The 228159-nt window shown below is 72.4% G+C and carries 187 protein-coding genes and 2 tRNA genes (2 of these 189 only partly in view); 102 read left to right on the top strand and 87 right to left on the bottom strand.

Translation table 11 applies throughout. The features are described 5' to 3' along the window. A protein-coding gene (locus ACGFMM_RS08145) for a hypothetical protein (protein ID WP_393644286.1) crosses the window boundary here: on the bottom strand, window positions 1-1354 show its 5' portion. 113 nt of this gene lie to the left of the window's left edge; only the first 1354 of its 1467 coding nucleotides appear in the window; the start codon lies at window positions 1352-1354; the stop codon falls past the left edge of the window. Between the two features lie 184 nt (window positions 1355-1538). Between ACGFMM_RS08145 and ACGFMM_RS08140 the strand changes: the two genes are divergently transcribed. Further along, complete coding sequence (locus ACGFMM_RS08140) at window positions 1539-2906, top strand: PAS domain-containing protein (protein WP_393644285.1); 1368 nt, start codon at window positions 1539-1541, stop codon at window positions 2904-2906. Window positions 2907-2961: 55 nt separating this feature from the next. Here ACGFMM_RS08140 and ACGFMM_RS08135 read toward each other — a convergent pair whose 3' ends face one another. Further along, a complete protein-coding gene (locus ACGFMM_RS08135; protein ID WP_393644284.1) occupies window positions 2962-3783 on the bottom strand; it encodes an SIS domain-containing protein in 822 nt (273 codons plus the stop codon). A gap of 168 nt (window positions 3784-3951) precedes the next feature. On the opposite strand from ACGFMM_RS08135, the gene ACGFMM_RS08130 reads away from it, so the two are divergent. Next, a complete protein-coding gene (locus ACGFMM_RS08130) occupies window positions 3952-4644 on the top strand; it encodes a metal-dependent transcriptional regulator (protein WP_393644282.1) in 693 nt (230 codons plus the stop codon). Between the two features lie 67 nt (window positions 4645-4711). Here the strand turns inward: ACGFMM_RS08130 and ACGFMM_RS08125 are convergent, their stop codons facing one another. Next, window positions 4712-5662 (bottom strand): helix-turn-helix domain-containing protein, encoded by a 951-nt coding sequence (locus ACGFMM_RS08125; RefSeq protein WP_393644280.1) that lies wholly within the window; start codon window positions 5660-5662, stop codon window positions 4712-4714. Window positions 5663-5771: 109 nt separating this feature from the next. Between ACGFMM_RS08125 and ACGFMM_RS08120 the strand changes: the two genes are divergently transcribed. Continuing rightward, complete coding sequence (locus ACGFMM_RS08120; protein ID WP_393644278.1) at window positions 5772-6908, top strand: saccharopine dehydrogenase family protein; 1137 nt, start codon at window positions 5772-5774, stop codon at window positions 6906-6908. 3 nt (window positions 6909-6911) lie between these two features. Here ACGFMM_RS08120 and ACGFMM_RS08115 read toward each other — a convergent pair whose 3' ends face one another. Further along, window positions 6912-8408 (bottom strand): FAD-dependent monooxygenase, encoded by a 1497-nt coding sequence (locus tag ACGFMM_RS08115; protein WP_393644276.1) that lies wholly within the window; start codon window positions 8406-8408, stop codon window positions 6912-6914. Between the two features lie 96 nt (window positions 8409-8504). On the opposite strand from ACGFMM_RS08115, the gene ACGFMM_RS08110 reads away from it, so the two are divergent. From ACGFMM_RS08110 to ACGFMM_RS08100, 3 genes are all read left to right on the top strand, one after another. After that, on the top strand, window positions 8505-9185 hold the full coding sequence (locus tag ACGFMM_RS08110; RefSeq protein WP_393644275.1) for a TetR/AcrR family transcriptional regulator C-terminal domain-containing protein: 681 nt from the start codon (window positions 8505-8507) through the stop codon (window positions 9183-9185). Between the two features lie 716 nt (window positions 9186-9901). Further along, entirely contained in the window at window positions 9902-10801 is a 900-nt protein-coding gene (locus ACGFMM_RS08105; RefSeq protein WP_393644273.1) for an alpha/beta fold hydrolase, read from the top strand. Window positions 10802-10919: 118 nt separating this feature from the next. Further along, entirely contained in the window at window positions 10920-11315 is a 396-nt protein-coding gene (locus ACGFMM_RS08100; RefSeq protein ID WP_393644271.1) for a VOC family protein, read from the top strand. Window positions 11316-11500: 185 nt separating this feature from the next. Here ACGFMM_RS08100 and ACGFMM_RS08095 read toward each other — a convergent pair whose 3' ends face one another. Continuing rightward, complete coding sequence (locus tag ACGFMM_RS08095; RefSeq protein ID WP_393644269.1) at window positions 11501-11947, bottom strand: PPOX class F420-dependent oxidoreductase; 447 nt, start codon at window positions 11945-11947, stop codon at window positions 11501-11503. 111 nt (window positions 11948-12058) lie between these two features. On the opposite strand from ACGFMM_RS08095, the gene ACGFMM_RS08090 reads away from it, so the two are divergent. Continuing rightward, on the top strand, window positions 12059-12643 hold the full coding sequence (locus ACGFMM_RS08090) for a GNAT family N-acetyltransferase (RefSeq protein ID WP_393644267.1): 585 nt from the start codon (window positions 12059-12061) through the stop codon (window positions 12641-12643). Here ACGFMM_RS08090 and ACGFMM_RS08085 read toward each other — a convergent pair. Next, window positions 12562-12912 (bottom strand): hypothetical protein, encoded by a 351-nt coding sequence (locus ACGFMM_RS08085; RefSeq protein ID WP_393644266.1) that lies wholly within the window; start codon window positions 12910-12912, stop codon window positions 12562-12564. The two genes, ACGFMM_RS08090 and ACGFMM_RS08085, sit on opposite strands and share 82 nt — an antisense overlap. A gap of 91 nt (window positions 12913-13003) precedes the next feature. After that, entirely contained in the window at window positions 13004-13375 is a 372-nt protein-coding gene (locus ACGFMM_RS08080; protein WP_393644264.1) for a winged helix-turn-helix transcriptional regulator, read from the bottom strand. Between the two features lie 147 nt (window positions 13376-13522). On the opposite strand from ACGFMM_RS08080, the gene ACGFMM_RS08075 reads away from it, so the two are divergent. Next, window positions 13523-14401 carry an NAD(P)-dependent oxidoreductase gene (locus ACGFMM_RS08075; protein ID WP_393644263.1) on the top strand — a complete coding sequence of 293 codons (879 nt, stop codon included), beginning with the start codon at window positions 13523-13525 and terminating at the stop codon, window positions 14399-14401. Window positions 14402-14423: 22 nt separating this feature from the next. On the opposite strand, the gene ACGFMM_RS08070 is transcribed toward ACGFMM_RS08075, so the two are convergent. The 4 genes from ACGFMM_RS08070 to ACGFMM_RS08055 all read right to left on the bottom strand — a co-directional run bounded on the left by ACGFMM_RS08070 (window position 14424) and on the right by ACGFMM_RS08055 (window position 18293). Beyond that, window positions 14424-14864: a subtilase-type protease inhibitor gene (locus tag ACGFMM_RS08070; RefSeq protein ID WP_393644261.1), complete on the bottom strand. Its 441-nt coding sequence runs from the start codon at window positions 14862-14864 to the stop codon at window positions 14424-14426. A 273-nt stretch (window positions 14865-15137) separates the two neighbouring features. Continuing rightward, the gene (locus ACGFMM_RS08065) at window positions 15138-16718 is read right to left on the bottom strand and encodes a transporter (protein WP_393644260.1); all 1581 of its coding nucleotides are present in this window, start codon (window positions 16716-16718) and stop codon (window positions 15138-15140) included. Beyond that, on the bottom strand, window positions 16715-17557 hold the full coding sequence (locus tag ACGFMM_RS08060; protein ID WP_393644259.1) for an ABC transporter ATP-binding protein: 843 nt from the start codon (window positions 17555-17557) through the stop codon (window positions 16715-16717). Before ACGFMM_RS08060 ends, ACGFMM_RS08065 begins: the two co-directional genes overlap by 4 nt. A gap of 58 nt (window positions 17558-17615) precedes the next feature. Further along, complete coding sequence (locus ACGFMM_RS08055) at window positions 17616-18293, bottom strand: bifunctional DNA primase/polymerase (protein ID WP_393644258.1); 678 nt, start codon at window positions 18291-18293, stop codon at window positions 17616-17618. Window positions 18294-18582: 289 nt separating this feature from the next. Here ACGFMM_RS08055 and ACGFMM_RS08050 point away from each other — a divergent pair, with 289 nt between their 5' ends. Then, window positions 18583-19965: a transcriptional regulator gene (locus tag ACGFMM_RS08050; protein WP_393644256.1), complete on the top strand. Its 1383-nt coding sequence runs from the start codon at window positions 18583-18585 to the stop codon at window positions 19963-19965. Between the two features lie 133 nt (window positions 19966-20098). Beyond that, a complete protein-coding gene (locus ACGFMM_RS08045) occupies window positions 20099-21577 on the top strand; it encodes a hypothetical protein (RefSeq protein ID WP_393644254.1) in 1479 nt (492 codons plus the stop codon). Window positions 21578-21605: 28 nt separating this feature from the next. Here ACGFMM_RS08045 and ACGFMM_RS08040 read toward each other — a convergent pair whose 3' ends face one another. Then, window positions 21606-22859: an ABC transporter substrate-binding protein gene (locus ACGFMM_RS08040; RefSeq protein WP_393644253.1), complete on the bottom strand. Its 1254-nt coding sequence runs from the start codon at window positions 22857-22859 to the stop codon at window positions 21606-21608. A 204-nt stretch (window positions 22860-23063) separates the two neighbouring features. Here ACGFMM_RS08040 and ACGFMM_RS08035 point away from each other — a divergent pair, with 204 nt between their 5' ends. Then, complete coding sequence (locus tag ACGFMM_RS08035; protein ID WP_393644711.1) at window positions 23064-23510, top strand: hypothetical protein; 447 nt, start codon at window positions 23064-23066, stop codon at window positions 23508-23510. A gap of 114 nt (window positions 23511-23624) precedes the next feature. Further along, window positions 23625-24476: a formyltetrahydrofolate deformylase gene (purU, locus tag ACGFMM_RS08030; protein ID WP_393644251.1), complete on the top strand. Its 852-nt coding sequence runs from the start codon at window positions 23625-23627 to the stop codon at window positions 24474-24476. Between the two features lie 29 nt (window positions 24477-24505). Here the strand turns inward: purU and ACGFMM_RS08025 are convergent, their stop codons facing one another. Both ACGFMM_RS08025 and ACGFMM_RS08020 read right to left on the bottom strand, forming a co-directional pair. Beyond that, on the bottom strand, window positions 24506-25975 hold the full coding sequence (locus ACGFMM_RS08025; protein ID WP_393644249.1) for a zf-HC2 domain-containing protein: 1470 nt from the start codon (window positions 25973-25975) through the stop codon (window positions 24506-24508). Next, complete coding sequence (locus tag ACGFMM_RS08020; RefSeq protein WP_393644248.1) at window positions 25972-26538, bottom strand: sigma-70 family RNA polymerase sigma factor; 567 nt, start codon at window positions 26536-26538, stop codon at window positions 25972-25974. Before ACGFMM_RS08020 ends, ACGFMM_RS08025 begins: the two co-directional genes overlap by 4 nt. A gap of 223 nt (window positions 26539-26761) precedes the next feature. Between ACGFMM_RS08020 and ACGFMM_RS08015 the strand changes: the two genes are divergently transcribed. Together ACGFMM_RS08015 and ACGFMM_RS08010 are read left to right on the top strand one after the other, a co-directional pair. Then, complete coding sequence (locus ACGFMM_RS08015) at window positions 26762-27136, top strand: STAS domain-containing protein (protein WP_393644246.1); 375 nt, start codon at window positions 26762-26764, stop codon at window positions 27134-27136. Between the two features lie 68 nt (window positions 27137-27204). Continuing rightward, a complete protein-coding gene (locus ACGFMM_RS08010) occupies window positions 27205-27726 on the top strand; it encodes an EF-hand domain-containing protein (protein WP_393644244.1) in 522 nt (173 codons plus the stop codon). 12 nt (window positions 27727-27738) lie between these two features. Here the strand turns inward: ACGFMM_RS08010 and ACGFMM_RS08005 are convergent, their stop codons facing one another. Continuing rightward, window positions 27739-29247: a class I adenylate-forming enzyme family protein gene (locus ACGFMM_RS08005; RefSeq protein ID WP_393644242.1), complete on the bottom strand. Its 1509-nt coding sequence runs from the start codon at window positions 29245-29247 to the stop codon at window positions 27739-27741. 157 nt (window positions 29248-29404) lie between these two features. Here ACGFMM_RS08005 and ACGFMM_RS08000 point away from each other — a divergent pair, with 157 nt between their 5' ends. From ACGFMM_RS08000 to ACGFMM_RS07985, 4 genes are all read left to right on the top strand, one after another. After that, entirely contained in the window at window positions 29405-30595 is a 1191-nt protein-coding gene (locus ACGFMM_RS08000) for an amidohydrolase family protein (protein WP_393644240.1), read from the top strand. Continuing rightward, entirely contained in the window at window positions 30595-31728 is a 1134-nt protein-coding gene (locus ACGFMM_RS07995; RefSeq protein WP_393644238.1) for an acyl-CoA dehydrogenase family protein, read from the top strand. The genes ACGFMM_RS08000 and ACGFMM_RS07995 overlap by 1 nt, the downstream gene beginning before the upstream one ends. A gap of 7 nt (window positions 31729-31735) precedes the next feature. Next, window positions 31736-32599, top strand: a complete 864-nt coding sequence (locus ACGFMM_RS07990; RefSeq protein WP_393644236.1) for an acyl-CoA dehydrogenase family protein — start codon at window positions 31736-31738, stop codon at window positions 32597-32599. Window positions 32600-33000: 401 nt separating this feature from the next. Continuing rightward, window positions 33001-33459 carry an ATP-binding protein gene (locus ACGFMM_RS07985; protein ID WP_393644235.1) on the top strand — a complete coding sequence of 153 codons (459 nt, stop codon included), beginning with the start codon at window positions 33001-33003 and terminating at the stop codon, window positions 33457-33459. Window positions 33460-33664: 205 nt separating this feature from the next. On the opposite strand, the gene ACGFMM_RS07980 is transcribed toward ACGFMM_RS07985, so the two are convergent. After that, window positions 33665-34591 carry a cyclase family protein gene (locus ACGFMM_RS07980; RefSeq protein WP_393644234.1) on the bottom strand — a complete coding sequence of 309 codons (927 nt, stop codon included), beginning with the start codon at window positions 34589-34591 and terminating at the stop codon, window positions 33665-33667. A gap of 95 nt (window positions 34592-34686) precedes the next feature. On the opposite strand from ACGFMM_RS07980, the gene ACGFMM_RS07975 reads away from it, so the two are divergent. From ACGFMM_RS07975 to ACGFMM_RS07960, 4 genes are all read left to right on the top strand, one after another. After that, window positions 34687-35601: an SDR family oxidoreductase gene (locus tag ACGFMM_RS07975; RefSeq protein WP_393644232.1), complete on the top strand. Its 915-nt coding sequence runs from the start codon at window positions 34687-34689 to the stop codon at window positions 35599-35601. A gap of 21 nt (window positions 35602-35622) precedes the next feature. After that, window positions 35623-36762: an acyl-CoA dehydrogenase family protein gene (locus ACGFMM_RS07970; RefSeq protein ID WP_393644230.1), complete on the top strand. Its 1140-nt coding sequence runs from the start codon at window positions 35623-35625 to the stop codon at window positions 36760-36762. Then, window positions 36759-37808: an alcohol dehydrogenase catalytic domain-containing protein gene (locus ACGFMM_RS07965; protein WP_393644228.1), complete on the top strand. Its 1050-nt coding sequence runs from the start codon at window positions 36759-36761 to the stop codon at window positions 37806-37808. The genes ACGFMM_RS07970 and ACGFMM_RS07965 overlap by 4 nt, the downstream gene beginning before the upstream one ends. A 108-nt stretch (window positions 37809-37916) precedes the next feature. Further along, complete coding sequence (locus tag ACGFMM_RS07960) at window positions 37917-39308, top strand: FAD-binding oxidoreductase (RefSeq protein WP_393644226.1); 1392 nt, start codon at window positions 37917-37919, stop codon at window positions 39306-39308. 29 nt (window positions 39309-39337) lie between these two features. Here ACGFMM_RS07960 and ACGFMM_RS07955 read toward each other — a convergent pair whose 3' ends face one another. Continuing rightward, entirely contained in the window at window positions 39338-40336 is a 999-nt protein-coding gene (locus ACGFMM_RS07955; RefSeq protein ID WP_393644224.1) for a GlxA family transcriptional regulator, read from the bottom strand. Window positions 40337-40416: 80 nt separating this feature from the next. Here ACGFMM_RS07955 and ACGFMM_RS07950 point away from each other — a divergent pair, with 80 nt between their 5' ends. The 3 genes from ACGFMM_RS07950 (at window position 40417) to ACGFMM_RS07940 (ending at window position 44029) form a co-directional block, all read left to right on the top strand. Continuing rightward, window positions 40417-41697 carry an MFS transporter gene (locus tag ACGFMM_RS07950; protein WP_393644222.1) on the top strand — a complete coding sequence of 427 codons (1281 nt, stop codon included), beginning with the start codon at window positions 40417-40419 and terminating at the stop codon, window positions 41695-41697. A 77-nt stretch (window positions 41698-41774) separates the two neighbouring features. Then, on the top strand, window positions 41775-43073 hold the full coding sequence (locus ACGFMM_RS07945; RefSeq protein ID WP_393644220.1) for an MFS transporter: 1299 nt from the start codon (window positions 41775-41777) through the stop codon (window positions 43071-43073). A 59-nt stretch (window positions 43074-43132) separates the two neighbouring features. Beyond that, on the top strand, window positions 43133-44029 hold the full coding sequence (locus ACGFMM_RS07940; RefSeq protein ID WP_393644218.1) for a hypothetical protein: 897 nt from the start codon (window positions 43133-43135) through the stop codon (window positions 44027-44029). A 199-nt stretch (window positions 44030-44228) separates the two neighbouring features. Here the strand turns inward: ACGFMM_RS07940 and ACGFMM_RS07935 are convergent, their stop codons facing one another. Both ACGFMM_RS07935 and ACGFMM_RS07930 read right to left on the bottom strand, forming a co-directional pair. Continuing rightward, window positions 44229-45188 (bottom strand): CU044_5270 family protein, encoded by a 960-nt coding sequence (locus ACGFMM_RS07935; RefSeq protein ID WP_393644216.1) that lies wholly within the window; start codon window positions 45186-45188, stop codon window positions 44229-44231. Further along, window positions 45185-45838 carry an RNA polymerase sigma factor gene (locus ACGFMM_RS07930; RefSeq protein WP_393644214.1) on the bottom strand — a complete coding sequence of 218 codons (654 nt, stop codon included), beginning with the start codon at window positions 45836-45838 and terminating at the stop codon, window positions 45185-45187. The genes ACGFMM_RS07935 and ACGFMM_RS07930 overlap by 4 nt, the downstream gene beginning before the upstream one ends. A gap of 95 nt (window positions 45839-45933) precedes the next feature. Here ACGFMM_RS07930 and ACGFMM_RS07925 point away from each other — a divergent pair, with 95 nt between their 5' ends. Next, entirely contained in the window at window positions 45934-46875 is a 942-nt protein-coding gene (locus tag ACGFMM_RS07925) for a hypothetical protein (RefSeq protein ID WP_393644212.1), read from the top strand. Here the strand turns inward: ACGFMM_RS07925 and ACGFMM_RS07920 are convergent. Continuing rightward, entirely contained in the window at window positions 46865-47461 is a 597-nt protein-coding gene (locus ACGFMM_RS07920; protein WP_393644210.1) for a flavin reductase family protein, read from the bottom strand. The genes ACGFMM_RS07925 and ACGFMM_RS07920 overlap by 11 nt on opposite strands. Before the next feature lie 68 nt (window positions 47462-47529). Here ACGFMM_RS07920 and ACGFMM_RS07915 point away from each other — a divergent pair, with 68 nt between their 5' ends. Both ACGFMM_RS07915 and ACGFMM_RS07910 read left to right on the top strand, forming a co-directional pair. Next, on the top strand, window positions 47530-48159 hold the full coding sequence (locus ACGFMM_RS07915; RefSeq protein WP_393644209.1) for a phosphoribosylanthranilate isomerase: 630 nt from the start codon (window positions 47530-47532) through the stop codon (window positions 48157-48159). Window positions 48160-48277: 118 nt separating this feature from the next. Next, a complete protein-coding gene (locus ACGFMM_RS07910; protein WP_393644207.1) occupies window positions 48278-50770 on the top strand; it encodes a bifunctional serine/threonine protein kinase/MFS transporter in 2493 nt (830 codons plus the stop codon). 76 nt (window positions 50771-50846) lie between these two features. Here ACGFMM_RS07910 and ACGFMM_RS07905 read toward each other — a convergent pair whose 3' ends face one another. From ACGFMM_RS07905 to ACGFMM_RS07895, 3 genes are all read right to left on the bottom strand, one after another. After that, entirely contained in the window at window positions 50847-51683 is an 837-nt protein-coding gene (locus ACGFMM_RS07905) for an enoyl-CoA hydratase/isomerase family protein (RefSeq protein WP_393644206.1), read from the bottom strand. Between the two features lie 12 nt (window positions 51684-51695). After that, entirely contained in the window at window positions 51696-53918 is a 2223-nt protein-coding gene (locus tag ACGFMM_RS07900; protein WP_393644204.1) for an acetate--CoA ligase family protein, read from the bottom strand. A 174-nt stretch (window positions 53919-54092) separates the two neighbouring features. Then, window positions 54093-55247, bottom strand: coding sequence for a flavin-containing monooxygenase (locus ACGFMM_RS07895; protein WP_393644202.1), 1155 nt, complete (start codon window positions 55245-55247; stop codon window positions 54093-54095). Window positions 55248-55418: 171 nt separating this feature from the next. On the opposite strand from ACGFMM_RS07895, the gene ACGFMM_RS07890 reads away from it, so the two are divergent. Next, window positions 55419-55871 carry a DoxX family protein gene (locus tag ACGFMM_RS07890; RefSeq protein ID WP_393644200.1) on the top strand — a complete coding sequence of 151 codons (453 nt, stop codon included), beginning with the start codon at window positions 55419-55421 and terminating at the stop codon, window positions 55869-55871. Continuing rightward, window positions 55868-56263 (top strand): Zn-ribbon domain-containing OB-fold protein, encoded by a 396-nt coding sequence (locus tag ACGFMM_RS07885; protein ID WP_393644198.1) that lies wholly within the window; start codon window positions 55868-55870, stop codon window positions 56261-56263. The genes ACGFMM_RS07890 and ACGFMM_RS07885 overlap by 4 nt, the downstream gene beginning before the upstream one ends. A 22-nt stretch (window positions 56264-56285) precedes the next feature. On the opposite strand, the gene ACGFMM_RS07880 is transcribed toward ACGFMM_RS07885, so the two are convergent. The 3 genes from ACGFMM_RS07880 to ACGFMM_RS07870 all read right to left on the bottom strand — a co-directional run bounded on the left by ACGFMM_RS07880 (window position 56286) and on the right by ACGFMM_RS07870 (window position 59626). After that, a complete protein-coding gene (locus tag ACGFMM_RS07880; RefSeq protein ID WP_393644196.1) occupies window positions 56286-56948 on the bottom strand; it encodes a pyridoxal 5'-phosphate synthase in 663 nt (220 codons plus the stop codon). A 91-nt stretch (window positions 56949-57039) separates the two neighbouring features. Further along, a complete protein-coding gene (locus ACGFMM_RS07875; protein ID WP_393644194.1) occupies window positions 57040-58314 on the bottom strand; it encodes an FAD-dependent monooxygenase in 1275 nt (424 codons plus the stop codon). A gap of 124 nt (window positions 58315-58438) precedes the next feature. Then, window positions 58439-59626: an acetyl-CoA acetyltransferase gene (locus ACGFMM_RS07870; RefSeq protein WP_393644192.1), complete on the bottom strand. Its 1188-nt coding sequence runs from the start codon at window positions 59624-59626 to the stop codon at window positions 58439-58441. Between the two features lie 151 nt (window positions 59627-59777). Between ACGFMM_RS07870 and ACGFMM_RS07865 the strand changes: the two genes are divergently transcribed. Beyond that, window positions 59778-61019 carry an acyl-CoA dehydrogenase family protein gene (locus ACGFMM_RS07865; RefSeq protein WP_393644190.1) on the top strand — a complete coding sequence of 414 codons (1242 nt, stop codon included), beginning with the start codon at window positions 59778-59780 and terminating at the stop codon, window positions 61017-61019. Then, a complete protein-coding gene (locus ACGFMM_RS07860) occupies window positions 61019-61492 on the top strand; it encodes a nitroreductase family deazaflavin-dependent oxidoreductase (RefSeq protein WP_393644188.1) in 474 nt (157 codons plus the stop codon). Before ACGFMM_RS07865 ends, ACGFMM_RS07860 begins: the two co-directional genes overlap by 1 nt. Before the next feature lie 167 nt (window positions 61493-61659). Here the strand turns inward: ACGFMM_RS07860 and ACGFMM_RS07855 are convergent, their stop codons facing one another. After that, window positions 61660-62307: a TetR family transcriptional regulator gene (locus ACGFMM_RS07855; protein ID WP_393644187.1), complete on the bottom strand. Its 648-nt coding sequence runs from the start codon at window positions 62305-62307 to the stop codon at window positions 61660-61662. 288 nt (window positions 62308-62595) lie between these two features. Here ACGFMM_RS07855 and ACGFMM_RS07850 point away from each other — a divergent pair, with 288 nt between their 5' ends. Both ACGFMM_RS07850 and ACGFMM_RS07845 read left to right on the top strand, forming a co-directional pair. Beyond that, window positions 62596-63651: a VOC family protein gene (locus tag ACGFMM_RS07850; RefSeq protein WP_393644185.1), complete on the top strand. Its 1056-nt coding sequence runs from the start codon at window positions 62596-62598 to the stop codon at window positions 63649-63651. A gap of 106 nt (window positions 63652-63757) precedes the next feature. Beyond that, entirely contained in the window at window positions 63758-66178 is a 2421-nt protein-coding gene (locus tag ACGFMM_RS07845) for a PQQ-binding-like beta-propeller repeat protein (protein WP_393644183.1), read from the top strand. A gap of 25 nt (window positions 66179-66203) precedes the next feature. Here the strand turns inward: ACGFMM_RS07845 and ACGFMM_RS07840 are convergent, their stop codons facing one another. Then, window positions 66204-66821, bottom strand: coding sequence for a hypothetical protein (locus ACGFMM_RS07840; RefSeq protein ID WP_393644181.1), 618 nt, complete (start codon window positions 66819-66821; stop codon window positions 66204-66206). A 116-nt stretch (window positions 66822-66937) separates the two neighbouring features. On the opposite strand from ACGFMM_RS07840, the gene ACGFMM_RS07835 reads away from it, so the two are divergent. Next, entirely contained in the window at window positions 66938-67495 is a 558-nt protein-coding gene (locus ACGFMM_RS07835) for a hypothetical protein (RefSeq protein ID WP_393644179.1), read from the top strand. 87 nt (window positions 67496-67582) lie between these two features. Continuing rightward, complete coding sequence (locus tag ACGFMM_RS07830; RefSeq protein WP_393644177.1) at window positions 67583-68083, top strand: hypothetical protein; 501 nt, start codon at window positions 67583-67585, stop codon at window positions 68081-68083. Between the two features lie 22 nt (window positions 68084-68105). Here ACGFMM_RS07830 and ACGFMM_RS07825 read toward each other — a convergent pair whose 3' ends face one another. Genes ACGFMM_RS07825 through ACGFMM_RS07815 form a run of 3 tightly spaced genes read right to left on the bottom strand, consistent with a single transcriptional unit; the run spans window position 68106 to window position 70483 of the window. Beyond that, entirely contained in the window at window positions 68106-68906 is an 801-nt protein-coding gene (locus ACGFMM_RS07825) for an enoyl-CoA hydratase/isomerase family protein (RefSeq protein WP_393644175.1), read from the bottom strand. Beyond that, window positions 68903-69334: a Zn-ribbon domain-containing OB-fold protein gene (locus ACGFMM_RS07820; protein WP_393644174.1), complete on the bottom strand. Its 432-nt coding sequence runs from the start codon at window positions 69332-69334 to the stop codon at window positions 68903-68905. The genes ACGFMM_RS07825 and ACGFMM_RS07820 overlap by 4 nt, the downstream gene beginning before the upstream one ends. Window positions 69335-69340: 6 nt before the next feature. Beyond that, window positions 69341-70483, bottom strand: a complete 1143-nt coding sequence (locus tag ACGFMM_RS07815) for a lipid-transfer protein (RefSeq protein ID WP_393644172.1) — start codon at window positions 70481-70483, stop codon at window positions 69341-69343. 126 nt (window positions 70484-70609) lie between these two features. On the opposite strand from ACGFMM_RS07815, the gene ACGFMM_RS07810 reads away from it, so the two are divergent. Both ACGFMM_RS07810 and ACGFMM_RS07805 read left to right on the top strand, forming a co-directional pair. After that, window positions 70610-72184 (top strand): FadD3 family acyl-CoA ligase, encoded by a 1575-nt coding sequence (locus ACGFMM_RS07810; RefSeq protein WP_393644170.1) that lies wholly within the window; start codon window positions 70610-70612, stop codon window positions 72182-72184. A 52-nt stretch (window positions 72185-72236) separates the two neighbouring features. Next, the gene (locus ACGFMM_RS07805) at window positions 72237-73007 is read left to right on the top strand and encodes a hypothetical protein (protein ID WP_393644168.1); all 771 of its coding nucleotides are present in this window, start codon (window positions 72237-72239) and stop codon (window positions 73005-73007) included. Here ACGFMM_RS07805 and ACGFMM_RS07800 read toward each other — a convergent pair. The 3 genes from ACGFMM_RS07800 to ACGFMM_RS07790 form a co-directional block, all read right to left on the bottom strand. Then, window positions 72995-74314: a cytochrome P450 gene (locus tag ACGFMM_RS07800; protein ID WP_393644166.1), complete on the bottom strand. Its 1320-nt coding sequence runs from the start codon at window positions 74312-74314 to the stop codon at window positions 72995-72997. The two genes, ACGFMM_RS07805 and ACGFMM_RS07800, sit on opposite strands and share 13 nt — an antisense overlap. Window positions 74315-74534: 220 nt before the next feature. Then, window positions 74535-74699 (bottom strand): hypothetical protein, encoded by a 165-nt coding sequence (locus ACGFMM_RS07795; RefSeq protein WP_393644164.1) that lies wholly within the window; start codon window positions 74697-74699, stop codon window positions 74535-74537. 234 nt (window positions 74700-74933) lie between these two features. Then, a complete protein-coding gene (locus ACGFMM_RS07790) occupies window positions 74934-78092 on the bottom strand; it encodes a BTAD domain-containing putative transcriptional regulator (protein ID WP_393644162.1) in 3159 nt (1052 codons plus the stop codon). Between the two features lie 142 nt (window positions 78093-78234). Here ACGFMM_RS07790 and ACGFMM_RS07785 point away from each other — a divergent pair, with 142 nt between their 5' ends. Together ACGFMM_RS07785 and ACGFMM_RS07780 are read left to right on the top strand one after the other, a co-directional pair. Next, on the top strand, window positions 78235-79455 hold the full coding sequence (locus tag ACGFMM_RS07785) for an amidohydrolase family protein (RefSeq protein ID WP_393644161.1): 1221 nt from the start codon (window positions 78235-78237) through the stop codon (window positions 79453-79455). Between the two features lie 210 nt (window positions 79456-79665). Continuing rightward, on the top strand, window positions 79666-81117 hold the full coding sequence (locus ACGFMM_RS07780; protein WP_393644159.1) for a trehalase family glycosidase: 1452 nt from the start codon (window positions 79666-79668) through the stop codon (window positions 81115-81117). A gap of 99 nt (window positions 81118-81216) precedes the next feature. Here the strand turns inward: ACGFMM_RS07780 and ACGFMM_RS07775 are convergent, their stop codons facing one another. From ACGFMM_RS07775 to ACGFMM_RS07735, 9 genes are all read right to left on the bottom strand, one after another. Then, window positions 81217-81750 (bottom strand): GNAT family N-acetyltransferase, encoded by a 534-nt coding sequence (locus ACGFMM_RS07775; RefSeq protein ID WP_393644157.1) that lies wholly within the window; start codon window positions 81748-81750, stop codon window positions 81217-81219. 210 nt (window positions 81751-81960) lie between these two features. Continuing rightward, complete coding sequence (locus tag ACGFMM_RS07770) at window positions 81961-83523, bottom strand: APC family permease (RefSeq protein ID WP_393644155.1); 1563 nt, start codon at window positions 83521-83523, stop codon at window positions 81961-81963. Between the two features lie 249 nt (window positions 83524-83772). After that, window positions 83773-85236: an aldehyde dehydrogenase family protein gene (locus ACGFMM_RS07765; RefSeq protein WP_393644153.1), complete on the bottom strand. Its 1464-nt coding sequence runs from the start codon at window positions 85234-85236 to the stop codon at window positions 83773-83775. Further along, window positions 85233-86960, bottom strand: coding sequence for an amidohydrolase family protein (locus ACGFMM_RS07760; protein WP_393644151.1), 1728 nt, complete (start codon window positions 86958-86960; stop codon window positions 85233-85235). Before ACGFMM_RS07760 ends, ACGFMM_RS07765 begins: the two co-directional genes overlap by 4 nt. A gap of 159 nt (window positions 86961-87119) precedes the next feature. Next, complete coding sequence (locus ACGFMM_RS07755; protein ID WP_393644149.1) at window positions 87120-88244, bottom strand: LLM class flavin-dependent oxidoreductase; 1125 nt, start codon at window positions 88242-88244, stop codon at window positions 87120-87122. Window positions 88245-88375: 131 nt separating this feature from the next. Next, window positions 88376-89137 carry an SDR family NAD(P)-dependent oxidoreductase gene (locus ACGFMM_RS07750; protein ID WP_393644147.1) on the bottom strand — a complete coding sequence of 254 codons (762 nt, stop codon included), beginning with the start codon at window positions 89135-89137 and terminating at the stop codon, window positions 88376-88378. A 14-nt stretch (window positions 89138-89151) separates the two neighbouring features. Then, entirely contained in the window at window positions 89152-90072 is a 921-nt protein-coding gene (locus tag ACGFMM_RS07745) for an LLM class F420-dependent oxidoreductase (RefSeq protein WP_393644145.1), read from the bottom strand. Window positions 90073-90230: 158 nt separating this feature from the next. Continuing rightward, on the bottom strand, window positions 90231-92366 hold the full coding sequence (locus ACGFMM_RS07740; protein WP_393644143.1) for an FG-GAP repeat domain-containing protein: 2136 nt from the start codon (window positions 92364-92366) through the stop codon (window positions 90231-90233). Window positions 92367-92540: 174 nt separating this feature from the next. Continuing rightward, window positions 92541-94019 (bottom strand): CehA/McbA family metallohydrolase, encoded by a 1479-nt coding sequence (locus ACGFMM_RS07735; RefSeq protein ID WP_393644141.1) that lies wholly within the window; start codon window positions 94017-94019, stop codon window positions 92541-92543. 101 nt (window positions 94020-94120) lie between these two features. Here ACGFMM_RS07735 and ACGFMM_RS07730 point away from each other — a divergent pair, with 101 nt between their 5' ends. Next, the gene (locus tag ACGFMM_RS07730; protein WP_393644139.1) at window positions 94121-94954 is read left to right on the top strand and encodes an LLM class F420-dependent oxidoreductase; all 834 of its coding nucleotides are present in this window, start codon (window positions 94121-94123) and stop codon (window positions 94952-94954) included. On the opposite strand, the gene ACGFMM_RS07725 is transcribed toward ACGFMM_RS07730, so the two are convergent. Further along, the gene (locus ACGFMM_RS07725) at window positions 94945-95583 is read right to left on the bottom strand and encodes a hypothetical protein (RefSeq protein ID WP_393644137.1); all 639 of its coding nucleotides are present in this window, start codon (window positions 95581-95583) and stop codon (window positions 94945-94947) included. The two genes, ACGFMM_RS07730 and ACGFMM_RS07725, sit on opposite strands and share 10 nt — an antisense overlap. Window positions 95584-95766: 183 nt before the next feature. On the opposite strand from ACGFMM_RS07725, the gene ACGFMM_RS07720 reads away from it, so the two are divergent. Continuing rightward, on the top strand, window positions 95767-98346 hold the full coding sequence (locus ACGFMM_RS07720; protein ID WP_393644135.1) for a bifunctional FO biosynthesis protein CofGH: 2580 nt from the start codon (window positions 95767-95769) through the stop codon (window positions 98344-98346). Here ACGFMM_RS07720 and ACGFMM_RS07715 read toward each other — a convergent pair. Then, window positions 98343-98525 (bottom strand): hypothetical protein, encoded by a 183-nt coding sequence (locus ACGFMM_RS07715; protein ID WP_393644133.1) that lies wholly within the window; start codon window positions 98523-98525, stop codon window positions 98343-98345. The genes ACGFMM_RS07720 and ACGFMM_RS07715 overlap by 4 nt on opposite strands. A gap of 259 nt (window positions 98526-98784) precedes the next feature. Between ACGFMM_RS07715 and ACGFMM_RS07710 the strand changes: the two genes are divergently transcribed. Then, window positions 98785-99909 carry an ADP-ribosylglycohydrolase family protein gene (locus ACGFMM_RS07710; protein ID WP_393644131.1) on the top strand — a complete coding sequence of 375 codons (1125 nt, stop codon included), beginning with the start codon at window positions 98785-98787 and terminating at the stop codon, window positions 99907-99909. Window positions 99910-99931: 22 nt separating this feature from the next. On the opposite strand, the gene ACGFMM_RS07705 is transcribed toward ACGFMM_RS07710, so the two are convergent. Continuing rightward, window positions 99932-100714 (bottom strand): SDR family oxidoreductase, encoded by a 783-nt coding sequence (locus tag ACGFMM_RS07705; protein WP_393644129.1) that lies wholly within the window; start codon window positions 100712-100714, stop codon window positions 99932-99934. An 80-nt stretch (window positions 100715-100794) separates the two neighbouring features. Here ACGFMM_RS07705 and ACGFMM_RS07700 point away from each other — a divergent pair, with 80 nt between their 5' ends. Then, a complete protein-coding gene (locus tag ACGFMM_RS07700) occupies window positions 100795-101631 on the top strand; it encodes a hypothetical protein (RefSeq protein WP_393644127.1) in 837 nt (278 codons plus the stop codon). Window positions 101632-101744: 113 nt separating this feature from the next. On the opposite strand, the gene ACGFMM_RS07695 is transcribed toward ACGFMM_RS07700, so the two are convergent. The 3 genes from ACGFMM_RS07695 to ACGFMM_RS07685 all read right to left on the bottom strand — a co-directional run bounded on the left by ACGFMM_RS07695 (window position 101745) and on the right by ACGFMM_RS07685 (window position 103861). Next, complete coding sequence (locus tag ACGFMM_RS07695) at window positions 101745-101945, bottom strand: DUF397 domain-containing protein (protein WP_393644709.1); 201 nt, start codon at window positions 101943-101945, stop codon at window positions 101745-101747. 177 nt (window positions 101946-102122) lie between these two features. Then, complete coding sequence (locus ACGFMM_RS07690) at window positions 102123-102986, bottom strand: helix-turn-helix domain-containing protein (protein ID WP_393644125.1); 864 nt, start codon at window positions 102984-102986, stop codon at window positions 102123-102125. Between the two features lie 152 nt (window positions 102987-103138). After that, a complete protein-coding gene (locus ACGFMM_RS07685; protein WP_393644123.1) occupies window positions 103139-103861 on the bottom strand; it encodes a GPP34 family phosphoprotein in 723 nt (240 codons plus the stop codon). A gap of 162 nt (window positions 103862-104023) precedes the next feature. Here ACGFMM_RS07685 and ACGFMM_RS07680 point away from each other — a divergent pair, with 162 nt between their 5' ends. The 5 genes from ACGFMM_RS07680 to ACGFMM_RS07660 all read left to right on the top strand — a co-directional run bounded on the left by ACGFMM_RS07680 (window position 104024) and on the right by ACGFMM_RS07660 (window position 111255). Next, a complete protein-coding gene (locus tag ACGFMM_RS07680) occupies window positions 104024-106588 on the top strand; it encodes a D-alanyl-D-alanine carboxypeptidase family protein (protein ID WP_393644121.1) in 2565 nt (854 codons plus the stop codon). A 147-nt stretch (window positions 106589-106735) separates the two neighbouring features. After that, on the top strand, window positions 106736-108670 hold the full coding sequence (locus ACGFMM_RS07675; protein ID WP_393644119.1) for an MFS transporter: 1935 nt from the start codon (window positions 106736-106738) through the stop codon (window positions 108668-108670). Between the two features lie 40 nt (window positions 108671-108710). Then, window positions 108711-109601, top strand: a complete 891-nt coding sequence (locus ACGFMM_RS07670) for an adhesin (RefSeq protein WP_393644118.1) — start codon at window positions 108711-108713, stop codon at window positions 109599-109601. Then, window positions 109598-110437 (top strand): ATP-grasp domain-containing protein, encoded by an 840-nt coding sequence (locus ACGFMM_RS07665; RefSeq protein ID WP_393644116.1) that lies wholly within the window; start codon window positions 109598-109600, stop codon window positions 110435-110437. The genes ACGFMM_RS07670 and ACGFMM_RS07665 overlap by 4 nt, the downstream gene beginning before the upstream one ends. A 113-nt stretch (window positions 110438-110550) precedes the next feature. Beyond that, window positions 110551-111255 (top strand): hypothetical protein, encoded by a 705-nt coding sequence (locus tag ACGFMM_RS07660; protein WP_393644114.1) that lies wholly within the window; start codon window positions 110551-110553, stop codon window positions 111253-111255. A gap of 83 nt (window positions 111256-111338) precedes the next feature. Here ACGFMM_RS07660 and ACGFMM_RS07655 read toward each other — a convergent pair. The 7 genes from ACGFMM_RS07655 to ACGFMM_RS07625 form a co-directional block, all read right to left on the bottom strand. After that, a tRNA-Arg gene (locus ACGFMM_RS07655) sits at window positions 111339-111411 on the bottom strand. Window positions 111412-111540: 129 nt separating this feature from the next. Further along, window positions 111541-113106: a hypothetical protein gene (locus tag ACGFMM_RS07650; protein WP_393644112.1), complete on the bottom strand. Its 1566-nt coding sequence runs from the start codon at window positions 113104-113106 to the stop codon at window positions 111541-111543. Beyond that, a complete protein-coding gene (locus ACGFMM_RS07645; RefSeq protein ID WP_393644110.1) occupies window positions 113099-114061 on the bottom strand; it encodes a hypothetical protein in 963 nt (320 codons plus the stop codon). Before ACGFMM_RS07645 ends, ACGFMM_RS07650 begins: the two co-directional genes overlap by 8 nt. A gap of 408 nt (window positions 114062-114469) precedes the next feature. Next, entirely contained in the window at window positions 114470-115147 is a 678-nt protein-coding gene (locus ACGFMM_RS07640) for a hypothetical protein (RefSeq protein ID WP_393644108.1), read from the bottom strand. Window positions 115148-115502: 355 nt separating this feature from the next. Next, the gene (locus tag ACGFMM_RS07635) at window positions 115503-115994 is read right to left on the bottom strand and encodes a hypothetical protein (RefSeq protein ID WP_393644106.1); all 492 of its coding nucleotides are present in this window, start codon (window positions 115992-115994) and stop codon (window positions 115503-115505) included. Between the two features lie 316 nt (window positions 115995-116310). Continuing rightward, complete coding sequence (locus tag ACGFMM_RS07630) at window positions 116311-116715, bottom strand: hypothetical protein (RefSeq protein ID WP_393644104.1); 405 nt, start codon at window positions 116713-116715, stop codon at window positions 116311-116313. 92 nt (window positions 116716-116807) lie between these two features. Further along, a complete protein-coding gene (locus ACGFMM_RS07625; protein WP_393644102.1) occupies window positions 116808-117152 on the bottom strand; it encodes a helix-turn-helix domain-containing protein in 345 nt (114 codons plus the stop codon). Window positions 117153-117594: 442 nt separating this feature from the next. Here ACGFMM_RS07625 and ACGFMM_RS07620 point away from each other — a divergent pair, with 442 nt between their 5' ends. Next, window positions 117595-118803, top strand: coding sequence for a hypothetical protein (locus tag ACGFMM_RS07620; RefSeq protein ID WP_393644100.1), 1209 nt, complete (start codon window positions 117595-117597; stop codon window positions 118801-118803). A 170-nt stretch (window positions 118804-118973) separates the two neighbouring features. Here the strand turns inward: ACGFMM_RS07620 and ACGFMM_RS07615 are convergent, their stop codons facing one another. After that, the gene (locus tag ACGFMM_RS07615) at window positions 118974-120167 is read right to left on the bottom strand and encodes an acyltransferase family protein (protein WP_393644098.1); all 1194 of its coding nucleotides are present in this window, start codon (window positions 120165-120167) and stop codon (window positions 118974-118976) included. A gap of 254 nt (window positions 120168-120421) precedes the next feature. Between ACGFMM_RS07615 and ACGFMM_RS07610 the strand changes: the two genes are divergently transcribed. From ACGFMM_RS07610 to ACGFMM_RS07595, 4 genes are all read left to right on the top strand, one after another. Then, a complete protein-coding gene (locus tag ACGFMM_RS07610; RefSeq protein ID WP_393644096.1) occupies window positions 120422-124123 on the top strand; it encodes a LamG-like jellyroll fold domain-containing protein in 3702 nt (1233 codons plus the stop codon). Between the two features lie 80 nt (window positions 124124-124203). Further along, window positions 124204-130833: an RHS repeat-associated core domain-containing protein gene (locus tag ACGFMM_RS07605; protein ID WP_393644094.1), complete on the top strand. Its 6630-nt coding sequence runs from the start codon at window positions 124204-124206 to the stop codon at window positions 130831-130833. Beyond that, window positions 130830-131129 (top strand): barstar family protein, encoded by a 300-nt coding sequence (locus ACGFMM_RS07600; RefSeq protein ID WP_393644092.1) that lies wholly within the window; start codon window positions 130830-130832, stop codon window positions 131127-131129. The genes ACGFMM_RS07605 and ACGFMM_RS07600 overlap by 4 nt, the downstream gene beginning before the upstream one ends. Before the next feature lie 260 nt (window positions 131130-131389). Then, entirely contained in the window at window positions 131390-131584 is a 195-nt protein-coding gene (locus tag ACGFMM_RS07595; RefSeq protein ID WP_393644090.1) for a hypothetical protein, read from the top strand. 53 nt (window positions 131585-131637) lie between these two features. Here the strand turns inward: ACGFMM_RS07595 and ACGFMM_RS07590 are convergent, their stop codons facing one another. Further along, the gene (locus ACGFMM_RS07590; protein ID WP_393644088.1) at window positions 131638-132276 is read right to left on the bottom strand and encodes an AAA family ATPase; all 639 of its coding nucleotides are present in this window, start codon (window positions 132274-132276) and stop codon (window positions 131638-131640) included. Window positions 132277-132761: 485 nt separating this feature from the next. Here ACGFMM_RS07590 and ACGFMM_RS07585 point away from each other — a divergent pair, with 485 nt between their 5' ends. Beyond that, on the top strand, window positions 132762-134426 hold the full coding sequence (locus ACGFMM_RS07585) for a class I adenylate-forming enzyme family protein (RefSeq protein ID WP_393644707.1): 1665 nt from the start codon (window positions 132762-132764) through the stop codon (window positions 134424-134426). A gap of 19 nt (window positions 134427-134445) precedes the next feature. Here ACGFMM_RS07585 and ACGFMM_RS07580 read toward each other — a convergent pair whose 3' ends face one another. Beyond that, on the bottom strand, window positions 134446-135717 hold the full coding sequence (locus ACGFMM_RS07580) for a M6 family metalloprotease domain-containing protein (protein ID WP_393644086.1): 1272 nt from the start codon (window positions 135715-135717) through the stop codon (window positions 134446-134448). A 307-nt stretch (window positions 135718-136024) separates the two neighbouring features. On the opposite strand from ACGFMM_RS07580, the gene ACGFMM_RS07575 reads away from it, so the two are divergent. Together ACGFMM_RS07575 and ACGFMM_RS07570 are read left to right on the top strand one after the other, a co-directional pair. After that, window positions 136025-136708 (top strand): TetR/AcrR family transcriptional regulator, encoded by a 684-nt coding sequence (locus ACGFMM_RS07575; protein ID WP_393644084.1) that lies wholly within the window; start codon window positions 136025-136027, stop codon window positions 136706-136708. A 128-nt stretch (window positions 136709-136836) separates the two neighbouring features. After that, window positions 136837-138357 (top strand): MFS transporter, encoded by a 1521-nt coding sequence (locus tag ACGFMM_RS07570; protein WP_393644082.1) that lies wholly within the window; start codon window positions 136837-136839, stop codon window positions 138355-138357. A 75-nt stretch (window positions 138358-138432) separates the two neighbouring features. Here ACGFMM_RS07570 and ACGFMM_RS07565 read toward each other — a convergent pair whose 3' ends face one another. Further along, complete coding sequence (locus tag ACGFMM_RS07565) at window positions 138433-138942, bottom strand: MarR family winged helix-turn-helix transcriptional regulator (RefSeq protein WP_393644080.1); 510 nt, start codon at window positions 138940-138942, stop codon at window positions 138433-138435. A 119-nt stretch (window positions 138943-139061) separates the two neighbouring features. On the opposite strand from ACGFMM_RS07565, the gene ACGFMM_RS07560 reads away from it, so the two are divergent. Beyond that, the gene (locus ACGFMM_RS07560) at window positions 139062-139853 is read left to right on the top strand and encodes a dioxygenase (protein ID WP_393644079.1); all 792 of its coding nucleotides are present in this window, start codon (window positions 139062-139064) and stop codon (window positions 139851-139853) included. 252 nt (window positions 139854-140105) lie between these two features. Next, on the top strand, window positions 140106-141143 hold the full coding sequence (locus tag ACGFMM_RS07555; RefSeq protein WP_393644077.1) for a sigma-70 family RNA polymerase sigma factor: 1038 nt from the start codon (window positions 140106-140108) through the stop codon (window positions 141141-141143). 80 nt (window positions 141144-141223) lie between these two features. On the opposite strand, the gene ACGFMM_RS07550 is transcribed toward ACGFMM_RS07555, so the two are convergent. Next, complete coding sequence (locus tag ACGFMM_RS07550; protein WP_393644075.1) at window positions 141224-142270, bottom strand: helix-turn-helix transcriptional regulator; 1047 nt, start codon at window positions 142268-142270, stop codon at window positions 141224-141226. A 62-nt stretch (window positions 142271-142332) separates the two neighbouring features. Here ACGFMM_RS07550 and ACGFMM_RS07545 point away from each other — a divergent pair, with 62 nt between their 5' ends. Further along, a complete protein-coding gene (locus tag ACGFMM_RS07545; RefSeq protein ID WP_393644073.1) occupies window positions 142333-143922 on the top strand; it encodes an MFS transporter in 1590 nt (529 codons plus the stop codon). A gap of 121 nt (window positions 143923-144043) precedes the next feature. On the opposite strand, the gene ACGFMM_RS07540 is transcribed toward ACGFMM_RS07545, so the two are convergent. The 3 genes from ACGFMM_RS07540 to ACGFMM_RS07530 form a co-directional block, all read right to left on the bottom strand. Next, window positions 144044-144820 (bottom strand): DUF6227 family protein, encoded by a 777-nt coding sequence (locus tag ACGFMM_RS07540; RefSeq protein ID WP_393644071.1) that lies wholly within the window; start codon window positions 144818-144820, stop codon window positions 144044-144046. A gap of 130 nt (window positions 144821-144950) precedes the next feature. Further along, a complete protein-coding gene (locus tag ACGFMM_RS07535) occupies window positions 144951-146132 on the bottom strand; it encodes a P1 family peptidase (protein ID WP_393644069.1) in 1182 nt (393 codons plus the stop codon). A gap of 22 nt (window positions 146133-146154) precedes the next feature. Next, window positions 146155-147321 carry a low temperature requirement protein A gene (locus ACGFMM_RS07530; protein ID WP_393644067.1) on the bottom strand — a complete coding sequence of 389 codons (1167 nt, stop codon included), beginning with the start codon at window positions 147319-147321 and terminating at the stop codon, window positions 146155-146157. 81 nt (window positions 147322-147402) lie between these two features. On the opposite strand from ACGFMM_RS07530, the gene ACGFMM_RS07525 reads away from it, so the two are divergent. Continuing rightward, window positions 147403-147603: a hypothetical protein gene (locus tag ACGFMM_RS07525; RefSeq protein WP_393644065.1), complete on the top strand. Its 201-nt coding sequence runs from the start codon at window positions 147403-147405 to the stop codon at window positions 147601-147603. Between the two features lie 16 nt (window positions 147604-147619). On the opposite strand, the gene mscL is transcribed toward ACGFMM_RS07525, so the two are convergent. The 5 genes from mscL to ACGFMM_RS07500 all read right to left on the bottom strand — a co-directional run bounded on the left by mscL (window position 147620) and on the right by ACGFMM_RS07500 (window position 152714). Further along, window positions 147620-148117, bottom strand: a complete 498-nt coding sequence (mscL, locus tag ACGFMM_RS07520) for a large conductance mechanosensitive channel protein MscL (protein ID WP_393644063.1) — start codon at window positions 148115-148117, stop codon at window positions 147620-147622. A gap of 111 nt (window positions 148118-148228) precedes the next feature. Then, on the bottom strand, window positions 148229-148801 hold the full coding sequence (locus tag ACGFMM_RS07515) for an RcpC/CpaB family pilus assembly protein (protein WP_393644061.1): 573 nt from the start codon (window positions 148799-148801) through the stop codon (window positions 148229-148231). Window positions 148802-149173: 372 nt separating this feature from the next. Then, window positions 149174-149500 (bottom strand): FmdB family zinc ribbon protein, encoded by a 327-nt coding sequence (locus ACGFMM_RS07510; protein WP_393644059.1) that lies wholly within the window; start codon window positions 149498-149500, stop codon window positions 149174-149176. Window positions 149501-149568: 68 nt separating this feature from the next. Then, complete coding sequence (locus ACGFMM_RS07505) at window positions 149569-150846, bottom strand: MFS transporter (protein WP_393644057.1); 1278 nt, start codon at window positions 150844-150846, stop codon at window positions 149569-149571. Between the two features lie 305 nt (window positions 150847-151151). After that, a complete protein-coding gene (locus tag ACGFMM_RS07500) occupies window positions 151152-152714 on the bottom strand; it encodes a potassium/proton antiporter (RefSeq protein WP_393644055.1) in 1563 nt (520 codons plus the stop codon). Window positions 152715-152963: 249 nt separating this feature from the next. Between ACGFMM_RS07500 and ACGFMM_RS07495 the strand changes: the two genes are divergently transcribed. Continuing rightward, window positions 152964-155735, top strand: a complete 2772-nt coding sequence (locus ACGFMM_RS07495) for a penicillin acylase family protein (RefSeq protein WP_393644053.1) — start codon at window positions 152964-152966, stop codon at window positions 155733-155735. Window positions 155736-155773: 38 nt separating this feature from the next. On the opposite strand, the gene ACGFMM_RS07490 is transcribed toward ACGFMM_RS07495, so the two are convergent. Further along, entirely contained in the window at window positions 155774-156361 is a 588-nt protein-coding gene (locus ACGFMM_RS07490; protein ID WP_393644051.1) for a 5-formyltetrahydrofolate cyclo-ligase, read from the bottom strand. A gap of 95 nt (window positions 156362-156456) precedes the next feature. On the opposite strand from ACGFMM_RS07490, the gene galU reads away from it, so the two are divergent. The 7 genes from galU (at window position 156457) to ACGFMM_RS07455 (ending at window position 161752) form a co-directional block, all read left to right on the top strand. Further along, the gene (gene galU / locus ACGFMM_RS07485) at window positions 156457-157383 is read left to right on the top strand and encodes a UTP--glucose-1-phosphate uridylyltransferase GalU (RefSeq protein WP_393644049.1); all 927 of its coding nucleotides are present in this window, start codon (window positions 156457-156459) and stop codon (window positions 157381-157383) included. A 4-nt stretch (window positions 157384-157387) separates the two neighbouring features. Continuing rightward, window positions 157388-158689, top strand: a complete 1302-nt coding sequence (glp, locus tag ACGFMM_RS07480) for a gephyrin-like molybdotransferase Glp (RefSeq protein WP_393644047.1) — start codon at window positions 157388-157390, stop codon at window positions 158687-158689. Between the two features lie 99 nt (window positions 158690-158788). Then, entirely contained in the window at window positions 158789-159280 is a 492-nt protein-coding gene (gene moaC / locus ACGFMM_RS07475; protein WP_393644045.1) for a cyclic pyranopterin monophosphate synthase MoaC, read from the top strand. Continuing rightward, complete coding sequence (locus tag ACGFMM_RS07470; RefSeq protein ID WP_393644044.1) at window positions 159277-159801, top strand: molybdenum cofactor biosynthesis protein B; 525 nt, start codon at window positions 159277-159279, stop codon at window positions 159799-159801. Before moaC ends, ACGFMM_RS07470 begins: the two co-directional genes overlap by 4 nt. Beyond that, entirely contained in the window at window positions 159798-160427 is a 630-nt protein-coding gene (locus ACGFMM_RS07465) for a GNAT family N-acetyltransferase (protein WP_393644043.1), read from the top strand. The genes ACGFMM_RS07470 and ACGFMM_RS07465 overlap by 4 nt, the downstream gene beginning before the upstream one ends. A gap of 142 nt (window positions 160428-160569) precedes the next feature. Beyond that, window positions 160570-161604, top strand: a complete 1035-nt coding sequence (locus tag ACGFMM_RS07460; RefSeq protein ID WP_393644041.1) for a hypothetical protein — start codon at window positions 160570-160572, stop codon at window positions 161602-161604. A gap of 74 nt (window positions 161605-161678) precedes the next feature. Then, window positions 161679-161752, top strand: a tRNA-Ala gene (locus tag ACGFMM_RS07455). 55 nt (window positions 161753-161807) lie between these two features. Here the strand turns inward: ACGFMM_RS07455 and ACGFMM_RS07450 are convergent. From ACGFMM_RS07450 to ACGFMM_RS07440, 3 genes are all read right to left on the bottom strand, one after another. Beyond that, window positions 161808-163268, bottom strand: a complete 1461-nt coding sequence (locus ACGFMM_RS07450; protein ID WP_393644040.1) for a hypothetical protein — start codon at window positions 163266-163268, stop codon at window positions 161808-161810. A 45-nt stretch (window positions 163269-163313) separates the two neighbouring features. Next, window positions 163314-164285, bottom strand: coding sequence for a trypsin-like serine peptidase (locus ACGFMM_RS07445; protein WP_393644038.1), 972 nt, complete (start codon window positions 164283-164285; stop codon window positions 163314-163316). Window positions 164286-164408: 123 nt separating this feature from the next. Continuing rightward, window positions 164409-164888 carry a GNAT family N-acetyltransferase gene (locus ACGFMM_RS07440; RefSeq protein WP_393644036.1) on the bottom strand — a complete coding sequence of 160 codons (480 nt, stop codon included), beginning with the start codon at window positions 164886-164888 and terminating at the stop codon, window positions 164409-164411. Window positions 164889-164952: 64 nt separating this feature from the next. Here ACGFMM_RS07440 and ACGFMM_RS07435 point away from each other — a divergent pair, with 64 nt between their 5' ends. Further along, a complete protein-coding gene (locus tag ACGFMM_RS07435) occupies window positions 164953-165750 on the top strand; it encodes an exodeoxyribonuclease III (protein WP_393644034.1) in 798 nt (265 codons plus the stop codon). Here the strand turns inward: ACGFMM_RS07435 and ACGFMM_RS07430 are convergent. Further along, window positions 165738-166394, bottom strand: coding sequence for a MerR family transcriptional regulator (locus ACGFMM_RS07430; RefSeq protein ID WP_393644705.1), 657 nt, complete (start codon window positions 166392-166394; stop codon window positions 165738-165740). The genes ACGFMM_RS07435 and ACGFMM_RS07430 overlap by 13 nt on opposite strands. A 204-nt stretch (window positions 166395-166598) precedes the next feature. Between ACGFMM_RS07430 and ACGFMM_RS07425 the strand changes: the two genes are divergently transcribed. The 4 genes from ACGFMM_RS07425 (at window position 166599) to ACGFMM_RS07410 (ending at window position 170226) form a co-directional block, all read left to right on the top strand. Beyond that, window positions 166599-168146 carry a flavin-containing monooxygenase gene (locus tag ACGFMM_RS07425; protein ID WP_393644032.1) on the top strand — a complete coding sequence of 516 codons (1548 nt, stop codon included), beginning with the start codon at window positions 166599-166601 and terminating at the stop codon, window positions 168144-168146. Continuing rightward, window positions 168143-169075, top strand: a complete 933-nt coding sequence (locus tag ACGFMM_RS07420; RefSeq protein WP_393644030.1) for an alpha/beta fold hydrolase — start codon at window positions 168143-168145, stop codon at window positions 169073-169075. Before ACGFMM_RS07425 ends, ACGFMM_RS07420 begins: the two co-directional genes overlap by 4 nt. After that, window positions 169072-169953 (top strand): SDR family oxidoreductase, encoded by an 882-nt coding sequence (locus ACGFMM_RS07415; protein WP_393644028.1) that lies wholly within the window; start codon window positions 169072-169074, stop codon window positions 169951-169953. Before ACGFMM_RS07420 ends, ACGFMM_RS07415 begins: the two co-directional genes overlap by 4 nt. A gap of 108 nt (window positions 169954-170061) precedes the next feature. Then, the gene (locus tag ACGFMM_RS07410) at window positions 170062-170226 is read left to right on the top strand and encodes a hypothetical protein (RefSeq protein WP_393644026.1); all 165 of its coding nucleotides are present in this window, start codon (window positions 170062-170064) and stop codon (window positions 170224-170226) included. Between the two features lie 129 nt (window positions 170227-170355). On the opposite strand, the gene ACGFMM_RS07405 is transcribed toward ACGFMM_RS07410, so the two are convergent. Then, entirely contained in the window at window positions 170356-173613 is a 3258-nt protein-coding gene (locus ACGFMM_RS07405; RefSeq protein ID WP_393644025.1) for a S41 family peptidase, read from the bottom strand. 176 nt (window positions 173614-173789) lie between these two features. On the opposite strand from ACGFMM_RS07405, the gene ACGFMM_RS07400 reads away from it, so the two are divergent. Beyond that, complete coding sequence (locus tag ACGFMM_RS07400; RefSeq protein ID WP_393644023.1) at window positions 173790-174362, top strand: TetR/AcrR family transcriptional regulator; 573 nt, start codon at window positions 173790-173792, stop codon at window positions 174360-174362. Window positions 174363-174457: 95 nt separating this feature from the next. After that, the gene (locus ACGFMM_RS07395; RefSeq protein ID WP_393644021.1) at window positions 174458-176644 is read left to right on the top strand and encodes an MMPL family transporter; all 2187 of its coding nucleotides are present in this window, start codon (window positions 174458-174460) and stop codon (window positions 176642-176644) included. Window positions 176645-176669: 25 nt separating this feature from the next. On the opposite strand, the gene ACGFMM_RS07390 is transcribed toward ACGFMM_RS07395, so the two are convergent. Then, entirely contained in the window at window positions 176670-177032 is a 363-nt protein-coding gene (locus ACGFMM_RS07390) for an SsgA family sporulation/cell division regulator (protein WP_393644019.1), read from the bottom strand. Between the two features lie 165 nt (window positions 177033-177197). Here ACGFMM_RS07390 and ACGFMM_RS07385 point away from each other — a divergent pair, with 165 nt between their 5' ends. The 10 genes from ACGFMM_RS07385 (at window position 177198) to ACGFMM_RS07340 (ending at window position 197145) form a co-directional block, all read left to right on the top strand. Then, entirely contained in the window at window positions 177198-178235 is a 1038-nt protein-coding gene (locus ACGFMM_RS07385; protein ID WP_393644017.1) for an energy-coupling factor ABC transporter permease, read from the top strand. A gap of 1 nt (window position 178236) precedes the next feature. After that, the gene (gene cbiQ, locus ACGFMM_RS07380; protein ID WP_393644015.1) at window positions 178237-179001 is read left to right on the top strand and encodes a cobalt ECF transporter T component CbiQ; all 765 of its coding nucleotides are present in this window, start codon (window positions 178237-178239) and stop codon (window positions 178999-179001) included. Next, on the top strand, window positions 178998-179759 hold the full coding sequence (locus ACGFMM_RS07375; protein ID WP_393644013.1) for an energy-coupling factor ABC transporter ATP-binding protein: 762 nt from the start codon (window positions 178998-179000) through the stop codon (window positions 179757-179759). The genes cbiQ and ACGFMM_RS07375 overlap by 4 nt, the downstream gene beginning before the upstream one ends. 99 nt (window positions 179760-179858) lie before the next feature. Beyond that, on the top strand, window positions 179859-181022 hold the full coding sequence (locus ACGFMM_RS07370) for a serine hydrolase domain-containing protein (protein ID WP_393644012.1): 1164 nt from the start codon (window positions 179859-179861) through the stop codon (window positions 181020-181022). Between the two features lie 16 nt (window positions 181023-181038). Further along, the gene (locus tag ACGFMM_RS07365; RefSeq protein ID WP_393644011.1) at window positions 181039-181839 is read left to right on the top strand and encodes an SDR family NAD(P)-dependent oxidoreductase; all 801 of its coding nucleotides are present in this window, start codon (window positions 181039-181041) and stop codon (window positions 181837-181839) included. 327 nt (window positions 181840-182166) lie between these two features. Continuing rightward, window positions 182167-183021 carry a sterol desaturase family protein gene (locus ACGFMM_RS07360; RefSeq protein ID WP_393644009.1) on the top strand — a complete coding sequence of 285 codons (855 nt, stop codon included), beginning with the start codon at window positions 182167-182169 and terminating at the stop codon, window positions 183019-183021. A 73-nt stretch (window positions 183022-183094) separates the two neighbouring features. Further along, on the top strand, window positions 183095-192565 hold the full coding sequence (locus ACGFMM_RS07355) for an amino acid adenylation domain-containing protein (RefSeq protein ID WP_393644007.1): 9471 nt from the start codon (window positions 183095-183097) through the stop codon (window positions 192563-192565). Next, window positions 192555-194225, top strand: coding sequence for a phytoene desaturase family protein (locus ACGFMM_RS07350; RefSeq protein WP_393644005.1), 1671 nt, complete (start codon window positions 192555-192557; stop codon window positions 194223-194225). The genes ACGFMM_RS07355 and ACGFMM_RS07350 overlap by 11 nt, the downstream gene beginning before the upstream one ends. Window positions 194226-194269: 44 nt before the next feature. After that, complete coding sequence (locus tag ACGFMM_RS07345) at window positions 194270-195913, top strand: phytoene desaturase family protein (RefSeq protein WP_393644703.1); 1644 nt, start codon at window positions 194270-194272, stop codon at window positions 195911-195913. 17 nt (window positions 195914-195930) lie between these two features. Continuing rightward, window positions 195931-197145, top strand: coding sequence for a cytochrome P450 (locus ACGFMM_RS07340; protein ID WP_393644003.1), 1215 nt, complete (start codon window positions 195931-195933; stop codon window positions 197143-197145). A 19-nt stretch (window positions 197146-197164) separates the two neighbouring features. On the opposite strand, the gene ACGFMM_RS07335 is transcribed toward ACGFMM_RS07340, so the two are convergent. From ACGFMM_RS07335 to ACGFMM_RS07320, 4 genes are all read right to left on the bottom strand, one after another. Beyond that, complete coding sequence (locus tag ACGFMM_RS07335) at window positions 197165-198016, bottom strand: EamA family transporter (RefSeq protein ID WP_393644001.1); 852 nt, start codon at window positions 198014-198016, stop codon at window positions 197165-197167. Beyond that, window positions 198013-198534: a YbaK/EbsC family protein gene (locus ACGFMM_RS07330; RefSeq protein WP_393643998.1), complete on the bottom strand. Its 522-nt coding sequence runs from the start codon at window positions 198532-198534 to the stop codon at window positions 198013-198015. Before ACGFMM_RS07330 ends, ACGFMM_RS07335 begins: the two co-directional genes overlap by 4 nt. Before the next feature lie 74 nt (window positions 198535-198608). Further along, the gene (locus ACGFMM_RS07325) at window positions 198609-200243 is read right to left on the bottom strand and encodes a penicillin-binding transpeptidase domain-containing protein (protein WP_393643996.1); all 1635 of its coding nucleotides are present in this window, start codon (window positions 200241-200243) and stop codon (window positions 198609-198611) included. Between the two features lie 118 nt (window positions 200244-200361). After that, the gene (locus ACGFMM_RS07320) at window positions 200362-202092 is read right to left on the bottom strand and encodes a dolichyl-phosphate-mannose--protein mannosyltransferase (protein WP_393643994.1); all 1731 of its coding nucleotides are present in this window, start codon (window positions 202090-202092) and stop codon (window positions 200362-200364) included. 52 nt (window positions 202093-202144) lie between these two features. On the opposite strand from ACGFMM_RS07320, the gene rsmI reads away from it, so the two are divergent. The 6 genes from rsmI (at window position 202145) to ACGFMM_RS07290 (ending at window position 207741) form a co-directional block, all read left to right on the top strand. Continuing rightward, window positions 202145-203032, top strand: coding sequence for a 16S rRNA (cytidine(1402)-2'-O)-methyltransferase (rsmI, locus tag ACGFMM_RS07315; protein ID WP_393643992.1), 888 nt, complete (start codon window positions 202145-202147; stop codon window positions 203030-203032). A 133-nt stretch (window positions 203033-203165) separates the two neighbouring features. After that, window positions 203166-203558, top strand: a complete 393-nt coding sequence (locus ACGFMM_RS07310; protein WP_393643990.1) for a hypothetical protein — start codon at window positions 203166-203168, stop codon at window positions 203556-203558. A gap of 39 nt (window positions 203559-203597) precedes the next feature. Next, a complete protein-coding gene (locus ACGFMM_RS07305) occupies window positions 203598-204467 on the top strand; it encodes a TatD family hydrolase (protein WP_393643989.1) in 870 nt (289 codons plus the stop codon). A gap of 104 nt (window positions 204468-204571) precedes the next feature. Next, on the top strand, window positions 204572-205882 hold the full coding sequence (locus ACGFMM_RS07300; protein WP_393643987.1) for a ubiquitin-like domain-containing protein: 1311 nt from the start codon (window positions 204572-204574) through the stop codon (window positions 205880-205882). A 16-nt stretch (window positions 205883-205898) separates the two neighbouring features. After that, window positions 205899-206786 (top strand): 16S rRNA (adenine(1518)-N(6)/adenine(1519)-N(6))-dimethyltransferase RsmA, encoded by an 888-nt coding sequence (gene rsmA, locus ACGFMM_RS07295; protein ID WP_393643986.1) that lies wholly within the window; start codon window positions 205899-205901, stop codon window positions 206784-206786. A 25-nt stretch (window positions 206787-206811) separates the two neighbouring features. Beyond that, a complete protein-coding gene (locus tag ACGFMM_RS07290) occupies window positions 206812-207741 on the top strand; it encodes a 4-(cytidine 5'-diphospho)-2-C-methyl-D-erythritol kinase (protein WP_393643984.1) in 930 nt (309 codons plus the stop codon). Between the two features lie 4 nt (window positions 207742-207745). Here the strand turns inward: ACGFMM_RS07290 and ACGFMM_RS07285 are convergent, their stop codons facing one another. Together ACGFMM_RS07285 and ACGFMM_RS07280 are read right to left on the bottom strand one after the other, a co-directional pair. Further along, window positions 207746-208825 (bottom strand): hypothetical protein, encoded by a 1080-nt coding sequence (locus ACGFMM_RS07285; RefSeq protein ID WP_393643982.1) that lies wholly within the window; start codon window positions 208823-208825, stop codon window positions 207746-207748. After that, the gene (locus ACGFMM_RS07280) at window positions 208822-209913 is read right to left on the bottom strand and encodes a hypothetical protein (protein ID WP_393643981.1); all 1092 of its coding nucleotides are present in this window, start codon (window positions 209911-209913) and stop codon (window positions 208822-208824) included. Before ACGFMM_RS07280 ends, ACGFMM_RS07285 begins: the two co-directional genes overlap by 4 nt. Window positions 209914-210019: 106 nt before the next feature. On the opposite strand from ACGFMM_RS07280, the gene ACGFMM_RS07275 reads away from it, so the two are divergent. The 8 genes from ACGFMM_RS07275 to ACGFMM_RS07240 all read left to right on the top strand — a co-directional run bounded on the left by ACGFMM_RS07275 (window position 210020) and on the right by ACGFMM_RS07240 (window position 220981). Then, window positions 210020-211816 (top strand): ABC-F family ATP-binding cassette domain-containing protein, encoded by a 1797-nt coding sequence (locus ACGFMM_RS07275; protein WP_393643979.1) that lies wholly within the window; start codon window positions 210020-210022, stop codon window positions 211814-211816. Window positions 211817-212067: 251 nt separating this feature from the next. After that, window positions 212068-213906, top strand: a complete 1839-nt coding sequence (locus tag ACGFMM_RS07270; RefSeq protein WP_393643977.1) for a PQQ-binding-like beta-propeller repeat protein — start codon at window positions 212068-212070, stop codon at window positions 213904-213906. 13 nt (window positions 213907-213919) lie between these two features. Further along, on the top strand, window positions 213920-215719 hold the full coding sequence (locus tag ACGFMM_RS07265) for a PQQ-binding-like beta-propeller repeat protein (RefSeq protein ID WP_393643976.1): 1800 nt from the start codon (window positions 213920-213922) through the stop codon (window positions 215717-215719). Between the two features lie 214 nt (window positions 215720-215933). After that, window positions 215934-216620, top strand: a complete 687-nt coding sequence (locus tag ACGFMM_RS07260; protein ID WP_393643974.1) for a response regulator transcription factor — start codon at window positions 215934-215936, stop codon at window positions 216618-216620. A gap of 159 nt (window positions 216621-216779) precedes the next feature. After that, window positions 216780-217820 (top strand): galactose-1-phosphate uridylyltransferase, encoded by a 1041-nt coding sequence (gene galT, locus ACGFMM_RS07255; protein ID WP_393643972.1) that lies wholly within the window; start codon window positions 216780-216782, stop codon window positions 217818-217820. Further along, window positions 217817-218791, top strand: a complete 975-nt coding sequence (gene galE, locus ACGFMM_RS07250; RefSeq protein ID WP_393643971.1) for a UDP-glucose 4-epimerase GalE — start codon at window positions 217817-217819, stop codon at window positions 218789-218791. Before galT ends, galE begins: the two co-directional genes overlap by 4 nt. Then, window positions 218788-219960 carry a galactokinase gene (galK, locus tag ACGFMM_RS07245; protein ID WP_393643970.1) on the top strand — a complete coding sequence of 391 codons (1173 nt, stop codon included), beginning with the start codon at window positions 218788-218790 and terminating at the stop codon, window positions 219958-219960. The genes galE and galK overlap by 4 nt, the downstream gene beginning before the upstream one ends. A gap of 259 nt (window positions 219961-220219) precedes the next feature. Continuing rightward, on the top strand, window positions 220220-220981 hold the full coding sequence (locus tag ACGFMM_RS07240) for a LuxR C-terminal-related transcriptional regulator (RefSeq protein WP_393644701.1): 762 nt from the start codon (window positions 220220-220222) through the stop codon (window positions 220979-220981). Here ACGFMM_RS07240 and ACGFMM_RS07235 read toward each other — a convergent pair. Continuing rightward, complete coding sequence (locus ACGFMM_RS07235; RefSeq protein WP_393643968.1) at window positions 220940-221437, bottom strand: MarR family winged helix-turn-helix transcriptional regulator; 498 nt, start codon at window positions 221435-221437, stop codon at window positions 220940-220942. The genes ACGFMM_RS07240 and ACGFMM_RS07235 overlap by 42 nt on opposite strands. Window positions 221438-221578: 141 nt before the next feature. Between ACGFMM_RS07235 and ACGFMM_RS07230 the strand changes: the two genes are divergently transcribed. Continuing rightward, the gene (locus ACGFMM_RS07230) at window positions 221579-222400 is read left to right on the top strand and encodes a trans-aconitate 2-methyltransferase (RefSeq protein ID WP_393643966.1); all 822 of its coding nucleotides are present in this window, start codon (window positions 221579-221581) and stop codon (window positions 222398-222400) included. A 115-nt stretch (window positions 222401-222515) separates the two neighbouring features. Here ACGFMM_RS07230 and ACGFMM_RS07225 read toward each other — a convergent pair whose 3' ends face one another. Together ACGFMM_RS07225 and ACGFMM_RS07220 are read right to left on the bottom strand one after the other, a co-directional pair. Further along, complete coding sequence (locus tag ACGFMM_RS07225) at window positions 222516-223190, bottom strand: TetR family transcriptional regulator (RefSeq protein WP_393643964.1); 675 nt, start codon at window positions 223188-223190, stop codon at window positions 222516-222518. Beyond that, on the bottom strand, window positions 223187-224152 hold the full coding sequence (locus ACGFMM_RS07220) for an acyl-CoA desaturase (RefSeq protein ID WP_393643962.1): 966 nt from the start codon (window positions 224150-224152) through the stop codon (window positions 223187-223189). The genes ACGFMM_RS07225 and ACGFMM_RS07220 overlap by 4 nt, the downstream gene beginning before the upstream one ends. 242 nt (window positions 224153-224394) lie before the next feature. Here ACGFMM_RS07220 and ppc point away from each other — a divergent pair, with 242 nt between their 5' ends. Next, a complete protein-coding gene (gene ppc, locus ACGFMM_RS07215) occupies window positions 224395-227124 on the top strand; it encodes a phosphoenolpyruvate carboxylase (protein WP_393643960.1) in 2730 nt (909 codons plus the stop codon). 65 nt (window positions 227125-227189) lie between these two features. Here the strand turns inward: ppc and ACGFMM_RS07210 are convergent, their stop codons facing one another. Together ACGFMM_RS07210 and ACGFMM_RS07205 are read right to left on the bottom strand one after the other, a co-directional pair. Then, a complete protein-coding gene (locus tag ACGFMM_RS07210; protein ID WP_393643958.1) occupies window positions 227190-227912 on the bottom strand; it encodes an LPXTG cell wall anchor domain-containing protein in 723 nt (240 codons plus the stop codon). A gap of 168 nt (window positions 227913-228080) precedes the next feature. Further along, on the bottom strand, window positions 228081-228159 hold the end of the coding sequence (locus ACGFMM_RS07205; protein WP_393643956.1) for a hypothetical protein. Its footprint extends 383 nt past the window's final position; 79 of the gene's 462 nt are visible here — the last part of the coding sequence; its start codon lies beyond the right edge, outside the window; the stop codon is at window positions 228081-228083.

Genomic DNA, 228159 nt, shown 5'->3' with positions numbered 1-228159 from the left:
CGAGGGCGAGCAGGTGCGCGAGCGGCAGGCGGGGGTGGTCGGCGACGGCGCGGCGGACCCGGGGCTCGGGGTCCGTCGCCAGCTCCTCCAGGAGCCCGGCCGGCAGGTCCGGGTCGCGGGGGGCCAGCTCGCGGATGCGGGGGTCCCGGTCGGCGGCGAAGCGGCGCAGGTACGCGGGCGGGTACGCGTAGCCGTCGGACGGCCGGTCCGCCGGCTTCCGGGTGTCCCTGTGGGCCCGCTCCACGCGCTCGACGGACGACGGGTCGAGGCGCGCGCCGTGACGCATGACGGTGACGAGGCGGACGTACTGGTCCTCGTCGTCGAGCAGCCCGGCCACGGCCTCCGGCGGCAGCCCCTCGCCGCACGCCGCCGAGTGGCGGAGGAACGGGTACGGGGAGTCGACGTGCGGCAGAGGGTCTGCCCGTACCCATGCGATCGTGCTGAAGTCCAGGCCGGCCAGAGCGACCTGGCAGAAGACGTCCTCGTCGCCGGCCGCGTACCCCTCCCGGAACCGCCCCGCCCGCGCCGCGCCCTCCGTCAGATACGCGTACGTCTCCGCCCGCAGCTCCTCCGGGGTGTCCTCGCGGACCAGGACCGCGGCGCGGACGATCGGGTCCGCGTCCCGGGCGAGCGCGTCGCGCAGCGCCGCCGGCAGCTGCGGGTGGGCGGCGACGGCGCCCCGCACGTCCTCGTCCTCGTCGGCCGCGAGCGCGGACGCGGCCTCCGGGGTCAGCGGGTCCAGGTGGGCCACCACGCCCGCCCGGGTGGCCGGGTCGGCGAGCAGGGCCGGGTGGAGGTCGGGCGGCGGTACGGGGTGGGGGAGGCGGCGGAAGTACGTCGAGCAGGCCGCCTTGCGGACCTTCGGCTCGGGATCGGCGAGCAGCCCGCGCCGTACGTCCTCGGGGGCCGACACCCACCACTGCGCCAGCTCGGCGCGGACCTCCGGGTCGGGGTCCTCGGCGAGCCGGGCGAGGGTCCCGGCCGGCGTGTGCTCGTTCTTGGCGAGGAACTGTCGTACCTGGGTGTCCGGGTCGGCGACCAGCAGATCGAGGACGTCCGGGGGCAGCTCGCCGGCCACCCGGGTCAGCCGCCACCGCACCGCGTCCCCGGGGTGAGCGGCGAGGGCGCGGTGGACGTCGGCGGGGAGGTTCGGCGTCCCGGCGAGCCAGCACAGGACCTCCTCGCGCCCGGAGGCGGCGAGCTCCTCCGCGAGCCCGCGTGGCAGGTTCTCGCGCAGGTGCGCGGCCACCCGCCCCGGGACCCCGCACTCCAGCAGCGGGCGCAGCAGCTCGGCGGGAAGCGCGGGGTTGGCGCCCAGGCCCCGCAGGGCGTCTTCGGTGTGTACGACCTTCATGCCCCCAACATGACCCATGGCCCGCGACATGACCCTCATGGCCCCCGACGTGGCCCTCGTGCTCGTTTCCGGCATGCAACGATTTCCGCGAATCAGGTGTGTCCTGCGTCACGTTCGAGTTGAATGACCGGGACAAGACGTGCGGTTCGGGCGTGCGCGTACACCGTCCTGCAGGGGGTTCGGGATGAGTGCTGTCAGGAGCGGGACCGCGGAGCGGCGGGCCGAGGGCCCCGGGGGTGATCTGCTGGCCGCCCTGCTCGACGGGATGGACGCGGCGCTGTGCGCCTTCGACGCCGAGGGGACCGTCACCCACTGGAACCGGGAGGCCGAGCGGATCCTCGGCTGGTCGGCCGAGCAGGCCGTCGGGAAGCGCGGGTTCGCCGGGTGGGCCGCGCGGCGGGCCGACGCCGACGAGGTGCTGGGCCGGCTCATGGGCGCGATGCGCGCGCCGGGGCGTCAGGTGCACGAGTTCGCGCTGCTGCGGAAGGACGGCGGGCGCGTCCTCGTGCGTACCCAGTCCGCCGGCGTACGTGGGGCGGACGGCCGGCCGGCCGGCGTGTACTGCGCCTTCAGCGAGGTGCACGCCCAGATCGACCTGGAGCGGTCCATCGCCCTCAGCGAGGCCCTCTTCGAGGACGCCTCCTGGGGGGTCGTGCTCGTCGACGTCGACCTGCGGCCCGCCGTCGTCAACGCCCGCGCCGCCCGCGCCCTCGGCACCGGCCGCACCACCGCCCTCGGCCGGCCCCTCGGCGAACTGATCGCCCAGGGCGTCGAGGAGGTCGAGGGCGCCCTCCAGCACGTCCTCGCCGAAGGCGCCCCGCGCGGCCTGGCCGAGATGTGGGTGACCCTGCGCGGCGGCGACGGCCGGGACCGCAGACGCTGCTGGCGCAGCGGCTTCCTGCGGCTCGCCTCGCCGCTCGCGGAGGAGCCCGTGCCGCTGGGCGTCGGCTGGCTGTTCCAGGACGTCACCGAGGCCCGGCTCGCCGAGCAGGAGGCGGACCGGATGCGCTTCCGCTGCAGCCAGCTGCACCGCGCCGGCGCCGCGGCCGCGGAGTGCGAGGACCCCATGGAGGCCGCGACCGTACTGCTCGACTTCGCCGTCGCCGGTTTCGCCGACCACGCCCTGCTGGACGTCACGGCCGACGAGCGTCGCCTCGTCCGCGCCGCGGCCACGCCGACCGGCGCGCCCGGCCCTGTCGCGGCCGTCGCCGGCGGCGGCGTCCCCGTCCCGTACCCGGAGGGGCACCCGGCGCTGCAGGCCCTGGCCCGTACCGGTCCGGTCCGCGCCTCCGCCACCGTGGCCCGGCCGCACGCGGCCGAGGAATGGGCGGCCGAGCGCCGCTGGCCCGGCGACGCGGCCCACGCCCTGTGCATCCCGCTGCGCAGCCGCGGCCGCACCCTGGGGATCGCCACGTTCCTCCGCTCGGCCTCCCGGCCGCCCTTCGAGCGCCCGGACGCGGTCTACGCGGAAACGGTGACGACCCGGCTGGCGGCCTCATTGGACCTGGCGGAGGCGTTGCGGGGGGTGGGAGTGGGGGAGGGGGAGGGCTAGGGGAACGGGTAGCGGGTAGCGGTACGAACGCGGTACGCGCCCCCGCCGCCGTATCTCACGCGCGGTAGAAGATCCGGTCCGCGTACTCCGTCATCACGCGGCCGTTCCACTCGTGTCCGCCGTCCACGTTGCCCGAGCGCAGCAGCGGGGGCTCGATGCCGCGGGTGGCCAGTTCTTCCGCCGCCGCGGCCATCGTGGCCTGCATCAGGGCGCTGGTGACCACCGTCGACGCCGGGGCGAACGGGGCCTCGATGCCCTCGTGGGTCAGCTCCGCGTCCCCGACCGCGATCCGCGAGTCCAGGACGATGTCGCAGTGGTCCTTCAGGTACGTGCCCGACACGTGCCGGGACTTCGTCTCCGTCGCGTACGCCACCGACGTGACCCCGATCACCGTGAGGCCGAGCGCCCGCGCGTTCATCGCCATCTCCACCGGCAGCGCGTTGCGCCCGGACAGCGAGACGATGATCAGCAGGTCGCCGGCCTTCGCCGGGGAGCAGTCGAGGACCGCGCCGGCCAGGCCGTCCACCCTCTCCAGGGCCGAGCCCAGCGTCGCCGGCATGACGTCGACGCCCACGACGCCCGGTACCGCCAGCAGGTTCATCAGCGCGAGGCCGCCCGCCCGGTACACGACGTCCTGCGCGGCGAGGGAGGAGTGCCCCGCGCCGAACGCGAACAGCCGGCCTCCCGAGGCCACGGTGTCGGCGATCGCGGTGCCCGCGGCGGCGATCTCCGCGGCGTCCTCGTCCCGTACCTGACGGAGCAGACCGATCGCCGCGTCGAAGAAGCGGTCGGCCGGCGTTCCGCCGGCGGTGGAGCCGTCGCCCCCGCCGTCGCCCCCGCCGTTGACCCCGCTGTCCCCGCGCACGCTCTCGCCCATACCGAAGCTCCCTCTCGTCGTGGTCGCGGATCACGGTGCGGTCTGGACCATTGCTCTGTCAATACCGCCCCGCCCGGCCGCCCGGCATTCAGACGGCGGGGCACGGTTGTCGGCGACATGCGTAAGAATTGGGGCAGGGCCAGCGCACGACTCAATCGAGGGGCACGTATGTCCGGACTGATCGACACCACGGAGATGTATCTCCGCACCATCCTCGAGCTCGAGGAAGAAGGCGTCGTCCCGATGCGCGCCCGGATCGCGGAACGGCTGGACCAGAGCGGTCCGACGGTCAGCCAGACGGTGGCCCGCATGGAGCGGGACGGCCTGGTGGCCGTCGCCAGCGACCGCCACCTGGAGCTGACCGAGGAGGGCCGCAAGCTGGCCACCCGCGTGATGCGCAAGCACCGCCTCGCGGAGTGCCTGCTCGTCGACGTGATCGGCCTGGAGTGGGAGCAGGTGCACGCCGAGGCCTGCCGCTGGGAGCACGTGATGAGCGAGGCGGTGGAGCGGCGCGTCCTGGAACTGCTGCGCCACCCGACCGAGTCGCCGTACGGCAACCCGATCCCGGGCCTGGAGGAGCTGGGCGAGAAGGCGGAGACGGAGGCGTTCCTCGACGACTCCATGGTGTCCCTGGCCGACCTGGACGCGGGCAACGAGGGCAAGACGGTGATCGTCCGCCGGATCGGCGAGCCGATCCAGACCGACGCCCAGCTGATGTACACGCTGCGGCGGGCCGGCGTGCAGCCCGGTTCCGTGGTCAGCGTGACCGAGTCGCCGGGCGGCGTGCTGGTCGGCAGCGGCGGCGAGGCGGCGGAGCTGGACTCGGAGGTCGCGTCGCACGTGTTCGTGGCGAAGCGCTGAGGTGAGGCGGTGTGGTGAAGCGCTGGGGCGTCCGTTTCCGTTCCTCGCCCCGTTCCTCGCCCGTTCCTCACCCCCTGAACGTGCGGCGGTAGGTGTCCGGCGGGACGCCGACCGTGCGCTGGAAGTGGCGGCGCAGGGTCGTCGCCGTGCCCATGCCCGCCGCCGAGGCGATCGTGTCGACGCTGTCGTCCGTGCGCTCCAGCAGCTCCTGCGCCCGCCGGATCCGCTGGGTGAGCACCCACTGCAGCGGCGTCGTGCCCGTCACCGAGCGGAAGTGGCGGGCCAGATGGCGTGAGCTCATGTTCGCCCGGCGGGCCAGGTCCTCCACGGTGAGCGGCTGGTCGAGCCGCCGCATCACCCACGGCAGCAGTTCGGCCAGCGGATGGCCCTCCTGGGCCGGTACGGGCGTGGCGACGAACTGCGCCTGCCCGCCCTCCCGGTGCGGCGGCACGACCAGCCGCCGGGCGACCACGTTGGCGACCGTCGAGCCGTGGTCGCGGCGTACCAGGTGCAGGCACAGGTCCATCGCCGCGGCCTTGCCCGCCGACGTCAGCACCGTGCCGTTGTCGACGTAGAGCACGTCCGGGTCGACCACGATCCGCGGGTACCGCGCCGCCAGTTCGTCCGTGTGGGCCCAGTGCGTCGTCGCGCGCAGCCCGTCGAGGAGACCCGCCGCGGCGAGGACGAACACCCCCGTGCACAGCGACACGACCACCGCGCCCGCCTCGTGCGCCGTGCGCACCGCCGCCACGAGTTCGGCCGGCGGCTCCTCGTCGACGTCCGCGAGCGCCGGGACGATCACGGTGTCGGCGTCCGCCAGCGCCTCGTACCCGCGGTCCGGCTCCAGCAGGAACCGCCCGACCCGGACGGCGTGCGTCCCGCAGACCGTGACGTCGTACCAGGGGCCCGGCAGCGCGGCCGGGGCGGAGCCGAAGACCTCGTAGGCCAGGGCCAGTTCGAAGTGCAGCATCCCGTCGGTCGCGGCGATCGCGACGGAGCGGCGCGGGGCTGAAGTCATGTCGGGAATTGTATGGGTCATGTCGTTCCGGACACTGGGCGTGCGCGGGGATCGGCGACAGGATTTCCGTACGAGATCACTTCTTCTCTTCTAGTACGTGGGAGCAGACATGGGCGCGGGTCAGAGCAACGCGGGGCAGGGCAACGCCGGTCGGAACGACGTCGTGGCGGTGTATGGCGCGTACGGGCACACAGGACGGTTCGTCGTCGCGGAGCTGCGCGAGCGCGGGTACGTCCCGCTGCTGGTCGGCCGCGACGAGGACAAGCTGCGGGCACTGGCCGAGGAGCTGGCCGCCGGGGAGTCGGCGGGCGGGGAGTCGGCGGGCGGAGAGTCCTCCCGTGCTCCTGAGGCGCGGCAGGCGTCCGTGGACGACCCCGGCTCCCTCGACCGCGCGCTGCACGGCGCGGCCGCCGTGATCAACTGCGCCGGCCCGTTCGCCTCCACCGCCGCCCCCCTCGTCGAGGCGGCGCTGCGGGCCGGGATCCCGTACGTCGACGTGGCCGCCGAGATCGAGGCGAACCGCGACACGTTCGAGCAGTTCGCGGAGCGCGCCCGCGAGGCCGAGGCCGTGGTGGTCCCCGCGATGGCCTTCTTCGGCGGCCTCGGCGACCTGCTCGTCACCACCGCGATGGGCGACTGGACGACGGCGGACGAGGTGCACGTCGCGTACGGCCTGAGCAGCTGGCACCCCACCGGCGGCACGCTCGCCTCGGGCACGGTGTCCCACGAGCGGCGGGACGGCCGTCGGGTCCGCTTCACCGGCGGCGAGCTGACGTACCACGACGACGCCCTGCCGACCCTGGAGTGGTCCTTCCCGGAGCCGCTCGGCCCGCAGGAGGTCATCGGTGAGTTCACGATGGCCGACGTCATCACGGTCCCCAGCCACCTCGCCGTCCCGGAGGTGCGGACGTACATGGCCGCGAAGGCGGCCGCGGACCTGGCCGCCGGCGGCTCCGCGCCGACGGCCGTCGACGAGCGCGGCCGCTCGGCGCAGACCTTCCTCGTCGACGTGCTCGTCCGCTCCGGCGACGAGGCGCGTCGGGCGGTCGTGACCGGCCAGGACATCTACGCCGTCAGCGCGCCGCTCGCGGTGGAGGCCGTCGACCGCGTCCTCACCGGCCGGACCAGGGCGACCGGTGTCGTCTCCGCCGGCGCGGTCTTCGACGCCCCGGACTTCCTGCGCGCGCTGTCCGCCCACCTGAAGCTGGACGTGGGCGTGGATGTGGACGTGGATGTGGAGGGCTGACCGTCAACGCACGCCCACCCCGGCGAGGTACGACGTGAGTCCCGCCGCCGCGGACTCGCCCGCCCAGCCCACGTACCCGTCGGGCCGGATCAGGAACAGGCCGGTGCCGTAGGGCTCGTACGCGCCGGTGAGGTGGGCGGTCCGGACCGCGGCGGCATCGACGACCGGGGCCTCCGCGCCCACCGTCAGCAGCGTGAAGTGCGGGCCGCGGAAGGCGTCGAAGAGCCGGCCCCCGTCGTACCGCCCGTCCGGCGCGCGGTCGCCGGCGCGCAGCGCGCCGTCCGGCAGCCCCGGGCGCGTCTCCACGGCCAGCGACGACTCCCGGTAGCCGAGGCCGAGTTGCTGCACCTCCGCGCCGCGCTGGGTGTTCTCGCCCGTGGCGCTCGCGCGGTGGATGCGGGTGCTGATGCCGAGCACGTCCGCGGCGACGGGCAGCCGCTCCTCCTCGTACGTGTCGAGCAGCGCCTCGGGCGCACCGTGCCGCAGCACCTGACCGAGCTTCCAGCCGAGGTTGTAGGCATCCTGGACACCGGTGTTGAGCCCCTGACCGCCGGCGGGAGAGTGCACGTGGGCCGCGTCGCCCGCCAGGAACACCCGGCCCTCGCGGAACCGGTCGGCCATCGCCGCGCGGGCCCGGAAGTCCGAGGCCCACAGCACCTCGGTGACGTCGGCGGAGGTGAGGGGGGTCCGCGCGGTGAGGAGCCCGCGTACCGCCTCGGGGGCGGTGTCGACGACCGTCTCGGCGTCCTCGAAGCCCGCCATCAGCTGGAAGTGGTCCGCGCCGCCGGGCAGCGGGCACAGGGCGACGCCGCCGCCCTCCGCCTTGGGCCAGACGTGCCAGTTGCGGCGGTCGACGACCGTGCCGGGGGCCAGCCGCACGTCTGCGACCAGCATCGGGTGCGGGTCGACGGTCTCGCCGGTCATGCCGATGCCGAGCGCCCTGCGGACGGTGGAGCGGCCGCCGTCGGCGGCGACCAGGTAGGCCGCGCGGACGGTCTCCCCGGTGGACAGTTCGGCATCGACGCCGTCCGCGTCCTGCCGGAAGGCGGTGAGCGCAGCGCCGAAGCGGACGGCGCCGCCCAGCTCCGTCAGCCGCTCGTGCAGCACCTGCTGGGTGCGGTGCTGCGGGATGAGCAGCGCGTTCGCGTACGGGACCTGCTCGGTCGGCTCCGCGGACTCCATCATGTCCCACTCGTGCTGCCGCTCCGCGCCCTCCCAGGCCAGCATCCGCGGGTAGCGCGAGCCTGCGGCGAGGATCCCGGGCAGGGCGCCGAGGTCGTCGAGGACCTCCTGGCTGCGGGGCTGGAGCCCCTTGCCGCGCGAGCCGGGGAAGAGCCGGTCCGCCTTCTCCAGGAGCACGGTCCGTACGCCCCGGCGGGCGAGGTCGAGGGCGAGGACGAGGCCGGTGGGCCCGGCGCCGGCGATGAGCACGTCGGTGTGGGTGGGGGTGGGGGTGTGGGTGGGGGTGTGGGTCGGAGTCGGGGTGGTGTCGGCAGGCATGGTGAGACCTCCAGAGTTCCTTAACGGCGTTAAGTTCACGTCGGAGAGCATTCCCTTAACGTCGTTAAGCTGTCAAGCGGCGGATACCGTGGCGGCGTGGCAGCGAAGAAGACGACCCGGATCGATCCCGCGCAGGTGGCGGAGGTCGCCCTGGGGCTCCTGAACGAGAAGGGCCTGGAGGGGCTGACCCTGCGGGCCATCGCCGGCGAGCTGAACGTCCAGGCCCCCGCGCTGTACTGGCACTTCAAGAACAAGCAGGCGCTGCTCGACGAGATGGCGACGGTGATGTACCGGCGGATGGTCGCCGACCCCGCCGTGCGCCCGCCCGGCGACATGACCTGGCAGGAGCGGATCCTGGCCGTCAACCGGGGCCTGCGCGCCGGGCTGTTGAGCTACCGCGACGGCGCGAAGGTCTACAGCGGCGCGCGCTTCACCAGCGACGACTTCGCCGCCGACATGGAGCGCCAACTCCGCGCGCTGGTGGACGCGGGCTTCGACCTGCGGGAGGCGGTGCGGGCGAGCACGACGGCGTACATGTTCACGCTGGGGTTCGTGACCGAGGAGCAGGGCGCGCAGTCCGGCGCGGGCGAACTGCGCGAGGGCTTCGACGTGACGGAGCGCGCCGAGCGGCTCGCCGACTTCCCGCTCGCGGCGGCGGCCGGGGCGGAGATCTTCGGCGACTACGAGGACCGCTTCGAGGAGGGCCTGCAGCTGATCGTGGCGGGCATCGAGGCGAGGTACGCGCCGGGGGCGGGGAGTAGCGGGGGCGGGGAGTAGCCGAGGGCGGGGAGCAGTGGGGGCGGGGAGTAGCGGCGGCGCGCTGCGCGGCGGGAAGTAGACAGCCCGGTTTACGTCGGAATGGCCCCGCACGCTCCCTCGGCGTGCCACGCTGGGGTCGGCGAGACCGGGCGGGGGGCCGGTCGGTCGGATCGGTCAGGTCGGTCGGGTCGGGTCGGGAGGGGGCCGGATGATGCCGGCGACGCGGCGTGAGGCCGGGCACGACGCTGGGCGCGAGGCCGGGCGGGGTGCTCGATGCGAGGCCGGGCGGGATGGTGCCTGCGTGGCCGGGCGGGGTGTTGGGGGTGTGGTGGGGCTGGTGGGCGTGCGCGGCGAGGTCGTGCGGTGCGCTCGGCGTGAGGCGGCAGAGGGCCCCGGCGCCCATGGGCGCCGGGGCCTGTCCTCCCCTGTGCTGACCCGGAGCCCCGAGCTCCCAGGGTCATCCCCTTCGGACCGGTTTCCCCGAGCGGTCCGCCTCCCGCAGAAGATCTCCCCTCGGCGGCGCGCGTCAATCCTTGAGCGGCGTCACTCGAACGAGGGGTGTTGCGTGGCAGAACCGCATTTTCGAATACAGGTTCGATAGTCTGGCGGGGCTCGACCGGCGCAGAGCTGCGCACGACGCGCCTCACCGCGCAGACCGCGCAGACCGCGCTCGACATCGCGCGACGATCGCTTGACGAACGCCCGACGGAAGAGGGGGTGCCAGGGACATGGACATGGTGCGACGCATCGATGTGACCGGAGCCGACGGCGTACGCCTGGCGGCCTGGGAGTTCACGGAGCCGCCCGAGAGGAGCGGCCGCGGCGGGCCCGCCGACGACCTCGGGCCTGCCTCCGACTCCGCATCCGCCTCGGGTGTGTTACTCCTCCACGGCCTGATGGGTCGCGCCTCGCACTGGGCGCCCACGGCCCGCTGGCTCTCCGCCCGGCACCGCGTGATCGCGCTCGACCAGCGCGGGCACGGGCGCAGTGCGAAGCCCGCCGGCGGTCCGTTCACGCGCGAGGCGTACGTCGCCGACGCGGCCGCCGCCGTCGAACAGCTCGGCCTCGGCCCGGTGACCCTCGTCGGCCACTCCATGGGCGCGCTCACCGCGTGGCAGCTCGCCGCGGAACGGCCGGACCTCGTCCGCGCCCTGGTCGTCTGCGACATGCGCGCCTCCGCGCTCGGCGCGGCGTCCCAGCGGGAGTGGGCGGACTGGTTCCGCTCGTGGCCGGTCCCGTTCCCCACGCTCGCGGCGGTACGGAAGTGGTTCGGCGAGGACGACCCGTGGGTGGAGCGGCCGAACCCGGCGCGCGGCGAGTTCTTCGCCGAGGTGATGACGGAGTCGGCGGACGGCTGGCGGCCGGTCTTCGATCCGGCCCAGATGCTGACGTCCCGTGAGACCTGGGTGCACGACGCCCACTGGGACTCCCTCGCCCAGGTCCGCTGCCCGACGCTCGTCGTCCGCGGCCTCGACGGCGAACTGGGCCGCGCGGAGGCCCAGGAGATGGTCCGCGTTCTGCCCCACGGCGCGTACGCCGAGATCCCCGACGCCGGCCACCTTCTCCACTACGACCACCCGGAGGCCTGGCGCGAGGCGATCGAGCCGTTCCTGAACGGGGTGTTGACGCCGTGACGGGCCATGTCCCCAGTGGGCATGTCCCTCATCCTGATCAATATCAATGAGGTCAGGATCTGACCTCATTGAGGTCTACTGTCGCGGCATCGCCTTTGGCCGAGAGGGAAGGAATGCCATGCTGCGAGGTCTCACCACTGTCAGTTTCTGGGCCGCCGACCTGGGGGCGGCGAAGCGTTGGTACGCGGAACTGCTGGGCGTGGAACCGTACTTCGAGCGTCCGGGGTACGCCGAGTTCCGCCTCGGCGACCACCAACACGAGTTGGGGCTCATCGACAGCCGCTACGCGCCGGCGGGCGCGGGGAGCGTGCCGGGCGGTGCGGTCGTGTACTGGCACGTCGACGATGTGAGCGCGACGCTCGAGAGGCTCCTGTCCCTGGGGGCGAAGGAGTACGAACCGCTCACGGAGCGCGGAGCGGGCTTCGTCACCGCGTCGGTGACGGACCCGTTCGGGAACATCCTGGGCGTGATGTACAACCAGCACTACCTCGACGTACTGGGCTCACGCGACTGACGGTGGGGGGGGGGGGCGGGGCGCGTGCCCCGCTGGTCATTGTCCGGTGGTCGGCTTTCGGGGGCGGGAGAACCGAACGTGCCACTGAACGTGCGCTCGCCTCATGGGTGGGGCGGGTGTTGCGTGGTGGGACTCGGGGGGTGAAGCGGAGGCGTTGAGCGGCGCGTTAGCGCGAGGGGGACGTTCTACTGGGCGGGGACGGGGCCGCCGGGGCGGAAGCGTTCGACTCCGACGATGTGCCGGACCTTGGTCGGCCGTACGACGACCGCGACGCGCTGCTCTCCCGGCATGAGCCACTCGAAGCGCTCGACTCCGAGGTACTTCCGGGCCAGCCGGTCCATGCGCTCGCGTGCTTCCTCGCCTTCGATGAACCGCGCCACCACGCCGCTGATCTGGACCCGGTCGAAGGGGTCGGCGTCGTCCGCGTGCGAGAGGTAGACGCGGGGGTCGCGGCGCAGGTTCTCCTCCTTCACCCGCCCGACGGAGGTGTTGAACGTCAACTCCCCGTCCCCTTCGAGGTCCACCCACATCGGGCTGACCTGCGGGGCGCCGTCGGCGAACACGGTTCCGACGTACCAGATGTTGGGCGCCTGCAGCCGCGCGCGGACGAGTTCGCTGAATGACTCGGTCATGCCGCGAAGTTATCCGAGGTGAGGGGGTACTACCACAGGGTCGTGCGGGGGCGGCGGGGTGCCGCGTACCGTCGTGGGGTGAGTGCGAAGGCGGGTGGGGGTGGGTTTGGCATGGGCGTGCGGATTCGGGCCGGGGGTGAGGACGATCTCGAGGAGCTGACGCGTATCTACAACCACTACGTCGTCGAGACGGCGGTCACCTTCGACGTCGAGGCGTTCACGGTGGATCAGCGCCGGCCGTGGCTCCTGGCCCATCCGGACTCCGGTCCGCACCGGCTCCTTGTGGCCGAGGAGGGCGGGAAGCTCCTCGGGTACGCGACCAGCAGTGCGTTCCTCCCGAAGCCGGCGTACGCGACGTCCGTGGAGACCAGCGTCTACGTGGCGCCCGAGCATGTGGGACGCGGTGTCGGCGGCCTGCTGTACGCCGCGCTGTTCGACGTGCTGGAGCACGAGGACGTGCATGTGGCGCTCGCCGGGATCACCGTGCCCAATGAGGCGTCACAGCGGCTCCACGAGCGTTTCGGCTTTCGGCTTGTCGGCAGCTTCGAGCAGGTCGGGCGGAAGTTCGGTCGGTTCTGGGATGTGGCGTGGTTCCAGAGGGCCCTGGCCGCTTGTCACACCCAGTCGTCCGTACCGCCCAGCAGTTCCACCAGCCCCAGGCCCGGGTCGTCGGCCTCGGCCGACAACCGGTCGTAGGTGGCCTCCCAGTACGGGGCCAGCTGGAGCAGCAAGGGGAGCCGGTAGCGGTGGACGAACGGGGGTCTGCCGGGCTGACGAATGATGATGCGCTGGCTCAGCGCGAACCGACCTGTTCGGTGGCGGATCTCCGTGCGGTCGTCGACGACCGTCGACCAGCGGCCGATCCGCAGGACTCGTTGACCGTTTGTCGTCCGTACTTCTGCGGGGACCCGGCCCAGCCGCCCCGACCAGACGACCCCGGACTCGTCCGACGACTCGCCCGCCATCCCGACACCCCCGCAGACAGGCACGCCCCGACGGCCGCGCTCGTCACATGCTGGCCGAGTCCCCGACAGGAGCACAAGCATCACGGGGCCCTCAGGCTGTCTGTCGGTCCGGCGTCGGTTGCAGTTTCTCCGCGCCGATCCGGCGCATGTGGATGTCGCCCCACTCGGCCAGTGACTGCAGGGCGGTGTTGAGTCGGTTGCCGTGGTCGGTCAGGGAGTACTCGACCTTCGGCGGCACCACGGCGTACACCTCGCGGTGCACCAGGCCGTCCTCCTCCATTTCCCGCAGGTGCTGGGTCAGCATCTTCTCGCTGATTCCGGGGACGCTGCGGCGGAGTGCGGCGAAGCGGCGGGTGCCGTGGGCGTGGAGTTCCCAGAGGATGCTGGACTTCCACTTGCCCGAGAGGGCGTCCACGGCCGCGTCGACGCCGCAGGCGTACGGGCCCTTGGTCGGTCGCGGCATGGGCGTACCTCCTTACCTTTTGGTCAGTACCCCACTAATTAGTCCGTACTGGTCAACTCTACTGGGGCGTTTGAGGATTGATTCGTCGATGCGTCGCCCATTCCGCATCGCAATCTCGTTACTCATCGCATTCCTGGGAGTTTTTTCATGGTGGAGAAGAACAGTCGTCGTGTGAGCGTGCTCGGGCTCGGGGCCATGGGCGGTGCGCTCGCTCGTGCTCTCCTCGACGCCGGGTACGGCACCACGGTGTGGAACCGTACGTCCGGCCGCGCCGATTCCCTCGTCGCGCTCGGCGCGACCGAGGCGGCGACCGCTGCGGAGGCCGTTGCTGCGAGCGACGTCGTCGTGGTGTGTCTCTTCGACCACGCCTCCGTCCACTCCGTGCTCGACCCGCTCGTCGGCGCGCTGGCCGGGCGGGCGCTGGTCAACGTGACGACGACCAAGCCGTCCGAGGCGCGGGAGCTGGCCGCGTGGGCGGGCGAGGCGGGGATCCCGTATCTCGACGGGGCGGTCATGGCGGTGCCCCCGATGATCGGGAAGCCCGGTGCCTCGGTTCTGTACTCCGGGTCGGAGGACGTGTTCACGGAGCACCGGGCGCTGCTCGATCTGTGGGCGGCGAGCACGTACTACGGCGAGGACGCGGGGCGGGCGTCGTTGTACGACTTCGCCCTGCTCTCGGCGATGTACGTGATGTTCGCGGGGTTCATACAGGGTGCGGCCATGCTCGCGCCGGCGGGGGTGCCCGCGCGGGAGTTCGCGGCGATGGCCGCACCGTGGCTGACGGCGATGACCGGGGGGTTCGAGGGTTTCGCGGAGGTCATCGACGGCGGGGACTACACCGTTCCGGGGCAGCAGAGTCTGGACTTCTCGAACCTGACGAGCTTCGTGGAGGCCGCGGCCGAGGAGGGTGTCGGGGACGAGCCCGTCGCCATGGTCCAGCGGCTCATCCAGCGTCAGATCGACGCGGGGCGCGGTGGGGAAGGGTTCGCCCGCATCTACGAGAGCGTCCGGGAGCGGTCCGTCTGAGCCGTACGGGCCGCGTCGTCCGTCAGAACGCGAAGACCTGGCCGCGTGCCATCGTCGCGCCCAGCTCGCACGCGTTGCCGTACGTCGCCGTCCAGCTGACCCGCTTGCCCTGCCAGACGCCGTCGCCGGTGATGGTCACCGGCTGGTACTGGCGGGTGCAGGCGCGGGTCGGGGTGTCGGCGGCCAGTTCGCCGAACCGGCCGTCCACCGCGTTCAGTTCGGTGCAGGCGGCCGCGGGGGCCGGGTGGCTGCCGCCGGGGGTGGGGGCGCAGGTCAGGGTGACGGCGCGGACGACGGTGGCGGTGCCGGAGTCGTCGCCGGCGCCGATGGTGAGGACCAGGGCGGACGGCGGGTACAGGCCGGTGGTCGCGGCGTCGGCGATGCCGGAGGCGGCGGTGCCGACGAGGGCGAGGCCGGTACAGGCGGCGAGGGCGGTGAGTCGGAAGTTGCTGACGTGACGCACGGGGGTGTCCCTTCGGATGTCAGTGCGGGTGCAGGGTGACTGCGGACGGGAGTCTTGCCGACGCCCTGAGTGATCGCACGTTGCCGTCCCTTTACCTGTCGCTTTCCGGCCGCCGACCCCTCCTGTCCCGTCGCCGACTGGTCGTTCGGGTGCTCAACGGGCCCGGAGAGTCGAGTGGTTCAAGCTGGAACGGTCCTCTGACCTGCGACGATCCGAAATTGGTTGAGGGGTGGAGGACTTGAATCCGCATCGGGTCGTCCTGAAAAGCTCCGCCTAGCCCTTGCTCACCGCCGTCAGGATCTCCGGCAGGCGCGCCGCCGTCCGTGGCGCCGCCGTTCGCACGCCCGCCCACGCCACCAGTGCGCCCCAGGCCGTGCCGGCCGGGAGGATCAGCCAGAGCCAGTCGCGGTGGTCGGTGAGGTGGAGGGCGATCGTCGCGGCGACGACGGGGGCGGACAGGAGGGCCGCGGCGACCATGCCGCCCAGGATGGAGATCCACGCCAGGCCGCCCTGGCCCGGGGCCACGTTCTTGTACGCGCTGTCCTGCGGGATCGAGTACGGGAAGTTCGCCGAGGCCACCGCGCCCGTCGCCACCATCGCCCCCAGCAGCGCGAACGCCACGCCCAACGCGTCCGGCAGGGCCGACCAGTCGCCGAGCGCGGCCGCGGTGGCGACCGTGACCACGGCGGTGTACGGGAGCGTGATCACGAGCAGGGCCAGGGCGCGCGCCCGCAGTTCCGCGTAGGCGTCCCGCGTCGAGGCGATCGTCTGCGCCACCATCCAGAACGCCGAGGTGTCCTGGCCGAACTGGTTGTACATCTGGATGCCGAGCATCCCCGACGCGAAGCAGGCGAAGTAGATCGAGCCGGTCCCCTGCAGGGCGTTGAAGAGCGGGACGATCGCGCCGATGGCCAGGGACGTCACCCACGCCGCCTTCGTCTTCGGGTCCCGCCACACGTACCGCAGGCTGCGCTGCATCACCGCGCCGGTACGACCTTCCCAGCTGCCCGTCGCGGTCGTGCCCCGTACGCCCGCCGCCTCGATCGTCGAGCCGTCCGGCGCGGTCATCAACCGCACCAGGCTCCGCCGCCACCACAGCAGCAGCGCCCACAGCGCCGCGGCCGCGAGCAGCAGCCCCGCCGCCGCTCTCCCGTACGCGCCCTCGCTCGCCGCGTCGACCGCGGCGAGCGCCGACGCCGGCGGCAGCCAGCCCACCACCTCCGCGGCCGGGTCCAGCACGTAGAGGCCGCCGGCGCGGCCGAGCCGCTGCGCGCCGAAGTTGACGGCCTGGATGCCGACCGCGATCAGCAGCCCGCTCAGTACCGCCAGGTCCCGGCCCCTGCGCGAGTTCAGCAGCCGGATGTTGGCCGCGGCGACCGCCCGTGACAGCGCCACGCAGCCCAGCACGATCAGCGGCACCGCGACCACCGCCGCCGCCACGCCCGCCGCCCCGTGCGCGAGCGCCAGCGCGCAGCCCACCGCCAGGCACAGGGTGAACACCGGGCCGATCCCCACCAGGGAGGCCACGAGCAGCGCCCGCACGAGCGGCTGAGGCCGCAGCGGCAGCATCACCAGCCGCGACGGGTCCAGCGTCTCGTCGCCGCTCGGTACGAACAGCGGCATCACGGCCCAGCCGAGCGCCAGCACCCCGGTCAGCAGGACCGCCAGGGTGTCCACGTCCGCGCTGCCCCGCATCAGGACGAAGGACAGCATCAGCGCCGCGGCGGCCAGGAGCGCGCCGGCGAGCGAGAGGGCGAAGACCGCCGCGCGGCCGGCCGACTGCCGCAGGCCGTTGCGCAGCAGCGCCCACTTGAGGCGTACGAAGACCGGTGTGAGGTCCTGGGCGGTGCTCACCGGCCGCCGCCCGTCCCGCCGCCGAGCCAGTCCAGGGTGTCCCCGGCGTCCCGGCCCTGCGCGCCGACGAGTTCCAGGAACGCGGCCTGCAGGGACGGCGCGTCGCCGCGGACCTGTTCCAGTGGGCCGTGGGCGCGGATCTGTCCGGCGGCCATCACGGCCACCCAGTCGCAGAGCGACTCGACGAGTTCCATCACGTGGCTGGAGAAGACGACCGTGGCGCCCGAGCCGGTGTAGCGCTCCAGGACGCCGCGGATGGTCTGCGCGGAGACCGGGTCGACGCCTTCGAAGGGCTCGTCGAGGAAGAGGACGTCCGGGTTGTGCAGCAGCGCCGCGGCGAGGCCGATCTTCTTGCGCATGCCGGTGGAGTAGTCAACGACGAGTTTGTGCTGGGCGCTCGTGAGGTCGAGGACGTCGAGGAGTTGTGCGGCGCGGCGGTCGACCTCGTCGCCGGGCAGCCCCCGCAGCCGCCCGGTGTACGCGAGGAGTTCGCGGCCCGAGAGCCGCTCGAAGAGCCGCAGGCCCTCCGGCAGGACCCCGATCCGGGCCTTCACCGCGGCCGGGTCGCGCCACACGTCGTGCCCGGCCACCTCGACCCGGCCGTGGTCGGGGCGCAGCAGGCCGGTGACCATCGACAGGGTGGTGGTCTTGCCGGCCCCGTTGGGGCCGACGAGCCCGATGAACCGGCCGGAGGGGAGGACGAGGTCGACGCCGGCGACGGCGATCTGCTGTCCGAAGCGCTTCCACAGGCCCTCGACGCGGACGGCGGGCGGCGCCGTCCCCTCCACGAGGCCGTCGGCCGCCTCGCTCGCCGTCCCGGCTGTCCGGTCGTCGGACATGGCGCCCGCCCTTCGGTCGTCCCCGTTGTTCCGGAGCCACCCTAAGGCGGGCGCCTCCTCAGGACCGGCGGGCGCGCGCCGCCGCGGCCTCGCGCCCGCAGGCGTACGCGACCGGGCTGATGAGCTCCTCCACGTCCGGCAGCCAGCGGTTGGCCGCGGTGGGGCGCTGGGCCCACTGGACGGCGCCCTGCCCGCCGACGCGGGTGGGCGGGGCGGCCACGTAGTGGCCCTCGCCGCGGGCGATCAGGTCGAGGGAGCTGGGGACCCAGCCGAGCTTGCGGATCAGGTCCGGCGCCTTGGCGGCCGCGCCGGGCAGGACGAAGAACATCATCCGGCGGTCGGGGGTGCAGGTCACCGGGCCGAGGGTGAGATCCATCCGCTCCATCCGGGCCAGCGCGAGGAAGCCGGCCGACTCGGGCACGTCGAGCACGTCGAAGGTACGGCCGGTGGGCAGCAGGATGGAGGCCCTGGGCTGCTTGCCCCAGATCCGGCGGGCCGCGACGGCGCTGCCGGTGGCCTGTGTCGCCCAGTCCGGTCTGGCGGCGTGCGCGCCCGGCGCGGCGCAGTCGGCGGCACCGCAGGAGCAGCGTTCGGCGCCCTCCACCGCCTCCAGCCACGTGCCGGCGAACACGTCCCAGTGCCGTTCTTCCGCGTACCGCACGGCGCTGTCCAGCAGCTGTTCGCCGCGCTGCTTGGGGATCTGTGCGGCTTCCGTGACTCCGATGGTCTCTTCCACGCACCACTCAACTCCTGCCGTCACCTGGGGTTACGGGCGTCACGGCGAGCCGCCTGGCGCATCGATCCTGCACGCGGGGCGCATGGATGCACGGGTGGGGGCGCGCGTGAGGGCGGGGAGCGGCGGAGGGGTAGCCAGAGTCGGGGGGCATCGGCAGGAGCGCCGTGAGCGCCATGGTCGATGCGTCCGGTTTCGCGTGTTCACATCGGCATTGACCGGATATCCGTCGGGCAGTGATCAGTTCATTGATCGTTCGGTCCTGATCGTGTCCGGCCTCAGGGGGTTCTTCATGGCAGCCAGGCCTCTCGTCGCCCGTCAGCCCAACGAACGGCTGCAGGCGCTCATCCAGGAAGCCGGGTGCTCCAACGCCGGCCTCGCCCGCCGCGTCAACATGGTCGGCGCGGAGCGCGGCCTGGACCTGCGGTACGACAAGACATCGGTGGCGCGCTGGCTGCGCGGTCAGCAGCCGCGCGGCCGGGCGCCCGGGATCATCGCGGAGGCGCTGGGCCGCAAACTCGGCCGTACGGTCACGATCGACGAGATCGGGATGGCCAACGGCAAGAACCTGGCGTCGGGCGTGGGCCTGCAGTTCTCGCCGACCGTCACCGGGGCGATCGAGCAGGTCTGCGAGCTGTGGCGGAGCGACGTCGGCCGGCGGGACTTCCTGTCCGGCTCGGCGGTCGCCGCCTCCGCGCTGGTCGAGCCGAGCCGGGACTGGCTGATCACCGGCGCGGACGGGCACGTGGAGCGGTCCGCCGGGGCGCGGGTCGGGGCCTCGGACGTGGCGGCGGTGCGGGAGATGACGCACGCGCTCGTCGATCTCGACCACCGGTTCGGCAGCGGGCACGTGCGGCCGGTGGTGGTGCACTACCTGAACAGCGTGGTCGCGGGGATGCTGTCGGGGGCGTACCGGGACTCGGTGGGGCGGGAGTTGTTCGCCGCGGTGGCCCGACTGACCGAACTGGCCGGGTACATGGCCGTGGACACCGGGCAGCCGGGGCTCGCGCAGCGGTACTACATCCAGGCCCTGCGGCTCGCGCAGGCCGCCGGGGACCGCGCGTACGGCGGCTACGTGCTGGCGGCCTCGATGAGCCATCTCGCCGCGCAGCTCGGAAACCCGCGGGAGATCGCGCAGTTGGCGCGCGCCGCGCAGGAGGGGGCGCGCGGTCACGTGACGCCGCGGGCCGAGGCGATGTTCCTGGCGGCGGAGGCGCGCGGGCACGCGCTGCTGGGCGACGCCCGCACCTTCGACGCGGTCGCGGGCCGGGCGGTACGGGCGCTGGAGCAGGCCGACCCGGAGTCGGGCGACGACCCGGCGTGGATCGCGCACTTCGACCAGGCGTACCTCGCCGACGAACTGGCCCACGGCCACCGGGACCTGGGGCGCGCCGAGGAGGCCGCTCGGGCCGCAGAGGAGTCGCTGGACGGGCTGCCGCGGACGCGGGCGCGGCGGCGGGCGATCGGCCTGGTGCTGCTGGCCTCCGCGCAGGTGCAGCGGCGCGAGGTCGAGCAGGCGTGCCACACCGGGACGCGCGCCCTCGAACTCCTCGGCACGCTGCGGTCGTCGCGGGGCGCGGAGTACCTGGAGGACCTGCAGCAGCGCCTGGAGTCGTACGCGGCGGAGCCCGCGGTACGGGAGTTCGGGGCGCGGCTGGAGATCCAGGCCGCGTAACGGGGGCCGTTGGTGACGGGGGTCACCCCCGTGAGGTGACCGGGACCACACACGTGTGCGGAGCGCGGGACGCACCCGGTAGCGTGAACCGACGCTTCCGTAAGTGGATCAAGGTAGATCGGTAGGAGTCCCGGTGACGCAGAGCGGACAGGGTCCGGACCCGCAGCTTCCCGCGGTACGGCCCACGCACGAGGGTGTCGTGCTGCCCGCGGAGGGCGGTATGCCGGGCGAGCCCGGCGGCGGCCCGGCCGGCGGGCAGCCGTGGGGCGGCGCCTGGGGCCCGGGCGCCGGGCAGCCGTCCGTGCCGCCGCCGGTCGCCCAGCCGCTGCCGCCGGAGGCGGTCCCCGGTGGCGCGGCGGACATGCAGGCCACCCAGTACATCGCCCCGATCCCGGCGACGGGCCAGGGCGGGCACCAGGGCGGGTACGGGATGCCGCCGCAGGACCCGTACGGTCCGCCCGCGGGCACGCAGGACGGCTACGGCTTCCCAGGCCCGGCGGCCGCCGGACCGGCCATGCCCGCCGCCGCACCGCAGGCCGGGTACGGCTTCCCCGGTCCCGCCGACCCCTCCGGCTACGGCTACCCCGGTCCCGCCGCGGGCGACGCCGGGGACATGCAGGCCACCCAGCACATACCCCCGGTCGCCGCGCAGGGCGCCTCCGACGACACGCGCTTCCTCGGCACCGGTCCGCTCCCGCCGCACGGCGGCAACGCCGGCACCGGCGGCGGGGACGCCGAGTCGACGCAGTACCTGCCGCCCGTGGCCGCGCAGTCTCAGGGAGAGCGCACCCGGCCGCCCGCCGAGTTCGACAACCTCTTCCGCAGCGACAGCACGCAGCAGATGCCGCGTCAGCCGCAGTTCCAGCAGCCGCAGTCCCCGCAGTCGCAGTTCAGCGCGCCCCCGCCGTCGTACCAGCAGCAGCCCCCGCAGCCCCCGTACGGGCATCAGCAGGACGACTACGGCTACGACCCCGAGCCGCGCCGCAGGGTCCCCGGGGCGCTGATCGCCGCCGTCGTGGTCGGCTGCGTGGTCCTCGGGCTCGGCGTGGGCGCGGTGCTCAGCAGCGGCGACGACAAGGGCGACACCGGCAAGAACGTGGCGTCCAGCTCCGCCGCCCCGTCCACCGGGCCCTCCGAGAGCGCGAAGTCCGACGACCCGGCCGAGCCGCAGGCCAAGGCGCTCGACAAGCTGCTCGCGGACAGCAACGACAGCCGCGACGCGGTGATCCGCTCCGTCGAGAACATCCGCCAGTGCAAGAACCTCGACCAGGCCGCGACCGACCTGCGCGGCGCGGCCCAGCAGCGCCGCGGCCTGATCACCCGGCTGCAGGCGCTCTCCGTCGACAAGCTGCCGCAGCACACGCAGCTGACCGGCGCGCTCACCAGGGCCTGGCAGGCGTCGGCCTCTGCCGACGACCACTACGCGGCCTGGGCGGACCAGATGAAGGGCAGGAAGGCCTGCAAGGGCGGCAAGGCCCGGAACACCGGCCAGACCGCCGAGGCCACCAAGAAGAGCGGCGAGGCCACCACGGCCAAGCGCGAGGCGGCCGGGCTGTGGAACCCGACCGCCACGAAGTACGGCCTGACCAAGCGCCAGCCGCACCAGCTGTAGGCCCGCGGGCCCGCCGTGCGCGGTGTCCCTACGGGGCGCTGCGCACGGTCTCGCCGACGTCGACGAAGCCGGGCTTCTGGGCCACGAGCCGGCCCTGGCGGACGACCTGGAAGGTCACCTCGGAGTTGACGATCCGGGGGAAGTCGGCGGCGCCGAGCATGTCCTCGTACCGCCAGCGCAGCGGCGGGGTGAGGCCGCCGGTGTCGATCTCCTCGCCCCGGTCGAGGGCTTGGGCGATCCGCAGCGGGGTGATGTCGTCGGCGCCGATGGTCTCGACGACCTTCTTCAGGACCGTGTACGCGATCCAGGTCGTCTGGACGCCCGCGTCGGCCGGGTCGATGCGGTTGTCCTCGAAGGCGTGCTCCTTGATGACCTTGAGCATCGGATCCCAGGACCGGTCGCCCGCGTCGGGGTACCAGCCGGTGACGTACGCGCCCTCGAAGGGGCTGCGCGAGCCGCCGGTGCGGTCGACCAGCGGCTGGCCGACGCTGCCGAGCACGGACGAGATCCGCACCTCGCTGTCGTCGGAGTCGGGCAGCCGGCGGAAGGAGTCGAAGAAGGTCTGGGTCCGCTCGCCGAGCACGGCGGTGACGCAGCCCTTCTCGCGGCCGGCCTTCTTGCGGGCCTCGGTGGCCTGCTCGGTGTACTCGCCCGCGTCCTCGACGGCCGGGATGTCGGCGGCGGTGCGGTGGCTCGTGCGCTGCAGGCCGGAGTTGAGCAGCATCGGCATCTTGTCGCCCGTGATGGTGTCCGGGCGGACGAGGGAGACCCGGCGGCAGGACTCGCCGAGCTGCATGCCGTGGCCGGCGATCAGCGAGGCCTGGCCGCCGTTGACCGGGTAGGAGAGGTGGCTGGTGAACTCGTCCTCGGAGAGGCCGTAGCCGCCGATGTACGGGATGCCGGCGGCCTCCAGCGGGGCCATGAAGGCGCGGCCGTGCTGGCTGTAGGAGCCGACGACGGCGTCGACGCCCTCGCGGACGGCGCGCCGGGCGCAGGCGGAGGCTCCGGAGGAGCTGTTCTCCTCGTTGCAGGTGAGGACACGCAGTTCGTGGCCGTCGATGCCGCCGGAGGCGTTGACCCAGCGGGCGTAGGCCTGGGCCATGGCGGGCATTCCGGGCATGTTGGTGGCGCGGGTGGCGTCGGGCGCCCAGGTCATCACCGTGATGGGCTCCCTGGAGCCCCCCGAGACTCCAGGGATCATGCCGCAGCCGGTGAGCAGCGAGGCGGCGGCTGCCGTGGCCGTCGCGTATGCGAGGAGTGAGGTCATTCGCCTACCGGTCATGGCCATGCACAATTCCGCCTCACGGGTAACGCTGGAGTGTGCGCGATCCAACGCTCGGTGACATCAAGGTGAATTGCGGGGGTCACGGTGAGACGGGGAGGGGTGTCGTCCACTTGATCGAAAAGGGGAACGTACGATCGAACGGTGTCCAGTCCTGTTTCCGGTTCGGTGAACTCTTCCCGTCGTGGCCGTCGCTCCTCCACCATGGGCGACATGCCGCTCAATGACATGCCGTGGTGGCGCTGGCGCAGCAATGTGCGCTCGGCGCTGCACATGCTCTCCGACCCCGTCTTCCACCAGGAGACCTGGCTGGCCGGCCAGGAGGGGTACGGCGACGTCACCGACGCCGTGTACCGCCTGGTCGAGGACACCTGGCTGGACAACTGGTCCGCCGAGAAGTACGTCGGGACGATCTTCCGCGACTCCGGCGAGGCCGCGCTGGTCGACGTCGCCGTGCTCCGCGTGCTGCGGATCATGCACCAGGTCGGGGCGGACGCCCCGGTCTCCGCGTTCCTGGAGCACCACGGGTGGCCGGAGGCGGTGCGGGCCGCGCGCGAGGCGCACGTACGGATGGCGACGGCGGACGGGGAGGACCCGGACGTGCCGCCGCGCTCGCTGGACGTACTGCGGATCATGACGGGCGCGGCCTGACGGTCTGCGGCCTGACGGGCCGCGGGGGGACGGACCGCGGGGGACGGCCGTGGGGGCGGTCCGACTGCCGGACGGCGGGTCGGGGGAGCGCCGTGACTGTGGCAGCCTATGGGGATGACCGACCAGTACGTCCTCACGCTCTCCTGCCCGGACAAAAAGGGCATCGTGCACGCCGTGTCGAGCTACCTGTTCATCACCGGATGCAACATCGAGGACAGTCACCAGTTCGGCGACCGTGACACCGGCCTCTTCTTCATGCGGGTCCACTTCTCCGCCGAGGCCCCGGTCACCGTGGACAAGCTGCGGGCCAGCTTCGCGGCGGTGGGCGACTCGTACGCCATGGACTGGCAGATCCACAGGGCCGAAGAGCGCATGCGGGTCGTGCTGATGGTGTCGAAGTTCGGGCACTGCCTGAACGACCTGCTCTTCCGCTCCCGGATCGGCGCGCTGCCGGTGGAGATCGTCGCCGTGGTGTCCAACCACACCGACTTCGCCGAGCTGGTGGCCTCGTACGACATCCCGTTCCGGCACATCCCGGTGACGAAGGACAACAAGGCCCAGGCCGAGGCCGAGTTCCTGGAGCTGGTCCGCGCGGAGAACGTCGAGCTGGTGGTGCTCGCCCGGTACATGCAGGTGCTCTCCGACGACCTGTGCAAGCAGCTCGCGGGCCGGATCATCAACATCCACCACTCGTTCCTGCCGAGCTTCAAGGGCGCGAAGCCGTACCACCAGGCGCACGCGCGGGGCGTGAAGCTCATCGGCGCCACCGCGCACTACGTCACCGCCGACCTCGACGAGGGCCCGATCATCGAGCAGGAGGTCGAGCGCGTCGGCCACGAGGTCACCCCCGACCAGCTCGTGGCGATCGGACGCGACGTCGAGTGCCAGGCGCTGGCCCGCGCCGTGAAGTGGCACGCCGAGCGGCGGATCCTGCTGAACGGCCGCCGCACGGTCGTCTTCGCCTGACACCCCCCGAGGGGGTGTCTGACAATTCCCTACAGCCGGCTCAGCGACGCAGCGGCGAACAGGACGTCCCTGATCGCCTCGCGGTCGCCGTCCTGCCCGGCCGCGGCCTCGTGCGGCGAGATGTGCCCGGCCACCAGCTGGCAGAACTCGACGCCGTCCATCGCGACCTGGGCCACCGACGTCTCGGCCGTGCCGAGGGCCGCCGGGGAGTCCAGGGCGATGTACCAGTGGCCGCCGCCCGCGCCCTCGATCTCCAGGTGCAGCGAACGCCCCGGCGAGCCCGCCGCGACCAGGTGCCGCGGCGGGGACGCAAGCCCCGCGCGCCGGCGGTCGGCCAGGGCGGCCGGCAGGAGCCGGGCGGCCAGGTCGATCATGGCGTGCAGATGCGCGCCGCCGGGCGGGGCGTACGGGTAGGCCACCGCGTTCGCCAGGTCGTCGGCGTGCACCCAGCACTCGAAGGCCCGGTCGAGCAGGGCGTCGCGCAGCGGCAGGGCGAAGTCCCCGTACGGCACGGTGAGGTCGGCGACGCCGCCGCCGGCGAAGGAGACCGTGCGCACCAGGGTGTGGCTCTGCTCGCGCCAGGGCGCGCGGACGCCGCGGGTGGGCGGGTAGTGCCCGCTCTCCCAGTACGCCTCGGTGCGCGCGGCCGGCGAGGCGCCGGCGGCGCCGGCCTGCTCGCCGAGCGGGTCGTCGAGGCCGAGGGCCCGCGCCACGAGGCCGTCCACGGCGAGCAGATGGCCGATGACCCCGGCGACCGTGGTGCGGCGGCTGACCTGCTGCTCGCCCTCGAACCACTTCAGCCGCACCGGGGCGTGCCACTCGGAGTCCCCGATGTCGCGGAGCAGCGCGTCGAGCCGCGCGGTCTCGGCGTCGTACGAGGCGGCCCAGTCGGGCACGGGGATCCGGGCGGGCCGCCGCCCGAGGCAGTTCTCGAGCACGCGGGAGCGCAGCAGCGGATCGAGATCCAGGTCCCGGTCCTCGTGCAGCAGCCCCACCGCGTCCCGCAGCCGCAGCGCCTCGTCGGCGCAGGCCGCGCACTCGGTCAGATGCGCCTCGACCGCCTGCGTCTCCTCCCCGGAGCACGCCGCCAGCGCCCACGCCCCGAGCAGCGACTTCAGATGCCGGTGCGGCAGCACGAGCGGCGCGACGGGAACCACCGGGCCGGACGCCGCCGGGTCGGCGGGCGTCGCCGGGTCGGGCTCCGGCGGGTCGGGCTCCGGCGGGTCCGCGGGCGCGCCGGACTCCGGCGGCGCGTCGAGCTCTGCCGGCGCGTCGAGGTCGGTCCGTACGTCCGGCTCGGGCGCGCCCTCCGGGCGCGTCGGCTCGGCCTCCGCGGCCGTCGGCTCCGCCTGCCCCGGGGCGACCCAGTCTGCCCGGACCGGGGGGCCCAGGGGGCGGGTGAGGTCGGCGTGGTCGTCCGGGGCCCATCGCGGGCCCGGTATGCGGGGGATGCGGCGGAACTCCTCCGGCTCCTCCGGGGTGTCGTCGGAGCGGTTCACAGGGCACGCCCGTAGCCCGGCGGCGCGGTGCCTTCCAGGCCGCCGCGGGTGTGGGCGGTCGAAAGGAGCTGAAGGCCCAGGCGCAGCCGGCGCCGGGCCTCCTCCTCCGTCACGCCGAGGTCCGCCGCCGTCTGGCGGTAGTCGCGGCGCCGGCGGTACGCGAGGTCCAACGCGGCCCGCAGCGGCGCGGGCATGGACATCGCGATGTAGTCGGCGCGGGCGGCCACCGACGCCCGGTGCACCTTCTGCTCCAGCTCCTCGGCCGTGCCCTCGCCCGCCGCCGTCTCGCGCAGCCGCTGCACCGCCTGCCGGCGGGCCAGGTGCGCGAGCCAGGCGCGCAGACTGCCCTGCTTCGGGTCGTACGCGTCGGGGTGTTCCCAGACGTGGCCGAAGACTTCGCGGGTCACCCGGTCCGCGGCCGCCTCGTCGTCGAGCACCCGGTGGGCGAGGTTGTGGACGAGGGAGGCGTAGCGGTCGTACAGCTCGCCGAGCGCCGCCGCCTCCCCGCGGGCCAGTCGCTGCTGCATCCGGCGGTCCCAGCGAGGTGGTGTGTCCTTCGCCATACGAAACCCTCCCGGCTGCCCTCCCGACCCGACTGTCCCTCGACAGTAATGGGCCGCGTCGACCTGCACCTCCCTTTGCGGCAAGAGCACTCCGGGCCGGTGAGGGGATGGTAAGAAAAGCGCCACACTCGGGTGAAGGGGTTTCGACTGCGCCGAACGGGGCAGCGGGAGGGCACAGGAAGGGCATCCTCCGCTTGCCTTCGCCTCCGGAAAGGTTCGCACCGTGACGCTCAAGGTCGACGTGCACGAGCAGAACACCTGGACCGTGCTGCGCATCAGCGGCGAACTCGACCTGGCGACCTCGCCGGTGATCCGCCGCAGGGTCCACGACGCGGTGGCCGTCGGCCGGCACGACGTGGTCCTCGATCTCTCCGCCGTACGGTTCTGCGATTCCAGCGGGGTCGGCGTGCTCATCGCCGCCCGCCGCCTCATGCACTCCTGCCGCGGCCGGCTGCGGCTGATCCTGCCCGCGCAGGGCGCGCCCGCCGGCTCGCACGTGAACCGGGTGTTCGCCGCCCTCGGCGTGCGCCGGCTGTTCGACGTGTTCGAGGACGTCGCCGCGGCGACCTGCGAACAGGCGCAGCCGCTGTCCGCATAGTGGGCGTCTCGCGTCCGTGACGTCGTACGTCTCGGCAGCACGGCCCTTCGCGTCGTACGCTCCGCACCATGGACTCCACGGACGCCGACGCGCTGTACCGCCGCCGCCTCGCCAACCGTTTCCGTGCCTTCGACCAGGACGGCGACGGCACCATCTCCCGCGAGGACTTCACCACCGCGGCCAAACGCGTGCTCGCCGCGTTCGACGTGCCGTTCCGCTCCGACAAGGGCCAGGCGCTGTGGAGCGGCGCGGAGGCGTTCTGGCAGGGCATGGCGGGGATCGCCGACGTCGACGGCGACCAGAAGGTCAGCCACGACGAGTTCTTCGGGTCCGCCGCCAAGCGGCTGCACGACCACCCGGAGCGGTTCGCCGAGATCGCCCGGCCGTTCCTGCACGCCCTGCTCGCGGTCGCCGACACGGACGGCGACGGCCGCGCCGAGACCAAGGACGTGGAGAAGGCCCTGGTGGTGCTCGGAGTGGAGCCGCACATGGCCGCGCTGAGCGCCGAGTCCCTCGACACGGACCGCTCGGGCACGGTCGACGAGGAGGAGGCGGTCACCGCCTTCGCCCGCTACTTCATGACCAACTGACGGCCCCCGGCGTCAGGCGCCGTACCGCTCCCTGAGCTTGTACTTCAGGACCTTGCGCAGGGTCTCGTTGCGCGGCAGGGCGTCGACCACCTCCAGCTGCTCCGGCAGCTTGTGGACCGACAGGCCCGCGCCGCGCAGGAAGCCGGTGACCTCCGCGAGGGTCAGCGGCGGCGTGCCCGCCGGCTGTTCCACGACCGCGCACACCCGCTCGCCGCGCTCCCTGTCCGGCAGGCCGATCACGGCGGCGTCGCCGACCGACGGGTGGGTGTGCAGCAGGTCCTCGATCTCCTTGGCCGAGATGTTCTCGCCCTTGCGGATGATGATGTCCTTGATCCGGCCGGTGAGGACGAGGTGTCCGCTCTCGGTGAGGTGCCCGACGTCCCCGGTCCGCAGGAAGCCGTCCTCGTCGAAAGCGGCCGCGGTCTGCTCCGGGTCGAGGTACCCCCGGCACACGGCCTCGCCGCGCAGTCGCACCTCGCCGCCCTCGGCGATGCGTATCTCCATGCCGGCGGGCGGCCGGCCCTCGGTGGTCGCGAGGTTCTCCGCGGTGTCCTCCGGATCGCCCATGGTGATCATCGGGACCTCGGTCATGCCGTATCCGTGCGTCAGTTCGCAGCCCAGCTCGCGGACGACGGCGTGGTAGATCTCCGGCGGCTTCGGCGCGCCGCCGCCGGCGAGCAGTCGCAGTGTCGGGATGACCTTCTCGCCGGGCTGTTTGCGCTGTTCGGCGAGGAACATCGAGTAGAAGGCGGTGGAGCCGCCGGCCACCGTGACGCCGTGTTTCCGGTATTCCTCCAGGGCGTCCGGCAGCTGGAACTGTTCGAACATCACCGCCGGGAATCCGTACAGCAGCAGCATCACCGTGTAGTCGGGGCCGGCGATGTGCGCGTACGGGAACGCCATCGAGCCCACGTCGTCCGGACTGAGCCGCAGCGCGTGGGCGAGGCAGGAGCCGCCGGCGATCAGGGAACGGTCGGTGTGCAGCACCCCCTTGGGGTCGGAGGTGGTGCCGGAGGTCCAGTAGATCCAGCGGACCTCCTCGCCGGAGGAGGGCGGGGCGGGCAGGATCTCCGGGTCCCCGTCGGGCAGGGTCTCGTACGCCTCGAAGATCCCGTGCGCGCCGAGCCGCCGGGCCATCTCCGTGTGGTCGTGGCCGCGCCACACGCCGGGCACGGCGAAGTGCTCCGCCCGCGACTCGCGCAGGGCGAAGCCGACTTCGCGGTCCCGGTAGAAGGGGATCACCGGGGTCTGCACGGCCCCGAGCCGGGCCAGCGCGAAGGAGAGCAGCGCGGTCTCGATCCGGGTGGGCAGCTGCCAGGCGACGACCGTGCCGGGTCGCACGCCCCGCTCGTGCAGCCCGGCGGCCGCCCGCTCGGCGCGGCCGTGCAGCTCGCCGAAGGTGAGGGTGCGGTCGCCCTGGAGGAGGACCGGGAGGTCGGGGGTGAGTGCGGCGCGGCGCTCGACGAGCTCCCAGAGGGTGCGGGACTCGCCGAGGGCGTGGGCGGTGTCGGTCGCGGTCACGGCGCTCCCTCGGGCTGGCGGACTCGTCTGACGAAGTGTCAGATCGTGCGGAGAGCGTAGGGCCCTGCTCCTTGTCGGTCCAGGGGTGCGGGGCTAGCCTGCGTTCTGACGGGTCATCAGATAAGGGTGGACTACGTACGTGCCACGGAGGCGTCCCATGACCGAACTGCCGCGGATCGTCAGCGTCGACGACCATGTGATCGAACCGGCCCATCTCTTCGCGACCTGGCTCCCCGCCAAGTACCGGGACCGCGGACCCCAGCCGCTCACCGCCGGCATCGGCGAGCTCGCCTACATCGGCGGGAAGTACCAGATCACGATGGACCCCGACGGGCCGCCCGCCGACTGGTGGATCTACGAGGACCTCAAGTTCCCGTACAAGCGGAACATCGCCGCCGTCGGCTTCGACCGCGACGACATGACCCTGGAGGGCATCACCCGCGAGGAGATGCGGCGCGGCTGCTGGGACCCCGCCGAGCGGCTGAAGGACATGGACCTCAACCACGTCGAGGCCTCGCTCTGCTTCCCGACCTTCCCGCGCTTCTGCGGCCAGACCTTCGCCGAGGCCAAGGACAAGGAGGTCGCGCTCGCCTGCGTCCGGGCCTACAACGACTGGATGGTGGAGGAGTGGTGCGGGGACAGCGGCGGGCGGCTGATCCCGCTGTGCATCATCCCGCTCTGGGACATCGACCTCGCGGTGGCGGAGATCCGCCGCAACGCGGCGCGGGGGGTGCGGGCGGTCACCTTCTCGGAGATCCCCACTCATCTGGGGCTTCCGTCCATCCACTCCGGCTACTGGGACCCGTTCTTCGCGGTCTGCCAGGAGACCGGGACCGTGGTGAACATGCACATCGGGTCGTCCTCGCAGATGCCGGCGGCCTCGCCCGACGCCCCGCCCGCCGTCCAGGCGTCCCTGAGCTTCAACAACGCGATGGCGTCGATGATGGACTTCCTCTTCAGCGGCGTCCTGGTGAAGTTCCCGCGCCTGAAGCTCGCCTACAGCGAGGGCCAGATGGGCTGGATCCCGTACGCCCTGGAGCGCGCCGACGACGTATGGGAGGAGCACCGCGCCTGGGGCGGCGTGCGCGACCTGATCCCCGAGCCGCCGTCCACGTACTACTACCGGCAGATCTTCTGCTGCTTCTTCCGCGACAAGCACGGCATCGCCTCGCTCGACGTCGTCGGCCGCGACAACGCCACCTTCGAGACCGACTACCCGCACGTCGACTCGACCTTCCCGCACACCAAGGAGGTCGCCCTCGACCACGTGAAGGGCCTCGACGACGAGACCGTGTACAAGCTGATGCGCGGCAACGCCATCCGGATGCTCGGCCTGGACCTCGTCTGATGGACCTCGCGTACACGGACGAGGAGGAGGCCTTCCGGGCCCGGCTGCGGGAGTGGCTGGCGGCCGAACTGCCCACCCTGCCGCCGCGGCCCGACCCGCTCGACTGGCCCGCGCGGCGCGCCTACGACTGCGGCTGGCAGCGGCGGCTGTACGACGCCGGGTACGGCGAGGTCCACTGGGACGCCTCCCCCACCCGCCGGCTGATCTTCCTGGAGGAGACCGAGCGGGCCGGAGCGCCGTACGTCGGCGCGAACTTCGTCGGACTGCTGCACGCCGGACCGACCGTCGCCGCCGAAGGCACACCGGAACAGCGCAAGCGCTGGCTGGAGCCCGTGCTGCGCGGCGACGAGGTGTGGTGCCAGGGCTTCTCCGAGCCCGACGCCGGCTCGGACCTGGCGGCTTTGCGCACCCGCGCCGTGCGCGACGGCGACGCGTACGTGGTCACCGGCTCCAAGATCTGGACCTCGCACGCCGAGGTCGCCGACTGGTGCGAACTGCTCGTACGGACCGACCCCGACGCGCCGAAGCACCGCGGGATCACCTGGCTCGCCATGCCGATGTCCAGCCCCGGGATCACCGTGCGGCCGCTGCGGACGCTCGCCGGGTCCACCGAGTTCGCGGAGATGTTCCTCGACGAGGTCCGGGTGCCGGTCGGCAACCGGGTCGGGGACGAGAACGACGGCTGGCGGGTCACGATGGTGACCCTGTCCTTCGAACGCGGCACGGCGTTCGTCGGCGAGGTCGTCGCCTGCCGCCGGGTGCTCGGCGAACTCGCGCGCGCGGCGCGGGAGAACGGGACCTGGGACGACGCGGTGATCCGGCGCCGGCTCGGCCGGCTCGCCGCCGAGTTCGCGGCGCTGTGGCGGCTCACCCAGTGGAACGTCAGCGAGGCGGAGGCGACGGGCGGGGTGCCGGGGGTCGGCGGCTCCGTCTTCAAACTGCGGTACTCGCACGCCCGCCAGGAGCTGTACGACGCGGCCGCCGCGGTGCTCGGGCCGGACGCGCTCGACCTCGGGCGGGAGTGGAACCTGGACCGGCTGTCCTCCCTCTCGTACACCATCGCGGCGGGCACGTCGCAGATCCAGCGGAACATCGTCGCCGAGCGGATACTCGGCCTGCCGAAGGGGCGGTGACCCGGCCATGGACTTCCGGCTCACGCAGGACCAGAAGGCGCTCCGGGCGGGCGTACGGGAGCTGCTCGCCCGGCGGTTCGACCTGCGGCGCGCCGTGGACGCGGGGCCGGTGCTCGACCGCGCGCTCTGGCGGGAGCTCGGCGAGGCCGGCTTCTTCGCGCTCCGACTGCCGGAGGAGCGGGGCGGGGTGGGCCTCGGCGCGCCGGAGGCGGTGCTGGCCTTCGAGGAGGCGGGACGCGTCCTGCTGCCGGGCCCCCTGATCGCGACCCACCTGGCGGCGGGGGCGGTGCCGGGGGCGGCGGAGGGGGAGACGGTCGTCACGGCGGTGGACGGTTCGCTCGTGGAGTGGCTGGACGAGGCGGATGTGGTGGAGGGGGAGGTCGGGGACGCGGTGCGGGTGCGGTCCGTCGACCCGCTGACGCCTCTGCACAGGGTGCCGTCGCCCGCGACGGCGGGGCGGGACGACGTCGACCTCGGTGTGTTGTTGTGTGCTGCCGAGCAGCTCGGAAGTGCGGGTGCGACCACTGAGGCGGCTGTTGCCTACGCGCGGTCGCGGACGCAGTTCGGGCAGGTCATCGGGGCGTTCCAGGCCGTCAAGCATCTCTGCGCGGAGATGCTCGTACGGGTCGAGGTGGCGCGGGCGGCGGTCTACGCCGCCGCGGTGACGCTCGACCCCGTCGAGGTCGCCGGGGCCAAGCTGCTCGCCGACGAGGCGGCCGTGCGGTGCGCGCGGGACTGTCTGCAGGTGCACGGCGGGATGGGCTTCACGTGGGAGGCGGACGTGCACCTGCACCTCAAGCGGGCCTGGGTGCGGGCCGAGCGGCGCCTGACGGCGGCGGCTGCCGAGGAGACGGTCGCGGCGGCGCTGTGACCCGGAGCGGACCGTGCGCTCACGGAGTGTCGATATCGGGTTGTGTCCTTCACCGGGGCCGTCACGGCCCGGAGTCGGGGCACTGCTCCGGTACGCTCCGTGGGATGCGAGTGGTTCTCAGCCCGGTACCCGCCGGTGTCGCCCCAGCGGCGGCATCGCTCCCGGGAATGCCCGCCGCTCGCGGCCCGTGGAGGCGTTCTGCGCCCTCCTGTTCGACTCCCCGCAGCGTGCGTCGCACAGTATGCACCACGCGTACTCCTTCGCGCTGGAATATGCCCGAAGCGCTTGTTGCGGTGACTGTACGTCAACCATGCTGTCTCACAAGGGAATCACGTTCCGTGATGACCGCTTTGTCTGTGAGGCGCGAGGCGATGTGTCCGCCGGTTCGGATGGTGTGAGCGGTGCAGGTGCTTCAGGTTCAGTTGGAGGTCGGGCCGGACCCGGCTGAGGTGGGACGCGCCCGGCGTTGGGCCCGTTCGAGGCTCGCCGGTTCGGGCATAGGGGATGACGAGCCGCTCGCCGAGACGCTGGTGCTGCTCATCTCCGAACTGGTGACGAACGCCGTGGTGCACACGGGCTGCCCCGCGGTGCTGCGGATGCTGTTCGGCGCGGGCGCGCCCGAGGCCGGGACGGTGCGGGTGGAGGTCGCCGACGCCAGCGACTGCCCGCCGCGGCCCCGGCACGCCGGCGGCGAGGACACCAACGGGCGCGGCCTGGAGCTGGTCGACGGGCTCGCCGACCGGTGGGGCTGGCAGCCCGAGGGGCGCGGCAAGCGGATCTGGTGCGAGGTCGACCGCCGCGGCTACGAGAAGGCCGGTCCCGGTTTCGAGGCCCCCGGTGTCGTCACGTATCACGCGTAACGGGTAAATCCTTCCCCACCCGTTGACGTCCCGTGTCCGATTGATCACCCTGGGGTGAGCGATTCGTCGCGAGGGGACGACGAGGGGTGCCGTTCGTATCCGTGTCCGGATCCGGCCGCCCTCGACGAGTGCGGGTCGTGCGGGGTGGCGGCGACCTCCGTGCCGTGCTCGGGGTGCGCATGCGGGCTTGCCGCCACCCGGAATCTCACAGGACGGCCACCGGCGCGACCGGGCTTCCCGTGCCGCCGACGAAGGGCTCGGGCATCGCGGAGAGCAGGAACGCGTACCTCCGCTCTTGTGCACAGGCTGTGGACAACTTTTCCAGATTCCAGTTCTGGCCCTGCAGCATCCCCATCTCGACCAGGTCCAGGGCGTGCACCGGCAGCCACAGGTTCTCGACCTCGGGCGGGAAGATCTCGAAGGTCAGGGTGTCGTTCGCGACGGCCGCGACATCGCGGGCGTGGAACCACTCCGGGGTGCGTATCGACAGACCGGGGGAGGGGAACGCGTACCCGTGCTTGTCGCCGCCGAGGTACGCCTGGATCTGCCCGGTCCGTACGAGCACGATGTCGCCGGCGCCGACCGTGACCCCGCCGAACTCCGCGGCCTCGTCGAGGTCCTCCGGGGTCACCGCGTGGTCGCCGGGGAGCCGGTCGAGGCCCTTCGCGGCGGCGACGTCGAGCAGGACGCCGCGGCTGACGAGGTGCCGGGCCGTGTGGATGCCGCTGAACTCGGAGCGGCCGTGCGGGGTGATGGAGCCGGCGGGGCGGCCGTTGTAGATGCGGCCGGAGTGCGAGACGTGGGTGAGGGCGTCCCAGTGGGTGGCCGCCTGCAGGCCGAACGTCACCGCGTCGTCGCTGGTCGCGACGGTGCCGGGGCCGAACAGCTCCTGGTTGATCTGCACCATGACGTGCAGCGGGTTGACGCGGCCGGGGATCATGCCGGTCTGCACGCCGTCCTGCGTGAGGTCGAGGGCGAGCGGGACGCGCAGGCCCGAGCGGACGGTGCGGACGGCCTCCCGTACGACCTCGTCGGTGACGAGATTGAGGGTGCCGATCTCGTCCTCGGCGCCCCAGCGGCCCCAGTTGTTGACGCGCTTGGCGATGTCGTGGAATTCGGCTGGCAGGGACATCGGGCCTCCGGGGTCTTGTTTTCCGGTATCTGACGGGCCGTAGAATCCAGACGGCGAATCTAACGGACCGTCAGAAACCTCGGAAGGGGCCGGTCGTGGGGAACTTCTTGGCAGGCAAGGTCGTCGCCGTCACCGGAGCGGGCCGCGGCATCGGCCGGGCGGTCGCACTGGCGTGCGCGGCGGAGGGCGCGAAGGTCGTCGTCAACGACTACGGCGTCTCCGTCGAGGGCGGCGAGCCGGCGTCGGACGTGGCCCTCGCGGTCGTGAAGGAGATCGAGGCGGCCGGCGGCTCGGCCGTCGCGGTCGCCGACGACATCTCGACGATGGCCGGCGGACAGCGGGTCGTGGACACCGCGCTCGCCGAGTACGGGCGGATCGACGGCGTCGTGTGCGTGGCGGGCATCCTGCGGGAGCGGATGCTCTTCAACATGACGGAGGAGGAGTGGGACCCGGTGGTCGCCACTCATCTCAAGGGCACGTTCACCGTGTTCCGGGCGGCCTCCGCCGTCATGCGGAAGCAGGGCGCGGGGACGCTCATCGGCTTCACCAGCGGCAACCACCAGGGGTCCGTGGCGCAGGCCAACTACTCGGCGGCGAAGGGCGGGATCATCTCCCTGGTCCGCAGCGCGGCGCTCGGCCTGCACAAGTACGGGGTGACCGCCAACGCGGTCGCGCCGGTGGCGCGGACCCGGATGTCCGCGAACGTGCCGATGGAGCTGAAGGAGATCGGCGAACCGGAGGACGTGGCGGCGCTCGTCGTCTACCTGCTCTCCGACCGGGCCAGGGCAGAGAAGATCACCGGCCAGGTGTACACGATCGCCGGCCCCAAGATCGCGGTCTGGGCCCAGCCGAGGGAACTGCGGGCCGGCTACGCGGAGTCCGGCGCGTGGACGCCGGAACGCATCGCGGACTTCCTGCCCGGGACGGTGGGGGTGGACCCGATGCCGATGCTCACGATGCTGGAGGAGATGGCGAAGGCGGCCGCCTCCGGCGACCGCCCGAACCGGTGACCGGCCGGCCGGGAGGCTGACATGGACTTCGAGTTCGGGGCCGAGGGCGAGACGTTCCGCCGGGAGGCGCGGGAGTGGCTGGCCGCGCATCCCGTGCCGGACGACCCGCGGGCATGGGAGCGGCAGCTCGGCGCGGGCGGGTGGATCGGGATCGGGTGGGCCGACGGCGCGTACGGGAACCGGCGGGCCTCGCTGGTCCAGCAGGTCGTCTGGGCCGAGGAGTACGCGCGGGCCGGCGGCCCGACCCGCCTCGGGCACATCGGGGAGAACCTGCTCGCGCCCACGCTCCTCGCGCACGGCAGCCAGGAGCAGCAGCGGCGCTTCCTGCCCGGGATCGCACGCGGCGAGGAGCTGTGGTGCCAGGGGTACTCCGAGCCCGGCGCGGGCTCCGACCTCGCCGGGGTGCGCACCAGGGCCGTACGGGACGGGGACGTCTACCGGATCACCGGGCAGAAGATCTGGACCTCGCTCGCCCTCGACGCCGACTGGTGCTTCGTGCTGGCACGGACCGAGGAGGGGTCTCTGCGGCACCGCGGGCTGTCCTTCCTGCTCGTGCCCATGGACCAGCCGGGCCGGATCGACGTGCGGCCCATCCGGCAGATGTCCGGGACCAGCGAGTTCAACGAGGTGTACTTCGACGGGGCCGTCGCCCGCGCCGGGGACCTCGTCGGCGGCGAGGGCGACGGCTGGCGCGTCGCCATGGGGCTGCTCGCCCTGGAGCGCGGGGTGTCCACCCTCGTCCAGCAGATCGGGTTCGCCGCCGAGCTGGAGGACGTCGTCCGTACCGCCGTCGCCAACGGCGCGACCCGCGACCCCGTCCTCGCCGACCGGCTCGTGGCCCAGTGGGCCGCACTGCGCGTCATGCGGTGGAACGCGCTGCGCACCCTCGGCGGCACCGGCGACCCCGGCGCGCCCAGCGTCGCCAAACTGCTGTGGGCCGGCTGGCACCGCCGCCTCGGCGAACTCGCCATGGCCGTGCGCGGCGCCGCCGCGACCGCCGGGCCGGGCCCGTGGGACGGGGCGTACGAACTCGACGACCAGCAGCGGATGTTCCTCTTCAGCCGGGCCGACACCCTGTACGGCGGCTCCGACGAGATCCAGCGCGACATCATCGCCGAGCGGGTGCTCGGCCTGCCGAGGGAAACGAAGGAGAGCCGATGAGAGGCGTCGTGTTCGACGGCAAGCAGGCCCAGGTCGTCGACGATCTGGAGATACGCGAGCCCGGTCCCGGCGAGGTCCTCGTCGCCGTCGCCGCCGCGGGACTGTGCCACAGCGATCTGTCCGTGATCGACGGGACCATCCCGTTCCCCGCGCCGGTCGTCCTCGGCCACGAGGGCGCCGGTGTCGTCGAGGCCGTCGGCGCGGGCGTCGTCCACGTCGTACCCGGCGACCACGTCGCCCTGTCGACCCTGGCGAGCTGCGGCGCCTGCGCCGACTGCGACCGGGGCCGGCCGACGATGTGCCGCAAGGCGATCGGGATGCCCCGGCAGCCGTTCTCCCGAGGCGGGAAGCCGCTCTTCCAGTTCGCGTCGAACTCCGCCTTCGCCGAGCGGACGATCGTCAAGGCCGTGCAGGCCGTGAAGATCCCCGACGGGATCCCGCTGACCTCCGCCGCCCTGATGGGCTGCGGAGTCCTCACCGGCGTCGGCGCCGTCCTCAACCGCGCCAAGGTCGACCGCGGCGACACCGTCGTCGTCATCGGCACCGGCGGCATCGGCCTCAACGTGCTCCAGGGCGCGCGGCTCGCCGCCGCCTCCACGATCGTCGCCGTCGACACCAACCCGGCCAAGGAGGACGTCGCCCGGCAGTTCGGCGCCACCCACTTCCTGCCTTCCGCCGACGCCGTCCGGGACGTGCTGCCGACCGGCGCCGACCACGTCTTCGAGTGCGTCGGCCACACCGGGCTCGTCCGGCAGGCCATCGACCTGCTCGACCGGCACGGCCAGGCGATCCTGCTCGGCATGACCGCGCCGACCGCCGAGGCGAGCTTCGCGCCCGCCGCGATGTTCCTCGACAAGTCGATCCTGGGCTGCCGGTACGGCTCCTCCCGGCCGCAGCGCGACCTCGCCCTGTACGCCGACCTGTACCTCCAGGGCCGGCTGCTGCTCGACGAACTCGTCACCGAGACCTATCCGATCGAGGACTTCGCCAAGGCCGCCGACGACGCCCACCAGGGCCGGGTCGCCCGCGGGGTGCTCACCTTCTGACCGCGGGGCGACGGCGTGCGGGGCGGACGGCCCGGGGGGAGACTGGTGGTGTAGCGCGGCCGGGGGCGATCGCGAGCCCTTTTCCGGGTCCCGATCGAGGAGTTCCCCATGGACGGCACGGCACTGGACACCCTGCGCGAGGCCCTGCGCGGCGAGGTGATCGGACCACAGGACGAGAGGTACGACGAAGCCCGCTCGGTCTACAACGCGATGGTGGACAAGCGCCCCGCGGCGATCGTCTGGGCCGCCGACGCGTCGGACGTCCGGGCGACGGTGCGGTACGCCCGGGAGACCGGAGTGCCGTTCGGGGTGTGCGGCGGCGGGCACAGCGGCGCCGCCCTCGGCCTGGTGGACGGCGGGCTCACGCTCGACCTGTCCGCCGGACTGCGCTGGGTGCACGTCGACCCCGCCGCCGGGACCGCCCTGGTGGGCGGCGGGGCGCAGCTCGGCGACCTCGACCACGAGGCGCACGGGTTCGGCCTGGGCGTGCCGGCCGGGGTCATGTCGACCACCGGCGTGGGCGGGCTGACCCTCGGCGGCGGGCACGGGCATCTGACCCGCAAGTACGGCCTGACCGTGGACAGCCTGCTCGCCGCGGACGTGGTGCTCGCGGACGGCTCCTTGGTCACCGCGTCGGCGGACGAGCACCCCGAGCTGTTCTGGGCGCTGCGCGGCGGCGGCGGGAACTTCGGGGTGGCGACCTCGTTCACGTTCCGGCTGCACCCGGTGGACACGGTCGGCCTGGCCGTGACGGTGTGGGAGCCGGAGCACATCGGCGAGGTGGCGCGCTGGTACCGGGAGTTCCTGCCCGCCGCGCCGCGCGACCTCAACGGCTTCTTCGCCACGCTCTCGATCGCCCCGGGACCGCCGTTCCCGGAGGAGCTGCACGGGAAGAAGATGTGCGGCGTGGTGTGGTGCTACACCGGCGACAACCCGGACGAGGACCGGCTGACCGAGGTGTTCGCCGCGGTGAACGAGGCGGCCCCGCCCGCCTTCCACTTCGCGACGCCCATCCCGTACCCGGGGATCCAGGCGATGTTCGACGAACTGATCCCCAAGGGTCTCCAGTGGTACTGGCGCGGCGACTTCTTCGACCGGATCACCGACGAGTCGGTCGACGTGCACGCCGCGTACCTGGACGGCATGCCGACCGAGCTGTCGACGATGCACCTGTACCCGGTCGACGGCGCGGCGCACGACGTCGGCGCGGACGACACGGCCTGGGCGTACCGGGACGCGGTCTGGTCCGGGGTGATCGCCGGCATCGGCAAGGAGCCCGCGGAGGCGGAGGCGGTCACCCGGTGGGCCAAGGACTACTGGGAGGCCGTGCACCCGCAGTCGATGGGCGGCGCGTACGTGAACTTCATCGGCGCGGACGAGAGCCAGGAGCGCGTCCGGGCCACCTACCGGGACCACTACGACCGGCTGGCGAAGATCAAGGGCTCGTACGACCCGGACAACTTCTTCCGCGCGACGCAGGACATCCAGCCGGCGACGTGAGCCGGTTCACGAGGCCGTCGTGAGCCGCTTCACCGGGCCGTCGCCGCCCGGAAGGTGCGGCGGTACGCGGTCGGGGTGACGCCGATCGCGGCCTGCAGGTGCGCCCGCAGCGACTGCGGGGTGCCGAAGCCGGCGTCCCGGGCGATCTGGTCGACCGCGAGGTCCGTGGACTCCAGCAGGTGGCGGGCCCGCTCGACGCGCTGCCGGGTCAGCCACTGGCCGGGGCTGACGCCGACCTCCTCGCGGAAGCGGCGGGTGAAGGTCCGCACGCTCATCGACTCGCGCACGGCCAGGTCGCGCAGCTGGATCGGCTCGTGCAGATGCGCCAGCGCCCAGGCGCGGGCGGAGGTGGTGGTCGCGGTGCCCGGCTCGGGCAGCGGGCGGGCGATGTACTGGGCCTGGCCGCCGTCCCGGTGCGGCGGGACGACCGTGCGGCGGGCGACCTCGTTGGCGACGGCCGCGCCGTGGTCGCGGCGCACGATGTGCAGGCACAGGTCGAGGCCGGCGGCGACGCCCGCGGAGGTGAGCACGTCCCCGTCGTCGACGAACAGCACGTCCGCGTCGACCCTGACGGACGGGAACAGCCGCTGGAAGTGCGCGGCGGAGGCCCAGTGCGTGGTGGCCGGGCGGCCGTCCAGGAAGCCGGCGGCGGCGAGCACGTACCCGCCGGTGCAGATCGACACCAGGCGCGTACCGGGCCGGACGTGCGCCAGCGCGGCGGCGAGCTCCTCGGTCAGCCGGCCCTCCTCGTACACCGGGCCGAGCTCGTAGGACGCGGGGACGACGATCGTGTCGGCAGTGGCCAGGGCCTCCGGGCCGTGCCGGACGTCCACCGCGAAGTCGGCGTCGGTCTGGACCGGGCCGGCGGCCGGGGCGCAGGTGACGATCTCGTACAGCGGCCGGCCGGCGGCGTCCTTGGCGCGGCCGAAGATACGGTGCGGGATGCCGAGTTCGAAGGGGAGCAGGCCGTGCAGAGCGAGGACGGCGACACGGTGCGGCCGGTGCGGCACGAGGTTCCCTCCGGCCATGTTCGCTCCTCACGGAAAGTCCACGGAGGGCTCCCGTAAATCCCTGGTGGTCCAGACCACTCGATGGTAGATCTCGGGCCGTGACGGACAAGCGCACAGACAAGCCCGGAGCCCGTACGTACAAGTCTGCGGCAGCCCCGCGCATTCCCCCGCCGGCCGGGCCGCCCCCGCTGTGGAACAGGGACTTCCGGCTGTTCTTCACGGCCCGCGCCGTCGCCGTCCTCGGCGAGGGCATGGTCCCGGTCGGCCTCGCCGCCGGACTCCTCGACGACGGCCGGCCGGACTCGACCGTCGGCTACGCGCTCGGCGCGTGGATCGGCACCTTCGCCCTGCTGGTGCTCGTCGGCGGCGTGCTCGCCGACCGGTTCTCCGCCCGGCGCATGATGATCATCGCGGATCTGCTGCGGCTGCCCGGCGCGGCCGTGCTCGCGATCGCGTTCACCGCCGGCAGCCCGCCGCTGTGGTCCGTGTACGCGCTCTCCGCGCTCAGCGGCGTCGGCGCGGCGCTCTTCCAGCCCGGCGTCGCCTCGACGATCCCGCGCATCGCCGCGGACGTGCAGCGGGCGAACGCCGTGCTGCGGGTCGTGGAGTCGCTGATGACCATGGCGGGGCCCGCCCTCGCGGGCCTGCTGCTTGTGCTCTGGGACGTCGGCGCGGTCTTCGCCGTCGACGCGGCGACCTTCGGCGTCAGCGCCCTGTGCCTGGCCCTCATGCGGATCCCCGCGGCCGCCCACGACCGGCGGAAACGCGGCTCCATGCGCGCCGAACTGGCTCTGGGATGGCGGGAGTTCACGGAGCGGACCTGGCTGTGGGGGGTCATCGTGATCTGGACCGGGTACGGCCTGACCGTCGCCGGCCCGATGGTCACGCTGACCGCCACCGTGGTGACAGGGGAGCACGGCTCGACCGCGTACGGACTGCTGATGGCCGTGAGCGGGGCCGGCAACGCGGCCGGCGGGCTGCTCGCCCTGCGACTGCGGCCCCGCCGCCCGCTGGCGGCGGGCGCGGTGGCGCTGCTCGGGCTGCCGGTGAACCTGTACCTGCTGGGCACGGGGGCGCCCGTGGGGTGGCTCGCCGCCGGGCAGTTCGTCACCGGGGCGGCGTTCGCGTTCTGGCTGGTCATGTGGTCCACGTCGGTCCAGACGCATGTGCCGCAGGAGGCGCTCAACCGGATGCACGCCTACGACGTGGCGGGTTCCCTCCTGATGATGGCCGCAGGCCGTGCCCTTGCCGGCCCGGTCGCGGAGGCCGTGGGCGCGGAACGGGTACTGCTGGCGGGGTCGGGGCTCGCGGTGCTTGTGGTGGCGGCGCTGCTGCTCGTCCGGCCGATCCGGACGCTGGGGCGGGCGCAGGGGGTGTGACGCCGATGGCCCGATCCCTGTGAAAGCTGACAGTCGGGCCAGTGGTCGGCGGGCCGGGGCCCCGGGAAGCTCATGACGTGGCACAGACAACCGAGACCCCGCCCGAGACCCTTCCCCCCGCCCGCGCCGCTGGTCGGATCCACCGCGCCTGGTTCGTCGCGGCGGTCGCGTTCGTCACGATCATCGGAGCGGCCGCGTTCCGCTCGCTGCCGGGTCTTCTGATCGACCCGCTGCACCAGGAATTCGGATGGTCCCGGGGCACGATCGGGCTCGCCGTCTCCGTCAACCTCGCGCTGTACGGGCTCACCGCGCCGTTCGCCGCCGCGCTGATGGACCGGTACGGCATCCGCAAGGTCGTCGCCGTCGCGCTCACGATCATCGCCGTGGGCTCCGGGGTCACGGTGTGGATGACGGCGGCCTGGCAGCTGCTGCTCTGCTGGGGCCTGCTCGTCGGCCTCGGCACCGGCTCGATGGCGCTGGCCTTCGCCGCGACCGTCACCAACCGCTGGTTCACCGAGCGCCGGGGTCTGGTCACCGGCATCCTGACCGCCGCCGCGGCCTCCGGCCAGCTGATCTTCCTGCCGACGCTGGCGTGGATCGTGGACGAGCACCGGTGGCGGCCGGCCGCCGTCACGGTGGCGCTCGCCGCGCTCGCCGTCGTCCCGTTCGTCTGGCTGCTGCTGCGCGACCACCCGGCAGACGTGGGGCTCGCCCCGTACGGAGCGAAGGAGTTCGTGCCGAAGCCGCCTCCGGTGACGGGCGCGGCCCGCCGTACCGTCGCCGTGCTGTTCAAGGCGGCGCGGACCGGCCCCTTCTGGCTGCTGGCCGGCACCTTCGCGATCTGCGGGGCGTCGACGAACGGGCTGGTCCAGACGCACTTCGTGCCCGCCGCGCACGACCACGGCATGCCGATCACGGCCGCCGCCTCGCTGCTCGCGGTGATCGGCGTCTTCGACGTGGTGGGCACGATCGCGTCGGGCTGGTTCACCGACCGCTTCGACGCGCGACGGCTGCTCGCCGTGTACTACGCGCTGCGCGGCGTCTCGCTGCTGTTCCTGCCGCTGCTGCTGGCGCCGTCGGTGCACCCGCCGATGGTGTTCTTCATCGTCTTCTACGGCCTGGACTGGGTGGCGACCGTGCCGCCGACGATCGCGCTGTGCCGCGAGCACTACGGGGAGGACAGTGCGATCGTCTTCGGCTGGGTCCTCGCCTCGCACCAGGTCGGCGCGGCGGTCGTCGCGTTCGCGGGCGGGGTGGCGCGGGACGTCTTCGGCTCGTACGACGTGGTCTGGTACGCCTCGGGCGCGCTGTGCGCGGTGGCGGCGCTGATGGCGCTGGTGATCCGGCGGAGGGGGAGCGGCGCGGCGGCGGCGTAGGGACCCGGGTGCCGGGACCCCTCCCGCAGGGTGCATGATGCCCTCGGGAGGGGATTTGAATGCGTTCAGAAATTCGGATCAGGGACCGGTTCGGCGCGGTGCTGCTGGCGTCGATGTCGGTGCTGTTCGTCGAGGCCGTGATCGGCTGGATCGGACTGCTCGTCTGGGGCCAGACGCGGGAGAGCCCGGGCGGCCTGCCGTTCAGCGCGCTGGGCGGCTTCGTCCTGCTGGTCATGGCGCCGTTCGTGGCGCTGGCGGGGGCGATCCTGGCCGCGCTGTTCTCGGTCGTCGCCGTGATGCCGCTGATGATCGTGGCCGACCGGGTGGGCCGACGCGTCACGTGGCGTCCGGCCTGGTGGCCGGTCCCGGCGCTGGCGGCCGCCGTCGGCGTGCTGACCGGCCTGATCGCCGGGGTGCTGCTGGACTCCGGGTGGGCGGCCCTCACCTGCTGGTTCGTGACGTCGGCGGTCCTCGCGGGTCCGGCGCTCGTCGCCCGCAGGCTGGTGCGGCCGGACAAATGGCGGATCTCCGGCGGGCGGATGTTCGGGCGGGTGGCTCTGTACGGGACGCTCGCCGTCGTCAGCGCCTTCACTCTGGCCGGCGTCGGCCTGTGGGCCGGGATCGGCTACGAGCCGCCGCAGATGAGCGGGCAGCGCCTCGCCGGGACGTGGAGCGACGGCGAGGGCGGCACGCTGGTCCTCGGCGAGGACGGCAGGGCGACGGCGACCGGGGTGAACATCTACGACTGGATCGAGGTGAAGCAGGAGTGCACCGGCTCGGGGAACTGGTCCTACGAGCCGGGCGACAACCCCTGGGCCCAGGAGGTCGAAGTGACGGTCTCCGGCTGTGACCTGGAGACCTGGGAGTTCTTCGGTACGGAGGAGCACCCGAAGCTGTTCGTCTACATCGGCGACCCCGACTCCTGGAACCTGTACATCCTGGAGCGCCGCGGCTAGGGGGTGTCTGACAATTCCCCGCGGAACAAGGAGCGGCGTCCGGTGCGTGCGATCGCAAGGCGCCGGAGAGGCCTCGGATGGGGTCTCCCCTGCTCGAACGGAGCTGAGAGCTTGGGGAAGGAGCTACTAGGGCTTTTCGGCAACGCGGCGAGCGTGCGTGCCGGACGTCGCGACGCCGCGGGGAATTGTCAGACACCCCCTAGGGCGCCTCGCCCGGACGGTCGGCGGCGCCCGCGGCCAGCACGGCGGACGTGCCGGTGACGGTGCCGGCGGGGCCGGCGTCGGTGGTCTCGACGAGGACGGTGCGTTCGCCGAGGTACGCGTACGTGCTCCGGTCGAAGATCCACTGCTTCTGCTCGCCGCGGGCGGTGCGGGCGACGGTGACGCCCGTGCGGCCGGCGGCGTCCTCGGCCGTCCCGGCCGCCGTCACGCCCGGGATCCGCGCGGCGGCCCGGTAGAGCGCGGCGGACACCTGCGGCGGCGCGGCCGTCTCGGCGAGTAGCTCCCCGATGGCCTCGAACGCCCGCTGGTCGGGGTCCTGGCCCTGGCCGCGGGTCTGCTCGCGGACGAGGGCCAGAAGGGCGGCGGGGTCGGTGGGGAGCGTCGTGACGAAGGCGTGGGAGGAGCTGGAGACGGAGGGCGCGTCGTCGCCGAGGGGGACGACGACCGAGTCCGCCCGGCCCGCCTCCCGTACGAGCCCGTTCCTGCTTCCGTCGGCGGACAGCCAGACCTCCCGGCTCCGTACCGGCGACAGCGTGAGCGGCCCCCCGCCGGCGCTCTGCCCGGCGTACGCGACCTGGCTCCGCACGTACACGAACTGCTCGGGCCGCACCGCGCCCGGCGTGCGGGAGGCGGCGGCCAGGGCGATCCGGTCGAGCAGCTGCCCGGCGGCGTCCGACTCCACGACGGCGGGCGGCCGTTCGATGCCGTTCACGACGACGACCCCGCCGCCTACGGCGAGCGCGCAGGCGAGGGCGGGCACGAGGACCCGCCGGCGGACGCGGCGCGGCGGCGCGGGCCGGGCCTGACGCAGCACGGCCTGCTTCAGCGCCAGCGCCCGCTCCCGCGGCAGTTCGGGCACCGCGGGCGGCGGCAGCAGGGCGGCGAGCTCCCGCACCTCGGCCTCTTCGGAGGTACGACGGGGGACGACGGCGTTCATCGGCGGGTCTCCAGGGGGCGCGGGGAGGACGGGTGGGACGGGGAGGACGGGGAGGCTGGGTGGGCGGCGGGGGTGACGACGGGGGCCCGGCGGGGGGTACGGGCGGTCTTCGCGGTCCTGGCCGTTTCCTCGGCGGCCAGTTCGCGCAGGCGTGTGCGGGCCCGGGAGAGGCGGGAGCGGACGGTGCCGACCGGGACGCCGAGGGCCTCGGCGGCGGCGGCGTAGTCGAGACCGGCCCACACGACCAGGGTGAAGACCTCGCGGTCGCGGCGGCGCAGCCGGGCCAGCGCGGCCTGCGCGGCGCGCAGTTCCTCCGTGTCCGCCAGGTGCGCGACCAGGTCGTCCGCGAAGTCCGGGACCGAGCCGCGCTCCGGCAGTCGGGCGAGGGCGAGTTCGCGCAGCCGCCGGGTCCGGGCGTTGCGGCGCATGACGTTCGTCGCGATGCCGAGGAGCCACGGGCGCAGCCCGTCGCCCTCCGGCCGGAGCTTCTCCCGGCCCCGCCACGCCTCCAGGAACGTCGCCGAGACGACGTCCTCCGCCTCGGCCCAGTTCCCCGTCACGCGCAGGGCGTACCGGTGGAGCACTTGGGCGTGCTCGTCGTACAGCTCGGCCAGGGCGTCCGGGTCGCCGCGGCGGAAGCGATTCCTCATGAGTGTTTCCACACCATGCCCTGCCACCGGCGTTGCGCCGGTTCCGGTGACGTGCGTCACGGGAACCCGCGCCGCGCTCCCGGCAGTGCCGCAGTATGAATCGTTTCTCCGTATCCCGCCGCCGGGCCCTCGCCGGCCTCGCCGCCGCCGCCGTCCTCGCCACGGCCGCGCCCGCCGCCACCGCCTCCGTCCCCCGCGCCGCCGCTCCCGACGCCGCCGGTACCGGCTCCGACGCCGGCACCGTCACCCTCACCGTCCGGCACCTCGACCGCGCCGGCCGGCCCACCGCCGGGTACGAGACCACCGTCACCGGCCTGACCGGCGCGGGCGCGGAGACGTCCGTGCGGCCGTACGACGCCGACGGCACGACCACCGTCCGGCTGCCGCGCGGGCGGTACGTCCTGGACAGCGCCCTCACCACCGCCGCCGGCACCGACTGGATCGTGCAGCCCCGCCTCGACCTCGACCGCGACACCACCGTCACCGTCGACGCCCGCACCGCCCGCCCCGTCGACGTGCGCCCGCCGGACGCCGCCGCCCGCTTCCAGCACGGCGGGATGTTCCTGACCGTCTCCCACGGCGGCGCCGAGCGGTTCCTCAACCGGATCGAGGCCCGCCCGGACCTCCGCGTCGCCCACCTCGGCCCCGCCGCCGAACCCGGCTCGGTGAAGCAGTGGTACGACGCGTACTGGACGTCCCCCGGCACCGGCGTCGACTACGCCCTCGGGCACACGGTCACCGGCGGCCGCGCCCTCACCGGGCTCACGAAGCAGCCCGCCCCGAAGGACCTCGCCACCCTGAGGATCCGCACCACGCGGCCCGGCACGGTGGACCTGCAGCCGTCGGCCGGGCCGACCGTCGGCGTCTCCCGGGCGCTCACGCCCGCCGCGCCGGCGACGTACCGGGTCACGCCGGACCGCGGCACGTACGACGTCTCGTACGCGGCCGACGGCGGCCGCCGCGAGAATGCCGACGGGCTCGCCCTGCGCCCCGGGGGCACGACGACCCTGTCGTTCCCGGGCGGCGCTACGCGCTGAAGCGCCCGAACCGGCCGCGGTGGAACAGCAGCGGCGCGCAGTCGTCCTCCGCGCCCAGCGCCTCGACCGCGCCGACCACGATGAGGTGGTCGCCGCCGGTGTGCACCGCGCGGATCGTGCAGTCGATCCACGCGGGGACCCCGGCGAGCCGGGGCGAGCCCGTCACCGGGGCGGGGGCGTGGGCGACGCCCGCGAACTTGTCCGCGCCGCTCACCGCGAACGCCCGGCACAGCTCGCCCTGCTCCGCGCCGAGCACGTTCACGCAGAACGTGCCGGCGCGGGCGATCCGCGGCCAGGTCGTCGACGTCCGCGCGACCATGAACACGACGAGCGGCGGGTCGAGCGAGAGCGAGGCGAAGGACTGGCAGGCGAAGCCCGCCGGCCCGTCCTCGTCGCGCGCCGCGACGATCGTCACGCCGCTCGCGAAGTGGCCGAGGACGCGGCGGAACTCGCCCGGGTCGACAGGCGCCCGCTCGTCCTCGCCCACGGCGCGCAGCTCGGGGCGCGGCAGCGTATCGACGCCTGTCGGGGCCCCGACCGACCTGAGGTATCGGACGGCGGTGGCCGCCATCCCGGCATGTCCCATCACAGCAACCATTGAAGCTGACGGTTCGTCAGATGGGAACCCTCGCGGCCCTGCGTAGAGTGGCGGTCATGTTCGTCAAAGTCTGTGGGCTGCGCACCGAGCGGGACGTCGACGTCGCCGTCGAGTCCGGGGCCGACGCCATCGGGTTCGTCTTCGCCGAGAGCGTCCGCCGCATCGACGCGGAGACGGCCCGCAGGCTCGCCGCCCGCGTGCCCGAGTCCGTCCTCACCGTCGGCGTCTTCCGCGACCAGCCCCTGGACGAGGTGCGCGCGGCCGTCGAGGAGACCGGCGTGCGCGCCGTCCAGCTGCACGGCCACGAGGACCTCGGCTACTTCGGGGCCGTCCGCGGCTTCCTGCCGCCCGGCCGGACCCTGATCCGCGCCGCGTCCGTGCGCGAGCAGGCCCCCGCGTACGGGGAGCGCGGCGAGGACGTGCTGCTGCTCGACGCCCCGGTGCCGGGCGCCGGCGAGACCTGGGACCTCACCGGCAAGCGGCTGCCCGGGCCGGACGTCCGCTGGCTCCTGGCCGGCGGCCTCACCCCGCAGAACGTCGCCGCGGCGATCCGCACCGCCCGCCCCTGGGGCGTGGACGTCTCCAGCGGCATCGAGGCGAGTCGCGGGGTGAAGGACCCGGAGCTGATCCGGGCGTTCCTGGCGGCGGCGCGGTCGGCCGCCGGGGCGGACTCCCGGCCGGAGTGACCTGACGCCCGATCGAGGTCGCGACGCCGGCGGCGAGCAGGATCCGCGGACGCCCCGGCACGGCCGGCTTTCGCCAATTGCGCCTGCACGTTTGGAGAGTTGGACTACCTTTCCGGGTGTGGATCAGTTGACCGGTACGGACCCCACCCACATCGGCGCCTACCGCCTGATCGCCCGGCTGGGCGCAGGCGGCATGGGCCTGGTCTATCTGGGCCGCTCCGAGGGCGGCCGCACGGTGGCCGTGAAAGTCGTCCAGGCCGAGCACGCCGGACACCCCGAGTTCCGCCGCCGGTTCGCCCGCGAGGTCGCGGCGGCGCGGCGGGTCGGCGGAGACTGGACGGCGGCGGTGCTCGACGCGGACCCCGAGGCCGCGGTGCCGTGGGTGGCGACCCAGTACATCCCCGGCCCCGACCTCACCTCCGTCGTCGCCGAGGACTACGGGCCGCTGCCCGAGCACTCCGTGCGCACCCTCGCGAACCGGCTCGCCCTCGCCCTGCAGGCCGTGCACGCGGCGGGCCTGATCCACCGCGACCTCAAACCCTCGAACGTCCTCGTCACCGTCGACGGCCCGCGGGTCATCGACTTCGGCATCGCCCGGGCCATGGACAGCCTGGCCGGGGACAGCATGCACACCCGCACCGGGATGCTGATCGGCTCGGCCGGATTCATGTCCCCGGAACAGGTCCGCGGCCTCGAACTCACCCCGGCGAGCGACGTGTTCTGCCTGGGCGCGGTCCTCGTGTACGCGGCGACCGGACGCCTGCTCTTCGGTGCGGCGGACACCGGCCTGAACGCCCACCTGTTCCGGGTGGCGGAGGAGGAGCCGGACCTGACCGGCGTACCGGAGCCGCTGCTGCCGCTGGTACGGGAGTGCCTCCAGAAGGACCCGGCCCTGCGGCCCACCCCGCAGCAGATCGCCGAGCGGACGACGGCGGACGCGGCGGAGGAATGGCTGCCGGGGTCGGTGCTCGCCCAACTCGGGCGGCGGGCCGCCCAGTTGCTGGACTACGCGCCGGAGCCCACGCCGGCGGCGCCGGCTGACCCGCGGGTGGGCCTGGTCAAGGCCGCCGCCCCGGCGGCTGCTCCCGTCCCGCCGCCGCCCGCGTACGCGCCGACGACCCCGGCGCACCACGTACCCCCGCAGGGCTTCGGCCCGCCGCAGCCGTACCCGTACCCGTACCCCCAGGTCCCGGCGGGGCCGGACCCCAAGCGGTGGCTGGGGCTCAGGGTCGCCGTATGGGGCCAGCTCGCCGTGCTGTTCGCGGCGTCGGCGTCCGCCAGGTCGGCGGCGGAGACCCAGGCCGACCTGGGGCTGCACTCCGGGGACATCGGGAGCCTCTTCGGCCTGTACACGCTCGGCACGGCGGCGGCGTTGCTGCTCGGCGGACACCTCGCGGACGTCGTCGGCGCCCGGCGGACGCTGACCATCGGGCTGAGCGGCCTCGTGGTCGCCTGCGTCCTCGGCGGCCTCACACCCGCCTACGGGCCGCTGGCCGGGGGCCGCCTCCTCCAGGGCGTCTTCGCCGGACTGGTGGTGTCGGCCGGGCTGTCCCTGGTGACCGGCGGCTTCACCGATCCCGGCGAACGCCGCCGGGCCTACGGGGTCTGGGCGGCGCTCCTGGCCGGCGGCTGGGTGGTCGCGGCACTGGCCGGCGGCGCCCTCGTCGAATTCGCCGGCTGGCGGCCGGCCGAGTACGCCGGCGTGCCGTTCGCCGTCACCGCCCTGATCGGCGCGCTCCGGCTGCCGGCCGGCGCCCGGGGCGGCCCCGGCGGGCGTTTCGACACGGCCGGCGTGCTGCTCGGCTCCGCGGGCATGGCGGCGCTCGTCTTCGGCCTGAACCTCGACGGCCTCGGCGGCTCGCGCTCGTGGACGTCCCCGCTGACCCTCGTGACCGTCGTCGGCGGCCTCGCGCTGCTCGCCGCGTACCTGGGGCGGCGGACCGGGACGGACGGCGGCCCGCACCCCTTCGGGCCCGCGGCCCGCGCCGGCGGGCTCCTCGCCCTGCTGCTCGCCGGCGTCGGCGTCCTGGCGATGTTCTGGACCATGAACTACTACCTCAGCGGGGTCGCAGGCCACCCGCCGACCGTGGCCGGGCTGCTCCAACTGCCCATGGCCGTCGGGGCCGTCCTCGGCGCCCTCGCGCTGGGGCCCGCGCTGACCCGACGGACCGGCCCGCAGATGCCCGCCACGGCGGGCCTGGCGACCGCGGCGGCCGGCGTGGCGCTGCTGACCGGGATCGACGCCGGCGGCGGCTACGCCTTCGCGCTGCCCTCCCTGCTCCTCGTGGGACTCGGCACCGGCCTGGCCTTCGCCCCGCTCCTCGCCGTGGCGACAGCGGCCGCGACCCCGCTCCACGCGGGCGCCGCGGCCGCGGCCGTCCTCGCGGCCCAGCAGGTCGGCGAGACGGCGGGCGGGGCGGTCCTGAGCACGGTGCTCAACACCATCGACCGCGACGACGTCCAGTCCGAGGGCTCGATCGGCGGCGCCGTCCTGGGCGCCTTCGCCTTCGTCAACTGGGTGGGCGCGGGCGCACTGCTGCTCGCGGCGGTGCTCGCGGGCGCGACGATCAGGGGCGGGACGCGCGGGACGCAGGAGGACGCGGTCCGGTAGCGGCCGCTCTGCGCGCGCGGTCCGGTAGGCGAGGGCGGTGACGGCAGGGCGGTGGGCTCCCGCCGACCGCCCCCGCCTACCTCCCCCGGTATTCCGGCGTCCGCCGCTCCACGAAGCTCGCGACGCCCTCGTTGGCGTCGCGGGTGGTCATGTTGATCTCCTGGGCCGCGGCCTCCGCCGCGAAGGCGGTGGCGCGGTCGCTGTCCAGGGAGGCGTTGACGAGCTGTTTCGTCAGGGTCAGGGCGCGGGTGGGGCCCTGGGCGAGACGCTCGGCCCACTCGCGCGCGGTCTTCTCCAGCTCCTCCGCCGGGACGACCCGGTTCACCAGTCCCATGCGCTCGGCGTCCGCCGCCTCCAGGGCGTCGCCGAAGAACATCAGCTCCTTCGCCCGCTGCGGGCCCACCAGCCGCGGCAGCAGATACGCCCCGCCGCCGTCCGGGACGAGCCCGCGGCGCACGAAGACCTCGATGAACCGCGCGCCTTCCGCCGCGAGCACCAGGTCGCAGGCGAACGCCAGATGCGCGCCGATTCCGGCCGCGGTGCCGTTGACCGCCGCGAGCACCGGCTTCTCGCAGTCCAGGACCGCGGCGACGAACCGCTGGGCGCCTCGCCGGATCGTTCGCGCCACGTCCCCGGCGACCCTCCCCCGGCCTTCGGCCGGGGGGACCCCCATCTCGCCTCGCTCGCCGGACGGCGCCGGCGCGCCCCTGAGGTCCGCGCCCGCGCAGAAGCCCTTGCCGGTGGCGGTGACCACAACGGCCCGGACGTCCGGGTCCGCCGAGGCGTCCTCCAGCAGGGAGATGATCCGTTCCCGCTGGTCCCAGGTGACGGCGTTCATCGCCTCGGGGCGGTTCAGGGTGATCCAGGAGACGCCGTTCTCGATGCGGTGCAGTACGTGCAGTTCGTCTTCCAACGGTCCGGTCTCCTATCGGCACACGGCCAGCGCGTCGAGCGCCACCGCGCCCTGCCCGCGCGGCAGCACCATCAGCGGATTGATGTCCAGCTCGGACAGTTCCCCGTCCAGTTCCAGGGCCATGCGCTGCACCCGCAGCACGACCTCGACGAGCGCGTCCACGTCGGCCGGCGGGGCGCCGCGCACCCCGTCGAGGAGGGCGCGGCCGCGGAGTCCGTCCAGCATGTCGCGGGCCTGGGCCTCGCCGAAGGGCGGTACGCGTACGGCCGTGTCGTCGAGGACCTCGACGAGCACGCCGCCGAGTCCGACCGTCACGGTCGGCCCGAACAGGGCGTCCCGGGTCACCCCGACCACCATCTCGACGCCCTTGGCGACCATCTGGCAGACCAGGATCCCGTCGAGGTCGACGCCCTCGTAGCGGGCGATGTCGGTGAGCTCGCGGTACGCGTCGCGGACCTGGCTCGCGGAGGTCAGCCCGACCTTGACCAGGCCGAGTTCGGTCTTGTGCGCGAGCTGTGCGCCGGACGCCTTCATGACGACCGGGTAGCCGACGAGGCCGGCGGCCCGTACCGCGGCGGCGGCGCTGGTCACCAGCTGCTCGCGCGGCACCCGGATCCCGTACGCCCGCAGCAGCTGCTTCGCCGCGTGCTCGCTGAGCCGGTGGCCGGGCCGCATCAGGGCCTGCGCCTTGCGGAAGGACGGGGACGGGGTGCGCGGGGCCTCGTCGAAGGGGGAGCGGTACGCGGCGGTGAAACGGTGGTGGTCCAGGTGGGCGCGGACGGCGGTGATGCAGTTCGCGAAGGTGCGGAAGGTGGCGACGCGGGAGGAGCCGAGGAGGGTGCGGCGGTAGGCGTCCTCGGTGCCGACGGGGGAGCCCCAGACGACGCAGACGAGCTTGTCGGTGGCCTCGGCGGCGTCCACGAGGTCCTGCGCGAGCTTGTCGCTCATGGGAGGGAAGGGGCCGGTGATGGGACAGATCAGCACGCCCACCGCCGGGTCCGCGAGGATCGCGTCGATGATCTTCCGGCCGCGCCAGTCGCCGACCGGGTGGCCGCCGTTGTCGACGGGGTTGGCGACGCTGAGGTACTCGGGGATCCACTGGTGCAGCTCGTCCTGCTTGGCGTCGCCCAGCGTCGGCAGGCTCAGACCGGCCGCGGTGGCGAGGTCGGCGAAGTGGGCGCCGGTGCCGCCGGAGATGGAGTACACGACGACGCCGTCGGCGACGGGCCGGCGGGCGCGGGCGAGCAGCGCGGCCGTGTCCTGGAGCTCGTCGAGCCCGTCGACCCGGATCACGCCGAACTGCCGCATCGCGGCGTCGACGACCTGGTCCGCGCCGGTGAGCTTGCCGGTGTGGGAGGCGGCGGTCCGCGCGCCGGTCTCGGTGCGGCCGACCTTGACGGCGACGACGGGGACGCCGGCGCGCGCGGCGCGGTCGGCGGCGAGCAGGAACGAGCGCCCGTCCTTGAGCCCCTCGACGTAACAGGCAATGGCCCCGACCTCAGGCCTGGTCGCGAAGTACGAGACGAAGTCGGAGGTCTCCAGATCGGCCTCGTTGCCGGTGGGCGCCCAGTGGGAGAGCCGGACGCCGAGCTCCTGCATGGTGAAGACGGGCCGCCCCTGGTGGCCGGACTGGGTGATGAGCGCGACGGCGGGACCCGGGAGGTCCTCCCGGAACCGCTCGAAGGCGTTGAGGTTGGTGTTCGGCCCCAGCAGCCGTACGCCGGACTTCCGCACGGCCTCCGCGAGCCGCTGCTGCGCGGCGGCCCCGTCCGCGCCGGTCTCGGCGAAGCCGGAGGCGAAGGCGACGGCGAACTTCACCTTGTTCTCGGCGAGTTCGGCGACCAGCGGCAGCGGATCGGCGACCAGCAGGACGGCGAGGTCGATGGTCTCGGGCAGCGCGGAGACCGACGGCACGCAGGGCAGCCCGAACACGCTCTCCCGGCTCGGATGCACGGGATGCACCCGCGCCCCCACCCGCTCGGCCCACGCGAGCAGCTGCCGGGTGATCCCGGTGTTGGGCCGCCCCTCGGCGTCGGACGCCCCCACGACGGCCACCGACTCCGGCCGGAAGAACCGGTCGAGGTCCGGCACGGCCGCGTACAGGTCCCGCCCGCTGACGTCCACGTCCCCCGGCGCGGCCGCCACCCCGTGCACGACGGTCCCGCGTTCCTCCCCACAGGCCACCACACGGGCACGGAGATCGGTGGTGAAGGTGCCATGCGTCGAACCAAGCATCGTTCCGCCCGCTCTCCTGCTCACCGGCCACCGCCGACCCGACGGCGCCGTCCCGTCCACTGACCTGACGCATAGTCAGATTACAAGTCTGACGGCCAGTCAGGAACAGTCGTGCAGCGGGGAAGCGCCGACACGGGTGGCGGCGGCGAGTTGCGCGGTGTGCCGAGCGGTGCGCTAGGCGGTGTGCCGGGCGATGTGCTTCGCGATGTGTTCGGCGTCGCGGGCGAGTTCGCGGAGCATGCCGCTGATGGGGTTGGTGTAGCCGGTGAAGTAGAGGCCGGGGGTGTGGGGGTGGGGTCTCGGGCCGGGGGTGCGGGGGTGGCCGCGGTCGTCGAGGACGTCGAGGTGGCCGACCAGGGGCTCCAGGCCGCGGCGGTAGCCCGTTGCCGCGATCACGGTGTCCGGGGTGATCGTCGAGCCGTCGGCCAGGACGACCTTGCCGCCGTCGAAGGACTCCACCGCGGCGACCGGTTCCACGCGGCCCGAGCGGATCGCGTCGATCAGGCCCACGTCCTGGACCGGGATCGCGCCCTCGCGGACGCGGGAGTACAGGCCCGTCTCGGGGCGGGGCAGGCCGTGGGCCGTGAGGTCCGGGACCGAGACGCGGGCGAGCAGGCGGCCCGCGCGGTCGACGAGCGGGACCGGCAGCCGGCGGACCAGGATGCCGGTGCGCTGGGCCGGCCAGCCCGCGGTCGAGCGGCGGACGAGGTGCGGGGCCGTGCGCACCGCGAGCCGTACCCGCGCCGCGCCGCCCTCCGCGAGGTCCGCGGCGAGCTCCGCGCCGGTGTTGCCGGCGCCGACGACCAGGACGTCCTTGCCGGCGTACGGGGACGGTTCGCGGTACGTGCTCGCGTGCAGCAGTTCGCCCTCGTACGTCTCCAGGCCCGGCCAGTCCGGCAGTCGCGGCGTGTGGTTGTAGCCGGTCGCCACCACCACCGCGCGGCCCGTCAGCCGCCGCCCGCCCGTCGCGTGCAGCAGCCACGTGCCGTCGTCCGCGCGCTCGACCCGGTCGACCTCGACGCCGGTCACGAACTCCAGCTCGTGCGCCTCCGCGTACTGCTCCAGGTACCGCACCATGTCCGCGCGGGCGACCCAGCGGCCGAACGAGCGGGGCATGGGCAGTCCGGGGAGGGCGGAGAGCCGGCGCGTGGTGTGCAGGCGGAGCCGGTCGTAGTGGCCGCGCCAGGAGGCCCCGACGGCTTCGGACTTCTCGAGGACGACCGCGCGCACGCCCCGGGTCCGGAGCGCCGCCGCCGCGGCGAGTCCGCCCGGCCCGCCGCCGATGACGTAGACGGGGTGGACGGAGTGATCGTGGGAGGTGGTGACCATGACTTCCGAGCGTAATGACGTGGTCACCTGATGGGTCTCGGTCAAGACGGGAATCGGTTGCGAAACGGTCACGCCGGTGCGGTTCTTGTGTGCCTCGTGCGCAGCCCTTGCGCGCGGGGCCGCCCGTCCGCTGAACTGACGTACCGTCAGATCTAGCAGGGAGGGGCCCTCATGCAGACCGTCTGGCTCACCGGCGCCGAGTGGCTCGCCGTCCTCCGCATCGGCCTCGGCCTGTGGTGGCTGGAGAGCTGGCGCCACAAGGACAAGAAGGGCTGGTTCGAGCGCGGCACCGGCATAGCCTGGGCCGCGGACGTCGCCGGCAAGCACCGCTGGGGCTTCGTCCGGAGCGGCTTCGAACGGGTCGTCGCGCCCCGCCCCCGGCTCATGGCGTACATCGTCGTCTACGCCGAACTCGCCCTCGGCCTCGGCCTCGTCGCCGGCTTCCTCACCCCGGTCGCCCTGATCGGCGGCCTGCTCCTGAACCTGCTGTACCTCGTCCTCATGATCCACGACTGGGCCGAGCAGGGGCAGAACGCGATGATGGCGCTCATCTCGCTGGTCGCCCTCTTCGCCCTGTCCTGGCAGACCTGGTCCCTCGACCACGCGATGGGACTCTTCCGATGACGGCGATCCCCGACGTCGACGCCTTCACCCGTGCCTACTGGGACGCCGCCGACGACGGGCGGCTGCTGATCCGGCGGTGCGGGGAGTGCGGCCGGGCGCACCACTACCCGCGCGAGTTCTGCCCGTTCTGCTGGAGCGAGGACGTGGCCTGGGAGACGGCGAGCGGCCGGGCCGTGCTCTACACCTGGTCCGTCGTACACCGCAACGACCTGCCGCCGTTCGGCGAGCGCGTGCCGTACGTCGCCGCGGTCGTCGACCTGGAGGAGGGGCCGCGGATGATGACCGAGGTCGTGGACTGCCCGGAGGGCGCGCTGCGGATCGGGATGCCGCTGCGGGTCGTCTTCCGGCCGGCCGACGAGGGGCCCGCGGTGGCGGTGTTCGTCCCGGCGTAGGGCCCCGCCCTCGATCCCGTCCTCAGGGCCAGAGCAGTTCCCGTACCCAGGAGTCGCCCTCGCGCCGGTAGCGCAGCCGTACGTGCCGCCGGCGCGCGTCGCCCTGGAAGAACTCGACCTCCGCCGGCTCCAGTACGTACGCCGTCCACGTCTCCGGCTCCGCGTCCGGCTCCCGCCGGGCCCGGTCCCAGGCGGCCTCGCTCGCCGCGGCCAGGGTGTCCAGGTCCGGCAGCGGTTCGCTCTGCCGACCGACCAGGGCCGCGGCCAGCGCGCCCGTGGAACGGGCGTGCAGATCCGCGTACGCCTCCTCGGCCGTGCCGGCCGTCACCCGCCCCCGGACGCGGATCTGGCGGCCCTGCGCGGGCCAGTAGAAGCCGAGCGCCGCCTCGGGGCGGGCGGCCAGCTGGCGGCCCTTCGCGCTGCCGGCGTGCGAGGCGAAGTGCCAGCCGCGGGCGTCCGCGTCGTGCAGCATCAGCGTCCGCACGTCCGGCCGCCCGGCCTCGTCCACCGTCGCCAGGTGCATGGTGTGCGGTTCGACCGCGCCGGCCGCGGCGGCCTCGGTGAACCAGGACCGGAAAAGCGTCACCGGCTCGGCGGGCGCGGCCGCCGGGTCGAAGGCGGGGAGTTCGGTGTCCCACACCCGCAGGGACCGGAGTGCCGAGTGGAACTCGTCGCTCTCGCTCATGACCGGTGTCCTCTCCTGTGGCCGGGATGCGCTGATGCCTTGATGTCCGCGCCTGCGCACTCCTCGAGCCTAGGCGCCCGCCGCCCCGCCCTCACGCGCGGGTGGCGTGCGTGCCGTACTCCGTCACCGGTACCGCATGCGACGCCTTCTGCACGTCCTCGCGGATCTTCTTCGCGATGAGGTTCCTGAGCGGGGTGCGGGGGAGGACGCGGAGCATGAACAGGCGCATCGCGATCTTGCGGCGCGAGGACACCGTCATCTCCTTGGCGAAGCCCTCCGCGAACCTCTGGTTCTGCTCCACGCCCGGCCGCATCACCCGCTCGTAGGCGTCGAACGCGACCGTGTGGTCGCCGCCCGCGGCGGCGAGCTCCCCGGCGAGGGTGTACGCGCCGAGCAGGGCGAGGCCCGTGCCCTGGCCGGAGGCGGGGGAGGCGCAGTGCGCCGCGTCGCCGAGCAGCACGACCCGGCCCTTCGACCAGCGGTCCATCTCGATGAGGGCGAGCGAGTCGAAGTAGAAGTCCTCGGCCCGGTCGGCGTGGTCGAGCAACTGCGGGATCTCCCAGCCGTCGCCGGCGAAGCGCTCGCGCAGGATCTCCTTCTGCCGCGCCGTGTCGCGGTGGTCGTACGGCAGCTCGGGCGAGGAGAAGACGAAGCTGTTCTTGGCGGTGGTCTCGCCGGCCGAGCTGTAGACGGAGATCAGCTTGTGCGGGAGCGCGTGGTACGTCTCCCACTGCTGCAGACCCAGGTGGTTGGGGGCGGTGAAGATGGAGATGTACGCGCCGAGGTGGCGCTTGAACCGCCGCTCGTCGCCGAAGACGAGGCGCCGGGTGTTCGAGTGCATCCCGTCCGCGCCGACGACCAGGTCGAAGCGGCGCACCGCCCCGCTCTCGAAGGTGACCTCGACGCCGTCCGCGTCCTCCGCGAGGGCGGCGATCGAGTCGCCGAAGAGGTACTCGACGTCGTCGCGGGTCCGCTTGTACAGGATCCGGGCGAGGTCGCCGCGCATGATCTCGTCGTCGTCCTCGGCCCGTCCGCCGAAGATCTCGGCGGGCAGTTCCCCGACCGTGCGGCCCTTCTCGTCGACGTACGAACCGCCGTTCATGTCCGTGGAGTTGGCGCGGATCTCGTCGAGGACGCCCATCCGGCGGCAGACCTCGATCGCGGTGCCGCGGATGTCGACCTTGTAGCCGCCGGCGCGCAGTTCGGGGGCGCGCTCGACGACGGTCGGGGCGAAGCCGTAGCGGTGCAGCCAGAGGGCGAGCGCGGGGCCGGCGATCGAGGCGCCGGAGATCAGGACGGTCTTGGCGGCGGAGGTGGAGGTGGCAGGGGCGGTGGGGGTGGTGGAGGCGTTCGGCGTGCGCGTCATGGCGGGACTCCTCGTCGGAAGGGTGCGGGCGTTCCCCTGCCCGCACCCACGACTATACGGATGTCCTACACGCTTGTCTATGACGCTTGTATGAATCCCTTCCGGGCCTCCGGGACGCCGCCCCTCACCCCCGCCCCAGCACCACCGTCCCCGACGAGCAGAACCAGCCTCCCGTCCCCGAGGCCACCGCCAGCTCCGGCAGGCTCCCGTCCGCCCGCCGTACCTGCCGTCCGTCCGCCTCGCCGCGCAGCTGACGCACCGCCTCCACCAGCAGGAACAGTCCCCGCATCCCGGGATGGCAGGCGGAAAGACCGCCCCCGTCGGTGTTCACCGGCAGCCCCCCGCCGCCCACCGTCAGCCGGCCCTTCTCGACGAACGCGCCGCCCTCGCCCTTGGTGCAGAACCCCAGGTCCTCCAGGGTCACGAGGGTCATGTACGTGAAGGCGTCGTAGATCTGGGCGAGGTCGACGTCGGCGGGTGCGACCCCGGCCCGCTCGAAGGCCAGCCGGCCGCTGACGGCCGCCGGGGAGACGGTGAAGTCCTCCCACTCCGACATCGTGGTGTGCGAGACGTGCTCGCCCGTGCCGAGCACCCAGACCGGTGCCTTCACCGTGTCCGGCACGTACTCCTCGGCAGCGAGCAGCACCGCGCAGCCGCCGTCGCTGCGGATGCAGCAGTGCAGCTTGGTGAACGGGTCGGCGATCATCGGCCCGGACAGCACGTCGTCGACCGTGATCGGCTCGCGGAACATCGCCTCCGGGTTGAGCGCCGCGTTGGCCCGCGCCTGCACCGCGACCTCGGCGAGCTGCTCCAGGGTGGTCCCGTACTCGTGCATGTGACGGCGGGCCGCCATCGCGTACTTGGCGATGAGCGTGTGCCCGTACGGCACCTCGAACTGCAGCGGCCCGCGCGCCCCGAAGGAGAGGTTCGAGGTGCGCCGGCGCGCCTTGATGTCGGCGCGCGCGGTGGACCCGTACACGAGCAGGACGGCGTTGGCGTGCCCGGCGGCGATGGCGTCGGCGGCGTGCCCGGCCATGACCTCCCAGGTGGCCCCGCCGACGGCGGTCGAGTCCACCCAGCGGGGCCGCAGCCCCAGGTACTCGGCGACCTCGACCGGTGCGAGCGTCCCGAGCCCGGCCGAGCCGAACCCGTCGATCACCTCCCGGCCGAGCCCGCTGTCCGCGAGCGCCCGGCGGGCGGCCTGGGCGTGCAGGGCGTAGGGAGTGGCCTCGTCGACGCGTCCGCAGTCGGAGAGGGCGATGCCGACGACGGCGACGCGTCGGCCGGCGCGGTTCCGTGGAGTGGTGGGCATGAATCTGACGGTACATCAGATATGGGCGCCGCGGCCTTCACTGTGCGCCTCCGGCTTCCCCGTAACGACTCCGATCCGTTCCGCCCTGCCCCTGTGCATCGCCGCCGCCCCGCCCTAACATGACGGCCCGTCAGATACGGAGGGGAGCTCCATGGACGCCGCCTTCACGGAGGAGCAGGAAGAGATCCGCCGCACCCTGCGGGAACTGCTCGTCAAACGGTCCGGGCCCGAGGAGGTGCGGGCGGCGGTCGCCGGCGCCGCCGGGTACGACGCCGAGCTGTGGCAGCGGCTCGCCGAGCGGCTCGGGCTGCCGGGGCTCGCGCTGCCCGAGGAGTACGGGGGCGCCGGCTGCGGCCCCGCCGAGCTCGCGCTCGCCTGCGAGGAGACCGGACGGGCCCTCGCGCCCTCGCCGCTGCTCGCCACCGCGGTGCTCGCCGCGCCGCTGATCGCCGCGCTCGGCACCGCCGAGCAGCGGGCCGAGCTGCTGCCGAAGATCGCCTCCGGGGCGCTCACCGCCGCGCTGGCCGTGCCCGGCGGCTCGCTCGCCGTGGCCCTCGGGCTCACCGGCGGGGACCCGGACTGGGCCGGTGACGGCCGGGCCGGCGGGGTGCAGGCCCGGCCCTCGCGGGACGGCTGGACGCTGTACGGGGAGGCCGGGCAGGTCCTCGACGGGCACAGCGCCGACCTCCTGCTCGTCGCCGCCCACACCGGCGGCTTCGCCCGCAGCCGCACCCTGGTCTTCCTGGTCCGCGCGGACGCGCCGGGGCTCACCCGGACCCGGCGGACCGCCCTCGACGAGACCCGCCCCCAAGCCGCCGTCGAACTGCGCGACGTCGAGGCCGAGTTGCTCGGCGCCGACCCGGCCGACGTCGCCGGGGCGCTGGCCTCCGTCGGGCGGACGGCGGCCGCGGTCGTCGCCGCCGAGGCCGTCGGCGTCGCGGCGCACTGCCTGGACCGCACGGTCGCGTACGTGCGCACCCGCGAGCAGTTCGGCCGGCCGATCGGCTCCTTCCAGGCCGTCAGGCACCGGCTCGCCGACCTGTACGTCCAGCTCCAGGCGGCCCGCTCGGCGGCGTACTACGCGGCCTGGGACGCCGGCCGCACCGGCTCCGGCGAACCCGGGGCCGCGGCGCTCGCGCTCGCCCAGTGCCTGGAGACCGCCAGGGCCGTCACCGGCGAGACCGTCCAGCTGCACGGCGGCATCGGCTTCACCTGGGAGCACGAGGCGCATCTGTACTTCAAACGGGCGAGCGCCGACGAGCTGCTCTTCGGCCCGGTGCACCGGCTGCGGGCGGCCGCGGCCGGGGAGGCCGGGCTGTTCGGCCCGTACGGGACCGGGGTCGGGAACGAGGCCGGGGCCGGGAACGGGAACGGGAAGGGGGCGGCGGCCTGATGCCCGTCGGACTGCGCCTGATGCAGAAGGTGTCCTCCACGCGCGCCTTCGCGAAGATCGCGCCGCATTTCATCCCCGCGATGGACCGCACGGTCCACCGGCTGACCCGCGGCAAGGTGATGCTGAGCGCCCAGATGCTGCCCGGGGTGATCCTCACCGTCCGCGGGGCCAAGTCCGGGCTGCCGCGCACGACCCCGCTGGCGTGCATGCCGGAGGAGTCCGGGGCGACCTGGATCCTGATCGGCTCGAACTTCGGCCGTCCGGGGCATCCCGCGTGGACCGCGAACCTGCTGGCCCATCCGGACGCGGAGGTGAGCTGGCGCGGCGAGACGATCCCGGTGCGCGCGGAGCTGCTGGCGGGGGAGGAGCGGGCCGCCGTCTGGCAGACCGTCCTCGGCTTCTGGCCGCCGTACGCGACGTACCAGGCGCGGGTGGAGCGGGAGATCCGGCTGTTCCGGCTGACGCGGCGCTGAGGCACGGCGGTGAGATGCGGCGGTGGGACGCTGCGGTGAGACGGGAACGCCGACGGCGGTCGTGGTGCGTGACCGCCGTCGGCGCGACAGGACGTTGAGGTGCGGCCGTGGGGGGCCGCAGGTGGCCGTGGCCGGCCGCGAGCGGGCCGTGGCCCGGAGCCGGCGGGCTACTTCGTCGGCTTCTTGCCCGTGATCCCGAGGTGCACCAACAGGGCCAGGTTGGGCTTCAGTTCGGCCTGCTTGACCCCCCAGGTCTGGAAACCCTTCTGGTGGCCGGCCACCGAGGCGAGCATCGCGACGAGCGAGCCGGCCATCGCGGCCGGGCTGACGTCCTTGTCGACCTTGCCCTTGGCCTGGAGCTCCTTCACCGCGTCCGTAAGGGAGTTGGTGACCGAGTTCAGGATCTTCATACGGATCTTGTAGAACCGTTTGTCGCCCTCCGCGGCGCCCAGGTCCACCACGCGCAGGATGGCGTCGTGCTTGCGCCAGAAGTCCAGGAAGCCCTCGACGAGCTCCTCGGAGGTCTGCCAGCCGGCCTTGCCGACCCAGGAGCGGCCGGAGACCAGATCGGTCAACCCCGCGCCTTCTTTGGCCATTTCCTCCGCGAGCTCGAGCACGGCGCCCTCGACGTCGGGGAAGTACTGGTAGAACGTCGCGGGCGAAGTGCCCGCCTTCCGGGCCACGTCGATGACCTTGACGTCCCGGTACGGAGAGGAGCTGAGCATCTCGCTGAGGCAGTCGAGCAGCTTCTGCCGCGTCGCCTGACCTCGTCGACCGGCCACGCGGCCGTCGACGGTGCGTACTTGTCCTGTCATGCCGTCAGCTTACCGAGGGGTGATCGAGGCGCGATTCGACCGACTGCAAATGGGGTGCACGCCCCTGGGAGCGGTTCCGCGGGCGGTCCCCGGCGCGGCTCCCGGGCCCCTCGAAAGGGTCTCCGTACGCGGGGCCGCCCCCCGCCTACCCGAATAGGCTTATTAACAGCCTGTGGATAACGTCGGTGGACAACCATGCCGTCACATGTTCGATATCAGGGGGTGCGGGGCGATTCGCCCCGACCTAGCGTGGACACCGGATACCGGTATCTGGAAGGAACCACGCCCATGGCCGTATTCGCAGAGGGCACGCCGTGCTGGGTGGACGTGCAGCTCCCCGACATCGAGGCGGGCAAGCGCTTCTACGGCGAACTCTTCGGCTGGACCTTCGACCCGGCCACCGGCGAGGCCCGGATCGACGGCAAGCGCGCGGCCGGGCTCGTGCCCAAGCGGGACGGGCGGATGCCCACCACCTGGACGGTCTACCTGGCCACCGCGGACGCGGGGGTCCTCGCCGGGCGGATCAAGGCCGCCGGCGGCCAGATGGTGATGGAGCCGTACCCCGTCGGGCCGTACGGGGTCGTGGCGCTGGCCGCCGACCCCGGCGGGGCGGTGTTCGGACTGCGCCAGGGCGGCGAGCGCGACGACGGCATCCAGACGCACATGGAGCCCGGCTCCTTCTGCTGGATGGAGGTGTACACGCGGGAGAAGGACGCCGTGGACACCTTCTACGCCGCCGTCTTCGGCTACGTCGCCCAGGACCTCGCCGAGGGCGACCTCGACTACCGGATCTGGTCCCCGCCGGGCTCGCGGCCCGGCGACGACTCCTCGTTCGGCGGCCGCGCGGTGATCACCGACGCCTTCCCGGCCGAGATGCCCGGCCACGTCCTCGTCTACTTCGCCGTCGCCGACACCGACGCGGCCTGCGCCGCGACGGTCGAGATGGGCGGCCGGATCACCAACGAGCCCTTCGACACCCCGCACGGCCGCATCGCCGTCCTCACCGACAACCAGGGCGCACGGTTCGCCGTCCTCGCGGAGCCGGCGGACGGCAAGCGCGGACGAGCGGCCCGGAAGGCGGACGCGGAGGAGGGCGCGGAGGAGGGCGACGGCGCGAAGGGTGCGACGGGCGCATCGGCCGACGCCGGTACGGACGCCGGTACGGACGGCAGCAAGGCCGGTACGGACGGCGGCGAGGAGGACGACCGCACGGAAACGGCTGCGGAATCCGTCACAGAATCGGCCGCGGAACAGGCCCCCGGAACCACGCGCGAGGCCCCCGCTCCCGCCGAACCGGCGAAAACGGCCGAAAAGTCCGCTGAAAAGCCCGACGATATGACCTAGGACACCCCGATCCGCCCCCGGGTTCGCAACCGCCGCCCGGGACAGGAAGAATCAGGGGGCGACGGGGCCGTACCCTCATGGCCCGTACGGGGAGGTGGCAAGGCAAGTGGAGCAGCTGACGCAGCACGACCCGAGGCGGATCGGTCCCTTCGAGGTGCTGGGCCGGCTCGGCGCCGGAGGCATGGGCCTGGTCTATCTCGCGCGGTCGGCGTCCGGCCGGCGCGTGGCGATCAAGACCGTGCGGACCGAGCTCGCCGAGGACCAGCTGTTCCGCGTCCGGTTCACACGCGAGGTGGAGGCCGCCCGCGCGGTCTCCGGTTTCTACACCGCGGCCGTGGTGGACGCCGACCCCCGGGCCGCCGTGCCCTGGCTGGCCACCGCGTACGTGCCCGCGCCCTCGCTCGAGGAGATAGTGAACGAGTGCGGGCCGCTCCCGGCCCAGGCGGTGCGCTGGCTCGCGGCCGGCGTCGCCGAGGCCCTGCAGTCCATCCACGGCGCGGGCCTGGTCCACCGCGACCTCAAGCCGTCCAACGTCCTCGTCGTCGAGGACGGCCCCCGGGTGATCGACTTCGGCATCGCGTCCGGCGTCTCCAACACCCGGCTGACCATGACCAACGTGGCCGTCGGCACGCCCGCGTACATGTCGCCCGAGCAGGCCCGCGACTCGCGCAGCGTCACCGGCGCCAGCGACATCTTCTCGCTGGGCTCGATGCTGGTCTTCGCCGCCACCGGCCATGCGCCGTACCACGGCGCGAACCCGGTCGAGACGGTGTTCATGCTGCTCCGCGAGGGCCCGGACCTGGCCGGTCTGCCCGATGAGCTGCGGCCGCTGATCGACTCCTGCATGCAGATGGACGTCTCGCTCCGGCCCAGCCCGGCCGATCTGCAGGCCCAGCTCGCCCCGCACCTCTTCGGCCCCGGCAGCGACGACAGCGGCACCGCCTCGGCGTGGCTGCCGCAGAGCGCCGTCGCCATGATCGAGACCCGGCGCGGCGGCCGCACCACCCTGCCGCACCCGCCCGGCCCGGGCCCGTCCGGACGCGCCGCCACGCCGCCGCCCCCGCCCGGCCCGCCCCCGTCCGGGCCGCACCACAGCGACCCGCGCGCTCCCGCCCCCGTCGGCGTGGGGCCGGTCGGCGGCCGGCACGCCGGACCCGCCGAGTCGGCGCACGGCGACGGCGGTCCGGTGCGGCTGGCCGGCGCGGCCGTGCCGATCGGCCCGGGCCCGCGGGTGGCCGACACCCGCGCCTCGATGGTCGCCGACACCGGCCCGGCCACCGGCTGGGTCCGTCCGCCCGGCGCGGAGCCCGGCCCCGCGCCCGGTTCCCGTCCGCTGCCCGGGCCGGCCCGCCCCGCCGAGCCGCCGGCCGAGCCGGAGCCCGGCCACTGGCGGCCCTGGCGGTTCCGCATGTCGAACGACGTCTGGGGCACCCCGGTCGTCGACGGCGACCTGCTCTACGTGACCTCCTTCGAGGTGCACGCCCTGGACACGGCCAGCGGCCGCCGCCAGTTCAAGACCAAGGACGTCGCCTGGTCGATGGCGGTCGCCCAGGGCCGTATCCACGCCTCCGACGGGCCCACGCTGTACGCCCTCGACGCCGCCGGCGGCGCGGAGCGCTGGCGGCTGTCTACGGACGCCTGGGTGTACTCGCTGAAGGTCGACCGCGGCACCGTCGTCACCGGCACCCGCGGCGGCGGCGTGCAGGGCTGGGAGGCGTCCAACGGCGCGAAGCTGTGGGAGCTGAGCGGCGCGCAGACCGACTTCGAGACTCCCGAGGCCGGCCCGGCGGTGCACGGCGACACCGTGTACGTATGGCGGAACGCCCGCCTCCAGGCGCTGGACGCGCGCACCGGCACGGAGCGCTGGTCGTACCCGATCGGCGACGCCGCGTCCTGCGGGAACGTGCCGGTCCGGGTGGCCCCGGCGGAGGACGGCTGCGTGTACGTCGCGGCCGGTACCCGCGTGCTGTCCATCGACATCGCCGGCGGCCACGTCCGCTGGCACTTCGAGGCCCCCGCGGTCTTCCTGTCGCCGCCCGCGTTCGTGCCCGGCCCGGCGGTGACCGGCGGCGGCGTGTACCTGGCCGACTACCTCGGCACCGTGTACGCGCTGGACGCGACGACCGGCCAGGACCGCTGGCGGATCGCCACCGAGCAGCGCCAGTCGGGCGAGCCGGTCCTGGTGGACTCGGGCAACGTGCACGTGGCCAGCGGCAGCGCGCTGTACACGCTGGACGCGGTCACCGGCACGCCGAAGTGGCGGTTCCCGGCGGGCGGCGCGATCACCGGCAGCCCGGTGGTCGCCGACGGCCGGCTGCACTTCGGCTCCGCGGACCACGTGCTGTACACGCTGGACGCGGCCGGCGGCCAGCTCCGCTGGAAGCTGGCGACCGGCGGCGAGATCACCGGCTCGCCGGTGGCCCGCGGCGGCGTCGTCTACGCCTGCAGCAAGGACCGCTGCGTGTACGCCCTGGACGCGGTGAAGGGCACCGCGACGGGTCGCGGCGCGGCGCAGGCGCGGGCCTGACGGCACCACCGGGCGACTGCGCGCCTCACCGCTGTCGGCCCGGCGGCTGTCCGCCGGGGCCTTGGTCCTGGTCGGGGGCGTCCCACTGCGGGACGTCCATCGTCCGGGTGGGTTCCCCGTACCCGTCGTACGGGGACTGCGGCTGCTGCTGCGGGCCGCCCTGCGCCGGGTGCGTGGGGTGCGCCGGGTGGGTCGGGTGCGTCGGCTCCGTGAGCCGGGTGCGGTGTCCGGCGTGCCGGCCCGGCATCATCGCCGCGGCCGCGAGCAGCAGGAGCGCGCCGCCGAAGGCCATCGCCACGCCGGGGCCGAGACCGGCCCCGTCGCTCGCGACGGAGAGGCCGTCCTCCACCTGGCCGACGCGGACCGCCCACAGGATCGTGAAGCCGAGCACGATCAGCCCGGCGAGGGCGACGAGCAGCCGGGAGCGCAGCACCACGCCCACCAGGGTCACCAGGGCGGCGAAGGCGTACGGCAGCAGGATCGAGCCGATCACCTCGGCCCGTACGTCCGTGATCCCGCCGAAGAGGTCCTCGATGCGGTAGTCGGTGCCGTGACGGCCGTCGTACCAGGCACGGAAGGGGCTCCATACGGCGGCCGTCGCTCCGGCGAGCGCCAGGACCGAGCCGACGATGTTGCGGATCATCGCGCGGCCTCCTCGGGTCCGGCTCTCGGTCCCGACGCTACGCCGGGTGCGGATGCCCCGCCACGCGGCGCTAGTGTGGCGCGAACACGTCAGGATCGGTGAAGGAGCGGGACACGGTGGGTGCGGGACGACGGCTGCGGTTCACGGCGGTGCTGGTGGTGGTCGTGCTGGCGTTGACCGGTTTCCAGTCCGGCAAGAGCAGCGGCGGCAGCGGCGGGAAGAGCCGCAGCAAGAGCAGCAGCGGCGGCGGCTGCTCCAGCTCCAAGAAGAAGAACCACGACGACGACGATTACGAGTACGACGGCAGTGGCAGCGGGGGTTCCGACGCGTACCCGACCGACTCCGCGCCGACACCCACCGTCACCTCCTCCACCGCTCCGGCGGAGGTCACCGTGGTGGATTGCGTGAAGTTCGCGCAGAAGAAGCGCAAAGGCCGGCCGGCCCGCAAGGCGGACACCACGGCCTCCGTCCGGATCACCTCGCGGGCGGCCGTGACCGAGACCTTCCGCGTTGAGCTGGAGTTCCTTGACGCGGGCGGGATGGAGCGGGACGACGCGAGCAAGACCGTCACGCTGGAGCCGGGACAGACGCTGACCGTCGACGTGCCGATGTCCTCGCCGTCGGCGGTCGATCAGGTCAGGAAGTGTGAGATCGAGGCAGTCAGCGTCCAGTAAGGTGACGTGCGCCCGTCAATACCCATCCCGACGGGTGTTCAAACTCGCCTGCCTGCGCATTCGCACACACTCAACGGGGGTTGAAGCGTGAAGCTTCGTCAAGTCCGTGCCATCGCCGTCTTCGGTATCGCCCTGGTCGCGCTCACCGGCGCCCGCGGTTCCCACGGGGCCAGCTGCGGCGGCGGCTCCAGCAGCGGCTCCAGCCACTCCAGCAGCAGCGGTTCCGACAGCAGCAGCAGCTCCAGCAGCTCCTCGGGCAGCGTCAGCGGCGTCGGCGGCTCGTCGCGCGACCGCGCCTCCCGCGACATCAAGATCGATGAGTGCGCGCTCAGCGCGGACGGCAAGAACCTCGTCGCCAAGCTGACGATCACCAACACCGACTCCTCGGCGTACCTCTACGACGTCACCATGCAGTTCAAGGGCGACGCCGGAAAGCCTGCCGGCCTGGCGATCGCGCAGGTCAACGACCTGCGCGTCGAGGCCGGCGCCTCGAAGTCCACCGAGGCCACCACCCCGTACACCGGCACCGGCGACGGCTCCGAGTACACCAAGTGCGAGGTCGCCTTCGCCGACCGCACCGCGGCCTGACGCGCCTTCCCGGCGCACCGCCTCAGCGGACCCGGAAGCCCCCGCCCCCGCCCCGCCCCGTGAACAGCCCGGCCTGCCGCTCCGGCGGCAGGTTCCCGAGCGTCACCAGGTGCGGGGCGTGGGCCAGGGCGGCCGTGCGCCCCGGCTCCTTCGCCGACCACAGGGCCCGTACGGTGCCCTGCACCGCCTCCGTCGGGTACGAGGCGACGACGGCCGCCGCCGCCCGCGCCGCGGCGAGCGCCCCACCCGGCTCGGTCACCTCGCTGACCAGGCCCGTCTCGTACGCCCGCCGGGCCGAGACCCGTTCGGCCGTGCCCATCAGGGCCATCCGGGCGACTTCCCCGTACGGCATCCGCTGGGCCATCAGGATCGTCTCGAACGCGGAGACCATGCCGTACGTGGTGTGCGGGTCGAAGAACGTCGCGTCCTGCCCGGCCACCACGAACTCTGATTCGGCGATCAGGTAGAACGCACCCCCGCAGGCCATCCCCTCCACCGCCGCCACCACGGGCTTCCACAGGTCGTTCGCCTTGGGGCCGATCGCGAGCAGCGGATCGTCGATCGTGTACGGCGACGAGGGCTGCGGCACGTTCCGCGCCGCGTCCCGGTCGATGCCGGTGCAGAAGGCCCGGCCGCCCGCGCCGGTGACGACGATCGCGCGGATGTCGTCCTCGTACCGGAAGCCCCGCCACACCTCGCCCAGCCGGTGCGCCATCTCCAGGGTGATCGCGTTGTGCTTCGCGGCCCGGTCCAGGGTGACGACCGCGACCCCGGTCTCCTTGTCCCGCTCCACGGTGATGCCGGGGGTGTCGGGGGCGCTCATCCGCGCTCCAGCAGCCAGCGGGGCACGGTGACCCCGTCGATCTCCGTGAACGCCACCTTCACCGCCGCGCCGATCCGCAGCCGCGCCGGGTCGACGGAGTTCAGCGGGGCATCGGGGGCGGCGACGACGTTGCCGGCCAGCCGGATGCGGGGCGCGTCGGCGAGTTCGACGAGGACCGCGTTGTACGGGGCCTGGGCGGCGTACTCGGGCAGCAGCGGCGGGTGCGGGATCACGTACGACCAGATCCGGCCGCGGCCGGACATGAGCCGCCACTCGCTGTCGAAGGACCGGCAGTGCGGGCAGCAGGGGCGGGGCGGGAAGCGCAGCTCGCCGCAGTCGGGGGCCGCGCAGGCCTGGACGCGCAGCTCGCCCCGGGCGGCGTACGCCCAGAAGGGCGCGCCGTCCTCGTCGACGACGGGACTCAGCATGGCGGATCAACTCCTCAGCAGGACGGCTGACGTGGGGACGCCCTCGCCGGCGGTGACGAGGCAGGTGGCGGCGTTCGGGACCTGGGCGGTGGACGTGCCGCGCAGCTGCTTCACGCCCTCGTTGATGAGGTTGAAGCCGTGCACGTACGCCTCGGAGAGCCCGCCGCCGCCGGTGTTGATCGGCAGCCGCCCGCCGATCTCCAGCGCTCCGCCCTCGGTGAACGCGCCGCCCTCGCCGCGGTCGCAGAAGCCGTAGCCCTCCAGGGACAGCGGGATCAGCGGGGTGAAGGCGTCGTAGATCTGCGCCACGTCGACGTCCTGGGGCCCGAAGTCCGCCTGTTTCCACAGGTGTCGGGCGGCGGTCCAGGCGGGGCCGGTGAGCGGGTCGTCGTTCCAGTAGTTGACCATGCCGTGGTGCTGGGCGGGCAGGCCCTGGGCGGCGGAGTGCACGTACACGGGCTTCTGCCGGCAGTCGCGGGCGCGTTCGGCGGAGACGACGACGCAGGCCAGCGCGCCGTCGGTCTCCAGGCAGTTGTCGAAGAGGCAGAGCGGCTCGCTGATCCAGCGGGCCGTCATGTACATCTCGCGGGTCAGCGGCCGTTCGTACATCATCGCGGCGGGGTTCTGGTTGGCCCGGTTGCGGCAGGCGAGGGCGACGTTGAACAGGTGGTCGCGGGTGGCGCCGTACTCGTGCATGTAGCGGCGGGCCAGCATGCCGATCTCGTCGGAGGGCCGGAGCAGCCCGAACGGCCGGGTCCACTGGCCGGGGGTGGGCAGCTGGACGGCGGTGTTCTTCCAGGGCCGGGGCCCGGAGCCGCGCTTGCGGGACCGCCAGGCGACGCCGACGGTGGCCTGACCGGCGGCGATGGCGGCGGCGAGGTGTCCGACGGTGGCGCAGGAACCGCCGCCGCCGTAGCCGATCTTGCTGAAGTAGGTGACGTCGCCGGCCCCGATCGCCTTGGCGACCTCGACCTCGTCGGTCTCCTCCATCGTGTACGAGGCGAAGGCGTCGACCTCGGAGGGCGCCAGCCCCGCGTCGTCGAGGGCGGCGAGGATCGCCCGGCAGGCGAGCGTCTTCTCGGACTCGGGGAGCCGTTTCGCGAAGGAGGTCTGCCCGATCCCGACGATGGCTGTGCGGTCCTTGAGCACGGCAACCCCTCCGGTCGTCCTCACTGCTGACAGCGCGTCAGGCTACAGCTAATCTGACGGACAGTCAGCTACTTGTCTTCGGACGGCTCGATTGCTCTTCGATACCGGCTCTTTGGAGGGGTGCGGATGCGCGGCGACCTGGAGTGGAGCTCGATACCGAGGCTGGTGCGCGCGGCGGCGGAGCGGTACGGGCCGCAGGAGGCCGTCGTCGAGGGCCGGCTGCGGGTCTCGTACGCGGAACTGGGCGAGCGGGTGGAACGCGCCGCGGCCGCGTGCATCGCGACCGGCGTCCGGTCCGGCGACCGGGTCGCGATCTGGGCCCCGAACACCCTCGACTGGATCGTCTCCGCGCTGGGCGCGGTGACGGCGGGCGCGGTCCTCGTCCCCCTGAACACCCGCTTCAAGGGCACGGAGGCGGCGGACGTCCTGGCGAGGTCGCGGGCGCGGCTGCTGTTCGTCACGGGCACCTTCCTCGGCACCTCGTACGTGGCCTCGCTGCGGCGGGCCGGGGTCGAACTCCCCGACCTGGAACGGGTCGTGGTCCTCGGCGACACCGCCCCGGACGACTACACGACCTGGAAGGAGTTCCTCGCGGCGGGGGACGGGGTGAGCGCGGCGCAGGTGCGCGCGCGGGCGGACGCGGTCGACCCCTCGTCCCCCTCGGACATCGTCTACACCTCCGGCACCACCGGCCGCCCCAAGGGCGCGGTGATCAGCCACGCCCAGACCCTGCGCTGCTACGACGTGTGGGCGGAGCTGGCGGGACTGCGGCAGGGCGACCGGTACCTCATCGTGAACCCGTTCTTCCACACCTTCGGCTACAAGGCCGGCATCATCGCCTGCCTGATGCGGGGCGCGGTGATGATCCCGCAGCCGGTGTTCAACGTGGACACGGTGCTGGCGAACATCGCGGCGGAACGGGTCTCGGTGCTGCCCGGCCCGCCGACGCTGCACCAGTCGCTCCTCGACCACCCGGCCCGCACCTCGTACGACCTGTCCGCGCTGCGGCTCGTCGTCACCGGCGCGGCGGTGGTGCCGCTGCGGCTGGTGGAGCGGCTGCGCGGCGAACTGGGCGTGGACACGGTGCTCACGGCGTACGGCCTGTCGGAGGCCAGCGGGATCGTCACGATGTGCCGCCGCGGCGACGGGGCGGAGGTCATCGCGACGACGTCCGGCCGGGCGATCCCGGGCACGGAGGTCCGCCTGTCGGAGGCGGGCGAGGTCCTGGTCCGCGGCCACAACGTGATGCGCGGCTACTTCGAGGACGAGCAGGCGACGCGGGAGACGATCGACGAGGACGGCTGGCTGCACACGGGAGACGTCGGCGTCCTGGACGAGTCGGGCAACCTGCGGATCACCGACCGCATCAAGGACATGTTCATCGTCGGCGGCTTCAACGCCTACCCCGCGGAGATCGAGCAGCTCCTGGGCCTCCACCCGGACGTCGCCGACGTCGCGGTGATCGGCGTCCCGGACGCGCGGCTCGGCGAGGTCGGCAAGGCGTACGCCGTCCGGCGGCCCGGCGCGACGCTCACCGCGGACGACCTGATCGCCTGGTCGCGGCGGGAGATGGCCAACTACAAGGTGCCGCGGCAGGTCGAGTTCGTGACCGAGCTGCCGAGGAACGCGAGCGGCAAGGTGACGAAGGGCGAACTGAGGGAGCGGGCCGCGCAACCGGGGGGTCAAGTGGGCGCGTGTTAAGAGCAGTTGACGCGCCACCTCCCACACCTCCCCAAGACTTCGGAGCGGTCCGGTGGAAATCGAGATCCCGCTGTCCCTGACGTCCCGGCAGGCCGCCGTCGGCGTGGGCCTGACGCTCGAGCTGCCGTCCGGCCCCGCTCACGTGGACGTTCCGCCGGGCGTCCGGGACGGCGACCTCGTCCGCGTCCCCACCGCGCCCGGCGCGCCGGGCGCGGTCCTGCGCATCAGCGTCCAGGGCGGCCCCGCGGCCCCGGTGCGGAAGTCGGGGGCGCTGGGGCCTCTGGTGACGCTGGGCGTGGTGGGCGCGGTGATCGCGGCGCTGGTCCTGACGGCCGGCGGGGAGGACGACACGGAGCCCACGGCGGGCCCGACGTACGGCTCGTCGTACGAGCCGAGCTACGGCGCGACGGACGAGCCGACGGACGAGCCCACGGAGTACTCGTCGGACGAACCTTCGGACGCACCGACGTCCGCACCGACGTCCGAACCGACGTCCGAGCCGACGTCCGAGCCGACATACGCGCCCGCCCCCGACCCGACGACGGAGGCGCCGCCGGACCCGTACGACGCGGGCACCTGCCTCAACGGCACGCTGCCGGACTCGACGACCCCGGAGAGCGTGAGCGACGTGGACGAGGTGTCGTGCTCGGCCTCCGACGCGCACTACAAGGTGATCCAGACGATCCCCTTCACCTCCGACATGAACCGCTGCCGGAACAACCCCCGTACCCAGTACGCCTTCTCGTACCGCTACACGATGAACGGCGCCACCATCAACGAGTACGTGTACTGCCTGATCGGCCTCGGCGCCTACGCCCGCTGAATCGTGCCGGGCAGCGGCCCCGCCGGGTGGACGGTGATGTCGAAGGCGGGCCCGGGCCGGTCGAGCAGCTTCGGGACGAAGGCGGGGAGCACGCGTTCGAGGAGTGCCTGCGCCTCGCGGTGCGTGAACTGGGCGCCGAGGCAGGCGCGGGGCCCCAGACCGAAGGGGTAGTAGGCGCCGTGCCCGGCGGGATGCCGCTCGGCGAGGTGGGGGCGGTCCGGCCGGAAGGCGTCGGGCTCCGGCCACAGCCCGGGGTCCCGATGGGTGAAGTACGGGCTGGTGAGGACGATGTCCCCGGCGCCGACGCGGTAGCCCGCGAGAACGTCGTCCTCGGTGGCGTGCCGGGGCATCAGCCACGCCACCGGGTAGAGCCGCAGCGTCTCGGCGAGCAGCGCCCGGACGCCGTCGGCGCCGCGTTCCAGGGCCCAGGCGCGCCAGTGCGGCTCCGCGTCGAGGAACAGATACAGCCAGGCGAGGGTCGTGGCGGTGGTCTCGTGCCCGGCGAAGATCAGCGTGGCGACCTCGTCGCGGACGAGCTGCTCGGTGTCGTAGGCCTCGAGCAGCACGTGGAGAAGGCCGGCGCCGGACGGCGAGGCCCGGACCTCGGCGATGGTGCGCTCGACGACGGCGTCGATACGGGCGAACTCCGGGCCGAGGTCGGGCGGGGCGTCGCCGGGCCGGGGGACGACGGGGAGGGCGCCGATGATCGCGTCCACGGCGCGCAGCTCCTCGTACGTCTCCGGCGTCACCGGCCGCCCGGTCAGGCACCGCCAGATGACGTCCAGCGAGTAGAACCGCAGATCGCCGGCGAGGTCCCGGACCTCACCGGTCCCCGACGCACGCTCCCACAGCAGCGAGGCCCGCTCGGCGGCCCCGTCGATCGCCCCCTCGAACCGGCGGATCCCCTGCCCCGTGAAGTGCCGCTGCAGCAGCCGCCGCTGCGCCCGCCACGGGTCCCCGGAGGCGGTGAGCACCCCGCCCCCGAGCAGCGGCGCCAGCCGGTGCGACCGCTTCACATACCGCTCGGGGTGCAGCGCCAGCACGTGGTGCACGGCCTCGGGCTGCGAGACGAGCACGGCGTCCACCGCCCCGAACGACACCCGCGCGACAGGCCCGAGCGCGTTGACGAGACTCAGCAGCTCGAAGACGGACCCCCCTCCGGCCTGCCAGTCGGCGACGACGGCGGGGGAGAGGGCGGGCGGGGCGGGAGCACGATGGGACGTCACGGCGAAGCCTCCGTAGTAGGGGACGGCTCTGACCATGCCCGCGCCGACGCCGTGCGAGTCCTCGACGTGTGCTCCGGTCACTCGCACGCGGTCCGGTGAGCGGTATGGCACCACAGAGGGGCCGGGCTTTCGCCCGGCCCCTCCCTTGTGCGTCCGGTGGGTGGTGCGCTGTGCTCAGCTCGCCGGGATCCCCCGAGCCCCGCGAGCGTCCCCCGAGCACCAGCGCTCCGGCGGTCCGGACGCTACGACCCCGGCGGCTCCCCCGTTGGCGCCGCCGCGGCCGTACCCCGTGGGGGAGTGGCTACTTGGCCGGCTCCGACGTCGCGTGGGCGTCGGTGGGCTTGACCGGCTCGCCGGTGGCGTGGGCGTCGAGCGGCTTGATCGGCTCGCTGGTGGCGTGCGCGTCCAGCGTGGTGATCTCCTCGCCCGTCGCGTGCGCGTCCGTGGGCTTGAGGTTGTCGGCCATGAGGATCAACTCCTGTAGCTGTTCGGTCTGGAGAGCGGAGCGTCCGCCCGGAGACTCCCCCGAGGATCGCCGGGCGGACGTCCAGGGCCGATCACCATAACGGTGGGGCCTCATGACGAACCGTCTGCCCCCCGACGCGACGGATCGACAAGCACGAGAGTGGCCTGCGGCGATAAACGATTGATGAACGGGCTGGTCGGCTCAGGCGGCGGTCCGCTCAGGAGGCCGGTCGGCTCATGCGGCCGCGGCCGGGTTCAGCAGCGACCGGACGTCGACCGCCTCGGGCGAGTCCAGCTCCTCGAAGACCGCGAGCGCCTCGCGCCAGCACACCCGGGCCCGGTCGGCCTGCCCCAGCGCCGACAGGCTACGGCCCAGCACCGTGAGCACGTTGGCGCGCCGCCACTCCCCGCCGATCCCGTGCAGGACGGCGAGCGCCTGCTCGGCGTGCGAGGCTGCCGACGCGGGCCTGCGCTCCGCGAGGAACACCTCGGCGAGCCGGAACAGCGTCATACCGTGCCAGAGCTTCTGCCGGCTCTCCTGGAACACGCTGAGCGCCTCGGCCAGCACGAGGCGGGCCTGAGCCGTCTCGTCGGCCGCGGTGAGCGCGAGGCCGAGGGCGTACTTGCCGTTGGCGAGCCGCAGCGGCAGACCGGCGTCGGCCTTCTCGTAGATGGCGATGCCCTGGCGGGCCAGCTCCACCGCGCTCCTGGTGCGTCCCATCGCGAGGTGCACCCGGGACAGGTTGCAGAGCGCGCTGGCCTCCCCGGGCCTGTTCTCGTCCGCCCGGAACGCGTCCAGGGCCCGCGACAGATGGGCCTCCGCGTCCGCGTGCCGGCTCTCGTAGAGGGCGATGATCCCTCGCTGGTTCCGCGCCTGCCCCAGCGAGACGGGGTCGTCCGCGGCCACTCCGCACTCCAGCGCGCGGCGCGCCTCCTCCTCGGCCTCGGTGAAGCGCCCGGACGTGCTGTGCACGTGCGTCAGCATGGTGCGGGCGCGCCCTTCGGCCAGCGGGTCGTCCGCGGCCCGGGCCGCCTCGCTCACCGAGACGGCCGCCTGGGCGAACTGGTGCGTGTTCGCCCCCGACTCGCCCAGGTCCACGGTGGCCATCAGCAGGTCGGCCGCCCGGCGCAGCATCCCCGTCGCGGCCGACTGCCGTGCGCAGGCGAGCAGTCCGCCCGCCTCGCTGAACAGCCAGTCCAGCGCGGCCTCGCGGTCGTCGAACACGAGCCCGGGGTAGCGGGTCCGCTCGAAGTGGTCGAGGACGCGCTCGCCCGGCCGCTCGATCGCGTACACGCCCGCCGCCGTCGCCAGGTAGAAGTCAAGGAGCCGGGACAGGGCCGCCTCGCGTTCCGCCGGGGGCTGTTCGTCGCGCTCCGCGCATGCACGCGCGTAGAGGCGGACGAGGTCGTGGTAGCGGTACCTGCCCGGGGCCGCGGACTCCACGAGGGAGGTGTCGACGAGGGCCTCCAGGAGGTCCTCCGTGTCGTGCGGCGGCAGGTCCAGGACCGCGGCCGCCGCGGCCAGCGAGATGTCCGGGCCGTCCGCCAGGCCCAGCAGGCGGAACGCGCGGGCCTGGGCCGGCTCCAGCTGGCCGTAGCCGAGCTCGAAGGTGGCCTTGACCGCGAGGTCGCCCGCCTGGAGCTCGTCCAGGCGGCGGCGCTCGTCGGCCAGCTTCGCGGCCAGCACCGACACCGTCCACGTGCGGCGCGCCGCGAGCCGGGACGCCGCGATGCGGATCGCCAACGGCAGGAAGCCGCACGCCGCGACCACGTCGAGCGCCGCCTCCCGCTCCGCCTGCACCCGCTCCGTCCCCACGATCTTCGTGAAGAGCTGCAGCGCCTCCTCCGGCGACATCACGTCCAGGTCCACCAGATGCGCCCCCGCCAGGTCCACCATCCGGATCCGGCTGGTCACCAGCGCCGCGCAGCCCGCCGTGCCCGGCAGCAGCGGGCGGATCTGGGCCGCGTCCCGCGCGTTGTCCAGGAGGACCAGGACCCGGCGGCCGTCCAGCGTCGAGCGGTACAGCGCGGCCCGTTCGTCCAGCGAGCCCGGGATCGCCGAGTCCGGCGTCCCCAGCGCCCGCAGGAACGCGCCGAGCACCGTCTCCGGCGCCGCCGCCCGCGCCCCCGTGCCCTGGAGGTCCACGTACAGCTGACCGTCCGGGAAGTGCGGGCGCGCCGCGTGCGCGACGTGCACCGCGAGCGTCGTCTTGCCGACGCCGCCGATGCCGGCCAGCGCCGACACGGCCATCACATGGCCCTCCGCCGTCGCCAGCCGGTCGCTCAGCTCGTGGACGAACGCGGCCCGGCCGGTGAAGTCCGGCACCGTCGCCGGCAGTTGCGCGGGCCGCGCCACCGTCGCCGGCGCGGGCGCGGGCTCCTCCACGGGGCGGGCCAGCTCCGCGTCGGCCCGGAGGATGCGCTGCTGCAGCCGGGACAGCTCGGGGCAGGGGTCCACGCCCAGCTCGTCCGCGAGCAGCCGCCGGGTGTCCGCGTACACCGCGAGCGCCTCGGCCTGCCGCCCGCTGCGGTACAGCGCCAGCATCAGCAGCTCGCGCAGCCGCTCGCGCAGCGGGTGCGCGGCGGTCAGCGCGGTCAGTTCGGAGACGGCCTCCGCGTGGCTGCCGACCTCCAGGTCCATGTCGAGCCGGGTCTCCAGGAGGGTGAGCCGCCACTCCTCCAGGCGGGCCCGCTGGGTCTCCGCGTACGGGCCGGGTACCGAGGCCAGCACCTCGCCGTCCCACCGGCCCAGCGACTCGTTGATCCGGGCGCGGGCCGCGCCGCGGTCACCGGCCGCCCGCAGCTTCTCCGCCTCGGCGGCCAGGTCCTGCGCGACGTTCACGTCGAGGGCCGCGCGCGGGGCGCGGATCGCGTACCCGCCCGCGTCGCTGACCAGCACCCCGGGGCCGAGCACCTTGCGCAGCCGGGAGGCGTACGTACGGACCGCGGCAAGCGCCTGCGAGGGGGGCTCGTCGCCCCAGATGCCGTCGATCAGCTCCGCCGCGGTGGCGGTGCGCCCGTCGCGCAGCAGCAACGCGGCGAGCAGCGCCCGCTGCTGCGGCGAGCCGGACGGCAGGGGCTGCTCGTCGCGCCAGGCGCGTACGGTCCCGAGGACGCCGAAGCGCAGGTCGGCGGGGCGGTCGTCCTCGGTGGCGGGTGCGGCGGGGGCGGCGGTACCGGTTCCGTCCGTCGTAGCGGTACCGGGCACACCGGTGGCGGGCATACGGGCCCCGCGCTCGGTGTCGTACTCCGTGCCGTCGTGCTCCGCCCCCGACCCGGCCGAGGCCGTTCCGGGCAGCGCGGACGTGCCCGCCGCGGTCGCGTCCGCCGCATGCTCGGGGCCCGTTCGCGGAGCTCTCTGCTCCGGCACTCGCGGGCCGTTCTCACGGTCCATAGCTCCCCCTGCCTGTACCGCTGGTTTCGCCCAAGACAGTCTGCCTTGTCCGGAGGGCGCGCGTCAGCATCGGGTGACCGTCTGCACAGGATCTGCCGCACCGATAGCTGACGATGCGTCAGATCAGCGCTACCGTGAAGCCATGGAGACCTTCCCGAAGATCATCTCGGTGGACGACCACACCGTGGAGCCCCCCAGCGTCTGGCGGGACCGGCTCCCGTCCAGGTACCGCGACGTCGGCCCGCGCATCGTCCGCGCCCCGCTGAAGGAAATGACCTTCCTGGGCGGGAAGTTCGCGCCCGTCATGGGCGCCAAGGGCGACGACGGCCCGATCGGCGACTGGTGGGTCTACGAGGACCTGCACCGCCCGCTGACCCGCCTCGACACAGCCGTCGGCTACGACCGCGACGAGATCAAGCTGGAGGTGATCACGTACGAGCAGATGCGTCCGGGCTCGTACAGCGTCCCCGACCGGCTCGCCGACATGGACGTCAACCACGTCCAGTCCGCCCTCTGTTTCCCCACCTTCCCCCGTTTCTGCGGCCAGACGTTCACCGAGGCGTCCGACCGCGAACTGGGCCTGCTCGGGGTGCGCGCCTACAACGACTGGATGGTGGAGGAGTGGTGCGGGCCCGAGGCGCGGGGCCGGCTCATCCCGCTCACCCTCGTCCCGCTCTGGGACGCCGAGCTCGCCGCCGAGGAGGTCCGGCGCAACGCCGCCCGCGGGGTGCGCGCGGTCGCGTTCTCCGAGATACCCCCGCACCTCGGACTGCCCTCCGTCCACACCGACTACTGGGACCCGTTCCTGCGGGCCTGCGACGAGACCGGCACCGTCGTCGCCATGCACATCGGCTCCTCCAGCCGGATGCCGTCCACCTCCGCGGACGCCCCGCCCGCCGTCGGCTCCACGATCACCTTCGCCAACTGCTGCTTCTCGATGGTCGACTGGCTGATGAGCGGTAAGTTCGAGCGCTTCCCGAACCTGAAGATCATGTACGCCGAGGGGCAGATCGGCTGGATCCCGTACATCCTGGAGCGCGCGGACGTGGTCTGGGAGGAGAACCGCGGCTGGGGCGGCGTCGCCGACAAGGTCACCAGGCCGCCGTCCGAACTCTTCGCCGGCCACGTCTACGGCTGCTTCTTCGACGACGCCTTCGGCCTGAAGAACCTGGACTCCATCGGTGTCGCCAACGTCCTGTACGAGACCGACTACCCGCACTCCGACTCCACCTGGCCCAAGTCCCGCGAGGTCGGCGAGGCCCAGATGGGCCACCTGGACCCGGGGACCGTCGACCGCATCGTCCGAGGCAACGCGATCGACCTCCTCGGCCTGACCCCGGACGGGCTGTGGGCGGGGGCTTAGTGTCCTCGCGGCGACTGGGGGACCGCAGGTTGAGCCACCCGTCCCGGCGTGGCTCAACTGCCCCCGAAAATCAATACTGGACGAAGTTATTTATTCTGCGGTAGTTTCCGGGCCCCGCCGTCATCCCGTTCCGAACGGCCGTCCTCCGCAGCCGGAGGCTGCGCCGAGAGCAACCGGGATGACAACGACTACAGGGCAAGGACCTGGGCAATGGCATCGACCGACCCGATACCGTTCGACCGCTCCGGCATCCCCGAGCCGGTCCTCGACTCGGCTCCCCACCTGATCGAGCTCTACTGGGCCGCGTGGGAGATGGCCTGGGACCACGTGGTCGAGCGCGAGGGCGTTGCGCGGTCGCCGTACATGGACGAGGGCTTCGACCCGGACACCATCTGGATCTGGGACACCTGCTTCATGGCGCACTTCTGCAAGTACGCGCCCGGCAGGTTCCCCGGCATCGAGAGCCTGGAGAACTTCTACGGGGTGATGCACGACGGCGCCGCGTCGTCGCTGACCGTCCAGCATCCCGACAACCCGCCGCTGTTCGCCTGGTCGGAGGAGGAGTACGTCCGCCACACCGGCGACCTCGCGCGGGTGGCCCGCATCCTCGAACGGGGCTACCTGCAGAAGCACTTCACCTTCTTCGACACCGTCCCGGTCGGATCGGTCTTCCCCTACAGCCACACCCCCACCTCCATCGAGCGCACCGACCGGGGCTACCTCTGGAACGGTGTGTGCAGCGGCATGGACAACACGCCGCGGGCGGCCGAGCAGGGGGACGGCGGCACGTACGGCGACATCCTCTGGCTCGACGCCGCGGCGCAGCAGGCGCTCTCGGCGCAGAGCATCGCCCGGCTCGCCGAGCTCGTGGGCGACCACGGCCTGGCGGCCGAGTTCTCGTCCCACCACATCGAACTGGTCAAGCTGGTCGAGGACTTCTGGGATCCGGAGGCGGGAATGTACTTCGACCGCGCCTCCACCGCCCCGTTCGACTTCCACCGGGTGAAGACGCCGGCCGCGTACTGGCCGCTGCTCGCAGGCGCGTCCGGCCCGGAGCAGGCGGCGAAGCTGGCCGCCGCGCTGGAGGACGAGGCCGTGTTCGGCGGTGACGTCCCGTGGCCCTCGGTGGCACGCGAGGACGCGACGTTCCGGGGCACGGGGCACTACTGGCGCGGTGGGGTGTGGATCCCGCTGGCCTACATGAGTGCGCGGGCGCTCGCGGACGCCGGACACGGCGCCGTGGCGGCCCGCGCCGCACGCCGGCTCCTCGACCACATGGCCCGGACCTACGCCGAGCACAGTCCGGCGACGATCTGGGAGGCGTACGCGCCGGACCTCGCCGCGCCGTCGACCGGCAAGGACGACACGTACATCGTCCGCCCCGACTTCTGCGGCTGGTCCGCGCTCGCCCCGATCGCCATGCTCATCGAGCACGTCCTCGGCTTCCGCGTCGACGCCCCGCACAACGAGGTGACCTGGACCCGCCCCGGCGGGGCGGCCGGCATCCGGGGCCTGTGGTGCGGCACGACCTCGCTGAACGTCATCGACGACGGACACGGCCGGCTGACCGCGGAGACGAGCGGCCCCCTCACACTCACCGTCGACGGCACCCCGTTCGACCTCCCCGAGGGCCGCCACACCCTGCATGTCCCACGGGCCTGACCGGGCCGCCGGGCGGCGGCCCACGCGACGATCATCCGCGCGATGTGCCTCATCGGCCTGCCCAGGACGGCCTCTGGGCGGGGCCGTGTACCGACACGGTCAAGCCTGGTACTCGCTGAGGTCGATGGCGTGGACGCGGAGGGGGACGCCGAAGACCGGGTGAGTCGTCTCGCGCTCGAGAACCATCCCGAGCTTGCGCATGACGTTCTCGGAAGCCGTGTTTCCGACGTGCGCGATGCTGATCACCCGGTCGAGCCCGCGGTCCTGGAGCGCGAACTCCAGGGCCGCATGGGCGGCCTCGGAGGCGTACCCCTGCCCCCAGAACGGCCGCCCGAGCCGCCAGCCGATCTCCACGGCGGGCAGCACCTCAGGCAGGAACTCGGGCACGGAGAGCCCGGCGAAGCCGATCAGCTCCCCTGACCCGATGAGCTCGACGGCGAAGAGCCCGAACCCCTCCTCGTCCCACTCCTCCTCCCATCGCTCGATGCCCTCCGCGGTCTCCTCCAGGTCCCACACCGCCCCGCCCCCGATCCACCGCATGACCTCGGGGTCGGCGTTGATCTCGGCCATGGGAACGAGGTCGTCGTCGGTCCAGCGGCGAAGGAGGAGGCGGGGCGTGCGGATCTCGGTCATGTCTCCATCCTGACGGACGGAACACCGTGCCGGACTTCGGGGGCACGGAGCCCCGGGAACGCCTCGATCACGCACCGAAGGTCCTTCATCGGGGACGCCCATGCCACCGTGGCGAGTTGCCCGCTTGCCGCCGTCACCGCCCCGTACGTGAGGAGACCCGCGCCGATCGGATCGGCGCGGGTCTCCTCATGACTCAGGCGGTACGGGTCCTCAGTCGGTGACCACCAGCGACGGGGTCTCCTTGGTGAGGATCTCGCCGCGGAAGAAGGCCGGGCTGCGGCGTTGCATGACCAGCATGATGACCACGCCGAGGAGCAGCAGGCCCACGCCGATGATGAAGACCGAGCCGACGCCGAGGACGGCGGAGCCGGAGCCGTAGGCCGGGTCCCACATGTCGTAGAGCGTCTTGCCGAAGACTGCGGTGAGCATCAGGCCGCCGAGCACCGGGAGCAGGCCCTTGTAGGCGAAGTCCCGGAAGGAGCGGAACAGCTCGGCGCGGAAGTACCAGGCGCAGGCGAAGGCGGTCAGCGCGTAGTAGAAGCAGATCATCAGGCCGAGCGCGTAGATGGTGTCGACCAGGACGTTCTCGCTGACCAGGGTCATCACGGTGTAGAACACGCCGGTGGCGACGCCCGCGACGATCGTGGCCTTGCCCGGCGTCTTGAACCGCGGGTGGACCTTGGTGAAGGAGTGCGGCAGGGCCTCGTACGTCGACATCGCCAGCACTGTGCGGGCCACCGGGATGAAGGTCGTCTGGAGGCTGGCCGCGGCCGAGGCGAGCACGGCGACGAAGAGCAGGATGCCGAGGGCGGGGCCCATGACGGGGCCGGCCAGGGCGGCGAAGACGTTGTCGGAGGTCTCCGGGTTGGCGAGGCCGAGGCCCTTGTCGCCGGAGCCGACGGCCATCTGGGCGGCGATGCCGGTGGCGAGGTACGAGCCGACCAGGACGACCATCGCGATGAGCGCGGCGCGGCCGGGGGTCTTCTCGCTGCCGACGGTCTCCTCGTTGGTCGCCATGCAGGCGTCCCAGCCCCAGTACATGAAGATCGAGAGGGAGAGTCCGGCGGTGAAGGCGGCGAAGGACTGCACCGCGAAGGGGTTCATCCAGGACCAGGAGAAGTCGATGGACGTCTCGAAGGAGCCGGCCTTCGTCAGGGCCATCGCGACGAAGATCGCCAGGACCAGCAGCTGGAGGCCGACGAGGGCGTACTGCACGCCCTTGGTGGCGGTCATGCCGCGGTAGCTGATCGCGGTGGCGACGGCGATGAGCGCGAGGCAGGTGACGATGTGGACGGCCTTGTTGTCGTCCAGGGCGGCCACGGACTCGCTGCCGGTGAGTTCGCCGGCGAGCAGCCAGAAGTAGGAGGTGGCGACGCCGGCCAGGTTGGAGAGCACGATGATCGTGGCGATCACCAGGCCCCAGCCGCACATCCAGCCGATCCTGGGGCCGAAGGCCTTCACGGTCCAGGTGAAGGAGGTGCCGCAGTCCGGCATGGCCTTGTTGAGCTCCCGGTACGCGAAGGCGACGAGGAGCATCGGCAGGAAGCCTGCCAGGAAGATCGCGGGCATCTGCAGCCCGACCTCGCCGGCCGTGGAGCCGAGCGTGGAGGTCAGACAGTAGACGGGGGCGACGGTCGAGACGCCGATGACCGCGCTGCCCATGAGGCCGACGGAGTTCCCGCCCAGGCCCTTGCGGCGTACGCCGTGGCGGTCGCCCGCGTCGACGCCCCTTACCGTGTCTCCGGCCTGGGGCCGGGCTTCCACCTGAGTCATGAAGAGGACGTTAAGGGCTGCGGTTTCCACATCCGGAGGATCGCAATCCAGGCCCCACCGGCGATCTTCGCCTTGTATTGCCAGGCCCTCGGGTCGATTCACCGGGTGTTTGGAAGATGTGCGATCCGGTACGCCGACCGATCAGTCGGTGTTCGCGATCGCGTCCGATATGCGGGAACCGCAGCCGCGCCCTAAATGTCCGTTTCCAAAGTTTCCCGAACCATTTTCCGAGCCTTACGGGAAGCGGGGTCAGCCCGGCCAGACGACCGACTGCAGCTCGCTGTACGCGTGCAGCGCGTACGAGCCCACGTCCCGGCCCACACCGCTCTTCTTGAAGCCGCCGAACGGCGCCTCCATGTTCCGGCCGACCGTGTTGATCCCGACCCCGCCGGCCCGCAGCCGGGCCGCGATGCGGAATGCGCGGGCCACGTCGCCCGACCACACGTAGTCGATCAGTCCGTAGTCGCTGTCGTTCGCCAGCGCGACGCCCTCCTCCTCGTCGTCGAAGGGCACGACGACGACCACCGGACCGAAGATCTCCTCCCGCACCACCCGCATGTCGTTCGTGCAGTCCACCAGCAGCGTGGGCGCCACGTAGAAGCCGCGGTCCAGGCCCGGACCGGCCGGCCGCTCGCCGCCCGCGGCCACCCGCGCGCCCTCCTTGCGGCCCAGCTCCACGTACGACTCCACCCGGTCGCGGTGGGCCGCCGAGATCACCGGGCCGACCACCGTCCCCTTCTCCCTCGGGTCGCCGACCTTCATGAAGGCGAGGTACCGGCCGAGCTTCTCGACCAGCCGCTCGTAGATCCCGCGCTGGGCGAGCACCCGGGTCGGCGCGGTGCAGATCTGGCCGCTGTAGAACGCCCAGGTGGTGCCGATGCCCATCACCGCCGCGTCCAGATCGGCGTCGTCGAGGACCAGCGCCGCGCCCTTGCCGCCCAGTTCCATCAGCTGCCGCTTCAGGGAGCGGCCGCAGACCTCGCCGATCGCCTGCCCGACGGCCGTCGAGCCGGTGAACGACACCATGTCGACGTCGGGGGCGTCCACGGCCGCCTCGCCGACCGCCGGCGCGGAGCCGGTGACCACGTTGACCGTGCCGGGCGGCGCGCCCGCCTCCTCGAGGGCCCGGGCCATCGCGTACACCGACAGCGGGTCCTGCGGGGCGGGCTTGACCACCACCGTGTTGCCCATCGCGAGGGCCGGGGCGACCTTGCCGGCCGGGTTGGCCCAGGGGTTGTTGTACGAGGTGATGCAGGTGACCACGCCCACCGGGCGGCGCACCGCGACCGCGCCGAACACCCCCGCCTTCCCCATCGGCCCGGCCTCGTTGATCTGCGGCGGCAGCGCCTGCTCGACAGGCTCCAGCGCGCCGCGCGCGTACCGCCGGAAGCGGGAGACGCCGACGGCGACCTGCATGCCACGGGCGGTACCGGTCGTGGCGCCGGTCTCCGCCTGCGCGAGGACGGTGTTGGCCTCGGCATCGCGGGCCATCAGGTCGGCGGCCCGGTCCAGGATCGCCGCCCGCTCCTCCGGCTTGGTACGGGACCAGGCCCCGAGGGCCTCCCGGGCAGCCGCGGCGGCCTCGTACACCTGGGCGCGGGAGGCCTCCGGCGCGAGGCCGACGACCTCCTCGCTCGCCGGGTCGAGCACCTCGTAGTGCCCGCCGTCGGGCTCCACCCAGGCGCCCCCGATGTACAGCTTCTCCGTGATCACCTGGTGCTCACCGTCCTCGTGTCCCGGCCGGAACGCAGCACCAGTCCCGGCAGCGCGCCGGTGACCTCGTCGTTCCGGATGGCCTCGACGCCGTTGACCCGTACCGACACCACGCCGAGCGCCTTCGAGTCGAGCCGCGGGCTGTCGCCGGGCAGGTCGTGGACGAGGGTGGCCGGGCCCGCGTCGATCTGCTCGGGGTCGAAGAGGACCAGGTCGGCGTGGTACCCCTCGGCGATCCGGCCGCGCCCGCGCAGCCCGAACAGCCGGGCCGGGTCGTCGGTCAGCATCTTCACCGCCCGCTCCAGCGGCACCAGCTTCCGCCCGCGCAGACAGTCGCCGAGGAAACGGGTGGTGTACGGGGCCCCGCACATCCGGTCCAGGTGCGCCCCCGCGTCGGAGCCGCCGAGCATCACGTCCTCGTGCTCCCAGGTCTCGCGGCGCAGCGCCCAGGAGTCCGGGTCGTTGTCGGTGGGCATGGGCCACAGGACGGTGCGCAGTTCGTCGTTGGCGCAGATCTCGACGAGGCACTGGAAGGCGTCCTGGCCGCGTTCGGCGGCGATGTCCTTCACCACCCGCCCGGTCAGGCCCTCGTTCTCGCGGCTGTACGTGTCGCCGATGACGTACCGGTCGAAGCGGGCCAGCCGGCGGAAGACGCCGGCCTCCTTGGAGTCGGCCCGGCGCAGCATCTCGGCGCGGACGGCGGGGTCGCGGAGCCGGGCGATCCGCTCGGGGACGGGGAGTCCGAGGATCTCCCCCCATCCGGGGATGAGGTTGAGCGCGCAGAAGGTCCCCAGCGACATGTTCATGGGGGTGAGGATCGGCATGGTGAGCGCGACGATCCGGCCGCCGGCCTTGCGGGCCCGCTCGGAGGCGGTGAGCTGGCGCGGGACGCGTTCGGGGACGGCGGCGTCGATGGTGAGCACGTTCCAGTTGAGGGGCCGGCCGGCGGCCGCGGTCATCTCGACGAACAGCTCGATCTCGTCGTCGGAGAACTGGTCGAGGCAGCCGGCGAGGATGGCCTCCAGCTGGGTGCCCTCGTACTTGCCGACCGCCCGCGACAGGGCGATCAGCTCGGCGGGCTCCGCGTGCCGGGAGGCGACGGGCGCGCCGTCGCCGTCGGAGTGCGTCGCGGACTGGGTGGTGGACAGTCCCCAGGCCCCGGCCTCCATGGCCTCCCCCAGCAGCGCCACCATCTGCCGCAGCTGCTCCGGGGTGGGCTGCCCGCCGACGGCGTCGGCGCCCATCACGTACCGGCGCAGGGCGCAGTGTCCGACCATGAAGCCGGCGTTGACGGCGATCCGCCCGTCGAGGGCGTCGAGGTACTCGGCGAACGACGACCAGGACCAGTCGACGCCCTCCTCCAGGGCCTTGAGGGCCATGCCCTCGACCTTGGACATCATGCGGCGCGTGTAGTCGGCGTCCTCGGGCCGGTCCGGGTGGAGCGGGGCGAGGGTGAAACCGCAGTTGCCGCCGGCGACGGTGGTGACGCCGTGGTTGAGGGACGGGGTGGCGTACGGGTCCCAGAAGAGCTGGGCGTCGTAGTGCGTGTGCGGGTCGACGAACCCGGGCGCGAGGATCAGCCCGGACGCGTCCTCACTGGTACGCGCTGCCGCGCCGGGCTCGGGGAAGACGATCCGTCCGTCGCGGATCCCCACGTCGGCCGTGAAGGCGGGGGCGCCGGTGCCGTCCACGACGGTGGCTCCCTTGATCAGGTGGTCGAGCATGACGGTCCTCTCTGCGCGTGAACACGCCCCGGCCGGGGGCGTCGGTAGCCGGCCGCGGCTACGACGCCCCCGGCCGGGGCCGGTACGGAACGGTGGTCCGGGAAGACACCGCCCCGCGCTCGTTGTGGGCAGTCGTCAGTTGCCCGCGGCTGGCAGTCGTCAGTTGCCCGCGGCCTGCCGGAAGCGGGTGGTGCGGTGGACCGGGTCGGTGTCGATCTTCGGGATCACGTGCTCGCCGATGAGCTTGACCGTGTTCATCGTGTCCTCGTACGACACCCCGATCGGCAGCCCGAACGACAGCTGGTCGGCCCCCGCCTGCTCCCACCGCTTGCACTGGGCGAGCACCTCGCCCGGGTCGCCGCAGATCATCAGCTCCTCCTGGATGAGGAGTTCGATGATCTCCGCCGAGTACTCCGGCAGCAGCTCGGGCCACTCGGGGACGCCCTCGGGCCGCGGGAAGGTGTCGTGGTAGCGGAAGAGCAGCGACTGCAGGTAGTTGAGCCCGCCGCCGACCGCGATCTCGACCGCCTTGTCGTGCGTCTCCGCACAGATCGCCGTGGAGGTCACCATCACGTTGTCGTTGACGAAGTCGCCGACCGCCTTGGCCTCCTTGATCGCCGTCTTGTACGACTCGACGACCCACTCCATGTCGGAGACCTTCTGCACGCTGAACCCGAGGACGCCGAGCCCCTTCTTCCCCGCCATGGCGTACGAGGACGGCGAGCCGGCCGCGTACCACATGGCCGGGTGGGACTTCCCGTACGGCTTGGGCAGGATCTTGCGCGGCGGCAGGGACCAGTGCTTGCCCTGGAAGCCGACGTACTCGTCCTGGAGCCACATCTTGGGGAACTCGGCGATCGTCTCTTCCCAGAGTTCCTTGGTGTGGTTCATGTCCGTGATGCCGGGAAAGAAGCCGAGGATCTCGTGGGACCCGGCGCCGCGCCCGGAGCCGAACTCGAAGCGGCCGCCGGAGAGATGGTCGAGCATGGCGACCTTCTCGGCGACCTTGACCGGGTGGTTGACGGGGGCGAGGGGGTTGAAGATGCCCGAACCGAGGTGGATGCGCTCGGTGGCGTGGGCGAGGTACCCGAGGTAGACGTCGTTCGCGGAGAGGTGCGAGTACTCCTCCAGGAAGTGGTGCTCGGAGGCCCAGGCGTACTTGAAGCCGGACTTGTCCGCCTGGATGACGTACTCGGTCTCCTCCATCAGCGCGTGGTGCTCGGCCTCGGGATCGGTCTCGGCGCGCTTGCCGACGTATCCCTGCACGAAGATCCCGAATTCCAAGGGGGTTCACCGTCCTCGTCCTCAGTATTTCTGACGTACCGTCAGATTCTTGATGTGCCCGACTGTCGCACCGTGCGGCGGGTGCGTCAATAGCTGATGAAGCGTCAGAACTGCTTGGTGGACCGGCCTCGTCAGAACAGCTTCACGCCGGCCAGCCAGCCGCCGTCGATGACGAACGGCTGGCCGGTGATGTACGAGGAGTCGTCGGCGGTCAGGAACAGCGCGAGCGCCGCCACCTCCTCCGGCCTCCCGATCCGCCCCAGCGGCACCAGACCCCGGTACAGCTCCGCCGTCGCCGCCGGGTCCACGCCCTCCGGATTGCTCATCGGGGTGTCGATCGCCCCAGGGCACACCGCGTTCACCCGGATCCCCTTCGCCGCCAGCTCGACCGCCGCGACCCGGGTCAGGCCGACCACCGCGTGCTTGGTCGCCGCGTACGCGCCGACCCCCGCCATGCCCGTCACCCCGGTGTACGAGGCCGTGTTGACGATCGTCCCGCCGCCGGCCGCCTCGATCTCGGGCGCGACCGTGCGGATCCCGAGGAAGCAGCCGACCTGGTTGACCTGCACGATCGCCTGGAACTCGTCGAGCGGGGTGGACACCAGCTCGTTGAACCGCAGGATGCCCGCGTTGTTGACGAGCCCGTCGATCCGCCCGAACCTCTCCTTCGCACCCGCCACCGCGGCCGTCCAGTCGGCCTCCCGCGTGACGTCGAGGTGGACGTACGCCGCCCGCTCCTCGCCCAGCTCCTTCGCCAGCGCCTCGCCCGCGTCGTCGAGGACGTCCGCGAGGACCACCCGGGCCCCCTCGGCGGCGAACAGCCGGGCCTCCTGCTCGCCCTGCCCGCGCGCCGCGCCCGTGACGATCACGACCCGCCCGTCCAGCTTGCCCATGCCTGCCACGCTCCTCAGCTCAAGAGTGGTGCGACCTCCGCGGCGAACGCCGCCATCTGGTCGGTGAGTTCGGTACGGCTCCGGGAGCGGAACCGGACCTGGATCTGGTGCACGCCCATGCCCCCGTACGCGCGCAGCGAGGCGGCCAGCGCCTCCGGCCCGCCGGTCAGAGTGCGCCGACCGACGTCCCAGCCGGCCTCCCCGACGTACAGCGGCTCGGTGATCGCGCCGACGGTCAGCGGCGCCTCGATCCCGGCCTCCTCGCGCAGCGCGCGCAGCTTGGCGATCTTCGCCGGCAGCTTGTCGCGCGGGTCGCCCTGCGGCAGCCAGCCGTCGCCGCGCAGAGCGGCGCGGCGCACGGCGGCGGGCGAGGAGCCGCCCACCCACACCGGCACCCGCTCCTGCACCGGCCGCGGCTGCTGCCCGAGGTCCTTGAAGGCGAACCGCTCGCCGGCGAACTCGGGGAACTCCTCCGGCCCGAGCGCCGCCCGCAGCGCGTCGAGCGTCTCGTCGAGCAGGGCCCCGCGCCCGGCGAAGTCCGCGCCGACCGCCTCGAACTCCTCCTGCACGTGCCCCGCCCCGACGCCGAGGATCAGCCGGCCCCCGGAGAGCCGGTCGAGCGTCGCGTACGCCTTGGCGGAGACCAGCGGATGGCGCAGCCCCACGATGGCGACGTGCGACATCAGCCGGACGCGCTCGGTGACCCCGGCGAGGAAGGAGAGGGTGGCGACGGGGTCGTACCAGACCGTGCTCATCGCCCCGGCGAGCCGCCGCGGAATGGCGACGTGATCGCAGGAGGCGAGATACCCGAAGCCCACCCGGTCGGCGACCCGCGCGATCTCCGCCAGATCACCGGGCCCGGCCGCGACCTCCCAGGGCTCGGCGTACATGGTGCTCTGCGACTGAACCGGGAGCTGCATCCCGTACATGACCATGGAACCCACCAACCCGTCTGACGATCCGTCAGCTATGGACGCGAGCCCCCATCGTCGTCACTGACGGTCCGTCAGGCAAGGGGTGGGACGGGCCGGGAGTCATGCGGAAGACCCGCGCCGACGGACGTCGGCGCGGGTCTTCCATGTCTCGTCCAGGGTCAGCTGACGCTCGTGAACGACTTCCAGCCGGTGCCGATCTTCACGCCGGAGCCGATGCCGCCCGTGCCGTTGCCGGCGTAGCGGTACAGGTCGCCGGTCTTGGTGCGGCCCAGGATGTCGTCCTTGCCGTCGCCGGTGAGGTCGCCGATGCCGACGAAGTCGGCCATGCCGCCCCAGCCGGAGCCGATCTTCGTGCCCGAGCCGATGGTGCCCTTGCCGGTGCCGTAGTAGCGGTACAGGTCGCCGGTCGCCGTGCGGGCCACCAGGTCGGCGTGCCGGTCGCCGTTGAGGTCGCCGGCGCCGACGATCGTCAGGGACTTCCAGCTGGTGCCGATCTTGCCGGTGCGGGCGAGGCCGCCGGACTTCGTGCCCGCGAACAGGTACAGATCGCCGGTGGCGGTCTGGCGGGCCACCAGGTCCGGCAGGCCGTCGGCGGTGAAGTCGCCGGAGTAGGTGAGTCCGTCGAAGGCCGTCCAGCCCGTGCCGAGCTTCACCGACGCGGTCCCCGGGGTGACCGGCTTGCCGCGCTCCGGCGCGTAGCGGTGCATCGTGCCGGAGGCGTCGGTGACGAGCGTGTCGTTCGCCCCGTCGCCGCTCAGGTCGCCGAACGGGACCACCGTGGAGGTCGTCGGCCAGAGGCCGCCGTCCGCCTTCGCAGACACCGTCCCGGCCGCGTTGCCCCGGTACACCAGCAGCGAGCCGTCGGCCCCACGCGCGTACACGTCCGGGAAGCCGTCGGCGCCGACGTAGTCGCGGCGCTTCGCCGGCGGACCCGGCTTCACACCGCCCGTGGACGTCGACCACACCTGGTTGATCGCGTGGTGGTCGCTCGTCGTCCCGAGCTGCTTGTCCCAGACGCCGACCGCCCGGCCGTCCGCCCCGGCGGCGACGGAACCCTCCGTCGACAGGTCGATCGCGCCCGCCTTCGCGGGCTTCCCCCAGGCGCCGTCCGAGCGCGTGAGCGCCCACAGCTCGCCCTGCAGCGTCGTCCAGAGCACCGCGAGCGAGCCGTCGCGGCCGATGCTCGGGGCCCAGATCCGGTGCGCGTCGGTGTTCTCGGCCACCGTGCGGGTCTGCGACCACGAGCCGTCCACGGCGCGGGTGGCCGTCCGCAGCCCCCCGGCCCCGTACCAGACGGCCGTCACCCGGCCGTCGGCCTCCAGCTGCGGGATGGAGGTGGACCCCCGGTCCGTCTCCGCCGGGAGGTACTGACGCGGGCCCCACGTCGCGCTGCCCGCAGGACGGTAGACGAAGTCGCGGCCGAGGTTGTAGTGCCACCAGGTGATCAGAGTCGCGCCGTTGGCGGCCGTCTGCACGTCGAGCTCGCCCAGGGACCGATCGCCGGTACCGACGGTCGCCGGGGCGCTCCACTGCGCCGAGCCCGCCGCGCGGGTCGACACCCGCAGCTGCTCGGCGCCGGAGGTGTCGGCCTGCCAGGCGACCGTCACCGTTCCGTCTGCCCCGGCCGACGCCTTGAACTCGTACGCGTATCCGGCGCCGATCAGGACGGCGTCCGACCACGTGCCACCGGTCGCCGGCAGATCGGCCGCGTACACGCCCGCGTCCGCGTCGTTCTCGCCCGGCGTCGGGTCGCCGTTCCACACCGCGGTGAGACGGCCGCCGGGCCCGTTCACCAGCATCAGGTCGTGCGCGAAGGGCGCCGCCGTGATCCGCGCGGGGGCCGTCCACGCGGCGGCGCCCGGCTTGAGGGTCGAGGTCTGGTGCGAGTCGAAGTTCTCGTCGTCGTGGCGGTTCCAGACGACCGTGGCGGAACCGTCCTCCCCGGAGACCAGGCGCACGCCCGTCACCATCGTCTGGTCGGCGGCGATGCGGACCGGCGCGCTCCAGGCCGTGGCGCCTGCCGCTCGGGTGGCGCCCCACAGTTCCTGTGTCGCGTCGCCGAACGTGCCCTTGGTCCACACGGTGACGGCCGTGCCGTCCGGCGTGACGACCACGCCTGCGCTGGTGTTCCGCTCCCCGGTCAGGGCCGCGGGAGCGGACCACGTCCGGTCGGCCGCCGCGGCGGGCGCGGCCGTGACGAGGGCGGTGGTGAAGCCCGCGCTGACCACACCCAGCGTCAGCGAGAGCGTGGGCAGCAGCGCCGCCGAGATGATCGTTCTTCTGCTTCTGCGCATGAGAGATCCCCCTGCTGTGGCGCGGAGGCAGGGCGAGGAGGCGGGCGCGCGTATGTCGCGCACCCGCCGGCGAGCTGCGAGCGACGGTCCCCCTGACCGGCTTCCCCTGCCCCCGGCAAATGATCACCGAGCCTAACAGGGGCCGCCGTCATCGCCCGAAGGGGTTTCGCTCCCTCAGAACCGGTCCAGGAACACCGGGTTGGTGAACGCCGCCAACGCCCCCGGCAGCGGCGGCAGCACGGCAGCGTGGCGGACCTCGGCGCGGACGTACGTCGCGTACGCGCTCGTCGTGCGCCACTCGACCGTGCCCGGGCCCTCCGCCTGCAGGGTCGCCGTGTGCAGGACGCCCTGGTCGGTGACCAGGCGGGCGGTGCGCCCCGGGGCGCCGGCGACCGTCAGACGGACCGTCACCGGGGCGTCGGGGGCGGTGCGCAGGCGCTCGCCCAGGCCCGCGGTGCGGCCCCGGCCGTCCGTGACCGTCAGTTCCAGTGAGACCGCCGAGGACTCGGCGACGTACGAGCGGCCGGCGCGCAGGCCGTCCAGGATCGCCTCGCGCGTCAGGTCGTCGGCGAGCACCACCGTCTGCGGCGTGCCCACCGGGTCAGGGTCGCGGTGCGCGTCGCTGTTGCCCATGGCCGGGGTCCAGCGGCCCTGGGCGAGCGCCGCGTCCCACGCCTGGAGGGACACCTCGTCGTCCGGGGTCCACGGGCCGTTCCACACCTCGACCGCGTCCGCCTCGCCGAAGCCGAACTTCCAGTTGCAGCCGATGCAGGTGGCGTGCGGATGCGCGGGGACGACCAGGCCGCCGGCCCGGCGGATCTCCCGCGCGAAGCGGCCGAAGCGGTTCTCCCGAGCCCGGTAGCGCCAGTCGACGAAGGTCCCCGGGTCGGTGCCGAGCGCGAGGACGTGGCCGTTGCGGGTGGTGACCTCCTCGCCGAGCAGGACCAGCAGGTCGTCCCCGGCGAGTCCCGCCCACGCGCCGTGCCCGGCGTGGGTGTTGTGCTCGGTGCCGGCGACGAAGTCGAGGCCCGCGGTGCGCGCCAGGGCGGCGACCTCGGCGGGGGTGCGCCGCCCGTCGGAGTACACGGTGTGCAGATGGCAGTCGCCGCGGTACCAGGCCCGGCCGCGGCCCTTCGCCCGCTCCGGCGGGTACGCGGGCCGCACCGCGGGCGCCGCCGCGCCGGACCGGAGCGTGATCGTCACGCTGTACGCGAGGCCCTGCGGCGCGACCGTGTACGGGCCGAGCGCCACGGACCAGGTCCCGGCCCGCACCGGCCCGGCCACGTACCCGGGCGTGGCGTCGTCGGCGCGCACGAAGAACTCCTTGCGCGCGCCGCCGGACCAGCCGCGGAAGCCCTTGCCGCCGAGTTCGGTGCCGCGCTCGTCGAAGAGCCCGATGTCGAGGGCGTTGCCCTGCGTGCCGGCGGGCACGGCCGGCTGCTCGTATGTGTAGGAGACGTGGATCTCGCGGACGCCCTTCGGCACCTCGAAGGGCAGGTACACGAAGTCGGGGGAGCCGGGCGGCAGGGTGCCCCGGACGGTCTCCGTCCGGTCGCCGCCGGGGGTGTCTGCCTCGGCGAAGCTCACGGTCCCCAAGGTAAGGGCGGAGGCCATGCCCGTCGTCAGGAGCGTTCTTCTGGTGGGTTCGCTCATGACCAGAACTCTCGTACGAACCCGTGAACACGGGAACAACGCGGGACGCCGTGCTGCCGCACCTCTCGGAAATCCGCGCGGCAGCCCCTACCGTGCGGACCATGCGGATCTCGACCACGATCTTCCTGACCGACGAGACCATCACCCCCGTCCGGCTCGCCCGTGAGCTGGAGCAGCGCGGCTTCGCCGGGCTCTATCTCCCCGAGCACACGCACATCCCGATCGAGCGGACCACGCCCTACCCGGCGGCCGGCGACGTGCTGCCCCCGGAGTACGGCCGCACCCTCGACCCGTTCGTCGCCCTCGGACAGGCCGCCGCCGTCACCGAACGGCTCGGCCTCGGCACCGGCGTCACGCTGATCGCCCAGCACGACCCGATCGGCCTCGCCAAGCAGGTCGCCACGCTCGACCACCTTTCCGGCGGCCGCTTCACCCTCGGCGTCGGCTTCGGCTGGAACCGCGAGGAGGCCGCCGACCACGGTGTGGAGTGGGCGACGCGGCGCGAACTCGGCCGGGAGCGGATGGCGCTGATGCGGGCACTGTGGGCCGCCGAACCGACCGCGTACAAGGGGGAGTCCGGGGTTTCGGTGCGGGCCTCCCACGCCCACCCCAAGCCGGCCGGCGGCGCACCCCGCACCCTGCTCGGCGGCGCGGCCGGGCCCAAGCTGTTCGCGCAGATCGCCGAGTACGCCGACGGCTGGCTGCCGATCGGCGGCCGCGGCCTGACGGCGACGCTGCCGGTGCTGCGGGAGACCTGGGAGAAGGCGGGGCGCGACCCGGAGGACCTCCAGGTCGTGCCGTACGGCGTCCTGCCCAACCCCGGCAAGCTGGCCCACTACGCGGACCTGGGCTGCCCCGAGGTCGTCCTCCAGCTGCCGCCGGGCGACGAGACGGAGGTCCTGGGCGTCCTCGACGGGTACGCCGACTACCTCTGAGCCGGCCGGAGGACGGGCGGGTAGAGCTGATCGGCGGCGTCGTCGCCCTGCGCCCCGGCCGGGTCGTAGGCGCAGGGCATGCCGGTGAAGCCCTCCAGGGTCTTCCAGTGCGACCACCACGTGAAGGACAGCCGGTCGTCGTCGCCCTTGTTCGCCCGCAGCTCCCAGTCGTCGCCGGACTTCCGGTGGTCGGTGACCGTCCAGCCGGTCTTCTTCAGATGGGCCTCCAGCCGGTCCAGGGCCGCCGTGCCCTCGGCCTCGGTGACGGCGTTCAGCCGCCACTCGTGGTACATCCGGTACGAGCGGGGCTCCGGAGTGTCCTCGATGCCCTCGATGCCGCTCTGGTGGCAGTAGTCGGCGGACAGCACGTTGGCAGCCGCGCTGTAGTCGCCGCCGCCGGGCACGCTCGGCACCCGGCGGGTGAGGCCGGACGCCTCGTACATCTCCTGCGAGCGGTCGGTCGCGCGCCGCGCCATGTCGGCCGGCCGCACGCTGTCGAAGTTCTCGCCGGTCGCCTTGTCGATGCCGTACCAGACGAACAGCCCGACGATGAGCAGCACGGGCAGCCCGACCACGCAGAGGACGACGAAGAGGGCGGCGCGCACGGGGCCGCGGAGACGCTCGTTCATGACCCCGACGCTACGGGCGGACCGGAGCGGCCGGATCCGTGCGACGACTCAGATCAGGTACTCAGATCCGCTCCTCTTCTCGCGTCTTCCGCTTCTCGCGTCCACTCCTCGGATCCGGTCCTCGGACCGCCTGCCCGCGACCGACCCGTCCCCCTCGTCGGCACCCGCTCGTATGCTCGGTCCATGACGGATCACCAGGCAGGACGGCCCACCGAGAACGCGATGCGACGTGCCCTGAAGAGGGCGAGGGACGGCGTCGCGCTCGACGTGACCGAGGCCGCCGTGCTGCTGCAGGCGCGCGGGGCGGACCTGGAGGACCTGACCGCGACCGCGGGGCGGGTGCGGGACGCGGGTCTGGAGGCGGCCGGGCGGCCGGGCGTCATCACGTACTCGAAGAGCGTGTTCATCCCGCTCACCCGGCTCTGCCGCGACAAGTGCCACTACTGCACCTTCGTCACCGTCCCCGGCAGGCTCCGCCGAGCCGGCCACGGGATGTACATGTCGCCGGACGAGGTCCTCGACATCGCCCGCCGCGGCGCCGAACTCGGCTGCAAGGAAGCCCTGATCACGCTCGGCGACAAGCCCGAGGACCGCTGGCCCGAGGCCCGCGAGTGGCTCGACGCGCACGGCTACGACGACACCCTCGCGTACGTCCGCGCCATGGCGATCCGCATCCTGGAGGAGACCGGGCTGCTGCCCCATCTCAACCCGGGGGTCCTGTCCTGGACCGACTTCCAGCGGCTGAAGCCCGTCGCGCCGTCCATGGGCATGATGCTGGAGACCACGGCGACCCGCCTGTGGTCCGAGCCCGGCGGCCCGCACCACGGTTCCCCGGACAAGGAACCGGCCGTGCGGCTGCGGGTCCTGGAGGACGCCGGACGCTCCTCCGTGCCGTTCACCTCCGGGCTGCTGCTCGGCATCGGCGAGACGTACGAGGAGCGCGCCGAGTCGCTGTTCGCGCTGCGCCGCGTCTCCCGGGCGTACCACGGCGTCCAGGAGCTGATCATCCAGAACTTCCGTGCCAAGCCGGACACGGCGATGCGCGGCATGCCGGACGCGGAGCTGGACGACCTGGTCGCCGCGGTCGCCGTCGCCCGGCTCGTGATGGGGCCGTCCGCCTGCCTCCAGGCCCCGCCGAACCTCGTCGACGCCGAGTACGAGCGGCTGATCCGGGCCGGCGTCGACGACTGGGGCGGGGTCTCCCCGCTCACCATCGACCACGTCAACCCGGAGCGGCCCTGGCCGCGGATCGAGGAGCTGGCCGAGCGGTCCGCCGCGGCCGGCTTCGAACTGCGCGAACGACTCTGCGTCTACCCGGAGTTCGTCCGCCGCGGCGAGCCCTGGCTCGACCCGCGGCTGCTGCCGCACGTCCGCGCGCTCGCCGACCCGGAGACGGGCCTGGCGAACCCGGACGCCGAGGTGCGCGGACTGCCCTGGCAGGAGCCGGACGAGGCGTTCACCGCCGCCGGCCGCACCGACCTGCACCGCACCATCGACACCGAGGGCCGCACCGGCGACCGGCGCGACGACTTCGACGAGGTGTACGGGGACTGGGAGGCGCTGCGCGAGGCCGCCGCCCCCGGGATGGTCCCGCAGCGCATGGACACCGACGCGCGGGAGGCGCTGCGCGTCGCCGCCGACGACCCGACGCGGCTCACCGACGACCAGGCCCTGGTCCTGCTGCACGCCGACGGACCCGCGCTCGACGCGCTCTGCGCGGTCGCCGACGACGTGCGCAAGTCGGTGGCCGGCGACGACGTCACGTACATCGTCACGCGGAACATCAACTTCACCAACGTCTGCTACACCGGCTGCCGTTTCTGCGCCTTCGCGCAGCGCCGCACCGACGCCGACGCGTACACGCTGTCCCTGGAGCAGGTCGCCGACCGGGCGCAGCAGGCGTGGGAGGTCGGCGCGGTCGAGGTGTGCATGCAGGGCGGCATCCACCCGGACCTGCCGGGCACGGCGTACTTCGACATCGCGCGGGCGGTGAAGGAGCGCGTCCCCGGCATGCACGTGCACGCCTTCTCGCCGATGGAGGTCGTCAACGGGGCCTCGCGCACCGGCCTGTCGATCCGCGAGTGGCTGACCGCGGCGAAGGAGGCCGGGCTCGACTCGATCCCCGGCACGGCCGCGGAGATCCTCGACGACGAGGTGCGCTGGGTGCTGACGAAGGGCAAGCTGCCCACCGCCACCTGGATCGAGGTGATCACCACCGCGCACGAGCTGGGCATCCGGTCCTCGTCCACGATGATGTACGGGCACGTGGACCAGCCCCGGCACTGGCTGGGCCACTTCCGCACGCTGGCCCGCATCCAGCAGGAGACGGGCGGTTTCACCGAGTTCGTGACGCTGCCGTTCATCCACACCAACGCGCCGGTGTACCTGGCGGGCATCGCCCGCCCCGGCCCGACGGTCCGCGACAACCGCGCCGTCACGGCGATGGCCCGGCTGCTTCTCCACCCGCACATCCCGAACATCCAGACCAGCTGGGTCAAGCTCGGCGCCGACGGCGCGGCGGCGATGCTCCGCTCCGGCGCGAACGACCTGGGCGGCACGCTGATGGAGGAGACCATCTCCCGGATGGCCGGCTCCAGCTACGGCTCGTACCGCTCCGTCCGCGACCTCGTCGCGATCGCGGAGGCGGCGGGCCGGCCGGCCAGGCCGCGGACGACGCTGTACGGGGAGGTGCCGGCCGAGCGCGTGGCGGCCGCCACGGCCTCGGACGGCCACCTGCCCGAACTGCTGCCGCTGGTCGACTAGGGCCTGTCCGGCCTGTCCGACCTGTCCGACCACGATCCGCCGGACGGGGCGTGCGCGGTCACGCTGACGCGGACCGTCTCGTCGGGCGCCGCGGGGGCGGGGGCCGCGACGGCGACCGGGGCGGCGACCGCGGCGACCAGGGCGAGGACGGCGGCGGCGCGCAGGGTGTGCTTCAGCACGGTGGCTCCTGTCGGGGAGAGGCGGGGCTTGCTGTGGGCTTTCGTGTGCTTGCTGTGGGCTTCCCGTGTCTCGAGCGTCGCCGACTCTCAGGGGCCCGCGCCTCCGTCCTGGGTCGGGTCCCGCTCCGCCGCCCGGCGGAGTCGCTTCCCGGCCAGGGTGACCGGAAGGTGGCCTGAACCGACTGAACCTGATCGGTTACAGTGCTGCGCCAGACCGCCGCCGAGTCGCCACGGGAACACGGGAGCCACGGGGGAACGCGTGACCACAGCAGCAGCCACCGCCGCCGTCTGGGGCCGGGCCGAGCAGCAGGACTTCCGTTCCCGGGTACGGGGCTGCCTCCTCGGCGGCGCCGTCGGGGACGCGTTCGGGGCGGGCGCCGCCGGGCTCGACCTGGAGGAGATCCGCGCCGCCCACGGCGCGCAGGGCCTGATGGAACCGGTCCCCGCGTACGGGCTGCGCGGCGCCGTCACGGCCGCCACGCAGACGACCCTGTTCACCGTCGACGGCCTGATCCGCGCCCAGGTCCGCCGGGACATCGGCGCCTGGCACCCGCCCACCGACGTGCACCGCGCCCATCTGCGCTGGGCCGCCACCCAGCGCGACTGGGGCCCCGACGAGCGCCGCAAGGACGGCGGCTGGCTGGCCCGCCAGGAATGGCTGTACGCCCGCCGCGACCCGTCCCGCGCCTGTCTGACCGGGTTCGGCGACGAGGTGCTCGGCACCCTCGACAAGCCCAAGAACCCCGAGGCCCGGGACGCCGGCGCGGTGGTGCGCTCCGCGCCCTTCGGGCTGCTCGTCGGCTGGGAGCCGGACCTGGTCTGCCAGCTCGCCGTCGAGTGCGCCGCGCAGACCCACGGCCACCCCGCCGCGTACCTCTCCGCCGGGGCGTTCGCGCTGATCGTGCACGGACTGGCGCGCGGCGAGACCGTGGACGGCGCCGTGCAGCGGGCGCTGGCCCAGCTGGCCCGGCGGCCCGGCCACCAGCCCGTCGCCGACGCGCTCCAGCAGGCCCTCGGCGCGGTACGCCAGGGCATACCCGGCCCGGGCCGGGTCGACGCGCTCGGCGCCGGCGAGGACCTGGCCGAACGGGCCCTCGCGGTCGCCGTCTACTGCACGCTCGTCGGCGAGGACATACGTCACGGCCTGCGCCTGTCCGTCAACCACGACGGCCCGTCGGCCGCCACCGGCGCCCTGACCGGCGCGCTGCTCGGCGCCCTGCACGGCGAGACGGCCCTCCCGCCGGCCTGGGTGGCCGAGCTGGAGGGCCGCGCCACGATCCTGGAGCTGGCCGACGACTTCGCGATGGAGATGACGCAGGGCGCGGCCCTGCACAGCCCGGCCGAGTCGTCCCAGGCCTGGCTGACGCGCTACCCGAGGGACTGAGCGCGTCCCCGGAGCGCCGGCGCTACCGCATCAGCTCGCCCGCGTTCACCAGCAGCGACTGGCCGGTGATGGACCGCGCGCGGTCCGAGGCCAGGAACGCCACCGCGTCGGCCACGTCCGCGTCCGTCGCCAGCTCCGGCAGCGCCATCCGCTCGGTGAGCCGCCCCAGTACCTCCTCCTCCGGCACACCCTCCGTGCTCGCCGCGAACGTCACGTACGCCTGGACCGGCGGGCCCCACATCCAGCCCGGCAGCACGGTGTTGACCCGGATCCGGTGCGGCCCCAGTTCGCGCGCCAGCGAGTACATCGCGCTGGTCATTGCCCCCTTCGACGCCGCGTACGCCGCCTGCCGGACCTGCGAGGGCGCGGCCACGGAGGACTGGGTGCCGATGACGACGACCGAGCCGCCGCGCTGCTTCAGCGCCGGCAGGCAGGCCCGGGTCATCCGCAGCGTGCCGAGCAGATTGACGTCGAGCACGCCCTGCCAGGTGGCGAAGTCGGCGTCCTCCAGGCCGCCGAAGTAGCTGTCCAGGGCGGCGACGTGGACCACCGCGTCGATCGCCCCGAAGCGTTCCACGGCGAGCGCGGCGAGCGCCTCGCACTGCGCCTCGTCGGTGATGTCGGTCGCCCGGTACGCGGTGTGCTCGCCCTTCGGGTCGAGCTCCGCGGCACAGGCGGCGAGCCGGTCCTCGGTGCGGGCGCCGAGGACGGCGTTGCCGCCGTCCTGCACGACGGCGGCGGCGACCCGGTGTCCGAGACCGGCGCCGACTCCGGACACGACGACGGTCTTTCCCTGCAGCAGCATCCGCGACCTCCCGGCTCTGGCCATCCATCTGACGGCCCGTCAGAGTAGGTCTCCGGCAACGACTTGGGAAGGGGCAGCGAATGAGCGACGAGCAGGGTGACACCCGCGGCGACGCGTACGCCGAACTGGCCGCGGTCGGCCCGTACGGCATCCGCCCCGGGCACGCGCTGATCACCATGGTGGAGCCGCACCCGGGCCACGAGTACGCGTACAACCGCTGGTACGAGGACGACCACTACTACGCCGGCGCGATGGCGATGCCCTGGATGTACGCGGGCCGCCGCTGGGTCGCCACCCGCGAACTGCAGGAACTGCGCTACCCGGAGAAGTCCGCGGTCGCCCAGCCGGTCACCGCCGGCTGCTACATCTCCACGTACTGGATCACCGAGGGCCGCTACGCCGAGCACATGAAGTGGACGGTCGCCATCAACAAGCGGCTCAACCGCGACGCCCGCGTCCACCAGGCCCGGACGCACGTCTTCACGTCCTTCCAGGACCACGAGGCCACCGTGTATCGCGACGGCGCGGCCGGCCCCCGCGACTTCCACGCCCTGGACCATCCGTACCAGGGGCTCGTCCTGCAGGTGATCGACGCCGAGGACGCGGAGCGGCGGGCCGAACTCCTGGAGTGGCTGCGCACCCGGGAGCTGCCCCGCCGCCTCGCGGGCTCACCGGCGGCGATGGTCACGGTCTTCCGGCCGACCCCGCTGCCCGGCGACCGGATGACGTATGTGAAGCAGGTCGAGGGGGTCGACACCCGGCTGACGCTGCTGTGGTTCCTGGAGGCGGACCCGCGCGCCTGCTGGCAGGAGCACTTCACGGGTCTGGACGCCGGGGAACTGGGGAGGGTGGAGCTGGTCGCGCCGTTCGTCCCGACGGTGCCGGGAACGGACCGCTACGTGGACGAGCTGCGCTGACGGGGGAGTAGGGGGTCGGCGGGCAAGGCTGAGCCCTCTCGGCCAGGACGGCGAAGCCGGTCGAGAGGGCTCTGTGCTGGTGCGTGCCGGTGTGGATCGGACGAGTGGAGCACTCAGAGAGTTCCCGTGCTCACTTCGCCCACGAACGCGTTCCACGAGTGCGGTGCGAAAGTGATCGAAGGACCCTCGGGGGCCTTTGAGTCACGCACCGCGATGGAGGCCAGGACCGGGGACTTGACCTCCACGCAGGCACCGTCTCCGTGGGAATACGAGGACTTCGTCCAGCTGTCCGTACCACCCTGGATAATCGCCATGTTCTTGGCTCCGATTCTGCCGATCGACGTGGCACCGACGTTGTCGCCGGCGCTCATGCTGGCGTGATCGACGCTACTGGTCGGCCTCGGGGCGTGGGCCGGGTGTTCACTCGTGAGAGTGGCATATTCCAGTGGGACTTCCGGTGACGAGGAACCGGGGTGTACCGTTCCGCTCCCTCAGTTCGAGCTCGCGTACTCCTTCGCGATCCGCTCGATGAACTGCCGGGTCTGTTCGACATTCAGGGCATGCGCGCGAAGGTGCTCGTACATGACGCTGTACTTGGAGACGTCATTCGCCTTTTCCAGATACAGGTCGCTCGTCACGCCTTCGATGTACACGACGCTGGAGTCCGAGGTGTCCGGGAATTCCAGAATGGCGTAATGCCCGCTGATGCCCGGATGCGCCCCCAAGTCGAACGGCAACACCTGAACCGTCACATGCGGCAGCTGCGACTGCTCCACGAGATGTTGCAGCTGCTCGATCATCAGCTGCCTGTTGCCGACGATCCGGCGCAGCGCGCCCTCGTCGATCACCGCCCACAGCCGCAGCGGAACCTCCTGCGTCTTGATCCGGTCCTGCCGCCGGGTGCGCACGTTGACCCGCTTCTCGATCTCGGTCGGCGTCGACTCCGGCAGCGCGCCCGCGATCAGCGCCTCCGCGTACCGGTTCGTCTGCAACAGGCCGGGGATGACCTGGGGTTCGTAGACCCGCAGGCTCTCGGCGTCGGTCTCCAGGCCGATGTACACGCTGTACGGGATGTCGCCGAAGGCGTGCCACCAGCCCTGCTGGCGGGAGTCCTTGGCCATCTGCATCAGCGACTCGACGACTCTGTCGTCCTCCACCTCGTACACGCCGCACAGATCGCGGACGTCGCGCTGGCTGATGGAACGGCGGCCGTTCTCCAGCCGGCTGATCTTCGACTGGGAGACCAGGAGGCGCTCCGCCACCTGCTCCGCCGTCATGCCCTTCAGCTCGCGAAGCCGGCGCAACTCCTGGCCCAATCGGCGTCGCCTGACGGTGGGGTTGACGTTGGACGCCACGGGAACTGCACCTCCGGCTGCGTAGCTGTACGTATCTACTGCTTGGCAGACTGCCACCAAAGGTGCGGGGCGCGCTGGAAAACGGCGACAACGCAGGTGCGCGGGACAGCCGGTGGGGCTGCCCCGCGCACACGTACCAGTGGTCCGCGCGGTCAGTGCGACGCGACCGCGCGGGCCATGCGGCCGCGGGCCGGCTGCACCGGCACCGCCGCCTGACGGCCCCCGCCGGGGGCCGCACGGCGGGGCTGCGCGCCCACGCCGTTCTGGACGTCCATCACCGCGTGCGCGACGAGACCGCCCATCGGGTCGTGCCGGATCAGGTCGCGCAGCCGGGACCGCGACGACCGTCCTTCGTTGCCCGGGTACAGGTGCTTGCCGAGACCGACCGCGTGGGCCAGAGCGGCGAGCGCCGCGGTCCGCGGGTCCGGCGGTACGCCGGTGCGGATCGCACTGTCCAGCCGGGCCCTGATGTCCCGGCTGATCGCCGTGTCCGTCGCCTGGTAGCGAGTCGTCGGCAGCACTCCGCACATCTGACCCGCCACGGCATGGACCATGCCGCACCGCTCCAGATGAGCGAGGTAAATCTGGCGGAGCCCCAGTCGGGGTCCGCCTATCCAGTGGACGGCCCGGACCGGGCTGCCGCGCCTGCGCAGCAGTTCCAGTGCGGAGTCCAGAGTCGGATCTCCGGTCGGCCGTGGCATCACCACGGCGATACGATCCCCGTCAGGGGCTATCCGTCCTGCCAGAGCCAGCTCCACTAGCTGTGCTCCGGCGAGGCCGAGGTCGAGCGACTGCGGCTGCGCTGTGGTACCCGTGGTCGGGTCCAGAGCGAGCAGCAGAAGCTCCTCCGGAAGTGTTCTGCGGCTCCTGCCCATCCATGCCTCCCCGCGTGGATGAATGACAGGGTGACCCCTCTCACATTCATCTGTCGAGAGTGCCTGGTCGGTTGGGGCGGGAACCGGTAGGTATGTCGTTCTCGTCTAGCACGGGAGCCAAGGGGTTCACACAGGACACTGGTAGATGGTTCGGACGAACAGATGACGCATGGAGGAGGCACGGTGGCGGGCGAGTCCCCCGACAAGTCGGAGCAGCGGAAGTCGTCGGGGGAGGCGGCTTCGGGCGGACAGGATCCGCGGCTGGCCCTCTTGGGCGATTCCGGTTCCCCGGTACGGGTCGACCAGCCGACCGCCGTCTTCAAGACCGTGTCCCCCCGGGCCCCGGAGGACTCCGAGGCCACGGCGGAGCCCTCTGCGGAGCCCGCGAGCGAGCCGGCGGCGGAGTCCGCGGCCGAGTCCGCGGCGGAGCCCGAGAAGGGCGCCGACGACCGCCTGAAGGCCGCGGTGGCGGCGTGGGTGGCCACGGACGACGCGGACGAGGACGCGGACGGGGACGGGGCGGACGACGCGGACGCGGAGGGCGCTGAGGCGCAGGATCGTGCCGCCTCGCAGGAGGCGGAGGACGCGGAGGACGCGGAGGAGTCCGCGGAGGCCCGTACGGAGCCGGAGGCGGAGCCGCGGACGGACGCGGACGCCGAGCCGGAGACGGCCGAGGAGCCCGCCACGGACGAGCCCGCGGCGGCCGCCGAGCCGGCGGCGGACGCGGAGACCGACGCGGACTCCGACACGGACGCGGAGACCGACGTCCACGCGGACACCGACGCGGACGCGGACGCGGACGCAGTCGACGAGCCCGAGTCGGACGAGCCCGAGTCGGACGAGCCCGAGTCGGACGAGCCCGACTCGGACGAGCCCGACTCGGACGAGCCCGAGTCCGCGTCGGACGACGAGCCCGAGACCGCCCCCGTGCCGGCCCCGAAGGCCGCCCCCGTGCCGGCCGCGAAGGCCGCCCCCGTGCCGGAGTCCTGGTTCGCCGCCAAGAAGCCCGCCACGCCCGCCCCTACGCCCGAGGAGGACCCCAAGGCCCCCGAGGCGGCGAAGGCGGCTCCGGAGACGCCTGAGAAGCCCGGGGACGCCGAGGAGAAGCCCGCGGCGGCCGAGAAGCCCGCCGCGCCCGTCGTGGACCAGCCGACGGCCGTGTTCAAGGCCGTCCGCCCGCCGGTCGTCGACCAGCCGACCACCGCCCTGAAGCTCCCGTCGTCGCTGGCGCCCGCGACTCCGCCCCGGAGCGAGCCCGCCCCGGAGCGGCCGAGCACCTTCGTGCCGCTGCGCAAGGAGGAGGCCTCCGCCCCGGCCGCCCCGTCGCCGGCTGCCCAGTCCCCGGCCGCCCCGTCGCCGGCCGCCCCGTCGCCGGCCGCGCCGCCGCAGCAGCCCGCGTCGCTCAGTGAGCCCGAGCGGACCAAGCAGCAGCCCATGCCGCCGCTGCCCCCGCTCGACCTGCTCGCCGAGCTGACCAACACGCCGCCCCCGCCGCCCAGCCCGATGCGCACGCTCGTGCGGCGCCTCAGGATCTGGACCCCGCTGGTGGTCCTCGTCTTGATCGTCTTTGCGGTCGTGCAGCTTGTGCGCCCCCTGCCGCAGCCCGTCCTGTCCCTCTCCGTCGCCCCCGTCCACACCTTCGAGGGCGGCGAGCTGAAGATGCCGTGGCCCACCGAGGGCCAGGGCGCGGTCGAGGTCGAGGGCGTCGGCTCCATGGGCACGTACGGCGAGCAGAAGCCCGCCCCCCTCGCCAGCGTGGCGAAGACCATGACGGCGTACGTGATCCTTCGCGACCACCCCCTGAAGGGGAAGCAGAAGGGTCCGAAGATCACCGTCGACAAGAAGGCCGCGGACGAGGCCGGCAACACGCACGAGTCGCGCGCCCCGGTGAAGGAGGGGCAGGAGTACACGGAGAAGGAACTTCTCCAGCTCCTGATGATTCCTTCCGCGAACAACGTGGCCCGGCTGCTCGCCCGCTGGGACGCCGGTTCGGAGGCCGCGTTCGTCGAGAAGATGAACGCCGCCGCCAAGGACCTGGGCATGACGAGCTCGACGTACACCGACCCGTCCGGTCTGGACTCCACCACGGTGTCCACGCCGAAGGACCAGCTGAAGCTGGCGAAGGCGGTCATGCAGTACGACGTGTTCCGGGAGATCGTGAACAGCCCGAACATCACCGTCCGCGGCATCCCCGGCCGGATCGAGAACAACAACAACATCCTGCTGGAGCCGGGCGTCAGCGGCATCAAGACCGGCTCCTCGACGCCCGCCGGCGGCAACCTGCTCTGGGCGGCGAACACCGTCGTCGACGGCAAGATCCACCGCGTGCTCGGCGTCGTCATGGGCGCGAAGAACGCCAAGATCCTGGACGACAAGCTGCAGCTCTCGATCGACTACAGCCTCGAACTCATCCGGCAGGCCCAGAAGGACGTGACCTCCGCGGCCGTCATCCGCAAGGGCCAGGTCGTCGGGTACGTCGACGACGGTCTCGGCGGCCGCACGGAGGTCGTCGCGACGAAGGAGCTGAAGCCGATCGGCTGGCCGGGCCACAAGGTGCACCTGGAGCTGACCGACGGCGGCAAGACCGTCCCGCACAGCGGCAAGGCCGGCGACATCGTCGGCACGGTGTCGGTCGGCGTCGGAGCGGGCCAGGTCAGCGCGCCCGTGGCGCTCAAGTCCGACCTGGTCGAGCCCGGCGTCGGCACGAAGCTGGCCCGCCTCGGCTGACGCGCAGCGGCCTCTCGCGCGCGTGGGCGCCCCGGTCTCCGGGGCGCCCACCTGTTAGCGTTCCGGGGCAACCGACGGCGCGGGGACGGCGTCCGATCGGGAGACGGGGATGGGGAGCGGGACAGGACCGGGACCGGAGAGAGCCGAGTGACCACCGCCGAGCCGACACGCGCCGACGACGGTACGAACGCGCACGACCGACCGCACGACAGACCGCTCGACCTGGAGCACGACGGGCCGCAGCACCGCCCGGACGCGGCCATGCGAATAGCGCTGCCCTCGCCGCGTACGGCACCGGCCCAGGCAGCCCTGGCACCCGCGCCGCCCGTCACGGAGCGGCCCTCCGTACCCCGCCCCCGCACCCCCTTCCGTCGTCGCCGCCGCTACCCCGTCCTCGTCGCGACCGGCGTCGCCGCCCTCCTCCACATCCTCTGGTTCTTCCTGTTCGCGAACAGCGGCGGCGACCTCGCCGCGCAGGACGCCTGGGCGGAGTTCGTCGGCCGGCACCCGGACTCGGCGTACAACCTGGCCTGGTACGGCGGGATGCACCCGGTCTCGTACAGCGTGGTCTCGCCGTACGTGATGTCCCTGCTCGGCGTGCGGACGACGATGATGATCGTCGGCACGCTCTCGGCGGGTCTGACGGCGCTGATCCTGGTCCGGGTGCGGGCGGTCCGGAACCCGATGGTGTGCGCGCTGGCCGGGGTGTTCGCCTTCCTGTGCAACGCGATGTCGGGCCGGGTCACGTTCGGCCTCGGCATGACGTTCGCGCTCGGCGCGGTCGCGGCGGTGTTCTGCTGGCCGCACCGCTGGCGGCGCAGACGCTGGGCGAAGGCCGCCGTCGCGGCGCCGCTCGCGGGCCTGGCCACGGCGGCCAGCCCGGTGGCGGGCCTGTTCCTCGGGGTCACCGCGGCCGCGCTGTTCCTCAACAAGCGGCGGCCCGGCGCGTACGCGCTCGGGCTGGCGCCGGTCGTGGTGGTCGCGCTGTCGGCCTGGCTGTTCCCGTTCTCCGGCACGCAGCCGATGTCACTGGGGTCGACGGCGCTGCCGTTCGCCTTCGGCGTGCTGGTGTACGCCCTGGTCCCGAAGGACTGGCGGACGGTCCGCACCGGCGCGGCGGTCTACGCGGCGGGCACGGCGCTCACCTTCGTGGTCGACTCCCAGATCGGCTCGAACGTCTCGCGCCTCCCGATGCTGTTCGCGGGCGTGGTGCTGCTGGCGGCGCTGCCGTACACCGTGCCGCGCTCGCGCCGCTGGTACGCGCTGGTGCTCGCGATCGCCGGACTGCACCTGTGGATCGGCTACAAGAGCGTCGACGACGTGATCCGCACCGCGCCCGACGCGTCGTGGGCGCGCGAGCTGGCGCCGCTGGTCAACCAACTGCAGGTGCGGGGCGCGGAGAAGGCCCGGGTCGAGGTCGTACCGGCCAGCAGCCACCGGGAGTCGTCCGCGCTCACCCCGTACATCAACCTGGCCCGCGGCTGGAACCGGCAGGCCGACATCGAGCGCAACCCGGTCTTCTACGACGACACCCTCGACGCCGCGAACTACCAGGAGTGGCTGGACCGCTGGGCGGTGCACTACGTGGTGCTGCCGACGGGCGCGCCGGACACGGGCGGCGAGCGCGAGGCGAAACTGGTGGAGGCGGGGCTGCCGTACCTGAAGCAGGTGTGGTCGGACGAGAACTGGCGGCTGTACGAGGTCCAGGACCCGACGCCGCTGGCCGACCCGCCGGCGAAGGTGGAGCGCGCGGGCGAGAACGAGGTGACGATCCGCCTGGAGTCGGCGGGCCGGGTGCTGATCCGGGTGCCGTATTCGCCGTGGCTGGCGCTGCTGGACGAGAACGGCGCGAAGCTCGAGCCGCCGCAGGAGACGGAGGCGTCGAAGCGGGCCCGCGAGGCGTCGGAGGAGGACCTGCCGCCGCAGTACGCGAACACCCACGGCTGCCTGCTGAAGGCCGAGCCGGACGGGCAGGGCGACGAGTGGACGGAGCTGCTGGCGCCGCGGCCCGGCACGTACCGCCTGGCGGCCCCGTACAAGATCTTCCCGCGCGGTACCGCCTGCCCGGAGGAACTGCGCTGAGACTCCCGCAGCCGCGCGCCGTCCTGCAAGATGGGCGGCTATGGCATGCGAACGGTGCGGGAACGGACGGCGCGGACCACTGCCGGGCATGGTCTGTCCGGACTGCGCCAGGGCGCGTCCGGTGCGGCACGGCGGGACGGTGCTGCTGATCGCGGGCGCGCTGACGGTGGCGGCGGCGATCACGGTGTTGGCCCTCGTCGGCGGCGAGGGCGGCGAGGGGGACGAGGGGGACGCCCGGCAGGGCGCGGCGGCCGCGAGACCGGGCGGCGGACTGGTGCGGGTGATCCCGACGAGAATCGCCCCCACGGAGTTCCCGTCGGAGCCGGCCACGGGCCTGCCGGCCGACCCGACCGGCAGCGCGGCACCGACGCCCCCGACGAGCGGGCCCCCGACGCCGCCGCACGCCCCGACGCCGCCCCCGTCCCCCGACTACGACGCGTGGGCGGGCCCGGGCTGCGCGGGCGGCCGGGGCGGCGAGTACCGCGAGCACGGCCGGTACGAGGACGGCCGGGAGGGCTGGTACACGGTGCCGTCCGGCGGGCACCGCGGCGACGGGTGCGACGGCCGGTTCACGGCGATCCCCATGTCGGGAAGCGCGACGCGCGACAACGGCAACACGGCGACGTGGAGTTGGCCCGTGGGCGCGGGCTACGACAGCTGCACGCTGGCCGTCCAGGTGCCCTCGCCGCCGGACCGGCAGGACGCGGCGGGGGATCCGACGGTGTACGAGGTCCTGGCGAACGGCTCGGCGTACGCGAGGTTCGAGGTCGACCAGCCGTCCCACAGCGGCGAACTCCTCCACACGGCGTGGTACCCCCTGCACGACGACCGGTTCACGGTCCGCCTCCTGGACCGGGGAGTCGACTGGGGCTCGCAGGAGCGGGATGGCGCGCACCACGGCGCGGCCCAGATGAGGCTGAGCTGCCGATGAACCACGCCCCGGTCCCCCCGATCGCCCCGGTCCTGGCGACCACCCCCCACGCCAGCCCCACCAGGGAGCTGCTGACGCGAGCGGCGGAGGCGCGGCGCATGGAGGTGATCCCCCTGACGACGAGACGAGCGGCGCGGCAGCTCGGGGCGCGCCGGGAACGGATCCACTTCTACGGCGGCCCGGCGCTCGGAGAAGCGGTGGCCGAGGACCTGTCCGTGACCCTGCTGGAACCGAAGGACGACTGGCTGCCGAACCTGCCGAGGGAGTTCACGCACCGAACGCTCGAGGAACTCCCCCTGGCGGAGGCGAGAAAGCTGGACACCCGCGTCTTCGCCAAGCCCCCGAGGGACAAGACGTTCCCGGCGAGGATCTACGCCGACGGGAGGGACCTGCCGACGCAGCTCGCTCCGACCACGAAGGTCCTGGTCAGCGAAGTCGTCGACTGGTCGGTGGAGTTCCGCCTGTTCGTCCTCGACGGCGAGATCCGCACCGGCTCCCAGTACGCCCGCCACGGCCTGCTGGACGTGGCACCGCTGATGGCCCACCACCAGGAGCCCGAGGCCCGCCGTTTCGCGACCACCCTCCTGGAACGACACGGCGAGACCCTGCCGAGCGCCGTGGTCCTGGACATAGGCGTGACGGCGGGGGAGTGGGCCGTCGTCGAAGCGAACATGCCATGGTTCAGCACCCTCTACGCCGCGGACCCGTCCAGGGCCCTGGACGTAGTCCTGAGATCAGCCACCCCGACGGGACAACTCCAACCGCGGGACAGGCAGTTCAGCCGCACACAGCCTGAGGCGCCCGCGACCCGTGTCGCGGAGATGGCCGTTGGATGAAGATCGCCGACTGCGCTGTGGACAGGCCCACCCCCGCCATAACCTGCGACCACCTGTTCACCCACTTCGTCCGAGTGTGTCGCGTGACCTTCCTGCGCAGAACTTCGCTGGGCGTGGCCGCAGTACTCACGGTGCTCGCCGGGACCTCCGGCTGCACGGCGGAGAGCAGTGCGCAAGGCAGTGGGGAAGGCAGCGCAGACGAGGTGGGACTCTGGTCCGCTCGGCTGAGCGACAGCGAAGTGCCGGGCCATTCGGTGCGTTTGGACTCGCTCGGCAAGGACGCGGGCGCGTCCCCGAGGCAGTCCCTCACGCCCGCGCAGTGCCGCCCGCTCTTCGACCCGGCGCTCGGCGCCGCCGACCGGACGGCCGAGGCCCATGTGCGGATGACCCTCGACCCGCACAAGAAGGACCCGATCGCCCCCGTCGAGCGGCACATCACCCTGTCCCAGCACCGGCCGGGCGGAGCCGACGCGTATCTCGCATCGCTCAAGAAGGCACTCGAGAACTGCTCCACACTGTCCTGGGCCGAGCAATGGGGCGCCCGAACCGAGGCGTCCGTAGCCCGCAAGCCGGCACCGAAGGAGGGCGACGACTCCGTCGCCTACGTCCTGACGGCCAAGGTGCCCGTCGCCGGGGTCCAGAAGGACAGCACCTACTACGTCGTGATCGCCGTCCGCACCGGCACCAAGACTGCCCTCTTCGCCACCGCAGTCCCGACCACCCGAACCACGAACACCCCGGACAAGGCCCTCACCGTAGCCCTGCAGCACCAGTCCGCGATCACCGAACAAACCACCAAACTCACCCGACTCCGCTAGCCCTCCACCAAGACCCACGGCCGCGACCACGCGAAAGGGCCAGCTCGAGGGGGATCAAGCCCCTGAACTGGCCCTTGGCGCTGTGCCCCCGGCAGGATTCGAACCTGCGACACCCGCTTTAGGAGAGCGGTGCTCTATCCCCTGAGCTACGAAGGCGGGCCTTGCGTACAACGTGGCTGAATACTCTGAGTGAGGACTCATCCACGCCATGGCAAGGATAGTGACCGCCGCTGAGGGCGGTCCCTGACAGGTTAGCGGATCGGATCGGGGCAGTGGGCTGTGGCGTCAGCTCTCGTCGGTGATCACCGTGGACCCTTCTGTGGTGTCGCTGATGTCCTTGGTCTCCGCATCGGCATCGGAGTAGGTGGGGTCTTCCTGGTGCCGTGCGGCGCTGGTGGCGTTCTGGGCCAGGAGGAAGCCGAGGACCACGAGGCTCTGGGCTTCTGCACCGAAGGCGATCATGCGGCGGTTCCAGAGCGAGCGGTCGAACTGGGAGAAGCCCGCTTCGGCGTCTTCGCGGCCGCCGTAGAGCTGCTGGTGGACGGCGGTGTCGTCGGGGATCTGCAGGAGGTGCTCGGCGCGGTGGAAGCCGGTCTCGACGTCGCTCTGCCCGTCGTCGCGTTCGCCAGGGGCGGTGGTGACGCCGACAGGTTCACGGTGTTGGTGGGGACCGCGCGGGCAGGGGATGGTGAGCAGGTGGTACCAGCGGTGGGTGTGGGTGCTGGCGCGGCGTTCGAGCTTGCGGACCGGGAGGGGTACGAGGGTGCTGGTGCCGTCGTCGAGGTTGGCGCGCTCGTGCACGCGGCCCCCTGAGGACCACAGTTCGTGGCGGCAGCGGCGGTACGCGACGGTGCGGATGTAGCGGGGCTTGGTGCCCTTGTGCTGCTTGTTGATGAGCAGCCGGCCGCGGCGGGCGATGACGTCACGGTGCATCCCACGGAAGGCGCCGTCGTACAGGACGCCCATGCAGCCGTCGGCTGCGTCGAGAATGTCGCAGGCGAGACTGAGTGCGACGGCGGCCTCGCCGCCTTCCTGGTCGTGCGGGACGTGGGCGTAGTTGAGGAAGACGCGGCGGAAGTAGCCGCGGTGGCGGGTGGAGAAGACGACGAACTTGGTGCCCAGGACCATCGCCTCACCAGATTCGTCTTCCCGCGCGACCGTGGCTGCCGCCGTCTGCTCGGCGGGTGCGCCCTTGCGGTCGGCTCCGCCTTCCTTCTGCCAGGAAGAGGCTGGGTCGACGCGGTGGCGGCGGACCTCGCCAGTGGTCGGATCGACGCTGTAGGGGGTGGTGGAGAGGGTGGGTGATTTGGCGACGGTGCCGTCGCCGGCGATGAGCTGGTGGCGCTGCGGGCCGCTCCAGCAGCGTCGCCTGTCGGTGGGGAGTAGTCCCTGGCGCAGGGCCTGGGTGAGGGCGAGCTCGGCGAACGTGGCGTTGAGCGCCTCCAGGCGCGGAACCAGGAGCTTGCGTTGCGCGTGCTGCCACTGGTGGCGCGAGGGCCCAGTCTTGGGCAGGCGTTTAGCCTCGTCCTCGCCCAGGTAGTGGCCGACGCCCTTGCGGATCTCCTTCCAGACCGCCTCGTCCTGCAGGTCGCCGGCGCAGTAGCGGGCGGAGCCGTGGATGCCGCGCAGGGCGAGGAAGAGGACGTAGACGTATGGCGGGTACTCGGGTGGGCGGCCCCGGCGGGTGCCAGGTTCTTGTTCGACGGCGGCGGCGAGGCGGTAGAGGTCCTCGAACCGGGCGATGTCCCTGACGCGCCGGGAGACGGTGCGCAGGTCGGATTCGCAGGCGCGGCGGGCGGTCTTCTTGCGCTGAGCACGGTGTACGCGGTCGCCAAAGAGGTCGTCAGGCATTCCTGCCGTCTCCCTTCTGTGCAGGGGATTGCTTGTCGTCGGTGCGGGCTTGCCAGTCGTGTCCGATGAGGGCTGCAGTGCTGTCGAGGGAGCTCATACCGAGATGGCGGGCCGCGGCCTCGATGCGCCGGGTGCGGGTGAAGGTCTCCCACCCCGCGTACGCGGTGATGGAGGCGGGACGGATGGCGCTGTCGGAGCTGAGGCCGACGCGGTTGATCAGGTCGCGCAGCGCTACGCAGACACGAGCCTGGATCTGCTCGGACGTTCCGTTGCGGGACGAGACGGCGAGCCGGAGGTGGTGGGGATCAAGTGCAGGTGGGGCTGTGGCCTGGACGTGGTGGACGCGGGCCGCCAGGACGTGGGCGGCCCAGGCGTCCAGCGGGCACCAGCGCGGTCGCGTCTTGGTCGAGCCGTGCATCCACACCCGCGCGCCTGTGAGGTCGAGGTCGGACGGTGTGACATGGCCGATCTCGCCGCTGAATCCGCCGGCCAGGGCAAGCGCGGCAGCGGCGGCATGGCGCGTTGCATGGCGGGTGAACTCGGCCGCCGTCCGTAGTTCGACGGCCTCGGCCTCGTCCAGAGGCCGGGTCTCGCCCGTCACGCGAGGCGGCAGGCCGATGTCCCGGGTGGGGTCCGTGTCGGTGAGGCCGAGCCGACGGGCGGTGGCGAAGCACATGCGCAGGACACTGCGCCGCAGATGTCGGGTGGACAGCGAGGCCGGGGCCACCCGCCCGTGACGCGTCCGGCCGTGAGCGTCGATGAACCGCGTGGTCAGCGGGGTGTCGAGCTCTCTGAGCAGCGGGGCACCCTGGGCCGTGGCGAATGCTTCGAAGCGGTGCAGTAGCTGGCCGAACCGGCTGAGTGTCTGCTCGGACATCTCGCCGCGCGTGACCAAGCCCTGCCAATCGGCGAGAACCTGTCTGACGGTGGCCGTGAGCGTGACTTCACCGGCCACGGTCCGCCACCTCTGAGGCCATCGGGCACGGCCACGACCTCGCCGGGAGGGTTGGTTGAGGGATATGGGGCATGAGGAGACCTCCACGCAAGTGGTGCGAACATGCACCACCGTGGGGAGGGTTTCCGACGTGCGCAACGCGAGGACGCCCAAGCGGTGAAAGGCTCGGCCGTTCGGTGTGCGAGCTGACGTTCGTTCAGTGTGCTGGGCGAATGGTGATGTTGGGCATGGGTGCTGGTTCCCTTCCGGTGCGTAGTGCCATGCTGGTCGACAAGGGGTGGATGGCGAGGGGATCGAACCCTCCGCGCCCAGGCTCCAGATCCTCGCGCGGACACCAGCCGCCACCCCGGGAATGTCGCCCCGGCTCACGCCAGGGCGACATTCCGCTGTTACTCGGGGCTCCGGGGATCAGGCGGTGGGGGCGTGGGCGCCGCGAAGGCTCTGCAGGACGCCGTCGAGGAATGCCGCGTACCGGGCGTCGGGCAGGGCTTGGACCTCCTGAAGGGTCAGCCCGAGCAGGGTGATGCCCGTGGGGGGTTCGGCCATACTCGAATCCGGCTCCAGCCCTGGCCTTGCCTGCGACGCGCCGTCCCCGCTCGGCCCAGGTGCTGCCTCGCCGGCGGCTGGTCCGTCGGTCCGACCGGATGTCGGCCGATGGCCACCGGCCGGGGCAAGGTGCACTCGTAGCTGCTCGTCGCGGACCAGGACCAGGCCGATCACCAGCCACTCGACCAAGTACATGCCGCGCAGCGGCACTCCGGGCAGGCCCGCGCGGATGCTGGCGGCCAGTTCCTCCTGCGGGAGGGGGCCGTCGGCGAGAAGCCGTGCCGCGGCCGAGGCGGACCAGTGCCTCGCGAGCAGCGGGTGCAGCAGGAGCCGGGCTCGCGCGGAATCGCGAGGCCACAGTTCGGCGAACTCCCGCCCCTCGTCGGTGATTGCATACAGGCCGCGGTCTGCCCGTACGAGGCCAACGTCCGCCAAGAAGCCCATGCAATCGCCGACGGTGGCCGCGCTCCGGCCGGTGTGCTGCGCCAGCTCACTCCGTCGCACCTGGCCTGTGCCCTCGACCAGCTGGGCCAGAGTCACGACGGTGTTGATCTGTTGCACGGGGCTGGAGCGACCGCTGGGCGCCCGCCGGGGCGCGGGTGACGTGGCCGCTACCTGCCGACTGGTTCGCTGCCGGGGCATCGAGGCCGCAGATGTGTCGGCGCGCCCGCCTGTCGTGGAATCCGAATGCGAGAAGAAAGACACGATGAGCCCATTTCCCGACCCATGGCGGGCCGAATTTGCTCCGGGCTCTCGCGATCACGCCAAAAGGCGCTTAGAATAACGGCGATGCGTGAGCCCAGAAAGACGCGCGTCCTTGTGCCGCCGAACGGTTCCAGCCCCCGGCGGCACTTGCGCGTGCATCTCCCTCTTGTTGAATCGAGGGTCCTACTCGCTAAGCATCACCCGCCTCGGGCTCCTGGGGGATGCCGTACACACCGCGCTCAAGGCGGATGAGCGTCCCAGCCCGTACGAGTTCGGTGAGCTCCGGGCCGATGCCGCCGAGGCTGAGGTCCGGCCGCACGACGCTTACGTGTCGGGCGATCTCCGCGCGGGGCACGCCGCGACCCTGTGCGCGTACGTAGGCCACCATCTCCTGGCCTAGCGTCGGCCGCGAGCCACGGGGAGCCGACCCGGTTGGCTCGCCGAGAGGTTCCGGTACGTCATCGCCTGGCTGCACGACGCCGGCAAGTAGTTCCTCGGCACCCAGCGCCACCCGCTGAGAGACCTCCGCGCGCGCATTCGCGGAGTCGAATGCAGTACGGGCCGCGGCGACCTCCTCCTCTGCGCGGGCAAGGCGGTCCTTCGCCGCGGCAAGCCGCTGCTCGTCGCAGAGGGCCAGCGACCTGAGTTCGCCAAGAACGGCCACCGCTGCTTGTGACTGCACGGAAGAACCTCCCCTCAGTTCCCAGGATCTGCAATCTGTGACGAGATTATCCAGCTCCGCATCAGTCCGGTAGGCCTTCTCCGGAAACCCCTCATTGGAGCCCTAAGGGGAAGAGGTGGATTTCCTCGAACAGAAACCGAATAGGGGGCCTCGGATGTCAGCGTGTGGTGCCATTCTGCGATGATGCATGTGCTCTCACGTGCGTTTTCTTCACTAGGCATCAGTTACCCAGAGTCAGTGTGGCCCGCACGAGGGGAAGGGGGGCGCACGGGAGTGAAATGTCTGTCGATGGGCGAGGGTGACGGGCAGCGGATGCTCAGTCAGGGTCCAACGTGACCCATCCGTCCGGGATCCAGCCCCCGATGTATCCCTCGATGAGCAAGGCGAAGGCCGGGATACCCAGGTGTCTCAACTCCGGGAGAACGGCCTCCCATTGCTCCCAGCCCCCCGCTTCCATCGGGAACGGCTCGTCGGCGTGGGCGGTGAAGATGCGGACCTCGCGCCGACCGGTCGGCGACGGCATTGATAGGGGTTCGGCACGCGCGACGACGTCGCCTGGCCGTATGTCACCAGTCGCCATCAGGCGGAGGGCGGCCTGCTCGTACGTCTCACGTTCGCGGCGCCGCGTCGAGGGAAGCGTGAGTCTGCCCGCCGGTTCCTGGCGGAGTGTCAGTACCTCATGGCCGGGCCCGAAGCACAGGAGGTACACCAGTCGACGCATCAGAGGTGCATACATGCACATGTCTGAATCGTCCCCGAGTGTACGTGCCGTGCAAGTGGGATGCGGCTAAACGGGGATTGGTGGTCGCGCCGTCAGAGGGGCGGGCCCGATGGCAGTGCGGCCGGCCCTGGCCAGAGCTGGAATCCGAATGCGGCCTCGAGTCGGGCGATGGTCCCCAAGTCCGGCATGACCCTGCCGTTGACCACTCGGCTCACGGTGGAATGGGTGACGCCCGTGACGTCAGCCAGCGTACGGAGCGTGTGCCCGGTGGAGGCCATGGCGCGCTCGAGGTTGCGGGCCAAAGCCTGCCCGTAGTGCGCGCTCACGGGGGCGTCGGGAGTCAGAGCGGCGTGTGGCCAGGTGCCGTCGACCACATAGTGGCGCGGGACCTGATCGTTGCTGCTCCGGGGCATGCCGAGATCATCCCACGTACCCATGGGTCCGCACCTTTCCCCGCCTGGCCTTCTCTGGATGACCGTCACTGGTGTTGCAAGTATGGAACATAGGGTAATGGGTTGGCGAGGCTGTGGGGCTCGTTTCGTCGAGCTCCTCGTCGGCAGGTGGGTCAGCATCCGCCTGTTTGTTTGAGGTCGTGAGCGACCTCGATGGTCCGCACTCAAATTCGGGTGCGGACCATCTACCGTTGGTTGGTGTCCGTCAACTCGCATACGCGCAGATCCTGGTACCGCAGATCTCTGCTTGAGGTGATCGGGCGCTATTCCTTCGACACATCAGGTGCCGCGAGCTTCTGCAAACGGCGATATGGAGAATGCACCTCCGCGACCGTCGGCGCGATGGCCGTGGCACCACCCGTAGGGAAGGCCAGCTCCTTTCCCCTCCCGCATCGACGACCGCGCGGTACGCCAGGCCGTCGACCTCGTGCGCTCCAGCGGCGCACTCGACGAGATCGCCCCGCTGGAGGCCGCGCGCCGCGGTCCCAAAGGACTGCCAGCGGAGACCGTGCTGGTCGGGCTGACTCTCGCCGCGATGGAGCGGCGCAGTACGAACCTCGACGACGCATGGGAGTGCGTCCAGTTCCGCGCCGGCCCGCACTGGCTCAAGTACTTCAAACTGCCGCGCATCCAGCCGACCGACGTGAGGGCCTGCCGGACCTCCTCCAAGCGGTTCTACGACGCCTGGTCGCGCATCAGCACCGTGCTCGACCCAGCCCGCCACGACCGGCGCCGCCGACTGTCGCGCGAGGAGTCCGTCATCTATCGACGGGTCTGGGCACGCCCCGTCCTGGACGCCGCACCCGTCCTGTCCCGCACGGCGAACCGCCTGGTACTCGCTCCCGTGCGAGCCGCCGTGGCACGCGGGCTGCTGGACGAGTGGAGAGGTGACCTGTCGGTGGACACCACCGCCATCCCCACCTGGGCGCAGTACCACACCAAGCAGTGGTCCTCCTTGGAGGTCAGCGCGGGCTACCACGTCTCCGGCGGCGGCCACCAAACCTTCGGTTACAGCGCAATGCTGCTCGTGGCCGGTCACGCCACCCCCGAACGCGCCGGACGCTACCCCCAGCTGTGCATGGGCATGTCCCTCCACGCACCCAGCAAAGAGATCGGACTCCAGGCCGTACGCCTGCTGGAAGCGGTCAAGCAGATCTGGCCCGAGACTGGCTTCGTCGCAGGCGACCTCGCCTACTCCGACGCCAGAGTCGAAAGCTTCCACGCCCCCGTACGGGCACTGGGCTACGAACCCGTTGCCGACTTCAAGACCACCATGGTCAAGAAGGACCGCAACGCGGTCGAGGGCGTCGTCGCCATCGCAGGCGACCTCCTGTGCCCCCACACCCCGCGCCGGGTCATCGACACCTACCACCTGATGGCCCGCCCCACAGGTGCTACTAGACAGCGAGGCAGAGCTCCACGAAGCCGTTGCACGCCACCTGACCGACCAGCTCGGGATTCGCCATCCCAGGTAGCGGGACACTGCACGGCATCCACACCACGGGTGATGACGACTGCTGGTTTCACGACCGCCCGACCGTCTCTCACGCACTGCCCATCAGGATCAGCGCAGAAGAGTCCGATGCGTTCCAGGAGCGATCCGCGACTCACGCCCGCTGGAGGTGTGCGGACCTGAAGGCAGGCCAGCGGGACCTCTCACCCGAGGGCTTGGCCCTCGTAACCCTGGGCTACCTAGAGGGATGGCTTCCCGACGGACTCGTATCCCTCTACTGATGGGGCACACCCGTGCACGCAACCCTGGATGCACTGGAGCAGCGCGGGTCGTCAGGGCGATCGCTGGCGTTGCTAATTTCGCGTGGCCCCAGTAGGCGAGGGTTGAGCGGCCGCGGGCACACCGGAGCGAGGTGTGCGCTGCGGATGACTTCGAGCCTGAGGTCCCGCTGCTCGCAGCAACCGCTCCAGGGGATGCTCCACCCAGTGATACGCGCAGCCGGACAGGGCCTGGCTGACCACGATCACCAGCAGCCACACGAGGGCCGTGTCGAGCAGGCCGTCGGGGCGCCCGTACGCGCCCAGCCAGGTCCTGATGACGATCTCGTGGACGAGGTACCAAGCGAACGACCAGTGCCCGAGGCGCACGGACCACCGACCACCCAAGCCGGTCCGACGGCCGTCCAGGTCCGCGCGCGCGGCAGCCGCGACGAGAAGTGCGAACACCGGCGTGGAGAGCAAGTGGGAGGCGTGGAGCGGGCCGTACCAAAGGGCGTCGGAGGCGTACCACGACCAGGGGATCAGGACGAGGTGCCAGGCCGCCGTCAGCGCCACGGCCGACCAGAGACCGAGAGGCGGCCGCCATCCCCGAGCCACCGCGAGCCCCGCCGCCACTCCGAGCACGAACTGGAGCATGCGTGTCAGCGGGAGGTAGTCCAGCAGCCACACCCTCGTCGCCGTATCGGAGACGCACGAGCCGCTCAGCCATACCGCGACGACGCCGACGCAGGTCAGGGCCCAGATCCAGCGGCGACCGCGGCCTGAGCGGAGTGCCGGGAGGAGCATCAGCAGGGGGAAGACCAGATAGAACCAGGCCTCGTCGCTGAGCGACCAGGCGGCCGGGTTCGCGCCCTTCAGGATCACGGTCTCGGGGATCCAGGCGTGAACGAGGAACAGGTTCGCAATGACGGCCTTCGCCGACACCGCCTTCCCCAGCCACAGCCACACCCCGACAGACAGAGCGCCTGTGACGACCATCAGCGGCCAGATGCGAGCGAAACGCCGCCACAGGAACACTTTTGCGGGAACCGTCATGCCGTCGTAGGTCCACGCCAGGACGAAACCAGACAGCACGAAGAAGAATGTGACACCGCTTCGGCCGTACCAGACCGTCTCGCTGATGCCAGGTATCTCTCCCACCTGACGGGACAGGTGGTACAGAACGACGAGGAGAGCCGCCCAGAAGCGAAGCCCCGTCAAGGAGGGCAGCTTGTCCCTGTTTGACAGGTCCGCTGCAGGCCGGCGGCGGGCGTGGGTCGCGTGTTGCATTCCGCGATTATCAGCCGAACCGCGAGGTGAAGATGCATGCCCCACGTGGGCTGGCGGCATCTGGCGGCGAGGCAGGCCGCATCTCTCTCAGGAAATGTCCTGCGGCGCGGGGTTTCTGTACCCAGCGTGACGCACGTCACTGTTGACCGGCCTGGATCACACTCTGATATTTACGTACGTAAAGATCATGTAAGTTTGGGGTGGGGATTTTGAACTATCAAGTATGGCGTAATGCACGCCATAGAGTCGGCTTGGTGACGGCGGCGGCGGTCATGGCGGCCGCGCTCCAGCCGTGGGTCGGTGAAGCCTCCGCAGCCACGACTCCGTTTCACGCTGGCGCTCTCTTGTCCGAGGAGACGCCCGAGTCGAAGGCGGCATCGCGTGCGGAGGAGACGGGGAAGCCTGCCGAGGTCGGCGAGCGTCGCAGCGAGACCTCACAACTTTTCGCGAACCCGGACGGCACGTTCACACAGACGATGAACGCGGCTCCTGTGCGGGCCCGCAAGAGCGACGGTTCATGGGCCGGCATCGACACGACCCTGGAACGGACCGACGGCGGCAGAATCAGGGCCAAGTCGACGACGGCCGAGGTGTCGTTCTCTGGCGGTGGCGTCGGCAGCGGCATGGTCAGCCTGAAGAAGGACGGCAAGACGGTCTCGCTCGGTTGGCCGGATGAATTGCCGGAGCCGAAGCTCGATGGAGATGCGGCTACGTACGCCGAGGTTCTGCCCGGCGTGGACCTGCGACTGACTGCCACCAGCACCGGATTCACCCAGGTGCTTGTCGTCAAGACACCGCAGGCGGCAGCCAATCCGAGGCTTGAGCGGCTGAGGATGTCGGTGGCCGCGAAAGGCGTCCGCACCCTGTCTGGCGAGGGTGGTGGCCTGCGGTTCGTGGATGACGACGGTGCCAAGGTCTTCGAGGCCCCTGCTGGTCACATGTGGGACTCCAGAGGTGACCAGCCCGCATCGGCAGAAACCCGGAGCGTAGCGAAGGCGACTCAGCGCTCCGCGGCTGCGGAGTCCGCTCCCACTCCCGCCACGGAGCTCACCCCCGATCCCTCCAATGTGGAGGAGCCTTCCGCAGGCCCCAGCAGTGGCGACAAGGCCACCGCTCTCCCGGTGAAGATCGCCGGTGGAAGTCTGGAGATCGCTCCGGATCTGAAGCTTCTGCGCGGTGCGGACACCGTGTTCCCGGTCTACGTCGACCCGCCGGTGTCGGGTCTGGTCCGCTCGGACTGGACGGCCTTGTCTTCCGACGGTGACAAGTTCTGGGAGTTCTCGGGCGACAAGGGTGTCGGCTACTGCAAGGACTACGCCGGATACCTGTGCTCCTACACCCCGTACACGCAGCGGATGTTCTTCGAGTATCCGCTCGCTTCCCTGTACGGCAAGACGGTCGTCGACGCGACGTTCTCGGCCTATCAGGTGTGGACGTTCACCTGCGAACCGCGTTGGTACGACCTGAACCTGGTCGAGTACAGAGACGCCGGCGTGTCCTCCACGACTACTTGGAGCACCCAGCCCAAGGAAATCGACCTCATGGGCGACCGAAACGTCTCCAACGGCCGCGGGACGCTGTGTTCGCCGTCGCAGCCGGCCAACTGGGTCGAGTTCAGCGACAACGTCACGGATCCGAACGAATCCAATGAAAACCTCACACCGACTGTGCAGAGTTTCGTCAACAGCAAGAAGCCGCAGATCACGTTGTCGCTGACGGCGCACGACGAGTCCTCGACCGCGTCCTGGGCACGCTTCCGCAACGACGCCAAGCTCTCGGTCACTTACGTCTCGCCTCCGAAGACGCCTGCAGGTGCCTCCCTCGGTATCCGACAGGGCACCACCGGCACCAAGTGCGGCACAGCTACGGCACCGTTCTTCACCAGCGACACCACTCCGCAGGTGCTGGCACCGGTCGACTCGGCCGACGGATCGCAGGCACAACTGCGCGCCCAGTTCGAGGTGTGGAAGGACGGCGCGACTGCCAAGACGTGGGGCGCCAGTTCCCCCGGTACCACGTGGGCAGCACCGTCGATCCGCGGCGCGGACACCAGTGCGCTCGCTCCGCAGACGCTCTACAAGATGCGTGCCCGCACGGAGGCGTACTACAAGACCGACCGAGGGGTGACAGGCTCACTTTTCTCAGGCTGGTCGGCGTGGTGCTACTTCAAGGTGGACACCGACAGCCCGCCAGCACCGCTGGTCACCAGCAAGAACCCCGAGCTGTACCAGCCATCGGAGACCCACCCCGCCTCGGGCGGAGTAGGTGTGAAGGGCGTATTCACTTTCACACCGGGTGATGCCAACCCGGCTACTCCCGCCCTCGAGTCCGATGTCGTCTCCTACCGCTACCGTCTGAACAGCAACGCCATCTCGGCCTCGATGACCGTTCCTGTCGGTACGGCCAAGGATGTCGAGATCACGCCGGATCAGCCGGGTGAGAACACCATTCGGGTATGGGGCTATGACGCCGCCGGTCACTCGTCGTTGGAGGGGGAGTACCGGTTCAGGGTCGCGGGAGCCGAGGCCCCGTCCGGCGTCTGGCGTCTGGACAACTCCGGTGCCGATGTCACGGCTGCGACCAAGCACGATCTGACGCTCGGCGGTTCTGCGGTCTATACGCCGGCGGCCCGCGTCGGCTCGCATGCCCTCCGGCTGAACGGCACCACTGCCTATGCTGCCACCAGCACGGCCCCGCTCGACACGTCGAAGTCTTTCAGCGTCTCCGCATGGGTGAAGATCAGCGACACGTCGCGCAGCCAGACGGTCCTCTCGCAGAAGGCGACGACCCTGTCCAGCTTCGCCCTGCACTACTCCTTCGGTCTCAAGAAGTGGGCCTTCACCCGATACTCCGGCGACGTCGCCACGCCGACCTCGGCGCGATCCGTGTCCAATGCGCAGCCCACTGCCAACGTGTGGACGCACCTGACCGGCGTCTACGACGCCGGCGCGCAGACCCTGCAGCTGTACGTCAACGGCCGCGCCCAGGGCGCTCCCGTCAGTTTCACCACTCCCTGGAATGCCACCGGGCCGATGCAGGTGGGCCGCTTCCACAGCAGCGCCGGCTACGTGGAACCACTCGGCGGTGACGTCGACGACGTCCACATCTGGTCGCGGGCGCTGAGCGCCGACGAGGCCGTCGCGCATTCGCGCGTCGAGGACACCGACGACAGCGACGGCTCGGCCGGCGCACCGTTGGTGGCGAAGGTCGGCGACTGGGATGCAACCAACACGGCCAAGGCGACGGGCACCACAATCGCCGACGCTTCTGTCTACAACCGTGCGATGACCCTGAGCGGGGCCACGCTCGCCACCGATCCCCAGTCTCTGATCGACCAGGAAATCGATCCGAGTGTCCCCTCCCGCCAGGTCATGGCGCTGAGCGGCAATGCTTCCAGCGCAGCCGGACCCAACTCGATCGTCGACGAGACAGGCTCGTTCACGGCGACCGTCTGGGCCCGTGTCGACGGCAGCAAGCTCTCCGACACCACTAAGGCCCACACGGTCCAGGTCCTCGGCACTCCGGGAACGACGCAGTCCTCCTGGGGCCTGTGGTACGAGCAACCCGTCGGTAGCAGTGTCGGGCAGTGGAAGTTCGGCCGTACGAACAAGGACGCCGCTGGCCCGACCACGACGACGGTTCAGTCCGGCGCAGCCGCCAAGGACGAGTGGGTACGCCTGACGGTCGTCTACGACGCACAGCAGCAGACCAAGGACGACCAGGGCGACCTCCACCAGGGCGCACTGTTCCTCTACGTCAACGCGCAGCGCTACAGCGACGAAGACGGCGAGGTCTTCGAAGCACCGTGGCAGGCGACGGGCAAGCTGAACGTCGGCCGCGCGTGGAAGGACAGCCTGACGCAGAACCACTTCCCGGGCTGGATCGCCGGCATCCGCGTCTGGGCGGGCGCCATGGACGAGGGCTCCGTCTCCGACCTCTACTACGCCGAGCAGTAGCCCTCAGATCGCACTGCCATTCTCACTGACTGTCATGGGAGCCCGGCTGGTCAGCCGGGCTCCCATGCAGCCCTCTCGGCATGGCCGCATTGACGAGCGGCCCGCCCGACAAAACAAGGAAGTCAACCATCGTGTTTCCTCCCAACCGCGGTCGGACCGCCGCAGGGGCCCGGCGCTGGATCCAGCGCGGAGCCTTGGTCGTCGCGCTCGCGTGTCTACCACAACTCGCCATACCAGCAGGCTTCGAGGCCACCACCGCAGCCGCTGCAGCGGCTGGCCGGAAGGACTTCCCCAAGCCGCCCAAGGACAAGATCGACAAGGTTCTTCCCTTCACGAAGAAGAAGTCCAAGGCGCCGGCGGACCAGGCACGCCCCGCCGAGTCCCTCACCCTGAAGCGGTTGAAGAACACCCAGTGGCCGAAGGCGGCCAGCGTAAGCATCACGCTGCCCGCAGCAGGCGCGAAGCCTGTGAAGGCAGGCGACCTCCCCCTCACGGTCAAGACTGTCGGCTCCGAAGCGAAGAGGGACGGCAGGGCAGCCTCGTCGAAGGCGTCTGCAGTCGCTGCCCCCGGAACGGCGAAGGTGGAACTTCTGGGCCAGGGGGCCGCGCAGAAGGCAGGCGTGAACGGCCTCCTGTTCACCCTGAGCCCCGACGGCCTGAGCGCTGGCACCGGCAAGTTGGAGCTCACTCTCGACTACTCCTCCTTCGCCTCCTCCTACGGCGGCTCCTACGGGTCCCGTCTCAAGCTGGTCCAGCTCCCCGCGTGCGCGCTGACCACGCCGAGCAAGCCGGCCTGCCGCGCACCGAAGGACCTGCGCTCAGCCAACAACACTGAGGACCAGCAGCTCACCGCCACAGTCACCGCCCTACCTGCCGACACGAAGGCGCGCACGCTGGCAGCCTCCGGGCAGCAGATGGTGTTCGCCGCAGCAGCAGGCGGCGAGTCCTCCGGCGGCGACTTCAGCGCCACACCCCTTTCGCAGTCGGCATCCTGGGACAGTGGCGGCAGCACCGGCAGCTTCACCTGGAACTACCCGCTGAGAGTGCCCCCTGCCACCGCCGGGCCTGAACCCCACCTGGGGATCAGCTACGACTCCAGCAGCGTCGACGGACGCACCGCCTCGGAAAACAACCAGACCTCCGTCGTCGGAGAAGGCTTCAACATCACCGAGTCCTACGTGGAGCGCAAGTACGACTCCTGCAAGGACGACGGGCAAGCCGGCAAGGGCGACCTGTGCTGGAAGTACGACAACGCCACCCTCGTCCTCAACGGCAAAGCCAGCGAACTCGTCAAGGCCTGCGCCACGGCCACCGCCTGCCGCACCGACGAGAAGTCCCAGGCCGCTTCCACCAACTGGCGCCTCAAGGGCGATGACGCCTCCCGCGTCGAGCGCCTGACGGATACCACCCTGGGCAATGGCGACGCCAACGGCGAATACTGGAAGGTCACCACCGGCGACGGCACCCAGTACGTCTTCGGCCGGCACAAGCTCCCCGGCTGGAGCGACAACGGCACCGCCGCCGACGACCGCGTCACCAACTCCGTATGGACCGCACCCGTCTTCGGCGACGACGCAGGTGAGCCCTGCAACGCCTCCACGTTCTCCGCCTCGTTCTGCACTCAGGCATGGCGCTGGAACCTCGACTACGTCGTGGACCCGCACGGCAACGCCAGCAGCTACTGGTACGCCAAGGAGACCAACAACTACGCCAAGGACACCACCACCGGCACCGCGACCCCCTACATCCGCGGCGGCTACCTGCAGCGCATCGAGTACGGCCAGCGCGAAGCCAGCCTGTTCAGCAAGCCGGCATCGCAGCGCGTCTCCTTCACCTACGCCGAGCGGTGCATCGTCACCGATGGCTGCACCAGCCTGACGTCGACCACCAAGAAGAACTGGCCCGACGTTCCCTTCGACCAGATCTGTGCCAACGGCGCGTCGTGCCCGTTGCTGGTCAGCCCGTCCTTCTTCACTCGCAAGCGCCTGACCGACGTCACTACTTCCGTCTGGAAGGGCACCGGCACTGGGGTGGGTACCGAAGCGGACTTCCGTTCCGTAGACGGCTGGCACCTCGAGCACGGCTTCCCGAGCACTGGTGACGTCAGCCAGCCCAGCCTGTGGCTGGAGTCCATCCAGAACACCGGCAAGGCCGGCACCGCGATCACACTGCCCAAGGTCACGTTCGGCGGAATCCAGAAGTCCAACCGCGTCGACCACCCCAACGACGACATCGCGCCCTTCATCAAGTGGCGCGTGCGGACCATCAAGTCCGAGACCGGCTCTGTCATCACCGTCAACTACTCCGACGTGCAGTGCATCCGCGGCACTCTGATGCCAGCTTCGGAGGACAAGAACGACCTGCGTTGCTACCCGGTCTACTGGGCCAGCGACGGCGGCGAGCCCACACTCGACTGGTTCCACAAGTACGTCGTCGAATCCGTCTTCCAGGACGACCCGACCGGTGCCGGCCGCACCATTGAGACGTACAACACCTACGGCGTCAACGACCGTGGAGCCGGCTGGGGCTACAACGACGACGAGGGACTGACCAAGGACAAGCACCGCACCTGGTCGCAGTGGCGCGGCTACGCCAAGGTCACCACGACCGTCGGCGACGCCACCGGACCGCGCAGCAAGAAGACCGACCTGTTCATGCGCGGGCTGGACGGCGAGAAGGAGAAGGACGGAACTCCCCGCGACGAGAAAGTCACCGACTCCACCGGCAAGGTCATCGAGGACTCTCGCCAGTACTCCGGATTCCTCCGCGAGACCACGACGTACAACGGCAATGACGTCGTCGGCACCACGATCAACGACCCGTGGTCTCGCCGCACCGCCTCACACGCCTACACCTGGGGCACGACCGAGGCCTGGTTCGTCAACACGGGGACGGTGCACGCCCGCGAGCGGCTGCCGGACGGTTCCTACCGGAGCAAGTCCTCGACCACGACGTTCGACACCACCTACGGCAGCCCCCTCACCATTGCTGACGCCGGCGACGACGCCGTCAGCGGCGACGAGACCTGCACCAAGACGACCTACGTCCGCAACACCACGGCGTGGCTGATCAACCTGCCGTCCCGCGTCGAGTCCTACGCGGTCGCCTGCGGGACGACCCCAGAGCTGCCCAAGGACACCCTTTCTGATGCCACAACGGCATACGACAACCAGCTGGTCGGCACCGCCCCCACCAAGGGCAACGCCACAGAGTCCGCGCGGGTGAAGAGTTACACCGGCAGCACACCCGACTACCAGACCCTCGCCACCACGACCTACGACGCACTCGGACGCGTCGCCAGCGTCAAGGACGCCCTCAACCGCACGACCACGACGACCTACACCCCCATGACTACCGGATACGGCCCGGTGACCGGCAACGTCGTCACCGACCCCAAGGGCTACACGGTCACCAGCACCATCGATCCCGCATGGGGCGCGGTCACCAAGAAGGTTGACGTCAACGGCAGCACCACCGAATACGCCTTCGACGCCCTGGGCCGAGTCACCGATGTCTGGCGCCCCGACCGCCACCGTGCGCTCGGCGACGCCGCGAGCATCGAATACGACTACCACGTCAGCGACACCGTGGCCTCGTGGGTCCGCACCGGCACCATCAAGGCCGACGGGAAGACCTACACCGACAGCTACGAAATCTTCGACGCACTGCTGCGGTCCCGGCAGAAGCAAGCCCCCTCGCCCTCCGGCGGCCGGGTGATCGCCGAGACCCTCTACGACGACCGCGGCCTCGCCACCATCACGAACGCCGACGTCCATGACAACAACGCTCCGCAGGGGACGCTGGCCAACACCCTGCCCGGGTCCGTTCCTGCCTCCAACGAGACCGTGTTCGACGGAGCCAGCCGCGGCACCGAATCGATCTTCAGGGTCTACGACCAGGAGAAGTGGCGCACCAAGACCGACCACCTCGGCGACCGCGTCGCCACCACCGCCGCGAACGGCGGATCCGGCACCCTGACCATCACCAACGGCCGGGGCAAGGCAGTCGAGCACCGCGAATACGCGGGCCCCAAGCCGGAGGGCGACAGCTACACCAAAACCACCTACACCTACTCGCCCTCCGGTCAGGTCAAGACAATGACCGGACCTGACAAGTCGGTCTGGACCTACACCTACGACCTGCGTGGCCGAGTGACCGAGAAGACGGATCCGGACACCGGTAAGACCACCATGGTCTACAACGACGCCGACCAGGTCGTCTCCACCACCGACGCCCGTAACACCACAGTCCTGACCGACTACGACGTCCTCGGCCGTCCCATCGGAACCTGGGACGGCAAGAAGGACAACGCCCACCAGCTGACCAGATTCACCTACGACACCGTCGCCAACGGCAAGGGCATGCCTGCAGCCTCGGTCCGCTACGTCGGCGGCGTCGGACAGACCGGCAGCAAGGTCTACTCCAGTCAGGTAGTCAAGTACGACAGCCTCTACCGGCCCACCGAATCGAAGATCGCCCTCGCGGCGACGGATCCCCTCGTACTCGCAGGTGCGCCCAGCAGCTACACCACGAACCAGGTGTACAACGCGGACGGCACTTCCCAGAGCACCCGCGTTCCGGCGGCCGGCGGGCTCCCGGCAGAGACCATCACCTACGCGCACAACGGCCTCGGCATGGTCACGGGCGTCAGCGGCGACACCGACTACATCCGCTCCGTCGGATACTCGCCGCTCGGTGACGTCGAAGAAACCCTTCTCGGCACGTCGTCCACGGCCAAGCGCATGCAGATCCTCAACACCTACGAGGACGGCACGCGCCGCCTGAAGAACTCGCACAGCCTCGACGACACCAACGCCGGCTACACGAGCGACGTCGACTACGCCTACGACGCGAGCGGCAACGTCACCTCTGCCATCGACAAGGCCACCTCGGACGCACAGTGCTTCACCTACGACGGTCATCGCCGACTGACGCAGGCATGGACTCCCGCAGACCGAAACTGCGGCGCGGCCCCAACCGCGGACAAGCTGGGGGGCCCGGCTCCCTACTGGACCAGCTGGACCTACACCACAGCCGGCCTGCGTGACACACAGACCAACCACGCCACGTCCGGCAACACCGTCACCGACTACACCTACCCGGCAGTCTCCATTGAAGGCGCAGGCCAGCCCCACACGCTCACCAGCCGTACGACCGCGGACAAGCCGAGCAGCTACACGTACGACGAGAGCGGCAACACCACGACCCGGCCGGGACCGACTGGCGCTCAGAACCTGACCTGGGACCTCGAGGGACGCCTTTCCAGCCTCACCGAGGGCGGCAAGACCACCTCATACCTGTACGACGCGACCGGCGGCCTGCTAACCCGCAGCAGCACCAGCGAGACCGTCCTCTACCTGCCCGGCCAGGAAGTCCACTACGACCACGTCGCAAAGACCTTCACCGGCCAGCGCTACTACGGCGCCGGGAGCGGCACAGTCGTCCGCACCAACTCCGGCCTGTCCTGGAAGGTGACAGACCACCACAACACTGCCTCCCTCGCCGTCGACGCGACGACACAGGCCCTGACCCGCCGCTACACGGCACCGTTCGGCGAGGCCCGTGGAACAGCCCCCCAGTCCTGGCCCGACGACAAGACATTCCTCGGCAAACCCCACGACCAAAGCACGCAGCTCACCCACGTAGGCGCCCGCGAGTACGACGCCGAGATCGGCCGATTCATCAGCGTCGACCCGATCCTCGCCCCGGGCGACCATGAATCCCTCAACGGCTACGCATACGCCAACAACACCCCTGTCACCCTCGCAGACCCCACGGGCCTCAGGCCCGACGGTTCCTGCGGCGGAGCCGGCCGCTGCGTCGTCGGCAAGACCGCGAGCGGCGACGACAAGGTCGAGACCTGGACCTACAACGGCGGCAGCAGCTGGTCCTGGGGCTGGAGCTCCACGAACATCCAGCAGGTCCACCAAGGCAACCAGTCGTACACCGTGATCACGCGGGTCTCCTACAACCGCAAGTCCGGCTACGCCATGGAGACCAGCCTCAAGCCGGGCCCGAAGCGCCCGAAGGAGCAGAAATTCCACGGTTGGGCCATGGGCTCCAACCCGAACTACGACCCCGGCGTCAGCGACGACTGGATCCAGCGTCCGCCACTCGACACGTGGCAGAAGGTCGTCCTCGGCGTAGTCGTCGGTGCCAGCGCCGCAGTCATCTTGGCACCAGCGGCGATGGCCATCGGAACCGAGGTTGCGGCGGCCTGCCTTGCCAACCCTGCGGGGTGCGCAGTCACTGTCTCGGAAGTCGCCACCGGTGGTGCAGCGGGGGGAAGCCTGGGAAGCCTTCCTGCACGCCCGTTCGGAGCAACAAGCGCCGCTCGAGGTACGGGGCTCAAAGTAAGTCTAGGGACCGCGGAATTGGCCAATGACCTCGTGGCGAGCCTCAGAGCCACCGGAAGGCTGCCAGGCAACTATGTAACCAAGGCGGAAGCGGAGGCGCACGGATGGGTTGCCGGAAAGGCGCTAGGGAACCATATACCCGATGGGCAGATAGGCGGTGACGTCTACGGGAACTCGACTGGGCTACTGCCGTCAGCGGAAGGGCGAATCTGGTACGAGGCCGACATCGGCATCAATAATATGATTTCCCGAAAAAAGCAGCCGGGAACTCGGCTAGTCTATTCAAGCGACGGCCTCGCCTTCATCACAAGTAACCACTACGTCTCGTTCCATCAGATACCAAATTGGAAGTGATTGAAATTCGCCTCGAAATCGACGGTGTGCGGATTACGTCCGCCAAGGAGTTCCATGCGGCACTGGCGCAAGCACTTGATTTCGGGCCGTACTACAGCCCCAATTTGGATGCGCTCTGGGACCGCCTGTCAACGGATATCGAGAGGCCCGTCGAGATCGTCTGGCGGGACTCTGAATCCAGTAGAGCCGCAATGGGCGAATCGGATTTCGACGGCCTGCGTAGCGTCCTCCTGCGTGTGCAAGCTCAGGACGAGAAATTCGGGTGGAGCGATCGCTTCACCATTCGATTCGAATAGGACTGTGGACGGCGTAGGCGCGAGCGCCGTGGCAGAGTGAGCGACTCTGCCGTCCAGAGCAATACGTAAGTAATGGGGTGACTGCAACACATGCCGTCACCCCATTACTTATTGGTGAGGAATGGAATACTTCCAGCGGTGTATGCGGTCGGCCGGTCCCCAAGTACGAAGAAGCCTTAGTCATAGGAGCGGTGCCCGGGATACGGTAGGGCGCACACAGGTCACGTTGGCTTACATGGCCGCGCCGAACGGTTTCTCCGGTGAACCCGTTCATGCAGCAGTCCCGCCTCCTCCTCGTCGAGGCGAGCGAGGAGGAAGGCGACGACTGGCTCGTGGTCGCGTCCATCGGGGTTGGCCGAGTATCTGCGGGCGCGGAGTGCTGGGTCGTCGTCGGGGCAATATGTAAGCCAGCCGTTCTCGCCGCGGATCAGAATGCCGACGCCGGCGGCACATAGGTCGCGCACAACTCGGAGGCGCACAGAGCGCCGTACTTATTGCTGGCCACAGCTCACTTCTGTCGGGCCACCGGGCCGACCGTTACCAACCGATCGATGGCGCGCTGGGCACCCAGTGCGTCGAACTCGTCGAAGAGATAGACCGCGCGCGTCTGTGCCACGGCATCGAAAACCTGCCGCAGCTTCGATGCGGTCTCGCCCATGAAACGGCTGATCAGTCCATCCAAGCGGATCGTGAAGAGCGGCAGGGACAGTTCCCCGGCCAGCGCAGCCGCCGTCATGCTCTTCCCTGTGCCCGGAGGTCCTGACAGCAGGATCCGGTGTGCCGGGGTGAAGCCGAAACGCTCAAGCAGGGCTCGTTGCCGCTGCTCATGCAGGACCCGGTCCAAGGAAGCCCGAAGCTCCGATCCGAGCGTCATGTCGTCGAGGCGGAGATCGTGATATCCCGCGCTCAAGAGGCTCGCCAATTCCCCACGGGGCTGGACAACAGGCGTTGGCCCGACCGTGCTCACCGGCTTTGCGCCCTGTTGCCGCATCGAATCGACCAGCTCGCGCAGCTCCACGGCGAGCTTCCCGTGCCCCTGCCGCGCGGACTTGGCCGCGACCTGGAGGGCGATGCTGTAGAAGCGATCGTCATCTGCCTCGGCGTGCGCCCGGACGAGGGCCTTCAGATGCTCAGCGCTGGCCGCCATCCGCGTCACACCTCACCGAGTAATCCGGTGTGCTGCCACCGTAGCCGCTTCTACTGACACCGCATCGTACGAGGAACCAGTCCTGAGCACCCAGCGCGCTCGCAACATTGCCCCTACAGAGGAGGGCGGATTCTGCTCAGCTGGGGCCTTTGGAAAACTGCACTGAGGCGCGGCGATGGGATATGGATCAGTCGCCCTGCGTGGCCGCTCTGACCTGCGACGATCTCGCGGGCGTTCCCGAATTTCACGGGAGGCGTTCCTGAGGCGGACTGCGACGAGGCCCTGACCTGCGGTTTCGCAATTATCCGCAAGGCCCACGAAGGCGACGAAGGCGAGTCGTGAACAGGGTAGCGGATGGGTGTGCGTGCGGGGTCGTGGATGGGGGGTGTGGGCGGTTGGTGGGGGTGGTGTGCCTTGACTGGTGGGTTTTGGGGCGCTTAGCGTCGTGGGTCGGTGTTGAGCGGGTGCTTAGGGGTGCGGGCGTGATGGGGTCGGGTGACGAGGGGCGCCTCGCGCTGGTTCGGGTGGCCGAGCAGCTGACCTCGCCCGGTGCGCCCTTCGCCGTGCGGGACGGCGCCTACAGCGGCGGTCCCGCGACGCTTCGGGACTTCGTCGAGGCCACCTGGGCCTTCGGGGAGCGGCCGTTTGTCGTCGGGGAGAGCCGCAGCTACACCTACGGCGAGTTCTTCGCCGCCGCCTGCGGGCTCGCGCGCCGGCTCACCGACACGTACGGGCTGCGGCCCGGCGACCGGGCCGTCGTCGCCCTGCGCAACCATCCCGAGTGGCAGATCGCCTTCTGGGCCGCCCAGCTCGCCGGCCTCGTCGCCGTGCCGCTCAACGCCTGGTGGACCGAGGACGAGTTCTCGTACGCGCTCGACGACTGCGCGCCCGGCATTCTGCTGGTCGACGGGGAGCGGCTGCCCCGTGTGCGGGACTGGGCACGCACGCACCGCGTGCCCGGGATCGTTTTCCATCCCGATGACGGTGATCCGCTTGGTGACGGGTTCGTTCCGTATGCGCCCGACGCCGATCCTTCCCTCGGGCCGCCGCCCGTCGACGTCCTCCCCGAGGACGACGCCACGATCGTCTACACCTCCGGCACCACCGGCCGCCCCAAGGGCGCCGTCGCCACCCACCGCGCGCAGGTAGGCGCCGCGCTCAACCCGCGGTACCACGCCGCCGTCTCCGGCCTTCTGCGCGGGCGGATCCCCGGCCAGGGGCCCGCGCCCGTCTCGCTGACCACGTTCCCCCTGTTCCACGTCGCCGCCTTCACGTCCTTCTATCCGGTCATGGCCGCCGGCGGCACCCTCGTCCTCATGCGCAAATGGGACCCCGTACGCGCCGTCGAGCTCATCGAGCGGCACCGCGTCACCCACTATGCCGGCGTCCCCACCACCGCCCTGCAGCTCGTCGACCTCGTCGAGCGCCGCGGCTGGGCGGACCGTCTCGCCACCCTGAGCCACTTCAACACCGGCGGCGCCGCCGCCCCGCCCGGCCTCGTCGGCCGCCTCACCGCCCTCCTCGGCGAGCACGTCGAACCCCGCAACGGCTACGGGCTCACCGAGACCTGCGGCGGCGTCCTCGCGAACTTCGGCGACGAGTACCGCGCCCACCCGCACAGCGCCGGCCGCCCCGCCCCCGCCGCCGAGGTGCGCATCGAGAATCCCGACCCGGACTCCGGCGTCGGCGAGCTGTGGCTGCGCGGGCAGTGCCTGGTCCGCGGCTACTGGCGCGACGAGGCCGCCACCCGCGCCGCCTTCACCCCGGACGGCTGGTTCCGCACCGGGGACCTCGCCTCGTACGCCGACGGGCGCGTCACCGTCGTCGACCGGATCAAGGACATGGTGATCCGCGGCGGCGAGAACGTGTACTGCGTCGAGGTCGAGAACGCCCTGTACGGCCACCCGGCCGTCGCCGACGCAGCCGTCCTCGGCGTCCCGCACCCCGTGCTCGGCGAGGAGGTCGCGGCCGTCGTCGTCCTCAGGGACGGCGCGACCGCCGGCGCGGACGAGTTGCGGGCCCATGTCGGGCGGAGCCTCGCCGCCTTCAAGGTGCCCGCCCGGGTTCTCGTACGGGACGTTCCGCTGCCGCGGAATGCGACCGGGAAGGTGCTCAAGGGCGAGCTCAGGGGCTCCTTCACGAGCGGGTGACCCTCACGAGCGGTGACCCTCACGAGCGGGTGACCTTGACGCGGTAACTCCCGCCGTCCTCCTTCGACAGCACCGCGATCCGGATCCCGTTCTCCCGGTCCGTGAACGACTCGCCCGGCCGGTACGGCGCGTCCGACAGTTCCGCGTGGACGTTCGGGCGGCGCGTGCAGCCGCCGCTGTCGCGGTCGCTGTCCGAGACGCTGATCGGGCCGTGCCCGGTGTCCACGTCCGACTCCACCCGGTACACGAGCACCCCCGGCTCGCACACCGCCTCGTCGTTGCCGTCCTGGGTGCGGACCTCCACCGCGTACCCCGAGCGTTCCGACAGCGGGACGAACGCCAGTTTCGGCCCGCCCGCGACGGCCAGCGGCGTCAGCTCGTACTCGTGCACCCCGGTCGCCGACGCGCACCGCACCTGGTCGTTGTCGAGCCAGCCCAGCTTCCACTTGTGCCAGCCGAGCAGATCGTTGTTGGCCCCCCAGTCCTCGGACATGATGTCCCAGTGCCCGACGGTGCCGCCGCCGTCGACCGTGTACAGGTCGGGCAGGCCGAAGACGTGGCCGTTCTCGTGCGGCAGCACCCGGTAGCCGGTCTCGTCGTACGAGCCCGAGCCGTCGTCCTGGCGGCTGTAGACGAAGGACGTGTTGGAGAGCGGGACGCCGTCCGCGTACGGCGCCTCGTCGTTCCCGGAGAAGGTGACGGACAGGACCGTGTCGAGGGCGGACGGGCCGGCGTTCGGCGTCACCAGGACGTTGACCAGGTCGTACGCGCTGAAGTCGACGTCCGCGTCGGCGGTCTTCACGAGGTCCTGGACCAGCTTGCGGTACCCCGGCTCGTACGGTGAGCCGCGCTCTATCCCGTACGAGGCGAACGGCATCGGCATCCGCAGCCAGTCGTCCAGCGGGGTCTCCGGCTGGTAGGCGAGCCGGCCGTACGAACTGACCTGGAACCAGTCCGCGGTCCGCGGGAAGAACTCCCGGAACCGGCCCATGGCCGTCCCCTCGCCCTCGGCGTCCGGGAAGTCGATCATCAGGGTCAGCGCCCGGACCCGTCCGGTGGAGCGCACGTACCCGGGGGCGGTCGGCAGGCCCTCCGACATCTGCACGCCCAGCGCCGTGGTGATCCGGCACGGCCCGAGCAGGGCCTCGGCGGGGGCGGCCGGGGCGGGCCCCGCGGAGGCGGGGGCGGGCCCGGGGAGGGTGGCGCTCGCGGTGGCCAGAGTGGCGAGCGCGAGCGCCCCGGCCGCGGCCAGGGCGAGGGGTCTGCGTATCCGCCGGCGGGTCTGCTGCATGCGGTCGCCTTCGGTGCGCGGCAGCCGGCCGGGTCCGTACTGCGCTGTCCGATCAGCCTGTGCCGGGTGATCCGGGGGCGCGCGTCGGGTGGCCCGATCGTGGGTATCGGGGGGCGGGCCGTGGGCGGGGTGCGGCGGGCGCGTGGGGGAGTGGTGCGGGTCACATCCGGGGCGGGAAATAAGTGGGGATGGCGTCCCCGTTTACACCTGTGTTCGCCGAAACGGGGAGCTGCTCCCCGGATCACGGATCAGACCTTGTACCCGTCGTCTTCTCATCCTCTTCCTCATCACGGCAGGAGCCAGTGGCGTGAACCCCACCGCCGATACCGAAACCGCGTCCGCGCCCGCACGTCGCGTCCCGCGGCCGCGGGCCGACGCGCTGCGCAACCGCGAGCGGATCGTGTCGGCCGCCCGCGAGATGTTCGTCGAGTTCGGCCCCCAGGTGCCGCTCGACGAGATCGCGCGCCGCGCCGGCGTCGGCAACGCCACCCTGTACCGCAACTTCCCCGAGCGCTCCGACCTCGTCCACGAGGTCGTCGTCTCCGTCACCGCCCGCACCACCGAGCAGGCGGCCCTGGCGGCCGCCGAGGAGGCGGATGCGTTCGAGGCGCTGCGCCGGTTCACGCACGCGGCCGCCGACGAGCGGATCGGCGCCCTGTGTCCGATGCTCGACGGCACCTTCGACAAGGACCACCCCGAACTCCTCGCCGAACGCGCCCGGTTGGAGGAGGCCGTACAGGGCCTCGTCGACCGTGCGCACGAGTCCGGCCGGCTCCGCGCCGACGTTGCCGTCGGCGATCTGATCGTGGCCCTGTCCCAGCTGACCCGGCCGCTGCCGGGCGGCGCCTGCCTCCCCGACTTCGACCAGTTCGTCCACCGTCATCTGCAGCTGTTCCTCGACGGCCTGGAGGCCCCCGCGCGCTCCGTGCTGCCGGGTACGGCGGCGACGCTGGAGACCCTGCGCCGACGGGATGCGGGGGAGGCCTGCTGACCCACGGCCCGCGCACCGCGCCTCCCGGCGGTCGGTGAGCCCCGACCTCCCCGCCCTTCCTTAGCTCTTCAGCTCTGTAACTCTTTCGTCCTTTTTCTTGTCTTATGCGTCAAGAGGTGGCTACCCCCATGTCCAAAATCCCCGATCCCAGCCGCTGGAAAGCGTTGGTCTTCATCGCACTCGCCCAGCTGATGGTCGTGCTCGACGCGACGATCGTGAACATCGCCCTTCCCTCCGCCCAGCAGGACCTGGGGATCTCCGACGGCAACCGGCAGTGGGTCATCACCGCCTACGCCCTCGCCTTCGGCGGACTGCTGCTCTTCGGAGGCCGCATCGCCGACCTGTGGGGCCGCAAGCGGACCTTCGTCGTCGGTCTCGCCGGCTTCGCCGCCGCCTCCGCCCTCGGCGGCGCGGCCACCGGCGAGGCGATGATGCTCGGTGCCCGCGCGCTCCAGGGCGCCTTCGGCGCGCTGCTCGCGCCGGCCGCCCTGTCCCTGCTCGCCGTGATGTTCACCGACGCGCGCGAGCGCGCCAAGGCGTTCGGCATCTACGGCGCGATCGCCGGTGGCGGCGGCGCGGTCGGCCTGATCCTGGGCGGCTTCCTCACCGAGTACCTCGACTGGCGCTGGACCTTCTACGTCAACATCCCGTTCGCCGTCGTCGCCGCCCTCGGCGCGTACTTCGTGATCCGCGAGCCGGCCGGCGGCCGCAACCGCTCGCCGCTCGACATCCCTGGCGTCGTCCTGTCGACCCTCGGCCTGGTCGCGCTCGTGTACGGCTTCACCCGCGCCGAGTCCCAGGGCTGGTCGGACCCGACCACGATCGGCATGTTCGTCGGCTCCGCCGTCCTGCTCGCCGCGTTCGTGTTCACCGAGGCGAAGGTGAAGTCGCCGCTGCTGCCGCTGCGCGTCCTGACCGACCGCAACCGGGGCGGGGTGTATCTCTCCCTCGGTCTGGCCGTGATCGCGATGTTCGGCCTCTTCCTCTTCCTCACCTACTACCTGCAGGTCGTGAAGGGATACTCGCCGGTCAAGACCGGCTTCGCCTTCCTCCCCATGATCGCGGGCATGATCATCGGCTCCACGCAGATCGGTACGCGTCTGATGACGCGGGTCGCCCCGCGCTGGCTGATGGGCCCGGGCTTCCTGACCGCAGCCGTCGGCATGCTGCTGCTCACGCAGCTGGAGATCGGCTCGTCGTACACCGGGCTGATCCTGCCCGCGCAGCTGCTGCTCGGCCTCGGCATGGGCACCGCGTTCATGCCGGCCATGTCGCTGGCGACGCACGGGGTCGACCCGCGGGACGCCGGTGTGGCCTCCGCGATGGTCAACACCTCGCAGCAGGTCGGAGGCGCGATCGGCACCGCGCTCCTGAACACCATCGCGGCCTCCGCGACCACCGCCTACGTCGCCGACCACCTGGCCGGCGCGACCACCCCGGCCGCCCAGAAGCTGCTGCAGCTGCAGGGCATGGTCGAGGGGTACGCGGCGGCGATCTGGTGGGCGGTCGGCATCCTCGCCGTCTCTGCGGCGATCGCGTTCACCTTCATCAACACCGGGAAGCCGCAGGTCGGAGAGGTGACCGACGCAGGGGCGGGCGCCGGTGAGGGCGTCGAGGACGAGGTGAGGATCCCGGTCGTCGCGCACTGACGGAACGGGTTTCCCCACCTCGTAGCCGCCCCCGGCGCCTGTCCCGTACCTGCCCTGGTTCTGTCGAGCTTCAGCTCAGCGGAGCCAGGGCAGGTCCGCGTCCGGGTCCGTGGGCTGGAGGCCCTCCGCGATCACCCGCATGATCTCGCCGAGCTGCTTCACCTGCTCCGGCGCGAGCCGGTCGAACATCGCCTGCCGCACGGCGGCGACATGCCCGGGCGCGCTGCCCCGCAGTACCTCGTACCCCTCCTCCGTCAGCTGCGCGAACTGGCCGCGCTTGTCGGAGGGGCAGTCCTCGCGGGACACCCAGCCGTTCTTCTCCAGGCGCGCGATCGCGTGCGAGAGACGGGAGCGGGTGATCTTGGCGTTCCTGGCGAGTTCGGTCATCCGCATCCGGCGGCGCGGCGCCTGGGAGAGGTGGACGAGCAGGCCGTAGTAGACGTGCGGCAGGCCGGCGTCGCGCTGCAGCTGGCGGTCGAGGTGGTCGTCGAGGAGGGTGGTGGCGTGGAGGTAGGCGCGCCAGACGTGCTGTTCCTCGTCGCTCAGCCAGCGGGGTTCCCGGGATGCCGTGGTCATGTGCTCCATCGTACGACCCATTCTTGAAAGTTGAACTAGATCGCGTCTAAGCTCGTCATGTCAGGCGAGCTTGAACTTTCAAAGAACGAGCTGGCTCGGGACTCTCTCGAAGATCGGAGGCGGCGGTCATGAGCGTCGCGACCCCCGGGCGGATGCCCGCCCTCTACCTCTCCCACGGCGCGCCGCCGCTCGCCGACGACCCGGTCTGGCCCGGCCAGCTTGCCGCGTGGTCCGCCGGCCTGCCCCGCCCCACCGCGATCCTCATGGTCTCCGCGCACTGGGAAGAGGCCCCGCTGGCCCTCGGCGCGACCGAGACCGCGCCGCTCGTGTACGACTTCTGGGGCTTCCCCGAGCACTACTACCGCGTCCGGTACGCAGCCCCCGGCGCGCCCGCGCTCGCCGAATCCGTCCGCAAGCTGCTGCGCGCCCCCGGCACGCCCGTGCAGGACATCCCCGACCGGGGCCTCGACCACGGCGCGTACGTCCCGCTCGTCGAGATGTTCCCGGACGCCGACATCCCCGTACTCCAGATCTCCATGCCGACCCTCGACCCGCAGAAGCTCCTGGAGATCGGCCGCACCCTCGCCCCGCTGCGCGACGAGGGCGTGCTGATCGTCGGCAGCGGCTTCTTCACCCACAACCTGGCCGCGCTGCGGCACACGGGCGCGGGCGTGCCCGGCTGGTCCGCCGAGTTCGACGACTGGGGGCGTCACGCCCTGGAGGCGCAGGACGTCGACGCGCTGCTCGACTTCGAGCACAAGTCTCCGGCCGGCCGGCTCGCCCATCCGCGCACCGAGCACTTCGCCCCGCTGTTCGTCACCCTCGGCGCCGCGGACGCGGCCGGCGACCTCGGTGCGGGGCGCAGTGTGATCGACGGGTTCTGGATGGGGCTGGCGAAGCGGTCCGTGCAGTTCGGCTGACGGGTGCGGCCGTGAGCAACCGTACGGCGACGCTCTGCGTCCCTTGGGATGGAAGTGGCGTCGAGGGAGCCGCCTGACCTGCACCTTCGTCCGCTCCGACGACCTCGGTGCGCCCGAAGGCGGCGCAGGATACTGCATGATCGCGAAAATCGATGCGCCGAGTGGGAATTCTGTCCTGATTCCAGTCGTTGTTTCCGTCGGATGCAGGGCACCCGCACAGGGTGTCGCGGCCTACTCAGCAAGGGAGCACGCATGGCAACCCGTGCCGTCGCCCGTCGTCAGTCGTCCGCCACGAGCAGCACCAGCACCAAGCGCAGCGCGAGCGGAAGCAGCCGGGCGAGCAGCGTTCGCGCAGGCGGAGAGATCGCCGACCGCGACCTGGTCGGCATGTACCTCGACGAGATCGCGCGCACGCCGCTTCTCGACGCCGCCAAGGAGGTCGAGCTGTCCCAGGCCATCGAGGCGGGCGTGTACGCCCGGCAGATCCTCGACGGTGCGGCGGAGAGCGAGATCGGAAGCAGGGCGGACGGCGCGTCCCGCGAGGAGCTCGAAGCCCTCTACGAGGCGGGCGAGCGCGCGAAGGACCTGTTCATCAAGTCCAACCTGCGCCTGGTCGTCGCCGTCGCGCGGCGTTACCCGCGCAGCGGCCTGCCGCTGCTCGACCTGATCCAGGAGGGCAACGCGGGCCTGGTCCGCGCGGTCGAGAAGTTCGACTACACGAAGGGCTTCAAGTTCTCCACGTACGCCACGTGGTGGATCCGCCAGGCCATCACCCGCTCCATAGCCGACCAGTCGCGCACCATCCGGCTCCCCGTCCACCTCGTGGAGGAGCTCGGTCGGATCCGGCGCGTGCAGCGCGAGTTCAACCGTGAGCACGGCCGCGAGCCGGAGCCCGCGGAGGTCGCGGAGGAGCTCGGCTCGACGCCCGAGCGGGTCACGGACGTCCTGGACTGGGCGCGCGACCCGGTCTCGCTGAACATGTCGGTGGACGACGAGGGCGAGACCCAGTTCGGCGACCTCCTGGAGGACACGTCGGCGGTGTCGCCGGAGCAGTCGGTGCTCACGCTGCTGCGCAGCGAGGAGCTCGACGACCTGATCGACAAGCTCGACGACCGCACGGCCTCGATCATCCGCATGCGGTACGGCATCGAGGACGGCCGGGAGCGCACGCTGACCGAGGTCGGCAAGGAGCACGGCCTCACCCGCGAGCGGATCCGCCAGATCGAGAAGCACGCGTTGCTCGAACTGAAGAAGATGGCCCACGACACCGGCTTCGACGCGGTGGCGTGAGCCGCCGGCGACGCGGGAGCCCGCAGCCTGCAGGGAGCCAGGAGCCCGCGGGGACGTGAGTCCGCGCGGGCTCAGAGGGCTCAGCCGACCGCTTCCGACCCGTCCGCCGTGTCCGCCCCGTACGCATTCGCGTTCGCGCCGTCGTCCGCCGCGCCCGCGTTCGCGCCGCCGCCCCCGCTCGCCGCGCCGAGCCGGGCCGCCAGGTCCTGGGCGTAGGCGAGCAGCGCGTCCGGGGCGTGGATCGTGAACGGCGCGTCCACGAGCGCGAGCCGGATCGCCAGCCACTCCACCGAGTCCGGCGTACGGGCCCGCAGCCGGCAGGTGTCCGGGCCGGTGGCCACCGGTGCCAGATGGTCCGGCAGCCGCGCGGCCACGAACTCGGCCGGCGCCTCGAACCGTACGTCAAGCGCCAGCTCCTGCTGCGAGCGCGACATCGAGCGCTTCAGCAACTCCGCCGCGTCCCCCGCCGGCAGCTCCCGCGCCGTGAACCGCGCCCCCGTCGGGAACGGGTCGCTGACCCGGTCCACGCGGAAGGTACGCCAGTCCTCGCGCCCCAGGTCGTACGCGACCAGGTACCACCGCCGCCCCGTCGACACGAGCCGGTACGGCTCCACCAGCCGGCGGCTCTCCGCCCCGTCGCCCGCGCGGTAGCCGAAGCGCAGCCGCTCCTGCCCGGTCACCGCGCCCGCCAGCGCCGTCAGCGTCTGCGGGGCGACCGTGACCCCGTCGCCCCTGGTCAGCGGGATCGTGGCGTTCTGGAGCGTGGAGACCCGGTGCCGCAGCCGGGCCGGCAGTACCTGCTCCAGCTTCGCCAGGGCCCGTACGGAGGCCTCGTCCACGCCCTCGATGGCGTGCCCGGCCCCCGCCCGCAGTCCGACCGCGATGGCCACCGCCTCCTCGTCGTCCAGCAGCAGCGGCGGCATGGCCGTACCCGCGACCAGCCGGTACCCGCCGATCGCGCCCTTCGTCGCCTCCACCGGATAGCCGAGGTCCCGCAGCCGGTCGATGTCCCGCCGGATGGTGCGCGGGGAGACCGAGAGCCGCTCGGCGAGCTCGCTGCCCGGCCACTCGCGCGGCGTCTGCAGGAGCGACAGCAGATTCAGAAGTCGTGCCGGGGTGTCCGTCATGCACACCAGCATGAAGGCCAACTAGGACATGAGCTGACCTATATCGGTCCTACTGTCCTCTCATGAGTTCACACGACGCCGTCCCGCAGGCGGCCACCGAGACTTCCGACCGGGCTGCGACGCCCGTCGAGGGAGCGACCGCCGGCACGACGGCGGACGGCGACCGCCGACGCTGGATAGCCCTCGCCATCGTCATGACCGCCGCGTTCATGGACCTGGTCGACGCCACGATCGTGAACATCGCGATCCCCAGCATCGAACGCGACCTCGGCGCAACCTTCGGCGCGATCCAGTGGATCACCGCCGGCTATGCCCTCGCGTTCGCCGCCGGCCTGATCACCGGCGGCCGCCTCGGCGACATCTACGGCCGCAAGCGCCTCTTCCTCGTCGGCACCGCCGGCTTCACCGTCGCCTCCGCGCTCTGCGGCTTCGCCGCCGGCCCGGAGATGCTGGTCGCCTCCCGGCTGCTCCAGGGCGCCGCGGCCGCGATGATGGTCCCGCAGGTCCTGTCGATCATCCACGTCACCTTCCCCGCCCACGAACGCGGCAAGGTCTTCGGCATGTTCGGCGCGATCATCGGTCTCGGCGCCGTGTCCGGCCCGCTGCTCGGCGCGCTGCTCACCCAGTGGAACCTCTTCGGCCTCGAGTGGCGGCCGATCTTCCTGATCAACCTGCCCGTCGGCATCGCCGGCATCCTCCTCGGCCGGAAGTTCATCACCGAGTCCAAGGCGCCGAAGGCGCTCAAGCTCGACCTCGTCGGCGTGCTGCTCGTGACCGGCGCCCTGCTCATGCTGATCTACCCGCTGACCCGCGGCCGCGAGCTGGACTGGCCGCTGTGGGGCCACCTGACGATGGCGGGCAGCCTCCTCGTGTTCGGCGCGCTCATCGCGTACGAGAAGTACAAGACGAAGAAGGACGGTTCGCCGCTGGTCGAGCTGAGCCTGTTCAAGGTGAAGAGCTTCGCGGCGGGCATCGCGGTCCAGCTGACCTTCGGCGTCGTGATGGGCGTGTTCTTCCTGGTCTGGACGCTGTACATGCAGAAGGGGCTCGGCTGGACCCCGCTGAAGGCGGGCCTGACCGGCGTGCCGTTCTCCATCGCGGTGTCGGCCGCGGCGGGCATGTCCGTGCAGAAGCTGGTGCCGCGGTTCGGCCGCAAGGTGCTGCAGGGCGGCGCGCTGATCATGGCGACCGGCGTCCTCCTCTACATCTGGGAGGCCGGCCGGTACGGCACGTCCATCGCCCCCTGGCAGATGGTGCTGCCGCTGGTCGTCATGGGCGCGGGCATGGGCCTGATCGTCGCCCCGCTGACGGACGCGGTCCTCTCGCAGGTCCCGCGCGAGCACGCCGGCTCGGCGTCCGGCCTGATCAACACGACCGGGCAGATGGGCAACGCGCTCGGACTCGGCCTGGTGTCGGTGGTGTTCTTCGGCGTGATCGACGAGAAGCGGCTCGAGCGGGTCCCCGGCGAAGTGGGCACGGCGTTCGCGGACGCGTTCCAGAACGCGCTGGGCTGGGTCGCCGGGGTGCTCCTGGTGATCTTCCTGGTGATGTTCGCCCTGCCGGCGAAGCCGAAGCAGCATGTGGAGGGCGCGGAGCCGGAGGCCGACGAGACCCCGGACATCCTCGCCAAGGAGCCGGCCCTGGCGGGCTGAGGCCCGTCTACGGGGCGGCCGCGGTACGGACGGACACGGGCATGGCCCGGGGCGAACCCCGGGGCATGCCTGCTTCCGTTTCCGCTTCCGTTTCCGGGTGGCGGTGACGGGGGAGCGACGCTCAGCGCACCCGGGCCCGGGACTCCATCGCCTCGCGCGCCGTGCGCTCGTCCCCGTACACCTCGCACATGTGCCGCCCGTCGGGCGTCGCCGTGTGCTCGACCTCCCACAGGCTCGACTCGCTGCCGTCGAGCAGCAGGAAGGCGTGCTCGTAGAGGGTGAAGCCGGCGTCCCGGCCCTCCACCGGGCAATGCCGCCCGAACGCCTGCGTGATGTGGTGCGCGAACGCCAGCCGGAGCCGGCGCGCGGTCTCCTCGCCGGGCCGGTCCGCGTTCTCCGCACGCCGCAGCACGCGGCGGGCGTGGTCCGCCGAGTTGTCCGGCACGTACCTCCGCGGCTGCCGCGGCAACGGCCGGGACAACAGCGCGGTCAGCGCCTCCAGATCGCTCTCCAACTCGTCGTCCGGATCGTTGGACAGCACGCCGAACCGCTCCACGCCCCAGTCGCCGTCGAAGCCGGCCGGCAGCCGGGACGCGGCGAGCGTGGCCTCCGCCTCGTCCGCGTACAGCTCGTGGTGCTCGGCGCCGCCGCGGCCGCTGTTGTGCACCAGCTCCCACAGGCTCAGGGCGGTGCCGTCCGCGAGCAGGAAGGTGTGCCGGTACGTGCTGCGGTGCAGCGACGCGCTGTGGTGCGAGGAGTGCAGGGCGAAGGAGTGGGCCAGTGCGGCCTCCAGCTGCTCGATCGTGGCGTCGGGCAGCTCGAAGGAGTTGAGGGCCCGTCCCAGGAGCCGCTCGACGTGCGTCTCGGTGGTCTCGTACGGATCGTGAGGATCGTTCAAGGTGGGTCTCCAGGCCGTCGCCGCATGTCACGTGGTGCTCGCTTAACGTAGCCCCTGGGTCTGACATCGTGTCCCGGGTTCGGCAAAACGAAGGGGGAGCGCGTCGAGTTCCCGCACGCCCCCAACTCCCTTACCCGTCTTCCTTCTTCACCGTTCCGGGCCCGTACAGATCCGTGTACGAGGGGAAGTCGCCGCCCGGCCCCGACACCCCCTCCGCGGCCCGTACCGCCCGCACGATCGCCCGGGTCACCATGTCCGCGCCGGCCGCGAGGATCTCGTTAGGGGCCAGCGGACCGCCCTCCTCCGGCAGCGGACGCTCCCCGGTCGCCAGCGCGAAAACGGTGTCGCCGTCGTTCAGAAGATGCACCGGCCGGATGGCGCGCGCGATGCCGTCGTGCGCCGTCCCCGCAAGCTTCTGCGCCTGCGCCCGGGTGAGATCCGCGTCCGTGGCGACCACCGCGAGCGTCGTGTTCATCGGCGGCGCCGCCCTCCCCCCGGCCGCCCGCGCCAACCGCTCCGTCGCCGCGGCATGAACGGCGGGATCGGGCGCGTACGGGGGGAGGGGCCCCTCCCCCTCCCCTCCCCCGCCCACCCCACCCGCCCCGTACGGCGGTTCGAAGAACCGGCCGTAGAGTGCACCGGTCGCCGGGTCCAGCGCGGAGCCGACCGCGTTGACCACGACCAGGGCGGCCACGGTGATGCCGGACGGCAGGACCGTGCTCGCCGTGCCGACGCCGCCCTTCATGCCGCCGACCACCGCGCCCGTGCCCGCGCCGACCGCCCCGCACTCCACGGGCGCACCGAACTCCGACGCGGCCGCGGCCTCCACGGCGGCCCGGCCCGTCGACGCGTCCGGCCGCGCCCTGAAGTCGCCGCCGCGGCCCAGGTCGAACACGCAGGCCGCCGGCACGACCGGCACCACATGCGTCGGGTCCGGGCCGACCCGCACCCCGCGCCCCCGCTCCTCAAGCCAGGCCATCACCCCGGCCGCCGACTCCAGTCCGTACGCGCTGCCTCCGGTCAGCACCACCGCCTCGATCCGCTGGACCAGGTTCCGCGGATCGAGCGCGTCCGTCTCCCGCGTCCCCGGCCCGCCGCCGCGCACGTCCACGGCGGCCACCGACCCGCCCTCCGGGGCGAGTACGACGGTCGTGCCGCTCAGCGCCCCCGGCCCGGCCACCCGCGCATGTCCCACGCGCAGACCGGCCACATCCGTGAGCCCGTCGTGCCGCCCGTCGTGCCGCTCGTCGGGCTGTCCGTCGTGCCCTCCGCTGTGCCCCTCGTACCGTCCGTCCGCCTCCTGATGCGTCATGCCTCTCTGCCTACCACGGCGGTCAGTGCCGGGTCGTCGGATTGCGCTGCGTGAGCGTCACCCCGACGGCGACCGTGGCCGCCGCGACCAGGCCGGCCGCCAGAACCGCCCAGTGACCGGCGAAGGTGCACATCAGGATCGCCAGCGCCGACACCGGCAGCACCAGCTGCTGGGCGATGCCGACCTTGAAGTACCGGGCGTGCAGCAGCCACACCGACAGCAGGAACACCGCCGTCGGGATCGTCACCGCGGACGAGGCCGCCAGCGTGGACAGATGTGCCTTGCCCACGGCCTGCTCGACCGCGATCTCGATGCCCGCGCCGATCGCCGCCGCCGAAGCGAAGATCACGTAGTGGCCGTAACCCCACAGGAACCCCTGCCGGTTCTCCGTGAGCCGGTCGTGGGCCGGCACGACGAAGTAGATCCACCACGCCGCGAAGACGATCAGCAGCCCGCCCGCCGCGATCGGCAGCAGCTCGCCGAGCGCGTCGTGCTCGCGCACCCCGGACTTCACGGCCACCGTCGCCGCGGCGACCGACTCACCGAGCACGATGATGGTGAACAGGCCGTACCGCTCCGCGATGTGGTGCGGATGCCACGCCGTCGTGACGTCCTTCTCCGCATACATCGGAACCGCCAGCTCCAGCAGCGCCATCACCAGGAACACCCAGGGCCGCGCCGTCTCGGGTACGAGCAGCACCGAGACCCAGCCGATCTGGACGGCGATCACCCCGCCCGCGTACCGGCGGCACAGGGTCCGCTCGGCGGCCGAACCGGCGTGGTGCGCCGCCCGCAGCCACTGGCTCGCCATCGCCAGCCGCATCACCAGGTAGCCGAGGAACACGACCAGGAAGTCGTGGTCCTCGAAGGCCCGTGAGATACCCGCGGCGAGGATGAGGACGCCGGCGATCTGTACGAGGGTGACGACGCGGTAGAGCACGTCGTCGTTGTCGTAGGCGGAGGCGAACCAGGTGAAGTTCATCCACGCCCACCAGATCGCGAAGAAGACCAGGGCGTACGAGGCCAGGCCCTCGCCGGCGTGGCCCTCGGCGACCGCGTGCACGAACTCCGCGCCCGCCTGGGCGACGGCCACGACGAAGCAGAGGTCGAAGAACAGCTCGAGCGGGGTGGCCGCGCGGTGCGACTCCTCGCGGGAGCGCGCGGTCAGCGGCAGGAACGGTTGTGTCATGCGCCCCAGCACAGCAGAGGCGCGTGCGGAGGGCCACGCTCGGCACGCGGGCGGGGCGACGCCCCGGCGTACCCTGGGGGTATGAGTACCGCCCCCGCCCACGGACCGCGAGACGCGAAGCAGCCCGAGGCCCGTCCCAAGCCGAAGCTGATCTTCGACGATCCACTGGACCAGCAGTCCGCGGACGATACGGACCGTGGGTGGGGCGAGCGGCCTCCCGGTGGCGACAGCGCCGCCGACCTCGCGCGCTTCCTCGACGAGAAGCCGCCGCACCACCTCTGACGCCGGCCCCGGCCGGCTAGGAGGTGGGACGTCCCGCCTTCGTGATCGACTCGCCGGAGCCGCGCTGGTGGACGAGGTGGTCGCGGATCTCCTTCAGCACCTCCAGCTCGCTGACCTCCAGGGTCTCCTGGACGCCTTCCTTCGCCTTGTCGTGCGCGGCGCGCCGGGCCAGGACCCTCGCCATCGGCAGGACCATGAGGAAGTAGACGACAGCGGCGGTGATGAGGAAGCTCAGGCAGGCGCTGAGGACCGTGCCCCACATGATCGGGATGCCGGAAACGACGTTCCCCGCCTGGTCCACCTCGCAGGGGCCCTTGAGGCAGGACTGATAGCTCTCCAGGTCCTTGGTGCCGAAGGCGCCGACGAGCGGGTTGATGACGCCCTTCACAACGGAGTTCACGATGTTCGTGAAGGCCGCGCCGATGACGACCGCGACCGCCAGGTCGATCACGTTCCCGCGCATCAGGAAGGCCTTGAAGCCGTCCAGCACGCTCTCCTTCTTCTTCTGGCTCACCAGGGCGCCTTTCGTCGCTTGTGGAGTTGGCGGAGCCATTACGCCGTGAAGGGTGCAGGAACGTCCAATCCGTACACACGGACCGGTTACTTGACAGGCCGCCCGTGCGAATCAGCACAGCGTCACCGCCAGTCGGGAGGTGGCGGAGGCGCCGGCGAGGGCCGTCGCGGTGGACCGTGGGACGGACAGGACGACCAGCGCTCCGCCGTCCGGACGAGTCTCGCCCGCACGGGGAACTCCCGCCACTCGGGCGCTGGTCGCGATCACGCGGGCGTCGGTCTCTTCTCCCGTGGGGGAGTTGGCGGCGGCGATGACGTCGACGCGGTCGCCGGGGCGCAGCAGGCGGACGGTCGCGGCGTCCGCGATCCGCACGGGCGCGGACACCAGCCGTACGGCGGGGGGTTTCCGTTTCTCGCGGGCGAGTGCGGCCCGGTCCGCGGGGCTCTCCGCGGACACCGTGCTCACCGTGCCCGTGGCCGCGAGGGCGGCGGCGGCCGTCGCGAGGATCGCTGCGGGTGTACGGCGCCCGCGCCGCGGGGTGCGCGGCAGTCGCCGCCGGCCGCCGCGCACCCGTACGGGCGGGAACTGCGGCACCGTGCCCGGTGCGGGGACGTGCGGCAGGTAGCCGGCGGGGGCGATGGAGGTTGCGGAGGGCGTGGTGGAGGGGCGGGAGTTGAAGGGCATGACGGGCACCGCCTGTCTCGTGCGAGAGGCCCCGGGACGTCCGGAGCACCTCCACCATCCGCCCTCCGCCGGAATCCTGCTTGAGCCTGTGGACTACGGGGCGATTGTGGACAACTTCCTCACCCCGGGCGGTGATTGCCCTGCTGGCCCGGGAGACGGACAGTGGTCACGGGAGCCGGATTCCCGGGGTACCGGGAGCCGGATTCCCGGGGTACGCCGTGGACCCCGGGGAACGTGGACCCCGGGTACGCCGTGGACCCAGGGGAACGTGGACCCCGGGTACGCCGTGGACCCAGGGGAACGTAGCCCCCCGGGAACGCCGTGGACCCCGCCGGAGTGCGGCGGGGTCCACGGGAAGGTCGGCGGGGCCGGTCAGGCGGCCGAGGTGGAGCCGGAGGAAGACGAGGAACTCGACGAAGAGCTCGACGTGCTCGCGGCGGGCTTGGAGTCCGAAGACGAAGAGGAGGTCGAAGACGTCGACGAGGACGACTTGGAGGCGGCCGGCGAGCTGCTGGACGACGAGCCGCGGCTGTCGTTCCGGTAGAAGCCGGAGCCCTTGAACACGATGCCGACGGCCGAGAACACCTTCTTCAGGCGGCCCTTGCAGTTGGGGCACTCGGTCAGAGCGTCATCGGTGAACTTCTGCACCGCCTCGAGGCCCTCGCCGCACTCGGTGCACTGGTACTGGTAGGTCGGCACTTGTCTTCCTCCTGGCACTCTCACTCGATGAGTGCTAACGACGATCCATAGTGACGTATTCCGTCGGATCAGTCCACCGTCACCGGCACTCGGTGACCGATCCCACGTGCCGCGATCCGGCTCGGCGCCTGGGGGGCGAGGCGGGAGCGGAGGGTTACGAGGGTGGCCAGGGCCAGCAGCGTGCCGACCATCGGGACCAGGAATCCGGCGGTCGCGCCGTGCGCGTCGGCCAGTCGGCCGGCGACGGTGACGGCGGCGGCCTGGCCCAGCGCCACGGCGCCGGTCAGCCAGGTGAAGGCCTCGGTGCGGGCCGACGCCGGGACGAGGGTCTCGACGATGGTGTAGCCGGTGATCAGGGCCGGGGCGATGCACAGGCCGACGACCAGGCCGAGCGCGCCGAGGAGAAGCGCGGAGTGGACCGACCACAGAAGGGAGGCGGCGATGGTCAGACCCACGTAGCCGAGGATCAGCCGGCGGCGCGGTCCGATCTTCCAGGCGATGGCACCGCAGGCGACGCCGGCCAGCATGTTGCCGGCGGCGAAGACGCCGTACAGGACGCCGTTCATGCCGGGGTTGCCGATCTCCTCGGTGAAGGCGGTCAGCGAGACCTGCATGCCGCCGAAGACCGAGCCGATGCCCAGGAAGGCGATGGCCAGGACGCGGACGCCGGGGATCGACAGGGCGGAGGCGGGTGGCCCGGCGGTCGCGGCGGCGATCGCGCCGTACGCGGGCTGGGTGGCGCGCTGGGCGGCGAAGAACAGGCCGCCGAGGAGGGTCAGCGTGGCCTCGGCGATCAGGCCGGCCGCCGGGTGGACGCCGGTGCACAGGGCGGTCGCGAGGACCGGGCCGACGACGAAGGTGAACTCGTCCGTCACCGACTCCCAGGCGGCGGCGGTGGGCATCAGCGGGTTGCCGTCGAGCTTGGCCGCCCAGCGGGCCCGGACCATCGGGCCGATCTGCGGGACGGACGCGCCGGTGGGCACGGCGGCCAGCAGCAGCGCCCACATCGGGGCGCCGGCCAGGGCGAGGGTGACCAGGGCGGCGACGGCGGCGGTGTGGATCAGGACGCCGGGGACGAGGACGGCGCGCTGGCCGAAGCGGTCGGCGAGCTTGCCGCTCTGCGGGGCGAACAGCGCCATCGAGACACCGGTGACGGCGGCGACGGCGCCGGCGCTGCCGTACGAGCCGGTGGTGTGCTGGACGAGCAGGACGATGCCGATGGTCAGCATCGCGAAGGGCTGCCGGGCCAGGAAGCCGGGCAGGAGGAAAGAAAGGGCGCCGGGGGTGCGCAGGAGTTGTCCGTACCCGGGGCGCTTCGCAGCGGACGTGGTGACCGTGGATGCCACGGTCCTGGCCTTTCTGCCGCCTGGTAGCGCCCCTGGGATGCCGGGAGTCGCCGAGAGCTGTCCTCTTGCGCTGAACTGCGGTAGATACCAGGCCACCCCGCTGCGGGAGGGGTGTCACGGCCGCCATACGGTCGCGCCAGCTCTGCGTCAGGCAGAGTTGGTCGATCAGTGTGTTCCTTGATGGTACAGGGAACGGCCGGTTTCTGCCTGGGAAAATATCGACCGTTCCCTATGTACGCCTGTGATTAACCGGACGTTCTTCGCGGGACACCTCCGGTCGGACGCCGCCCCGCGCCTCAGCGTCCTCAGTGCCTCAGGCCGCCTCGGCCCCAGCCTCGGCCCTTGCGGATGCCGCCGCGGGCGCCGCCGGGGCCGCCCCGGGGGCGGCGGGCGCCTTCCGCGCCGCCGCGCATCACGCCCGTGGCGCCGGCGGTGCCCAGCCAGCCGGCCAGCTTGCCGCCGTGGCCCACGGCCCGCAGCCGTCGTTCGGTCGCGTCCCGCACCGGGTCCGTCGCCACGACGAGGAGCTCGTCGCCGCGCCGCAGCACCGTGGACGGGCCGGGGACGAAGCTCTTCTCCTCCCGGACGACGAGGGTGACCGCCGCTCCGGCCGGCAGGCGCAGCTCGGCGACCTCCACGCCGTGCATCCTCGACTCCTCCGGGATCGCCACGGAGAGTAGATGCCCGCGCAGCCGCTCCAGCGGCGCCGACTCGATGCCGAGGTCGGCCGCCTCCCCCCGGTCGCCCAGCTTCAGCGCCTTCGCCAGCCACGGCAGCGTCGGCCCCTGGACCAGGGTGTAGACGACGACCAGCACGAAGACGATGTTGAACAGCCGCTCGCTCTCCTCGACCCCGGCGACCATCGGGATGGTCGCCAGGATGATCGGTACCGCTCCGCGCAGCCCGGCCCAGGACATCAGGGCCTGCTCGGGCCACGGCAGCCGGAACGGCAGCAGGCTGAGGAAGACCGACAGTGGCCGGGCGACGACGGTGAGCACCAGGCCGATGACCACCGCGGCCCAGAAGTCCTGGCCGAGGTTGTGCGGGGTCACCAGCAGGCCGAGCAGTACGAACATGCCGATCTGGGCGATCCAGCCGAGCCCCTCGGCGAAGCCGCGGTTGGCCGGCTGGTGCGGCAGCCTGGCGTTGCCGAGCACCATCGAGGCCAGATAGACGGCGAGGAAGCCCGAGCCGTGCGCCAGCGCGCCGGCCGCGTAGGCGGTGACCGCGATCGCCATCACGGCGATCGGGTAGAGGCCGGAGGCCGGCAGGGCGATGCGCCGCAGCCCGTATGCGCCGAGGAAGCCGACGGCGAGGCCGACGGCGGCGCCGATGGCGAGTTCCAGGGCGATCTCGCCGACGAGCAGGTACCAGTGCTCGACGGGTCCGGCCGCCGAGAAGGCGACGACGAGGATGACGACGGGGGCGTCGTTGAAGCCGGACTCGGCTTCCAGGACGCCGGTCACCCGGGACGGCAGCGGCACCTTGCGCAGGACGGAGAAGACCGCGGCGGCGTCGGTCGAGGAGACGACCGCGCCGATGATCAGGGCCTGGCGCCATTCCAGTCCGACGAGGTAGTGCGCGCCTGCGGCGGTGATGCCCACGCTCGCCGCGACGCCGACGGTCGACAGTACGGCCGCCGCGGGCAACGCGGGTTTGATCTCCTTCCACTGGGTGCCCAGGCCGCCCTCGGCGAGGATCACCACGAGGGCGCCGTAGCCGATGACCTGCGTGAGTTCGGCGTTGTCGAAGGCGACGTTGCCGATGCCGTCCTGGCCGATGAGGACGCCGATCCCGAGGTAGAGCAGCAGGCTGGGGAGCCCGCTGCGGGAGGAGATCCGCACCGCCGCGACGGCGACGAGCAGCACGAGCGAGCAGACGAGCAGGAGTTCGTTGAGCTGGTGGACAGTCAGGGCGCGTTCCCTTCCCCTCGGCGGCGGCCGGATCGTTCCTCCTGGCAGCCGGTACTTCGTTACCTTACCTAATCTTTAACGCTTTCTTGACGGGGCCAGGTCTCCTTCCTGTCTCCTTACTGACTCCGCGTCCGGGCCGAAGGAGTGCTGCGCCTATGGTTGCTCCCAGCACTCCAGGACCACCCTGCCGCTCGAAGGACAGCGATGCCCTCCAACACCACCGCCCCTCCCGCCAAGAAGAAGGGGCGACGCGCCCGCCTGATCGTCATCGTCCTGGTCCTGGCAGTGCTCGCGGGCGCCGGGTACGGCGGCTACTGGGGCGTGAGCACCGTCCGGGCGTCGTTCCCGCAGACCTCCGGCACGATCGAGATCGAGGGCCTGTCCGGCCCGGTCGACGTCAAGCGCGACGCGTACGGGATCCCGCAGATCTACGCCGACAGCGAGGCGGACCTCTTCCGCGCGCAGGGCTTCGTCCACGCGCAGGACCGCTTCTACGAGATGGACGTCCGCCGGCACATGACCGCGGGCCGCCTCTCGGAGATGTTCGGCAGGAGCCAGGTCGACACCGACGCCTTCCTGCGCACCCTCGGCTGGCGCCGGGTCGCGCAGACCGAGTACGACAGCGTGCTGTCCGCGGAGACGAAGAAGAACCTCCAGGCGTACGCGGACGGCGTCAACGCCTACCTCAAGGGCAAGGGCAACGAGGAGATCTCGGTCGAGTACGCGGCCCTGGCCTTCTCCCACGACTACGCGATCGAGCCGTGGTCGCCGGTGGACTCGGTGGCCTGGCTCAAGGCGATGGCCTGGGACCTGCGCGGCAACATGCAGGACGAGATCGACCGTTCGCTGATGACCAGCCGGCTCAGCGGGCAGCAGATCAAGGACCTGTACCCGGCGTACCCGTACGCCCTGCACCAGCCGATCGTCACGCAGGGCGGCGTCGACGAGACGACCGGGAAGTTCGATCCCAAGGCCGAGGGCGGCAAGGGGGACGGGAAGGGCCGGCAGGGCGGCGCGCAGAGCGCCGACGAGCGGTCCCCGCACGCCGGTTCGCCCGCAGACGCCGTCGTCGGGATGCAGTCCCAGCTGGCCGCGCTGTCCGACGCGCTCGACGAGGTCCCGGCCCTGCTCGGCCCGAACGGCAACGGCATCGGCTCGAACTCCTGGGTCGTCTCCGGCAGGTACACGACCTCGGGCAAGCCGCTGCTCGCCAACGATCCGCACCTCGCGCCGATGCTGCCGAGCCTCTGGTACCAGATGGGTCTGCACTGCCGCACCGTGTCCGCGAGCTGCCGCTACGACGTCGCCGGCTACACGTTCTCCGGCACGCCGGGCGCGATCATCGGCCACAACGCCGACATCGCCTGGGGCTTCACCAACCTCGGCGCGGACGTGACCGACCTGTACCTGGAGAAGATCAGCGACGACGGCTACCTGGTCGACGGCCGCCGCCGGAAGTTCACCGTCCGCGACGAGACGATCAAGATCGCGGGCGGCGGCAGCCGGCTCATCACGGTCCGCTCCACCGGCCACGGCCCGCTGATCTCCGACCGTTCCTCCGAGCTGGAGCGGGTCGGCGAGGAGGCCCCGGTCGACAACGTCGCCCCGGACCGCGGCGACGGCTACGCCGTCTCGCTGCAGTGGACGGCGCTCCAGCCCGGCACGTCCATGGACGCCGTGTTCGAGCTCAACCGGGCCAAGGACTTCAAGCAGTTCCAGGCCGCGGCGGCCAAGTTCGAGGTCCCCTCGCAGAACCTCGTCTACGCCGACACCAAGGGCAGCATCGGCTACCAGGCCCCCGGCAAGATCCCGGTCCGCGCCAAGGGCGACGGCACCCTGCCCGCCCCGGGCTGGGACTCCCGGTACAAGTGGAAGAGCTACATCCCGTACGACGAGTTGCCGTACGAGTACAACCCCGCGCGCGGCTACATCGTCACCGCCAACCAGGCCGTGGTGAACGCCCAGTACCCGGAACTGCTCACCAAGGACTGGGGCTACGGCGCCCGCAGCCAGCGCATCAACGACCTGATCGAGTCGAAGATCAAGGACGGCGGCAAGATCTCGCCGGACGACATGCGCACCATGCAGACGGACAACCGCAGCGAGATCGCCACGCTGCTGAACCCGCTGCTGCTGAAGATCGACGTCTCCGACCCGTACGTCCGCGAGGCGCAGAAGCTCCTCGAGGGCTGGGACTACACCCAGGAGCCGGACTCGGCGGCGGCCGCGTACTTCAACGCGGTCTGGCGCAACGTGCTCAAGCTGTCCTTCGGCAACAAGCTGCCGAAGGAGATGCGGGTCGAGGGCGACTGCATCAACGTGCGCAAGGCCGACTCCACCGGCCCGGTCGACGAGCAGAACAAGCTGGTCCGCGAGTGCGGTCAGCGCGAGGCGGGCTCGGCGCAGCCGGACGGCGGCGACCGCTGGTACGAGGTGGTACGCCCGCTGCTGAAGAACGAGAACAGCGACTGGTGGAAGACGCCGGGCAACCGGACGAACGCCCCGACCGAGACCCGTGACCAGCTGCTCGCACAGGCCATGAAGGACGCCCGCTGGGAGCTGACGGCGAAGCTCGGCAAGGACGTGTCGACCTGGTCGTGGGGCCGTCTGCACCAGCTGACGCTGGAGAACCAGACCCTCGGCAAGGCGGGCCCCGGCTTCCTGCAGGGGATGCTCAACCGCGGCCCGTGGAACCTGGGCGGCGGCGAGGCCGCGGTGAACGCGACCGGCTGGAACGCGGCCGCCGGCTACGAGGTGGTCTGGGTGCCGTCGATGCGGATGGTCGTCAACGTCGGCGACTGGGACCGGTCCCGCTGGATCAACCTGAGCGGCGCCTCGGGCCACGCGTACAACGGGCACTACACCGACCAGACGGACAAGTGGGCCGAGGGCGAGCTGCTCGACTGGGCCTACGGCGAGCAGGCCGTGGCCGCGGCGACGAAGGACACCCTGGTCCTCAAGCCGAAGGCCGGCTGAGCGGGCCCGGCTCCGGCAGAAGGCCCAGCGCAGAGAACTCAGAAGCGGTGGACGCCCTCCGGCGTCACCACCGCCTGGACGGGGTGGTCGTGCGGTTCCTCCGGGACCCGCGCGACCACCTCGTCCGCGTACAGGAGCACCACGAGCGCCGGGTCGGCGCCCGCGCGGGCGAGCCGGGCGAGGACCCGGTCGTACGAGCCGCCGCCGCGGCCCAGGCGCATGCCGCGGGCGTCGACGGCGAGGCCGGGCAGGAGCACGGTGTCGGCGGTGCAGACGGCGTCCGGGCCGAGCCGTTCGCCGGCCGGTTCGAGCAGTCCGAGCCTGGCCCGCTCCAAGCGCTCGGCACCCTCGTACACCGCCCAGTCCAGGTCGTTGTCGGGCAGCAGCACCGGCAGCAGGACGCGCACCCCGCGCTTGCGCAGGGCGTCGATCAGGGCGCGGGTGCCGGGTTCGGCGCCGATGGACACGTACGCGGCGACGGTGCCGGCCCCGGCGAGTTCGGCCAGGCCGAGGGCGTTCCGGGCGAGTGCGCGGGCGGCGGTGTCGGTGTCGTCGCTGCTCAGCAGGGCCCGGCGGGAGAGGAGTTGGCGGCGCAAGGTCGTCTTTTCGGACTTGTCCTCGGACACAGCTGATTCACAAACCTCTCTTATGGCTGCTTATGGCACGGAACTTAATCGGAGCCTCATCTTTTCTTCCATACCGAACGGATAGGGTGCTCGGCATGACTGAGTCGTTCCCCAGGATCAGCAAGGCTGTCATCCCGGCCGCTGGTCTCGGCACCCGGTTCCTGCCGGCGACCAAGGCCACTCCGAAGGAGATGCTGCCGGTCGTCGACAAGCCTGCCATCCAGTACGTCGTCGAAGAGGCGGTGGGCGCCGGACTCACCGACGTCCTCATGATCACCGGCCGCAACAAGCGGCCGCTGGAGGACCACTTCGACCGGAACTACGAGCTGGAGGAGGCGCTGACCCGCAAGGGCGACATCGAGCGCCTCGAGAAGGTCCAGGAGTCCACGGACCTCGCCACCATGCACTACGTGCGCCAGGGCACCCCGCGCGGTCTCGGCCACGCGGTGCTGTGCGCGGCCCCGCACGTCGGCGACCAGCCGTTCGCGGTGCTGCTCGGCGACGACCTGATCGACCCGCGCGACCCGCTGCTCTCGCGGATGGTGGACGTGCAGGAGCGCGAGGGCGGCAGCGTGATCGCGCTGATGGAGGTCGAGCCGGAGCAGATCCATCTGTACGGCTGCGCCGCGGTCGAGGCGACCGTCGACTCCGACGTGGTCAAGGTGACCGATCTGGTGGAGAAGCCGACCCCGGAGGAGGCGCCGAGCAACTACGCGATCATCGGCCGCTATGTCCTCGACCCGGCGGTCTTCGCGATACTGCGGGAGACCGAGCCGGGCCGCGGCGGCGAGATCCAGCTGACGGACGCGCTGCAGAAGCTGGCCGCGACGTATGACTCAGCGCCTTCCGGCGCGGGGAAGGTCGGCGGCCCGGTGCACGGCGTCGTCTTCAAGGGCCGCCGTTACGACACCGGCGACCGCGGCAACTATCTGCGTGCCATTGTCAGACTGGCGTGCGAACGTGAAGATCTCGGACCGGACTTCCGTTCCTGGCTCCGCAGGTTCGTCAGCGAGGAGATGTAGCGCGGTGAGCAGCAGTACGGCACCCTCGGCGGCCCGACTGTGGTCGGTCGACGAGCACCTGGACGACATTCTGGCGACGGTCGGGCCGCTCGACCCGATCGAGCTGCAGCTGCCGGACGCGCAGGGCTGCGTCCTGGTGGAGGACGTCACGGTGCCGGTCGCGCTGCCCCCGTTCGACAACAGCTCCATGGACGGCTACGCGGTCCGCGTCGCGGACGTGGCCGGGGCGTCGGAGGAGTACCCGGCGGTGCTGACCGTGATCGGCGACGTGGCGGCCGGGGCCGGCGGGCTGCCGACGGTCGGCCCGGGCGAGGCGGCGCGGATCATGACGGGTGCGCCGCTGCCGCCGGGCGCGGAGGCGGTCGTCCCGGTGGAGTGGACCGACGGCGGCACGGGCGGCGGCGCGGCGACGGGGATGCGGGCGGCGAGCGCCGCGCCGGAGGGCGCGGGCGGCGAGGTTCGGATCTACCGGCCGGCGAAGGGCCGGGCGCATGTCCGGGCCCGCGGCAGCGATGTGCAGGCGGGCGATCTGGCGCTTGAGGCGGGCACGGTACTCGGCCCGCCGCAGCTCGGTCTGCTCGCGGCGATCGGCCGCGGCACGGTGCGGGTGCGGCCCCGGCCGCGCGTGGTGGTGATCTCCACCGGCACCGAACTGGTGCAGCCCGGCGAGGAGTTGGGCGAGGGCCAGATCTACGACTCGAACAGCTTCCAGCTGGCGGCCGCGGCGCGCGACGCGGGCGCGCTGGCGTACCGGGTGGGCGCGGTCGCCGACGACGCGGAGGCGCTGCGGGCCGCGATCGAGGACCAGCTGATCCGGGCGGATCTGCTGGTCACCACGGGCGGGGTGAGCGTCGGCGCGTACGACGTGGTCAAGGAGGCGCTGACGGCGGACGGCGAGGTGGAGTTCCGCAAGCTGGCGATGCAGCCGGGCAAGCCGCAGGGCTTCGGCACGATCGGCCCGGAGCACACGCCGCTGCTGGCGCTGCCGGGGAACCCGGTGTCCTCGTACGTGTCCTTCGAGCTGTTCGTGCGGCCGGCGATCCGGGCGCTGATGGGCGTGGAGGATCTGCACCGGCCGCGGGTGCGGGCGGTGCTGAAGGCGGACAGGGCGCTGACCTCGCCCGAGGGCCGCCGGCAGTTCCTGCGCGGCCGGTACGACGCGGAGTCCGGCACGGTCGCGCCGGTCGGCGGCTCCGGCTCGCACCTGATCGCGGCGCTGGCGCACGCGGACGCGCTGCTGGTGGTGCCGGAGGACGTGACGTCGCTGGAGCCCGGCGAGGAGCTGGAGGTGGTCCTGCTCGGCTGAGCGGGAGCCCCGCCCGGCCGCGGAGTGGTCCGGCACGGACCGGTGGGGCATGGTGGCGGTACCGTGTCGTCCCACACAGCGACCGGGAGTGTCACCGCCATGAGCACGCAGCAAGGACTCACCCACATCGACGAGGCGGGCGCGGCCCGCATGGTCGACGTCTCCGCGAAGGAGGTGACCGCGCGCACCGCCCGGGCGAGCGGACGGGTCCTCGTCTCGCCGCGCGTGGTCGAGCTGCTGCGCGGCGAGGGCGTCCCGAAGGGCGACGCGCTCGCCACGGCCCGGATCGCCGGGATCATGGGCGCGAAGCGGACCCCGGACCTGATCCCGCTCTGCCACCCGCTGGCGGTCTCCGGTGTGAAGCTGGACCTGACGGTCGCGGACGACGCGGTGGAGATCGTGGCGACGGTGAAGACCACCGACCGCACGGGCGTCGAGATGGAGGCCCTGACGGCGGTGTCGGTGGCGGCGCTGACCGTCGTCGACATGGTCAAGGCCGTCGACAAGGGCGCGGTCATCACCGACGTCCGCGTCGAGGAGAAGACCGGCGGCAAGTCGGGCCACTGGACGCGCGAGGAGCCGGCGTCGTGACGACCGATGGCACCACGGCGTACCGCGCCCTCGTCGTCACCGCCTCCAACCGGGCGGCCGCCGGGGTGTACGAGGACAAGGGGGGCCCGATCCTCGCGGCAGGCCTGGCCGCGCTCGGCTTCGCCGTCGACGGGCCGCAGGTCGTGCCGGACGGCGAGCCTGTCGGCGCGGCGCTGCGCGCGGCGGTCGCGGCCGGGTACGACGTGGTCCTCACCACCGGCGGTACGGGCATCGCGCCCGGCGACGCGACCCCCGAGGTCACCCGGGCGGTGCTGGACCACGAGATCCCCGGCATCCCGGAGGCGATCCGGGCGTACGGCCGCGAGAAGGTGCCCACGGCCGCGCTGTCACGCGGGCTCGCGGGCGTCGCGGGCCGCACGCTGATCGTGAACCTGCCCGGTTCGACGGGCGGGGTGCGGGACGGTCTGGCCGTCCTGGAGCCGCTGCTGGTGCACGCGGTCGACCAGATCCGCGGCGGCGACCACCCGAGACCGGCGGCGGAAGCGGGCGCGGCGTCATGATTCCGAGCTGGCCCGTGGTCCTGAGCGACGGCGACGTCGTGCTGCGTCCGATAAAGCTGCGCGACCACCGTGCCTGGCGCGAGGTGAACCAGCGCAACCGGGACTGGCTGCGCCCCTGGGAGGCGACCGTCCCGCCGCCCGCGCCCGGCGGCCCGGTCGCCCAGCGCCCGACGTACCGTCAGATGGTGCGGCACCTGCGCGCGGAGGCGAACGCCGGGCGGATGCTGCCGTTCGTGATCGAGTACCAAGGTCGGCTGGTCGGCCAGCTCACGGTCGCCGGGATCACCTGGGGCTCGATGTGCTCGGGCCATGTCGGCTACTGGGTCGACCGGGACGTCGCGGGCCGCGGCGTCATGCCGACCGCGGTCGCGCTCGCGGTGGACCACTGCTTCCGCGCGGTCGGCCTGCACCGGATGGAAGTCTGCATTCGACCGGAGAACGGCCCCAGCCGCCGGGTGGTGGAGAAATTGGGATTCCGCGAGGAAGGGCTGCGCCCGCGCTATCTCCACATCGACGGTGCGTGGCGTGACCATCTGGTGTTCGCGCTCACGGCGGAGGAGGTGCCGGAGGGGCTGCTGCGACGCTGGCACCAGGCACGACCGACGCCCCCGCGACCCATGAAATAACAAAGGTGTTCGAATTTAGTCAGCAGTCGACCGCCAATCGATCTGAACAATCACAAAAAAGTTCAGTGATATCAGCCAGATCGTGCGACACACCGGCTCAATTGGCCGATGCCTTCAGGCGAACCCCTCTACGGTGTGAGGCGTGAGCAGCAGCGGCCTGATTTACGCAGTCATCGTCGGGGCCTGGGCCGCCTACTTGGTGCCGATGTGGCTCCGCAGGCAGGACGAGCTCAACGAGGCTCGTCCGACGGAACGCTTCAGCACCGCCATCCGGCTCCTGTCCGGACGGGCGGGCATGGAGCGCCGGTACGCCAGGGAGCTGCGGGAGCGCGACGTGGTCGACGGGCCCGAGGACGACCCGGACGCAGAGACCGAGCACGTGAGCTCGGTCGACGTCCGGGCCTTCTCCGCGCCCGCGGCCAGGACCGAGGCGCGCCTGGAGCTTCCCGAGGAGCCGGCCCCCGCGCCCGCCCGCCGGCGCCCCCAGGGCGGTCCGGCGGCCGAGCGCGCCCGCCGTTCCAAGGTGCTGGCCCGCCGCCGGCGCACCACGGTGATGCTCTTCCTCGCCTTCACCCTCGGCTCCGTCGTCGCCGCGGTCGGCGGCCTGGCCTTCCTGTGGGCCCCGGCCGTGCCGGCCGTGCTGCTCAGCGCGTACATCGTGCATCTGCGCAAGCAGGAGCGGCGCCGGTTCGTGTACGTCATGGACCGCCGGCGCGCCGAGGCGGCCGCGCAGCGGCTGCGCGAGAGCCGGCCGCGCCGGCAGCCCGCCCCGGAGGCGGCCGACGAGGAGCCCGCCCGGCCCGAGCCGGAGCCCAAGCCCTCGCTCTCCCCGCAGGAGGCCGGCCGCCGGGCGCTGGTCGAACAGACCGACCACGCCGAGTGGGTGGACCAGCAGCGCGAGCGCGGCCCGGTCCGCGGCGACAGCTGGGACCCCGTGCCGGTGCCGCTGCCCACGTACGTGACGGCCCCGGTCGCCCCGCGCGCCACCGGTGGCGTCGACATCACGGACCCGGAGACCTGGAGCGCCGCCCGCTCCTCCACGGCCGAGCCCACCGTCGCCCCGGCCCCCGCGCCGCGGCAGCGCAGCGCCCCGCAGCGCCGCGGCCGCGACCACGGCCGGACCCCGCTGTTCGACCAGTACGCGGACGAGGACCGGCCCCGCGCGGCCAACGAATGACGGTGCGACGGTGAGCCGGCGGGATCGGATTTCCAACCACCCCGATCGGGATGCTAATGTTTCACACGTCGCAAGGGCCTGTGGCGCAGTCTGGTAGCGCACCTCGTTCGCATCGAGGGGGTCTGGGGTTCAAATCCCCACAGGTCCACAGACACGAAGGATCCCGCCCGATCGGAAGATCGGGCGGGATCCTTCTTTTGTGCTCATCCCCAACGGGCCAGCAGAGCGCCGCAGTACGTGTCGACGCCCATCAGCGGGGCCGGCGGGAGTTCGGGCTGGACGCGGCGGACCTGGCGGGGTATCGCCGGGGACCACTGGCGCAGCGGGAGCCAGGCGGCCACGTGCGCCTGCTCGCGGTCGGTGCCGGGGCGGCCCGTGCCGCCGACGTCGTGCCGCAGCCGGGGGTGCAGCCCGCGGCGGTGCAGGGCGTTGCGGGTGAACGTCGCGGCGACGGCCCGCATCTCGGCCGGGGTGAAGACCGGCGGCAGCTGCGCGGTCGCCTGGTAGAGGCAGAGGAAGTCCAGGTCGATCAGGGCGTGCGTGACGTCCTCGGGGACGGTCACCGGGGCGTACGCGGGGCGCAGCAGGGAGACGTCGGTGTCCGGGGAGCCGGTGGGCGACCAGCCGCGGTACACGTGGCCGAAGCTCGGCCAGTACGGCCAGCTCGCCACCCCGTCGGTGATCGTCAGGTCGTCGCGCAGCGAGCGGGCCATGGCCTCGGCCCGTTCGGCGTGCGCCGGCTCCCCGGTGACCACGGCGAGCTGGACCAGCGCCCGGCCCATCGCCAGGAACTCGTTGGTCGGCAGCTCCGCGCCCGCGAAGGAGACCGGCTCGTCGGGCAGCCAGCGGTACGCGCCGCGGCCGTCGTCCGTGGTGACCCACTGCTCGTCGTGGGCCGCGATCGCCGTGACCGCCGCGTCCACGTAGCCGTCGATCCGGGCGTGGACGGAGGCCGGGACGGCGTCGGGGCGTTCCCGGGCCAGCCGGGCCAGGCTCGCCAGCGGGTGGACGATCATGCCGGTCTGCGCCGCCAGCGGCACCAGCGCGGGCCGGGCCGCGTAGACGCCGGGGCGGATCCGGCGGGCGGCGTCCCCGGGCAGCAGACGGGCCGTCACCCCGTCCTTCTGCGTGTACGCCGTGTACAGCGCCCGGTCCGCGCGCAGTTCGTCCGCCGGGTCCAGGCTCAGCGGCCCGCTCGCCCAGGCCTTGCGGCGCGGGACCTCGGGCAGGGTGAGGCCGAAGCGGCCCTCGCCGTACGTCTCCACCGTGAACCGGGCGAGGTGGGCGCTCGGCGGGCAGACCGTGACCTCCAGGGCCGGGCGGCCGTCGGTGTCCGGGATCACCGCGGTCGCCGCCGTGAACTTGCCCGCGGTGGACCACACTCCGCGGCTGCGGCCCCGGTGGTCCCGGACCCCGCGCACGTCGTCGCGGGCGTCCAGGACGTCGTCGATCAGCTCGGCGAGCCGCTCGGCGTAGGCGGGCCGGCCGGTGCGCTCGGCCATCATCAGATAGCCCTGCATCCGCCAGGACGTGCCCCAGCCGATGACCCCCGCCTCGTTGTCGGCCGGCACACCGGGGCCGGAGACCCCGGTGAGCCGGCTCTCTATCTCATGGAAATAGCGGGTACCCGCCCTGTGCAGATTCTCGATTCCCCATCTCGGCATCTGGGGCCCCTCCCCGTCGAAGACTGGAGGGAGTATGACACCAGGTCAGGACACCTGTGCCTTGTCGTACAGGGCCTTCGCGTCGTTGCCGAAATAGGGGCCGAACATGCGGTTCGGCAGGAAGGTGTAGCCGAAGCTGTTCACCGAGACCTGCAGGCCGGTGCCGGCCGACTCGCTGAAGCCGGTGAACCAGGGGCCGCCGCTGGAGCCGCCGGTCATGTTGCAGCCGAGGCTGTGGTCCTGCGAGAACAGGAAGTCCTTGGAGGAGTTCCCGGAGCAGTACACCAGCTTGCTGCCGTCGTACGGGGACGCGGCGGGGAAGCCGAAGGCGTACATCGCCTTGTTGTAGCCGCCGTTGAACTGGATGCCCTGCGCGCCGGTGACGGCGGTGAGCTTCTGGCCGTTCAACGGGGCGAGGACGGCTGCGCCGACGTCGTAGTTGATGTCCTCGCTCGCCTCCCACTGCGGGGTGGTCAGCGTCTTCGACGCCGTCCACTGGCCGTACGGGGCGCTGCCGTTGTTGTAGGCGGGGACGAAGACCCAGTTGGTGTGCCAGCTGCCCTGGTACTTCACGCAGTGCCCGGCCGTGATGACCGTGCTGGCGTTCTGGCTGGTCACGGCGTTGCCGGAGCAGGAGGCGGTACGGCCCTGGAAGGTGAAGAACACCCGGCCGGAGGTCTTCACGACCGCGCCGCCGCCGGTCCACGCGCCGCCCGCCTGCGGGAAGGCGAGCGCACCGACGGTCTTCGCCGGCGCGGCCGTCGGGGCGATCGTGGTGGCCCGGTCGGAGCGGGCGACCTGCTTCAGGGCGCCGGGGGAGGCCGTGAGGTCGAGCGGGGTGGCCGACCGCATCCGGTCGGCGGTCCAGAAGGCCGCGGCCCGCTGCTGGGCCGAGGCGCCGACGGTCCGTGCGGAGGTGTCGGTCTCGGCGGCCTGGGCCGTGGTGGTCGTCAGGCCGCCGGTGAGCAGGGCTCCGACGGCGAGCAGAGTGGCTGAGGCGCTGCGATGGCTTCTCACGCATGTCTCCTTCTGCCGGGGCAGGTGGGGATGAGAACGGTGCGGATCGGCGTTGCGTGAGGGAAGCGTGCCAGAGCGGCGTGTGTTTGTCAGGAGCGTGTCAGGCCATCTGTCCCGCGCGTCTCAGGTCAGCGGCTTGGCGTAGCAGCGGCTGAGGTTGGAGAAGCGGTAGTAGCCGAACTTGGCGCAGGGCTCGTAGCCGCTCGACTCGTACAGCGCGATCGCCTCGGGCTGCATCGTGCCGGTCTCCAGGACCATCCGGGTCCGCCCGGCCGCCCGTGCGTCGTCCTCCAGGGCCGCCAGGATGCGCCGGGCCAGGCCCAGACCGCGGGCCTCGGGGACCACGTACATCCGCTTGATCTCGGCGTCGCCGTCCGCGTACCCCTCCGGGTTCGTGTCCTGCCGGCGCCAGCCGCCGCTGGCGACCGGCCGGCCCGCCTCGTCGTAGGCGAGGAGGTAGACGCCCTGCGGCGGGAGGAAGTGCTTGCCGTCCATGGGTGTGGCGTCGCCGTCGTCGCCGTAGCGCTCGGCGTACTCGGCCTGGACGGCCCGGTCGAGCGCGACGGCGTCGGGGTGGTCATAACCCGTGGGCTGTATATTCATGCCGTCTATCGTACTTCTATGCAGCCGCTTCGGTTGCGGTGGGGCGTGTCGGTATTCTCCCGGGATGCTCACTGTCAGTTCCGTAAATGTCAACGGGCTCCGGGCCGCCGCCAAGAAGGGCTTCACCGAGTGGCTGGCCGGGACCGCCGCCGACGTGATCTGCCTGCAGGAGGTGCGGGCGGAGGAGGCGCAGCTGCCCGAGGAGGTCCGGGCCCCCGAGGGCTGGTTCACCGCGCACGCCCCGGCCGCCGCCAAGGGCCGGGCCGGCGTCTCCCTGTACACCCGGCGCGAGCCGGACGCGGTCCGGACCGGCTTCGGAGTGGCCGAGTTCGACGACAGCGGCCGGTACATCGAGGCCGACCTGCCCGGCGTCACCGTCGCCAGCCTCTACCTGCCCGCCGGCGAGGTCGGCACCGAGCGGCAGGAGGAGAAGGTCCGCTTCATGGACGCGTTCCTGCCGTACCTGAAGGGCCTGAAGGGGCGGGCGGCGGCCGACGGCCGCGAGGTCGTGGTCTGCGGCGACTGGAACATCGCCCACCAGGAGGCCGACCTCAAGAACTGGAAGGCCAACCGGAAGAACTCCGGCTTCCTGCCCGAGGAGCGCGCCTGGCTGAGCCGGGTCTTCGACGAGGCGGCGTACGTGGACGTGGTCCGCGCCCTCCACCCCGACCAGGACGGCCCGTACTCCTGGTGGTCCTACCGCGGCCGTGCCTTCGACAACGACACCGGCTGGCGCATCGACTACCAGGTCGCCACCCCCGGCCTCGCGGAGCGTGCGGTCAAGGCGTGGGTGGAGCGGGCGGCGACGCACGGCGAGCGGTGGAGCGACCACGCGCCCGTCACCGCGGTCTACGAACTCTGACCGTCCCCGTCGGGGGACCGGGCGTCGCCGGGGCCCCGCAGCTGGCGGTCCAGAGCCAGTGAGAGCTCGGCGTCGACCACGCTCTTGGCGAGCGGGCGGAGGCGTTCGGCGTCCTTCTCGTCGGCGTGGGTGCGCAGCAGCTCGGCGAAGAGCAGGGCGAGTTCGTCGGCGTGCTCGCGGACCCGGCGGCCCGTCTCCAGGACCGCCGCGAGCGGCACGCCCTCCTTGACCAGGGCGGCGGAGACGTCGAGCAGCCGGCGGCTGATGTGCACGATGTCGTCGCCGTCGGAGGCGATGTAGCCGAGGTCCATCGCGGCGGTGAGGTTCTCCGGGGTGACCTCGCCGGCGAAGTGGTCGGCGAGCTCCTGCGGGGTGAGCCGGACGGGCTCCTCCTCGGTGGGCAGGCCGAGGCCGAGGACCTCATGGACGTCCCGGCCGCTCTCGAAGGCGGTGCTCAGGTCGGCGATGCCGTTGAGGGTGTGGCCGCGTTCGAGGAGGGCGGCGATGGTGCGGAGCCGGGCCAGGTGGTGGTCGTCGTACCAGGCGATCCGGCCCTCGCGGCGGGGCGGCGGGATCAGTCCGCGTTCCCGGTAGAAGCGCAGGGTGCGCACGGTGATGCCGGCCTGCGCGGCCAGTTCCTCCATGCGGTACTCGCGGCCGGTCGCCGGCTCGGTCGCGCGTACGCCCGTTCGATCCCCGTTCCTGTCCGTCACCCCGCAAGCCTATGTCGTACCGCCGGTAACTTTCCTCGGTCCGACCCCTACCGCTCGGTATGGAGGTGCTCTACTCTCCGGACTGTGCCAGTGATTGCTGGCAGAGTCGAGGTCGGTGGCGCGGGAGGCAGCGGCATGTCGAAGCACGAGCACGTACGAGTGGCGGTGATCGGATCCGGATTCGGCGGCCTGGGCGCCGCGGTCCGGCTGCGCCGCGAGGGGATCACCGACTTCGTCGTCCTGGAGCGGGCCGACTCCGTCGGCGGCACCTGGCGGGACAACAGCTACCCCGGCTGCGCCTGCGACGTCCCCTCGCACCTGTACTCCTTCTCCTTCGCGCCCAACCCGGACTGGCCGCGCACCTTCTCCGGCCAGCGCCACATCCGCGCCTACCTGGAGCACGTCGCCGACACCTTCGGGCTCCGCCCGCACCTGCGGCTGAACCGCGAGGTGCTGAAGATGACCTGGGACGCGGAGGAGCTGCGCTGGGACCTCGAGACCAGCGACGGCCGCTTCACCGCCGACGTCGTCGTCTCCGCGACCGGCCCGCTGTCCGACCCCAAGATCCCCGACATACCCGGGCTCGACGGCTTCCCCGGCAAGGTCTTCCACTCCGCGCGGTGGGACCACGACTACGAGCTGCGCGGCAAGCGCGTCGCCATGATCGGCACCGGCGCCTCCGCCATCCAGATCGTGCCCGCGATCCAGCCCGAGGTCGGCAGGCTCACCCTCTTCCAGCGCACGCCCCCCTGGGTCATGCCGCGCATGGACCGGAACATCACCGCCTTCGAGCGCCGGCTGCACCGCGCCGTCCCGGTCACCGGCACCCTGCGCCGCGGCCTGCTCTGGGGCATCCGCGAACTCCAGGTCAGCGCCTTCACCAAGCGCCCGAACGAGCTCGGCCTGGTCGAGAACCTGGCCAAGGCCAACATCGGCCGCGCCATCAAGGACCCGGAGCTGCGGGCCAGGCTGACCCCGACGTACCGCATCGGCTGCAAGCGGATCCTGCTCTCCAACACGTACTATCCGGCGCTCGCCCAGCCGAACGTGGACGTCGTCGCCGCCGGCCTTCGCGAGGTCCGCGGCTCGACCCTCGTCGCCTCCGACGGCACCGAGACCGAGGTCGACGCGATCGTCTTCGGCACCGGCTTCCACGTCACCGACATGCCGATCGCCGAGCGCGTGGTCGGCGCCGACGGCAGCACCCTCGCCGAGACCTGGAAGGACGGCATCGAGGCGCTGCGCGGCGCGACCGCCGCCGGCTTCCCCAACTTCATGACGATCATCGGTCCCAACACGGGCCTCGGGAACTCCTCGATGATCCTGATGATCGAGTCCCAGCTGAACTACATGGCCGACTACCTGCGCCAGCTGAAGGTCCTCGGCGGGCGCGCCGCGCTCGCCGCCCGGCCGTCCGCCGTCGGCGCGTGGAACCGGAAGATCCAGAACCGGATGGAGCGGACCGTCTGGAAGTCCGGCGGCTGCGACAGCTGGTACCTCGACGCCAACGGCCGCAACACCACCCTGTGGCCGGGCACCACCGGCGAGTTCCGGCGCGAGACCCGGACCGTCGACCTGGCCGAGTACGAGGTGCTGCGCGCGCCCGAGAAGAAGCCCCGGCCCGTCGAGGCCGCCGCCAAACGCGCCACCCGCAAGGCCAAGACCGCGGAGGCAGCCCGATGAGCCGCCTCGCCGGAGGCGGCCCCGTGCGCCGCCCGCAGCCGGTCCGCGAGCTGACCGCCGTCTCCGCCGACGGCTCGCGCATCCACGTCGAGCTGTACGGCCCCGAGGGCGCCCCGGCCGTGGTCCTGGCCCACGGCTGGACCTGTTCCATCGCCTTCTGGTCCGAGCAGATCCGGGCGCTCGCCGCCGACCACCGGGTCATCGCCTACGACCAGCGCGGCCACGGCCGCAGCCCGGTCCCGGCCGGCGCGTCCGGCTACTCCACGCACGCCCTCGCCGACGACCTGGAGGCGGTGCTCACCACCGCGCTCGCGCCCGGCGAGAAGGCGGTCGTCGCCGGCCACTCCATGGGCGGCATGACGATCATGGCGGCGGCCCCGCGCCCCGCCTTCGCGGCCCACGCCGCCGCCGCGCTGCTCTGCTCCACCGGCCCGTCGCGGCTCGCCGCCGAGTCCCTCGTCGTCCCGATGCGGCCGGGCGGCCCGCGGACCCGGCTGACCACCGCGATCCTCGGCGCGAAGGCGCCCCTGGGACCGGTCACGCCGGTCTCGAAGAAGATCCTCAAGTACGCGACGATGGGGCCCGGTTCGGCCCCCGACCGGGTCGACGCCTGCGCCCGCATCGTGCACGCCTGCCCCCGCAAGGCCCGGGTCGGCTGGTCGCACGTCCTCGCCGAGCTCGATCTCGACGCCGGCGTACGGGCGTTGAGCCTGCCGACCGCGGTCCTCGTCGGCACCGCCGACCGGCTGACCCCGCCCGTCCACGCCCGGCGTCTCGCCGCCGCGCTGCCGCAGCCGGCGGGCCTGACCGAACTGGCCGGCATGGGCCACATGACCCCGGTGGAGGCCCCCGAGGCCGTCACCGCCCGGATCCGAGCACTGACCGGTACGTACCTGGGCAGCGGCCTGGGCGTGAAGGAGGACGCATGAGCAGGGTGAGCCTGGAAGGGCAGGTGGCGGTCGTCACCGGAGCGGCCCGCGGCGTCGGCGAACTCCTCGCCCGCAAGCTGTCCGCGCGCGGCGCGAAGATCGCTCTGGTCGGCCTGGAGCCGGAGCTCCTGAAGGAGGTCGCCGGACGGCTGCACACCGAGGCCGACTGGTGGCACGCCGACGTCACCGACCACGTGGCGATGGCGCAGGTCGCCCAGCAGGTCAAGGAGCGCTTCGGCAAGGTCGACATCGTGGTCGCCAACGCCGGTGTGGCCGCGGGCGGTCCGTTCCTGGACTCCGACCCGGACGCCTGGCGGCGGGTCATCGAGGTCAACCTGATCGGCTCCGCGGTGACCGGCCGCGCGTTCCTGCCCGTGCTGATGGAGTCGCGCGGGTACTTCCTCCAGATCGCCTCGCTGGCCGCGATGACGCCGGCCCCGATGATGACCGCGTACTGCGCGTCGAAGTCGGGCGTCGAGGCCTTCGCGCACAGCCTGCGCGCCGAGGTCGCGTACAAGGGGGTGAAGGTCGGCGTCGGCTATCTGTCGTGGACCGACACCGACATGGTGCGCGGCGCGGACCAGGACGACGTGATGAAGGAGCTGCGGCAGCGGCTGCCCTGGCCGTCCAACCGCACCTACCCGCTGGGCCCGGCCGTGGACCGGATCGTCGCGGGCATCGAGCGGCGCTCGGCGCACGTGTACGCCCAGTGGTGGCTGCGGAGCATGCAGGGCAGTCGCGGCTATCTGCCGGGGATCATCGCGGCGGTCGGGCAGCGCGAGATGAAGCGTTTCGAGCCGCGGCTGTCCACGGTCTCCCGGGGCCTGGTGGGCGCGGGCGGAGCGGCCGACGAGCAGGGCCGCACGGCACCCCGGTGACGGTGAGTCGCTGATCGAAATGCGTGCCGTGTCCGGCCGTGTCAGGGTGGTGGAGGCCCAGGGGGCGACAAGCCCCGTACCCCTCACCCCCCAATAGGAGTGGACCACATGGGCATGAAGGACCAGTTCCAGGACAAGGCCGAAGAGCTCAAGCAGCGGGCGCGGCAGGCGAAGAACGAAGCTTCCGAGCGGGCCCAGCAGATGCAGGGCCGGCGCGAGGACAAGTCGCGCCGCGACGAGCAGCAGCAGCGTCCCCAGGACGAGAGCGCCTGACGGCGTAGGTCGTCCACGGACGCCGTCGTCCACGGACGAGCTGAAGCTGAAGTCGGTCGGAGAGGCGCACCCGGGACGCCGGGTGCGCCTCTCGCATGTCCGGAGCCCGTATGTCCGGAGCAGGGCCCCTCAGCCCCGGGGCGGGAGCTTCGGCCGGGAGCGGTCCGGGATGTCGGTGTGCCCGGGCGGGGCGGCCGCCGGGGTCTCGGCGAGCAGCGCCACCGCCAGCTCGACCGCGTCCGCGAGCTGGGCGTGCCGTCCCTCCGCCCAGTCCAGCGGGGTGCGCAGGATCGACACGTCCGGCTCCACGCCGCGGTTCTCGATCGACCAGCCGTACTCGGGGAACCAGGCCGCGTTCATCGGCACCGTGATCTGCGTGCCGTCGCCGAGCCGGTGGCGGCCCGTCATGCCGACCACGCCGCCCCAGGTCCGCTGGCCGACCACCGGGCCGAGACCGAGCAGTTTGAACGCCGCGGTGATCATGTCGCCGTCGGAGGAGGTGGCCTCGTCGGCGAGCGCCACCACCGGCCCGCGCGGGGCGTTGGAGGAGTACGAGACGGGCTGGGCGTTGCGGGTGAGGTCCCAGCCGAGGATCCGGCGGGTCAGCTTCTCCACGACCAGTTCGCTGATGTGGCCGCCGGCGTTGCCGCGCACGTCCACGATCAGCGCCGGCCGGGAGACCTCCATCCGCAGGTCGCGGTTGAACTGGGCCCAGCCCGAGCCGCCCATGTCGGGGATGTGCAGGTAGCCGCACCGGCCGCCGCTGAGCTCGTGGACCACCGCGCGCCGCTTGGTCACCCAGTCCTGGTAGCGCAGCGGCCGCTCGTCGACGAGCGGCACGACCGCGACCCGGCGGGAGGGGCCCGTGCCCTCGGCGGGCCGGAAGGTCAGCTCCACGGTGGTGCCGCCGGTGCCGGCGAGCAGCGGGTACGGGCCGGCCACCGGGTCCACGGGGCGGCCGTCGACATGGGTGAGGACGGCGCCCTCGCGGATGCCGGTGCCGGCCAGCGGGGAGCGGGCCTTGGAGTCGGAGGAGTCGCCGGCCAGGATCCGCTTGACCATCCAGCCGCCGTCGCGCGGCACGAAGTTGACCCCGAGCAGCCCCTGCGGCCGCTGGTAGTGCGGCGGGCCCTCGTTGCGGCGGGCGGGGGTGACGTACGCGTGCGAGGTGCCGAGCTCGCCGAGGACCTCGCGCAGCAGATCGGCGAAGTCGTCGGGGGAGGCGACCCGTTCGACGAGCGGCCGGTACTGGTCGAGGACGGCGGTCCAGTCGATCCCGCACATGTCCGGGTCCCAGAAGTAGGCGCGGATGATCCGGCCCGCCTCGTCGAAGGCCCCCCGCCACTCCGCCTCCGGTTCGACGGTGTGCAGGATGCGGCGCAGGTCCAGGTAGACCGTGGAGTCGTGGTCGCCGGGTTCGGTCGCCGGGACGGCGCGCAGCTCGCCCTCGTCGACGACGACCAGCCGGGAGCCGTCGCCGCTGACCGCGAACCAGTCGAGGTGGCCGACGAGTTCGGTCTTGCGGGCCTTGGTGAGGTTGAAGTGTTCCAGGGTGGGCCGCCCGGAGGTGTCGGCCGGGTTGACGAAGGTCTCGCCGAGCGCGCCGGAGATGGGCCAGCGCAGCCAGACCAGTCCGCCGCCGCTGACCGGGTGCAGCGCCGAGTACTTGGACGCGGCCACCGGGAACGGCGTGACCCGGCTCTCCAGCCCCTCCACCTCCACCATCACCGCGCCGTCCGCGCCCTCGCCCTCCAGCGGGTCGAGCCCGCCCGCGGCGGGCCGGCCCTCCGGCGAGAGCGCGAACGGCGAGGGCGTCGCCGAGGAGAGCGGGACGAGGTACGGGCGGCAGCCCAGCGGGAACGACAGGTCGCCGGTGTGCACGTCGTACACCGGGTCGAAGCCGCGCCAGGAGAGGAACGCGAGATAGCGGCCGTCCCGGGTGAAGACCGGGTTCTCGTCCTCGAAGCGGCCGTTGGTGACGTCCACGATGACCCGCTCGCCCGGTTCGGCGATCCGCGCCATCTTGATCGACCGCAGCGAGCGCCCGATGCCCGGGTGCGACCAGGTCAGCCAGGTGCCGTCGGGGGCGAACGCCAGGTCGCGCACGGGGCCGTTGACGGACCGGATCAGCTCGGTGACCTCGCCCCCGGATTCCTCGGTGGCGTCCAGGAGCAGCAGCCGGCCGTCGTTGGAGGCGATCGCCAGGCGTTCGCCGTCCGGGTCGGCGACCAGCTCCTCCACCCGGCCGAGCTCGCCCGCGGCGAGGCGGCGCGGCTCCCGGTCGCCGCTGGCCCGGGGCAGGTACGCGATCTCGACGGCGTCGTCGCCGTCGGCGTCCGTCACGTACGCCACCTGGCCGCTGCTGCCCAGCATCTCCGGCAGCCGCACGCGGACGCCCGGGGTGTCGGTGAGGGTGCGGGCCGGTCCGTCGCGGTGGGTGAGCCAGTACAGGCTGCCGCGCACGCCGACCGCGCTGGCCCGGCCGGTCTCGTCGACGGCGATCGCGTCCACGTGGAGGGCGGCGGGGACCTGGTACGGGCGGCGGCCGGCGCGCTGGCCGCCGAGCCGGACCTCCAGCTTCCGCGGTTCGGAGCCGGGGGTCAGCTCGTCGACGATCCACAGTTCGCCGGCGCACTGGTAGACCACCCGTTGTCCGTCGCTGGAGGCGTTGCGGGCGTAGAAGGCGTCGTGGTCGGTGTGCCGGAGCAGATCGGTGCCGTCGGGCCGGCAGGAGTACAGGTTGCCGACGCCCTCGTGGTCGGAGAGGAAGGCGATCCGCCCGGCCACGAACATCGGTGAGTCGAACTGTCCGTCGAGCTGCGGCAGCAGCCGCTCGCCGTGCAGCCAGAGCCGGCCGGTGGCCCCGCCGCGGTACCGCTTCCAGGAGGCCGGTTCGTACGCCGGGCGGCCGGTGAGCAGCAGGGTGCGCCGCTCGTCGTCCAGGTCGGCGACGGCGATGTGGGCGGCCGGGCCCCAGGGCAGCCGGCGGCCGGGGGAGCCGTCGGTGGGCACGGTGTAGGCCCAGGAGAAGTGCGAGAAGGGCTGGCCGTGCGAGGCGACGGCGAGGATGTCGCCGTCGGGGCCCCAGCCGCAGACCCGGGTGTCGGTGGTGCCCCAGTGGGTGAGCCGGCGGGCCGGGCCGCCGTCGACGGGGGCGAGATGGATCTCGGGGTCGAGGCTGCGCCAGCTCGCGTACGCGATGTGCGTCCCGTCGGGGGAGAACCGCGGGTGCCCGACCCGGGTCCGGTCGACGGTCAGCCGCCAGGCGCGGCCGGGCTCCTGTCCGGCGGGCGCGAGGGGGGAGACCCAGAGGTCGTCCTCGGCCGCGAAGCACAGCAGGTCGCCGTGGAGGTGCGGGAAGCGGAGATACGCGACGTCGTCACTCACTCGTCAATGCTTTCCGCGCGGAGGGGGTGCGGCAACTCGTACGGGCTTGCGGGTGTGCGGCGGGGAGTGTGGCCCGGGACACGTACGAAACGGTTTCGTTTCGCTGGGGGCGGGGTTATCGTCGTGGTGTACGAAACCGTTTCGTTCGGAACGGCGAACGCGAGGAGGCACCGGACATGGCACGCAGCAGGCTCACCCCCGAGCGGGAGTCCGAGCTGTACGAAGCCGTGCTCGACCTGCTCCGCGAGGTCGGCTACGACGGCCTCACCATGGACGCCGTCGCCGGCCGCACCCACTCCAGCAAGGCCACCCTCTACCGCCAGTGGGGGAGCAAGCCCGAACTCGTCGCCAAGGCGCTGCGCCACAACAAGCCCGCCGGTCTCACCGAGATCGACACCGGCTCTCTGCGCGGAGACTTCCACGCGATGCTGGAGCGCACCGACGACTGCCAGATGGAGAAGGACTCCGCGCTGATGCGGGGTCTGGCCCATGCCGTCCACGAGAACCCCGAACTCCACCGGGCGTTGCGCGAGCTGCTCATCGAGCCCGAGATGTCGGAGTTCGACGAGGTGCTGCGCAGGGCGGTGGACCGGGGCGAGGTCAGTGCCGACAACCCGGCCCTGAAGCTCCTTCCGCACATGCTCTTCGGCGCGTTCATCGCCCGCCCGCTGATCGAGGATCAGCCGGTCGACCGCGCGTTCCTGGCCGTCTACGTCGACGCCGTGGTGCTCCCCTCACTCGGCGTCTGATCACCCGCACCGCCCGTCCCACCTGACGTCGCACCGCTCACGCCGTCGGGCCGGCTCCCCATGCCCTGTCCCACTCCACACCGGGAGTTGCCCCCGTGGCCACGTTCCTCTACAAGCTCGGCCGTGCCGCCTTCCGGCGCCGCCGGCTCGTCGCCCTGATCTGGGTGGCGCTGCTCGCCCTCGCGGGCGTCGGCGCCGCCACCGCGCCCGCCGCGACCTCCGCGTCCTTCTCGATACCCGGCACCGAGGCCCAGCGCGCCTTCGACCTGCTCGAAGAGCGCTTCCCGGGCGCCGGCGCCGACGGAGCGACCGCCCGCGTCGTCTTCAAGGCCCCCGACGGTCAGAAGATGACCGACCCGGCGAACAAGGCCCGGGTCCAGGAGGTCGTCGGCGAGCTGAAGTCCGGCTCCGGCCAGATCGCCCGCGTCACCGACCCGTACACCGGCCAGGCCGTCTCCCGCGACGGCTCGACCGCGTACGTCTCCGTCGCCTACAAGGTCAACGCCATGGAGCTGACCGACGAGACCCGTGAGGCCCTGAAGGACGCCGGGCACGACGCCCAGGGCAAAGGGCTGACCGTCGAGATCGGCGGCGACGCCCTGCAGTCCATGCCGGAGACCGGCGCGGGCGAGATCGTCGGCGTGATCGTCGCGGGCGTGGTCCTCGTGATCACCTTCGGCTCGCTGGTGGCCGCCGGGCTGCCGCTGCTCACCGCGATCATCGGCGTCGGCATCGGCGTCTCCACGATCACGGCGCTCGCGAAGGTGCTCGACCTCGGCTCCACCACCTCCACCCTCGCGATGATGATCGGCCTCGCGGTCGGCATCGACTACGCGCTCTTCATCGTCTCCCGCTATCGCGCCGAACTGGCCGAGGGCCGGGAGCATGAGGACGCCGCGGGCCGGGCCACCGGAACGGCGGGCTCCGCGGTGGTGTTCGCCGGTCTGACCGTCGTCATCGCGCTGGTCGGCCTGGCCGTGGTCAACATCCCGATGCTGACCAAGATGGGCTTCGCCGCGGCCGGCACGGTCGTGATCGCCGTCCTGATCGCGCTCACCCTGATCCCCGCCCTGCTCGGCTTCGCCGGGGACAAGGTCGTCGGGCGCAAGCAGCGCAAGGCCGGCGCAACCCCGGAGAAGGACGGCGGCAAGCCCAACATGGGCACCCGCTGGGCCCGGTTCGTCCTCCGCCGCCCGGTGATGGTGCTGCTCGTCGGCGTGCTCGGCCTCGGCGCGATCGCGCTGCCCGTGGCCTCGCTGGAGATGGGCCTGCCGGACGACGGCGTCAAGCCGGTCTCCGCGACCGAGCGCCGCGCCTACGACCTGCTGTCGGACGGCTTCGGCCCCGGCTTCAACGGCCCGCTGATGGTGGTCGTGGACGGCGACAAGGCCGCCGCGGACGCCGCGGTGAAGGAGATCAAGGGCCTGGACGGGGTCGTCGCGGTCACCCCGCCGGCGCCGAACAAGGCCGGCGACACCTCCGTGATCACCGTGATCCCGAAGGACCGCCCGGCCTCGGTCGAGACCGAGGAGCTGGTCCACGACATCCGGGACGCGACCGGCGACGAGGTCCTGGTCACCGGCGCCACCGCGATGAACATCGACTTCTCGCAGAAGATGAACGACGCCCTGCTGCCGTACCTGGCGCTCGTCGTCGGCCTCGCCTTCCTGCTCCTGACGGTGGTCTTCCGCTCCATCCTGGTCCCGCTGAAGGCGGCGCTCGGCTTCCTGCTCTCGGTGGTCGCCGCCCTCGGCGCGGTCGTCGCGGTCTTCCAGTGGGGCTGGCTGGGCGGCCTGTTCGGCGTCGAGCAGACCGGCCCGATCATGTCGATGATGCCGATCTTCATGGTGGGCGTGGTCTTCGGCCTGGCGATGGACTACGAGGTCTTCCTCGTGACGCGGATGCGCGAGTCGTACGTCCACGGGGCGCGCCCCGGCGAGGCGATCGTCACCGGCTTCCGGCACGGCGCCCGGGTGGTGACCGCGGCGGCGGTCATCATGATCGCGGTCTTCTCCGGTTTCATCGGCTCCAGCGAGCAGATGGTGAAGATGATCGGCTTCGGTCTGGCGGTGGCGGTGCTGTTCGACGCCTTCGTGGTCCGGATGGCGATCGTGCCGGCGGTGCTCGCGCTGCTCGGCCACAAGGCCTGGTGGCTGCCGAAGTGGCTGGACCGGGCGCTGCCGAACGTCGACGTGGAGGGCGAGGGCCTGGCGAAGGGCCCGGCCGGCGCGGACTCCGGCTCGGACTCCGGTGAGCCGGAGCGGGAGCTCGTGAAGGCCTGACGCTCCGCGAGGGACGCGTACGCCGTCAGCGCGCCGACACCGGCGTGCCGGCGGCGTACGTGTGCCGCAGGAAGCGGAGGAGTACCGCGGTGTCGAACTGGACCACCGCGACGCCGTCGGCGGTGTGGAACTCGACGACCGTCTGCACCCGGCCGCACGGCCAGACGCCGACGTCGCCGCGGCGGGCCGGGGCGCGCAGTCCGGATTCGAGGAGGGCGCGCGGGAAGGTCCAGCCGACGTTGCCGGGGAAGGCGAAGCGGACGGCCGCGGGATCGGAGGCCGGATCGTAGGAGAGGGCGACGGGGACGGCCCGGGACAGCGGGGCGTCGGTGACGATCCGGCCCTTGGCATGGTCCTCTATCGCGGGGCCTTCGCTGATGGAGGTCATCGCCGACTCCTCACGTTTGCGTTAGATATCCTCAAATGTCCCATATTTTTCCCGGAATGCCTCGGGCAGGAAGCGGAGGGGGCCGGGAGAGCAGCTGCGAAGAGGTCCGTACTGTGACCCGTGCGTTCTTGCACATCGTTCGCAACAGGCCTCATCATCGAGTCCGTGCATGTACCTGACGGATTCATCAACGCCCCTGTGTCGGCCGCGGCCGGCGTCGTCGCCGCCGGCGCGGTCGCCGTCGGCCTGCGCGGCGCACGCCGCGAGCTCGACGAGCGCACCGCGCCGCTGGCCGGCCTCGTCGCCGCCTTCATCTTCGCCGTCCAGATGCTGAACTTCCCGGTCGCCGCCGGGACCAGCGGACACCTCCTCGGCGGCGCGCTCGCCGCGATCCTCGTCGGGCCGTACACCGGCGTGCTCGTCATCGCCGTCGTGCTGCTGATGCAGGGCGTCCTGTTCGCCGACGGCGGCCTGACCGCGCTCGGCGTCAACATCACCGTCATGGGCGTCGTCACCGTCCTCGTCTCGTACGCGCTCTTCCGCGGCCTCGTGAAGGTCCTGCCGCGCGGCCGCCGCTCCGTGACCGCCGCCGCCTTCGTCGCCGCGCTCGTCTCCGTACCGGCCTCCGCCGCCGCCTTCACGCTCGTGTACGCGGTCGGCGGCACCACCGACGTGCCCACCGGCAAGGTGCTCACCGCCATGGTCGGCGTGCACACCCTCATCGGCCTCGGCGAGGCCGCGATCACCATGCTGACCGTCGGCGCGGTCGTAGCCGTCCGCCCCGACCTGGTCTTCGGCGCCCGCGGCCTGCGCGCCCCGCTGAAGCTGCGGGTCAACGGCGAACTCGTCGACGCGGCCCCCGACGAGCCGGCGGACACGACCCCCGCCGGCTCGCCGAAGAAGCTGTGGATCGGCGGCCTGGTCACAGCACTGCTCCTTGCCGGGTTCGTCTCCTTCTATGCCTCCGCCAGCCCCGACGGCCTGGAGAAGGTCGCCGCCGACCAGGGCTTCGACAAGAACGTGGAGGAGCACGCCGCCGCGGACTCCCCGCTCGCCGACTACGCCGTCGCCGGCGTCGACGCCGTCCGCCTCTCCGGGGGCCTGGCCGGGACGATCGGCGTCGGCGTCACCCTCGCGGCCGGCACCGGCGTCTTCTGGGCCGTGCGGCGGCGCCGGGGCGCCGGAACCGGGGCGCAGGTCTGACATGGGCGCGGGCCACGCCCACAAGCTCTACCGGCACGCGCACTCGCCGGTCCACGCCCTGCCCCCGCACACCAAGCTGGTCGCCGTCCTCGGCTTCGTCGTGGTCGTGGTCTCCACGCCGCGCGAGGCGATGTGGGCCTTCGCCGGGTACGCGGTGCTGCTCGCCGCGGTCGCGGCGGCGGCCCGCGTGCCAGCCGGGTTCCTGCTGCGCCGGCTGGTGATCGAGGTGCCGTTCGTGGCCTTCGCGTTCCTCATGCCGTTCGTCGTGCCCGGCGAGCAGACGACCGTCCTCGGCGTCTCGCTCTCCGCGCCCGGACTGTGGGGCGCGTGGAACGTGCTCGCCAAGGGCACCCTCGGCGTCGCCGCCTCCGTGCTGCTCGCCGCCACCACCGAACTGCGCGAACTGCTGCTCGGCCTGCAGCGGCTCAAGCTGCCGCCGCTGCTCGTCCAGATCGCCTCGTTCATGATCCGCTACGGGGACGTGATCACCGACGAGATGCGCCGGATGTCCGTCGCCCGCCGCTCCCGCGGCTTCGAGGCGCGCGGCGTCCGGCACTGGGGCGTGCTCGGCAAGTCCGCGGGCGCGCTCTTCATCCGCTCCTACGAGCGCGGCGAACGCGTCCACCTCGCGATGGTCAGCCGCGGCTACACCGGCACCATGCCGGTGATCGACGAGGTGACCGCCACCCGCGCCCAGTGGGCCCGCGCCGCCGCGCTGCCCGCCGCCGCCCTGCTCGTCTGCCTGTTGGGATGGATCACCGTATGACCGCCGGCATGACCCCCTCGCTGGACGTACGCGGTCTCGCGTACGCGTACCCCGACGGCCACCAGGCCCTGTTCGGCGTCGACCTGACCGTCGGCCGCGGCGAACGCGTCGCGCTGCTCGGCCCCAACGGGGCCGGCAAGACCACCCTCGTCCTGCACCTCAACGGCATCCTCACCGGCGGCGCGGGCTCGGTGACCGTCGCCGGACTGCCGGTCGCGAAGAAGAACCTGGCCGAGATCCGCCGCCGCGTCGGCATCGTCTTCCAGGACCCGGACGACCAGCTCTTCATGCCGACCGTCCGCGAGGACGTGGCCTTCGGCCCGGCCGCCGCCGGGCTGCGGGGCGCGGAGCTGGAGGACGTGGTGCGGCGGGCGCTGGAGCGGGTCGGCATGGCGGAGTTCGCCGACCGGCCCCCGCACCACCTGTCGTTCGGGCAGCGCCGCCGGGTCGCCGTCGCCACCGTGCTCGCCATGGAGCCCGAGATCCTCGTCCTCGACGAGCCCTCCTCCAACCTCGACCCGGCCTCCCGGCGCGAGCTCGCCGACATCCTGCGCTCCCTGGACGTCACCGTCCTGATGGTCACCCACGACCTGCCGTACGCCCTGGAGCTCTGCCCGCGCTCGGTGATCCTCAGCGAGGGCGTGATCGCCGCGGACGGCTCCACGCAGGACGTCCTGTGCGACGAGGCGCTGATGCGCCGGCACCGCCTGGAGCTGCCGTTCGGCTTCGACCCGAGGTCCGTGACGACCCGGGCGTGAGCCCGACGTGAGCCTCTCGGGCTCGGGCGACCCCGGAATCGGACCCCGTGCGCCTGCGTTGCACCATGGGAGCGCACGTACGAGAGGGAGAGTGGGGACGTGGACGTCCGGGGCACGGTGACGGCCGGATTCGAGCCGGTCAGGGACGCGTTCCTGCGGAACTTCGAGCAGCGCGGCGAGCGCGGCGCGGCGCTCGCCGTGTACCGCGACGGCGCCAAGGTCGTCGACCTGTGGGCCGGCACACGGGACGCCGCCGGCAGCGACGCGCCCTGGGCCCTGGACACCGCGCAGGTCGTCCGCTCGGCCACCAAGGGCGTCGCCGCCGCCGTGCCGCTGCTGCTCCACCAGCGCGGCCAGCTCGACCTGGACGCGCCCGTCGGCTCGTACTGGCCCGAGTTCAAGGCCGCCGGCAAGGACCGCGTCACCGTCCGGCAGCTGCTCGCGCACCGCGCCGGGCTGCCGGTGCTCGACCGGCCGCTCACCCTCGAGGAGGCCGTCGACCGGGAGACCGCGTTCGCGGCGGTCGCCGCGCAGGCCCCCGTCTGGGAGCCCGGCACCGCGCACGGCTACCACGCGCACACCTTCAGCTGGCTCGTCGGCGGCCTGGTCCACCGGGTCACCGGCCGCACCATCGGCCGCTGGGTCGACGAGGAGATCGCCCGCCCGCTCGGCCTCGACCTGTGGATCGGGCTGCCGGCCGAGGAGGCCCACCGGGTCGGCCGGCTCGGCCCGGTCGAGGAGCTCGAACCGGCCGACGGCGGCGCGCTGAGGCTGCGGCCCAAGCGGGCCGTCACCGCCGCGTACGAGGACCCCGCCTCGCTGACCCGCCGGGCCTTCGGCGTCATCCGGCCCGCGCCCGACGAGAACAACCCGGTCTACCGGGCCGCCGAACTCCCCGGCTCCGCCGGCATCGCCACCGCCCGCGCGCTGGCCCGCTTCTACGCCTCGACCATCGGCCCGGTCGACGGCCGGCGGCTCTTCGCCCCCGCCACCGTGGCCCTGGCCCGCACCGAGGAGTCCGCCGGGCACGACAAGGTGCTGATCGTCGGCACCCGCTTCGGCCTCGGCCACATGCTGCACGGCCCGGCCTCCCCGCTGCTCGGCCCCGGCTCCTTCGGCCACCCCGGGCGCGGCGGCTCGCTGGGCTTCGCGGACCCGGAGAGCGGCGTCGCGTTCGGCTACGTCACCAACGGGATGCGCAAGACCGTCACCGCCGATCCGCGGGCGCAGGCGCTGATCAGGGCGGTGCACTCGGTGCTCTGACGGTACGTTCGGCGCCATGACGGATCAGACGGGACGTTTTCAGACGGGACGTTTTCAGGGGCACACGGCACTGGTCACCGGAGCGGCCCGGGGCATCGGCGCGGCCACCGCGCACCGGCTCGCCGCCGAGGGCGCGACCGTCCTGCTCGCCGACGTGGACCTCGCGGCGGCCGAGGAGACCGCGGCCGGCATCCCGCGGGCGGTGGCGCTGCGCTGCGACGTCGGCGACCGGGCGTCGGTCGAGGCGGCCGTCGGGTACGCCGCCGAGCGCTTCGGCGGCCTGGACGTGCTGGTCAACAACGCGCTGGCGCGGGTCGTCCCGGCCGACGGGCCCTTCGAGGACGAGCCCGACGACGCCTGGACGCAGAGCCTCTCCGTCACGCTGATGGGCGCGGTGCGCTGCGCGCGCGCCGCGCTGCCGCTGCTCGCCGCCTCCGGGCGGGGCGCGATCGTCAACATCGGCTCGGTCAACGCCGAACAGGACTTCGGCAATCACGCCTACAGCGCCGCCAAGGCGGGGCTCGGCTCCTTCACGCGCACCCTCGCCGGCGAGGCCGCGCCGCGCGGCGTCCGGGTCAACCAGATCAACCCCGGCACCGTCGCCACCCGCGCCTGGGAAGGGCGCCAGGAGGAGCTCGACGCACTGGCGCGCCGGGTGTACCCGCTGGGCCGGGTCGGCCGCCCCGAGGACATCGCCGCGGCCGTCGCCTTCCTCGCCTCCGCCGACGCCTCGTGGATCACGGGGACCACGCTCCGTGTCGACGGGGGACTACTCGCCGTGAACACCGGCTTCCGGCTGGCGCGCGACGAGAGCTGAGGAGCGCGGGGGCGCGCCGATCCGCGCGCCCCCGCGCGGCGCATTCGCGGCCCGCGGCCGCTGCCGAATCGATCCGGCTCCACGCCCTCCCGACCTGGCCCTCACCTGGCCCTATGTCCTCGTTTCAATCGTCGTTGGCGAGAACTCACCGCGTGCGCCCCGGGGGTGCGTGGATCACTCAGGCGGCGCTCACGACACCGTGCGCCCCTTGATCCCTATTGCTGTGCGTAGTCGCCCAATTTCATACTGTCATCAAGCTCCCCGGCGGCGGCGCACGTCCGGGGAGCGCTCCCACGTACCCGCACCCTCGCAGCGAGGAGGTCCGCCATGCCCCGGCTCCCGGGACGCGAACTGCTGGCCGTCACCGTCCAGCCCGTCCTGCTGCTCGCCGCCGGCACGGTCTACGTCCTCATCGAGGCGCGGGGCTGGTCGCCCGGCCACACGATCTTCCTGTTCCAGTTCGCGGTGCTCGGCTACCTCGCGCTCCTGGAGCACCTCATCCCGTACGAGCCGAGCTGGCGGCCGGACCGGCGGGAATGGGGCTGGTACGGCGTGTACTACGTGCTCACCGCCGTCGGCGGCGCCACCGGGCAGAACGCGGTGCTGCTCGCGGCCGGCGCGGTCGCCCGGCCCCGGCCGGCGCTGCCGCTGTGGGCCGAGATACCCCTGGCGCTCCTGGTGGGCTCGCTCGCGAGCTACGCGGTGCACCGCGCCGGGCACACCTACGCCTGGCTGTGGCGGCTGCACGGCGTGCACCACGTGCCCGGGAAGGTCAACGTCGGGAACAACGGGGTCAACCACGTCGCCGACGTGGTCATCTCGCAGGGCTCCGTCCAACTGGCGCTGGCGCTGGCCGGGCTCTCCGGGCGGGCGCTGCTCGCGGTGGGCCTGTTCACCGTCGCCCAGGGGTACTTCGTGCATGCCAACGTCCGCGTCCGGCTCGGGGCGCTGAACCATGTCCTCGCGGGGCCCGAGCAGCACCGGCTGCACCACAGCACCGACCTGTCCGAAGCCGGCCACTACGGCTCCGAACTGGCGCTCTGGGACAAGCTGTTCGGCAGCTACACCTGGCGGCCGGGCTGCGCGCCGCAGATGGTCGGGCTGACGGACCCGGACGCGTTCCCGGCCACCGGCCGGATCCTCGCCACGCTCGTCAGCCCCTGGCGCCGTACCGCCGGCTGACGCCGCCGGCCGCCCGCCGCACTCCTCCTTCGCTCTTCATCACCTTCTCCTGTCGCGATGCAAGGGACCGCTCATGCCCGAACACGCCCGTACGCCGTCCGACCCGTCCTCCGAGAAGATCGCCCTCATCGGCATCGGCTGCCGATTCCCCGGCGGCGCCAACGACCACCGGTCCTTCTGGCGCAACCTCGTCGAGGGCCGCGACTGCATCACCGACACCCCGCCCGACCGGTACGACGCGGCCGGGCTCGGCTCCCGCGACAAGGCCAAGCCCGGCCGGCTGGTCGGCGGGCGCGGCGGATACATCGACGGCTTCGACGAGTTCGACCCGGAGTTCTTCGGCATCAGCCCCCGCGAGGCGCACTCCATGGACCCGCAGCAGCGCAAGCTCCTGGAGGTCGCCTGGGAGGCCCTGGAGGACGGCGGACAGAAACCGGCCGAGCTCGCCGGGCGCGACGTCGGCGTGTTCGTCGGCGCGTTCACCCTCGACTACAAGATCCTGCAGTTCGCCGACCTGCGCTTCGACACCCTCGGCGCGCACACCGCCACCGGCACGATGATGACGATGGTGTCGAACCGGCTCTCGCACTGCTTCGACTTCCGCGGCCCCAGCCTCTCCGTCGACTCCGCGTGCAGCTCCTCCCTCGTCGCCGTCCACCTCGCCTGCGAGAGCCTGCGGCGCGGCGAGAGCTCCCTCGCCCTGGCCGGCGGCACCCTGCTGCACCTCACCCCGCAGTACACGATCGCCGAGACCAAGGGCGGCTTCCTCTCCCCGCAGGGCCGCTCCCGCACCTTCGACGCCGGCGCCGACGGATACGTACGCGCCGAGGGCGTCGGGATCGTCGCGCTCAAACGGCTCTCCGACGCGCTGCGCGACGGCGACCCGGTGCACGCCGTCATCACCGCCACCGGCGTCAACCAGGACGGCCGCACCAACGGGATCACCGTGCCCAGCGCCGACGCCCAGGTCGCGCTGATCGAGCAGGTCTGCGCCCAGGCCGGGATCACCCCCGGCGCCCTGCAGTACGTCGAGGCGCACGGCACCTCCACCCCCGTCGGCGACCCGGTGGAGGCCGGCGCGCTCGCCCGGGCCCTCGCCGTCGGCCGCCGCCCCGGCGACGCCTGCTACGTCGGCTCGGTCAAGACGAACATCGGGCACACCGAGTCCGCCGCCGGCATCGCCGGACTCATCAAGACCGCCCTCAGCCTCGAACACCGCCTGATCCCGCCGCACATCAACCTGGAGCGGATCAACCCCGCGATCGACCTGGACGCCGCCCCGTTCCGCATCCCCGACCGGCTCACCCCCTGGCCCGACCACGACGGACCGGCCCGCGCCGGCGTCAACGCCTTCGGCTTCGGCGGCACCAACGCCCACGTCCTCCTCGAAGCCCCGCCCGCGCCGGCGGAGCAACCGGCCGCCGACGGCACCCGCCCCCGGCTCTCCGTGCTGCCGCTCAGCGCCCACGACGCCGCCGTGCTCCCGGACCACGCCGCGACCGTCCGCGCCGAACTCGCCGGGCCGTACGCCGCCGACCCCGCCGACCTGGCGCACACCTACGCCCACCGCCGCCAGCACCACGAGGCCCGCCTCGCCGTGGTGTACGAGACGGGCGCCGAGCTCGACGAGGCCCTGGCCGCGCACGCCCGCGGCGAGGACCATCCCCGCGTGGTGCACGGCGACTCCCGCGACGGCCGGCACCCCGGCCCCGCCTGGGTGTTCACCGGCATGGGCCCGCAGTGGTGGGGCATGGGCCGCGACCTGTTCGCGACCCAGCCCGTCTACCGGGCGGCCGTCGAGGCCGTCGACCGGGAGATCGCCGCCCAGGCCGGCTGGTCCCTCGTCGACGAGCTCGCCGCCCCCGTCGAGCGGTCCCGGATGGCGGAGACCTGGCTCTCCCAGCCCGCCAACTTCGCGGTCCAGGTGGGCCTCGCCGCCCTCTGGCGCGCCCACGGCGTCGAGCCGTCGGCGGTCGTCGGCCACAGCACCGGCGAGGTCGCCGCCTTCCACGAGGCCGGCGTGTACGACCTCGCCGACGCCGTGCGGATCGTGCTCTGCCGCAGCCGGCTCCAGCACCGGCTCGCCGGCGCCGGCGGCATGCTCGCCGTCGGCCTGTCCGAGGAGGAGGCGGTGCGCCGGGCCGCGCCGTACGGGGAGAGGATCTCCGTCGCCGCCGTCAACAGCCCCGGCGCGCTCACCCTCGCCGGCGACCGGACCGCGCTCACCGCGTACGCCGAAGCCCTGCGCGCCGACGGGGTGTTCGCCAAGTTCCTCGACGTGGAGGTGCCGTACCACAGCGCCGCCATGGACGCGATCGAGGACGAGCTGCGGGCCGGTCTCGCCGGCATCAAGCCGCGCCCCGCCCGGCTGCCGCTGTACCTGACCGGCCGCGAGGGCCGCGGCGAGGGCCCCGAGCTGGACGCCGGGTACTGGTGGAGCAACGTCCGCGACACCGTGCGGTTCCGCGCCGCCGTCGACGCGATGGCCGCCGACGGGCACCGCGTCTTCCTGGAACTCGGCCCGCACCCCGTGCTCGGGCACTCCGTCCGCGAATGCCTGGAGGCGCACGGCGGCGGACCGGCCACCATCCTGCCGTCGATCCGGCGCGCCGAGGACGAGTCGCTGCGCTTCACCACCTCCCTCGCCGCCCTCCACACCCTCGGCGTCCCCGTCGACTGGACCGTGCTGCAGCCGCGCGGCCGGGCCGTGCCGCTGCCCCGCTATCCGTGGAAGCGGGACCGGTACTGGACCGAGCCCGAGCCCGTCGCCCGGGTCCGGCTCGGGCAGGTCGACCACCCGCTCCTCGGCCGCCGCCTCGAGACCGCCGAACCCGCCTGGGAGGCCGCGCTGGACGTCGAGTCCACGCCGTACCTCGCCGACCACCGCATCCAGGGCCGGACGCTGTTCCCCGCGGCCGGGTACGTCGAGATGGCCACCCAGGCGGTGCGGGCGCTGACCGGCGCGACCGAGGTCGTGCTCGGCGACATCGAGCTGCGCAAGGCCCTGTTCCTGCCCGACGACGCGCCCCGCACGGTGCAGCTGTCGCTGTCGGAGCAGTCCGCCGCGTTCACGATCGCGTCGGCCGGCGGCGACGGACCGGCGGTGCACGCCTGCGGCGTGGTCCGCGGCAGTACGAGCGGGGGTACGGGCGGCGGCACGGGCCGCGGGGCGGGCTGTGCCGCGGGCGTCCTGCCCGAGCGGCGCGGGGAGCACCTCGACGCCGACGCCTGCTACGCCGCCCTCGGCGCGCGCGGCTACCACTACGGCCCCGCGTTCCAGGGCATCGCCGAGGTATGGAGGTCCGACGGCGAGGCCCTCGCCCTGATCCGCCCGCCCGCCGTCCTCGACGGCGACGCGGCAGGCCACCAGCTGCACCCCGCCCTGCTCGACGCCTGCTTCCAGGCCCTGCTGACGGCCGGGCCGCCCGCGTCCGGCGAGGACGCCACCGGGATGCTGCTGCCCCTGTCCGTCGACGAGGTGCGGACCGTCCCTGTCGGCGACCGCGCCCTGTGGGCGCACGCCACCGTGACCCGGCGCGGGGACGACGAACTCGTCGGCGACATCGCCCTGTATACGGAGGACGGCCGCTCCGCCGGCCATGTCCGGGGCTTCCGCGCCGCCGACGTCGAGCAGGCCGGGGCAGCCGTCGGCCTCGCCACGATCGACGGCTGGCTCGCCGAACTCGCCTGGACGGAAGCCCCGTACGAGGACACAGAGGCCGCCGGCCCGGACGGGGAGCGCGTCGCGGCCCCCGGCACGGACGGAATGCCCGTCGCGGCCCCCGACCGCTGGCTGCTGCTCGCGGACCGCCCCGGCGGCACCGCGGACGCCCTCGCCGAGCTGCTCGCCGCACGCGGCGGCAGCTGCCATCTGGTGCGCCCCGGCGACGCGTACGCCCACGACCCCGACGGCCGGGACAGCCGGGTCGTCCCCGGCGACGCCGAGCACCTGGGGCGGCTCCTCGCCCTCGGGCCCTACGAGGCGATCGTCCACCTCTGGAACCTCGACCTGCCCGCCCTGGACGAGACCTCCCGCGACCGGCTCGACGCCCACGCCGCGACCGGCGCGTACTCCCTCGTCGCACTCGCCCGCGCCCTCCAGGACGCGCCCGCCCGGAGCCGCCCCGCCGCCCTGCACGTCGTCACCCGCGGCGCCCAGACCACGGCCCCCGGCGCCCCCACGGAACCCCTGGGCGCCCCGGCCTGGGGCGTCACCCGGGTCCTGCGTCACCAGGAACTGACCGACCACCCCGGCAAATTGATCGACCTGGACCCCGCCCCCGGGGCGGCCGAGGCCGTCGACCTCCTGCGCGAGCTGTTCGCGCCCGCCGACGCCGCCGAGGACGAGGTCGCCCTGCGCGACGGGCGGCGCCTCGTCAGCCGGCTCGTACGGCCGGAGGGGCTGACGCGGCCGCTGCCGCCGCGGCTGCGCGCCGACGGGGCGTACCTGGTCACCGGGGCGTTCGGGGCGCTCGGGCGGCTGCTGTGCCGGTCCCTCGTGAAGCGCGGCGCCCGGCATCTGATCCTCGTCGGCCGGACCGGGCTGCCGGACCGGGCCACCTGGCGGGCCCTCGACCCGGACGCGCCGACGAGCTCCGGGGCGCGGTTCGTCAAGGAGCTGGAGGCCCTCGGGGCGCACCCCGTGCACGCCGCGCTGGACATCGCCGACGAGCAGGCGCTCGCGGACTGGCTCACCGAGCGGCGCGCCCAGGACGCCCCGCCCGTACGCGGTGTGTTCCATCTCGCCGGGCAGGTCCGGGACACCCCCGTGCGCGACATGGACCGGGCCGTCTTCGATGCCGCCTTCACCCCGAAGGCCGCCGGCGCCTGGCTGCTGCACCGGCTCCTGCGCGACGAACCCCTCGACCACTTCGTGCTGTTCGCGTCCGTCGGCTCCCTGCTCACCACCGCAGGACAGACCAACTACGCCGCAGGCAACGCGTTCCTCGACGCGCTGGCCCACCACCGCCGGGCCCGCGGCCTGCCCGCGCTCAGTCTCGACTGGGGGCCCTGGGCGACCGGCATGATCGAGGAGCTCAGCCTGGTCGAGCACTACCGCACGGTCCGCGGCATGACCTCGCTCACCCCGGCCGCCGGCACGGCCGTCCTGGAGCGGGTCCTCGGCCAGGACCGCGCGCAGTTACTGATCGCCACGATCAGCGACTGGAAGGCGTTCCTCGCCTGGTACCCGACCTCGCCCCCGCTGGTCGCCGGACTGGCCGCCGAGGCCGCCCGGACCGCCGCGGCCGGCGCGCCGGGCGAAGGCGCCGACGAACCCGCCGCGTACCTGGCCCGGTTCCGCGCCGCCGCCGACGGCGAGGAGCGCGCCGCGCTGGTCGCCGCCCGGTTCACCGGCCCCGCCGCGTCCGTGCTGCGGGTCCCCGAGGACCGCATCGACCCCGACGGCGGTCTCGGCGCGCTCGGCCTGGACTCGCTGCTCGCCATGGAGCTGCGCGCCCGCGTCCAGGCCGCCACCGGCGTCGCGCTGCCGGTCGTGGCACTGCTCAGCGGCGCGCCGGTACGGGAGCTGGTCGCCCAGCTGCACGAGGCCACCGAGGCCCTGGCGGCCGGCACGGCCGGCCCGGCGGCGGACATCGCGGTCGAGATCCACGAGGACCCCGACCGGCATCCGCTGACGCAGAACCAGAAGGCCCTGTGGTTCCTCAAGCAGCTCAACCCCGACGGCTTCGCCTACAACATCGGCGGCGCGGTCGAGGTCCGCACCGAGCTGGAGCCCGAGCTGATGGCCGCCGCCGTGCGCGTGCTCGTCGCCCGGCACCCGGTGCTGCGCGCCAACGTCTTCCTGGAGGACGGCCGTCCCGTCCAGCGGATCTCGGACCGGACGGAGCCCGACTTCGGGGTCTTCGACGTCGAGGGCCTGGAGTGGGACGAGATCCGCGAGCTGATCGTGGCGGAGTACCGCAGGCCGTACGACCTCGCCGAGGACCCGCTGATGCGGTTCCGGCTGTTCCGGCGCGGCCGGGACCGCTGGGTGCTCATGAAGGCCGTCCACCACATCGTCTCGGACGCGATCTCCACCTTCACCTTCATCGAGGAACTGCTGGCCCTCTACGAGGGCATGCGGGCCGGCCGCACCGTCGACCTGCCCGCCGTCCCCGCCCGGTACCTCGACTTCCTGAACCGGCAGAACCGCTTCCTGGCCTCCCCGGACGCCGACCGGATGCTGGAGTACTGGCGTGGCGCGCTGCCCGCCGAGCTCCCGCCGCTGGCCCTGCCCACCGACGCGCCCCGGCCGGCCGTGCAGACCCACAACGGGGCCTCGGAGTTCTTCGTCCTCGACGAGGAGCTGAGCGCCCGGGTGCACGCCCTGGCCCGGGAGCACGACGTCACCGTCTTCATGGTGCTGCTCGCCGCCTACCACCTGCTGCTCCACCGGCACTCCGGACAGGACGACGTGGTCGTCGGCAGCCCGGTCACCGGCCGTACCGACGAGGAACTGGCGTCGGTGTACGGGTACTTCGTCAACCCGCTGCCGCTGTACGCGAACCTCGCCGGCGACCCGAGCGTCGCCGAGCTGCTCGCCCAGGTACGGCGGACCGTGCTCGGCGGGCTCGACCACCAGGAGTACCCGTTCGTGCTCCTCGTCGAGAAGCTGGGCCTGCCGCACGACCCGAGCCGCTCCGCGGTCTTCCAGGCGATGTTCATCCTGCTCGCCCACAAGGTCTCCTCGCAGCAGTACGGCTACCACCTGGACTACATCGAACTCCCCGAGGAGGAAGGGCAGTTCGACCTCACCCTGTCGGCGTACGAGGACGAGTCCGAGCACCGCTTCCACTGCGTCCTGAAGTACAACACCGACCTGTTCCACGCCGGGACCGTGCAGCGGCTCGCCCGCCACTACACGGCCCTGCTCGACGCGCTGACCCGCTCCGCCGGCGACCGGCCGGTGGCCGCGCTCGACATGCTCGGCGCGGACGAGCGGCACGCGATCCTGCACGGACCGGCCGCGCGCGGCCCGGTCGTCGCCCAGGACCTCCCGGCGCACGTCCTGTTCGCCCAGGCGGCCGCCCGTACCCCGGACGCGGTCGCGGTCACCGTGCCGGGCGCGGCGTCCGGCGGCGAGGCCCGGCACGTCACGTACGGCGCACTGGACCGAGACTCGGCGGCCCTCGCGGCGCAGTTGCGCGCCGGCGGCACGGGCGCGGGAGACGTGGTCGCCGTCTGCCTCCCGAAGTCCCCCGAGCTGATCGTCGCCCTGCTCGCGGTCTGGCGCGCGGGCGCCGCGTACCTGCCCCTGGACCCGGACCACCCGTCGGACCGCCTGACGTACATGGCGCGGAACGCGGGCGCGACGCGCGTCGTCACGGACGCCGCGACCCGCGGGAAACTCGCGGGTCTGGAGGCGGAGTTCGTCACGGACGTCAGCCTCGACACCGGGCCCGATGACGTTCCCGCGGCGGACCTCGTCGCCGACCCCGCCCCCGACCCCGGCGCCCTCGCCTACGTCATCCACACCTCCGGCTCCACTGGACGCCCCAAGGCCGTCCGGGTCTCGCACCGCTCCCTCGCCGCCCTGTACGGGGCCTGGCGGGCGGCCTACGGGCTCGACGCCTCGCCCGGCGTGCACCTCCAGATGGCCGCGCTCTCGTTCGACGTCTTCACCGGGGACCTCGTGCGGGCCCTGTGCTCCGGCGGGCGGCTCGTGCTCGCCGACCGGGAACTGCTGCTCAACACGGCGCGGCTGCACGAGGCGATGATCGCCGAGGGCGTCGACTCGGCCGAGTTCGTGCCCGCCGTCGTCCGCGCACTGATGCGGCACTGCGAGGAGGGCGGCCACCGGCTCGACTTCATGCGGCTGCTCGTCGTCGGCTCGGACACCTGGAAGGTCGCCGAGTACGAGCGGCTGCGCCGCCTCGCCGGACCGGACACCCGGGTGGTCAACTCGTACGGCCTGACCGAGGCCACCGTCGACAGCGCCTGCTTCGAGGGCCCCGCCGACGGCCTCGACCCGAACGCCGCCGTCCCCATCGGCGTCCCGCTGCCCAACTGCGTCCTGCACGTCCTGGACGCGCACCGGCGGCCCGTGCCGCCCGGCGTGGTCGGCGAACTGTGGGCCGGCGGCCCCGGCCTCGCCGTCGACTACGCCGGCGACCCGGAGCAGACCGCCGACCGTTTCGTGGAGGTCGACCTCGACGGGACGGCGCCCGAGCGGCTGTACCGCACCGGCGACCTCGCCCGCCGCGACGACCGGGGCCGCATCCACCTCATCGGCCGCGCCGACGCCCAGATCAAACTGCGCGGCCACCGCATCGAACCCGGCGAGATCGAGTCGCTGCTGGCCTGTGCCGACGGCGTCCTGGACGCGTACGTCACCGTCCGCACCGACACCGGCGGGGAGCCCGCCCTCTGCGGCTACGTCGTCGCGGCCGACGGCGCGCGCCCCGACCCCAGGGCCCTGCGCCGGCACCTCGCCGCCCAGCTCCCCACGTACCTGATCCCCGCCCACCTGACCGTGCTCGACGCCCTCCCGCTCACCCCCAACGGCAAGGTCGACCCGGCCGCGCTGCCCGCGCCGGCCGCCCCCGACACCTCCCCCGAGGAGGAGCACGAACCACCGGTCACGCTCTACGAGGAGCGGGTCGCCGCCCACTGGAAGGCCGTCCTCGGCGTCGACCGGATCGGTCTGCGCTCCGACTTCTTCGCCGCCGGCGGCAGCTCGATCACCCTCATCGAGCTGATCCACCACCTGCAGAAGGAGTTCGGCATCGCCATCCCCGTCGGCCTGCTGTTCAAGGTGACGACGCTGCACGGCATGGCCCGCACGGTCGAGGACATCGTCACCGGGAGGACCGACGGCGTCCTGTCCCACCTCACCTTCAACACCGGCGCGGCCACCCCGCTGTTCTGCTTCCCGCCGGCCGGCGGCCACGGCCTGGTCTACCGGCACTTCGCCGCCTCCCTGCCCGAGTACGAACTGCACGCCTTCAACCACGTCGACGGCGACAAGGCCGTGCGCTACGCCGACCTCGTCGAGCGGCTGCGGCCCGAGGGACCCTGCCTCCTGCTCGGCTACTCGCTCGGCGGCAACCTCGCCTTCGAGGTCGCCAAGGAGCTGGAGCGGCGCGGCCGGCGCGTCCCGCACGTCGTGATCATGGACTCGTACCGGATCACCGAGACCTACGGTCTGGCCGCCGAGCACATCGAGGCCTTCGAGCACGAGCTGCGCGACCATCTGCGCCGCCACACCCGCTCGGAGACGGTCACCGAGCAGACCCTCGCCCAGGCCAGGGACTACCTGGAGTACTGCGGCCGCACCCCGAACCACGGCACGGTCGCCGCCACGGTCACGGTCATCGCCGACGAGGCGAAGGCCGGGCTGTACGGGGCGGGGCAGCGCGGCAGCTGGCACGCCGCCTCCACCACCGACGCCCGGCTGGTGCGCGGCAGCGGACTGCACGCGGAGATGCTCGACGAGAAGCCGGCCGGGCGGAACGCGGCGCTGACGCGGACCGCGCTCGGCGACGACGTGGTGTTCCTCGCCGGCCCGGCCCGCGGCAGGGAGGACGAGTCGGATGTCGCGTGAACACCGGACCGTATGGGAGCGCCGTGCGTCGCGCACCGCGGACGAACCGCCGCGAGTGATCGTCGTCGGCGCCGGCATCGGCGGCCTGTCCACCGGCTGCTACGCGCAGATGAGCGGCGCGGAGACCCGGATCTTCGAGCGGCACGTACTGCCCGGCGGCTGCTGCACGGCCTGGTCCCGGCAGGACTACGTCTTCGACTACTGCATCGAGTGGCTGACCGGCACCGGCCGGGGCAACGACGCCGCCCGGCTGTGGCGGGAACTCGGCGCGCTGGACGGCAAGACGGTCGCCAACTTCGAGATGTTCAACACCGTCACGGACGAGACGGGCCGCTCGGTCACCTTCTACAACGACCCCGACCGCCTCGAAGCGCACCTCCTCGAGCTGTCCCCGGCCGACGCCCGCCCGATCCGGGCGTTCTGCCGGGACCTGCGGCGCTTCATCGGCATCAACCTGTACCCGTTCCTCACCCCGCCGCCGCTGCAGTCCCCCCGGGAGAAGCTCCGGATGCTGCGGGCCGTGCTGCCGTCGTTCGTCACGCTGTGGCGGACGGCGGTGACCCGGATGGAGACGTTCTGCGACCGCTTCCAGGACCCGCTGCTGCGGCGCGCGTTCCCGTTCATCTTCTTCCAGGACCACGAGGTCTTCCCGCTGCTGCCGTACCTGTTCAACATGGCCAGCGCCTACCACCGGAACGCCGGCTTCCCGCAGGGCGGTTCGCTGGGCCTGGCGCGCTCGGTGGAGGAGCGGTACCTGGGCCTCGGCGGCCGGATCGACTACCGGGCGCGGGTGGAGCGGGTCCTCGTCGAGAACGACCGCGCTGTCGGCGTCGAACTGCGCGGCGGGGAACGGCACTACGCCGAACACGTCGTCTCCGCCTGCGACGGCGCGACGACCCTGCAGGGCCTGCTCGGCGGCCGGTACGCCAGTCCGCGCACCGACAAGCTCTTCACGGAGATGGCCGAGGAGCCGGACCTGCTCTATCCGGGTGTGGTCTCCGCGTTCGTCGGCCTGAAGGACGAACTCGACCCGGCCGCCCGGCACAGCACCACGTACCTGCTCTCCGAGGCCGACAGCAAGGCGCTGCCCGGCTGCATGCAGAACAGCCTCGTGGTCCAGCTGCGCTCGCGCTACTCCGACGGCTTCGCCCCGCCCGGCAAGTCGGTGATCCACTGCACGTACTTCTCCGACTACGCCTCCTGGAAGCTGCTGCGCCGCACCGACCGCAAGGCGTACTGGGCGCGCAAGCAGGAGGTGGCGGACTTCGTCCGGGGCTTCCTGGAGCGGCACCATCCGGGGATCGGGGAGGCGATCGAGGTCGTCGACGTGGCCTCGCCGACGACCACGGAGCGGTACACCGGCGTGCGCGGCGGCAGCATCCTCGGCTGGAAGTCCTTCACCCCCGCCGACGACGTGATCACCGGCCTGATCAACAAGGACCGACTGCGGCTGCCCGGCCTCGACGGCTTCACGCTGGCCGGCCAGTGGTTCGGCGGCGGCAGTCTGATCCGGGCCGCGGCGAGCGGCCGGTTCGCCGCCCAGTACCTGTGCCGGGACCTGGGCCTGGAGTTCCGGGCCTGGGAGAGCGGCGGGACGGAGCCCTGGCATCCGGGCAAGCTCGGCCGGCTGCCGCAGCTGGAGAAGCGGAGGGTGAAGTGAAGCAGCAGCATCGGCAGCAGCGAGCAGCCGCCCGCCGTAACTCGATGATCATCATCGGCGGAGGTCTGGGCGGCCTGTCCACCGGCGCGTACGCGCGGATGAACGGCTACCGCACCCGCGTCTTCGAGATGCACGAACTCCCCGGCGGCTGCTGCACCGGCTGGGACCGCGGCGACTTCACCTTCGACGCCTGCGTCAGCTGGCTCCTCGGCAACGGCCCCGGCAACGAGATGCACCAGATCTGGCTCGAACTCGGGGCGCTGCAGGGCAAGGAGATGCGGCACTTCGACGTCTTCAACACGATCCGCGGCGCGGACGGCCGGGTCGTCCACTTCTACTGCGACCCCGACCGTCTCGAAGCGCACCTGCTGGAGCTGTCGCCGGCGGACGCCCGCCGGATCCGTTCCTTCTGCGCGGGGCTGCGCAGGTTCATCACCTGCCTGCCCGCGTACCCCTTCCTCAAGCCGGTGGGCCTGATGACGCGGCGCGAGCGGTGGCGGATGCTGGCCGGCTTCGTCCCGTACCTCAACCTCTTCCGCACCTCGATGTCGGTGCTGATGTCGGAGTACTCCACCCGCTTCGAGGACCCGCTGCTGCGCGAGGCGTTCAACTACATCCTGTACGAGAAGCAGCCCAACTTCCCGGTGCTGCCGTTCTTCTTCCAGATGGCCGCGCAGTACCTGCGCTCGGCCGGCGTGCCCGAGGGCGGCTCGCTTGAGCTGGCCCGGTCGGTCGAGCAGCGGTACCTGCGGCTCGGCGGCGAGATCACGTACAACGCGATGGTCGAGGAGATCCTCGTCAAGGACGACCGGGCCATCGGCGTCCGGCTCTCCGACGGCAGCGAGCACTTCGCCGACCTCGTCGTCTCCGCGTGCGACGGCCCGGCGACGTTCCTGAAGCTGCTGGACGGCCGCTATCTGGAGGGCGAGTACGAGACGCTGTACCGGAAGACGCTGCACGAGCCCGGCATGATCTTCCCCGGCTACGTCAGCGTCTTCCTGGGCCTGCGCCGCCCCTACCCCGACGCCGTGCCGACCACGACACACCTGCTGGACGAGGCGACGGCGGCCCGCCTGACGGGACTCCAGCACCCCAGCCTGAACGTCCAGTTCCGCAGCCGGCTGTACCCGGAGCTGTCGCCCCGGGACACGTCCGTCATCTACGCCACGTACTTCTCCGACACCGCGCCCTGGCGGGACCTCGCCGAGGGCCCCGAGCGCCTCACCCGCCCGAGGCGCGGCGCGGACCTGCACACGCTGCCGGTGAAACGCGGCAAGGCGTACACGCTCGCGAAACGGGCGGTACGGGACACGGTGGTGGACTTCCTGGAGGAGCTGCACCCCGGCCTGAAGGCCTCGGTCGCGGTCAAGGACGTGGCCACCCCCCTCACCCAGATCCGCTACACGGGCAGCTTCGAGGGCACGTTCCTCGGCTGGCAGCCCTTCGTGGAGAGCGGCGAGGCGATGGAGGAACTGGTCAAGAGGAACGGTCCGGTCCTCCCCGGCCTGGAGAACTTCTACCTCTCCGGGGTGTGGGCCACGACCGGCGGCCTGATCCGCGCGGCCGCGGCGGGCCGGCAGGTCATGCAGTTCATCTGCCGTGACGACGGCATCGACTTCCGCGCCGAGACCGACACCAGCGCACCGCCGCCGACGCATGTCGACATCGCGGTCGGCCCGTACGTCTGAGAAGGGACGCACGAAGCATGACGACGGACACCCAGCAACAGCAGCAGCAACAGGCCCCCCTTTCCTACCCGTTCTGGACGAAGGAGGGCCTGGGACTCGCCGCGGAATACGGGGACCTGAGGGACCGCCCGCCGGTCCGGGTCCGCCTCCCGTACGGCGACGAGGCGTGGCTCGTGACCCGGTACGAGGACGTCCGCGCCGTCCTCTCGGACGCCCGCTTCAGCCTGGCGGAGGCCGTCCGCCGCGACCAGCCGCGGATCGGCCCGATGCCGCGGGCGGGCGGCGGCCTGATCGCCCTGGACGCGCCGGACCACACACGGCTGCGGGCGCTGCCGGCCAAGGAGTTCACGGCCCGCAGGATCGAGCGCCTGCGGCAGCGGGTGCGCGACGTGGCGGACGCGCTGCTCGACGTGATGGAGGAGACGGGCCCGCCGGCGGACCTGGTGGAGACGCTGGCCTTCCCGCTCCCCCTGACGATGATCTGCGAGCTGGTCGGCGTCCCGGAGGAGGACCGCCCGGCGGTCCGCTCGTGGGCCGACACGGTGTGCACGGGGACGGTGACCCCGGAGACGCTGGGCAAACAGGCGGCGGACTTCTTCACGCGGATGCACGGCTGGATCGAGGACCGGAGAAGGAACCCGAGGCAGGACCTCCTGACGCTCCTGACGGAGGGCGTGGAGGACGAGGAGGAACTGACCGGCCTGCTGAACGAGTTGCTGATCGGCGGCTTCGTGACAACGACGAACCAGATCGCCAACTTCTTCTCGGTGCTGCTGATCCCGGGGGAGGCGGGCGCGGAGGGAGTCCTGTCCGCGATCCGCGAGGACCCGTCCCGCATCCCGCGAGCGGTGGAGGAACTCCTCCGCTACGTCCCCCTACTGAACGGCCTGACGCTCCCGCGATACGCGCTGGAGGACGTGGAACTGGCCGGCGTCGTGATCGAGGCCGGGCAGGCGGTCGTGGTCTCCCAGGCCGCCGCCAACCACGACCCGGACGCCTTCCCCACCCCCCACCGCCTCCGCCTGGACCGCCCCGGCACCCCCCACATCAGCTTCGGCCACGGCATCCACTACTGCCTCGGCGCCCACCTGGCCCGCCTGGAACTCCAGGTCACCCTGGCCCGCGTGACGACCCGCCTCCCGAACCTGCGCCTGGCGGTCCCGAAGTCCGAACTGGACTGGCGCAACAAGGAGTTCTTCAGCGGTCTGAGAAGCCTCCCCGTGGAATGGTGAGGCCCGGCGCGTCCGCTCCTCAGCTCGTCGTCAGCATCAGCCCGATGCCGACCACCATCAGACCCGCCGCCGCGACGCGCGGGCCGCCGAAGCGTTCCTTGAAGAAGAGCGTGCCGATGGCCGCGCCGACGATGATCGAGGACTCGCGGAGGGCGGCGATCGGGGCCAGGGGGGCCTTGGTCTGGGCCCAGAGGACCAGGGCGTAGGCCGCGACCGAGAGGGCCCCGGCCAGGAGGCCGCGGGCCGCGTAGGGCCGCAGTTGCCCGGCCAGTTCGCCGCGGCGGCGGTACAGCGCGTACGCCGGGATCGCCAGGCCCTCCAGGATCATCAGCCACGCGATGTAGCCGAGCGGGGTGCCCGAGGCGCGGACGCCGATGCCGTCCACGACCGTGTACCCCGCGATCGCCAGGCCCGTGCCGAGCGCCGCCAGCAGGGCCGGCCAGTGGGGGCGGCGGCCCGAGCCGCGGATGCCCCACAGGGCGAGGCCGGTCAGGCCCGCGCAGGCCACCGCGACGCCCGCGAGCTGCGGCGCGTCCGGGATCTCGTGCAGAAAGACCGCCGCGAGCAGGGTCACCACCAGCGGGGCGGTGCCGCGGGCGATCGGGTACATCTGCCCGAAGTCGCCGAGCGCGAACGACCGCATGAGCAGCAGGTAGTAGCCGACGTGCAGGATCGCCGAGGCCACCAGGTACGGCCACGCCCCGGCCGCCGGCAGCGGTACGAAGAGCGCGGTGACGCCGCCGAGCAGCGCCCCGCCGCCGGATATGAGCGTGAAGGAGAGCAGTTGGTCCTTGATGTGGTGCGCGATCGCGTTCCAGCTCGCGTGCGTCACCGCCGCGATCAGGACCGCGGCGACGACCAGCGGCGTCACGCCGTACGCTCGCGGACGTCCACCAGCACGCCGCCCGCGTGGGCGATCAGGGTCTTCGGCTCCATCGGGAACACCGTGTACGGGGTGCCCGCCGCCGCCCACACCACGTCGTGGTCGAGCAGGCCCCGGTCGGCGAGGACGCGGGTCTTCGTACGGTGCCCGAACGGCGGGACGCCGCCGATCGCGTACCCGGTCGCCTCGCGGACGACCGCCGCGTCCGGCCGGGTCACCTTGGCCGCGCCCAGCTCCGCGCGGACCCGCTCCATGTCGACGCGCGAGGAGCCGTCCATCAGGACGAGCACCGGAACCCCTCCCCCAAGCTCTCGGCTTCGCTCGAGCAGGGGGGACCCCCATGCCGCGAAGACCAGGGATTTGACGATCTCCGAGGTGTCACAGCCGATGGCCGCGGCGGCCTCGGCGGCGGTGCGGGTGGCGTCCGGGAAGCGCCGGACCTCGGCCTCGATGCCGAGGTCCTTCAGCGCGGCGGCGAACTGCGGGTGCGCGAGCGATGCGGTCATGGCCGCACGCTAGCGGTAGCTGTAGGAGCCATGCGAACTCGTTTCGCGCCCGGCTCCGGCGGCGCCCGGCTCCGCTACCGCGCGTTGAGCACCTGCGCCACCACCGGGCCCGCCGCGTCGCCGCCGTGGCCGCCCGACTGGACGACCGCCGCGGCGGCGAGGTCGCCTGCGTAGGCGGTGAACCAGCTGTTGGAGGTCTCCTGGTCGTCGACCTCCGCCGAACCGGTCTTCGCGCCCTTGTCGCCGCTCACGCCCGCCATGGCCTGCGCGGCGGTGCCGCTGGTCGCCGTGCGCTTCATCATCGCGCGCAGCTGCTGCCCGACGGAGCCCGGCAGCGAGCGGGCGGCCTGGGCGATCGGCCGGTCGTCGAGGCTCTTGGGCACGATGATCGGCTGCTTGAACGTGCCGTGCTTCGCGGTGGCGGTGATGGACGCGATGTTGAGCACGTTCATCTGCACCGTGCCCTGCCCGATGTACTGCGCGGCCGCGGTGCCGCCGTCCGCCGCGGGGATCGAACCGTCGAAGGTCTGGACGCCGCTCTGCCAGTCGAGGCCGATGCCGAAGACGTCGGCGGCCTCCTTGCCGAGGGCCGCGTCGTCCTTGACGTCGTCGATCTTCTTGATGAAGGCGGTGTTGCAGGAACGGGCGAAGCTCTCGGCGAAGGTCTTCCCGTCGAGCCCGAAGTTCTTGAGGTTGTGGAAGCGGGTGCTGTAGTACACCGCCTCCTTGGGGCACTCGGCGACCCGGTCGGCGCCGACCAGCCCCTTCTCCAGGAGCAGCGCGGCGGTGACGATCTTCAGTGTGGAGCCGGGGGCCTGCTTGCCCAGGAAGGCGGTGTTGAAGCCGGCGGCGGGGCTGTTCGCGACGGCGCGGATCTCGCCGGTGGACGGCTTGACCGCGACGACCGAGGCCTGGCCGTACCGCTTCACCGCCTTCTCGGCGGCGGCCTGCACGTCCGCGTCGAGGGTGGTCTGCAGTTTGCCCGGCTCGCCCTTGCGCAGGGTGAGCAGGGTGCTGTCGGGGACGTTCGGCTCGCTCGACTCGAGGACCGTCTCGATGCCGGCCTTGCCGCCGGTCTTCGCGCCGTACTTGGTGCGCAGTTCGTCGATGACGGGGCCGAGCGAGGGGTACTTCTCCCGCGTCAGCTCACGGCCCGACCGGTCGACGGCCTTGATCTCGGCGGACTTCGCGGCGCCGGTGCGCAGGGTGGTCGTCTTGGTCAGACGCGGATGGATGACGGACGGCTGCCAGTCGACGAGGGGGCGGCCGGTGGACAGGCCGCGCACGACGGTGAGCTGGGAGGTGTACGTCCAGGGCTTCGAGATCCCCTCGAAGGTCACCGTGGCGTTCACCGTGAACGGCACCTTCGTGCCGACGGGCGCGCCGGGCGTGATGACGGCCTTCGACACGCCCGCGCCGGCCTTGTACCCGGCGACGACGGGCCCGGCGCCGACCGGATTGTTCGTCAACTGGGCGGCGTCCTCGGGCGATCCGGAGGCCCAGGCCTCCAGGAACTTCTTCGCGGTCTCGGTGACCTCGTCCGGCGTCACGGGCCCGGACTTCCGCTCCGCGGTCGCGGACGTGCCGCCCACCCCGTCGGACGCCCCTCCGCTGATGCCCTGCCAGAGGTTGTAACCCCCGTACCCGACCCCGCCCGCCACGACGACGAAGACGCCCCCGACGATCGCGACCTTCACTCCACTGCGCATCCCTGTGGTTCCCCTCCCCAGGAGCTCGCTTGAACACGTTCAAGCGATGGACAGGTGCACTCTACGTCACACGCGTGACACGAGGGACAGTTGTTATCTGAGTGGTATAGCCCACTCCCTACACCCAGGTGTCGAGCCACATCCGGTTGCGCCAGCCCTCCATGGGGATGGGCTGGCCCGTGTACAGGGGCCAGAAGTAGATGAAGTTCCAGATGATCAGGAGGACCAGGACGCCGGCGCCGACGGCGCCCAGGGTGCGGCGGCGTTCGGTGGAGCCCGGTGGGCCGATGATGGCGCCGATCATCATGGTGACCGCGAGGCACAGGAACGGGACGAAGACGACCGCGTAGAAGAGGAAGATCGTGCGCTCCTGGTAGAGGAACCAGGGGAGCCAGCCCGCCGCGATGCCGCAGGCGATCGCGCCCGCGCGCCAGTCGCGGCGGAAGAACCAGCGCCACAGCACGTACAGGACCGCGAAGCAGGCCGCCCACCACAGCAGCGGCGTGCCGAGCGCCAGGACCTCGCGGGCGCACTTCTCCGTCACGTCCGCCGGGCAGCCGTCCTTGCCGGGGGCCGGGTCCTCGTAGAAGTACGAGACCGGGCGGCCCAGCACGATCCAGCTCCACGGGTTCGACTGGTACGTGTGGCCGGACGTCAGGTTGACGTGGAAGTTGTAGACCTCCACCTCGTAGTGCCACAGGCTCCGCAGCCAGTCCGGCAGCCACGACCAGAACCCGCCGCCGGTCACCTTGTCCTGCTGCGCCGCCCAGTCGCGGAAGTAGCCCTTGTCGGAGGCGATCCAGCCCGTCCAGGAGGCGACGTAGGTGACCAGGGCCACCGGGACGACCGAGACGAACGCCGGGACCAGGTCCTTGCGCGCCACCGCCGCGAGCGGGCGCACCGCGCCCGCCGTCTTCCGCGCGCCCACGTCCCACAGGACCGTCAGCAGGCCGAACGCGGCCATGATGTACAGGCCGTTCCACTTCGTCGCGAACGCCAGGCCCAGCATCACCCCCGCGGCCAGCCGCCACGGCCGCCAGCCGAGCCGCAGGCCCTCCGCGACCGCCGCGTCCGGGCGCAGTACGCCCTCGTCGTCCTCGGGGAGCGCGGCCGCCAGCCGCCGCCGTGCCCAGTCCCGGTCGATCAGCAGACAGCCGAACGCGGCCACGACGAAGAACATCAGGACCTGGTCGAGGAGCGCCGTGCGGCTCATCACGAAGTGCAGGCCGTCCACCGCGAGCAGCGCGCCCGCCAGGCAGCCCAGGAACGTCGAGCGGAACAGCCGCCGCCCGATCCGGCACAGCATCAGGACCGACAGGGTGCCGAGCACCGCCACCATGAAGCGCCAGCCGAACGGCGTGAAGCCGAAGAACTGCTCGCCCAGGCCGATGACCCACTTGCCGACCGGCGGGTGCACCACGTACCCCGGCTCCACCGGCACCGTGACCGCGTCCGGGTTCGCCAGGATCGACTTGTCGACGTCCTTGGGCCAGGAGCCCTCGTAGCCCTGGTTGATCAGGGCCCAGGCGTCCTTCGCGTAGTACGTCTCGTCGAATATCACCGCCTTGGGGCTGCCCAGGTGCCAGAACCGCATCAGCCCGGCGACCAGCGCCACCAGCAGCGGACCGCCCCAGGCCGCCCAGCGGGTCGCCAGGTCCACCAGCCGCCGTGGCAGCCCGAGCACGGCGACCGCCGACGCGGACGGCTTCGTGTACGGCGGCACCAGCCGCTCCCGCAGCCCGGTCCGCGCCGGGGGCACGTAGCCGAACCGGCGCAGTCGTCGCTGCCACGAGGGCGGCTCCTGCCCGGCGTCCTGACCCTGCTGGGGGTGTGGTGCGGTACTGGTCACCGCGCCATCGTAGGGAACGCGCCTGTGCGAGTCGTCCGTCCGGGCTGGGAGGATGGCCCGTGTGACAGGAACGCTGGTACTCGCAGGCACCCCCATCGGCGACATCGCGGACGCCCCGCCCCGCCTCGCCGCCGAGCTGGAGCGCGCCGACATCGTCGCCGCCGAGGACACCCGGCGGCTGCGCGGTCTGACGCGTGCGCTCGGCGTGCACACCACCGGGCGCGTCGTCTCCTACTTCGAGGGCAACGAGTCCGCCCGTACGCCCGAACTGGTCGAGGCGCTGGCCGGCGGCGCCCGGGTGCTGCTGGTCACCGACGCCGGCATGCCGTCCGTCTCCGACCCGGGCTACCGGCTGGTCGCCGCCGCCGTCGAGCAGGACATCAAGGTCACCGCCGTGCCCGGCCCGTCGGCCGTGCTCACCGCGCTGGCGCTGTCCGGGCTGCCGGTGGACCGGTTCTGCTTCGAGGGCTTCCTGCCGCGCAAGGCGGGGGAGCGGCTGGGGCGGCTGCGGGAGGTCGCCGGGGAGCGCAGGACCCTCGTCTACTTCGAGGCGCCGCACCGGCTCGACGACACCCTCGCCGCGATGGCGGAGGTCTTCGGCGAGGACCGCCGCGCCGCCGTCTGCCGCGAGCTGACCAAGACGTACGAGGAGGTCAAGCGCGGTCCGCTGGGCGAGCTGGCCACCTGGGCGAAGGAGGGTGTGCGCGGCGAGATCACCGTCGTCGTCGAGGGCGCCCCGGAGACCGGACCGGCCGAGCTCGACGCGGAGGAGCTGGTGCGCAGGGTGCGGGTGCGCGAGGAGGCGGGGGAGCGGCGCAAGGAGGCGATCGCCGCCGTCGCCGCGGAGGCCGGCCTTCCCAAGCGCGAGGTGTTCGATGCGGTGGTGGCGGCAAAGAACGCGGATCGGCAGGCCCAGGATCCGGCCAAAGGACTAACCTGAGAAGCAAAGCCTCCGCCGCGTCGCGGACCGTTCCGGCAAGGGACGTCCCAAGGACGTTCCATGCTTTGCCCTCCGCTGATGCGCTCCGGCCGAAATGGGCGTCCACTGGTCAGTGGAGTGGAGAGGAGCTGGCATGAGCGAGATCACCGGCGCATCCGTCGGCCACGAGGAGTACTCCTTCGCCTGCGCACGCTGCGGATACGGCTGGGAGCAGGCGTACGACATCGAGCACCGCCTGGACGCCAACGGCCAGGAGTTCATCGTCTACCGCACCGAGGGCGCGCGGGTTCCCTCGCCGCTGTCCGACCTGGCGTGCCCCAACTGCGAGCGCCGCGGCGCCGTCCGGATCCTGCGCTCCGGGCAGGTGTCCACCGCGCTGCGGATGATGGACACCGAGCGCCCGCCGGCCCCCGCCCGCCCGAAGGCGGACGCCCCGCCCGCCCGTACCGGCGAGGCCCCGGGGCCCGTCCAGGAACACCACCGGCACCTCTCCGACCTGCTCCACCCCTTCCGCGACCGCAAGTGACCCCGTTCAGCCGCCAGGGCTGAACGTACGATCGGGGCCATGACCTCCAAGGACGCCCCGCCGCCGCTGCCCGAGCCCCTGCTGGTGCCGGTGGCGGACTCGCACACCCACCTGGACATGCAGAACGGCACCGTCGAGGAGGCCCTGGCGCGGGCCGCCGCCGTCGGGGTTACGACCGTGGTCCAGGTGGGCTGCGACGTGAAGGGCTCGCAGTGGGCCGCCGAGACGGCCGCCGCGCATCGGCAGGTCCACGCGGCCGTCGCGCTGCACCCCAACGAGGCCCCGCGGATCGTGCTCGGCGACCCCGACGGCTGGTCCCGGCAGGGGGCCCGCGAGGGCGGCGGGGACGCCGCGCTCGACGAGGCGCTGGCCGAGATCGACCGGCTCGCCGCGCTGCCCGAGGTCAAGGGCGTCGGCGAGACGGGCCTGGACTACTTCCGCACCGGCCCCGACGGCATGGCCGCCCAGGAGCGCTCCTTCCGCGCGCACATCGAGATCGCCAAGCGGCGCGGCAAGGCCCTGGTCATCCACGACCGCGAGGCGCACGCCGACGTGCTGCGGATCCTCGACGAGGAGGGCGCGCCGGAGCGCACCGTCTTCCACTGCTACTCCGGCGACGCCGCGATGGCGGAGATCTGCGCCGCCCACGGCTACTACATGTCCTTCGCCGGCAACGTCACCTTCAAGAACGCCCAGCCGCTGCGCGACGCCCTCGCCGCCGCCCCGCGGGAGCTGGTCCTGGTCGAGACCGACGCGCCGTTCCTCACGCCCGTGCCGTACCGGGGCCGGCCGAACGCGCCGTACCTGATCCCGCTCACCGTCCGGGCGATGGCCGAGGTCCGGGGCGAGGGCGTGGACGACCTGTGCGAGGCGCTCGCCGTGAACACCGCTCAGGCCTTCGATTACTGATCCCACACTGATCCGATTACTGATCATTACTGATCCATAACTCTGACGTTCCGTAGTCGCGCTGCTTTGGAGAGTGACCGGGACTCCGCTAGGGTCCCGGCCTCGTGAGCACCTCGCAGGGCAGTCACCGGGCCGGCCGCGGCGGCCGCCGCGCCGCGGCCGGCACGGTCGAGCCGCCGTCGGTCCCGCCGCCGGCGACCCCCTCGATCCACGAGTACGAGACCCAGCCCTACGGGTTCCAGGTCGCGCCGCCCGTCCCGCCGGCCGCCGGCGGCCGGGCCTCCGCGCGCCGGGCCGCCCGCCGCCGCCGGGCCGCCCCCGTCGGCGAGGGGCTGCGCCGGCTGGTGCCGCAGGCCCTGGTCGTCGCCTTCCTGGCCGGCGGCACCACGGCCTTCGTCGCGGACGACAAGGCCGTCCGGCTCAGCGTCGACGGCGTCCCGCGCACCCTGCACACCTTCGCCGACGACGTCGAGGAACTGCTCGCCGACGAGGGCCTGGCCACCGGCGCCCACGACCTCGTGGCCCCCGGCCGCGGCGCGGAGCTCGCCGACGGCGACGAGGTCGTCGTCCGGTACGGGAGGCCGGTGCGGCTCACCCTCGACGGGCAGCGCCGCCAGGTGTGGACCACCGCCCGCACGGTGGAGGGCGCGCTGCGCCAGCTCGGGGTGCGGGCCGAGGGCGCGTACCTCTCCGTCTCGCGCTCCGCCCCGATCGGGCGGGCCGGGCTCGCGCTCGACGTGCGCACCGAGCGCACCGTCACCCTGCTCGCCGACGGCCGCGAGCGGACCGTCCGGACCAACGCCGCCACGGTCCGCGAGGTCGTCGAGGAGGCCGGGATCACCCTCTCCGGCCAGGACACCACCTCAGTGCCGCCCGGCTCCTTCCCGCGCGACGGCCAGACGGTCGCCGTGCTGCGGATCACCGGCTCCCGGGAGGTCCGCGAGGAGACCGTCCCGTACGCGGTCGAGCGGGTCCGCGACCCGGAGCTGTTCGCCGGCACGGAGGTCGTCGACCGGCAGGGCGTGCAGGGCGTGCGCCGGGTCACGTACGCGCTGCGGACCGTCAACGGGGTCCGGCAGAAGCCGCGCCGGATCTCCGAGGAGCTGGTGCGCGCGCCGGTCGCCCAACGGGTCAAGGTCGGCACGAAACCGCTGCCCGGTTCGGTGGGCGGCGCGGACGGGCTGAACTGGGGCGCGCTGGCGCAGTGCGAGTCCGGCGGCCGGCCGCAGGCGGTCGACCCGTCGGGGACGTACGGCGGGCTCTACCAGTTCGACCCGGGCACCTGGCGCTCCCTCGGCGGCAGCGGCGTCGCACAGGAGGCGCCCGCGGCGGAACAGACGTACCGGGCGAAGAAGCTGTACGTGCAGCGGGGCGCGAGCCCGTGGCCGCACTGCGGCAGGAGGCTGTACCGGTGACCCGTACGCTGTACCGGTGAGCACCACCGATCCCGCCGACTCCGCCGACGTCCTGCTCGGCCCCGCCGACATCCGTGAACTGGCCGCGGCGCTGGGCGTACGCCCCACCAAGCAGCGCGGCCAGAACTTCGTCATCGACGCCAACACGGTCCGGCGGATCGTCCGCACGGCCGGGGTGCGCCCCGACGACGTGGTCGTGGAGGTGGGCCCGGGCCTCGGGTCCCTCACCCTGGCCCTCCTGGAGGCCGCCGACCGGGTGACGGCCGTCGAGATCGACGACGTGCTCGCCGGGGCGCTGCCGTCGACGATCGCGGCCCGCCTGCCGCAGAAGCAGGACCGCTTCGCGCTGGTCCACTCCGACGCCATGCAGGTGCAGGAGCTGCCCGGCCCCGCGCCGACGGCGCTGGTGGCCAACCTGCCGTACAACGTGGCCGTGCCGGTGCTGCTGCACATGCTGGACCGCTTCCCGAGCATCGAGCGGACACTCGTGATGGTGCAGGCGGAGGTCGCCGACCGGCTCGCCGCCGGGCCCGGCAACAAGGTGTACGGCGTGCCGTCGGTGAAGGCCAATTGGTACGCCGAGGTGAAGCGGGCCGGTGCGATCGGCCGCAACGTCTTCTGGCCCGCCCCGAACGTGGACTCCGGCCTGGTCTCCCTGGTCCGGCGGACCGAGCCGCTCGCCACCAGCGCGTCCAAGAACGAGGTCTTCGCGGTCGTGGACGCGGCCTTCGCGCAGCGCCGCAAGACGCTGCGGGCCGCGCTGGCCGGCTGGGCCGGCTCGCCGGCCGCCGCGGAGGAGGCCCTGCTGAAGGCCGGGATCTCGCCGCAGGCGCGCGGCGAGGCGCTGACGGTCGAGGAGTTCGCACGGATCGCGGAGAACCGGCCGGGCGCCGGGGAGCGCTGACGATGGACGCGGGGGAGCGCTGACGATGGAGGAGAGCGCAGGCATGGCGGAGCAGCAGCGCGGGAGCGTCACCGTACGCGTGCCCGCGAAGGTGAACGTCCAGCTGGCGGTGGGCGGGGCGCGGCCGGACGGCTTCCACGACCTGGCCAGCGTCTTCCTGGCGGTCTCGCTGTTCGACGAGGTGACGGTCCGTCCGGCGGACGGACTGCGAATCACCTGCTCGGGCCCCGACGCGGACCAGGTGCCGCTGGACCGGACGAACCTGGCGGCGCGGGCCGCCGAACTGCTGGCGGCCCGGCACGGCATCGCGCCGGACGTGCACATCCACATCGCCAAGGACATCCCCGTCGCCGGCGGCATGGCCGGCGGCAGCGCGGACGGCGCGGGCGCGCTGCTGGCCTGCGACGCGCTGTGGGGCCTGAACTCCTCGCGCGCCGAACTCCTGGAGATCTGCGCCGAACTCGGCAGCGACGTGCCGTTCAGCCTCGCCGGCGGGGCGGCGCTCGGCATCGGCCGCGGGGAGCAGCTGACGGAGCTGCCCGCGGGCGGCCCCTTCCACTGGGTGTTCGCGGTCGCCGACGGCGGTCTGTCGACCCCGGCGGTCTACCGCGAGTTCGACCGCCTCAACGAGGGCGTCGACGTCCCCGAGCCCGCCGCCTCGACGGCGCTCCTGGAGGCGCTGCGCACCGGCGACGTCACCGCGCTCGCGGCCGCCCTCGGCAACGACCTGCAGCCCGCGGCGCTGTCCCTGCGGCCCTCGCTCGCGGCCACCCTGGAGACCGGCATGCAGGCGGGCGCGCTGGCGGCGCTGGTCTCGGGCTCGGGCCCGACGACGGCGTTCCTGACGAAGGACGAGGACGGGGCGCAGGCGGTCGCCGCGGCGCTCACCGCCTCCGGCACCTGCCGCGCCGCCCGCGTCACGACCTCCCCGGCCCCGGGCGCGACGGTCGTCTGACCGGTCAGGCCCCCGGCCGCGCGCAGCCGTGGGCCTTCGCCGACGCCGCCGCGAAGCGGTCGAGCGCCGCGCGCAGGCCCGGGTGGTCCAGGGCCGGGCCGGTGGCTTCGCCGCCGGTGCGGCCGACCGTCATGGGGACGATCTCGTAGACCGCGCGGGCGTCGGTGCCGGGGCACTGAGCCCTGCGGAAGTAGCGGCCGTCCTCGCGGTCGCCCTCCTCGCGCGCCGCGTCGCGGGCGTCGAAGCGGCGCAGGCCCGGGAACGGGCCGTAGGACGCGCGCAGCTCGTACAGCGGGGCGCCCTGCAGACCGCCGAGGGCGCAGGACTCCACCGGCTTCGGGCCGGGGGCGGACTCGACCGCCGTACGGACGCCCCAGCGGGCCGCCGTCGCCGCGTCGAGGACGCCCGCGCAGGGCCCGGAGACCGCGGCGAACGGCTTGTGGTCCCAGGAGGTCACCGAGACCCCCGGGTCGCCGGCCGGGCCGCCGAGCTTCGCCGCGCAGCCGGTGCGCTCCGCGTACGACGCCGCCGTGCCCGTCAGCACCTGTGTGAGCCGCGTCCGGGCCTCGGCCGTGGTGAAGTCGCCGTGCTCCAGGCGGGCGCGCACCGCCGCGACCAGTCCGTCGCCGGGCTTCTCGCCGCAGTCGAGCAGCACCACCGCGGTCGCCTCGCCGCGGTCGTCCTCGTCGCCGTCGGGGGAGAAGGCGAAGCCGCCGGTCCAGCCGTGACCGAGCGGCGCGTCGCGGCCGTCGGCGTCGACCGCGCTGGCCCGGTCGTCCGCGCGCTGCACGGACAGCCGCAGCCGTGCGACGCCGTCCTCCTCGTCGTCGACCTCGTTCACCACGCACTGCCAGCCGCCGCCGTCGGCCTCGCTCTCGGCGGTGACCTCGGTCCCGCCGAGCAGCGCCCGCAGCGCCCCGGCCGGCAGATCGCCGTCGCAGGCCGAGTCCAGGGCGAGGTCGTGCCGCCAGGCGTCGTACCCGCCGGACAGCCAGAACAGCCCGCCCGCGACGGCCACCGCCCCCGCCGTCCACGCAGCCGTCGCCCGCACCCGCCGGCGCCGCCAGAACGTCTCCCCGCTCACCGCGTCCACACCTTCCCCAGCCGCTTCGTCCCGCGGCAGTCCTTCGACGCGGCCAGATACCGGTCGAGCAGTCGCTCCGCGCGCGTGTCCAGGCCCGCCCGCTGCGGGCCCGAGACGCTCACGCGGTGCAGCGCTGGGCCCTGGGCGCAGACCGACTCCGCCCAGGCGGCCGCCTCGTGGACGCGCTGCCCCTTGCGCGGGGCCCGCTCGCGGTCCAGCCGCGCCAGTTCCGCGCCGTACTCGATGCGGGCCTCCGGCAGGGCCGCACCCCACCAGGTCGCGGACGACACCGACACCCCCTGGCCGTCGGCGCGGGTGAACGTCAGCAGGCAGCCCCGCCCCCAGGGCGGGTTCCCGCCGCGCGCCGCCCCGCTCTCCGCGGGGCGCGCCTTCGCGTCGGGGCCGAGGTCCTCGGCGCGGAACCAGCGGCAGGTTGCGGGCGGCGCGTCGTCGTCCGGGGCGTCGTCCCGCCCGCGCGGGCCGGGCTTCACGTCCTCGTACGTCACCGGGCGCCCGCCGCAGCCGTGCTTCCCGCGCAGGTCCTCGGCGAGCGCCGCGACCGCCGTGGCCAGCTCCGCGCCCGCGTCGGGGCCGTCGTACAGCGAGCCGTGCACCCGGAAGGAGGTGACCGGCCGGGGGTAGCCGGGCAGGCCCTTCGGGCAGCCGACGGTCACCTGCGCGTCGGCCTCCTCGTACGCCTCCGCCCACTCCGGGGCGTCCTCGTACGGGGAGTCGCCGGTGACGTGGTCGACCGAGACGCCCTCCAGCGGCGGGTCGAGCACCGGCGCCGCGGCGACCCGCAGCGTCGCGTCGTCCTCGTCCTCCCCGGTGACGGTGCAGCTCATCAGGGAGCGCGGCCCCGGACCGGTCCGCAGCTCCCACCGGGAGTCCGCCGGCAGCAGCCCGCGCAGCAGCTCAGCCGGCAGCACCCCGCCGCAGGCCCGCGCGAGCACGGCCTCGTTGTGGTCGTCCGCCCGCTCGGAGCGGACCACGAGGTACCCGGCGGTCAGCGCCGCCAGCAGCGCCACGGCCGTCGCCTGCGGCAACCAGCGATGGCGACGGAACCGCCCCCACACCGAGTCGGACATCCCCGCTCCCGTATTCGTACGCGTCTCGAACGATCACCGCACGCTATCCCACCCCGTACGGCGTCTACCCTTGGACGTCGATCGATCCCCCGGTACAGGAGTCAAGGTGGCCGTCAACCTGGTCAATGTCGAGGCAGTCAGCAAGGTGTACGGCACCCGTGCCCTGCTCGACGGCGTGTCCCTCGGCGTCTCCGAGGGGGACCGGATCGGCGTGGTCGGCCGCAACGGCGACGGCAAGACCACCCTGATCCGGATGCTGGCGAAGCTGGAGGAGGCCGACACCGGCCGCGTCACGCACAGCGGCGGGCTGCGCCTCGGCGTGCTCACCCAGCACGACTCCCTCGACCCGAAGGCGACCATCCGCCACGAGGTCATCGGCGTGATGGCCGACCACGAGTGGGCCGGCAGCGCCAAGATCCGCGATGTGCTCACCGGACTGTTCGGGGGCCTCGACCTGCCCGGGTTCGACAAGGGCCTCGACACCGTCATCGGCCCGCTCTCCGGCGGCGAGCGCCGCCGTATCGCGCTCGCCAAGCTGCTCATCGAGGAGCAGGACCTGCTCGTCCTCGACGAGCCCACCAACCACCTCGACGTCGAGGGCATCGCCTGGCTCGCCGGCCACCTGCGCGAGCGCCGCTCCGCGCTCGTCTGCGTCACCCACGACCGCTGGTTCCTCGACCAGGTCTGCACCCGCATGTGGGACGTGCAGCGCGGCGCGGTCTACGAGTACGAGGGCGGCTACTCCGACTACGTCTTCGCCCGTGCCGAGCGCGAGCGCATCGCGGCCACGGAGGAGGTCAAGCGGCAGAACCTGGTCCGCAAGGAGCTGGCCTGGCTGCGCCGCGGCGCCCCGGCCCGCACCTCCAAGCCGCGCTTCCGTATCGAGGCCGCCAACGCGCTGATCGCCGACGTGCCGGAGCCCCGCGACAAGAGCGAGCTGATGAAGTTCGCGAACGCCCGGCTCGGCAGGACGGTGTTCGACCTGGAGAACGTGACCGTCACCGCCGGTCCGAAGGAACTGCTCAAGCACCTGACCTGGCAGCTCGGCCCGGGCGACCGCATCGGCCTGGTCGGCGTCAACGGCGCAGGCAAGACCTCGCTGCTGCGCGCCCTCGCCGACGCCGCCGTCACCCAGGGCGACATCCAGCCCGCCGCCGGCCGGATCGCCGTCGGCAAGACCGTACGGCTCGCCTACCTCTCGCAGGACGTCACCGAACTCCCCGCCGCACTGCGGGTCCTGGAGGCCGTGCAGCAGATCCGCGACCGGGTCGACCTCGGCAACGGCCGCGAGCTGACGGCGGGCCAGCTGTGCGAGCAGTTCGGCTTCGGCAAGGACAAGCAGTGGACGCCGGTCGGCGACCTCTCCGGCGGCGAACGGCGCCGGCTCCAGCTGCTCCGCCTGCTCATGGACGAGCCGAACGTGCTCTTCCTCGACGAGCCCACCAACGACCTCGACATCGAGACGCTGACCCAGCTGGAGGACCTCCTCGACGGCTGGCCCGGCTCCATGGTCGTCATCTCCCACGACCGGTTCTTCCTCGAGCGCACCACCGACCGCACCTTCGCCCTGCTCGGCGACCGGACGCTGCGGATGTTGCCGCGCGGCATCGACGAGTACCTGGAGCGCCGGCAGAAGATGATCGAGGCCGCCGCGCCCGCCCCGGCCGCCGCCCCGGTCAAGGAGAAGTCCGCCGGTGACGCGCGCGCCGCGAAGAAGGAGCTGCAGAAGGTCGAGCGGCAGCTCGACAAGCTCTCCGAGAAGGAGAGCAAGCTGCACGCCCAGATCGCCGACCACGCCACGGATTTCGAGAAGGTGGCGAAGCTGGACGCCGAGCTGAGGGAACTGGCGGGCGAGCGCGAGGAGTTGGAGCTGCGCTGGCTGGAGCTCGCCGAGGACGCGTGACAATCGCGCGACAATAAGGCGTAGAGAAGGCGTGCAGACCCGGTAACAAGGGCATCACGGGCCGGTCCGCCCTTGGGAACAGGGCGGACCGGTCACTTTTGCGCCACCCTCCGGGTGGTAGAAAGAAAGCCCGCTCGACTCATCGCACTGTGCGCCATCCATGTCCGATTCGCTCCTTTCCGGCGGTACTTGACGCCGGAATCGCGGGGGAGGCCGGCCGGACAACGGACCGCATGAAGGGGGAAGCGCTGATGACTCAGCCGCCCAGCAACCAGCCGCAGGGCGGCTTCGGCGCGCCGCAGGACATGCCGCCGGCCCAGCCGCCCGCGCAGCCACCGATGCCGCCGGCCCAGCCGCCGCAGGCCCCGCCGGTTCCGCCGACGGCGCCTCAGCAGGCACCGCCGCAGGCCGGTTACGGCTATCCGCAGCAGCAGCCGCAAGCCGGCTACGGGTACCCGCAGCAGCAGCCGGGCCCGTACGGCCAGCAGCAGCCGGGTCCGTACGGCCAGCAGCCCGGCCCCTACGGCCAGCAGCAGCCCGGTCCGTACGGCCAGCAGCCGAACCCGTACGGCGGCTACCCGACGCAGCCCCAGTACCCCGGCCCCGGCATGCCCGGACAGCCGCCGTCCGGCAACAACCCCTTCAAGGGCAAGCCCGGCGTGATCATCGCCGCGGCGGCGGCCGCGCTGCTCGTCATCGGCGGCGGCGTCTGGTTCGCGGTCAGCGGCGACGACGAGGGCAAGCCGATCGCCAAGCCGACCGGCTCCCCGACCGCCTCCCCCACCGTCGACCAGGGCAACGGCGAAGGCGACGGCGGTGGCGGCCGCGACGCCGGCGACGACCTCAACGCCGGCCGCAAGCCCGGCGAGGCGAAGGTCAACTGGCTCCTCAAGAACAATGTCGACCTGCCCCGCAACGGCGGTGACGTGCACGGCCCGTGGATCGTCGGCGACACCGTCGTCAAGGGCATGTACAAGAGCGTCGCCGGCTTCGGCCTGTCCGACGGCAAGGAGAAGTGGAACGTTCCGCTTCCCTTCGAGATGTGCGCCGCGCCCCAGCAGGTCGCGTCCACCGGCCAGATCGTCATCGCCGTCAACGACAAGGCCGGCGACAAGGCCGACTGCCTGGTGCTGCAGCAGATCGACCTGAAGACCGGCAAGCCGGGCTGGAAGAAGACCCTGCCCAAGGGCAACGGCTTCGCCTCGCTGTCCGACATCACCCTCGCCATCAGCGGCAACACCGTCACCGCGGCCGGCACCAGCAACTCCTGGGGCTTCTCGGTCAGCGACGGCCGCCAGCTGTTCACCAGGCCGTCCGGCAACTGCAAGCCGTACGCCTACGCCGGCGGCAGCAAGCTGATCGCCGCCTACAGCTGCCGCACCAGCAACTACGAGATCAAGCAGGAACAGCTCAGCGAGGTCGATCCCGCGACGGGCAAGCCCAAGTGGACGTACAAGCTGAAGCCCGACTGGGAGATCGACAAGGTCTACTCGGTCGACCCGCTGGTCGTCTCCGCGCGGCAGGACGAAACCGACGACACCAAGGACAAGTGGGGCATCCAGGCGTTCAACGCCAACGGCACCCCGCGCGCCATGCTCAACGGCGGCGCCAACAAGTTCGCCCCGAGCTGCGGTGGCAGCTTCGTGATCTTCGGCAAGAACCTGCAGGGCTGCACCGGCATGGCCGCCGACGCCAACACCTTCTACATGGCGACGGCCGACAACACCAGCGGCCTGTCCCGCACCAACTCCGTGGTCGCCTTCGACCTCAACACGGGCAAGATCAAGTGGACCGCGCCCGCGCCCGCCGAGCGGACCGTGACTCCGCTGCAGATGCAGGGCGGCAACGTCCTGCTCTACATGGACGCGAAGTACGACAAGGGCGGCGCGCTCGCCACCCTCGCCCCGACCGGCGGCACGCCGAAGGTGATCCAGCAGCACCCGGCGTCCACGTCGGAGATCGAGAACGACTTCTACAGCCCGCGCTACGCGTACGCGAACAACACGTTCGTGATCGCCAGCGGACGCGTCAGCGCGCCCAACGACGCGGAGGAGAAGGAGACCAAGACGATGATGGCGTTCAGCAAGTGAGGCTCGCAGACCGATGACTCAGCCACCTCCCCCGCCGAACCAGCCTCCGGGCCCCCCGCAGGGCGGCTTCGGCGCTCCGCAGGATCCCCCTCCGGGCGGTTTCGGCGCGCCCCAGCAGCCGCAGGGGCAGCCGCAGTACGGCTACCCGCAGCAGCAGCCGCCCACGCAGCCGCAGGGCCAGCCCCAGGGCCAGCCCCAGTACGGCTACCCGCAGCAGCCGCCGACGCAGCCGCAGGGGCAGCCCCAGTACGGCTACCCCCAGCAGCCGCCCACGCAGCCGCAGGGCCAGCCGCAGTACGGCTATCCGACGCAGCCGCAGTACGGGTACCAGCCCACTCCGCCGAGCGGCGGCAAGAAGCTGAACACCCAGATGCAGATCATCATCGCCGCGGTGGTCGCGGTCGTCCTGATCATCGGCGGCGGCGTCTGGTACGCCTCCTCCGGCGACGACGACCCCGGCAACCAGGGCAAGGGCAGCGGCGGCCAGACCCAGGGCCAGACCGGCGGGAAGACCAAGTCCGCCCCCGACGGCCCCGGCAAGGAGAAGGTCCCGGGCAACACCCAGGCGAAGGTCTCCTTCCAGCTGCCGCACCCCAAGGTCGCCGACATCACCGACGTCGCCGGCTCCTGGTTGACCGAGAAGGCGTACGTGAAGACGGGCGTCAACTCGATCGTCGGCTACGACCCCGCCAAGGGCACCCCGATGTGGACGCTGGCGCTGCCCGGCCAGGTCTGTGCCACGTCCCGGCACACGACCGCGGACAACAAGACCGCGATCGTGTACGAGGCGGCCAAGCGGCTCCCGCCGCGCAACTACCAGCCGTGCACCGAGGTCGCGGTCGTCGACCTGCTCGCGGGCAAGCTGGTGTGGACGAAGTCGATCACCAGCGCCAGCTCCGGCGACGACAAGGTGGTGTTCAGCGAGGTCACGCTGGGCGGTGGCACGGTCGCGGCCGGCGGCACCGACGGCGGCGCCGCGTTCGACCTCGCCAACGGCGCCGTGCGCTGGAAGCCGGAGGCGAACGCGCAGAACTGCCGGGACCTGGGCTACGGCGGCGGCGCCGCCCTGGCCGTGGTCCGCCGTTGCGGCCCGTACGACAGCTCCACCGTGGTCATCCAGAACGTGAAGCCGGCCACGGGCGAGCCGATCTCGGAGTTCAAGATGCCGGCCGGCGTGAAGTACGCGTCGATCGTCTCCACCAAGCCGCTGGTCGTCGCGGCCGACGTCGGCGACACCGCCGGCGACGGCAGCGGCATCTCGGACTTCTTCTCCATCGACGAGTCCACCGGCAAGCTCAAGGTGAAGATCGCCGCGGACGCGGACCGGTTCGCCGCCCGCTGCCGCTCCACCGAGGTGGAGACCTGCACCAAGGTCGTGGTCGGCAACAACCGGCTCTACCTGCCCACCGAGGACCACGAGGGCGGGGGCGAGTACGGCGACACCAACGAGATCGTGTCCTTCGACCTCACCACGGGCAAGCCGACCAGCGACAAGGCCGACGCCGGCGACCGGTACTCGATGTACCCGCTGCGCATGGACGGCGGCAACCTGATCGCGTACAAGACGCCGCCGTACGACAAGGGCGGCCAGATCGTCTCCATCGACGGCGCCAGCTTCCAGCAGACCGTCCTGCTGGAGAACCCGTCCGACGAGGCGGTCCGGGACGCCGAGTCCAGCTTCTCCTCGGACTACGCGGAGATCCTGTACTCGAACGGCCGGATGTTCATCTCCGAGACGATGGTCTCCGAGCCGCGCAAGACGACGTACGACGACAAGGAGTACCTGATCGTCGCGTACGCCACGACCGGCTGACGGACGGCCGGCACCCCCGGCGCGGAACGCCACGGCCCGGCGCATCGGTTCACACCGGTGCGCCGGGCCGTTTGCGCGAGGCCCGGAAGGCGCAGAATTCGGCAGTCTGGGGGGCTTCTGGCACGTAAGGGACGCGCAAGGTCGAACAACCGTGTAGCTTGCCGGGTCAGGAGGGCCGGGGGGCCAGCTCCAGGGGGGAGTGGGGGTTTACGGGATGGGCGTTCGGCTCATGGTGGTCGACGACCACCGACTGCTGGCGGAGGCGTTGGCCTCTGCCCTGAAACTGCGCGGGCACCGGGTGCTCGCGGCGGCGGCGCCGGCTGCGGGCGCCGCCGAACTGGTGGTGGCCCGGGCGCCCGAGGTGTGCCTGCTCGGCACCGCCGCGCCCGCCGAGCCTGGGGCGTTCGAGCCGATCGTGCGGATCAAGCGGGAGCGGCCGCAGGTGGCCGTGGTGGTGCTCGGCCCGGTGCCGTCCCCGCGCGGGATCGCGGCCGCGTTCGCGGCCGGGGCGTCCGGCTATGTGCGGCACGACGAGCGCATCGAGGGCGTGGAGCGGGCGCTGCTCAAGGCCAGGGCGGGGGAGTCGGCGGTCGCGCCGCAGCTGCTGCAGGGCGCGTTCGCGGAGCTGCTGAACCCGTCGGAGCAGCCGGACGACGAGGGGCAGCGGCTGCTGCGGATGCTCACCCCGCGGGAGGTCGAGGTGCTGGTCCGGGTCGCGGAGGGGGAGGACACCCGGCTGATCGCCCGGGGCATGGCGATCGCGCCGAGCACGGCCCGGACGCATGTGCAGCGGGTGCTGATGAAGCTGGGCGTGGGCTCGCGCCTGGAGGCGGCGGCGCTGGCGGCGCGCAGCGGTCTGCTCGACCGGGCGCCGCGGCCGCGCGGGCCGGGGGAGGGCTGAGGCGGGGCGAGGACGGCTGAGCGGGGCAGTCCTTACCGCGTTGTCGAGTCGGGCGGAATGCAGGGGTTCGGGAGTCTCCCGGACCCCTTTCTGTTGACGTGTGTTGTTGGAATGTGGTTGGTTGCGTGTGTTCCTGTTCGATCCCCCGGAGGGTCTCCCGTGAAGAAGACCGTGACCACGCTCGCCGACGGGCGTGAGCTCATCTACTACGACACCGCGGACGACGCCGTCCGCGAGGCCGTCGACGAGCGCCCCCTCGACCCGCCCGCGTCCGGCTCCGAACTCCGCCGCGACCCCCTGCTCGGCGACACCGTCGCCATCGCCTCGCACCGCCAGGCCCGCACCTACCACCCCCCGGCCGACGAGTGCCCGCTCTGCCCCTCGGGCGACGGCCGGCACAGCGAGATCCCCTCCGGCGACTACGAGGTCGTCGTCTTCGAGAACCGCTTCCCCTCCCTCGCCGGGCCCACCGGCCGCTGCGAGGTCGTCTGCTTCACCGCCGACCACGACGCCTCCTTCGCCGACCTCAGCGAGGAACGCGCCGCGCTCGTCCTCGACGCCTGGACCGACCGCACCGCCGAACTCGCCGGACTCCCCCAGGTCCGCCAGGTCTACTGCTTCGAGAACCGGGGCGCCGAGATCGGCGTCACCCTCGGCCACCCGCACGGCCAGATCTACGCCCTGCCCTTCACCGCCCCCCGCACCGCCCTCATGCAGCGCCGCGCCGCCGAGCACCGGGCCGCCACCGGCCGCAACCTCTTCGACGACGTGCTGGCCCGCGAACAGGCCGGCGAGCGGGTGGTCCTGGCCGGCGAGCACTGGACCGCCTTCGTCCCGTACGCCGCCCACTGGCCGTACGAGGTGCACCTGTACCCGAACCGCCGGGTCCCCGACCTGCTCGCCCTCGACGAGGCGGCCCGCACAGAGTTCCCACAGATCTATCTGGAACTCTTGAGGCGCTTCGACCGGATCTTCGGCCCGGACGAACCGCCGACGCCGTACATCGCCGCCTGGCACCAGGCGCCGTTCGACGACGTCGCGCGGGAGGAGTTCGGGCTCCATCTCGAGCTTTTCACCGTCCGCCGGGCATCAGGCAAGCTGAAGTACCTCGCCGGGACGGAATCCGGTATGAGCGTGTTCATCAACGACGTGCCGCCGGAGGCCGCGGCCCGTCGACTGCGAGAGGTGGCGGGCAAGTGAGCAAGGCGAAATACCTGGTGACGGGCGGCGCGGGCTACGTGGGCGGCGTCGTCGCCGCACACCTCCTCGAGGACGGGCACGCGGTCACCGTCCTGGACGACCTCTCGACCGGCTTCGCCGAGAGCGTCCCGGCCGGGGCCGAGTTCATCGAGGGCCGCGTCCACGAAGCCGCCCGCTGGCTCGACGACTCCTACGACGCGGTGCTGCACTTCGCCGCCTTCTCGCAGGTCGGCGAGTCCATGCAGCAGCCGGAGAAGTACTACGCGAACAACATGGCCGGCTCCGAGGCGCTGCTCGCCGCCATGCGCGACGCCGGCGTGCGCCGGCTGGTGTTCTCCTCCACCGCCGCCGTCTACGGCGAGCCGGCCGTCACCCCGATCACCGAGTCCGCGCCCACGGTGCCGAGCAACCCGTACGGCTTCTCCAAGTTCGCCGTCGACCAGATGATCGCCGCCGACGCCCGGGCGTACGGCCTGGCCGCCTGCTCGCTGCGGTACTTCAACGTCGCCGGCGCGTACGGCGCGCAGGGCGAGCTCCACGACCCCGAGTCCCACCTGATCCCGCTGGTCCTCCAGGTCGCCCTCGGCCGCCGCGAGTCGATCTCCGTGTACGGCGACGACTACCCGACCCCCGACGGCACCTGCGTCCGCGACTACATCCATGTCGCCGACCTCGCCGAGGCCCATCTGCTGGCCCTCGGCGCGCTCACCCCCGGCGAGCACCTGATCTGCAACCTCGGCAACGGCAACGGCTTCTCCGTCCGCGAGGTCGTCGAGACCGTCCGCAAGGTCACCGGCCACCCGATCCCCGAGGTCGCCGCCGCGCGCCGGCCCGGCGACCCGGCCGTCCTCGTCGCCTCGTCCGAGGCCGCCCGCAAGCGGCTCGGCTGGGTCCCGTCCCGGCCCGACCTCGCCGACATCGTCGCCGACGCCTGGGAGTTCGCCCGACGGCGCGCACAGGAGGACGTGTGACGGCCGGGGCCGCGGCCGCGCGGCGCGTCGCCGAGGACTTCGCCGGACTGTACGGAGCCGTCCCGGACGGCCTGTGGGCGGCGCCCGGCCGGGTCAACCTGATCGGCGAGTACACCGACTTCAACGACGGCTTCGTGCTGCCGCTGGCGCTGCCGCACACCGCCGTCGCCGCCGTCTCCCGGCGCGACGACGGGCTGCTGCGGCTGCACTCGGCCGACCAGCCCGGCGGCGTCGTCGTCCTCGACGCGGCCGAGCTCGCGCCCGGCCAGGGCACCGGCTGGGCCGCGTACCCCGCCGGCGTCGTCTGGGCGCTGCGGGAGGCCGGGTACCCGGTCGGCGGCGTGGACGTGCACCTCGCCTCCACCGTGCCCACGGGCGCGGGCCTGTCCTCCTCGGCCGCCCTGGAGGTCGTCACCGCCCTCGCCCTGGACGAGCTGTACGGGCTCGGGCTCGGCCGTCCGCAGCTCGCCCGGATCGCCCAGCGCGCCGAGAACGCCTTCGTCGGCGTGCCCTGCGGGGTGATGGACCAGATGGCCTCCGCCTGCGCCGTCGAGGGGCACGCCCTGTTCCTCGACACCCGCGACCTGTCGTACCGCCAGGTGCCGTTCGACCTCGGCGCGTTCGGGCTGCGGCTGCTCGTCGTCGACACCCGCGTCAAGCACGCCCTCGGCGACGGCGCGTACGCGGAGCGGCGCGCCGGCTGCGAGGCCGGCGCGCGGGCGCTCGGCGTGCGCAGCCTGCGCGAGATCCCGTACGCGCAACTGTCCTCCGCCCTCGCCCGGCTGGACGACGACACCGTCCGCCGCTACGTGCGCCACGTGGTCTGTGACAACGAGCGGGTGCGCCGCACGATCGGGCTGCTCGACGCCGGCGAGGTCCGCGACGTCGGGCCGCTGCTCAGCGAGGGCCACGCCTCGCTCCGCGACGATCTGCGGGTGTCCTGCCCGGAGTTGGACCTCGCCGTCGAGGCCGCGAACGCGGCGGGGGCGCTGGGTGCGCGGATGACCGGCGGCGGTTTCGGCGGCTCCGTCGTCGTCCTCGCGGAGGAGTCCGGCCCCCGCGGCGCGGACGTGGTGGCCGCCGCGGTGTGCAAGGCGTTCGCCCGGGCCGGGGTCGGCGCGCCGGGGATCTTCGAGGCGCCTCCCTCGGCGGGCGCGCGCCGCCTGTGAGCCCCGCCCTCCCCAAGTACCACAGTGCGCCACGAGGTTGACCGACTTCCGCGAAACCTTCGCCGTCGGCGGCCCACACCCTTACTCTGATGCACAGCACCGGTGGGGGCCGGTGCTGATCAGGGGGCGAGAACCGTCGGGTACGACGCCCGGGGCGGGGTAACAGTCACAGCACGGCGGCGGCCGTGCGTTGTGTGACGGACCCGCCCCCGGCGTCGTGCCCGCGCCGGTCTTGGTTCCTCGACACTTGGGGGTGTCCGTGGTCCGTATCCGGGTCCTGGTGGTGGACGACCACCGCATCTTCGCCGAGTCGCTGGCCGCGGCCCTCGCGGCGGAGCACGACGTCGACGTCGCCGCCGCGGGAAGCGGCCCGGCGGCACTGCGCTGCATGGACCGGGCGGCCGCCGAGGGCCGCCGGTTCGACGTGCTGCTCGTCGACGCCGACCTCGGCGTCGCGGCCGCGCCGGCGGTGGCGCGCGCCGTGCCCGACGACGCCGAGGCGGTGGTCGACGGGATCTCGCTGGTGGGCGGGGTGCGTTCGGCGCAGCCCGCGGTGCGCACGGTCGTGCTCGCCGAGAAGGACGATCCGCGCCGGGCCGCGCTCGCGCTGCAGGCCGGGGCCTCCGGCTGGGTCGCCAAGGACTGTTCGCTGCAGCGGCTGCTCGCGGTCATCCGCGGTGTGCTGCGCGACGAGACGCATCTGCCGCCGGCGCTGCTCACCGGCGTGCTGCGGGAACTGACGGCGGCTCGCAAGCACCGCACCGAGAGCGAGCAGCTGGTGGAGTCGCTGACCCCGCGGGAGCGGGAGGTGCTGCGCTGCATGGTGGCGGGCCTGGGCCGCAAGGCGGTCGCCGAGCGGCTGTTCCTGTCCCCGCACACCGTCCGCACCCATATGCAGAACGTGCTGGGCAAGCTGGGCGTGCACTCCACGCTCGCGGCGGTGGCGCTGGCCCGACGGGCGGGCGTCGGACCGGCCGAGCTAGCCGGGGACGTTGTCGAACGGGGCGGTCAGCTGGCGTAGCAGACCGGCCAGTTCGCCGCGCTGGGTGCGGGAGAGCTGGGCGAGGATCGCGCGCTCCTGCGCCAGCAGTCCGGCCAGTGCCTCGTCCGCCCGGTCGCGGCCCTCGGCGGTCAGTCGGACGAGTACGCCGCGCCGGTCGCTGGGGTCCGGAAGCCGTTCGACGAGGCCCTTCTTGGCGAGCCGGTCGATGCGGTTGGTCATCGTGCCCGAGGTGACCAGCGTCTGGGTGAGCAGCTGGCCGGGGGAGAGCTGGTACGGGGAGCCGGCCCGGCGCAGCGACGTGAGGACGTCGAACTCCCAGGGCTCCAGGTTGTGCTCGGAGAAGGCGAGCCGACGGGCACGGTCGAGATGGCGGGCGAGCCGCGAGACGCGGCTGAGCACCTCGAGCGGTTCCACGTCGAGGTCCGGGCGCTCGCGGCGCCATGCAGCGACCAGACGGTCGACCTCGTCCTCCATGACGATCAGTGTAGAGGGTCTGTTGACATAAAGTCTCTTGATGTCGAGATACTTTCGGGGGACCATGGGCGAAACCGATGGGCAGGAACCGGCCCGGCGGAACCATCCGCCCGGCGCGCCCTGCCGGCCAGGAGGCAGCCCATGCATTCGGCACCCACGTGGGACCCGCAGCAGTACCTCCGCCACTCCGGGCACCGCACCCGCCCCTTCCTCGACCTGCTCGCCCGCGTCCCCGACCTGCCCGACACCGGCCGCCCCGCCCGCATCGCCGACCTCGGCTGCGGCGCGGGCAACGTGACCGCCCTGCTCGCCGCCCGCTGGCCCGACGCACTGATCACCGGCTTCGACAACTCGCCCGAGATGCTGACGCGCGCCGGCAAGGACCACGCGGGTCCCACCCCCGGCGGCGGCCGGCTCGACTTCCGGGCCGCCGACCTCACGGACTGGACACCCGACGAGCCGTACGACCTGATCGTCTCCAACGCCGCCCTCCAGTGGGCGCCCGGCCACGCCGACTCCTTCGCCGGCTGGCTCGGCGCCCTCGCCCCCGGCGGCGTGTTCGCCTTCCAGGTCCCCGGCAACTTCACCGCGCCCAGCCACACCCTGCTGCGCGAACTGTGCGCCCGCCCCGAGTGGCAGGACCGCCTCGGCGACGTCCTGCGCGGCCCCGCGCCCGTCCTGGAACCCGCCGAGTACCTCACCCGCCTCCTCGGCCTCGGCTGCACCGCCGACGTCTGGGAGACCACCTACCTCCAGCTGCTCACCGGCGAGGACCCCGTCCTCGACTGGGTCAAGGGCACCGCCCTGCGGCCCGTGCTCACCGCCCTCGGCGACGACCCCGAGGCCTCCGGTGCCTTCCTCGGCCGGTACCGCGACCTGCTCCGCGCCGCCTACCCGCCCGGCCCGCACGGCACCGTGTTCCCGTTCCGCCGCCTCTTCGCCGTCGCCCGCCGGACCGGCTGACCCCCGTACGACGAACCTGACCCGCGTACGACGAAAGGGCCGCGTACGACGAAGGGGCCGCGCACGACGAAGGGGCCGCCGCACCCCAGGTGCGACGGCCCCTCCCGCGTCCGGCTCAGCTCTTGCGGTGACCTATCAGCCGCGGCTTCTGCTCCATGCCGTCCAGGCCGTGCCACGCCAGATTCACCAGATGCGCGGCCACCTCGGCCTTCTTCGGCTTGCGCACGTCCAGCCACCACTGGCCGGTCAGCGCCACCATGCCCACCAGCGCCTGCGCGTACAGCGGCGCCAGCTTCGGATCGAAGCCGCGGGCCTTGAACTCCAGGCCCAGAATGTCCTCGACCTGTGTGGCGATATCGCTGATCAGCGAGGCGAACGTGCCCGTCGACTGCGCCACCGGCGAGTCCCGCACCAGGATCCGGAACCCGTCCGTGTACCGCTCGATGTAGTCGAGCAGCGCGAACGCCGCCTGCTCCAGGAGCTCACGCGGATGCCCCGCGGTCAGCGCCCCCGTCACCATGTCGAGCAGCTGGCGCATCTCCCGGTCCACGACGACCGCGTACAGGCCCTCCTTGCCGCCGAAGTGCTCGTACACCACCGGCTTGGAGACGCCGGCCTTCGCCGCGATCTCCTCCACCGACGTGCCCTCGAAACCCTTCGCGGCGAACAAGGTGCGGCCGATGTCCAGCAGCTGTTCCCGGCGCTCCGCGCCGGTCATGCGGATCCTGCGCCCCCGGCGGGGCTTGTCACTGCTGCTGGAACTGCCGTCGATCGCCACACCCTCCATCATGCCGAATCGACGGACGCGGCCTGGCGGCGGGCTTCGATGCGCCCCTCGGCCGGCCAGCGCACGTCGTACGCCCAGCCCAGCTGCTCGAACCAGCGGATCAGCCGCGCACTGGAGTCGACCTGCCCGCGCAGCACCCCGTGCCGCGCCGACGTCGGCTCCGCGTGGTGCAGGTTGTGCCACGACTCGCCGCACGACAGCACCGCCAGCCACCACACGTTGCCCGAACGGTCCCGCGACTTGAACGGCCGCTTGCCCACCGCGTGGCAGATCGAGTTGATCGACCAGGTCACGTGGTGCAGCAGCGCCACCCGCACCAGCGAACCCCAGAAGAAGGCGGTGAACGCGCCCCACCACGACATCGTCACCAGACCGCCCACCACCGGCGGGATCGCCAGCGACAGGACCGTCCACAGCACGAACTGGCGCGAGATCGCCACCAGCGCCGGATCCTTGATCAGGTCAGGGGCGTACTTGTGCTGCGGGGTGCGCTCCTCGTCGAACATCCAGCCGATGTGCGCCCACCACAGACCCTTCATCAGCGCCGGCAGCGTCTCGCCGAACCGCCACGGCGAGTGCGGGTCGCCCTCGGCGTCGGAGAACTTGTGGTGCTTGCGGTGGTCGGCCACCCAGCGCACCAGGGGCCCCTCCACCGCCAGCGAGCCCATGATCGCCAGCGCGATCCGCAGCGGACGCTTCGCCTTGAACGAACCATGCGTGAAGTAACGGTGGAAGCCGATCGTGATGCCGTGGCAGCCGATGAAGTACATCGCCGTCATCAGGCCCAGATCGAGCCAGCTCACGCCCCAGCCCCAGGCCAGCGGCACCGCCGCGACCAGAGCCACGAAGGGCACCGTGATGAACAACAGCAGCGCGATCTGCTCGACGGAGCCTTTCCGGTCCCCGCCCAGTGTGGCGGAGGGCAGATCCGGGGCCGGGTCGAGCACCTGGGGGCTAGAGGTCATGGGTGGGGTCCCCTGGGGGTGAAGGAGGGAGAGGCCGGACGCCTGGCCACGGCCCTGGCTACGGGTCCGTAACCTACGGCGACGTAAGTATGGCAGCGCCGAGGCGCGCGGCAAGAGGGCACAAGCGAGCCCGTGCGCCGCGCGACGGGACGACACACCTATCCTTGGTACGTCGGACAGCGCGGTCCGCAGCCTGTAGGAAACCCTCCAGACGTGCTCAAACACTGCAAGGAGCCGCACCTGTGAGCAGTGCCGACCAGACCTCCTCCGCCCGCACCGAGCTGCGCGCCGACATCCGCCGACTGGGCGACCTGCTGGGCGAGACACTCGTCCGGCAGGAGGGCCGCGACCTCCTCGACCTCGTCGAGAAGGTCCGCCACCTCACCCGCGAGGACGGCGACGCCGCCGCCGCGCTGCTCGGCGACACCGACCTCGAGACCGCCGCCAAGCTGGTGCGCGCCTTCTCCACCTACTTCCACCTCGCCAACGTCACCGAGCAGGTGCACCGAGGCCGGGAGCTGCGCGAGAAGCGCGCCGGCGAGGGCGGCCTGCTCGCCCGCACCGCCGACATGCTCAAGGACGGCGACCCCGAGCACGTCCGCGCGACCGTCAAGAACCTCAACGTGCGCCCCGTCTTCACCGCGCACCCCACCGAGGCCGCCCGCCGCTCCGTGCTCAACAAGCTGCGCCGCGTCGCCGCCCTCCTCGAGACCTCTGTCGTCGAGACCGACCGGCGCCGCCTCGACCAGCGGCTCGCCGAGAACATCGACCTCATCTGGCAGACCGACGAACTCCGCGTCGTCCGACCCGAGCCCGCCGACGAGGCCCGCAACGCCATCTACTACCTCGACGAGCTGCACGCCGGCGCCGTCGGCGCCGTCCTGGAGGACCTCGCCGCGGAACTGGAGCGCGTCGGCATCGAACTGCCCGCCGGCACCCGCCCGCTCACCTTCGGCACCTGGATCGGCGGCGACCGCGACGGCAACCCCAACGTCACCCCCGCCGTGACCTGGGACGTCCTGATCCTCCAGCACGAGCACGGCATCGGCGACGCCCTCGAACTGATCGACGAACTGCGCGCCCTGCTGTCCAACTCCATCCGCTACGCCGGTGCCTCCGAGGAACTCCTCGCCTCCCTCCAGGCCGACCTCGACGGCCTGCCCGAGATCAGCCCCCGCTACAAGCGCCTCAATGCCGAGGAGCCCTACCGGCTCAAGGCCACCTGCATCCGGCAGAAGCTCGTCCACACCCGTGACCGGCTCGCCCACGGCACCCCGCACCAGCCCGGCCGCGACTACCTCGGCACCGCCGAACTGATCGCCGACCTCACCCTGATCCAGGAGTCGCTGCGCGCCCACCGCGGCGGCCTGCTCGCCGACGGCCGCCTCGACCGGGTCATCCGCACCCTGTCCGCCTTCGGCCTCCAGCTCGCCACCATGGACGTCCGCGAACACGCCGACGCCCACCACCACGCCCTCGGCCAGCTCTTCGACCGGCTCGGCGAGGAGTCCTGGCGCTACGCCGACATGCCCCGCGACTACCGGCAGCGGCTGCTCGCCAAGGAACTCCGCTCCCGCCGCCCGCTGGCCCCCACCCCGGCCCCGCTGGACGCGGCCGGCCAGAAGACCCTCGGTGTCTTCCACACCGTCAAGGAAGCCTTCGAACGCTTCGGCCCCGAGGTCATCGAGTCGTACATCATCTCGATGTGCCAGGGCGCCGACGACGTCTTCGCCGCCGCCGTGCTCGCCCGCGAGGCCGGACTGATCGACCTGCACGGCGGCTGGGCCAAGATCGGCATCGTGCCGCTCCTGGAGACCACCGACGAGCTCAAGGCCGCCGACGTCATCCTCAACGACATGCTGGCGGACCCCTCCTACCGCCGCCTCGTCGCCCTGCGCGGCGACGTCCAGGAGGTCATGCTCGGCTACTCCGACTCCTCCAAGTTCGGCGGCATCACCACCTCCCAGTGGGAGATCCACCGCGCTCAGCGGAGGTTGAGGGACGTCGCCCACCGCTACGGCGTCCGCCTGCGCCTCTTCCACGGCCGCGGCGGCACCGTCGGCCGCGGCGGCGGCCCCTCCCACGACGCGATCCTCGCCCAGCCCTGGGGCACCCTGGAGGGCGAGATCAAGGTCACCGAGCAGGGCGAGGTCATCTCCGACAAGTACCTCATCCCGTCCCTCGCCCGCGAGAACCTCGAACTGACCGTCGCGGCCACCCTGCAGGCCTCCGCCCTGCACACCGCGCCCCGCCAGTCCGACGAGTCCCTCGCCCGCTGGGACGCGGCCATGGACACCGCCTCCGAGGCCGCCCACACCGCGTACCGCAAGCTGGTCGAGGACCCGGACCTCCCGACGTACTTCCTCGCCTCGACGCCCGTCGACCAGCTCGCCGACCTGCACCTGGGCTCGCGGCCCTCCCGCCGCCCCGGCTCGGGCGTCTCCCTCGACGGACTGCGGGCCATCCCGTGGGTGTTCGGCTGGACCCAGTCCCGGCAGATCGTCCCCGGCTGGTACGGAGTCGGCTCCGGCCTCAAGGCGCTGCGCGAGGCGGGTCTCGACGGCGTGCTCGGCGAGATGTACGAGAACTGGCACTTCTTCCGCAATTTCCTCTCCAACGTCGAGATGACGCTCGCCAAGACGGACCTGCGGATCGCCCGCCACTACGTCGACACCCTCGTCCCCGACGAGCTCAAGCACGTCTTCGACAGCATCGAGGCCGAGCACGCGCTCACCGTCGAGGAGGTCCTGAAGGTGACGGGCGGTGAGAAGCTGCTCGACTCCAACCCGGTGCTCCAGCAGACCTTCGCCATCCGCGACGCCTACCTCGACCCGATCTCCTACCTCCAGGTCTCGCTGCTCGCCCGCCAGCGCGCCGCCGCCGCACGCGAGGAGGAGCCGGACCCGACGCTGTCCCGCGCCCTGCTGCTGACCGTCAACGGCGTGGCCGCCGGCCTGCGCAACACCGGCTGACGGCTCCCCGGACGCGAAGTGCCCCCACCGGCGCGGCCGGTGGGGGCACTGTCGTACTACGGGGTTCAGCCCTGCGCGGCCTTGCGGCGGCGCGTCACCAGGAAGCCGCCGACGCCTGCGAGGGCCACAGCGGCCGCGGCGATGATGCCGACCGGGGCGCTGGAGCCCGTCTCGGCCAGGTCGCCCTCGGCGCCGTTGCCGCCGGTGCTCTGCTCACCGGGAGCGCCCGGCGCGGACGGGGACGCGGAGGAACCCGGCTCCTCGCCCGGCTTGGTGGGCTCCTCGCCGGGCTTGGTGGGCTCCTCGCCCGGCTTGGTGGGCTCCTCGCCGGGCTTGGTGGGCTCCTCGCCCGGCTTCGTGGGCTCCTCGCCCGGCTCGCAGTCGGTCTTGAAGACCTTGTGCTTCGCGCGGCCGTTCTCGCCCTCGAAGTTCCAGAACAGCTTGTACTGGCCGTTCGGGAGGGTCATGTCCTCGGTGCGCTCGTGGCCGTCCGCGTCCAGGACGATCGTGCCGTCCTTGACCGTGGTGCCCTTGTCCTGGTCGTTGTTCGCCCAGGCCTCGATGTGCCACGCGACCTTCTGACCGGCGTCGAAGCCGAAGGCGTCGAGGTAGAACTCGCAGACCTTGGGCTCGTTCTTACGGAGCTCCTCGCCGGTCTTCGAGTCGTGGATCTTCACGGTGCCGTTGTCGCCCTTGGGCTTCGGCGTGGCGGCGGCGGTGGGGGCCAGCAGCACGGTCGCCGACAGAGCGGCGACGACGGCGCAGGCAGGGATGAGGGTACGTCGCATATGGGCTGTCCATCTGGGATGAGAGTGCCGTGGGAGGTGGCGGAGGCAGCCTAGCCGTCGCTTTATGCCCCCCTTAACCCATGGGCTCATAACAATTCCCGCCAGTTGGCGAAAAACCTCAGAGCGAGTCAGAGCGAGTCAGAGCCGATCAGAGCCAAGCAGAGGCGATCAGAGCGCGAAGAACGTCCCCAGCAGCAACGCCCCGCCCAGCGCCGCCGCCGACCACGCCGTACGCGTCATCCGCAGC

It is taken from the genome of Streptomyces sp. NPDC048604 (genome assembly GCF_043199435.1).
Classification (GTDB): domain Bacteria; phylum Actinomycetota; class Actinomycetes; order Streptomycetales; family Streptomycetaceae; genus Streptomyces.
This window is presented reverse-complemented; position numbering and strand designations above follow the sequence as displayed.

Excerpts from the sequence above, each read along its gene's own strand:
- ACGFMM_RS07525 (WP_393644065.1), top strand. The coding sequence starts at position 147,403 with ATGAGTACCGCCCCCGCCCACGGACCGCGAGACGCGAAGCAGCCCGAG.
- ACGFMM_RS07585 (WP_393644707.1), top strand. The coding sequence starts at position 132,762 with ATGGGGTCGGGTGACGAGGGGCGCCTCGCGCTGGTTCGGGTGGCCGAG.
- ACGFMM_RS07930 (WP_393644214.1), bottom strand. The coding sequence starts at position 45,838 with ATGAGGAATCGCTTCCGCCGCGGCGACCCGGACGCCCTGGCCGAGCTG.
- purU (WP_393644251.1), top strand. The coding sequence starts at position 23,625 with ATGACCGACCAGTACGTCCTCACGCTCTCCTGCCCGGACAAAAAGGGC.
- cbiQ (WP_393644015.1), top strand. The coding sequence starts at position 178,237 with ATGGGCGCGGGCCACGCCCACAAGCTCTACCGGCACGCGCACTCGCCG.
- ACGFMM_RS07325 (WP_393643996.1), bottom strand. The coding sequence starts at position 200,243 with ATGCGCAGTGGAGTGAAGGTCGCGATCGTCGGGGGCGTCTTCGTCGTC.
- ACGFMM_RS07855 (WP_393644187.1), bottom strand. The coding sequence starts at position 62,307 with ATGACAGGACAAGTACGCACCGTCGACGGCCGCGTGGCCGGTCGACGA.
- ACGFMM_RS07235 (WP_393643968.1), bottom strand. The coding sequence starts at position 221,437 with ATGGAGGACGAGGTCGACCGTCTGGTCGCTGCATGGCGCCGCGAGCGC.
- ACGFMM_RS07880 (WP_393644196.1), bottom strand. The coding sequence starts at position 56,948 with ATGAGCGAGAGCGACGAGTTCCACTCGGCACTCCGGTCCCTGCGGGTG.
- ACGFMM_RS07790 (WP_393644162.1), bottom strand. The coding sequence starts at position 78,092 with ATGGACCGTGAGAACGGCCCGCGAGTGCCGGAGCAGAGAGCTCCGCGA.
- ACGFMM_RS08020 (WP_393644248.1), bottom strand. The coding sequence starts at position 26,538 with ATGGCGAAGGACACACCACCTCGCTGGGACCGCCGGATGCAGCAGCGA.
- ACGFMM_RS07940 (WP_393644218.1), top strand. The coding sequence starts at position 43,133 with ATGCGTTCAGAAATTCGGATCAGGGACCGGTTCGGCGCGGTGCTGCTG.
- ACGFMM_RS07670 (WP_393644118.1), top strand. The coding sequence starts at position 108,711 with ATGGCATGCGAACGGTGCGGGAACGGACGGCGCGGACCACTGCCGGGC.
- ACGFMM_RS07785 (WP_393644161.1), top strand. The coding sequence starts at position 78,235 with ATGGAGACCTTCCCGAAGATCATCTCGGTGGACGACCACACCGTGGAG.
- ACGFMM_RS07390 (WP_393644019.1), bottom strand. The coding sequence starts at position 177,032 with ATGACCTCCATCAGCGAAGGCCCCGCGATAGAGGACCATGCCAAGGGC.
- ACGFMM_RS08080 (WP_393644264.1), bottom strand. The coding sequence starts at position 13,375 with ATGCCGCGACCGACCAAGGGCCCGTACGCCTGCGGCGTCGACGCGGCC.
- ACGFMM_RS08050 (WP_393644256.1), top strand. The coding sequence starts at position 18,583 with ATGGCAGCCAGGCCTCTCGTCGCCCGTCAGCCCAACGAACGGCTGCAG.
- ACGFMM_RS07695 (WP_393644709.1), bottom strand. The coding sequence starts at position 101,945 with ATGGCGATTATCCAGGGTGGTACGGACAGCTGGACGAAGTCCTCGTAT.
- ACGFMM_RS07970 (WP_393644230.1), top strand. The coding sequence starts at position 35,623 with ATGGACTTCGAGTTCGGGGCCGAGGGCGAGACGTTCCGCCGGGAGGCG.
- ACGFMM_RS07990 (WP_393644236.1), top strand. The coding sequence starts at position 31,736 with ATGGACTTCCGGCTCACGCAGGACCAGAAGGCGCTCCGGGCGGGCGTA.
- ACGFMM_RS07730 (WP_393644139.1), top strand. The coding sequence starts at position 94,121 with ATGCGGATCTCGACCACGATCTTCCTGACCGACGAGACCATCACCCCC.
- ACGFMM_RS07885 (WP_393644198.1), top strand. The coding sequence starts at position 55,868 with ATGACGGCGATCCCCGACGTCGACGCCTTCACCCGTGCCTACTGGGAC.
- ACGFMM_RS07555 (WP_393644077.1), top strand. The coding sequence starts at position 140,106 with ATGGCAACCCGTGCCGTCGCCCGTCGTCAGTCGTCCGCCACGAGCAGC.
- ACGFMM_RS07535 (WP_393644069.1), bottom strand. The coding sequence starts at position 146,132 with ATGACGCATCAGGAGGCGGACGGACGGTACGAGGGGCACAGCGGAGGG.
- ACGFMM_RS08090 (WP_393644267.1), top strand. The coding sequence starts at position 12,059 with ATGGGCGTGCGGATTCGGGCCGGGGGTGAGGACGATCTCGAGGAGCTG.
- ACGFMM_RS08115 (WP_393644276.1), bottom strand. The coding sequence starts at position 8,408 with ATGCCTGCCGACACCACCCCGACTCCGACCCACACCCCCACCCACACC.
- ACGFMM_RS07915 (WP_393644209.1), top strand. The coding sequence starts at position 47,530 with ATGTTCGTCAAAGTCTGTGGGCTGCGCACCGAGCGGGACGTCGACGTC.
- ACGFMM_RS07725 (WP_393644137.1), bottom strand. The coding sequence starts at position 95,583 with ATGAACGAGCGTCTCCGCGGCCCCGTGCGCGCCGCCCTCTTCGTCGTC.
- ACGFMM_RS07685 (WP_393644123.1), bottom strand. The coding sequence starts at position 103,861 with ATGGGCAGGAGCCGCAGAACACTTCCGGAGGAGCTTCTGCTGCTCGCT.
- ACGFMM_RS08085 (WP_393644266.1), bottom strand. The coding sequence starts at position 12,912 with ATGGCGGGCGAGTCGTCGGACGAGTCCGGGGTCGTCTGGTCGGGGCGG.
- ACGFMM_RS07530 (WP_393644067.1), bottom strand. The coding sequence starts at position 147,321 with ATGACACAACCGTTCCTGCCGCTGACCGCGCGCTCCCGCGAGGAGTCG.
- ACGFMM_RS08035 (WP_393644711.1), top strand. The coding sequence starts at position 23,064 with ATGGGCGACATGCCGCTCAATGACATGCCGTGGTGGCGCTGGCGCAGC.
- ACGFMM_RS07665 (WP_393644116.1), top strand. The coding sequence starts at position 109,598 with ATGAACCACGCCCCGGTCCCCCCGATCGCCCCGGTCCTGGCGACCACC.
- ACGFMM_RS07230 (WP_393643966.1), top strand. The coding sequence starts at position 221,579 with ATGCATTCGGCACCCACGTGGGACCCGCAGCAGTACCTCCGCCACTCC.
- ACGFMM_RS08100 (WP_393644271.1), top strand. The coding sequence starts at position 10,920 with ATGCTGCGAGGTCTCACCACTGTCAGTTTCTGGGCCGCCGACCTGGGG.
- ACGFMM_RS08040 (WP_393644253.1), bottom strand. The coding sequence starts at position 22,859 with ATGACCGGTAGGCGAATGACCTCACTCCTCGCATACGCGACGGCCACG.
- ACGFMM_RS07680 (WP_393644121.1), top strand. The coding sequence starts at position 104,024 with ATGACGCATGGAGGAGGCACGGTGGCGGGCGAGTCCCCCGACAAGTCG.
- ACGFMM_RS07720 (WP_393644135.1), top strand. The coding sequence starts at position 95,767 with ATGACGGATCACCAGGCAGGACGGCCCACCGAGAACGCGATGCGACGT.
- ACGFMM_RS07495 (WP_393644053.1), top strand. The coding sequence starts at position 152,964 with ATGCCCTCCAACACCACCGCCCCTCCCGCCAAGAAGAAGGGGCGACGC.
- moaC (WP_393644045.1), top strand. The coding sequence starts at position 158,789 with ATGAGCACGCAGCAAGGACTCACCCACATCGACGAGGCGGGCGCGGCC.
- ACGFMM_RS07420 (WP_393644030.1), top strand. The coding sequence starts at position 168,143 with ATGAGCCGCCTCGCCGGAGGCGGCCCCGTGCGCCGCCCGCAGCCGGTC.
- ACGFMM_RS07735 (WP_393644141.1), bottom strand. The coding sequence starts at position 94,019 with ATGAGCGAACCCACCAGAAGAACGCTCCTGACGACGGGCATGGCCTCC.
- ACGFMM_RS07345 (WP_393644703.1), top strand. The coding sequence starts at position 194,270 with ATGATCATCATCGGCGGAGGTCTGGGCGGCCTGTCCACCGGCGCGTAC.
- ACGFMM_RS07770 (WP_393644155.1), bottom strand. The coding sequence starts at position 83,523 with ATGACTCAGGTGGAAGCCCGGCCCCAGGCCGGAGACACGGTAAGGGGC.
- ACGFMM_RS08000 (WP_393644240.1), top strand. The coding sequence starts at position 29,405 with ATGACCGAACTGCCGCGGATCGTCAGCGTCGACGACCATGTGATCGAA.
- galU (WP_393644049.1), top strand. The coding sequence starts at position 156,457 with ATGACTGAGTCGTTCCCCAGGATCAGCAAGGCTGTCATCCCGGCCGCT.
- ACGFMM_RS07760 (WP_393644151.1), bottom strand. The coding sequence starts at position 86,960 with ATGCTCGACCACCTGATCAAGGGAGCCACCGTCGTGGACGGCACCGGC.
- ACGFMM_RS07850 (WP_393644185.1), top strand. The coding sequence starts at position 62,596 with ATGGCCGTATTCGCAGAGGGCACGCCGTGCTGGGTGGACGTGCAGCTC.
- ACGFMM_RS07900 (WP_393644204.1), bottom strand. The coding sequence starts at position 53,918 with ATGCTTGGTTCGACGCATGGCACCTTCACCACCGATCTCCGTGCCCGT.
- ACGFMM_RS07340 (WP_393644003.1), top strand. The coding sequence starts at position 195,931 with ATGACGACGGACACCCAGCAACAGCAGCAGCAACAGGCCCCCCTTTCC.
- ACGFMM_RS07705 (WP_393644129.1), bottom strand. The coding sequence starts at position 100,714 with ATGCTGCTGCAGGGAAAGACCGTCGTCGTGTCCGGAGTCGGCGCCGGT.
- ACGFMM_RS07935 (WP_393644216.1), bottom strand. The coding sequence starts at position 45,188 with ATGAACGCCGTCGTCCCCCGTCGTACCTCCGAAGAGGCCGAGGTGCGG.
- ACGFMM_RS07450 (WP_393644040.1), bottom strand. The coding sequence starts at position 163,268 with ATGCCGAGATGGGGAATCGAGAATCTGCACAGGGCGGGTACCCGCTAT.
- ACGFMM_RS08140 (WP_393644285.1), top strand. The coding sequence starts at position 1,539 with ATGAGTGCTGTCAGGAGCGGGACCGCGGAGCGGCGGGCCGAGGGCCCC.
- ACGFMM_RS07625 (WP_393644102.1), bottom strand. The coding sequence starts at position 117,152 with ATGGGTACGTGGGATGATCTCGGCATGCCCCGGAGCAGCAACGATCAG.
- ACGFMM_RS07955 (WP_393644224.1), bottom strand. The coding sequence starts at position 40,336 with ATGGCCGGAGGGAACCTCGTGCCGCACCGGCCGCACCGTGTCGCCGTC.
- ACGFMM_RS07220 (WP_393643962.1), bottom strand. The coding sequence starts at position 224,152 with ATGACCTCTAGCCCCCAGGTGCTCGACCCGGCCCCGGATCTGCCCTCC.
- ACGFMM_RS07650 (WP_393644112.1), bottom strand. The coding sequence starts at position 113,106 with ATGCCTGACGACCTCTTTGGCGACCGCGTACACCGTGCTCAGCGCAAG.
- ACGFMM_RS07330 (WP_393643998.1), bottom strand. The coding sequence starts at position 198,534 with ATGACCGCATCGCTCGCGCACCCGCAGTTCGCCGCCGCGCTGAAGGAC.
- ACGFMM_RS07210 (WP_393643958.1), bottom strand. The coding sequence starts at position 227,912 with ATGCGACGTACCCTCATCCCTGCCTGCGCCGTCGTCGCCGCTCTGTCG.
- ACGFMM_RS07305 (WP_393643989.1), top strand. The coding sequence starts at position 203,598 with ATGACCTCCAAGGACGCCCCGCCGCCGCTGCCCGAGCCCCTGCTGGTG.
- ACGFMM_RS07615 (WP_393644098.1), bottom strand. The coding sequence starts at position 120,167 with ATGCAACACGCGACCCACGCCCGCCGCCGGCCTGCAGCGGACCTGTCA.
- ACGFMM_RS07700 (WP_393644127.1), top strand. The coding sequence starts at position 100,795 with ATGAGCGACGAGCAGGGTGACACCCGCGGCGACGCGTACGCCGAACTG.
- ACGFMM_RS07310 (WP_393643990.1), top strand. The coding sequence starts at position 203,166 with ATGAGCGAGATCACCGGCGCATCCGTCGGCCACGAGGAGTACTCCTTC.
- ACGFMM_RS07630 (WP_393644104.1), bottom strand. The coding sequence starts at position 116,715 with ATGCGTCGACTGGTGTACCTCCTGTGCTTCGGGCCCGGCCATGAGGTA.
- ACGFMM_RS07365 (WP_393644011.1), top strand. The coding sequence starts at position 181,039 with ATGACGGATCAGACGGGACGTTTTCAGACGGGACGTTTTCAGGGGCAC.
- ACGFMM_RS07840 (WP_393644181.1), bottom strand. The coding sequence starts at position 66,821 with ATGATCCGCAACATCGTCGGCTCGGTCCTGGCGCTCGCCGGAGCGACG.
- ACGFMM_RS07870 (WP_393644192.1), bottom strand. The coding sequence starts at position 59,626 with ATGCCCACCACTCCACGGAACCGCGCCGGCCGACGCGTCGCCGTCGTC.
- ACGFMM_RS07995 (WP_393644238.1), top strand. The coding sequence starts at position 30,595 with ATGGACCTCGCGTACACGGACGAGGAGGAGGCCTTCCGGGCCCGGCTG.
- ACGFMM_RS08135 (WP_393644284.1), bottom strand. The coding sequence starts at position 3,783 with ATGGGCGAGAGCGTGCGCGGGGACAGCGGGGTCAACGGCGGGGGCGAC.
- ACGFMM_RS07515 (WP_393644061.1), bottom strand. The coding sequence starts at position 148,801 with ATGCCCTTCAACTCCCGCCCCTCCACCACGCCCTCCGCAACCTCCATC.
- ACGFMM_RS07290 (WP_393643984.1), top strand. The coding sequence starts at position 206,812 with ATGGAGGAGAGCGCAGGCATGGCGGAGCAGCAGCGCGGGAGCGTCACC.
- ACGFMM_RS08075 (WP_393644263.1), top strand. The coding sequence starts at position 13,523 with ATGGTGGAGAAGAACAGTCGTCGTGTGAGCGTGCTCGGGCTCGGGGCC.
- rsmI (WP_393643992.1), top strand. The coding sequence starts at position 202,145 with ATGGCCCGTGTGACAGGAACGCTGGTACTCGCAGGCACCCCCATCGGC.
- ACGFMM_RS08095 (WP_393644269.1), bottom strand. The coding sequence starts at position 11,947 with ATGACCGAGTCATTCAGCGAACTCGTCCGCGCGCGGCTGCAGGCGCCC.
- ACGFMM_RS07550 (WP_393644075.1), bottom strand. The coding sequence starts at position 142,270 with ATGACGGACACCCCGGCACGACTTCTGAATCTGCTGTCGCTCCTGCAG.
- ACGFMM_RS07590 (WP_393644088.1), bottom strand. The coding sequence starts at position 132,276 with ATGGCGGCCAGCGCTGAGCATCTGAAGGCCCTCGTCCGGGCGCACGCC.
- ACGFMM_RS07780 (WP_393644159.1), top strand. The coding sequence starts at position 79,666 with ATGGCATCGACCGACCCGATACCGTTCGACCGCTCCGGCATCCCCGAG.
- ACGFMM_RS07360 (WP_393644009.1), top strand. The coding sequence starts at position 182,167 with ATGCCCCGGCTCCCGGGACGCGAACTGCTGGCCGTCACCGTCCAGCCC.
- ACGFMM_RS07895 (WP_393644202.1), bottom strand. The coding sequence starts at position 55,247 with ATGGTCACCACCTCCCACGATCACTCCGTCCACCCCGTCTACGTCATC.
- ACGFMM_RS07750 (WP_393644147.1), bottom strand. The coding sequence starts at position 89,137 with ATGGGCAAGCTGGACGGGCGGGTCGTGATCGTCACGGGCGCGGCGCGC.
- ACGFMM_RS07825 (WP_393644175.1), bottom strand. The coding sequence starts at position 68,906 with ATGAGCGCCCCCGACACCCCCGGCATCACCGTGGAGCGGGACAAGGAG.
- ACGFMM_RS08125 (WP_393644280.1), bottom strand. The coding sequence starts at position 5,662 with ATGACTTCAGCCCCGCGCCGCTCCGTCGCGATCGCCGCGACCGACGGG.
- ACGFMM_RS07425 (WP_393644032.1), top strand. The coding sequence starts at position 166,599 with ATGTCGAAGCACGAGCACGTACGAGTGGCGGTGATCGGATCCGGATTC.
- ACGFMM_RS07875 (WP_393644194.1), bottom strand. The coding sequence starts at position 58,314 with ATGACGCGCACGCCGAACGCCTCCACCACCCCCACCGCCCCTGCCACC.
- ACGFMM_RS07745 (WP_393644145.1), bottom strand. The coding sequence starts at position 90,072 with ATGGTCATGTACGGGATGCAGCTCCCGGTTCAGTCGCAGAGCACCATG.
- ACGFMM_RS07890 (WP_393644200.1), top strand. The coding sequence starts at position 55,419 with ATGCAGACCGTCTGGCTCACCGGCGCCGAGTGGCTCGCCGTCCTCCGC.
- ACGFMM_RS07960 (WP_393644226.1), top strand. The coding sequence starts at position 37,917 with ATGGACGGCACGGCACTGGACACCCTGCGCGAGGCCCTGCGCGGCGAG.
- ACGFMM_RS07580 (WP_393644086.1), bottom strand. The coding sequence starts at position 135,717 with ATGCAGCAGACCCGCCGGCGGATACGCAGACCCCTCGCCCTGGCCGCG.
- ACGFMM_RS07740 (WP_393644143.1), bottom strand. The coding sequence starts at position 92,366 with ATGCGCAGAAGCAGAAGAACGATCATCTCGGCGGCGCTGCTGCCCACG.
- ACGFMM_RS07435 (WP_393644034.1), top strand. The coding sequence starts at position 164,953 with ATGCTCACTGTCAGTTCCGTAAATGTCAACGGGCTCCGGGCCGCCGCC.
- ACGFMM_RS07605 (WP_393644094.1), top strand. The coding sequence starts at position 124,204 with ATGGCCGCATTGACGAGCGGCCCGCCCGACAAAACAAGGAAGTCAACC.
- ACGFMM_RS07865 (WP_393644190.1), top strand. The coding sequence starts at position 59,778 with ATGGACGCCGCCTTCACGGAGGAGCAGGAAGAGATCCGCCGCACCCTG.
- ACGFMM_RS07920 (WP_393644210.1), bottom strand. The coding sequence starts at position 47,461 with ATGGGACATGCCGGGATGGCGGCCACCGCCGTCCGATACCTCAGGTCG.
- ACGFMM_RS07280 (WP_393643981.1), bottom strand. The coding sequence starts at position 209,913 with ATGTCCGACTCGGTGTGGGGGCGGTTCCGTCGCCATCGCTGGTTGCCG.
- ACGFMM_RS07775 (WP_393644157.1), bottom strand. The coding sequence starts at position 81,750 with ATGACCGAGATCCGCACGCCCCGCCTCCTCCTTCGCCGCTGGACCGAC.
- ACGFMM_RS07430 (WP_393644705.1), bottom strand. The coding sequence starts at position 166,394 with ATGGAGGAACTGGCCGCGCAGGCCGGCATCACCGTGCGCACCCTGCGC.
- ACGFMM_RS07355 (WP_393644007.1), top strand. The coding sequence starts at position 183,095 with ATGCCCGAACACGCCCGTACGCCGTCCGACCCGTCCTCCGAGAAGATC.
- ACGFMM_RS07410 (WP_393644026.1), top strand. The coding sequence starts at position 170,062 with ATGGGCATGAAGGACCAGTTCCAGGACAAGGCCGAAGAGCTCAAGCAG.
- ACGFMM_RS08120 (WP_393644278.1), top strand. The coding sequence starts at position 5,772 with ATGGGCGCGGGTCAGAGCAACGCGGGGCAGGGCAACGCCGGTCGGAAC.
- ACGFMM_RS07965 (WP_393644228.1), top strand. The coding sequence starts at position 36,759 with ATGAGAGGCGTCGTGTTCGACGGCAAGCAGGCCCAGGTCGTCGACGAT.
- ACGFMM_RS07400 (WP_393644023.1), top strand. The coding sequence starts at position 173,790 with ATGGCACGCAGCAGGCTCACCCCCGAGCGGGAGTCCGAGCTGTACGAA.
- ACGFMM_RS07260 (WP_393643974.1), top strand. The coding sequence starts at position 215,934 with ATGGGCGTTCGGCTCATGGTGGTCGACGACCACCGACTGCTGGCGGAG.
- ACGFMM_RS07570 (WP_393644082.1), top strand. The coding sequence starts at position 136,837 with ATGTCCAAAATCCCCGATCCCAGCCGCTGGAAAGCGTTGGTCTTCATC.
- ACGFMM_RS08010 (WP_393644244.1), top strand. The coding sequence starts at position 27,205 with ATGGACTCCACGGACGCCGACGCGCTGTACCGCCGCCGCCTCGCCAAC.
- ACGFMM_RS07925 (WP_393644212.1), top strand. The coding sequence starts at position 45,934 with ATGAATCGTTTCTCCGTATCCCGCCGCCGGGCCCTCGCCGGCCTCGCC.
- ACGFMM_RS07440 (WP_393644036.1), bottom strand. The coding sequence starts at position 164,888 with ATGAATATACAGCCCACGGGTTATGACCACCCCGACGCCGTCGCGCTC.
- ACGFMM_RS07265 (WP_393643976.1), top strand. The coding sequence starts at position 213,920 with ATGACTCAGCCACCTCCCCCGCCGAACCAGCCTCCGGGCCCCCCGCAG.
- ACGFMM_RS07375 (WP_393644013.1), top strand. The coding sequence starts at position 178,998 with ATGACCGCCGGCATGACCCCCTCGCTGGACGTACGCGGTCTCGCGTAC.
- ACGFMM_RS07415 (WP_393644028.1), top strand. The coding sequence starts at position 169,072 with ATGAGCAGGGTGAGCCTGGAAGGGCAGGTGGCGGTCGTCACCGGAGCG.
- ACGFMM_RS07225 (WP_393643964.1), bottom strand. The coding sequence starts at position 223,190 with ATGATGGAGGGTGTGGCGATCGACGGCAGTTCCAGCAGCAGTGACAAG.
- ACGFMM_RS07545 (WP_393644073.1), top strand. The coding sequence starts at position 142,333 with ATGAGTTCACACGACGCCGTCCCGCAGGCGGCCACCGAGACTTCCGAC.
- ACGFMM_RS07465 (WP_393644043.1), top strand. The coding sequence starts at position 159,798 with ATGATTCCGAGCTGGCCCGTGGTCCTGAGCGACGGCGACGTCGTGCTG.
- ACGFMM_RS07860 (WP_393644188.1), top strand. The coding sequence starts at position 61,019 with ATGCCCGTCGGACTGCGCCTGATGCAGAAGGTGTCCTCCACGCGCGCC.
- ACGFMM_RS07350 (WP_393644005.1), top strand. The coding sequence starts at position 192,555 with ATGTCGCGTGAACACCGGACCGTATGGGAGCGCCGTGCGTCGCGCACC.
- ACGFMM_RS07980 (WP_393644234.1), bottom strand. The coding sequence starts at position 34,591 with ATGTCCCTGCCAGCCGAATTCCACGACATCGCCAAGCGCGTCAACAAC.
- ACGFMM_RS08060 (WP_393644259.1), bottom strand. The coding sequence starts at position 17,557 with ATGTCCGACGACCGGACAGCCGGGACGGCGAGCGAGGCGGCCGACGGC.
- ACGFMM_RS07270 (WP_393643977.1), top strand. The coding sequence starts at position 212,068 with ATGACTCAGCCGCCCAGCAACCAGCCGCAGGGCGGCTTCGGCGCGCCG.
- ACGFMM_RS07820 (WP_393644174.1), bottom strand. The coding sequence starts at position 69,334 with ATGCTGAGTCCCGTCGTCGACGAGGACGGCGCGCCCTTCTGGGCGTAC.
- ACGFMM_RS07795 (WP_393644164.1), bottom strand. The coding sequence starts at position 74,699 with ATGGCCGACAACCTCAAGCCCACGGACGCGCACGCGACGGGCGAGGAG.
- ACGFMM_RS07560 (WP_393644079.1), top strand. The coding sequence starts at position 139,062 with ATGAGCGTCGCGACCCCCGGGCGGATGCCCGCCCTCTACCTCTCCCAC.
- ACGFMM_RS08130 (WP_393644282.1), top strand. The coding sequence starts at position 3,952 with ATGTCCGGACTGATCGACACCACGGAGATGTATCTCCGCACCATCCTC.
- ACGFMM_RS07565 (WP_393644080.1), bottom strand. The coding sequence starts at position 138,942 with ATGGAGCACATGACCACGGCATCCCGGGAACCCCGCTGGCTGAGCGAC.
- ACGFMM_RS08105 (WP_393644273.1), top strand. The coding sequence starts at position 9,902 with ATGGTGCGACGCATCGATGTGACCGGAGCCGACGGCGTACGCCTGGCG.
- ACGFMM_RS07810 (WP_393644170.1), top strand. The coding sequence starts at position 70,610 with ATGCGCGGCGACCTGGAGTGGAGCTCGATACCGAGGCTGGTGCGCGCG.